Source organism: Streptomyces tubbatahanensis (genome assembly GCF_022699385.1).
GTDB classification, from domain to species: Bacteria; Actinomycetota; Actinomycetes; order Streptomycetales; family Streptomycetaceae; genus Streptomyces; species Streptomyces diacarni.
Genome location: NZ_CP093846.1, coordinates 6568790 through 6799475 on the forward strand (window position 1 = coordinate 6568790; position 230686 = coordinate 6799475).

Annotated in this window: 189 protein-coding genes, 2 pseudogenes and 1 riboswitch (2 of these 192 cut by a window edge); of the genes and pseudogenes, 94 read left to right on the forward strand and 97 right to left on the reverse strand. The window is 72.6% G+C overall.

Translation table 11 applies throughout. The features are described 5' to 3' along the window. From MMF93_RS28145 to MMF93_RS28180, 8 genes are all read right to left on the reverse strand, one after another. Window positions 1–1853, reverse strand: partial view of an FtsK/SpoIIIE domain-containing protein gene (locus MMF93_RS28145; protein WP_242755853.1) — the beginning only. Its footprint begins 2545 nt before the window's first position; only the first 1853 of its 4398 coding nucleotides appear in the window; it begins with the start codon at window positions 1851–1853; its stop codon lies off the left edge, out of view. 47 nt (window positions 1854–1900) lie between these two features. Further along, window positions 1901–2164: a hypothetical protein gene (locus MMF93_RS28150; protein WP_242755855.1), complete on the reverse strand. Its 264-nt coding sequence runs from the start codon at window positions 2162–2164 to the stop codon at window positions 1901–1903. A gap of 57 nt (window positions 2165–2221) precedes the next feature. After that, window positions 2222–3715 (reverse strand): hypothetical protein, encoded by a 1494-nt coding sequence (locus MMF93_RS28155; RefSeq protein ID WP_242755857.1) that lies wholly within the window; start codon window positions 3713–3715, stop codon window positions 2222–2224. Between the two features lie 652 nt (window positions 3716–4367). After that, window positions 4368–5846, reverse strand: a complete 1479-nt coding sequence (locus MMF93_RS28160) for a serine/threonine-protein kinase (protein ID WP_242755859.1) — start codon at window positions 5844–5846, stop codon at window positions 4368–4370. After that, a complete protein-coding gene (locus MMF93_RS28165; RefSeq protein WP_242755861.1) occupies window positions 5843–8431 on the reverse strand; it encodes a transglutaminase TgpA family protein in 2589 nt (862 codons plus the stop codon). Before MMF93_RS28165 ends, MMF93_RS28160 begins: the two co-directional genes overlap by 4 nt. Continuing rightward, window positions 8428–9603, reverse strand: coding sequence for a DUF58 domain-containing protein (locus tag MMF93_RS28170; RefSeq protein ID WP_242755863.1), 1176 nt, complete (start codon window positions 9601–9603; stop codon window positions 8428–8430). Before MMF93_RS28170 ends, MMF93_RS28165 begins: the two co-directional genes overlap by 4 nt. Further along, a complete protein-coding gene (locus tag MMF93_RS28175; protein ID WP_242755865.1) occupies window positions 9603–10613 on the reverse strand; it encodes an AAA family ATPase in 1011 nt (336 codons plus the stop codon). The genes MMF93_RS28170 and MMF93_RS28175 overlap by 1 nt, the downstream gene beginning before the upstream one ends. Then, on the reverse strand, window positions 10604–12742 hold the full coding sequence (locus MMF93_RS28180; RefSeq protein WP_242755867.1) for a fibronectin type III domain-containing protein: 2139 nt from the start codon (window positions 12740–12742) through the stop codon (window positions 10604–10606). Before MMF93_RS28180 ends, MMF93_RS28175 begins: the two co-directional genes overlap by 10 nt. Before the next feature lie 455 nt (window positions 12743–13197). On the opposite strand from MMF93_RS28180, the gene MMF93_RS28185 reads away from it, so the two are divergent. From MMF93_RS28185 to MMF93_RS28200, 4 genes are read left to right on the forward strand one after another with little or no spacing between them, the layout of a single operon-like run. Next, window positions 13198–13752 (forward strand): HAD domain-containing protein, encoded by a 555-nt coding sequence (locus MMF93_RS28185; protein ID WP_242755869.1) that lies wholly within the window; start codon window positions 13198–13200, stop codon window positions 13750–13752. Between the two features lie 24 nt (window positions 13753–13776). Beyond that, window positions 13777–14328 (forward strand): GNAT family N-acetyltransferase, encoded by a 552-nt coding sequence (locus tag MMF93_RS28190; protein ID WP_242755871.1) that lies wholly within the window; start codon window positions 13777–13779, stop codon window positions 14326–14328. Window positions 14329–14338: 10 nt separating this feature from the next. Next, complete coding sequence (locus tag MMF93_RS28195) at window positions 14339–15085, forward strand: ABC transporter ATP-binding protein (protein WP_242755873.1); 747 nt, start codon at window positions 14339–14341, stop codon at window positions 15083–15085. Window positions 15086–15144: 59 nt separating this feature from the next. After that, window positions 15145–16941, forward strand: a complete 1797-nt coding sequence (locus tag MMF93_RS28200; protein ID WP_242755875.1) for a hypothetical protein — start codon at window positions 15145–15147, stop codon at window positions 16939–16941. Window positions 16942–17026: 85 nt separating this feature from the next. On the opposite strand, the gene MMF93_RS28205 is transcribed toward MMF93_RS28200, so the two are convergent. The 12 genes from MMF93_RS28205 to MMF93_RS28260 all read right to left on the reverse strand — a co-directional run bounded on the left by MMF93_RS28205 (window position 17027) and on the right by MMF93_RS28260 (window position 31399). Beyond that, window positions 17027–17875: a metallophosphoesterase family protein gene (locus MMF93_RS28205; RefSeq protein WP_242755877.1), complete on the reverse strand. Its 849-nt coding sequence runs from the start codon at window positions 17873–17875 to the stop codon at window positions 17027–17029. 106 nt (window positions 17876–17981) lie between these two features. Further along, complete coding sequence (narI, locus tag MMF93_RS28210; RefSeq protein ID WP_242755879.1) at window positions 17982–18743, reverse strand: respiratory nitrate reductase subunit gamma; 762 nt, start codon at window positions 18741–18743, stop codon at window positions 17982–17984. After that, window positions 18740–19381 (reverse strand): nitrate reductase molybdenum cofactor assembly chaperone, encoded by a 642-nt coding sequence (gene narJ / locus MMF93_RS28215; RefSeq protein ID WP_242755881.1) that lies wholly within the window; start codon window positions 19379–19381, stop codon window positions 18740–18742. The genes narI and narJ overlap by 4 nt, the downstream gene beginning before the upstream one ends. After that, a complete protein-coding gene (gene narH / locus MMF93_RS28220) occupies window positions 19378–21027 on the reverse strand; it encodes a nitrate reductase subunit beta (RefSeq protein ID WP_242757815.1) in 1650 nt (549 codons plus the stop codon). The genes narJ and narH overlap by 4 nt, the downstream gene beginning before the upstream one ends. 96 nt (window positions 21028–21123) lie before the next feature. Continuing rightward, the gene (locus MMF93_RS28225) at window positions 21124–24960 is read right to left on the reverse strand and encodes a nitrate reductase subunit alpha (protein WP_242755883.1); all 3837 of its coding nucleotides are present in this window, start codon (window positions 24958–24960) and stop codon (window positions 21124–21126) included. A 197-nt stretch (window positions 24961–25157) separates the two neighbouring features. After that, complete coding sequence (locus MMF93_RS28230) at window positions 25158–26474, reverse strand: PP2C family protein-serine/threonine phosphatase (RefSeq protein ID WP_242755885.1); 1317 nt, start codon at window positions 26472–26474, stop codon at window positions 25158–25160. Window positions 26475–26896: 422 nt separating this feature from the next. After that, entirely contained in the window at window positions 26897–27418 is a 522-nt protein-coding gene (locus MMF93_RS28235) for an STAS domain-containing protein (RefSeq protein ID WP_242755887.1), read from the reverse strand. 220 nt (window positions 27419–27638) lie between these two features. Next, window positions 27639–28715: a YihY/virulence factor BrkB family protein gene (locus MMF93_RS28240; protein ID WP_242755889.1), complete on the reverse strand. Its 1077-nt coding sequence runs from the start codon at window positions 28713–28715 to the stop codon at window positions 27639–27641. Between the two features lie 151 nt (window positions 28716–28866). Further along, window positions 28867–29463: a hypothetical protein gene (locus tag MMF93_RS28245; protein WP_242755891.1), complete on the reverse strand. Its 597-nt coding sequence runs from the start codon at window positions 29461–29463 to the stop codon at window positions 28867–28869. After that, window positions 29447–30598: a DUF6286 domain-containing Asp23/Gls24 family envelope stress response protein gene (locus MMF93_RS28250; protein WP_242755893.1), complete on the reverse strand. Its 1152-nt coding sequence runs from the start codon at window positions 30596–30598 to the stop codon at window positions 29447–29449. The genes MMF93_RS28245 and MMF93_RS28250 overlap by 17 nt, the downstream gene beginning before the upstream one ends. Then, window positions 30595–30780, reverse strand: coding sequence for a complement resistance protein TraT (locus tag MMF93_RS28255; RefSeq protein WP_242755895.1), 186 nt, complete (start codon window positions 30778–30780; stop codon window positions 30595–30597). Before MMF93_RS28255 ends, MMF93_RS28250 begins: the two co-directional genes overlap by 4 nt. Window positions 30781–30904: 124 nt before the next feature. Next, window positions 30905–31399, reverse strand: a complete 495-nt coding sequence (locus MMF93_RS28260) for an Asp23/Gls24 family envelope stress response protein (RefSeq protein WP_242755897.1) — start codon at window positions 31397–31399, stop codon at window positions 30905–30907. 172 nt (window positions 31400–31571) lie between these two features. On the opposite strand from MMF93_RS28260, the gene MMF93_RS28265 reads away from it, so the two are divergent. The 5 genes from MMF93_RS28265 (at window position 31572) to MMF93_RS28285 (ending at window position 34595) form a co-directional block, all read left to right on the forward strand. Beyond that, window positions 31572–32156, forward strand: a complete 585-nt coding sequence (locus MMF93_RS28265; RefSeq protein ID WP_242755898.1) for an RNA polymerase sigma factor — start codon at window positions 31572–31574, stop codon at window positions 32154–32156. 134 nt (window positions 32157–32290) lie between these two features. Next, a complete protein-coding gene (locus MMF93_RS28270; protein WP_242755899.1) occupies window positions 32291–33001 on the forward strand; it encodes an Asp23/Gls24 family envelope stress response protein in 711 nt (236 codons plus the stop codon). Further along, window positions 32991–33326, forward strand: a complete 336-nt coding sequence (locus tag MMF93_RS28275; RefSeq protein WP_242755900.1) for an Asp23/Gls24 family envelope stress response protein — start codon at window positions 32991–32993, stop codon at window positions 33324–33326. Before MMF93_RS28270 ends, MMF93_RS28275 begins: the two co-directional genes overlap by 11 nt. Window positions 33327–33535: 209 nt before the next feature. Further along, window positions 33536–33964 (forward strand): ATP-binding protein, encoded by a 429-nt coding sequence (locus MMF93_RS28280; protein ID WP_242755901.1) that lies wholly within the window; start codon window positions 33536–33538, stop codon window positions 33962–33964. Window positions 33965–34079: 115 nt separating this feature from the next. Then, a complete protein-coding gene (locus MMF93_RS28285; RefSeq protein WP_242755902.1) occupies window positions 34080–34595 on the forward strand; it encodes a VOC family protein in 516 nt (171 codons plus the stop codon). A 560-nt stretch (window positions 34596–35155) separates the two neighbouring features. Here MMF93_RS28285 and nrfD read toward each other — a convergent pair. The 4 genes from nrfD to ku all read right to left on the reverse strand — a co-directional run bounded on the left by nrfD (window position 35156) and on the right by ku (window position 41901). Continuing rightward, window positions 35156–36163 (reverse strand): NrfD/PsrC family molybdoenzyme membrane anchor subunit, encoded by a 1008-nt coding sequence (gene nrfD / locus MMF93_RS28290; protein ID WP_242755903.1) that lies wholly within the window; start codon window positions 36161–36163, stop codon window positions 35156–35158. Then, the gene (locus MMF93_RS28295) at window positions 36160–37140 is read right to left on the reverse strand and encodes a 4Fe-4S dicluster domain-containing protein (protein WP_242755904.1); all 981 of its coding nucleotides are present in this window, start codon (window positions 37138–37140) and stop codon (window positions 36160–36162) included. Before MMF93_RS28295 ends, nrfD begins: the two co-directional genes overlap by 4 nt. A 269-nt stretch (window positions 37141–37409) precedes the next feature. After that, window positions 37410–40676, reverse strand: a complete 3267-nt coding sequence (gene fdh, locus MMF93_RS28300; protein ID WP_242755905.1) for a formate dehydrogenase — start codon at window positions 40674–40676, stop codon at window positions 37410–37412. A 49-nt stretch (window positions 40677–40725) separates the two neighbouring features. Next, the gene (gene ku, locus MMF93_RS28305) at window positions 40726–41901 is read right to left on the reverse strand and encodes a non-homologous end joining protein Ku (protein WP_242755907.1); all 1176 of its coding nucleotides are present in this window, start codon (window positions 41899–41901) and stop codon (window positions 40726–40728) included. A 338-nt stretch (window positions 41902–42239) separates the two neighbouring features. On the opposite strand from ku, the gene MMF93_RS28310 reads away from it, so the two are divergent. Beyond that, entirely contained in the window at window positions 42240–43319 is a 1080-nt protein-coding gene (locus tag MMF93_RS28310) for a polyprenyl synthetase family protein (RefSeq protein ID WP_242755909.1), read from the forward strand. 152 nt (window positions 43320–43471) lie between these two features. Continuing rightward, the gene (locus MMF93_RS28315) at window positions 43472–44941 is read left to right on the forward strand and encodes a CapA family protein (RefSeq protein WP_341483309.1); all 1470 of its coding nucleotides are present in this window, start codon (window positions 43472–43474) and stop codon (window positions 44939–44941) included. 64 nt (window positions 44942–45005) lie between these two features. On the opposite strand, the gene MMF93_RS28320 is transcribed toward MMF93_RS28315, so the two are convergent. From MMF93_RS28320 to MMF93_RS28365, 10 genes are all read right to left on the reverse strand, one after another. Further along, window positions 45006–46247, reverse strand: coding sequence for a S8 family peptidase (locus tag MMF93_RS28320; protein WP_242755911.1), 1242 nt, complete (start codon window positions 46245–46247; stop codon window positions 45006–45008). Further along, complete coding sequence (locus MMF93_RS28325) at window positions 46244–47335, reverse strand: hypothetical protein (RefSeq protein ID WP_242755913.1); 1092 nt, start codon at window positions 47333–47335, stop codon at window positions 46244–46246. Before MMF93_RS28325 ends, MMF93_RS28320 begins: the two co-directional genes overlap by 4 nt. 207 nt (window positions 47336–47542) lie before the next feature. Further along, window positions 47543–49063 (reverse strand): APC family permease, encoded by a 1521-nt coding sequence (locus MMF93_RS28330; RefSeq protein ID WP_242755915.1) that lies wholly within the window; start codon window positions 49061–49063, stop codon window positions 47543–47545. A gap of 295 nt (window positions 49064–49358) precedes the next feature. Beyond that, window positions 49359–50810, reverse strand: a complete 1452-nt coding sequence (locus tag MMF93_RS28335) for a GntP family permease (RefSeq protein WP_242755917.1) — start codon at window positions 50808–50810, stop codon at window positions 49359–49361. Between the two features lie 173 nt (window positions 50811–50983). After that, window positions 50984–51856 carry a glycoside hydrolase family 16 protein gene (locus MMF93_RS28340; RefSeq protein WP_242755919.1) on the reverse strand — a complete coding sequence of 291 codons (873 nt, stop codon included), beginning with the start codon at window positions 51854–51856 and terminating at the stop codon, window positions 50984–50986. Window positions 51857–52173: 317 nt separating this feature from the next. After that, window positions 52174–53169 carry a methylmalonyl Co-A mutase-associated GTPase MeaB gene (meaB, locus tag MMF93_RS28345; RefSeq protein ID WP_242755922.1) on the reverse strand — a complete coding sequence of 332 codons (996 nt, stop codon included), beginning with the start codon at window positions 53167–53169 and terminating at the stop codon, window positions 52174–52176. 4 nt (window positions 53170–53173) lie between these two features. Continuing rightward, window positions 53174–55552: a methylmalonyl-CoA mutase gene (gene scpA, locus MMF93_RS28350; RefSeq protein ID WP_242755924.1), complete on the reverse strand. Its 2379-nt coding sequence runs from the start codon at window positions 55550–55552 to the stop codon at window positions 53174–53176. Next, window positions 55549–57444: a methylmalonyl-CoA mutase family protein gene (locus MMF93_RS28355; protein WP_242755926.1), complete on the reverse strand. Its 1896-nt coding sequence runs from the start codon at window positions 57442–57444 to the stop codon at window positions 55549–55551. Before MMF93_RS28355 ends, scpA begins: the two co-directional genes overlap by 4 nt. A 215-nt stretch (window positions 57445–57659) precedes the next feature. Then, the gene (locus MMF93_RS28360; protein WP_242755927.1) at window positions 57660–58391 is read right to left on the reverse strand and encodes an endonuclease V; all 732 of its coding nucleotides are present in this window, start codon (window positions 58389–58391) and stop codon (window positions 57660–57662) included. A gap of 22 nt (window positions 58392–58413) precedes the next feature. Beyond that, complete coding sequence (locus tag MMF93_RS28365; protein ID WP_242755929.1) at window positions 58414–58929, reverse strand: hypothetical protein; 516 nt, start codon at window positions 58927–58929, stop codon at window positions 58414–58416. A gap of 224 nt (window positions 58930–59153) precedes the next feature. On the opposite strand from MMF93_RS28365, the gene MMF93_RS28370 reads away from it, so the two are divergent. Genes MMF93_RS28370 through MMF93_RS28380 form a run of 3 tightly spaced genes read left to right on the forward strand, consistent with a single transcriptional unit; the run spans window position 59154 to window position 63211 of the window. Continuing rightward, window positions 59154–59966 (forward strand): MerR family transcriptional regulator, encoded by an 813-nt coding sequence (locus MMF93_RS28370; protein ID WP_242755931.1) that lies wholly within the window; start codon window positions 59154–59156, stop codon window positions 59964–59966. Between the two features lie 13 nt (window positions 59967–59979). Next, a complete protein-coding gene (locus tag MMF93_RS28375) occupies window positions 59980–62190 on the forward strand; it encodes a nucleotidyl transferase AbiEii/AbiGii toxin family protein (RefSeq protein WP_242755933.1) in 2211 nt (736 codons plus the stop codon). A 55-nt stretch (window positions 62191–62245) separates the two neighbouring features. Beyond that, a complete protein-coding gene (locus MMF93_RS28380; RefSeq protein WP_242755935.1) occupies window positions 62246–63211 on the forward strand; it encodes a phosphotransferase in 966 nt (321 codons plus the stop codon). Here MMF93_RS28380 and MMF93_RS28385 read toward each other — a convergent pair. Then, window positions 63197–63682: a MarR family winged helix-turn-helix transcriptional regulator gene (locus tag MMF93_RS28385; protein WP_242755937.1), complete on the reverse strand. Its 486-nt coding sequence runs from the start codon at window positions 63680–63682 to the stop codon at window positions 63197–63199. The two genes, MMF93_RS28380 and MMF93_RS28385, sit on opposite strands and share 15 nt — an antisense overlap. A 76-nt stretch (window positions 63683–63758) precedes the next feature. Next, a complete protein-coding gene (locus MMF93_RS28390) occupies window positions 63759–64193 on the reverse strand; it encodes an ATP-binding protein (RefSeq protein WP_242755938.1) in 435 nt (144 codons plus the stop codon). 187 nt (window positions 64194–64380) lie between these two features. On the opposite strand from MMF93_RS28390, the gene MMF93_RS28395 reads away from it, so the two are divergent. The 5 genes from MMF93_RS28395 (at window position 64381) to MMF93_RS28415 (ending at window position 69015) form a co-directional block, all read left to right on the forward strand. Continuing rightward, entirely contained in the window at window positions 64381–65226 is an 846-nt protein-coding gene (locus MMF93_RS28395; RefSeq protein WP_242755939.1) for a helix-turn-helix domain-containing protein, read from the forward strand. Then, window positions 65223–65471 (forward strand): DUF397 domain-containing protein, encoded by a 249-nt coding sequence (locus MMF93_RS28400; RefSeq protein ID WP_242755940.1) that lies wholly within the window; start codon window positions 65223–65225, stop codon window positions 65469–65471. The genes MMF93_RS28395 and MMF93_RS28400 overlap by 4 nt, the downstream gene beginning before the upstream one ends. A 164-nt stretch (window positions 65472–65635) precedes the next feature. Beyond that, a complete protein-coding gene (gene paaI / locus MMF93_RS28405) occupies window positions 65636–66031 on the forward strand; it encodes a hydroxyphenylacetyl-CoA thioesterase PaaI (protein ID WP_242757817.1) in 396 nt (131 codons plus the stop codon). Further along, window positions 66028–67341, forward strand: coding sequence for a phenylacetate--CoA ligase PaaK (paaK, locus tag MMF93_RS28410; protein ID WP_242755941.1), 1314 nt, complete (start codon window positions 66028–66030; stop codon window positions 67339–67341). The genes paaI and paaK overlap by 4 nt, the downstream gene beginning before the upstream one ends. Before the next feature lie 81 nt (window positions 67342–67422). Beyond that, window positions 67423–69015, forward strand: coding sequence for a hypothetical protein (locus MMF93_RS28415; protein ID WP_242755942.1), 1593 nt, complete (start codon window positions 67423–67425; stop codon window positions 69013–69015). 124 nt (window positions 69016–69139) lie between these two features. On the opposite strand, the gene MMF93_RS28420 is transcribed toward MMF93_RS28415, so the two are convergent. Then, the gene (locus MMF93_RS28420) at window positions 69140–70330 is read right to left on the reverse strand and encodes a zinc-dependent alcohol dehydrogenase (protein ID WP_242755946.1); all 1191 of its coding nucleotides are present in this window, start codon (window positions 70328–70330) and stop codon (window positions 69140–69142) included. A 77-nt stretch (window positions 70331–70407) separates the two neighbouring features. Further along, window positions 70408–71328, reverse strand: coding sequence for an SDR family NAD(P)-dependent oxidoreductase (locus tag MMF93_RS28425; protein ID WP_242755948.1), 921 nt, complete (start codon window positions 71326–71328; stop codon window positions 70408–70410). Window positions 71329–71514: 186 nt separating this feature from the next. Between MMF93_RS28425 and MMF93_RS28430 the strand changes: the two genes are divergently transcribed. The 4 genes from MMF93_RS28430 (at window position 71515) to MMF93_RS28440 (ending at window position 73575) form a co-directional block, all read left to right on the forward strand. After that, window positions 71515–72486, forward strand: coding sequence for a TIGR03557 family F420-dependent LLM class oxidoreductase (locus MMF93_RS28430; protein WP_242755949.1), 972 nt, complete (start codon window positions 71515–71517; stop codon window positions 72484–72486). Window positions 72487–72589: 103 nt separating this feature from the next. Continuing rightward, window positions 72590–73006, forward strand: coding sequence for a YunG family protein (locus MMF93_RS28435; protein WP_242755950.1), 417 nt, complete (start codon window positions 72590–72592; stop codon window positions 73004–73006). Beyond that, complete coding sequence (locus tag MMF93_RS33435) at window positions 73000–73125, forward strand: hypothetical protein (RefSeq protein WP_274709511.1); 126 nt, start codon at window positions 73000–73002, stop codon at window positions 73123–73125. Before MMF93_RS28435 ends, MMF93_RS33435 begins: the two co-directional genes overlap by 7 nt. 42 nt (window positions 73126–73167) lie before the next feature. Further along, the gene (locus tag MMF93_RS28440) at window positions 73168–73575 is read left to right on the forward strand and encodes a RidA family protein (protein ID WP_242755951.1); all 408 of its coding nucleotides are present in this window, start codon (window positions 73168–73170) and stop codon (window positions 73573–73575) included. A gap of 34 nt (window positions 73576–73609) precedes the next feature. Here MMF93_RS28440 and MMF93_RS28445 read toward each other — a convergent pair whose 3' ends face one another. Then, complete coding sequence (locus MMF93_RS28445) at window positions 73610–74869, reverse strand: DUF1266 domain-containing protein (protein WP_242755952.1); 1260 nt, start codon at window positions 74867–74869, stop codon at window positions 73610–73612. Between the two features lie 213 nt (window positions 74870–75082). Further along, window positions 75083–75964: a helix-turn-helix transcriptional regulator gene (locus MMF93_RS28450; RefSeq protein WP_242755953.1), complete on the reverse strand. Its 882-nt coding sequence runs from the start codon at window positions 75962–75964 to the stop codon at window positions 75083–75085. A 113-nt stretch (window positions 75965–76077) separates the two neighbouring features. Here MMF93_RS28450 and MMF93_RS28455 point away from each other — a divergent pair, with 113 nt between their 5' ends. Then, a complete protein-coding gene (locus tag MMF93_RS28455; RefSeq protein ID WP_242755954.1) occupies window positions 76078–76785 on the forward strand; it encodes an SDR family NAD(P)-dependent oxidoreductase in 708 nt (235 codons plus the stop codon). Then, entirely contained in the window at window positions 76782–77399 is a 618-nt protein-coding gene (locus MMF93_RS28460; RefSeq protein ID WP_242755955.1) for a DsbA family protein, read from the forward strand. Before MMF93_RS28455 ends, MMF93_RS28460 begins: the two co-directional genes overlap by 4 nt. Before the next feature lie 13 nt (window positions 77400–77412). Here MMF93_RS28460 and MMF93_RS28465 read toward each other — a convergent pair whose 3' ends face one another. Then, the gene (locus MMF93_RS28465) at window positions 77413–78255 is read right to left on the reverse strand and encodes a phage holin family protein (RefSeq protein WP_242755956.1); all 843 of its coding nucleotides are present in this window, start codon (window positions 78253–78255) and stop codon (window positions 77413–77415) included. 178 nt (window positions 78256–78433) lie between these two features. On the opposite strand from MMF93_RS28465, the gene MMF93_RS28470 reads away from it, so the two are divergent. Next, the gene (locus tag MMF93_RS28470) at window positions 78434–78973 is read left to right on the forward strand and encodes a TerD family protein (protein ID WP_242755957.1); all 540 of its coding nucleotides are present in this window, start codon (window positions 78434–78436) and stop codon (window positions 78971–78973) included. 107 nt (window positions 78974–79080) lie between these two features. Here the strand turns inward: MMF93_RS28470 and MMF93_RS28475 are convergent, their stop codons facing one another. After that, on the reverse strand, window positions 79081–81054 hold the full coding sequence (locus MMF93_RS28475) for an OmpL47-type beta-barrel domain-containing protein (protein WP_242755958.1): 1974 nt from the start codon (window positions 81052–81054) through the stop codon (window positions 79081–79083). Then, window positions 81051–83543 (reverse strand): ThuA domain-containing protein, encoded by a 2493-nt coding sequence (locus tag MMF93_RS28480; RefSeq protein WP_242755959.1) that lies wholly within the window; start codon window positions 83541–83543, stop codon window positions 81051–81053. The genes MMF93_RS28475 and MMF93_RS28480 overlap by 4 nt, the downstream gene beginning before the upstream one ends. A 226-nt stretch (window positions 83544–83769) precedes the next feature. Between MMF93_RS28480 and MMF93_RS28485 the strand changes: the two genes are divergently transcribed. Further along, window positions 83770–84753, forward strand: coding sequence for a multicopper oxidase domain-containing protein (locus MMF93_RS28485; protein ID WP_242755960.1), 984 nt, complete (start codon window positions 83770–83772; stop codon window positions 84751–84753). A 62-nt stretch (window positions 84754–84815) separates the two neighbouring features. Here MMF93_RS28485 and MMF93_RS28490 read toward each other — a convergent pair whose 3' ends face one another. Beyond that, a complete protein-coding gene (locus MMF93_RS28490; protein WP_242755961.1) occupies window positions 84816–85745 on the reverse strand; it encodes a LysR family transcriptional regulator in 930 nt (309 codons plus the stop codon). A gap of 115 nt (window positions 85746–85860) precedes the next feature. Between MMF93_RS28490 and MMF93_RS28495 the strand changes: the two genes are divergently transcribed. Continuing rightward, window positions 85861–86388, forward strand: coding sequence for a DapH/DapD/GlmU-related protein (locus MMF93_RS28495; RefSeq protein WP_242757818.1), 528 nt, complete (start codon window positions 85861–85863; stop codon window positions 86386–86388). Window positions 86389–86450: 62 nt separating this feature from the next. Here MMF93_RS28495 and MMF93_RS28500 read toward each other — a convergent pair whose 3' ends face one another. Both MMF93_RS28500 and MMF93_RS28505 read right to left on the reverse strand, forming a co-directional pair. Next, on the reverse strand, window positions 86451–87803 hold the full coding sequence (locus tag MMF93_RS28500; protein WP_242755962.1) for an MFS transporter: 1353 nt from the start codon (window positions 87801–87803) through the stop codon (window positions 86451–86453). Beyond that, window positions 87800–88306 (reverse strand): MarR family winged helix-turn-helix transcriptional regulator, encoded by a 507-nt coding sequence (locus tag MMF93_RS28505; RefSeq protein ID WP_242755963.1) that lies wholly within the window; start codon window positions 88304–88306, stop codon window positions 87800–87802. The genes MMF93_RS28500 and MMF93_RS28505 overlap by 4 nt, the downstream gene beginning before the upstream one ends. A 235-nt stretch (window positions 88307–88541) precedes the next feature. Between MMF93_RS28505 and MMF93_RS28510 the strand changes: the two genes are divergently transcribed. Further along, the gene (locus tag MMF93_RS28510; RefSeq protein ID WP_114023219.1) at window positions 88542–88745 is read left to right on the forward strand and encodes a cold-shock protein; all 204 of its coding nucleotides are present in this window, start codon (window positions 88542–88544) and stop codon (window positions 88743–88745) included. Between the two features lie 63 nt (window positions 88746–88808). Here MMF93_RS28510 and MMF93_RS28515 read toward each other — a convergent pair whose 3' ends face one another. Then, the gene (locus tag MMF93_RS28515) at window positions 88809–90488 is read right to left on the reverse strand and encodes an L-lactate permease (protein WP_242757819.1); all 1680 of its coding nucleotides are present in this window, start codon (window positions 90486–90488) and stop codon (window positions 88809–88811) included. A 123-nt stretch (window positions 90489–90611) separates the two neighbouring features. On the opposite strand from MMF93_RS28515, the gene MMF93_RS28520 reads away from it, so the two are divergent. From MMF93_RS28520 to fabF, 6 genes are all read left to right on the forward strand, one after another. After that, the gene (locus MMF93_RS28520; protein WP_242755964.1) at window positions 90612–91076 is read left to right on the forward strand and encodes a YchJ family protein; all 465 of its coding nucleotides are present in this window, start codon (window positions 90612–90614) and stop codon (window positions 91074–91076) included. Window positions 91077–91731: 655 nt separating this feature from the next. Beyond that, the gene (aroA, locus tag MMF93_RS28525; protein WP_242755965.1) at window positions 91732–94803 is read left to right on the forward strand and encodes a 3-phosphoshikimate 1-carboxyvinyltransferase; all 3072 of its coding nucleotides are present in this window, start codon (window positions 91732–91734) and stop codon (window positions 94801–94803) included. Between the two features lie 35 nt (window positions 94804–94838). Further along, complete coding sequence (locus MMF93_RS28530; RefSeq protein WP_341483333.1) at window positions 94839–95993, forward strand: acyl-CoA dehydrogenase family protein; 1155 nt, start codon at window positions 94839–94841, stop codon at window positions 95991–95993. Then, window positions 95990–96817: a 1-cyclohexenylcarbonyl-CoA reductase gene (gene chcA / locus MMF93_RS28535; RefSeq protein ID WP_242755967.1), complete on the forward strand. Its 828-nt coding sequence runs from the start codon at window positions 95990–95992 to the stop codon at window positions 96815–96817. Before MMF93_RS28530 ends, chcA begins: the two co-directional genes overlap by 4 nt. Before the next feature lie 165 nt (window positions 96818–96982). Beyond that, window positions 96983–99022, forward strand: a complete 2040-nt coding sequence (locus MMF93_RS28540) for an oxidoreductase (RefSeq protein ID WP_242755968.1) — start codon at window positions 96983–96985, stop codon at window positions 99020–99022. An 86-nt stretch (window positions 99023–99108) separates the two neighbouring features. Further along, complete coding sequence (fabF, locus tag MMF93_RS28545) at window positions 99109–100380, forward strand: beta-ketoacyl-ACP synthase II (protein WP_341483311.1); 1272 nt, start codon at window positions 99109–99111, stop codon at window positions 100378–100380. A gap of 40 nt (window positions 100381–100420) precedes the next feature. Here fabF and MMF93_RS28550 read toward each other — a convergent pair whose 3' ends face one another. The 4 genes and pseudogenes from MMF93_RS28550 to MMF93_RS28565 form a co-directional block, all read right to left on the reverse strand. Next, window positions 100421–101623, reverse strand: coding sequence for a saccharopine dehydrogenase family protein (locus tag MMF93_RS28550; protein WP_242755969.1), 1203 nt, complete (start codon window positions 101621–101623; stop codon window positions 100421–100423). 51 nt (window positions 101624–101674) lie between these two features. Then, window positions 101675–102571: an Fpg/Nei family DNA glycosylase gene (locus MMF93_RS28555; RefSeq protein ID WP_242755970.1), complete on the reverse strand. Its 897-nt coding sequence runs from the start codon at window positions 102569–102571 to the stop codon at window positions 101675–101677. Between the two features lie 77 nt (window positions 102572–102648). Further along, window positions 102649–103074: an OsmC family peroxiredoxin gene (locus MMF93_RS28560; protein ID WP_242755971.1), complete on the reverse strand. Its 426-nt coding sequence runs from the start codon at window positions 103072–103074 to the stop codon at window positions 102649–102651. A 207-nt stretch (window positions 103075–103281) separates the two neighbouring features. Continuing rightward, window positions 103282–104331: pseudogene (locus MMF93_RS28565) on the reverse strand (LLM class flavin-dependent oxidoreductase). 268 nt (window positions 104332–104599) lie between these two features. On the opposite strand from MMF93_RS28565, the gene MMF93_RS28570 reads away from it, so the two are divergent. Together MMF93_RS28570 and MMF93_RS28575 are read left to right on the forward strand one after the other, a co-directional pair. Next, complete coding sequence (locus MMF93_RS28570; protein WP_242755972.1) at window positions 104600–105151, forward strand: glycoside hydrolase family 25 protein; 552 nt, start codon at window positions 104600–104602, stop codon at window positions 105149–105151. Between the two features lie 120 nt (window positions 105152–105271). Continuing rightward, a complete protein-coding gene (locus MMF93_RS28575; protein ID WP_242755973.1) occupies window positions 105272–105910 on the forward strand; it encodes a hypothetical protein in 639 nt (212 codons plus the stop codon). 43 nt (window positions 105911–105953) lie between these two features. Here MMF93_RS28575 and MMF93_RS28580 read toward each other — a convergent pair whose 3' ends face one another. From MMF93_RS28580 to MMF93_RS28615, 8 genes are all read right to left on the reverse strand, one after another. After that, the gene (locus MMF93_RS28580) at window positions 105954–107732 is read right to left on the reverse strand and encodes a CoA transferase (protein WP_242755974.1); all 1779 of its coding nucleotides are present in this window, start codon (window positions 107730–107732) and stop codon (window positions 105954–105956) included. A gap of 769 nt (window positions 107733–108501) precedes the next feature. Then, window positions 108502–109065: a DUF3291 domain-containing protein gene (locus MMF93_RS28585; protein WP_242755975.1), complete on the reverse strand. Its 564-nt coding sequence runs from the start codon at window positions 109063–109065 to the stop codon at window positions 108502–108504. 239 nt (window positions 109066–109304) lie between these two features. Next, window positions 109305–110900 carry an acyl-CoA synthetase gene (locus tag MMF93_RS28590; RefSeq protein ID WP_242755976.1) on the reverse strand — a complete coding sequence of 532 codons (1596 nt, stop codon included), beginning with the start codon at window positions 110898–110900 and terminating at the stop codon, window positions 109305–109307. A 205-nt stretch (window positions 110901–111105) separates the two neighbouring features. Then, on the reverse strand, window positions 111106–111975 hold the full coding sequence (locus MMF93_RS28595; protein WP_242755977.1) for an endo alpha-1,4 polygalactosaminidase: 870 nt from the start codon (window positions 111973–111975) through the stop codon (window positions 111106–111108). A gap of 4 nt (window positions 111976–111979) precedes the next feature. Then, window positions 111980–112795, reverse strand: a complete 816-nt coding sequence (locus tag MMF93_RS28600; RefSeq protein WP_242755978.1) for a DeoR/GlpR family DNA-binding transcription regulator — start codon at window positions 112793–112795, stop codon at window positions 111980–111982. Further along, entirely contained in the window at window positions 112792–113655 is an 864-nt protein-coding gene (locus tag MMF93_RS28605) for a class II fructose-bisphosphate aldolase (RefSeq protein ID WP_242755980.1), read from the reverse strand. The genes MMF93_RS28600 and MMF93_RS28605 overlap by 4 nt, the downstream gene beginning before the upstream one ends. A 106-nt stretch (window positions 113656–113761) precedes the next feature. Continuing rightward, entirely contained in the window at window positions 113762–114658 is an 897-nt protein-coding gene (locus tag MMF93_RS28610) for an SIS domain-containing protein (protein WP_242755982.1), read from the reverse strand. Window positions 114659–114945: 287 nt separating this feature from the next. Continuing rightward, window positions 114946–115461, reverse strand: coding sequence for a DUF1203 domain-containing protein (locus tag MMF93_RS28615; protein WP_242755984.1), 516 nt, complete (start codon window positions 115459–115461; stop codon window positions 114946–114948). A gap of 177 nt (window positions 115462–115638) precedes the next feature. Here MMF93_RS28615 and MMF93_RS28620 point away from each other — a divergent pair. From MMF93_RS28620 to MMF93_RS28635, 4 genes and pseudogenes are all read left to right on the forward strand, one after another. Continuing rightward, a pseudogene (locus tag MMF93_RS28620) lies at window positions 115639–116775 on the forward strand (CaiB/BaiF CoA transferase family protein); the annotation flags it as partial. Window positions 116776–117044: 269 nt separating this feature from the next. Continuing rightward, entirely contained in the window at window positions 117045–118187 is a 1143-nt protein-coding gene (locus MMF93_RS28625; protein WP_242755986.1) for an acyl-CoA dehydrogenase family protein, read from the forward strand. Between the two features lie 55 nt (window positions 118188–118242). Beyond that, window positions 118243–119457, forward strand: coding sequence for an acetyl-CoA C-acetyltransferase (locus tag MMF93_RS28630; protein ID WP_242755988.1), 1215 nt, complete (start codon window positions 118243–118245; stop codon window positions 119455–119457). A 59-nt stretch (window positions 119458–119516) separates the two neighbouring features. Next, complete coding sequence (locus tag MMF93_RS28635; RefSeq protein ID WP_242755990.1) at window positions 119517–121730, forward strand: 3-hydroxyacyl-CoA dehydrogenase NAD-binding domain-containing protein; 2214 nt, start codon at window positions 119517–119519, stop codon at window positions 121728–121730. A gap of 44 nt (window positions 121731–121774) precedes the next feature. Here MMF93_RS28635 and MMF93_RS28640 read toward each other — a convergent pair whose 3' ends face one another. Next, on the reverse strand, window positions 121775–122575 hold the full coding sequence (locus MMF93_RS28640) for a MerR family transcriptional regulator (protein WP_242755992.1): 801 nt from the start codon (window positions 122573–122575) through the stop codon (window positions 121775–121777). A gap of 123 nt (window positions 122576–122698) precedes the next feature. Between MMF93_RS28640 and MMF93_RS28645 the strand changes: the two genes are divergently transcribed. Both MMF93_RS28645 and MMF93_RS28650 read left to right on the forward strand, forming a co-directional pair. Beyond that, a complete protein-coding gene (locus MMF93_RS28645) occupies window positions 122699–124507 on the forward strand; it encodes an AMP-dependent synthetase/ligase (RefSeq protein WP_242755994.1) in 1809 nt (602 codons plus the stop codon). Between the two features lie 129 nt (window positions 124508–124636). Continuing rightward, window positions 124637–126118: an amino acid permease gene (locus MMF93_RS28650; RefSeq protein WP_423835541.1), complete on the forward strand. Its 1482-nt coding sequence runs from the start codon at window positions 124637–124639 to the stop codon at window positions 126116–126118. Window positions 126119–126203: 85 nt separating this feature from the next. Here MMF93_RS28650 and MMF93_RS28655 read toward each other — a convergent pair whose 3' ends face one another. Continuing rightward, the gene (locus MMF93_RS28655) at window positions 126204–127409 is read right to left on the reverse strand and encodes an erythromycin esterase family protein (RefSeq protein ID WP_242755995.1); all 1206 of its coding nucleotides are present in this window, start codon (window positions 127407–127409) and stop codon (window positions 126204–126206) included. Between the two features lie 58 nt (window positions 127410–127467). On the opposite strand from MMF93_RS28655, the gene MMF93_RS28660 reads away from it, so the two are divergent. Next, window positions 127468–128274, forward strand: coding sequence for a TioE family transcriptional regulator (locus MMF93_RS28660; protein ID WP_242755997.1), 807 nt, complete (start codon window positions 127468–127470; stop codon window positions 128272–128274). Here the strand turns inward: MMF93_RS28660 and MMF93_RS28665 are convergent. Genes MMF93_RS28665 through MMF93_RS28690 form a run of 6 tightly spaced genes read right to left on the reverse strand, consistent with a single transcriptional unit; the run spans window position 128231 to window position 134005 of the window. Next, complete coding sequence (locus MMF93_RS28665; protein ID WP_242755999.1) at window positions 128231–129496, reverse strand: cytochrome P450 family protein; 1266 nt, start codon at window positions 129494–129496, stop codon at window positions 128231–128233. The two genes, MMF93_RS28660 and MMF93_RS28665, sit on opposite strands and share 44 nt — an antisense overlap. Next, complete coding sequence (locus MMF93_RS28670; RefSeq protein ID WP_423835542.1) at window positions 129493–130785, reverse strand: cytochrome P450; 1293 nt, start codon at window positions 130783–130785, stop codon at window positions 129493–129495. The genes MMF93_RS28665 and MMF93_RS28670 overlap by 4 nt, the downstream gene beginning before the upstream one ends. Continuing rightward, window positions 130782–131417, reverse strand: a complete 636-nt coding sequence (locus MMF93_RS28675; RefSeq protein ID WP_242756001.1) for a GTP-binding protein — start codon at window positions 131415–131417, stop codon at window positions 130782–130784. Before MMF93_RS28675 ends, MMF93_RS28670 begins: the two co-directional genes overlap by 4 nt. Next, window positions 131398–131760: a DUF742 domain-containing protein gene (locus MMF93_RS28680; protein ID WP_114017887.1), complete on the reverse strand. Its 363-nt coding sequence runs from the start codon at window positions 131758–131760 to the stop codon at window positions 131398–131400. The genes MMF93_RS28675 and MMF93_RS28680 overlap by 20 nt, the downstream gene beginning before the upstream one ends. Further along, window positions 131757–132185: a roadblock/LC7 domain-containing protein gene (locus MMF93_RS28685; protein ID WP_242756003.1), complete on the reverse strand. Its 429-nt coding sequence runs from the start codon at window positions 132183–132185 to the stop codon at window positions 131757–131759. Before MMF93_RS28685 ends, MMF93_RS28680 begins: the two co-directional genes overlap by 4 nt. Continuing rightward, on the reverse strand, window positions 132182–134005 hold the full coding sequence (locus MMF93_RS28690; RefSeq protein ID WP_242756005.1) for an ATP-binding protein: 1824 nt from the start codon (window positions 134003–134005) through the stop codon (window positions 132182–132184). The genes MMF93_RS28685 and MMF93_RS28690 overlap by 4 nt, the downstream gene beginning before the upstream one ends. Window positions 134006–134210: 205 nt before the next feature. Between MMF93_RS28690 and MMF93_RS28695 the strand changes: the two genes are divergently transcribed. Then, entirely contained in the window at window positions 134211–135083 is an 873-nt protein-coding gene (locus MMF93_RS28695) for an oxygenase MpaB family protein (protein ID WP_242756006.1), read from the forward strand. A gap of 270 nt (window positions 135084–135353) precedes the next feature. Here the strand turns inward: MMF93_RS28695 and MMF93_RS28700 are convergent, their stop codons facing one another. Continuing rightward, entirely contained in the window at window positions 135354–136832 is a 1479-nt protein-coding gene (locus tag MMF93_RS28700) for a M1 family metallopeptidase (RefSeq protein WP_242756007.1), read from the reverse strand. 202 nt (window positions 136833–137034) lie between these two features. Here MMF93_RS28700 and MMF93_RS28705 point away from each other — a divergent pair, with 202 nt between their 5' ends. Next, window positions 137035–138372, forward strand: coding sequence for a M14 family metallopeptidase (locus MMF93_RS28705; protein WP_242756008.1), 1338 nt, complete (start codon window positions 137035–137037; stop codon window positions 138370–138372). Between the two features lie 88 nt (window positions 138373–138460). Here MMF93_RS28705 and MMF93_RS28710 read toward each other — a convergent pair whose 3' ends face one another. From MMF93_RS28710 to MMF93_RS28730, 5 genes are all read right to left on the reverse strand, one after another. Then, window positions 138461–139414: an FAD-dependent oxidoreductase gene (locus tag MMF93_RS28710; RefSeq protein WP_242756009.1), complete on the reverse strand. Its 954-nt coding sequence runs from the start codon at window positions 139412–139414 to the stop codon at window positions 138461–138463. Between the two features lie 104 nt (window positions 139415–139518). Continuing rightward, window positions 139519–141540, reverse strand: a complete 2022-nt coding sequence (locus MMF93_RS28715; protein ID WP_242756010.1) for an amylo-alpha-1,6-glucosidase — start codon at window positions 141538–141540, stop codon at window positions 139519–139521. Window positions 141541–141544: 4 nt separating this feature from the next. After that, a complete protein-coding gene (locus tag MMF93_RS28720; protein WP_242756011.1) occupies window positions 141545–142996 on the reverse strand; it encodes an MGH1-like glycoside hydrolase domain-containing protein in 1452 nt (483 codons plus the stop codon). Then, window positions 142993–143823: a sugar phosphate isomerase/epimerase family protein gene (locus MMF93_RS28725; RefSeq protein WP_242756013.1), complete on the reverse strand. Its 831-nt coding sequence runs from the start codon at window positions 143821–143823 to the stop codon at window positions 142993–142995. Before MMF93_RS28725 ends, MMF93_RS28720 begins: the two co-directional genes overlap by 4 nt. Before the next feature lie 32 nt (window positions 143824–143855). Then, a complete protein-coding gene (locus tag MMF93_RS28730) occupies window positions 143856–144902 on the reverse strand; it encodes a zinc-dependent alcohol dehydrogenase (RefSeq protein WP_242756015.1) in 1047 nt (348 codons plus the stop codon). 127 nt (window positions 144903–145029) lie between these two features. On the opposite strand from MMF93_RS28730, the gene MMF93_RS28735 reads away from it, so the two are divergent. From MMF93_RS28735 to MMF93_RS28755, 5 genes are read left to right on the forward strand one after another with little or no spacing between them, the layout of a single operon-like run. Next, entirely contained in the window at window positions 145030–146460 is a 1431-nt protein-coding gene (locus MMF93_RS28735) for an ABC transporter substrate-binding protein (protein ID WP_242756016.1), read from the forward strand. Continuing rightward, entirely contained in the window at window positions 146457–147506 is a 1050-nt protein-coding gene (locus MMF93_RS28740; RefSeq protein WP_242756018.1) for a carbohydrate ABC transporter permease, read from the forward strand. The genes MMF93_RS28735 and MMF93_RS28740 overlap by 4 nt, the downstream gene beginning before the upstream one ends. Beyond that, the gene (locus tag MMF93_RS28745) at window positions 147506–148420 is read left to right on the forward strand and encodes a carbohydrate ABC transporter permease (protein WP_242756020.1); all 915 of its coding nucleotides are present in this window, start codon (window positions 147506–147508) and stop codon (window positions 148418–148420) included. The genes MMF93_RS28740 and MMF93_RS28745 overlap by 1 nt, the downstream gene beginning before the upstream one ends. Before the next feature lie 46 nt (window positions 148421–148466). Continuing rightward, window positions 148467–149687: an ROK family transcriptional regulator gene (locus MMF93_RS28750; protein WP_242756022.1), complete on the forward strand. Its 1221-nt coding sequence runs from the start codon at window positions 148467–148469 to the stop codon at window positions 149685–149687. Between the two features lie 34 nt (window positions 149688–149721). After that, on the forward strand, window positions 149722–150609 hold the full coding sequence (locus tag MMF93_RS28755; RefSeq protein ID WP_274709513.1) for a Gfo/Idh/MocA family protein: 888 nt from the start codon (window positions 149722–149724) through the stop codon (window positions 150607–150609). A 7-nt stretch (window positions 150610–150616) separates the two neighbouring features. Here the strand turns inward: MMF93_RS28755 and MMF93_RS28760 are convergent, their stop codons facing one another. Further along, a complete protein-coding gene (locus MMF93_RS28760; protein ID WP_242756024.1) occupies window positions 150617–152233 on the reverse strand; it encodes an ABC-F family ATP-binding cassette domain-containing protein in 1617 nt (538 codons plus the stop codon). Between the two features lie 285 nt (window positions 152234–152518). Between MMF93_RS28760 and MMF93_RS28765 the strand changes: the two genes are divergently transcribed. Together MMF93_RS28765 and MMF93_RS28770 are read left to right on the forward strand one after the other, a co-directional pair. Next, window positions 152519–153202 (forward strand): nitroreductase family protein, encoded by a 684-nt coding sequence (locus tag MMF93_RS28765; RefSeq protein WP_242756025.1) that lies wholly within the window; start codon window positions 152519–152521, stop codon window positions 153200–153202. A 72-nt stretch (window positions 153203–153274) separates the two neighbouring features. Next, entirely contained in the window at window positions 153275–154339 is a 1065-nt protein-coding gene (locus MMF93_RS28770) for a DUF8094 domain-containing protein (RefSeq protein ID WP_242756026.1), read from the forward strand. Between the two features lie 64 nt (window positions 154340–154403). Here MMF93_RS28770 and MMF93_RS28775 read toward each other — a convergent pair whose 3' ends face one another. Together MMF93_RS28775 and MMF93_RS28780 are read right to left on the reverse strand one after the other, a co-directional pair. Further along, on the reverse strand, window positions 154404–156833 hold the full coding sequence (locus tag MMF93_RS28775; protein WP_242756027.1) for a Tex family protein: 2430 nt from the start codon (window positions 156831–156833) through the stop codon (window positions 154404–154406). 149 nt (window positions 156834–156982) lie between these two features. Beyond that, window positions 156983–157855, reverse strand: coding sequence for an SCO6745 family protein (locus MMF93_RS28780; RefSeq protein ID WP_242756028.1), 873 nt, complete (start codon window positions 157853–157855; stop codon window positions 156983–156985). 609 nt (window positions 157856–158464) lie between these two features. On the opposite strand from MMF93_RS28780, the gene MMF93_RS28785 reads away from it, so the two are divergent. Then, complete coding sequence (locus MMF93_RS28785) at window positions 158465–158971, forward strand: ATP-binding protein (protein WP_423835642.1); 507 nt, start codon at window positions 158465–158467, stop codon at window positions 158969–158971. A 136-nt stretch (window positions 158972–159107) separates the two neighbouring features. On the opposite strand, the gene idi is transcribed toward MMF93_RS28785, so the two are convergent. Continuing rightward, the gene (gene idi, locus MMF93_RS28790) at window positions 159108–159668 is read right to left on the reverse strand and encodes an isopentenyl-diphosphate Delta-isomerase (RefSeq protein WP_242756029.1); all 561 of its coding nucleotides are present in this window, start codon (window positions 159666–159668) and stop codon (window positions 159108–159110) included. A 224-nt stretch (window positions 159669–159892) separates the two neighbouring features. After that, complete coding sequence (galE, locus tag MMF93_RS28795) at window positions 159893–160894, reverse strand: UDP-glucose 4-epimerase GalE (RefSeq protein ID WP_242756031.1); 1002 nt, start codon at window positions 160892–160894, stop codon at window positions 159893–159895. Window positions 160895–161130: 236 nt separating this feature from the next. Between galE and MMF93_RS28800 the strand changes: the two genes are divergently transcribed. The 7 genes from MMF93_RS28800 (at window position 161131) to MMF93_RS28830 (ending at window position 168251) form a co-directional block, all read left to right on the forward strand. Then, the gene (locus MMF93_RS28800; RefSeq protein WP_242757825.1) at window positions 161131–162921 is read left to right on the forward strand and encodes a DUF5941 domain-containing protein; all 1791 of its coding nucleotides are present in this window, start codon (window positions 161131–161133) and stop codon (window positions 162919–162921) included. Next, window positions 162918–163655, forward strand: a complete 738-nt coding sequence (locus tag MMF93_RS28805; RefSeq protein WP_242756033.1) for a phosphocholine cytidylyltransferase family protein — start codon at window positions 162918–162920, stop codon at window positions 163653–163655. The genes MMF93_RS28800 and MMF93_RS28805 overlap by 4 nt, the downstream gene beginning before the upstream one ends. Further along, window positions 163643–164704, forward strand: coding sequence for an iron-containing alcohol dehydrogenase family protein (locus MMF93_RS28810; RefSeq protein ID WP_242756034.1), 1062 nt, complete (start codon window positions 163643–163645; stop codon window positions 164702–164704). The genes MMF93_RS28805 and MMF93_RS28810 overlap by 13 nt, the downstream gene beginning before the upstream one ends. Next, entirely contained in the window at window positions 164682–165461 is a 780-nt protein-coding gene (locus tag MMF93_RS28815; RefSeq protein ID WP_242756035.1) for a CDP-alcohol phosphatidyltransferase family protein, read from the forward strand. Before MMF93_RS28810 ends, MMF93_RS28815 begins: the two co-directional genes overlap by 23 nt. 77 nt (window positions 165462–165538) lie before the next feature. Beyond that, window positions 165539–166411, forward strand: coding sequence for a glycosyltransferase family 2 protein (locus tag MMF93_RS28820; RefSeq protein WP_242757826.1), 873 nt, complete (start codon window positions 165539–165541; stop codon window positions 166409–166411). A gap of 66 nt (window positions 166412–166477) precedes the next feature. Then, window positions 166478–167419: an ABC transporter permease gene (locus MMF93_RS28825; protein ID WP_242756036.1), complete on the forward strand. Its 942-nt coding sequence runs from the start codon at window positions 166478–166480 to the stop codon at window positions 167417–167419. Beyond that, window positions 167406–168251 carry an ABC transporter ATP-binding protein gene (locus MMF93_RS28830; RefSeq protein WP_242756037.1) on the forward strand — a complete coding sequence of 282 codons (846 nt, stop codon included), beginning with the start codon at window positions 167406–167408 and terminating at the stop codon, window positions 168249–168251. The genes MMF93_RS28825 and MMF93_RS28830 overlap by 14 nt, the downstream gene beginning before the upstream one ends. 84 nt (window positions 168252–168335) lie before the next feature. Here MMF93_RS28830 and MMF93_RS28835 read toward each other — a convergent pair whose 3' ends face one another. Further along, a complete protein-coding gene (locus tag MMF93_RS28835) occupies window positions 168336–170576 on the reverse strand; it encodes an MMPL family transporter (RefSeq protein ID WP_242756038.1) in 2241 nt (746 codons plus the stop codon). 122 nt (window positions 170577–170698) lie between these two features. On the opposite strand from MMF93_RS28835, the gene MMF93_RS28840 reads away from it, so the two are divergent. From MMF93_RS28840 to MMF93_RS28880, 9 genes are all read left to right on the forward strand, one after another. Beyond that, window positions 170699–171406 (forward strand): TetR/AcrR family transcriptional regulator, encoded by a 708-nt coding sequence (locus tag MMF93_RS28840; protein WP_242756039.1) that lies wholly within the window; start codon window positions 170699–170701, stop codon window positions 171404–171406. Between the two features lie 228 nt (window positions 171407–171634). Continuing rightward, window positions 171635–172582, forward strand: coding sequence for a squalene synthase HpnC (gene hpnC, locus MMF93_RS28845; RefSeq protein ID WP_242756041.1), 948 nt, complete (start codon window positions 171635–171637; stop codon window positions 172580–172582). An 83-nt stretch (window positions 172583–172665) separates the two neighbouring features. Continuing rightward, window positions 172666–173562, forward strand: a complete 897-nt coding sequence (hpnD, locus tag MMF93_RS28850) for a presqualene diphosphate synthase HpnD (protein WP_242757827.1) — start codon at window positions 172666–172668, stop codon at window positions 173560–173562. A 102-nt stretch (window positions 173563–173664) separates the two neighbouring features. Continuing rightward, window positions 173665–175122: a hydroxysqualene dehydroxylase HpnE gene (gene hpnE / locus MMF93_RS28855; protein ID WP_242756043.1), complete on the forward strand. Its 1458-nt coding sequence runs from the start codon at window positions 173665–173667 to the stop codon at window positions 175120–175122. A gap of 64 nt (window positions 175123–175186) precedes the next feature. Continuing rightward, window positions 175187–176299 carry a polyprenyl synthetase family protein gene (locus MMF93_RS28860; protein ID WP_242757828.1) on the forward strand — a complete coding sequence of 371 codons (1113 nt, stop codon included), beginning with the start codon at window positions 175187–175189 and terminating at the stop codon, window positions 176297–176299. Window positions 176300–176353: 54 nt separating this feature from the next. Beyond that, complete coding sequence (shc, locus tag MMF93_RS28865) at window positions 176354–178354, forward strand: squalene--hopene cyclase (RefSeq protein WP_242756045.1); 2001 nt, start codon at window positions 176354–176356, stop codon at window positions 178352–178354. Next, window positions 178354–179028 carry a phosphorylase family protein gene (locus tag MMF93_RS28870; RefSeq protein WP_242756047.1) on the forward strand — a complete coding sequence of 225 codons (675 nt, stop codon included), beginning with the start codon at window positions 178354–178356 and terminating at the stop codon, window positions 179026–179028. The genes shc and MMF93_RS28870 overlap by 1 nt, the downstream gene beginning before the upstream one ends. Window positions 179029–179035: 7 nt before the next feature. Continuing rightward, window positions 179036–180061 (forward strand): adenosyl-hopene transferase HpnH, encoded by a 1026-nt coding sequence (gene hpnH, locus MMF93_RS28875; protein ID WP_242756049.1) that lies wholly within the window; start codon window positions 179036–179038, stop codon window positions 180059–180061. Window positions 180062–180183: 122 nt separating this feature from the next. Then, entirely contained in the window at window positions 180184–181566 is a 1383-nt protein-coding gene (locus tag MMF93_RS28880) for an aspartate aminotransferase family protein (protein ID WP_242756051.1), read from the forward strand. Between the two features lie 57 nt (window positions 181567–181623). Here the strand turns inward: MMF93_RS28880 and metE are convergent, their stop codons facing one another. Further along, on the reverse strand, window positions 181624–183906 hold the full coding sequence (metE, locus tag MMF93_RS28885; RefSeq protein ID WP_242757829.1) for a 5-methyltetrahydropteroyltriglutamate--homocysteine S-methyltransferase: 2283 nt from the start codon (window positions 183904–183906) through the stop codon (window positions 181624–181626). A 274-nt stretch (window positions 183907–184180) separates the two neighbouring features. Next, window positions 184181–184376, reverse strand: a riboswitch (cobalamin riboswitch). A 64-nt stretch (window positions 184377–184440) separates the two neighbouring features. Beyond that, window positions 184441–185235, reverse strand: a complete 795-nt coding sequence (locus MMF93_RS28890) for a tyrosine-protein phosphatase (RefSeq protein WP_242756053.1) — start codon at window positions 185233–185235, stop codon at window positions 184441–184443. A gap of 216 nt (window positions 185236–185451) precedes the next feature. Here MMF93_RS28890 and MMF93_RS28895 point away from each other — a divergent pair, with 216 nt between their 5' ends. The 7 genes from MMF93_RS28895 (at window position 185452) to MMF93_RS28920 (ending at window position 194076) form a co-directional block, all read left to right on the forward strand. After that, a complete protein-coding gene (locus MMF93_RS28895; protein WP_242756055.1) occupies window positions 185452–186117 on the forward strand; it encodes an alpha-ketoglutarate-dependent dioxygenase AlkB family protein in 666 nt (221 codons plus the stop codon). A 389-nt stretch (window positions 186118–186506) separates the two neighbouring features. Next, window positions 186507–188807, forward strand: a complete 2301-nt coding sequence (locus tag MMF93_RS33550) for an ATP-binding protein (RefSeq protein WP_341483313.1) — start codon at window positions 186507–186509, stop codon at window positions 188805–188807. Then, a complete protein-coding gene (locus MMF93_RS28905) occupies window positions 188797–189249 on the forward strand; it encodes a roadblock/LC7 domain-containing protein (RefSeq protein WP_242756058.1) in 453 nt (150 codons plus the stop codon). Before MMF93_RS33550 ends, MMF93_RS28905 begins: the two co-directional genes overlap by 11 nt. 9 nt (window positions 189250–189258) lie before the next feature. Further along, window positions 189259–189831: a DUF742 domain-containing protein gene (locus MMF93_RS28910; RefSeq protein ID WP_423835543.1), complete on the forward strand. Its 573-nt coding sequence runs from the start codon at window positions 189259–189261 to the stop codon at window positions 189829–189831. 69 nt (window positions 189832–189900) lie between these two features. Then, entirely contained in the window at window positions 189901–192801 is a 2901-nt protein-coding gene (gene lacZ / locus MMF93_RS28915; protein ID WP_274709514.1) for a beta-galactosidase, LacZ type, read from the forward strand. Further along, window positions 192774–193088 carry a beta-galactosidase small subunit-related protein gene (locus tag MMF93_RS33440; protein ID WP_274709515.1) on the forward strand — a complete coding sequence of 105 codons (315 nt, stop codon included), beginning with the start codon at window positions 192774–192776 and terminating at the stop codon, window positions 193086–193088. Before lacZ ends, MMF93_RS33440 begins: the two co-directional genes overlap by 28 nt. A 52-nt stretch (window positions 193089–193140) precedes the next feature. Beyond that, window positions 193141–194076: an alpha/beta fold hydrolase gene (locus tag MMF93_RS28920; RefSeq protein ID WP_242757832.1), complete on the forward strand. Its 936-nt coding sequence runs from the start codon at window positions 193141–193143 to the stop codon at window positions 194074–194076. A 7-nt stretch (window positions 194077–194083) separates the two neighbouring features. Here MMF93_RS28920 and MMF93_RS28925 read toward each other — a convergent pair whose 3' ends face one another. Both MMF93_RS28925 and MMF93_RS28930 read right to left on the reverse strand, forming a co-directional pair. Then, window positions 194084–196261 (reverse strand): putative bifunctional diguanylate cyclase/phosphodiesterase, encoded by a 2178-nt coding sequence (locus MMF93_RS28925; RefSeq protein WP_242756059.1) that lies wholly within the window; start codon window positions 196259–196261, stop codon window positions 194084–194086. Further along, a complete protein-coding gene (locus MMF93_RS28930; protein WP_242756060.1) occupies window positions 196258–197079 on the reverse strand; it encodes an SAM-dependent methyltransferase in 822 nt (273 codons plus the stop codon). The genes MMF93_RS28925 and MMF93_RS28930 overlap by 4 nt, the downstream gene beginning before the upstream one ends. Before the next feature lie 223 nt (window positions 197080–197302). On the opposite strand from MMF93_RS28930, the gene MMF93_RS28935 reads away from it, so the two are divergent. The 5 genes from MMF93_RS28935 (at window position 197303) to MMF93_RS28955 (ending at window position 202530) form a co-directional block, all read left to right on the forward strand. Beyond that, on the forward strand, window positions 197303–198898 hold the full coding sequence (locus MMF93_RS28935; RefSeq protein WP_242756061.1) for an ABC transporter substrate-binding protein: 1596 nt from the start codon (window positions 197303–197305) through the stop codon (window positions 198896–198898). Between the two features lie 59 nt (window positions 198899–198957). After that, window positions 198958–199938 (forward strand): ABC transporter permease, encoded by a 981-nt coding sequence (locus tag MMF93_RS28940; protein ID WP_242757833.1) that lies wholly within the window; start codon window positions 198958–198960, stop codon window positions 199936–199938. Continuing rightward, on the forward strand, window positions 199935–200810 hold the full coding sequence (locus MMF93_RS28945; RefSeq protein WP_423835544.1) for an ABC transporter permease: 876 nt from the start codon (window positions 199935–199937) through the stop codon (window positions 200808–200810). The genes MMF93_RS28940 and MMF93_RS28945 overlap by 4 nt, the downstream gene beginning before the upstream one ends. Window positions 200811–200872: 62 nt before the next feature. Then, window positions 200873–201826: an ABC transporter ATP-binding protein gene (locus MMF93_RS28950; RefSeq protein WP_242757836.1), complete on the forward strand. Its 954-nt coding sequence runs from the start codon at window positions 200873–200875 to the stop codon at window positions 201824–201826. Continuing rightward, window positions 201823–202530, forward strand: coding sequence for an ABC transporter ATP-binding protein (locus MMF93_RS28955; protein WP_242756062.1), 708 nt, complete (start codon window positions 201823–201825; stop codon window positions 202528–202530). Before MMF93_RS28950 ends, MMF93_RS28955 begins: the two co-directional genes overlap by 4 nt. A 127-nt stretch (window positions 202531–202657) precedes the next feature. Here the strand turns inward: MMF93_RS28955 and MMF93_RS28960 are convergent, their stop codons facing one another. Both MMF93_RS28960 and MMF93_RS28965 read right to left on the reverse strand, forming a co-directional pair. Next, window positions 202658–203962, reverse strand: coding sequence for a transglycosylase family protein (locus MMF93_RS28960; RefSeq protein WP_242756063.1), 1305 nt, complete (start codon window positions 203960–203962; stop codon window positions 202658–202660). Between the two features lie 64 nt (window positions 203963–204026). Continuing rightward, complete coding sequence (locus MMF93_RS28965; RefSeq protein WP_242756064.1) at window positions 204027–204806, reverse strand: DUF6227 family protein; 780 nt, start codon at window positions 204804–204806, stop codon at window positions 204027–204029. Window positions 204807–205059: 253 nt separating this feature from the next. Here MMF93_RS28965 and MMF93_RS28970 point away from each other — a divergent pair, with 253 nt between their 5' ends. Continuing rightward, entirely contained in the window at window positions 205060–206610 is a 1551-nt protein-coding gene (locus MMF93_RS28970; protein WP_242756066.1) for an FAD-dependent oxidoreductase, read from the forward strand. A gap of 85 nt (window positions 206611–206695) precedes the next feature. On the opposite strand, the gene MMF93_RS28975 is transcribed toward MMF93_RS28970, so the two are convergent. From MMF93_RS28975 to MMF93_RS28995, 5 genes are all read right to left on the reverse strand, one after another. Beyond that, entirely contained in the window at window positions 206696–208513 is a 1818-nt protein-coding gene (locus MMF93_RS28975; protein WP_242756068.1) for an acyl-CoA dehydrogenase, read from the reverse strand. A 132-nt stretch (window positions 208514–208645) separates the two neighbouring features. After that, window positions 208646–209470, reverse strand: coding sequence for an SAM-dependent methyltransferase (locus tag MMF93_RS28980; protein WP_274709516.1), 825 nt, complete (start codon window positions 209468–209470; stop codon window positions 208646–208648). Between the two features lie 47 nt (window positions 209471–209517). Then, window positions 209518–210342, reverse strand: a complete 825-nt coding sequence (locus MMF93_RS28985; protein ID WP_242756070.1) for an SAM-dependent methyltransferase — start codon at window positions 210340–210342, stop codon at window positions 209518–209520. Window positions 210343–210418: 76 nt separating this feature from the next. After that, window positions 210419–210682 carry a DUF397 domain-containing protein gene (locus MMF93_RS28990; RefSeq protein ID WP_114017946.1) on the reverse strand — a complete coding sequence of 88 codons (264 nt, stop codon included), beginning with the start codon at window positions 210680–210682 and terminating at the stop codon, window positions 210419–210421. 4 nt (window positions 210683–210686) lie between these two features. Further along, entirely contained in the window at window positions 210687–211544 is an 858-nt protein-coding gene (locus MMF93_RS28995) for a helix-turn-helix domain-containing protein (RefSeq protein ID WP_242756071.1), read from the reverse strand. 327 nt (window positions 211545–211871) lie between these two features. On the opposite strand from MMF93_RS28995, the gene MMF93_RS29000 reads away from it, so the two are divergent. Further along, window positions 211872–212327 carry an ATP-binding protein gene (locus tag MMF93_RS29000; RefSeq protein WP_242756073.1) on the forward strand — a complete coding sequence of 152 codons (456 nt, stop codon included), beginning with the start codon at window positions 211872–211874 and terminating at the stop codon, window positions 212325–212327. A gap of 293 nt (window positions 212328–212620) precedes the next feature. Beyond that, window positions 212621–213448 carry an SAM-dependent methyltransferase gene (locus MMF93_RS29005; protein ID WP_242756075.1) on the forward strand — a complete coding sequence of 276 codons (828 nt, stop codon included), beginning with the start codon at window positions 212621–212623 and terminating at the stop codon, window positions 213446–213448. Between the two features lie 31 nt (window positions 213449–213479). Here the strand turns inward: MMF93_RS29005 and MMF93_RS29010 are convergent, their stop codons facing one another. From MMF93_RS29010 to MMF93_RS29025, 4 genes are all read right to left on the reverse strand, one after another. Continuing rightward, the gene (locus tag MMF93_RS29010; protein ID WP_242756077.1) at window positions 213480–214382 is read right to left on the reverse strand and encodes a helix-turn-helix domain-containing protein; all 903 of its coding nucleotides are present in this window, start codon (window positions 214380–214382) and stop codon (window positions 213480–213482) included. Between the two features lie 262 nt (window positions 214383–214644). After that, entirely contained in the window at window positions 214645–214881 is a 237-nt protein-coding gene (locus tag MMF93_RS29015; RefSeq protein ID WP_242756079.1) for a DUF397 domain-containing protein, read from the reverse strand. 374 nt (window positions 214882–215255) lie between these two features. Continuing rightward, complete coding sequence (locus tag MMF93_RS29020; protein WP_242756081.1) at window positions 215256–217466, reverse strand: HelD family protein; 2211 nt, start codon at window positions 217464–217466, stop codon at window positions 215256–215258. An 81-nt stretch (window positions 217467–217547) separates the two neighbouring features. Then, window positions 217548–218282: a TetR/AcrR family transcriptional regulator gene (locus tag MMF93_RS29025; protein WP_242756083.1), complete on the reverse strand. Its 735-nt coding sequence runs from the start codon at window positions 218280–218282 to the stop codon at window positions 217548–217550. A gap of 364 nt (window positions 218283–218646) precedes the next feature. Here MMF93_RS29025 and MMF93_RS29030 point away from each other — a divergent pair, with 364 nt between their 5' ends. The 5 genes from MMF93_RS29030 (at window position 218647) to MMF93_RS29050 (ending at window position 224139) form a co-directional block, all read left to right on the forward strand. Continuing rightward, complete coding sequence (locus MMF93_RS29030) at window positions 218647–219681, forward strand: NAD(P)-dependent alcohol dehydrogenase (RefSeq protein WP_242756085.1); 1035 nt, start codon at window positions 218647–218649, stop codon at window positions 219679–219681. Window positions 219682–219856: 175 nt separating this feature from the next. Beyond that, on the forward strand, window positions 219857–220765 hold the full coding sequence (locus MMF93_RS29035; RefSeq protein WP_242756087.1) for a universal stress protein: 909 nt from the start codon (window positions 219857–219859) through the stop codon (window positions 220763–220765). A gap of 301 nt (window positions 220766–221066) precedes the next feature. Then, a complete protein-coding gene (locus tag MMF93_RS29040) occupies window positions 221067–222581 on the forward strand; it encodes a purine-cytosine permease family protein (RefSeq protein WP_242756089.1) in 1515 nt (504 codons plus the stop codon). A gap of 337 nt (window positions 222582–222918) precedes the next feature. Further along, the gene (locus tag MMF93_RS29045; protein WP_242757838.1) at window positions 222919–223704 is read left to right on the forward strand and encodes an aldo/keto reductase; all 786 of its coding nucleotides are present in this window, start codon (window positions 222919–222921) and stop codon (window positions 223702–223704) included. Window positions 223705–223719: 15 nt separating this feature from the next. Next, complete coding sequence (locus MMF93_RS29050; protein WP_242756091.1) at window positions 223720–224139, forward strand: HIT family protein; 420 nt, start codon at window positions 223720–223722, stop codon at window positions 224137–224139. 109 nt (window positions 224140–224248) lie between these two features. Here MMF93_RS29050 and MMF93_RS29055 read toward each other — a convergent pair whose 3' ends face one another. Together MMF93_RS29055 and MMF93_RS29060 are read right to left on the reverse strand one after the other, a co-directional pair. Next, on the reverse strand, window positions 224249–225784 hold the full coding sequence (locus tag MMF93_RS29055; protein ID WP_242756093.1) for an ATP-dependent DNA ligase: 1536 nt from the start codon (window positions 225782–225784) through the stop codon (window positions 224249–224251). A gap of 80 nt (window positions 225785–225864) precedes the next feature. Then, complete coding sequence (locus MMF93_RS29060) at window positions 225865–226470, reverse strand: TetR family transcriptional regulator (RefSeq protein WP_242756094.1); 606 nt, start codon at window positions 226468–226470, stop codon at window positions 225865–225867. 208 nt (window positions 226471–226678) lie between these two features. Between MMF93_RS29060 and MMF93_RS29065 the strand changes: the two genes are divergently transcribed. Continuing rightward, window positions 226679–228187, forward strand: coding sequence for an alpha/beta hydrolase (locus tag MMF93_RS29065; RefSeq protein ID WP_242756095.1), 1509 nt, complete (start codon window positions 226679–226681; stop codon window positions 228185–228187). Window positions 228188–228351: 164 nt separating this feature from the next. On the opposite strand, the gene MMF93_RS29070 is transcribed toward MMF93_RS29065, so the two are convergent. Continuing rightward, a complete protein-coding gene (locus MMF93_RS29070; protein WP_242756096.1) occupies window positions 228352–228516 on the reverse strand; it encodes a hypothetical protein in 165 nt (54 codons plus the stop codon). Between the two features lie 141 nt (window positions 228517–228657). Between MMF93_RS29070 and MMF93_RS29075 the strand changes: the two genes are divergently transcribed. The 3 genes in view from MMF93_RS29075 to MMF93_RS29085 are tightly spaced (at most 47 nt apart) and all read left to right on the forward strand, a layout consistent with a single transcriptional unit that may run on beyond the window. Next, the gene (locus tag MMF93_RS29075; RefSeq protein ID WP_242756097.1) at window positions 228658–229497 is read left to right on the forward strand and encodes a helix-turn-helix domain-containing protein; all 840 of its coding nucleotides are present in this window, start codon (window positions 228658–228660) and stop codon (window positions 229495–229497) included. Beyond that, entirely contained in the window at window positions 229494–229700 is a 207-nt protein-coding gene (locus MMF93_RS29080; RefSeq protein WP_242756098.1) for a DUF397 domain-containing protein, read from the forward strand. The genes MMF93_RS29075 and MMF93_RS29080 overlap by 4 nt, the downstream gene beginning before the upstream one ends. A gap of 47 nt (window positions 229701–229747) precedes the next feature. Further along, window positions 229748–230686, forward strand: partial view of an ATP-dependent DNA ligase gene (locus MMF93_RS29085; protein ID WP_242756099.1) — the 5' portion only. The gene runs 138 nt beyond the window's last position; 939 of the gene's 1077 nt are visible here — the first part of the coding sequence; its start codon is at window positions 229748–229750; its stop codon lies off the right edge, out of view.

Sequence of the window (230686 nt, forward strand, 5' to 3'; positions counted from 1 at the left end):
GCGATGGCCTCGGCCGTCGGCGGCTCGAGTCCCAGCAGGTCCAGCAGCCGGCAGGCGTCCGGCAGCGCGCCCGCCTCCTTGTCGCTCACGTCGCGCACCGGTGCCAAGGCGCGGGCGACGGTCTCGCACCAGTCGGGCGGCACGCAGTCCGGGCGCACCGACTGCACAGGACGCTCCCCGAACTGCGAAACCTGCAACAGTCCGAAGTGGTCCTCCTCGATCAGGGCGCGGCACTCCTCGGGCAGCAACCGCCGGTCCGCGTCCAGGCACACCAGGTGGATCCCGCAGTACGGCCCCTCGGCCAGCAGCTGCTTGAGCCCCGGCAGGGACCGCAGCCGGCGGGAACCGTCGAGCACGACCAGGACACGCGGGCCGCGCCACCGGTGTTCGGTCCCCGACAACCCCTCGCCCATCGCCTCCTGGCGAGCTCCCAACACGCCCAGCAGCTCGCTGATCCGCTGGGCGACGCTCTCCACGTCCGTGCCCACCAGCGTCACCGCGCCGCGCCGCCGGCGGTCGTGCGCGTGCGGCAGCCAGCGCACCCACTCCCACGCCGCGCGGCCCGCGGGGTCCGTCAGCACGTAGACGCTCAGGTCCGCCGGGCTGTGCAGCACGGCGGCCTGGGCGACCAGCCAGCGTCCGAGGGCGCGGGGCAGCTCGCCGCGGCCCGCGACGCCGAGGATGCCGTGCGTGCGCAGCGCCACCGGGACGGGAACGTCGGTCAGCACGCGCGGCTCGGCACGCAGGTGTTCCTGCTGGTTGGGGTCGCTCACCTCCACCTCGGAGGGCAGCGCCCCCGTCCCGACGCGGAGCACCCCGAAGTCGTCGTCCTCCAGCCGCCGCTCCCACAGCCGCTGCCTGGGCCCCGTGGCGGTCAGATACAGCTCGGCCGGGTCCGGGCAGGCGAGCCGGCGCGCGGCGGTCTCCTGTGCCATCGCCTTGCGCGCCTGGTACTCGATCGAGACCTTCTGCTGCTCGTACTCGCGGCGCTTGCGGCGGTGCGAACTGCGGCCCTGCCTGCGGTCGTAGAAGTGGTTGGCCACCAGAGTGACCGGCGTCAGCACCGCCATGATCAGGTAGATGGCGCTGCCCAGCACCACCACCAGGGCGACGGCCGCCAGCATCGGTGCCAGCGCCACCGCCCACGGCATGGGCCGCGTCTCCGACTGCGTGGGCCTGGGCGGCAGCTGGAACTGCGTCGTGCGGGCCGACGGCTTGATCCGCGGCGGTCGGTTGTAGTCCAGCCCCGTGCCGTCCTGCGAGGGCTTGAGCGCGGTGTCGGGGAAGACCGGCTCGCTCAGTTCGAACAGCGAGTGGCCGGCGGCGACCGTGCCGCGACGGCGCCAGCCGGTGGGCCCCGCCACCTGGTTGCCGTCCATCGTCACACCGCTGCCGAACGCCGGGCTGACGGTCACCGTGCCGTCGAGTGCCACGTCGATCTCGAAGGCGGAGCTGGGCAGGGTGCTGTCGGCGAGGCGCACCCACGCCTCGGACCCGCTGCCGGCGACGGCGACGCCGGGGCCGAGCCGGTACACCCGCCCCGCGTCCGGGCCGCCCACGATCCGCACCTCGACCGTCCCCTGTCCCTGCGGCGGCGGGCACGCCCCGGGCGTGCCGAGGGAGACCGTCGCGCCGTCCCGCACGGGGGAGTCAGCCAGCGGCAGCGCGGGGTCGAGGAGACAGCCGCCCACGTGCAGCGCGGGGGGTGCGCCCCGGCCGCCCCCGTCCTCCGCGCCCACGTGTCGGGCGATCTCCCGCGCGACGGCCCCGACGGCGGCGTCGGGCTCCGCGTCCACCAGCAGGTCAGCGCGGTGCCCGCCCGCGGTGTCGACGGCGGTCAATCGCAGTTCCATAGGAGCCCCCCGCTCGCTGTGGGTGTCCGGTGCTCGGCCCTCGCGCGCTACTTCGCGCCGCCGTCCTTCGGTTTGTCCTGCTCGGCCTCGGTGATCAACCGTTGCTGCTCGGCCGGGTAGGAGTTGAAGAGGTAGTTCAGCGATCCCAAGCGGCCGTGGAAGTCACCGCCCCACTGGTCGGCGGTGGGGCCCACCCAGGTGTTCGTTCCCATCAAGTCGGTCACGCGCTTCATGGCGGCACGGACGGTGTCGACCGCGGTGTCGATCTTCCCCATGTCCTGCCGGCACAGATCGGCCTCGTGCTGTCCCATGGCTCCCCCTCGTCGGTCGTGTCAGCTGGTCGCGGCCCGGCTGAGGGCCACCGCGCGTCAGCCGGCGCTGTTGCCCCGGTCGAAAGCGGTCCTCATCCCGTCGTCGAAGCGGTCGAGCCGGCCGCCCTGCTGCCTGGCGACCTGCTGCCACCAGCTGTTGAAGTCCGTGAGATCTCCCGCCGTCTTGAGATTGATCTGCCCGTTCGCCCACTCGGGGTGCCCTTGCGGAGGTTCGATCTTCCCGCCGATGAGCAGGCCGCGCAGCAGCGGCAGCCGCATCGCCGACTGATCGTCGTAGAAGGTGATCTCAGCGCCTTCCTGGTATTTCTGAGCGTTGTCCGTCGAGAAGCTCTCCTTGATCGCCGGCAGGGCTCCCGCGATCGCCATCTGCACCCATTCGCCCTCGATCGGCAGTCCCGGTATGGCCGTGACGGCGCCTCCGAGGGAGTCCACCCACAGCACCGTCTTCTTGTTCGCCTCGTCCTTCAGCTTCTCCGCGTCCAGACCGACGTGGTGCGCTGCCGTGGTCACTCCGCCCTGGAGCTCCGCCAGATTCTCCAGGTAGGTCTGGGCTTCGGGGCTGTCCATGCCGCGTGCGGCCGTCAGGGAGATCTGCGCGTTGACGGCGTTGACCACGTTCCCCGCGTCGTCCTTGTTCTGCATGATCATGCTGAGGAAGTTCGAGGCCGTCTGGTGGCCGACGATCAGCCTGCCCGCGTTGTCCGTGCCGGTCGCGGCGGCCGCGGGCTGGTCCTTCCCCATGCCGTGCGACGCGGCGAAGTCGGGCACGTAGGCCGCGAACACCTGCGCGAGAGCGCGGGTGATACCGGCGGGGACCGGATACTGCGACGTGTCGTACGCGCTCTTGTTCTTCTCCTCGCCGTACTCGGCCGCGCCCGCGTTGATGATGTTGGCCGCGGCCTGGGCCGATTCCGTCGGATGCCCCGTGCGGTCCGTGGTCGCCGCCGTGATGACAGCCGCGGGCCACTGGGCGTCGTTGAACGACTGCGAGCCCGGCGTGTGCCACTTGTCGTCGACCAGCGCCTTGGCGTGCTTGGCACCGTCCGGACCGGTGAGCAACTGCCGTGAGGCGGCGGCGTTCTCGCTGACACGCTGCATGAGGACGAGCGACGGGTCGTTCGCGGCGATGCCCCGGATACGGGCGGCCGCGTCGTCGGCCCCGACCGAGATGTAGGAGACGTTCAGCCCCAGGTTCTCGTACCACGGGTGGTCGGACTCGACGTAGCCTCCCGGCACGTAACCGCCGATGGTCATGCTCGGCGGCGAGTAACCGGGCCGCATCTGCTGCTGGGACCGCCAGTCCAGCATCGCGCCACCGACAGCCGAGAGCACCTTGGCGTCCCACTTGTCGCCCTTCGGGCCGTACTTGAAGAGCATGCTGACGGACCACATGTCGCCGTCCTTGGGCTTCGTCAGCTTCTCCAGGTACTGGGGCGTCAGCTGGATCTTCCCCTGCCCGGCGAGGCTGGTGGCCGTCTGCACGGCCTGCCCGAAACGCCTGAGGATCTGCTCCGATTCCGCGGACAGCACCGTTTGCCCGTGCGTGCCGTCCTGGGAGTGCAGGAAGCGCGCCGCGCGGGCCGCCGCGTCCAGCCCGCCGGGCGTTCATGAAGGCCTGGAGGTAGGCGGGATCATTGGCGTGGTCGGCCAGCGACTGGGAGAGCATGCGCACAGCCGTGCGCGACTGCGGGGAGTCGGGGCTGTTGAGCGCCGCCAGCAGGGTCTGTGCGTCCAGTCCCCCCTGCTTCCCCGGATCGATCTTGCTGATGTCCCACGGGATGTTGACCCAGCTGTGGGGGAGAGGGCCGTTCTCGTCCAGGGGTTGTGGGAGCAGCGTGAAGGCCCAGTCGGCGCGCAGAGCCATCTTCCGTGCGTCGTCGCCGACCTGAGCGGTCTGCTGCGTCAGAACGGACTGGCCGACCGTCCCCTCCCACTTCGCGAACAGGTCGCGGATCGTCTTGCCCTGCTGCTCCAGCGTGTCCGCCAAACCCTTGAGCGCGTTGGCCAACTCGCGCAGCCGATACGGGTCGACACCCGTGAACTCACCCATGCCGCTCGCTCCTCCCCCGACAGCGGTTGCGAACCGTGCGCCGCCGCAGCTCACTTGGCCGACCGCGTCGGCGTCCCTCCCCGTCGCGCCCCGCATCACGAAGGACGCTCGGCGCTCCTGTGGCGTTCCCGCTCACTCGCGCGACTCCCCTCGGTCGCACACCGCCTCCGCAGAGGCCAGCCCCACACTGCCGTCGGCGGTCTGCACCAGCGACGTCACCACGTAGCAGGAGCCGGGCTCGACCGGTGGGGAGGAGAAGACGACGGAGGGCTCGTCCGCGTTCGTGTTCTTGACCTTCACCGTCTTCCCGTCGGCGGACTGGGCCGTGATGGCGAAGCCGTAGACGGGCTGCGGCTTCTTCGGTTTGCTCCAGACGACCTGCACCTGCTTGCCGACCCGGGTGACCTTGACCTCCTGCGCCTGGAAGTCCGGGACCTGTCCCTTGGGCAGCGGGTGAGCCGACTTCGCCGGCTTCTCGGCGGGGCGGTCCTTCGCGCTGCCCGCCTCGCCACCCGCGTCCCGTACCAGGAACAGCGCCAGCGCGGCGCCGGCCACCAGCAGCAGGGCGCCGCACGCGGCGACGACCCTGTTGCGCGTCCTGCGCCGTCTGGCCAGGGCCTCGGCCGAGTCCGGGTCGTCGTCGACGACCGGCGGCGGTTCGGTCAGCGCGTCGTCGGCCGGATCCCAGCCGGGGAGCGGCACCTCGGGGTCGGCCTCCGGCTGGAGGTCGGGGACCTGGGCGGCACGGTCCACAGGGAGCAGCGACCGCAGCACCCGGTGCACCTCCGTCAGCGGCGGCCGCCCCTCCGCGTGCGGGGCCGTCATCCGGTGCAACAGCGCGAACAGCGGCTCGGGCACGTCGCCCCGGTGCGGCCGGGGCAGCCCGCCCGCCAGCATGGCCTCGTAGGCGGCGGGCCCGCCCTCCCGTACGGCGCCCGCACGCGGCGGCTCGCCCGCCAGCAGCGCGTACAGCGTCGTCCCCAGCGCGTACACGTCCGCGGCCGGTCCTGGCGCCTCCCAGCCGAACAGCTCCCTGGGCGCGTAGGCCGGGTCCGCGTCAGCGCCCGCCGAGGGCACGGCACGCTGTACCACCCGGCCCAACCCGTGCCCGGTGAGCAGCGCCTCACCCGCCGCGCCGTACAGGACGCGGGACGGGCGCACCTCCAGGTGCAGCACCCCGCGCCGGTGCGAGGAGTGCAGCGCGAGCGCCAGCCGTACGCCGACGACCAGCACGTCCTCGACCGGGTAAGGGCCGCGAGCGGTCAGCCTGTCCTGTGCCGAACCTCCCGGGCAGTGTTCCGTCACCACGTACAACTGCCCCGCGTGCGTGCACCCGGCGTCCCGCACCGTGACCGCGCAGGGGTGCCCGGCCGCGGCGCCTGCCGCGAGGAGTTCGGAGTGCGCGGCCAGCCGGCGCGCCGGATCCTCCAGCACCGGCGGCAGCACCCGCACGGCCACCTCCCTGCCGCTTTCGGCCTCCCGGCACAGCACGACCGTGCTGCGTGGGCCCGTGTGCAGCACACGCTGGGCCTGATACCCCCCGGGCAGCGCGGGAAGCGGTCCGGCAGCGGGAGGCGCCTTGGGAGGGCCCCAGTTCGGAACGGTGTTCACTGGCGCACTCCTGACCTGCCGGCGCGGACGGACGCTCCGGAGCCGTCAGCGCGGACGGATGCTCCCGAACCGTCCGTGCGGACGGGCACTTTCGGGCGGCCCGTGCGTACGGGTGCCCCCGCGCGGCTGTGACGTCTCATCGTTGACCAGCGCAGCGCCCGTCTGACCCGCTCGCGTCGCGGCACCGTACGCGTGACGACCTCCTCGATCGCGTCGCAGTGCCGCCAGGCGGCGTCCGCGGCGGCCTCGTCGGGCACCCGGCCCCCGTAGTCGACCTCGTTGACCAGCCGCGCCAATGCGGGCAGCTGTTCACTGCCGCGCCCGCCGATCCACTCAAGGCCGAACGCCGCCACCTCGGTCGCGGTGTGCGCGGAAGTGGCGGGCAGACCGATCTCGGTGAGCCGGTCGACGATCTGCTGCCAGGCACCGAGCACCCGCTGCCCCGGATCGCGGGCGCCACGCCGCCGTCTGCGGGTCCGGTACGGTGCCCAGACCGCGTAGCCGCTCCAGGCGAGGACCAGCGCCGGCCCCGCTGACAGCACGTAGGCCCACACGGGCAGTCCGCCGCCTCCGGAAGGCGCCGCCCTCCCGTTCTTCCCACCGTCGTCGTCCGGCTGCTGGGGCGGCACGGACGGGCGCTGCTGCTCCGCGATGTCGCGGTCGGCCTTCTCGCGCTCCTCGGGCTGTCCGGCGGGCGGCACCGAAGCGCCCTCCTCGGAGGCCTGACCCGGGGTCGGGTAGAACGGCACCCAGCCGACCCCCGCGAAGCGCACTTCCGGCCAGGCCAGCGCGTCCTGCCCGGTCACCTGCCTGGCGCCCTTCCCACTCGCGCCGGGCCCCTCGCCACCCTCCGCGCGGAAGCCGACCGCGACCCGCGTCGGCAGCCCCAGCGTCCGCCCCATGACGGCGAAGGACGCCGCGAACTGCTCCGAGGTGCCGCGTTTGCCCGTGGTGAGGAAGAACTCCAGGTTCCGATAGGCGTGCCCCGGCACCGCCTTGGGGTCGAAGGCGTAGTGCTCGCGCAGCCAGCCGGCCAGTTTGTACGCCTGCTGGTACGGGTAACTGCTGCCCGCTGTGGCTGTCGCCGCCAGCCGGCGGAACGTCTCGACGGCCTTGATCGGCTCACCCGCCTGGTCGGTACGGGGCAGGGACTTGTACCGGGCGCCCTTCGGCACGGCCGCGTACTGCAACCGCTTCGGGTCGTACACCGGCGCCTGGGAGACAGCGGTGTAGGACAGGCCGCGGTTGCCGCGCGTGCCGGTGGTGCCGCCCTTACCGGCGGCCACCACGCCGCTGTCCGGATCCACGGCGAGCCGTCCGGCCTCGGCCTCGTCCGCATCGCGCTCGCCTGTGGCGCCGGTGAGCGTCACCGACGAGGGGCGGTCGGCGGCCGGCAGCCAGATGCCGGGCAGGTTCTGCACGGTGACCCGCTGCTCGACCCGCTCGCGGCGCCCGGGCTCGGCTCCCCGCTGCTCGGGCACCCTGCCGCCCGAGCGGGCCAGGTGGGCGCCGGATGTCCACTTCACTCCGTCGTAGCGGTCCAGCACGGCGAGCCGCCAGTTGCGGTCCGCCGTCGTCCGTGCTGTGAACAACCGCGACTCGGGGTGTTGCAGCCAGGCGGCCACCTGGTCCAGCGGGCTGGTGGACTGCGGATGGACGGTGGGCGCCCGCACTTCCTGGCGCAGGTCCCAGGGTTCGCGCCCGGCAAGCCCCGGGAGCCGCGGGCCGAGCAGCGCGGCGGCCAGCGCCAGCACCGCCACCACGGGCAGACCGGCGCTCAGCAGCCGTACGGTGCCGCGCCCGGCCGCCCGCGACCGCAGGACCACCGCCAGGGCCGCGCACGCCACCAGGCCCGCGGCGACCGGCGTGTTGGAGCCCGGGCCCGCCACGCCCAGCACCAGCGGGAAGCCGAAGGCCAGCACGGGCGGCAGCGCGGGCAGCAGCGGACCCCGGGTGCGCAGCGCCAGTTCCGTGGCGGCGAGCGACGCCAGCCACACCACCGCGTGCGGCAGCACGAGGAAGTCGGCGCCCGAGGGTGCGGGCAGGATCGTCGTGAGGACCGCGTGCGGCGAGTCCAGCAGCGCCGCCCACACTGTCGCCACCGTCCCGCTCGTCGGCAGCCCGACGGACGCGTCGCCGCGGAAGAGCGTCGCGCACACCACCACCAGCCACACCACGAGGTTCAGCACCAGCGAAGGCCACAGCGGCGCCACCCGTCCCTTGCGGCGCTGCCCCGCGTACAGGCCGGCCGCCACCGCCATGGGGACCGGCACGGCCACCGCCAGCACCGGCAGCAGCGGGCCCACGGCGAAGACCCGGTGGAAGCCGAGTCCCGCGCAGACCAGCATCCCGGCGACGGGCAGCAGCGACCATGCGCGGCGTGCCGGAGAGAGCCGGTGCCGCGCGCCGGCGCCCCCCTCACCTCCCCCTTCCTTCGCCGGCGACCGAGGCTGCGGCGGGACGCCGGGAGCAGCCGCGGTGGCCGGGTCGGGCGCGGCCGGGCGTGGCGGCGCCCAGGACGGGCCGTCGTGGGCCGCCGACCGCGCGCCGGGGGTGGCGAACCGCGGCGTCGAGGCGGGACTCATCGCACCGCCTCCCGACGCCAGGCGGCCAGCAGGGAGTCCAGCCCTGTCACCCGCAGCTGAGGGACGTCGCTGCCGAGGCTGCGCGGTTCCGCTTGGGCTCCGCCCGTCTCTGCGCCCGCACGCAGCACCACCGTCCGGTCGAAGCGGCGGCGCACCCGCTCCAGCGCCCCGAGCCCGGTCGTGTCACCCGTCCCGGTGATGACGACGAGGGAGCCGCGGCGACGAGCCCGCTCCAGGTCGTCGAACGCCCCGGCTGCCGAGGCGCGTGCGCTGAGACGCACCAGAGCGAGCCGGTCCAGCAGCGCGTCGGCGTCGCCGCCGCCCGCCCCGTCCGTACGCAGGACAGGGCCGGTCTCGCCGAGCACGTCCACGGGGAAGTTGGACCGCGCCGCGGCGAACGCCACGGACGCGGCGCAGTCCACCGCCAGTTCGAAGTCCTCCTCGGCTGTGTAGGCCACCGCGCGCGTGTCCAGCACCACGGTGGTGTGCGGCAGCGAGACGTCGACCAGCTGTTTGACCATCAGCGTCCCGGTGCGGGCGGAGGAGCGCCAGTGCACCCTGCGCAGATCGTCCCCCAGCACGTACTCGCGCAGGGCGTGAAAGGTCAACGACCCCTCGTCCGCGGTGTCCGACGTCGGCCCCTCCACGTGGTGTGCCGTCCCCGACGGCAGGACAGGCAGCAGACACACCCGGGGCCGCACCAACAGCGTGTCCGTGCCACCCTCGCGCGGACCGAACACCCGCACCCGGCGGGAGAGACCCAGCGGGTCCGTACGCTCCAGCCGCAGCGGCCCCAGCGCGATGCGACCGCGCCGCTCGGTCGGCAGCGGGTAGCGCACGGTGTGCTCCGCCCCGGCGGCGAGCGCCGGCACGTGCAACGTCAGCGGCGACGCGCCGCACCGGTCGGTCAGATCGAGCCCCCGCCGGCTGCGGCCCCCGGTGTTGGTCAGGGCGACGAAACCCTCCGCCCCGTCGCCCCGCGCCACCTTGCGCGGCGTGACCCGGCGGCGCGCCGACAGCCGCGGTGAGCGCCCCGTCCACACCAAGGCCACGCCCACAGCCAGCAGACAGGCCAGCCCGAGGACCGCCGCCTCCGGATAACCGAACCCGTACCCGGCCCCCAGGAGTGCCGCTCCGCCGACCAGTGCCCCCCACCCCGTCGGCGACAGCATCAGAGAGGGGCTCCCGCCTGCGGAACCGGAACCGTGGCCAGCGCCTCCGCGATGACGTCGGCCCCACCGCGGCCGCTCAGCTCGGCCTCGGGGGTCAGGATGAGCCGGTGGGCCAGCACGGGATCCGCCAGCGCCTTCACGTCCTCGGGCAGCGCGTACGTACGCCCCTGCGAGGCGGCCCGCACCCGCACGGCGCGCAGCAGCGCCACGGAGCCGCGCGGGCTCGCGCCGAGCCTCACCTCGGGCAGCTCACGGGTGGCCGCCACCACCCGCACAAGGTAGTCGTACAGCTGCGGCGCCACCTGGATCTGCCGGGCCACCTGGATGAACTCGGCGATGTGTGTGCCCGTCGCGATGGTCGGCAGGTGTTCGATGCCGGGCTGCCCGGACTGCGAGTCGGTGCCCGACAGGACGGCGACCTCGGAGGCGTGGTCCGGATAGCCGAGGGTGACCCGCATCAGGAACCGGTCCAACTGCGCTTCCGGCAGCGGATAGGTGCCGCCCATGTCCACCGAGTTCTGCGTCGCGATCACCATGAAGGGGCGCGGCACCGGATGGGTGCGGCCGTCCGCCGTGACCTGCCGCTCCTCCATGACCTCCAGCATCGCCGACTGCGTCTTGGGGGAGGCCCTGTTGACCTCGTCCCCGAGCACGATGTTGGCGAACACCGGGCCCGGCAGAAACTCGAACGCACCGGTGTTCTGACGGTAGATCGTCACTCCGGTGATGTCGGAGGGCAGCAGGTCGGGCGTGAACTGCACGCGGTGCCAACTGGCCTCCAGCGAGGCCGCCAGACAGCGCGCCAGCGTCGTCTTGCCGGTGCCGGGCACGTCCTCGATCAGCAGATGCCCCTCGGAGAACAGGCACACCAGTGCCAACTCGACGGTGTCGCGCTTGCCTTTGACGACGCGTTCGACGTTGTCCCCCAGGGCGTGGAAGCACTGGGCGAGCAGCGAGACGGACTCGCGCGACGCGGACGGGGCAGCGGGGTGCTGCGGTTCTAGTCGCACTGCCAGACCTCCGGAGAGAACGTGCCTGCCTGGTGTTTGCTGGTGGCCACCCACAGGTCGCTGACGTAGCCGGTCTTGCCCTCCCACTCGATGCGGTCCCACACGTCGCTCTTCCAGCCGTAGGTGTCGTGCACCTCGGCGGTCCCCCTGACCTGGCAGATGAACTTCAGCGTGGGGGTCTGTCCGGCCGGCACGAAGCCGAGCCGCGTGCCTTCCTTGGTGCTCGGCTTGGTGCGGATACCGACTTCCTCACCGTCGTCGGCGTTGTCGGTGATCTTGATGTTCTTCGGGTTGGACAGATCCACCGCCACGGCCGTGCTCCCTCCAGAGCCCGCCGCGTTGGCCGCGGCCACGGTCAGGTTGTAGGTGCGGTTGTTCGCCAGCCCGGTCAGCTGCGCCTTCGTCGCGGTCGTGGTCTGTGGCCCCTTGCCGCCGGTGACCGTGTACTTGGTGCCGCCGTCGGCGTTGGCGGGCGCCTGCCACGTCAGATTGATCCCCCTGCCGCCCTCCGGGAAGTCGTATGCGACCTTCTGCGGGGCGGCAGGCGCCACGCACGGCCGGGTGGGCACGGTGCGGCCCGACTCCGCCGTCTGCCCGCCCGCGAACGCGGCCTCCACCGAGAAGCTGTACTGCTGGGCGCAGGAGCCGCCTTTCACCTCGAAGGTGAACGGCCCGTTGGGGCCCACCTTCTCCGGCTTCACCTCGGCGCCCGCCGGCGCCCCCTTGAGCCGGTATCCGGTCGGCTTCACCCCGGGCGACGGGGCGAAGGAGATCCGGATGACGCCGGCGCCTGACTGTGCCTGCGGGGTACCGGGCGGCCGCGCCTCGGGCTTCTCCTCGCCCTTGTCGGGCTGCTCGGGTTTCCGCGGCCGCTCCGGCTCCTTGCGTCCGGGTTCCTTCGGCTCACCGCCGCGCTCCGGCTTCCGCGCGGGCGTGTCGGGGCCGGACGGTGTCTCGTCCCGGCCCGGGTTCGAGGGGCCCTCCGGCACGGCGTCAGGCGCGTCCCGGCCGGGTGCCGGGTCATGTTTGCCGTCATCACCCGAAGGAGCGTCCTCGCGCGGCTTACGGCCCGAGGGGACATCCGTGTCGTATTTGTGGACGCGGTTGACGTGCCCCGAGGAATTGATCACCACGGCGGTCTCGTTGTCCTCGTCGTTGACCCACAGCAGGCCGTCGCGCACGAACAGACTCAGCTTTCCGCGCTTGCCGGTCACCTTCACCGGCTCGGTGATCGCGGCCGCCTCGGTGTCGTACACCTTCAGCGTGCCGTTGGAGTGGTCCGGTACGTACACCTTCGAACCGAGCACCTGGGGAGTGCCGTACTCGTGGCTGCCCGCGCCCAGGGAGGCGTTCAACAGCGAGCCCGTACGGGTGTTGACCAGCGTCATGCGGCCCGACTCCCGGGCCAGCACCGGCACCACGTCACCGGCGGTCGAGGACGGGACCACCACCGTCCCCGCCGGTGCCTTGGTGATGCCGGACGGCAGCTTGAAACGCAGCCCGACCCCCGTGCGCTTCAGCACCGACACCGTGCCGCCGCTGGTGTCGGTGACGACCGGGCGGCCGTCGGCCAGGGTCATCACCAGAGTGGACGCCTTGCCCCTCTTGGCGCCCACCTTGATGGCGTCCCCCTCCTTGCCGCGCGGGAACGGCACGACCGTGCCCTTGCCCGGCACCGGAACCCACAGCGTGCCCTCGGGGTCGGCGACCGCCTTGCCCAGCGGACCCGCGCCCAGATCCATCGGAGCGCCCAGCGGCGTCGTGCGTACCGGATCGATGCGCTGCACCCGCGCCTTGACCGGGTCGACGAGGTACGCGTACGAGCCCCCCGACACCAGCTGAAGCCCCGCGCCGTAGCGCGAGGACTGCTCGGCGGTCAGCTGCGAGGCGTCGATCCGCACCAGCTTCCCCGTCTTCTCGTCCAGCACCAGCACCGTCTTGCCGTCCTGCGAGATGGAGACCGGGTGGTCACCCATGCCGGGCAGCTTCACCTTGCCGTCCACATCACCGGTCAACCCGTTGGCGTGCGCGGCCTCGCCCGTACGCGAACTGGTCAGCCAGGCACCGATGTCGGAGAGATCGGGCACCGCGCCCGCCTTGCCCGAACCGACCACGACGGACGTGCCCACGAGCGCGCCCACCGAACACAGCGCGATGTACCCTGTCGCCCGGCGGCGACTCGGGCGTACTGCCGCCCACGTGGACGCCAGCAGGGCCGCCAGGCGAGCCCTGAACGCCGCAGGACCCCGCGGACGGCGTTCCCCCTCGCCGCCGCCGTCGTCGACCAGCCGCCGCGGACGCAACCCCGGCGTCCGGCTTTCTTCGGAGCTCCCCCGAGTCTCCGGCATCCCCGTCCCCTCCCCGTCCCGTCCACGCACCACGTCACCCGCGATGCGCTGCCTTCGAAGGTTAACCAACCAACCCTCGAGCCGGTCACCGCCGAACGCGGGGCTGTGACAGGAGTATGACGTCCGGTACCGACACCGGACCCCGCCGTCACCGGACCGCTCGCGCTCCGGCCGCGGGAAGCGCACGCAGCGCCGCCTCCCGCGCCCGCGTCCCCGTTGCTGACAGGATGGCCCCGATGAGTCGCCCACTCCTCTACCTGGACGTCGACGGCCCGCTCAATCCCTGGGCCGCGAACCCCGAGCGGCGGCCCGCCGGGTACACGACGCACCGGATGAAACCGGACAACTGGATCGCCCTGCACGCCGGTGCGCCGCCGGACGCCGTACCAACGCTGCGGGTGTTGCTCAAGCCCGCACACGGCCCCCGGCTCCTCGAACTGAGCGGCCTGTACCACCTGGTGTGGGCCACCACATGGGGCGAGGACGCCAACGAGCACATCGCGCCCGTCCTCGGGCTTCCGCACCTGCCGGTCGTGGCGTGGCCCGCGCTCTTCGGCGCGGGCGAGGAGGGAACCTACTGGAAGACGAGCCACCTGATCGGCCACGCCGCCGGGCGGCCCTTCGCCTGGGTGGACGACGAGGTCGGCGAGGCGGACCGCGCTTTCGTGGCCAGACAGCACGACGCCCCGGCACTGCTGCGCCACGTCGACCCCCGGGTCGGCCTGAGGGAGGAGGACTTCACCGCACTCGACGCCTTCGCGCGTGCGCTGGGCCCCGACCACACCGGGTGAGACCCGCACTGCGATCATGCCGACATGGGCCCGAACGACAGTCCTCCTCCCGCGCGCCGGCGCGAGCCCGCCGTCATCGAGACGGAACGCTTGCTGCTGCGACCGCTCACCCGCGACGACGTGGACCGCATGGTCACCCTGCACGCCGACCCCGAAGTGACCCGGTTCGTACCGACGTTCACCCGCGCACAGGCGTACGCGCGGCTGGCCGAGATCGAGCGCCAATGGGCGGAGCACGGGCACGGGCTGTGCGCCGTCGAACTCAAGGAGACCGGGGAGTTCATCGGGCGCTGCGGCCTCAACCACTGGGACGTCTTCGACGAGGTCGAGGCAGGCTGGACCTTCCGGCGCTCCTCCTGGGGCCACGGCTTCGCCACCGAAGCCGCACGGGCCTGCGTCGAGTGGGGATTCCGGCGGCTGGACGCGCCCTACTTCACCGCGATGATCCACCCGGCCAACACGCCCTCGGCGAGGGTCGCGCAGCGGCTCGGATTCACCCCACTGCGCGAGGACCACTTCCTCGGCCACGACGTCCTCGTCCACGCCCTGTACCGCCCCGGCCACGAGAAGAGGTGACGCGGGCGCCATGGCGGACGGGGGAAAGGACGGGGCGGGGAGCGGCAGGGAGCGCGGCGCCGCACGTGGCGGAAAACAGCCGCTGTTGAGACTGTCAGGCGTCGGCCGCCGCTTCGGCGAGCGGCAGGCCCTCCACCCCCTCGACCTGGACGTGTCGGCGGGCACCTGCACGGCGCTGTTCGGACACAACGGATCGGGCAAGTCGACACTGCTGCGTCTGGCCTGCGGCAGGGACAAACCCACGGTGGGCACGGCACTGTTCGAGGGCAGACCCGTCGACGAGGACGACCCGCAGGTACGGGCGCGCGTGGCCGTCGCCGGTGACACCGTGGCGTTCTACCCGGACCTGACCGTCCGCGAGCACCTCGAACTCATCACCGTGGCCCACGACGTGGCCGACGCGGACGGCTGGATCGACCAGGTGCTGGCGGACCGCAGGCTGAGCGGACACGCTCACCAGCTCCCCTCCGCCCTCTCCTCGGGCCAGACCCAGGCGCTCCAGCTGGCCGCGGCCCTCGTCCGCCCGCGCGACCTCCTCGTCCTCGACGAGCCCGAACAGCGACTCGACCCGGCGGCCCGCGTCCGGCTCGCCCAACTCCTGCGCGGTGAGAAGGCCGACGGGGTCGCGCTGCTGCTCGCCACCCACCAGGCGGAACTCGTCCACGCGGTGGCCGATCACGTCGTCGTCCTGGAGGACGGCCGCGTCCGCGCGGAAGGGCCCCCGGACGTGCTGCACGAGTGGGACGGTGGGACGTGAGCGGGTCTGCTGACCGGTCCGCCGGCCGACCCGCCGAGAAGTCCCGCGGGGAGGGCGGGGTGGATGGCGAGACCGGGGAGGACGGCAACGACTCCGTACCCGCGCCGGTCGCGGCCCCGGACGACGCGGGTCCGTGCGACGGGGCCGACGCCGACGACGACCAGGCCGACGCCGACGCCGCCTGGAGCCCGGAGTACGACCGCACCCGCGAGACGCTCAGGTGGCTGCGCGACAAGCGGCGGGCCCACCGCGGCCAACGCAACCGCGACCTCGCCGTCACCGCGTACGGCCTCCTGCTGCTGGGTGTCGGCTACGGAAGCACTCTGGGCTATCGCTTCGCGCAACGCCTCGGGCACCTCGCCGCGGACGACCACACCTCCGAGGCGACAGGTCGCGCCCTGTCGGCCGTTCTGGTACTGCTGGCGTGCGGCCTGGCGGTGCTCGCAGCCCGGGACGCGCTGTGGCGCGGGCCCGTCCTGGTGCCCCGCCCCGACCTGTCCTGGCCGCTGGCGCAACCGGTGCGGCGGGACCGGCTGCTGCGGCCTGCCTTCCGCCTGACGACGGCCCTGATGACGGTCGGCGGGGTGCTGTGCGCGGTGGGCGGGGCGGTACTGCTGCGGCTGACGGGGACGACCGCGCTGGGCCCCGCACTGGCGCTGTGCATGCCCGCAGGCGTGTGCCTGCCGCTGTTGGCAGCCGCGCTGGCGCTGCAGGTCGAACGCCGCCTGAGCTGGGCGCGACGGGTCCGTACGCTGACGCCCTACGCGGTGCTGCTGCTGATCGCGCTCGCCGGGCAGGCGGCCTGGGCGGCGGCCTCGGGCGGGCCGGCGGGCGGGCAACGAGCCGTGTTGCGCGTACTGGAGACGGCCGAGCTGTGGTCCGGCCCCTGGGGCTGGGCGGTGCAGCCGATCCTGCACGCGTCGAGCGGGCACGTGCCGGGCTGGTCGATGGCCACCGCGCTGCTGGCGGTGGTCACCGCCGCCGCCGTGGTGCACGCCGACCGGACCGCCGGGACGATACCCACCCGGCGGTTGCGGGCCCGCGCCGCGACGGCGGCGACCGTGGCCTCCGTCCTGTGGTCCGTCGAACCGCGCGCCGCCAAGCTCGCGGTCGCCGAGGCGCTCGCCGACGGCGCTTCCGGCACCCGGCGGCGGCTGCCCGCGCCGCGCTCGCGCCGGCTCGTGGTCGCCTGGCGGGACGCCGTCGCGCTGCTGCGCGGACCCGGGCGCCTCGTCGGTGCCGCCCTGTGGATCGCCGCCGGCGCCGGCGCTGCGTCCGTCGCCGTCGCGTTGGAGGGGGCCGCACGCCTGGTCGTCCTGGCCGTGGCGCTGGCGCTCGGCTGGTTCGGGGTGGGCAGGCTGGCCGAGACCGCGCGCTTGGAGGCGGACGATCTGCGGCGCTCCTCGTGGTCCCCGTTCCGCTTCCGCGGTCTCATGTTCCAGCACGCGCTCGTGCCGGCGGCGCTCGGCGCGGTGCTCACCACACTCGCGGCTGTTCCGTTCGCCCTGTACGGCGGGGAGCGCGCCTTGCTGCTGATGCCGCTGTGCGCCCCGCCGTTCGCCGCCGCCGCGGTGCTGGCGGCGGTACGCGGTCCCGTGCGCACGGAGCTGATGTCACTGGGGCTGGTCACGCCCGCCGGGGACGCCAGCGCCTTCGTCTTCCTCTTCTGGTACGCGGCCCCCTTCCTGACGACCGTGACCGTGCTGACCGCCGGGCTGGGCACGAGCGGCGTCCTGGACCCCGGCGCGCCGGCCGAGGCCTTCCTGCGGCCGGTGATGACCGCGCTGACCCTCACGTCCGGACTGCTGTTCGCCACCGCGCGGCGAGTGAAGAAGCTGTTGCGCCCGGCAGTTTGAGAATGAGCGGCCCGCCGCTCGGACGTCCTGTGGAGGTGTGGCCGCACGCTGCCGAGGAGCCTTTGGGGGGCTGGCGGCCCGCCGCTCAGTCGCCCTCCGGTGTGGGCAGGATCTGGCGCAGCAGTCCGCGCGGGTGGCCTCTGCGGCGCCACTCCCGCGGGTAGCCGATGGAGACCTCCTCGAAGCGGACGCCGTCGTGGTGGGTGGTGCGGGGGATGTGGAGGTGACCGTAGACGGCCGCGGCCACCGGATACCTCGTGTGCCAGTCCGCCGTCAGCTCCGTACCGCACCACTGTGCGAACTCCGGATACCACATGACGTTCGTCGGCTCGCGCAGCAGCGGCCAGTGGCTCGCCAGGACGAGCCCGGTGTCCGTGCCCAGTGCGTCGAGCCGCTCACGGGTGGCGGCGACCCTCTCCCTGCACCAGTCGTCGACCGCCGGATACGGGTCCGGGTGCAACAGGAACTCGTCCGTGCACACCACGCCGGTCTCGTGCGCCCGGGCGAGGGACTCCTCTTTCGTCCGCGTCCCCGGAGCCGTGAAGGAGTAGTCGTACAGCAGGAACAGCGGTGCGATCACCACCTCGCCCTCCGGCCCCTGCCAGCGCGCGTACGGGTCCTCGGGAGTCAGCACGCCCAACGAACGGCACAGCTCCACCAGGCGCTCGTACCGCCCCACGCCGCGCAGTTGTACCGGATCGCCCTTCGGGGTCCACAGCTCGTGGTTGCCGGGCGTCCAGATGACGCGGGCGAACCGGCCCGCCAGCAGCCGCAGCGCCCATTCGATGTCCGCGAAGACCTCCGCGACGTCTCCGGCGACGATCAGCCAGTCCTCGTCCGTGTGCGGCCGCAGCGAGTCGGTGACGGGCTTGTTGTCCGCCATTCCCACGTGCAGGTCGCTGACCGCGAGCAGACGTCCACGGCCCGATGCCATCCGGTACTCCCTCGATTCCCCCGCCGCCCCTGTCGGCACCGACGATAACCGTCGGCACCGACACGGCGCACGGGCTCGAGCAACCCGTCCTCTGCTCCCCGGGCGGTCAGCGAGCCCGCCGCCGGGCGGATCGGTGCGGTGCCGCGGACCCTGGCCCGGTGGTGGTGGCCGCCCGGGCCGGGGGCAGGGAGCGGGCGCGTGAGCGGTAGACGACGTAGGGGCGTGCCAGGTAGCCCAGTGGCGCCGCGAAAGCGTGCACCAGTCTGCTGAACGGCCACAGCGCGAACAGCGCCATCGCCAGGAGGGCGTGCACCTGGTACACCGCGGGAGCCGCGCGCATGGCGGCCACGTCCGGGTCCAGCGCGAACAGGCTGCGGAACCACACGGACACGCCCAGCCGGTAGTCGTAGGAGCCCGAGAGCCCGCTGGACGTGGTGGCTGTCAGCCCGGCCAGCAGCACCACGAGCAGCAGGGCGTGCACGGCGACGTCGCTGCGGCTGGTCGCGGCGCGTACCGCCCTCACGCGCAGTCTGCGCCACAGCAGCACCGTCAGGCCCGCCAGCGCGGCGACCCCCGCCGCGCCGCCCGCCACCAGGGCGTTGAGGTGGTAGAGGCGCTCGCTCACACGGAGGTCCTCGGTGAACCACTCGGGTACCAGCAGTCCGACCACGTGCCCGCCGATCACCAGGAACAGGCCGTAGTGGAACAGCGGCCCGCCCACCCGCAGCAGCCGGCTCTCGTACAGCTGGCTGGAGCGGGTGGTGAACCCGAACCGGTCGTACCGGTAGCGCCAGGCGGTGCCGCCGAGGAAGACGGCGAGGACGAGGTAGGGCAGGACGCCCCACAGCGCGGTGTTCACGTGCGTCACCGGCGTGCACCTTCCGTGTGGGGGAGCGGGGCGGGGAGATCGACGAGGGGTCCCGGGCCGAGGCCCACCGTCTCGGCGGGTGGGCCCTCGTGCGCGAGGGCACGCACGGCCGCACGGTCGGCGGGCGCGGGCGGGGGCAGGGTCGCGCACACCGCGCGCAGCACGGCCGCGTACGGGCTGCGGTAGGCGGTCAGCGCCTTGGTCAGGAGCGTCAGTCCGGCCCGGTGCTCGGTGAGCACCCCGACACCGGGGTCGGGGCACCGTGCGGCGAACTCCAGGACGTCGGGCAGGTGGTCGGGCAGCTCGCCTTCGGGCACCGCCCAGCCGTGCCGGCGCAGCAGCGCTTTGAGCGCCGCCAGTGAGGCACCGCGCCTGCGGGTGTCGCCGTCGGAGTAGTAGGTCAGGTGCAGCGTGCGCCGCCGGCTGCGGTCGAACGTCGCCACGTAGCGGGAAGCCAGCCCAAGGACGGGCACGTCCCCGATCTCGTGGCAGAACCGCAGCACGTCGGTGGCCTGCGGGCAGGCGCCGGGCGGCAGCGCCGCCAGCGTGGTCTCGACGGTCCGCACCCTCTCCGGCCAGTCCTCGTCCGGGTAGCCCAGCAGCAGCGAGGCGGCCTGGTGCACCAGCGCGGTCGTCACGCGTGCTCGCCTCCCCGGCGGTGGGGGAAGAGCCCGGCTGGGCGCCCTCTGCCGTTCCAGTTGAGGAGGTTGACCCGCCCGGAGGTGGGCGAGTCCGCCGGAGCACCGGCGTCCGTACCCGCGTCCGGTCCGGTACCGGCCTGCGCGGGGACGGGGGAGAGCGCGTGGAAGGCGTCGGCGGGGCTCTCGTACATGCCGGGGCCGCCCTCGCCCTCCAAGCCGCATCCGCTCGCGCCGGGATCGGCCGGCACCTGCCCCGTGTAGCTGGTGGGGATGACGTACCGCTCGTCGTACTTGGCCAGCGCCAGCAGCCGGTACATCTCCTCCATCCGCCCGGCGTCCATGCCCACGGCTTCGGCCAGGCGGGGGTCGCGTTCCTCACCGAGGTTGATGCGGCGCATGTACGAGCGCATCGCCGCCAGCCGGCACAGCGACGCCTCGACGGGAGCCGTGTCGCCCGCCGTGAAGAGGCCGGCCAGGTACTCCAGCGGGATGCGCAGCGAGTCGATGGCGCCGAACAGCGCCGCGGGGTCCTCACCGTCGTGGCCGTCGCGGCTGAGCGCCTCCACGATGGGCGAGAGCGGGGGCACGTACCAGACCATCGGCATCGTGCGGTACTCCGGATGCAGCGGCAGCGCCACCTTGTACTCGCTGATGAGGGCGCGCACGGGGGAGCGGCGCGCCGCCGTCACCCAGTCGTGCGGGATGCCCGACTCTTCCGCCGCCTTGGCCACGTGCGGGTCCCATGGGTCGAGGAAGCACTCCAGTTGTGCCTCGTACAGCTCCTGCGGGTCCTCCACGGACGCGGCCTCGCCGACCCGGTCGGCGTCGTAGAGCATCACCCCCAGGTAGCGCAGCCGCCCCACGCACGTCTCCGAACAGACGGTCGGCTCCCCGGCCTCGATCCGCGGGTAGCACAGCGTGCACTTCTCGGCCTTGCCGGTGCGGTGGTTGAAGTACACCTTCTTGTACGGGCACCCCGACACGCACATCCGCCAGCCCCGGCAACGGTCCTGGTCGACCAGCACGATGCCGTCCTCGATGCGCTTGTAGAGCGCGCCGGAGGGGCAGACGGCCACGCACGAGGGGTTGAGGCAGTGCTCGCAGATGCGCGGCAGGTAGAACATGAACGCCTGCTCGTACTCCAGGCGTACCCGCTCGCCGGCCCGCTCCAGCTGCCTCAGCACCGGGTCGCCGGACAGTCCGCCGGGCCCACCGCCGAGATCGTCGTCCCAGTTGGGCCCCCAGGTGATGTCCGTCTCCGCGCCGTCGATGAGGGAGCGGGGGCGTGCGGTGGGCAGGTCGTCGCCCAGCGGGGCGCTGGTCAGCGTCTCGTAGTCGTAGGTCCAGGGTTCGTAGTAGTCGGCCAGGGTGGGCAGCTCCGGGTTGGCGAACAGCCGTGCGAGGCGACGGGCGCGGCCTCCGGAGCGGGGGACGAGGCGGCCGTGCTTGAGTTTCCAGCCGCCCTTCCACCTGTCCTGGTCCTCGTGACCGCGCGGGTAGCCCAGCCCCGGGCGCGTCTCCACGTTGTTGAACCACGCGTACTCGGTACCGGCCCTGTTGGTCCACGTCTGCTTGCAGGTGACCGAACAGGTGTGGCAGCCGATGCACTTGTCGAGGTTCATCACCATGGCCACCTGGGCCATCACCCGGCCCGGCGGAGCGTTCTTCTTCCCGCTCTTGCTCTGCTGGTGTGTCTGGTGCGTCTCGTGCTTGCGGCGTGTCTTCGCTGACATGACGATTCAGTACTCCACGGGCTCGGTGCGGCGGCGGATGACGGTGACCGCGTCGCGCTGGTTGCCGGTCGGTCCGTAGTAGTTGGGCGCGAACGAGAGCTGGGCGTAACCGCCGATCAGATGGGTCGGTTTGATCAGCAACCTGGTCAGCGCGTTGTGGACCCCGCCGCGGCGCCCTGTGGACTGCGACTTGGGCACGTTCACCAGGCGTTCCTGCACGTGGTACATGAACACCGTGCCGGTCGGCATCCGGTGCGAGACGACCGCCCGCGCGCTCACCACGCCGTTGCCGTTGACGGCCTCCACCCAGTCGTTGTCGGCCACCCCGAGCGTCTCCGCGTCCTCGACGCCCATCCAGATGACAGGACCACCGCGCGCCAGGGTCTGCATCAACAGGTTCTCCTGGTACTCGGAGTGGATCGACCACTTCGAGTGCGGCGTCAGATACCGGACGGTCACCGCGCGGGCCCCGCCCTGGCCCCCCGCGTCCGTCTGCTCGCCCAGCGCCGCCAGGTCGAGCGGCGGCCGGTAGACGGGCAGTTGCTCTCCCAGGTCGGCCACCCAGTCGTGGTCCAGGTAGAAGTGCTGGCGCCCCGTGAGGGTGTGCCAGGGCTTGCGGTGCTCGGTGTTGACCGTGAACGGGGAGTAGCGGCGGTCCGGGGCCTCCTTGCCCGACCACTCGAAGCTGGTGCCGACCTGCACGGGCCGCGCCTGGGTGTCGGAGAAGACCACCCGCCGCTCGGTCACCGACGCGGCCAGCTCGCCCAGCCCGCTCTGGTGGCCGCAGCGTTCGGCCAGCGCCACCAAGCCCTCGGCGGCCAGCCGCCCGTTGGTCGTCCCTGACAGCGCCAGGATCGCCTCGCACAGCTTGACGTCGGTGTCCAGGGAAGGCCGCCCCTCGCCCGCACCCGTCCGGGCGGTGCCGCACCGGTCCGCCAGCCAGCGGCTCTCCGCCTCGGGGCGCACGGTGACCCCCCGTACGGTCATGCCCCGGCTCTCCGCCAGCGGTCCGAGCGTGCCCAGCTTGTCGGCGATCGCGGTGTAGTCGCGCTCGACGACCGTGAAGTCGGGCAGGTTGCGCCCGGCGACCGGCGGCTCATCGCCGTCCCGCCAGTCGGGCACCGTGCCGCCCGGCTGGGCGACCTCGCCCGGGGTGTCGTGCTGGAGCGCGGTCGCGACCAGGTCGTAGGCGGTGTCCAGACGGCCTTCGGCCAGCTCGCCGACGCGGGCGGCCAGCCCGTGGAAGATCTCGAAGTCCGTGCGGGCCTGCCAGGGCGGACTGATGGCGGGTGAGAAGGCGTGCACGTACGGGTGCATGTCCGTGCTGGACAGGTCGTGTTTTTCATACCAGGTGGCGGCCGGCAGCACGAGGTCGGCGTGCAGCGTGGTCGACGTCATCCGGAAGTCCAGCGCCAGCAGCAGATCGAGCTTCCCGCGCGGCGCCTCCGCGCGCCATGCCACCTCGCGTGGCCGCTCGCCCGGCGGCGCTTCGCTCGCGCGGGCGTTGTCCGAGGCGCCCAGCAGATGGCGCAGGAAGTACTCGTTGCCCTTCGCCGACGAGCCGATCAGATTGGCCCGCCACACGGTCAGCACCCGCGGCCAGTTGGCGGGCGCGTCCGGGTCCTCGCAGGCGAAACCCAGCCGTCCCGCGGCCAGTTCGGCGGCCACCCAGGCCCCCGGTTCCGCGCCGCTCTCCCGCACCCGCCGCCCCAGCTGAAGCGGATTCGCCGTGAAGGTGGGGTACGAGGGCATCCATCCCAGCCGCGCGGACTGCGCCACCAGATCGACGGTGTGCCGCCCGGCGAACACGCCGCGGGACGAGGGAGCGGACAGCGCGTCCGCGCGGAAGCTCTCGTACCGCCACTGGTCGGTGTGCAGGAACCAGTACGGCGTGCCGGGCACCTGCCGGGACGGCCGCACCCAGTCGGCGGCCGACTGCAGCTGCTGCCACCCCGTGTACGGGCGCACCTTCTCCTGCCCCACGTAGTGCGCCCAGCCGCCCCCGTTGACGCCCTGGCACCCGGTGAGCGTCAGCAGCGCCAGGAAGGAGCGGTAGATCGTGTCCGAGTGGAACCAGTGGTTCGTCCCGGCCCCCATGACGATCATGCAGCGGCCCCGGGTCTTCTCCGCCGTGGTGGCGAACTCCCGTGCCGCGCGCACCACCGCCCCGGCGGGGACGGACGTCAGCCGCTCCTGCCAGGCGGGGGTGCACGGCTGCTCCGCGTCCTCGTAGTCCGTCGGCCACCGTCCCGGCAGGCCGGGACGGTGCACACCGTAGCGGGCCAGCAGCAGGTCGAAGACGGTGGTGACGGTGCGGCCCGCCACGGTCGTCACAGGCACCGAGCGCGGTACGGCGCCCTGCTGAGCCGGGCCGTCACCCGGCTCGCTCTCGAAGCGCGGCAACAGCGTCTCCACCGTCCGGCATCCGCCGGCGCGGTAGAGACTGAGCCGCGGCTCCACCCCGCCCAGGTCCAGGTTCCAGCGCCCCTCGCCCCGCGCGGACCACCTGTCGCCCAGCGTCCCGCCCGGGGCAAGCGGCTGGTCCGTCCGGGCGTCCAGCAGGACGGGCCGCCACCGGTCGGCGGGCTCGCCCGACGGCGTGTGATCGTCGCGCGGAAGGTGCCCGTCCGGCATGAGAGGCTCGTCCCCCGACGGGTGCGCGCCCGGCGTCTTCCGCTCGCCGCCATGTGCCGGCTGCTCGTCGGACGCCAGGTCGGCCGCGGTCACGAACTTGCCCGGCACATGGGTGCCGTCGGGCCGCTGCTCCATCTCCACCAGGAACGGCAGGTCGGTGAAGCGCTTGACGTAGTCGGTGAAGTACGGCACCTGGCGGCGCACGAAGAACTCCGTCAGCACCACGTGCCCCATCGCCATCGCCACCGCACCGTCGGTGCCCGGATACGGGTGCAGCCACTCGTCGGCGAACTTCGTCGCGTCCGCGTAGTCGGGTGAGACGACCACGACCTTCTGGCCCCGGTAGCGGGCCTCCGCCATCCAGTGCGCGTCCGGGGTCCTGGTCACCGGGACGTTGGAGCCCCACAGCATCAGATACGCCGCGTCCCACCAGTCACCCGACTCCGGAACATCCGTCTGGTCCCCGAAGACCTGCGGAGAGGCGATCGGCAGGTCCGCGTACCAGTCGTAGAACGAGACCATCGGCGCGCCGATCAGCGACATGAAACGCGCACCCACCGCGTGCGAGGCCATCGACATCGCCGGAATCGGCGAGAAGCCCGCGACCCGGTCGGGACCGTAGGCGCCGATCGTGTGGACGTGCGCGGCCGCCGCGATCTCCAGCGCCTCGTCCCAGCCGATCCGCACCAGCCCGCCCTTGCCCCGCGCCGACTGGTAGCGCCGCCGGCGTTCCGGGTCACCGGTGATCTCGGCCCAGGCGGCGACCGGGTCACCCAGCCGCTGTCTGGCCTCCCGGTACATCTCGACCAGCACCCCGCGGGCATGCGGGTAGCGCACCCGTGTGGGGGAGTAGGTGTACCAGGAGAACGAGGCTCCCCGCGGGCAGCCGCGCGGCTCGTACTCGGGCCGGTCGGGCCCGACCGAGGGGTAGTCGGTCTGCTGGGTCTCCCAGGTGATCAGCCCGTCCTTGACGTACACCTTCCACGAACATGACCCCGTGCAGTTGACCCCGTGAGTGGAGCGCACGACCTTGTCGTGCGCCCAGCGCTCCCGGTACGGACTGTCGTTGACCCGCTGCTCGGGGAGGTAGGCGGCGCGCAGGTCCGCGGTCGTCTCCGTGCGCCGCAGGGAGGACCCCGCTCTCAGCAGCCGGTCCGTCGCCGCCATCGCGGCCTGCTCCGCTTTCCGACGCGCTTTCGGGCGTCCCATCGAAACCAACCCTCCCGGGGGCGTCGCGCCGACCTCGCGCGGACAGCCACCCTTCCGCCATCCGGAACTCCCCCGCTCCGGGCGGAAGCCTCTCCCGCGTTCCTGTGGAAAACGCGCGGCTTTTGGGTTAGTTGGAGAAGGCTATACGGAGTTTTCCGTGTCCTTTGCAGTAATTGCGTCGTACATGCACCAGGGATTCACTCGCCGTTGTCCCCCGCCGCTTGCACGGCAGACACCGACAGGCGCTCCAGCGTGAGAATGGCGAGGTCGTCCTGCTGATGCGGGTGGGTGTAGGCCCGTACGTCCTCCCTGAGTGCCTGCGCCAGCCCCAGCGCGGAGCCCTCTGGTCTCCCCGCGGCCTCGCCCTTCCCGCCCCCTCTCTGCGCCTCCTCTTGGGTCTCCTTCTGGCTCTCCTTCTGGGTCTCCTCGGCCTCGAGGGGCGTCGAACCGGCAGCCTCCGACTCCTCCACCAGGGCGGCGAGCCGCTCGGCCAGCGGATAGAACAACCCGTCCCCGTCCCTGGCCTCCGACAGCCCGTCCGTGTACAGCAACAGCGTCGAGTCCGGCGGAAAACTGAAGCCATCCGCCACACGGCCCTCGCTGACCAGCGACGCCAGGCCCAACGGCACACCAATGTCACCCAGCTCGACCTGGACGGGAGCGCAGGAATCCCGCACCAGGAAGGGCGGCAGATGACCGCAGTTGACGGCGTGCGCCGTCCCCTGGTCCACCGGGTCCACGCACACCACCAGCGCCGTCACGAACCGCTCCGGCTCACCCGAGTGGCGGGCATAGGCGTTGTGCCGGACGACGGACATCTCCAACGCGTCCACCAGCCCGGCCAGTGTCGGCTCCCGGTGCGCCGCCTCACGGAAACCCCCCAGCACGGCGAACGCCACCCCCACCGCCGACAGCCCCTTCCCCTGCACGTCACCGATCAGCACCCGGGTGCCGTAGCGGGTGGCGGCCACGTCGTAGATGTCGCCACCGAAGAGCTTGTCCTCCTGCACCGGCTCGAAGATCCCGTCCACCCGCACCTGCGACGTCAGCTCAGGCAACGGATGCAGGATGTGCTGCTGGACGACGGCCGCCGTCGAGCGCAGCCGCAGCAGCTCGGTGTCCCGCGCGATACGCCAGCGACTGCCATAGACCGCGAGCCCCGCGAAGACCAGCGTCAACGCCAACGTGATGCCGTCGTCCAAGTGATAGCCCGGCGACCGTGCGAGGGAAGCGGCCACCGCGGCCAGCGCCCACAGGGACGCCACCTGCGTCTGCCGCACCGTGCCCAGGCTCGCCGCGATCGCCGGCAGAAAGATCAACAACCCGATCAGCCGAACCTCGGACCCCGCCGCCAGACTCAGGACGAGCACCAGCAGGGTCAAGGCCGCCAGCCACGCGGCGAACACGCGCGTCGAAAGGGACTTCGGCCGCTGCTGCTCAACACCGCTCTGCGTCTGCAGCGCGGTCGGCCGAAGCCGGTCCACCACCTTGTGCTGCTGCCCCAGCTGCTCCATGGCCCGTTCCTAGCGTGCGACGCTCCGGTTGCGAGGTCCGGCCCCCATCCTCACCCGGACCCGGCCCGGCGCTCGTTGCGACACCGCGACACCCGTGCGATGCCGCGGCCCCGTGTGGTGCCGCGGCCCGTGAGATGCCGCGGCCTCCGTGTGGTGCCGCGGTCCCGTGTGGTGCCGCGGCACCTGTGCGAGGACCGTGCGGGGTGAGGGGGCGGGGGATATGAGGTGCAACAGGGGAGGGGGCGTAACGGGTGTGCCCCGAGGAGCGTGACTCGGGTCGGTGCCGCTCGATCGGGGACAGCTCGATCGAGGACAGCTCGGTCGAGGGTGGCCGGACTCGTGGCTCCGCCGGGTGGCTCCGCCGGGGGCTCTGCCGAGGGCGGCTCCGCCGAGGGAACGGAACGGGGCCGAAGCCGCTGGGGTCAGGCCCGGGTGTCCGGGCCCCTGGAGTCCGGGCCCATCTGGTCCAGTGGAAGGTGCGGGTTCGCATCCTGCTGCCACGAAGTCTCCAGTGGCTCAGGGCTGTGCAGCGGAATGCCCGGGTCGACGCTGCCGACGGGCGGCCACTCCGGTCGCTGATCCGCGGGCAGCGTGCGCAGGGCTTCGCTGACGCTGGTGAAGACCGGCAGTACCTCGGTGCTGCCGGTGAGGGCGAGCACCGCGGCCAGCCGTCGCCCCACGCAGGCGAGCAGGAGACTGCCCTCTCTTCTGTGCAGCAGCCAGCGCAGGGCGAGTAGGCAGTTGAGCCCTCGCGAATCACAGAAGACCAGGGCGGTCACATCCAGCACCAGATGGCGATACCCCGAGGTGACCACGGCCCCGATGCGGTCCAGGTAGAACTCTTCCGATGCCCTGTCCAGTTCACCGCTGAACCGTAGTACCGCGCACTCGTCCTTGACGGTGAGCGGGGTGATGGTCAGACGGTCGTTCTCCCGCGACCTCACTCCGCCTCCGTCCCCCGGCAGAGTGCCGGTGCTCTGTGCGCGCCTGCCCGGTCACAGACCCGCGCTCTCCGAGTATCCCAAACCCGACCATTCGAACAGGCCTCCCCGGAGTGGAGCCCGACAAACCCGGCAGCCAAGCCAGCGCGCATCAGACACCCCCACACAGCCGCGCACACGCGAGACTGTCGGTGAGGGAGGGGACTATCCCCGCCCGTCGCTCTCAGTGCTCGCTCGGTACCACTTCTTGCGTACGTTTCCGTCGTTCCCGTCCACGGAGATCGTACGTCCCGCTGGCCGCATGTGACGGCGCGTCGGCCGAGTCACTCTCCTCGGCGTCGCTCTCCCGAGGGCCTCCACCTCCGCCGGACTTGCTTCCCCGCCGACCGTCGCCTCTGTCGGGCGGAGCCCCGCGCGCCGCCCGCACGCCCGTCTTGCCGTGTGGGCCGGTCAGTTCCGCCATGAACTGTGCACCGGCCAGCAGAGACAAGTTGGACAACCACAGCCAGATCAGGAAAACGACGATCCCCGCCAGTGAACCGTACAGCCTGCTGTACGCGCTCAACGACGCGTAGAGGGTGAACCCCGCCGAGGCCACCAGCCACAGCAACGCTGCCAAGACCCCGCCCGCGAGCCGGTAACGTCGCGCCAGGGGAGTCGCGGGGCCAGTGCGGAAGACCACCACGACCAGCAGCGTGACCAGGCACAACAGCACCGGCCACTTGAACAGCTCCCACACCACGGCCCCCGTGCCGCCCATTCCCAGCCAGCGGCCGATCGTCTGCGCCACGGGCCCCGAAAGAGTGAGCACCAGCGCGCTGGCCACCAGCAGTCCCAGCGCGGCGAACGCCGTCAGTACGATGCGGTGCGCCTTGCGCAACACCGGCCGCTGATCCTCCACCGCGTGCATTGCGTGCAGCGCTCGCCGGAACACCGCCAGGTAGCTCGACGCCGACCACATCGCGCTGACCCCGCCCACTATGACCACCGTCAGCGCCGCCGACCGCTCATCCGCCATGTTGCGCAACACCTGGTGCAGCGATTCGCCGGCCTGTGCCGGCGCCCATGCCGTGATGTGCTCGATCAACTCGTCGGTTGCGGTCGGGCTGACCAGCCCGATGAGCGAGACCGTCACCAGCAGTGCGGGGAGCAGCGCGAGGATCGCGTAGTAGGTGAGCGCGGCTGCCCAGTCCGACACGTCGTCGTTCCACATCGAGACGGGCGTGCGACGCAGTGCCGTCCGCCAGTCCCGGTGCGGCGGTGACGTGGATCCGCCGGTGGGTGCCTGGGGTCTTGCCATGCTTCCTCTCTCGCCTGCCGCTCGGGGCTGTGGTGGTGCGGGGGTAGGGGGTAGGGGGGCGGTGCGGGTCCGCCGCTGGAGGCGGGCTGCTGGAGGTCCGCTGCCGGAGGTCCGCCGCCGAAGGCCCGGCCGTGCGGGGTGGCTGAGCTCGTTAGGCGGCGCGCTGCGAGCGGTGTGAGCGTACGCTTATCCGGACCTCCGCTCTGACGGGGCGGGGCGCTGCCGTGGAACGAGCCTGAGCGAGCGGTTCGTCGAACAACTGTCTGAGTACCGTCTCGGGACGGGCACCGGGCTCCAGCCGGAGATGGATGTGCGCTCGCAGCTCCCGCGCCCTCGCGCGCACCCGTACATGGGCGCCCGCTACCGAAGGCAAGGCGCGCACCTCACGCGTCAGCGCATCCGCCAGCGCATGCGTGCGCACTGTGACCTCCGGGTGGGAAAGCGGAAGCACTCGCAATCCGCCTCGTCTGGTCTGGGCAAGGAGCCCCAACAAGAGCACCACGAGCAGCAATGCCGTGCCGGCGACGACCACAGGCGTCCACCATGCCCGCTCTCGCAGCTCGTTCAGCCCCGGCCGATCCAGCAGTACCGAGCCCGGTTCGGCAGTGGGCCACCAGGAGGGCAGGTGGTGGCCCACCCGGTCGGCAACCCAGGACGACGTACTCAGCAGCCACACGCCACCGGCAAGCAGCGCGACGCCGGTCAGGAGCAGCAGTGTCCTGTTGGCGGCCTTACGTGGACTGCTCATTCCTCGTTTCCTCCGTCCCTTCGTCTCCCTCGTCGTCGGCGCTCCGGTCCGGGCCGACGGCTTCCGTGGCGGAGTCGCCCGCCACGTCCTGCCTCGTCGTGGTCGTCCCACCGGGGCCTTCACCCGGCGCGGTCTCCTCGCCCGGAAGCCCTGTACCGGCGGAGACTGGGGCGGAGCCGCCGCCTGGTGCGGAGGATGGCCCGTCCGGGGTGGGGGTCTCCCCGGGCGGGCGCCAGTGTGGCTCGGGCCGGACGGTGACCCGTAGCCGTGGCGGGCGGGCCAGGCCACAGCCGCCCAGGGCCTCAGCGGCCGCGCCCCGCACCGCCTTCCGCGCAACGTCCCGCTCGCCGAAGCTCACCGCCGCGCGGACCCGGACCCGGCGGCGCCCGCACCGGACCGCGACGCGGGCGACACCTTCCACCGTGGAAACCGCGTCCCGCACGAGAATCGCCACGGAGGAGCGCTCCAGCGTGACCCGTGTCCCCTGCCCGGGAGGGGAGGCCGGCAGGAGCCGCCGCAGCCCGGGGGTGAGAGCCAGCCACGCCAGCCACAGCCCGGCCACGGCGGCCACCGCGCCACTAACGGCGACGGACGCGTCGCCCGGGCCGTGACCGGAGAGCCACTCGACAAGATCCTTGCGCCAAGGGGACGGGGAGCGGTCCGATGCGTGCACGGACACCACGTCGGCGAGCAGGACGGCGCACGCCAGCAGTCCCAGCAGAATGAGCAGTGCCATGGGCACTCTCCGCTGCGACCAAGGCCGCGCCGCCCGGTGCCGTGGAGCGCTGGACGGTGCCTCGGGCGTGTCGGCCGGCTGATGCGTCAGTCTGTCGGCCGCCGGGTGGCTCGCCAGGCTGCCCACCCGGACCCGGGCCTTGGTCACCGTCAGCCCCGTCAACCGCGCGGTCCGCTGCGTCAGATGCTGCTGCACCCGGGAGCCGGTCTCCTCCAGCGCCGTCGGGTAAGGCAGTGTGACGTCGACGGCGACGTGGGCGCGCTGCCCCTGAACGGAGGCTGACGTGTCCGTGACCTCGACCTGGCCCTCAGGCAGTGCTTCGGCGGCGGCCCGCTGGGCGATCCGTCGCACCGCGCGGTCGGCGACGGTGGTGGAGCCGCGTCGGCCGGGCTCGATCACCGGCGCCTCCGATCAGCGCCGCGCAGGAACTCCCGCCAGTCAAGGCCGTCGTCCACCATCCGGCCGGCCGCGAACCCGATCGCTCCCAGCGCGGCCACCAGCAGGAACGCCCCGAAGCCGCCGAACCACGCGGCGAACGCCAAAGCCATACCGACCACCAGGCCGATCAACGCTCCGTTCACCCTTGTCTCCCCTCACCTCGTCCGTCCATCGCCCCACACGTCCTGCCGACGGCCTCCAGGCCGAGCTACGCCGACCGTGAGACCGGGCCACGCGCCCGCCGTGACCGGCGGGGCACCCTTCGGGTCACTCGACGCGGGTGTCCGAGCCGGTGTCCTCCTCGTCGGGCAGGTGGATGTCGTTGACGGCGACGTTGACCTCGACGACCTCCAGGCCGGTGATGCGCTCCACCGCCGAGATCACGTTCTCCCGCACGTCGCGGGCGACGTCCATGATCGGGACGCCGTACTCCAGCACCAGGTCGAGATCGATGGCGGTCTGCCGCTCACCGACCTCCACCTTGACGCCGCGCCCCACGTTGGGGCGGCCGCCGGGCACCCGGTCGCGGACTGCGCCGATGGTGCGGGACAGACCACCGCCCATGTCCCACACGCCGGGGATCTCCCGCGCGGCCATCCCCGAGATCTTGACGACCACCACATCCGCGATCGACGTCTTGCCGCGGGTAGGCGCCGGCTCCGAGGAACCCGGGGCGCCACCGCTCACCGTCGTGGAGCCGGGCGTCTTGGCCTGGTTCAGCTTGCTCTCCGCCGGGTTGAGGGTCTTCTGCGGCGTGGTCATCGTTGCCTCCTCGATGAGTCGGGATCGTGCGTGTCTACTGCTTCCGACACACCCGGCGCCGATCCGTTACGCAGTTGGGGGAAGAAAATTTTTGAAAATCACCGCCGTGACCGCGTAACGCGATCGGGAGCCGGCGTGTCCAACCCGCAGAGGCGAGTGAAAGGAGCCGCCGTTGCCGGGGGATGAGAAGACGAGGCCGCCAGTGGACGCGGAGGGCGTGTTGCGCGACGCGCTGCTGGCCGTGCGGGCGGGGCAGGGTGATGAGGAGGCCTTCGAGGCCCTCGTGCGCCGCTACGCGCCCGCGTTGTTGCGGCTCGCGACGCGGCTGCTCGGCAATCGAGCGGAGGCTGAGGATGCGGTGCAGGAATCATTGGTGAGCGCGTGGCGGAAGCTGCCGGAGTTCCGGCAACAGGCCAGCTTCCAGACGTGGATATACCGCATCGTGAGCAACCGCTGTCTCAACGTGCTGCGCAGTCGTAGGCCCCTCACCGGCCTGGACAGCATTCCGGAGCCCGCCGCGCCCGACCACCTGGTCTCCCCGGAGCGGTCGGCGGAGTCGCAGGCGGCCGCCAAGGCGCTGTTCGAGGCCCTGGCGCGGCTCTCACCCGAGCAACGCGTGTGCTGGGTGCTCAGGGAGATGGACGGGCTGTCCCACGAGGAGATCGCGGAGACGGTCGGTATCCGTCCCGAGGCGGTTCGGGGACGGGTTTTCCGCGCGCGGCGCTGTCTGACGGAGGCGATGGGCGCATGGCGATAAACGACGAGACCTATCCGGCGCACGGAGCAGACGGACTCCGGGACGGGCTCCTCCCGCAGGAGCAGACGCAAACCGCTCCGGCAGGAGCGATCAGTCCGGCACAAGTTCCCACCAGGGGCGAAGAGGATGCCGCTATGGAGGAGATCGAGGACGAGGGGGTCGATGAGCGCTTGCCGTGCGGCCGGCTGCTCTCGGAGGTGTGGGAAGCGGAGGACCGGGGGGCGGGTGATCCGCATCTGCGCGAGTGCCCGCACTGCTCCGCGGCGCGTGCGGAGCTCGGTCTGCTCGGTGACACGGTGCGGGACGTGCTGGCCTCGGAGCCGGATGACGGAGACGGGCGGGGCTGGGACACCACGGCGTTGACCGCGCGGGTCATGGACGTGGTGCGGCTGGAGCTGCGCCCCGGCCGCCCTCTCCCGCTGGGGGAGACGACCGAAGATCTGTGGATCATGGAGGCGGCCGCCGCGAAGACGGTGCGGGCCGCGGCCGAGTCACTGGAGGGGGTGCACGCGGGCTCCTGCCGCATCGGCCCGCCGCCCGAGCAGTTCGTCCCGGCCCGGCCGCCGGAGGAGCGGCGCCGCCCGGCCCACGTGGAGCTGGAGGTGGCCGTCTCCGATCTCGCTCCGCTGCGGGAGGTGGCCGACGGGGTGCGTGAGCGGGTGCGCATGGCGGTGGACCACGAACTGGGGATGGATGTCGCCGCCATCGACATCCGGATCACCGACATCTACGCCGACGAGGACGACGATGAGGAGATAGGCGTGCCGGGCCGGGCGGAACACGGGAGGACTGGGGCGGGGCGGGCCCCGGTCGGTGGCTGGGAGGTGACCCTCGATGACCGGTGACGAGCGGGAAGAGCGCGTCGCAGCCGCGGCGGCAGCCGCTCTCCAGGTGCCGGGCGTCGCGTTTCTGAAGCCTGGCCTGGCAGGCAGGCTGCGGGCCTCCGCCTCGGCTCTCGCCAGGGCGGAGAAGGGCCCGGACCGTCGCCGGGCCGACCCGACGGCGGGCGTCCGGGTGCGCCAGGGCACGCCGTGGACGGCGGAGGTGCACATCGTGCTGCAGCGCGGTCACCGGGCGTTGGACGTCACTCGCGCGGTGCGGTCCGCGGTGGCGGATTCCTTCGGCGAAACCCCGGTGCGTGTCACCGTCACGGTCTCCGGAATGGTCTGACCTCTCTCAGGCTCGCGCGGACCGATGCATGAAGACGGAGGCGCCGGGTAACTGACCCTGCATCCGTTCGAGCGTTCAAGCGGGGCACCGCTCGGCGGGCGGCGCAGTAGCACGCTTTGCGTACTACTGCGCCGGGGAGAGGAAAGACCCCCACATTCGCGGGGACCGGCCGTTTCCACGGTGAGCGACCGCGAAGACGGGAGACAGACATGGATCAGGCAACAGCGCTTCAGGACGAGGAGGAGCGAACTCTTCCGGCGGCCATGGCACAGACCGCTTATGTGAGCAGTAGTTTCGAGGCCCGTCAGCTCACTCGGGAATTCCTCACCACTCTCGTGCCACAGCCCTCGCAGGAGACCACGGAGACGTTCCTGCTGGTGGTGTCCGAGTTGGTGACCAACGCACTGCGGTACGGGAACGGCGTCACGGACTTCCAACTGGGAGCCACGCGCGACACCCTCACAGTCGACGTGGGGGATTCCAATTCCGCGCTTCCGCGGGAGCGGGCGCCAGGGAGCCTTGAGGGCGGGGAAAACGGAGGATTCGGCTGGCCCATCATCCGCCACCTGGCCCACGACATCACCATTCGGCTGCGTCGCAACAATGGGAAGATCATTCACGCGGGTATTCCGATGTGAGGAGGCCGAGAGCTCGCGGAAATCGCCTGCGGGCGGCGGCAACGGCAACGGCGACGTCCGCGCGAAGCCCGATGCGGCTCGGTGAAACGGCTACGCGGGTGAGGGTGGTACGGAAATGCATGTCGTACGGGGAATCGACCATGTCGGAGTGACCGTTCCCGATATCGAGGCCGCGACAGAATTCTTCGTTCGGGCGCTCGGGGCCGAGAAGCTGTATGACACGCTGCCGCGGGAGGAAGGGCCCAAGGGGGGTGAGGAGACCGTGCGGCGCCTGGGGGTACCACCGGGCACCGAGCAGGTGGCCATGCGGATGCTGCGTCTGCCGCACGGTCCAGGTCTGGAGCTGTTCGCATTCCGCGGTCCCCGCCGACGGGAAGCGGTGGTTCCGAGTGATCTGGGCTGGCAGCACCTGGCGTGCTACGTCGAGGATCTGTCCGCTGCCTGTGAGGCCGTACGTGAGGCGGGCGGGACCGTGCTGGACGAGCCTCATCCCCTGCCGGGCCCCGAGGCCGGTCCCCGCAACCGATTCCTCTACTGCCGCACCCCCTGGGGAAGCACCCTGGAGCTGCTGACCTATCCCGATCCCATGCCCTACGAGGACACCACCGAGTTGCGTCGCTGGCATCCGTAGAGCTCTCATGCGGCACGCAGAGCTGGGCTCGTGGGGGCGCACGCGTTCTCGCGGCGTGGTCGTCGGTCGCCGCTCCCCGGCGGTTGGGGCCGGCCGGAGCCTGCCGGCCCTCGGCACGAAGCAAGGACGGAAGAGCGCGCTTGAGGTCGACCCCCGGCATGCTCCCTTGTGTGCCGGGGCTCGGGTGGGCGGCTCCTGGTTGTGAGCGCGGCTCGGGCGGATCGCTTTTCTGGTCGTGAGCCCGGTTCGCGCAGGCGGCTCTGGCCATGGGCCGGCCCGGCCCGAGCAGGGCTTTGCCGGGCGCCAGGGGGAGTCAGGCGCTCGGCGCGCGGGCAGGGCTTCGCCGGGCGCTCGGGGGAGTACGGCACGCGCGCCCTGGTCGTCAGCCCGTACGAGGCGGGTGGCTCTCCGGTGGTTCAGATGCGCCGACGGTCGGCCAGTCGGCCAGGCAACTGACCAGCTCGTAGCCGATCAGCCGGCCGACCGGCCGACCGGCCGGACAGACGGGTGTCGGCCGGGTCGGGCGGCGGGCTCAGCGGCCCGGCCGGTTGTGAGCGGGGTCAGGTCGGTTCGGTGGGTGGTGCGTGGTCGTGGTCGGTCGCCTGGGCGGCCTCGCGGGCCCGGAGCCGTTCCCGTTGCGGTACCACGGTGTATTTCGGATCGGCCAGTGCCGCGCGGCCCGCGTGGAAGACCCCCAGGCGGGTGCAGACCGATCCGGCCAGCAGGGCCGCCCCGCTCAGCGCTGCCAGGCCGCGGTTGCGGCCGCCTGTCGCGGCGCCGGCCAGTGCGCCGGCCGCGGTGAGCGCCTTGGCGGAGCGCATCAGCCGTCCCGCGAGCCCCTCGCGGTACGTCTCGGCGACCATGCCCAGCCTGGACTCCATCCGGTGGGTCGCGGCGGCCTCCAGCCCGGCGCCGAAGAGGGCGGCGTGCCGCGCGGGCCGGTTCTCCCGCAGGGGCGCGGTCAGCAGCGCCGTGCCGGCCGCGGCGGCGGTGGCCGAGCCGGCGAAGACGAAGGGCAGTTCGCGGTAGCCGTCGTGCCAGGCGGGCGTCGCCGTGTCGGACGCCAGTACGGCCGTGTAGGTGGCGACGGCGGGCCCGAGCAACGCGGCACCCGCGGTGGCGGTGTGCCCGGCGCGTGGCAGGAGGCCCGTCATGTCGGAGACGGCGGCGCCGCCGGCCAGCGGTCCGTAGGCGGCGAGCAGCCAGGAGCCGACGCTCATCGGGGAGGTCGGTTTGAGGACGCGCAGCATGTTGGCGAACCTGGCGGGTTTGCCGAGGTCGTGGATGAGCGCTGCGGCGGAGCCCGCGATGGCCACCGTGGAGGTGATCTTCATGGAGCGCGCCATCACGGGCCGCTGCGTCGCCGTGGCTCCGGCGGCCAGCAGCGAGCCGGCTCCGGCGAGTCCGCCGAGGAAGAAGTAGCCGCCGATGTTGAGGGGCTTCCACTCGGGGGTGTTGAGGATGGGCTTGCCGTAGTAGGAGGTGAACTCCGCGTCGGGAACGACCGTTTGCTCGCCTCGGCGCTTGCGGCGCCGCTTGCCGCCGTTGAGCGGGGCCGTCGTCGTCATAGCCGCCTCCTTGCGAACGGGCCGCGCGTGGTCTTCGGTTTGCCGCTTGTCGCGAAGGCGGCGGCGAGTCCGCCCAGCAGGGTGAGTGCGGCCGCGCCTGCCTGCTTCCACATGGCGGGCAGGTCGCGGGTGGTCACCACCGGATCGGGTGGTAGACCGTAGACCTCGGGTTCGTCGAGCAGCAGGAAGAACGCGCCGTCGCCGCCCACGCCGTCGTCCGGGTCGTGGCCGTAGAGCCGGGCGTCGGGGACGCCCGCGCGGTGCAGTTCCTCGACCCTGGCCGCTGCTCGCTCGCGCAGTTCGTCCAGTGGGCCGTACTGGATCGACTCGGTGGGGCACGCCTTGGCGCAGGCGGGCGTCTGGCCTTCGCCGAGCCGGTCGTAGCACAGGGTGCACTTGAAGGCGCGGCCGTCGTCGGGGCGCTGTTCGATGACGCCGTAGGGGCAGGCGGGTACGCAGTAGCCGCAGCCGTTGCAGATGTCCTCCTGCACCACCACGGTGCCGAACTCGGTGCGGAAGAGGGAGCCGGTCGGGCAGACGTCGAGGCAGGCGGCGTGTGTGCAGTGCTTGCACACGTCGGAGGACATCAACCAGCGCAGTTCGGAGGAGCCGGAGCCCTGGGCGGCCAGGGCGAAGACGTCGGCGTTGGCGTCGGCGTCGTCCTCCGCCCCTTCGCCTTGGGGATTTCGAAAGCCGTCCCCTTGGTGCTGGTGCGCACCCTGGTGCTGGTGCTCGTCGTCGTGTCGGCGCCGGCCCTGGTGCTCCTTGGGCACGACCGGCTTGCTCTGTTCGATGAAGGCGACGTGCCGCCAGGTGGAGGCGCCGAGCCCCTGGGTGTTGTCGTAGCTCATCCCGGTCAGCTCCATGCCGTCTTCCGGGATGGCGTTCCACTCCTTGCAGGCCACCTCGCACGCCTTGCAGCCGATGCACACGGAGGTGTCGGTGAAGAAGCCGACACGCTCGACGGTGGCCGTCACCTCACGCGTCCCCGTACCGCCTGCGGCGGCCGCCCCTGTGCTACCGGTTGCGGCCACCCCCGCGCCCCCACTGCTCGCGCCGCTCCCGCTGCCGTCGTGGCCTGCGTGGCCGTCGTGGCCTCCGTGGCCTGCGTGGCCTCCGCGGCGGCCATGGCCGCCATGACCGCTGCCCCCGGCGGCGCCCGCGCCGCCCCCAGCGGCCCCCGACCCGCCGTGGCCGTCGCGACCGCCGTGGCCGTCGCGTCCGCCGTGACCGCCGTCGCCGTCCGTCATCCCCGTACCTCCGTCCCGGTGTGCTCGGTGATGCCTGCTCGTTCGCGGTAGTCCGCGAGGAGGGTCAGCAGTTCGGGGCCGCGTGGGCGGCGGCCCGGCTTGATGTCGGCGGTGAGGGCCTTGACTTCCTGGATGTGGACGTTCGGGTCCAGCGCGATGGAGGTGAGTTCGTTGGCGGCGTCGCCGCGTGCGTAGCCGTTGCGTCCCCAGTGGTAGGGCAGTCCGATCTGGTGCACGGTGTGGCCGCCCACCCGCAGGGGGCGCATCCGCTCGGTGACCAGGACGCGCGCCTCCACGGCGCCGCGGGCGGTCACGATGGTGGCCCACCCCGTGTGTTCGAGGCCGCGCTCTGCGGCGAGTTCGGGGGAGACCTCGCAGAAGAACTCGGGCTGGAGTTCGGACAGGTACGGCGACCATCGGCTCATCCCGCCGGCGGTGAAGTGCTCGGTCAGCCGGTAGGTCGTCACCACGTAGGGGAAGACGCCGGTGCCCGCCTCGTGGCCGCTGGGGTGGTAGGCGTTGGCCGGGTGGGGGTGGGTCTCGCGGACCGGGCTGCGCTGCTGGTCGGGGTGGAGCGGGTTGTGGACGGGGGAGTCCTGCGGCTCGTAGTGGGTGGGCAGGGGGCCGTCCATCAGACCGGCCGGCGCGTAGAGCCAGCCCTTTCCGTCGCCCTGCATGATGAACGGGTCGACGCCCGAGAGCGCGTCGGGCCCGGTGGCGTCCGGGGCGGGCCGGTGGGAGGGCGGGCGGTCGGCGACGAAGTCCGGCACGTCGTAGCCGCTCCAGGTGGATCGCTCCGCGTCCCACCACACCAGGGCCTTGCTGGGGCTCCAGGGGGCGCCCTCGGGGTCGGCGGAGGCGCGGTTGTAGAGGATGCGCCGGTTGGACGGCCAGGACCAGGCCCACTCGGCGGCGATCCAGTCCTGCTGGGTGTGCGGCTTCTTGCGGGCGGCCTGGTTGACGCCGTCCTTGTAGACGCCGCAGTAGATCCAGCAGCCGCAGGAGGTCGAGCCGTCGTCGCGCAGTTCCTGGTAGCGGGACAGCGGACTGCCGTCGGCGTGGCGGCCGTTGATCTCGGCGAGCACCGCGTCGGCGACGGGCTCCTCCAGCGGCCCGTCGACCGGGTAGTCCCAGGTCAGGTCGAGTACCGGCCGGTCGATCGGGTCGGTGGAGCCGCGTAGCTTCGCGCGGATGCGGCGGCCCAGGTGGTACATGAACCACAGGTCGCTGCGGGCTTCGCCGTCCGGCTCCTTGGCCGGGTAGTGCCATTGGAGCATCCGGTTGGTGTTGGTGAAGGAGCCGGCCTTCTCGGTGTGCGAGGCGGCGGGGAAGAAGAAGACCTCGGTGGCGTTCTCCTCGGTCTTCAGCTCGCCGGTCTCCGTCTCGGGACCGTCCTTCCACCAGGTGGCCGACTCGATGAGGGAGAAGTCGCGCACCACCAGCCATTCGAGGTTGGCCATGCCCATGCGCTGCATCTTCGCGTTCGCGGAGCCGACCGCCGGGTTCTCGCCCATCAGGAAGTAGCCCTTGCACCGTCCCGCGAGCTGTTCGAGGACGGTGTCGTAGGTGCTGTGCGAGCCGGTGAGCCTGGGCAGGTGGTCGAAGCAGTAGTCGTTCTCGGCGGTCGCGGCCTCGCCCCAGTAGGCCTTGAGCAGGCTGACGACGTAGTTGCGCATGTCGCCCCAGTAGCCCTTGTCGGTGCGCATGGCCTCGACGAAGGTGTCCAGGTCCTCCGCCCTGTGCGCGTGGGGCATCGGGATGTAGCCGGGCAGCAGGTTGAAGAGGGTGGGGATGTCGCTGGAGCCCTGGATGCTGGCGTGGCCGCGCAGTGCCTGGATGCCGCCGCCGGGCCGGCCGATGTTGCCGAGCAGGAGTTGCAGTACGCAGGCGGCCCGGATGTACTGGGCGCCGACGGTGTGCTGCGTCCAGCCGACGGCGTAGGCGAAGGCGGAGGTGCGGTCGGGGCCTGAGTTGTCCACCAGGGCGCGGCACACGCCCAGGAACGTCTCGGGCGGGATGCCGCAGGTCTCTTCGACCATCTCGGGCGTGTAGCGCGCGTAGTGGCGCTTGAGGATCTGGTAGACGCAGCGCGGGTGTTGCAGCGTACGGTCGTGTGTCCGGTTCCCGGAGACGGGGGCGCCGCCGGAGCCGTGCGATTCGGAGCCGCCCGCGGTGGCCACCGAGCGGCCCTGGCTGGTGCGCTCCTCGTAGAGCGCGTCGCGCTCCCCCGAGGCCGCCTGCACGACGTCGCCCTCGTACTGCCAGCTGGCGGTGTCGTAGTGCCCGGTCTCCTGGTTGAGTCCGGAGAAGACGCCGTCCAGGTCCTCGGTGTCGCGGAACTCCTCGCCGACGAGTGTGGAGGCGTTGGTGTAGTCGAGCACGTACGGGCGGAAGTCCGCCTCGTGGGACAGCACGTAGTTGATGATGCCGCCGAGGAAGGCGATGTCGGTGCCCGCCCGGATCGGCACGTGCAGATCGGCCAGCGCACTCGTCCGGGTGAAGCGCGGGTCGACGTGGATGATCGTGGCGCCGCGCGCCTTGGCCTCCATCACCCACTGGAAGCCGACCGGGTGCGCCTCGGCGAAGTTGGAGCCCTCGATGACGATGCAGTCGGCGTGCTGGAGGTCCTGGAGGAAGGTGGTGGCGCCGCCCCGCCCGAACGAGGTGCCGAGCCCGGCGACGGTGGAGCTGTGGCAGACCCGCGCCTGGTTCTCGATCTGCACCACGCCGAGAGACGTGAGCAGCTTCTTGATGAGGTAGTTCTCCTCGTTGTCCAGCGCCGCGCCGCCCAGCGCCGCAAGCCCCATGGTGCGGTTGACGCGGACGCCGTCGCGTTCGTCCTCCCAGCCCTGGCGGCGCGTGCGGATGACCCGGTCGGCCACCATGTCCATGGCCGTCTCCAGGTCGAGCCGCTCCCAGTCGGTGCCGTGGGGGCGCCGGTAGAGCACTTCGTGGCGGCGGGCGTCGCCCGTGGTCAGCTGGAGTGTGGCCGCGCCCTTGGGGCAGAGCCTGCCCCTGCTGACGGGGGAGTCGGGATCACCCTCGATCTGGACGACCTGTTCGTCCTTGACGTACACGTCCTGGCCGCAGCCGACGGCGCAGTAGGGACAGATCGATTTGACGACACGGTCGGCGGAGTGGGTGCGCGGCCGCAGGGAACGGGTGTACGAGGAGGAGGCGGCCGTGCCTCTGCCCGTCGGATCGCCGCTGCCCATGGCCTGCCGGTACACGGGCCAGTCCTTGATCCAGGTACGTACGCCCATCCCACGTCCTCCCAGCGGGTCGGCCTGATACAGGGCTCGGATGTACGGCTCAGGCGGCCTTGCCGGAGCTGCCGCGGCCGGCATGCGCTTCGAGTGCTTCGAGCAGTTGTTCGCGCGTCATCTTCGAGCGGCCCTTCACGCCCTGGTCGCCTGCGCGCCGGTACAGCTCGTCCTTGCTCAGATCACGGAGCGGGGGAGTGCTCTTCGAGGCGCCTGCCCGGCCCTTCGAGGATCCCGTCCCCCGGCCCTGTGAAGTGCCTGTCCCACCCTGCGAGGCGCCAGGCCGACTCCGGCCCTTAAAAGCGCCCGTCCGGCCCTTCGAGACCGAGGCGCCAGCCCCGCTCTGGGACCTGCTCTCCCGCCTCTTCGCCGGACGCGTGCGGTCCCCGGCGGCGGGTTTCCTGCGGCCGCTTCCGGTCTTCCGGCCTCCGCCGCCCCCCTTCCCGGAGCGGGCCCGTTCGATGCTGCGGTTGAGGGCCTCGCTGAGGTCCACCACGTTGGTGGCCTCCGGAGGACCCTCCTCGGGGGTGAGTTCCTCGCCCTCGGCCTTGGCCTCGACCAGCGCACGCACCCGGTCCTCGTAGCTGTCGCTGTAGTCCTCGGGGTGGAAGGTGGTGCTCATGCTGTCGATGAGCTGCCGCGCGGTCTTCAGCTCCTTGCTGTCCGAGCGCTGACGTCCTGGCAGCCCGGACAGCTCCTCCTCGGGGTCGCGGACCTCGTCCGCCCAGTGCAGGGTGTGCAGCGCCAGGACGTTCTCGCCGGCGCGGAGAGCGACCAGGTACTCCTTGCTGTGCATCACGAAGGTGGCGATGCCCGTCTTCTCGGAGGACTCCAGAGCGGCACGGAGCAGTTCGTACGGCTTGCGGTACTTCTCGTCGCCGGGCGCGAGGTAGTAGGAGCGCACGTAGTAGACCGGATCGACCTCGTCCGCTTCCACGAAGCCGCTCACGTCGATGACCTGGGACTTGCCGGGGGCGATCTCCTCCAGCTCCTCCCGCTCGACGGTGACGTACTCGCCGTCGGCGATCTCGTAGCCCTTGACGATGTCGTCGAAGCCGACGCTCTTTCCGGTGCGTTCGTTCACCCGCTTGTTGCGCACCCGGTCGTTGGTGCCGCGCTGCAACTGGTGGAAGTGGGTGGTGTGGTCCTCGGTGGCGGCGTACATCCGTACCGGGACCGTGACCAGCCCGAAGGTGATCACTCCGCTCCAGACCGGGCGTGCCATCGCTTCTCCTGCTCCTGAGTGGCCCCGGGCCAAAGGGATCTGGGGCCCGGGGCGAGCGCGCTCCCACTGTCGCCCGCGGTGCGCTCCGCCGCATCCCGGGCCGTGCGTTCGTGTGCCCGGGTTTCACGCCCCCGGCGCCTCACACCCCTCATTTCCTACGCGCCGATCCGTCGGGCCGCGCCCCTGCGCCCCGCGTGCTTCGTACGGAATCGGTGCCGCGGGAGTCGAGGGTCCCTCGGTGGGGAAAGCCGATTACTGAGAGCACACCATTCCCGCACGCTTCGCATCCGCCCGGCGACCCGGGTGTCCGGCATGGAGAGATCAGGAGGCGCTCCGGTATGACGACTGAGGAACTCTCCGACACGCACGGTCTGCCCGCCGCCCCGTCCCTGCTGTCCACCGCACACGAGCGGATCGAGCCGCTGCTGCGGGAGGCGGTCGGCGCGCTGCAGCCGGAACTGCGCCGCGTCTGCGGCTACCACTTCGGCTGGAGTCAGCCGGACGGCAGCCCCACCTACGGCGTCGCCCCCGAGCCCCCGCTGCGCGCGGCCCTGACGCTGTGCGCGGCGGGCGCGAGCGAGACCGGAAGGGACGGCTCCGCCACGCACTCCACGGACGCCGCGCTGCCCGGGGCCGCGGCGGTGGAACTGGTGCACAACTGGGCGGCCCTGCACGACGACGTGATGGACGGTGAGGCGCTGCGGCACGGGCGCTCCGCCGTGTGGGCCGTCTACGGAACCGGCTGGGCCGTGCTGGCAGGGGACGCGCTCCTGGGTGCTGCCACCCGCCGTGTGCTGCCCACAGGCGCCGACCCCGAGGCGGAGGCCGCCGTGCTGCGGCTGCTGACCCGCACCACCTCGCGGCTGGTCAGCGGCCGGTCGGCCGAACTCGCGCTGCGGCGCCGCGCGCCCGAGGGCATCAGCGTGGAGGAGTACGCCGTGGTGGCCGGAGCGCGCCGCAGTTCGCTGCTGGAGTGCGCGCTGGCCGGTGGCGCGCTGCTGGCGGGGGCGGACGAACGCGTGGTCGAGGCGCTGACGCGCGCGGGACACCACCTGGGTGTCGCGGCGCAGGTGGCCCGCGACATCGAGGACCTGTGGTCGGGGACGGCGCTGAGCGGACGGCCCGTCATGAGCGGGCTGCGCGAGGGCGGCCCGAGCCTTCCGCTGATCGCGGCGCTGCGCGCGGGCAACCCCGCGGCGCGGACGCTCGCCCAGTCGCTGGGCGGCGGCCCCGCCTGCCCACCGCCCCCGGACGAGCTGGCCGCTCTCATCGACCACGCGGGCGGGCGGGCCGCCGCCGACGAGATATCGGCCTGGCAGCTGACGGAAGCGCTCACCCAGCTGGACAAGGCCGCGCTGCCACCCGCCACCCACACCGCTCTCAGGGCGCTGTTCCGTCACACGGTCGCCCGGGGCTGAGGGGCGGCCTCCGGAGCGTCGTTACGGAGCCCGGGTGCTCCCTGTGGGCCGGTCGGGGGACAGGCGCTGTGTCGCTGCCGGGGAGCGAGGGCGAGTCGTCGTCCAGTGCGTTTATCGCACTTGTATGACTGGTTCGCCCCGCAGGAGCACTCATGCGCACAGACGTTCCCACCGGCCGCGGTCGCGGCCTCGGTCGTCCCCTCGGCCGCCGTCGCGCACCGCGCGACGCCCGCCTCACCCCGTCGTCCCACCACGCCCCGTCGACCCACCACGTCCGGCCGCCCCGCCCCTTTCCTCCGCTCCGCCTTTTCCCTCCGCTCCGCCTCTTCCTCCGCTCGGACCTCATCGCCCGCGCCCACCTCGCCCCGCGTGTCCACCTCGCCCCGCGCGTCCGCCCCACTCGCGGTCGTAACAGCGGACGCGGACTCCTCGCGGCTGCCGCCGTCACCGCGCTGCTCGGCGGCGTCGCCGGATGTGGAACGGCCGAGGACGGCGCGCGCGCCGGGTCGGCGGGGGACGGGGGGCGCGCGGAGCGCGGCGACGGACAGCAGGCCCGGCACGAGCGGGGGCAGGGCGACGCGCACGGCTTCTCCCTGGTGGCCACCGGCGACCTGCTCGTGCACGACTCGATCATCCGGCAGGCGCGCGCTGATGCGGGCGGCTCGGGCTACGACTTCGGCCGCATGATCGACGCGGCGAAACCGATGGTGAGGAAAGCCGACCTGGCGATCTGCCACATGGAGACCGTCTACGGGCCCGACGGCGGTCCGTTCTCCGGGTACCCGCTCTTCAAGACCCCGCCGCAGCTGGCGCGCTCCGTCAAGAACGTGGGCTACGACTCGTGTTCGACCGGCTCCAACCATACGCTGGACGACAGCAGTGACGGCGTGCACCGCACCCTGAAGGCCATGGACTCAGCCGGGCTCCAGCACGTGGGCTCCGCCCGCTCGGCCCGCGAACGCGGGCGGCCCGCCGAGCTGCGGGCCGGTGGCGCCAAGGTCGCCCAGCTCGCGTACACCTACGGCACCAACGGCATCTCCGTGCCCCAGAGTAAGCCCTGGCTCGTCAACCTGATCGAGCCCGCACGCATCATCCGGGACGCCCGCGCCGCGCGGCGGGCGGGCGCCGACGTGGTCGTCGTCAGCATGCACTGGGGTACCGAGTGGCAGCAGGAGCCCGACCAGCTCCAGCGGTCCATGGCCGAGACACTGACCGCCTCCCGCTCCCACGGCCGCCGGGACATCGACCTGATCCTCGGCACCCACGCACACGTGCCGCAGGCGTACGAGAAGGTCAACGGCACCTGGGTCGTCTACGGCATGGGCGACCAGATCGCGGGCAAGATGAACGATCCCCGCGGGTCCATGGGCACCGCGGCGCGCTTCCACTTCGTCCCGCCCGGCCGCACCTCAGACCGGGGGCACAAGGGCGCCTGGACGGTCGACAAGGCCTCCTTCACCCCCTTCCTGATGCGGTCCTCGCCCCGGTACACGCTCGTCAACCTCGCGTCCGGCAGCAGCAGGTCGGCCGGTGACCCCGCGCAGGACAAGGCCTACGACACCATCCGCGAGGCCGTCTTCAGCCGGGGCGCCAAGAAGGACGGCCTGCGCATGGTGTCGTAACGGGCCGGGCCACTCCGGGCCTACGCCGGGCCCACTCCGGGCCTACGCCGGGCCCACCCCGGGCCTACGCCGGGCCGGAGTGTCCCGGGCCTGCCGGACCCCCCGTCGGCGTGGGCAGATGCGGGACCGCGACGGGCCCTGCGGACCCCGCGACGGTCGCGGCGCGGCGGCGTCCGGCGCGGCCGAGGAGGACCGCCCCCACGACCATCAGCAGACCGACGCCGCCCCCGACGAGGCCGATCGTCAACTCGGTGGTGTCCAGCGGCGGGTGCTGGGTCGGTTCCACACCGTTCGGCGGGGTGAGGAACGTCTTGCCCTGGTACCCGGCGGGAGCGGCGCCGTCGGCCGGCGGGTCCGATACGGCCCGTACGGCCGCCGCCGCGTTGACCACTCCATGGCCGACCAGCGGGTTGTACCCGCCCGGCGGGTGCGCCGCCGTGCTGGTGAGGATGGCGCGCACCTGGGACGGCTTGAGCTCGGCGTCCTTGCCCAGCATCAGGGCCACAACCCCCGAGGTGAGCGCCGCCGCGGGCGAGGTGCCGTTGACGGGCGCGTAACCGCCGGTGTTCTTGGCGCTGACGATGCCGACGCCGGGAGCGGCGATCGTGTTGTACGTCCTGACGGTCGAGAACTCGGCGCGGCTGCCGCCCTTCTCGACGGCGGCCACGGCGATCACGCTGGGGTAGCCCGCCGGGTAGGACGAGTCGTTGAACATGTCGCCCTCGTTGCCGGCCGAGGCGATCACGGGCACGCCCTTGTGGGCCGCGTGTGCGAGTGCCTTGGTCTCCTGCTCGTCGAAGCTGGAGCCGAAGGTCTCGCCGCCCAGCGACATCGAGATCACGTCGGCGCCGTGGTCGACCGCGTAGGTGATGCCCTGGGCCACCGGACTCGGCCCGCTCGTCAGGTCCCCGTCGTTGTCCTTCTTGTCGTCGATGACCCGCACCGACAGGATGCTCGATTCGGGGGCGACCTTCAGCACGTCGGAAGCCATCGCCGTACCGTGCTCGCCCCACTGCGGATCACCGGAGTGGAGGCCGTCCTTGACGTAGTCGGGGCCCGTGGTCACCTTCCCGGCGACGGCAGGATGGTCCTTGACGACGCCGCTGTCGAGCACCGCGACCCGCACGCCCTTGCCCCGGGTCGTCTTCTGCGCCGAGGACAGGCCCAGCGCCTCCGACTCCCAACTCGCGGGCGTCTTCGCCTGAGCCGGGGTCGCCGAGCCGACGCACAGCAGCGCGCTGATGCCCGCTGCGGCGAAGGACGTGCCGACGCGCAGGCCGGCCCTTCGGACCTTCGTGTGTGTCATGAGGGCTTCGTCTCCTCGAGCAGCAGGTTCTCCAGGTGCTGGTCCAGGTCCGAGGCGAGCGTCTTGGCCGCCTCCCGCCACGGCAGCCGGTCCGACTTGGCGTCGAACTTGTGCCTGCCCCACTCGCCCGGCAGGTGCCCCGCCTTCCGCCCGTCGACCGAACCGGCCGAGGCGGCGATGGCGTAGGGCATGTAGAGCGTGTCGGTGGTTTGCATGCCGTCCGTGCCGTTGCGCCGGCTGTCCTTCCAGTCCTCGGCGAGCGTGTCGGGCACGGCGAACGCCTTGACGCCCTGGCTGGGCACGTCCTTGTCCCGCTGCTCGCTGAAGAAGCCCTCCATCCCCTTCTCCGGGTCGTCGACCTTGGGCAGGACGAGGACGGCGACGGTCGCCACGAGGTTGCCCGTCGGATCGACGTAGGTGGCGCGCAACGCGGCCTCGCAGCCCCGCTTGTCGGCCTCCGCCGCCAGGTCGCCCGTCAACGCGTCCCCGCAGCCGGTCTCCTGGGCGATGCCGAGGCGGTGCCACTCGGCCAGCTTCGGGTCGGCGGGATCGGACTGCGCGTCGGCCTTCGGGCCGAGGGTCTTGGGGAAGATCTTGTCGACCGGTTCGTTACGCCACAGGGCGGGGCCGTACGCGGTGCGGTTGGAGACGTTCTGGCTCGCGTTGGAGTAGGTGTGGGCGGTCAGCCCGCCGCCCGCGAGGAGGGCGAGACCGCCGACGACGCCGAGGAAGACGGTCAGGCAGGTGCGTCCGGTGCTCTTCTTCGGCCCCGGCCCCGGCGGTATGCCCGCACCCGGCGCCCCGGGGCCCGGCCCCCCGTACCCGGGAAAGCCCTGCCCGGGGGCGCCCTGCCCGGGAAAGCCCTGGCCGGGGGCGCCCTGCCCGGGAAAGCCCTGGCCGGGGGCGCCCTGCCCGGGAAAGCCCGGCCCCGCCGCGCCCGCTCCCGGCCCGCCGGGCCCCGGTACGCCGGCTCCCGGGGCTCCCGGTGGGGGACCTGGCGGCATCGGCGGGGGCGCGCCGGGCGGTGGCGGGACGGGCGGTCGGTGCCCGTACGACCCGGGGTTGCCGGGCGGGCTCGGGTAGGACATGGCTCCCCTCCTCGGTGTGCGGCGCAAGCGCGTGCGCGGGCAGCGGGAGGACGCGAACCCATGGAGAACGACCGTTCCCCCGCCGGTGCGTAGGAGACCCTACCGGTCACCGACGGGGGTGAGGCGATCGATCCCCGTCTCGCTTCTGTCACAGGAGAGCAGGTCAGAACAGTTCCGGACATAGCAGGCCCGGAAGGGGGGCAAGGGTCAGACGTTCTGGAGGGTCTCGTCGCGGCCGGTTTCGCCCGGAGGGCTGTGAGGGCTCCGGGGGCCAAGGGAATCTGCGGCGTCCCGGGCGTCCCGGGAGCCCTGGCGGCCGCCTCCGGTGCCGTCACCGCCGTCACCGGAGCCCGCACCGGCGTGCTCCTCCTCGGGGACGGAGATGACCCAGTGCGTGGCCTGGCGCGGCCGCAGATAGCAGGCCCAGTAGAGGGCGGCGGCGACGACGATGCCTCCGGTGATGGCGAGGCTCTCGGCGCTCTGCTGGAACAGGACCCAGATCAGCGCGGCCATCAGGAGCGCCGGGAGGACGGGCCACAGCGGCATCCGCCAGGCGGCCCGGTGCTTGAAGGCCTCCCGCCGGGCGGCCAGCGCGCCGAGGGCGACGAAGACGTACATGCCGGCCACCGCGACGCCGGTGACCTCGTTGAGCACGTCGAGGTTGACGAAGCACAGGACGGCTCCGGGGACGCCGACGACGAGGGTGGCCACCCACGGCGAGGCGAAGCGGGAGCCCAGCCGGGAGAGCGCGCGGTTGACCGGACCCGGCCAGGCGGCGTCGCGGGCGGAGGCGAAGACGACGCGCGAGTTCTGGATCACCATGACGATCGCCGCGTTGACGATGGCCAGCGCGATGCAGAGGCTGATGAACGTGCCGACGGCGGAGTTGCTCCACCGCTGCACCATGCCCGCGATGTCGCCGCCCGCGAGGGCGTGCAGGTCGGGGGCGCCGAGGGTGATGGCGACGACGGGGACGATGACGATGGCGAAGCCGATGCTCAGCGTCCACAGCACGGTACGGGAGACGGTGCGGCGCGGGTTCTCCATCTCCTCCGCCAGGTACACGGCGGTGGTGAAGCCCTGGAGGATGAACAGCGCGGTGGCCAGCCCTGTGACGATCAGTCCGGCCGTGACCGGGCTGGTGTGGCCCTGGCCCGCGTCCATGACGGGGTGGAGGAGGACGGAGGCGGGGCGCTGGGTGTGGGTGAAGCCGAGGAAGGCGACGATGGCGGCGCCCACGACCTCCAGGGCCAGGAAAATGCCGGTGATCCAGGCGTTGGCCCGCAGGTCGAGCAGTCCCATGGCGGTGGACAGCAGCATCACGGCGGCGGCCGCGACGCGCGGGTCGAGCTGCACGAGAGGGGCGAGGTAGTCCGCGGTGCCCAGGGCGATGATGGGCGGCACGATCATGACGACGATCAGCGAGAGAACGAAGACCAGCCAGCCCGCGAGCCTGCCCATCAGGGTGCCGACCATGGCGTACTCACCGCCGGACGACGGGATGAGAGTGCCGAGTTCGGAGTAGGTGAAGGCGACGCCGACGCACAGCAGCGCGGCGATGGCGAGGGTGAGGGCCGTGCCCGTGCCGAGGGTGCCGAAGGAGTCCGGCACGATCACGAAGAGCGACGAGGCCGGAGTCAGGCAGGACAGGGTGAGCAGGGTGCCGCCCACGACGCCTATGGAGCGCGTGAGCCGGGGCCGGCTGGTGTCTTCGGGGGTGTCGGTCATGCGGTTCCGTTCGTACTGCGTACGGGGTACGGCGCGTACTGGGCGCGGGAGCGGTATCGCCTCCGGTGTGGCACCGCGGGCGCGGTGCGGGGTGTGCGGTGCCGGACACGTGGTCCGGTCAGCGCATACAAGCGGTTGCGCAGAAGTGGAGTCAAGACCTCTATTCAACGGAATCCGTCACGTGAGGAGGTGATGACCACTGTTCCGGAAGGTCCGAGCCCTCTTTGGAGAGGATTCCGACAGCCGAGGAAACCGTAGCGGCGATGTGCGGGTTTCCCCGACCGTCACCGGCTTCTCACATCACGAGACTCGCCGTCTGTATCAGTCCCAGCGCGATCACGGAGGCGCCCGAGACGGTCAGCGTGACCGTCTTGAGCGTGCCCCGCGTCGTCTGTCCGAGCAGAGTCTGCAACAGCCAGAAGGTGTTGCTCGTGGCGTGGATGGCGAACAGCGAGCCCGCACCGGCCGCAAGGGCGATCAGTACCGGCTGCACGTCCAGGCTGGGCGCCACGGGGGCGAGGATGCCCGCTGCCGTGATGGCGGAGGTGGTGACCGAACCGATCGCCATGTGCAGGACGGCGGCGATCAGCCACACCAGCGCGAGCGGCGCCCAAGTGCCGGCCGAGAACGAGTCCTTGATCAGGTCACCGAGCCCCACGGCTTCCACCACGGCGGCCAGCGAGCCGCCGACCCCGGTCAGCACCAGGATCTGGCCGCTGGTGCGGAAGCCCTGCCCGAACGCGTCTCCGATCGCCCCGGCGGGCAGGCAGCGCCGTGCGACGAGACAGGCCAGGATCAGCCCCGTCAACAGCCCGACGACCGGGTCGCCGAGGAAGCCGACGACGGGGGAGTCCCAGCCGGCGACCTGGGCGAAGGCGCCGGTCGCGATCAGGACGAGGGCCAGCAGCAGCGGTGTGAGCGAGAGCCCCAACGGCGGTGCGGCGCCGTCACCGTGCACTACGGCGCCGTCCTGGGCGACAGCCCCGTCATCGGCCGCACCGCGGTGGGCGACCGCACCGCCCTCGACGACCGCACCGTCGTGGGCGACCGCGCCGCTATCGACGACCGCACCGCCCCTGACGACGGCGTCGCCCTCGACGACCGCGCTCTCGTCCCGGTCCGGGTTCCAGAAGCCGCGCTTGACCAGTGCGCTGAACAGCAGCAGGGTCAGCAGGATCGTCACGGCCGCCAGGGGGAAGCCGTAGAGGAGCATGATGCCCAGCGGGATGTCCAGCAGTCCGGCGAGGGCGAGCGCGCCGATGCCGGGCACCGACAGTGCGATGCCGACCTCGACGCCCAGCGCCATGGCGGCCGCCATCCGGGCGAGTCCGCCGGGACCGATGCGGGTGCCCAGCGACCGGGCGAGCGGGGCGGTCATCACGAGCAGTACATCGGCGAAGATGGACTGCAGCACGGTGCCCATCGTGATGGCGAAGGAGTAGGGCAGCCGCTTGGGGCCCAGCGTCCGCAGCAGCAGGGTGACCAGTTTCTCGATGGCGCCGAGCGCGGAGAGCAGGGTGCCCAGCAGCACGCCGAGGACGATGAGGAGCCCCACCTCGGCCATGAGGTCGCCGAAGCCCTTGTTGACCGTCTTCAGAGTGCGTTCGGCGCCCAGGCCGCTGGCGAGCCCGAGGTAGACGGCCCCGAGTACGAGCGCCAGCGCGGGGTTGACCTTCGCTTTGAGGATGAGCACGACCACCGCCGCGATGGCGATGGCCGTGTGCACCAAAGGTGCCGGGTTGTCCATCGTTCGTCTCCCGTCCGACCTGCGGAAACCCGATGTTCCGCAGCCGGATCATGGTCAACGCGGCACGCGCTGAGGGGAATGGGGGTCTCACGATGTGACCCGCACCCCGGCCGGACGGGAGGTCGGCCGGGGTGCGGGCATGGGTGTGGGCATGGGCGCGCTCGTCGTGCGGGTCAGTCGCCGGCGGTGACGCGCACGTAGTCGACGGTCATCTGCTGCGGGAAGTTCGTCGAGCCGTCCGGGTCGCCGGGCCAGTAGCCTCCCACGGCGAGGTTGAGGATCAGGAAGAACGGCTTGTCGAACACCCACGGGTTGCCGCCGACGTCGGCGGGCGTACGCGTCTGGTAGACGTTGCCGTCCACTGACCAGCTGATGGCGCCGGGGGACCAGTCGATGGCGAAGACGTGGAAGTCGTCGGCGAAGGCCGCGCCGTCCGGAGTCGAGTACGCGGCGCCGATGCCGCCCGAGCCGGAGTAGCCGGGGCCGTGCACGGTGCCGTGCACCGTGTTCGGCTCGAAGCCGACGTTCTCCATCACGTCGATCTCGCCGCAGGCGGGCCATCCGGCGCTGCCGATGTCGTCACCGAGCATCCAGAAGGCCGGCCACATGCCCTGGCCGCGCGGCACTTTGACGCGCGCTTCCACGTGTCCGTGGGTCTGGGTGAACTTGCCCGCGGTGTTCAGCCGTGCCGAGGTGTACTCGCACGTGCCGTACCAGCACTGGTAGTTGCCGGGGTTCTCTTTGCGTGCGGTGATGACGAGGTTGCCGTTGCCGTCGAGCGCGGCGTTGTCGGCGCCGGGGGTGTAGTACTGCCGTTCGTGGTTGTCGACGTTGTCTCCGGTCTCGGTCTGCCACTTGCCGCTGTCGGCGGGGGAGCCGGCGGCGCCGTCGAAGTCGTCGGAGAAGACGACCGCTTGGGCACCGCTGCCGGGGCGCCCGGTGTCCGCGGCGCCGGCCGATGCGGTGGCGGGCAGCAGCGCGGCGGTCGTGCAGCACAGCAGGGTCGCTCCGCACATCGCTGTGCGGAGCCGCCAGGGAAGTCTCATGTCAGCCCGTCCTTTCGTGGGGGATGGACGTAGGCGTGCCCATGACAAAGGGTAAGAAAGAACAAGACATCAACGAAGGTGCGCGTAACGCCTCGGCTGAGCCCCGGGCTTTCTTGATGACTTGTTGTAAGCCTGCTCGAACGGCCCGTCAAGGCTTTGGTCCAGACCGATGCGTGTTCAAGAGGTGGCGACAGATGTGAGAGGCGCGCTGGCCGTGCACCCGTAAGGCCCACCCGTGCCCCCGTAAGGCCCACCGGTGCACCCGTAAGGCCCACCCGTGCGGCCCTCTTCCAGGACCGCGAGCAGCACAGCGGGGCTCAGTTCGCGGGCCCCCAGCCGAAGGTCTCCACGATCCGCTGGGCGGCGCGTGTGGCCGTCAGGGAGCCCTCGCGGACGCGCTCTTCCAGCAGCGGGGCGAGGCGCCGTACCTCGGGGTGCTGTTCGAGGCGTCCCAACAGGTCGTCGCGGACCATGGACCACACCCATTCGACCTGCTGGTCGCGGCGTTTCGCGGCCAGCTCCCCGGTGGACTCCTGGAGGGCGCGGTGCCGCTCGACGCGCTCCCACACCTCGTCGAGTCCCGTACCCTCCCGCCCGCTGCACGTGAGCACGGGCGGGGTCCACGAGGCCTCGGAGGACCGCATCAGCCGCAGCGCGCCCGCCAGCTCGCGGGCGGCGGAGCGGGCGTCGCGCTCGTGCGGTCCGTCTGCCTTGTTGACGGCCAGTACGTCGGCGAGCTCCAGCACGCCCTTCTTGATGCCCTGGAGCTGGTCGCCTGTGCGGGCGAGGGTGAGCAGCAGGAACGAGTCCACCATCTGGGCCACGGTCGCCTCGGACTGGCCGACGCCGACGGTCTCGACGAGGACGACGTCGTAGCCCGCCGCCTCCATCACGATCATCGTCTCGCGGGTGGCCTTGGCGACGCCGCCGAGCGTGCCCGCGGTGGGGGAGGGGCGGACGAACGCGTCCGGGTTGACCGCGAGCCGCTCCATTCTCGTCTTGTCGCCCAGGATGGAGCCGCCGGTCCGGGTGGAGGAGGGGTCGACGGCCAGGACCGCCACCCGGTGGCCGCGCTCGGTCAGCAGGGTGCCCAGCGCGTCGATGAACGTCGACTTGCCGACACCGGGTACTCCGCTGACGCCGACGCGGCGGGCGCCGCCCGCGTGCGGCAGCAGCGTCGTCAGCAACTGCTGCGCCAGCTCCCGGTGGTCGGCCCTGCGGGACTCCACCAGCGTGATGGCCCGCGCGATGTACGCGCGGGATCCTGCCAGTACGCCCTTGGCGTAGTCGTCGGGGTCGATGGTCCGGGGCACGTGCTCAGCCCTCACCCTCCGTGGAGCCGCCGGAGGCCTCGGAGCCCGCGCCCGGCTGGGAGTCCGCGCCCGGCTGGGAGCCCGCACCCGGCTGGGAACCCGCGGGCTCGGCCAACTCGTCGTGGCCGAGCGAGGCGGCCAGCTTCCGCAGCAGGCCGTACGCGGCCTCGGGGATGACCGTGCCAGGGGGGAAGACCGCCGTCGCGCCGGCCTCGTGCAGCGGTTCGACGTCGGCGGGCGGGATCACTCCGCCGACGACGATCATGATGTCGTCGCGTCCGGCCGCCGCCAGCTCCTCCCGCAGCGCCGGTACGAGGGTGAGGTGTCCGGCCGCCAGCGAGGAGACGCCCACGATGTGCGCGTCCGCCTCGACGGCCTGCCGTGCCACTTCGGCCGGGGTCTGGAAGAGGGGGCCGACGTCGACGTCGAAGCCCAGGTCGGCGAACGCGGTGGCGATCACCTTCTGGCCCCTGTCGTGCCCGTCCTGGCCCATCTTGGCCACCAGCAGCCGCGGCCTGCGGCCTTCCGCCTCCTCGAAGGCGTCCACCAACTCCCGGGTGCGGGCCAGGGACGACGACACTCCTGCCTCCTCGCGGTACACACCGGAGATCGTACGAATCTGTCCCGAGTGGCGCCCGTAGACCTTCTCCAGCGCCTCGGAGATCTCCCCGACGGTGGCCATGGCGCGTGCCGCGTCCACGGCCAGGGCCAGCAGGTTGTTCTCCAGGCCTGGCCCGGACGCCGCCCCGGCGGCCCGCGTGAGGGCCTCCAGCGCGGCGCGGCAGGCGTCCTCGTCGCGTTCTTCCCGCAGCCGCCGCAGCTTGGCCACCTGCTGGGCGCGGACCGAGGAGTTGTCGACCTTGAGGACGTCGATCTGCTCGTCGCTCGCCGCCCGGTACTTGTTGACGCCGATGACCGGCTGCCGCCCCGAGTCGATCCGGGCCTGGGTGCGGGCCGCGGCCTCCTCCACGCGCAGCTTGGGAATGCCCGCGTCGATGGCCTTGGCCATGCCGCCCGCGGCCTCGACCTCCTCGATGTGCTGCCAGGCGCGCGCCGCCAGGTCGTGGGTGAGCCGCTCCACGTAGGCGCTGCCGCCCCACGGGTCGATCACCCGGCAGGTGCCCGACTCCTGCTGGAGCAGCAGTTGGGTGTTGCGGGCGATGCGCGCGGAGAAGTCGGTGGGCAGCGCGAGGGCCTCGTCCAGCGCGTTGGTGTGCAGCGACTGGGTGTGGCCCTGGGTGGCGGCCATCGCCTCGACACACGTACGGGTGACGTTGTTGAAGACGTCCTGCGCCGTCAGCGACCAGCCCGAGGTCTGCGAGTGGGTGCGCAGCGACAGCGACTTGGGGTTCTTCGGCTCGAACCTGTTCACGAGCTTCGCCCACAGCAGCCGCGCCGCGCGCAACTTGGCGACCTCCATGAAGAAGTTCATCCCGATCGCCCAGAAGAACGAGAGGCGGGGGGCGAACGCGTCGACGTCCATGCCCGCCTCCAGCCCGGCGCGCAGGTACTCCACACCGTCGGCCAGCGTGTACGCCAGCTCCAGGTCGGCCGTCGCGCCGGCCTCCTGGATGTGGTAGCCGGAGATGGAGATGGAGTTGTAGCGCGGCATCTTCTGCGAGGTGTAGGCGAAGATGTCGGAGATGATCCGCATGGAGGGCTGCGGCGGATAGATGTAGGTGTTGCGGACCATGAACTCCTTGAGGATGTCGTTCTGTATGGTCCCCGCCAGCTTCTCGGGCGCTACGCCCTGCTCCTCCGCGGCGACGATGTAGAGCGCCAGCACCGGCAGGACGGCGCCGTTCATCGTCATCGAGACGGTCATCCGGTCCAGCGGGATGCCGTCGAAGAGCTGCCGCATGTCGTAGAGCGAGTCGATCGCCACGCCCGCCATGCCGACGTCGCCCGTCACGCGCGGGTGGTCGCTGTCGTAGCCGCGGTGGGTGGGCAGGTCGAAGGCGACCGAGAGGCCCTTTTGACCTGCTGCCAGGTTGCGGCGGTAGAAGGCGTTGGACTCCTCGGCCGTGGAGAAGCCCGCGTACTGGCGGATCGTCCACGGCTGGTTGACGTACATCGTCGGGTACGGGCCGCGCAGGTAGGGGGCGATGCCCGGGTACGTCCCCAGGAAGTCGAGGCCGTGCAGGTCCTCTTCGGTGTAGAGGGGCTTGACGGCGATGCCCTCGGGGGTGTGCCACGCCAGGTCCTCGACGGAGTGCCCGGTGCGCTCCTTGACGGCCTCCCGCCACCGCTCGCCGGCCTGCTCGCGTTCCCCGTCGGACCCGGGCTCGGCGCCGGACTCTGCGGCGGGCTCGGCTTCGAGGCCGACGGTCGTGAAGTCGGGGATCGCGGAGGAGTCTTCCGCGCCTGTCGTCTGCCGGCTCATGCGTCGACCCCCATGCGGTCGAGGAGGGAGGTGAGGGCGGCGACGGCGTCACCGCCCGCGTGGACGAACTCGTCGACACCGGCGGTCCGGTACGCCTCGCGCCGCTCCGCGTCGGGCTTTCCCGCCAGGAGCACCCGCGCGGCCCCCGCCTGCTTGAGCGCGGTGGCGACCTGCGCGGCCTCCTCGGCGTAGAGCGTGTCGCTGGAGCACAGGCACGCCACCGTGGCGCCGCTGGCGGTGAACGCGGCGGCCGCGGTGGTGGCGTCCACCGTCACCGGATCGTGTACCGGCTGGATGCCGCCCGCCTGGGCGAGGTTGGCGACGAAGGAGACGCGCGCCGTGTGCGCGGCGGCGGGGCCGAGCGCGGCCAGGAAGAGCTTCGGGCGCGCACCGGTGGTCTCCAGGTGGCGGTCGGAGCGGACGCGCAGCGCCTCGTACGCGTCGTCCCTGCGTACGCGCGGCAGTCCGCCGCCGGGGGGTTGCGGTGCGGGCTCGCGGGCGACGGGCCGCTCGTCCAGCAGTGGGAACTCGCTGACGCCGGTGACCGGTTCGCGGCGCCGGGCCAGTGCGGTGGTGCGCAGCTCCCAGCTCTCGCGCAGCCGCTGTTCGACCAGTCCGTCGCGCAGCGCGGCGGCCATGCCCCCGGCGCCCTCGATCTCCTGGAAGTGCGCCCACGCGGTGTGCGCCAGCTCGTCGGTGAGCGTCTCCACGTACCAGGAGCCGCCCGCCGGGTCGATCACCCCGGCCAGGTGGGACTCCTCCAGCAGGATGGCGGAGGTGTTGCGGGCGATGCGCCGCGCGAAGGCGTCGGGCAGCCCCAGCGCGTCATCGAACGGCAGTACGGTGACCGCGTCGGCGCCGCCGACTCCGGCGGCCAGCGTGGCAACCGTCGTGCGCAGCATGTTCACCCACGGGTCGCGGCGGGTCATCATCACCGGCGAGGTGACCGCGTGCTGCCGCTGCGCCCCCGCGGGCGCCGGTGCGCCGCAGGCCTGCGCCACGCGCGCCCACAGCCTGCGCGCGGCCCGCAGCGTGGCGATGGTGGTGAACTGGTCGGCGGTGGCCGCGTACCGGAACTCCAGCTGTGCGCACGCCTGCGCCACCCCAAGTCCCGCCCGTGTCATGTCGCGCAGGTAGGCCACCCCGGTGGCCAGCGCGCACGCCAGCTCCCGCGCGGGGGAGCCGCCGGCCTCGTGGTAGGGGAGCGTGTCCACCACGTAGGTGCGCAGCCCGGGCGCGTCCCCGGAGCAGCCCGCCGCCAGCTCGGCCGCTTCCTGGCGCAGCTCGGACACCGTGTCGTGGGCGCCGGTACGGGCGGCGTGCCCCAGCGGGTCCGCGCCCAGCACGCTGCCGGGCGCGGGCTCGGCACCGCCGGTCAGCTGCCCGCGCAGCCGCAGCAGTTCGGCGGCCGCGGGCCCGAACGCGGCACCCGGTTCCAGCACGACGGGTGCCAGGTCGAGGTAGACGCCCTCCAGGGCCCGCGCCAGCCCGGCGACGGGCAGCCCGGTGGCGCCCACAGTCAGCCACAGTGAGGTGACCCCGCTCGCAAGGTCGTCGAGCACGGCATCGCGGGTGCCCTCGATGTCGGCGCGGGTGTGCCGCTGCCGTACGTCCCACCCCCGGGCCGTGTTCCCCTCGGCGCGGGCGCCGCGGGTGAAGGGTGCGAACCCCGGCAGCCCGGCGGGTCCTCCCGCGTCGCTGCGGGTGTAGAGGGGGCGCACCCTGATGTCGTCGGCGAGCGTCGTGGTGAGGGCGGACTCGGGCGCGGCGTCGTCGAAGGCCGTCGCTCCCGTCTTGCGCAGAACCCCGGCGACGAGCTGCTGCCACTGCTCGTGCGTCGCGTCCGGGAAGTCCTGAGCGAGGGAGAGCCCTTCTTCAGGCGGGACCGTCATGGCCGCAGATTAGGTGAGCCAACTCGCGAGTAGCAGGGGGCACGGGTGTGACCTTGCACTCTCCCGTCCAACGGAGCACGCCCCTGGTCACCCCTGGGCGCGTCCCCGTTCGCACTACTGGCCCCTTTGCAGCCGGTATCCGGCGCGCTGCGCGAGCGCGTGTGGGGCCGCTTCCGCAGTCGCTCCCCGCCTGCGGCCCCTGCGGCCCTCGCCGGTCACCCCTGGCCGGAGGCCGCCAGGTGGCGGCCCGCGAGATGGTCGGCTCTGCGGGTGGTCTCCGGCTGGCGGTAGGTGGGGGCCAGCCGGAGGGTGAGCGCGGTGGCGTGCTCCAGGCCGATGCCGCTGCCGACGGAGACGAAGACGGGCTTGACGCCGTCCTGGGTGCGCAGCGCACGGCCCACCTCCTCGCCTTCGATGGTGAGCGGGGAGAAGGAGCCGCGCTCGCGGCCGGGTTGCGCGAAGTCGAAGAGGAAAGGCGTCTTGGCGACCCCGAAGCAGGGGAGGCCGGTCAGCACGCCCAGGTGGACGGCGAGCCCGGCGCGGCGCGGGTGCGCGATGCCGTAGCCGTCGCAGACGATGACGTCGGGGCGGTGGGCCAGGCCGTCCAGCGCCGCGGTCACCGACGGCAGTTCACGGAAGGCCAACAGGCCCGGAACGTAGGGGAAGTCCGTGCGGCCCACGTGCACGGACTCCTCCACGACGTCGAGGGTGGCCGCGTCCAGGGTGACGGCGGCGGCGACCAGGCCGCCGCCGTCCGCGTAGGCCACGTCCACGCCCGCGACGGTGCGCACCTGGTCGGGCGCAGGACCCTCAGCCGTCAGGTCGGCGGCGTCGCGCAGCCGCTCCTGGAGGGCCACCGCTTCCGCCTCGGTGGTGGGCCAGGCCTGCGGCCCGCTGGGCTCTCGGCGGTCTCGGCGGTCTCGGCGTTCCCCCGCTCGTATCCCCATGGGGCTGCTCCGTCTCTCCGTCTCACTCGGCGCACACGACGTCGTGCAGCTCGATCGGGTGGGAGTCTAGGGCGACGTAGGCGGTGGAGGTGCTGGTGGTGCCGTCGGCCCAGTAGGCGGTGACCGTGGCCCAGCCGAAGCCGGCCGACTGTGCGACGGTCACCGGGCCGACCTCGATGTTCCGCGGTGCGTTCTGCGCGCACAGGATGACGTCGTGGTCGGGGTTCTGCCGCTGTTTCGCCTTGAGGAGGTCCGAGACCCACTTCTCGCGCTGCTGGTCGGTCGGCCCGTGCTCCCCGTAGAACCAGCCCAGGAAACGGCGGATCTCGGGGCCCGTGTGGCGGTCCTGTGCCTGGGGTGACGAGGCGGGCGGCGCGTAGATCTGGGGCGTGGGCTCGGAGGGCGCGTGGAGCTGGGGCGTGGGCTGGGACGGGTCGGCCTGTGCGGCGGGCGCGGCGAGCGCGAGCGCGGCGGCCGTGGCGGCGCAGGCCGCGAGGACGGTCGTGCGGACGCGGCGGCGGGTGGCGGTACGGGGCATCGAACACCTCTTTGCCCGGGCATGACCCGGATCGGGAATGTCGGCCGTATCGTCCGCCTTTTCGGCGCGCGGAGGAACGACAGTGCCGCGATGCGCCCCATGAATCCCTCGTCCGGGTGTCGCCGTGCTCCCGGAACACCGCACCGCCGTATCCCGTAGCGTTCGCCCTCCCACAAGCCCGAGGGAGGGCGGAAGGGGGAGAGACCGGAAGGGGGGAACGGGACATGGAAGCCGACGGCATGCGGCGCGGCACCCTGCGGTCCGTGGACCTGGCGCGGGCGGTCGGGATCTCGACGCAGCAGGTGCGCAACTACGAGGAGGCCGGCGTCCTCCCACCGGCGACCCGCACCCCTTCCGGCTACCGCGCCTTCACCGAGCGCCACCGCGTCGCGCTGCTCACCTTCCGGGCTCTGGCCGGCGGCTACGGCGTCGTCCGGGCCCGGCACGTCATGGTCGCCGTCCACGCGGGCGAGGTGCCCGAGGCGCTCGCTCTCGTCGACGCAGGACACGCCGAACTGCACGAGCAGCGGCTCTCCCTCCGGGCGGCGGGCGAGGCTCTCGCCGAGGTCGTGCGGCAGAACCTCGGCGGGCAGGTGCCGCCGCCGCGTGCCGTGTCCTCGGCACGAGCCGTCTCCTCGTCGCACGCCTCGCTGCGCGTCGGCGAACTCGCGCACCAGTTGGGCGTCCGTCCCTCCACACTGCGCGTGTGGGAGTCCGCCGGGCTGCTGAGGCCGCACCGCGATGCGGCCACCGGCTACCGGCTGTTCGGACCGGCGGAGGCGCGAGAGGCCCGCCTCGTCGCCCTGCTGAGGCAGAGCCGCTACCCGCTGCCGCAGATCCGCCCCGTGCTCGACGGTCTGCGCGAGGCCGGCAGCACCGAGCAGCTGCGGGCCGCGCTCGACCGCCGCGCGAGGGACCTCACGGCTCGTACGACGGCGATGCTGGAGGGCGCGGGGTTGCTGCACGCCTATCTGCGGGACCATGGGGCGCGCACGGAGCCCTCGGGGACCGGGCCGCACGAAGAGCGCGAAACCTGAGACGATCGCACGCGTGTCCGACACCCCCTCCGCCGCACGCTTGCCCGCTTTCGCGGGTGAGTTCGAGATCCATCTGACCGTCGACGCCGCCTGCCCCGGTGTGGCGTCCGGGGCGCTGGCCGCCTACGCGGCGCAGCGGGCGTGGAAGTACGCCCGCATCGTCCTCGACCGGGGGCGCACCCCGGATCAGCCCATGGTCACGCTCACCGCGGAGGGCGGGCTTGACGCGGTGTGCGAGACGGCGCGCGCGGCGGCGCGGGAGCTGGCCGACGCGGGCGCTCCCGTGGTCCGGGTGAAGATCGAGGCGGCACCGTGGGCATCCGGGGTGCCGCGCACGGACGACGAGGGTGCCGCACTCGGTCCGGCGTACTACTTCGAGCACCACGTCAAGCTGCTGCTGCCGCAAGCCCACTCCGGCACCGGCGACTCGGGCGCCGGCGACTCCGATACCGGCGACTCGGGCGCCGACAGTGCGAGCGCCCGGCTGGCCCGGCTGGTCGTACGGCACGACGCACACCTCTCCCGCAACGCGCGCAGGACCCGTGCGGACGGGCGACGGGAGCACTTCGTCACCCAGCGCTGCCGCGAGGTCGGCGACGAGACGGCGGGACGCCGGCTGAACGACCTGCTCGCGAGCCTCTCCTCCCTCCGGCACCCGATCCTCGCCACCGAACGGGAGTTCGTCGTGCACGACAGCGCGGAGGCCCTGGACGAGGGCTGGATAGCCGAAGGGGGAGCGGCGGTCACCAGACCGCGCGCGTACGCGGCGGCGGGCTGGCGGAAGTTCGGCCCCGGGCCGTGGGCGGCCGAGGAGACGGTGCCGCAGCGGGAACTGGACGAGGAGACGCGGGCCGCGCTCGAACTCCCGCACACACTACGGCCGGTCCGCGGCGGGGAGCACGTGGTGCAGCGCCCGGTGTTCGACCCCTCGGCGGCGCACCACGCCAAGGCGATGCGACTGGGGGACCCGGAGTTCGCCGACGCGGAGCGGGGGGAGCGCTGGTATGCGGCACGGCGGAGGGCGCTGGATCTGGCGCTGGCCGCCGTCGCCTCCTCCGGGTGGGCGGAACACCTGGTGCTGCGCGGCAGTGTGCTGCTGCGCGCCTGGTACGGAGAGGCGGCCCGCGACCCCGGTGACCTCGACTTCGTCGTGGAGCCACCGGACTGGCAGGTGACCGACGAGCGCACCGAGCGCATGCTCGGCCAACTCGCCCACGCCGCCGAGGCGATCTCCTACGCCGCGGAGGAGACCTCCTACCCCGCGGAGGCGACCTCCCCTGCGGCGGCCCCCCATGCGGCGGCCGCACTTGCGACGTGCGGTGCCGTCAGGCTGGACGCGGAGAGCGCCGCCCGGGACGAGATCTGGACCTACGACCGGGTGCCGGGCCGCCGTCTCGTCATCCCGTGGACAGCCGAGGGGCTGCCCGGCGGCACCGTCCAGCTCGACTTCGTCTTCAACGAGCCCCTTCCCGCGCCCGCCGTCCGCACGCGGGTTCCGCGTCCGGCGGGCGCGGCGGGGGAGCCGCTGACCGTCCGCGCGGCGTCCCGCGGACTGTCGCTCGCCTGGAAGCTGCTCTGGCTGGTCAGCGACGCCTACCCGGAGGGCAAGGATCTCTACGACGCGGTACTGCTGGCCGAGGACCCGGCCGTCGCGCTGCCCTTCGAGACGTTCCGTGCGGTCTTCCGGGACGTCGAGTACGGACTGTACGACCGCAATCCCGTCCTCCTGGGCGACCTCGCGTACGCGGCGCAGAGCGCGGAGTGGTTCGAGTTCGCCAAGGAGCACCCGCACCTCGCGGGGCCGCCCGACTTCGCGCACGACGCGCCCGCCGCCGACTGGGTGGACCGGCTCACCACCGCGCTGGCCCCCACATTCGCCGCCGACGACGGCAGCGGTGCGCCCGCCTCCCGCTACCAGCTGTCCGCCCGCTGGCTCGCCCCGCTCGTCGCGCGGTGCCGTACCGCCTTCGCGGACGGCGGCATTCCGGCGGTGCTGGAGTGGCTGTTCGCCACCCATGTGCCGCCGCGCTCCGCGCTCGTGGTCGTGCGGGAAGTCCTCGGGAGCACCCGGCACACCGTGGACGGGGTGCTGCCGCTGCTGGCCGCTTTCAGGCCGCCGCCCGACCCGGACCGTCCGTGGCGCCGTGGCGGCTGGGACGAGCAGCGGCTCCGGGAGGCGGCGGACGCGCTGCGGGAGGGAACGGAGCCACCGAGCGCGAGCTGAACCGTACGGGGCGCAGCCGCGTGGCCCCTCATCCGAACGTGGCACCATCGTCGGCATGGCAGGCTTCCTGACCCCCGACCAGCTCGCCGCCCGCACGTCCCGCGCGCGCGACGCGGCCGTCGCGGCGGGGCGCGCTCTCGGACTCACGGTGACCGACGCGCGGGTGCTGCACGACGTGTTCTCCGTCGTCGTGCACCTCGCCCCCTCGCCCGTGGTCGTCCGGGTGCCCACCGTGCTGCCCTCCTACGCCGACCCGGACACCCAGGCGGCACGGCAGCGCCGGGAACTCGACGTGGTCGGGTGGCTCGCTCAGCAGGGCACCCCGGTGATCCCGCCGAGCCCGCTCGTTCCGGCCGAACCCGTGCGGCGCGACGAGTTCTCGATGACGTTCTGGCAGTACGTCGAACAGGACAGCGGTACCGAGCCCGACTACGTGCGCAATTCCGGCCTCGTCGCCGGTCTGCACGCCGCGCTGCGCGCGTACCCGGGCCGAGTGCCGTTCCTGTCGGCGGCCGAACCGGAGTTCGTCACCGATGCACTCGCCGTTCTCCAAGAGCGCCCCGATCTTCTGCCTGCCGCCGACCTGGACCGGGCGCGCCGGGAGTGGGAGATCCTGGAACCCGTCGTCCGTACCCGCGCGGGGTTCGAGGCGGCGTTCCCCGGCGTCGGCTTCCAGCCGATCCACGGAGACGCCCCGGCGGTCAACATCGTCTCCACAGAGGGCGGAGAGCTGTACTCCGACTTCGAACTGGTCACCTACGGACCTGTCGAGTGGGACCTGGCCGCCCTCGGCCCCGAGGGGGAGGCCGCCTACAACGCCGCCGCGCGGCGCGCCGGACTGCGGGCGCTGGACGAGCGCGCGGTGCGCCTCGTCAACGCCGTGGGCGCCTCCCGCGCGGTGGCCTGCCTCGCGCTGGCGCCGCAGCTGCCGCTGCTCGTGGAGGCGCTGGAGCCCGCCCTCGACACCTGGCGGGCCGCGCCGTTCGCCGGTGGCCTGAGCGGCCTGTCAGCCGACGGCTGACGACGCTGAGCCGCCGGCTGCGGGCGGTGGTTCTCCTCCGGCCGTGGGCGGCGGCCCCCAGGGCGCCTCCAGCGCCGCCCGCAGCGCGGCGACGGCCTGCGTGCCGATCCGCTCCGCGAGGCGGGCCTCCAGCTCGTCCAGGATCCGCTCCGCCTGCCCGTGGACCCGCTCGCCCTCCCCGGTACGCCGGATGAGCCGCTGCCGCGCGGACGCCGGGTCCGGGGCCCGCTCCAGCAGACCGGCGGCGACCAGTCCGTGCACGGCCTGGTGTGCCGTCTGCCGGGTGACACCCATCCGCCGGGCCAGCGCGGCGACGGTCGTGCCCTCCTCGTCCAGCGCCGCGAACAACTGCGTCTGGGTCGGCGACACCGGCTCGGCACCCGCCTCAGCCAACGCCGCCAGCAGCGCCTCGTCGAACCAGCGCCTCGCCTCGCCGAGCAGCTGGGGCAGATTGCGGCGGCTGTCGTGCATGGGTTCCTCGCGGTGCGGTCCGGCGGGGGCGGGTCGCCCCCGCCGGTCAGGTTACCGAGAGTGCCGAGGTGGTGTGTCACCTCCAGAAGAACATCCGCCCGGCCCCCGGCGGGCACCCGCAGTGCGCCCACACCGTCTTGCCGGGAGCGGCGGGCGTACGGGGCCGTACGCCCCAGTCCTTGGCCAGTGCGGAGACCAGCACCAGCCCGCGCCCCGACTCCTCCTCGGGGCTCGGCGGCACCGGCGTGGGCGTCGGCAGCGCCTCGCCCCTCGTGTCGGTCACCTCGATGAGGAGCGTGCCCGGCTGGGGCAGGTCGAGGGCGAGTTCGAAGTCCCTTCCGGGTACGCGGCCGTGCACCACCGCGTTCGCGGCCAGCTCCGCGAGGACGGCTGCCGCCTCCTCGGACGCTCTGCTGCCGTACGGCACGCCCCAGCTGTCCCACTCGTGCAGAGCGAGGAATCGCGCCAGACGGGCGCCGCGCGGGGTGGCGGAGAACCGCTGTACGAACATACGCTCGGTAGCGGGTGTGGATACGGGAGTTGGTGAGCGACGCTGCTGCATGGGCGCCACGGTCGCGGCTCCGCCGCCCCCTGAACCAGGTCGGCAACCCCTACGCTGCGCGAGCGTAGGGGTACGGAGTGTGGACAGCACGCTCCGAGAGCCGTAACCCTGGGTCAGTTCAGGGAGGTGGCGTGAAATGACCGATGAGGAACCGGGCCCGGACGGCTGCGGCAAGGAACCCGAACGCTCCGACAGTCTGCGGACGTTCGGAGCCGTTGTGAAGGCTTTCCGCGAACGGGCGGGCCTCACCCAGGAGGCCTGGGCGGAACTGTCCGGGTACTCGCTGAGTACGTGCGCGGGCGTCGAGCAGGGGCGCCGGTTTCCGCCGCCGGGGTTCATCGAGCGGGCGGAGGACGTTTTCGACGCCTTCGGTGCGTTGAGGAAGGCGTCGAAGTTCCTCTCGCGGGGGCACGGGTTGGCGGCGTGGTTCCGCCAGTGGGCCAAGATGGAGTTGACGGCCCTCAGTTTGTACACCTACGAGTGCCGGGTGGTACCCGGCTTGTTGCAGACGGAGGCGTACGCGCGGGCGGTTATCGACGGTGTGCCACCGTCGCTCCGCGTCGAGCGGGTCGAGGAGCTGGTGGCAGCTCGTTCGGAGCGGCAGGAACTCCTGCACCGAGACGATCCGATTACGTTTAGCTTCATCGTCGAACAAGCCATCTTGGAACGCCGAACAGGGGGGCCGGATGTTACTCGGCAGCTCCTGGACCACATCATCGCGTGCGCGCGGCTCAGGAACGTCGAACTACAGATCATGCCGTTGGTCCAGCCGGATCATGCCGGCCTCGATGGGCCGATGCAGTTGATGGAAACGCAGGAGCGGCAGTGGTTCGGCTACATCGAGGGGCAGAAGGTCGGTCAGTTGATCTCGGACCCGGAAGCGGTCAGCGACCTCCAGGCGCGGTATGCAAAGCTGCGCTCGCAGGCTCTTACTCCTGCGGACTCTCTGAGCCTACTGAAGCGAATGCGAGGAGCGTTATGAGTGCCAACGCCGAGTTGAACTGGTTCAAGAGCAGCTACAGCGGCTCGGAGGGCGACAGTTGCGTCGAGATCGCGCTGGACTGGACAAAGAGCAGCTACAGCAGCTCCCAGAACGACGCCTGCGTGGAGGTCGCCACCACGCCCGCCACCATCCATGTGCGCGACTCCAAGGACACGGCCATTCCGGCCCTCGCGGTCTCTCCGTCCGCCTGGGCGGCGTTCGTCGGGCACGCGTTCCGGGACTGACGCGACGGGCACGCGAACCGCACCCACCAGGGGCCCACACCGCACGGTGTGGGCCCCTGCGCATGTCTTGACACGCGGCGGGCGCCACTGCGTTACTGACCGCACCGAATGATCGGTCGGCGCGAAACGGGAGGTCAGGCGTGGGGAACGGACCCGTGGAGGCGATGTGGAAGGCCGACAGGGCCTCCGCCGCGCTCGGTATCGAACTGGTCGACAAGGGGGCCGGTTCCGCCACCTGCCGCATGACGGTGACGGGTGCGATGGTCAACGGGCACGGCACCGCGCACGGCGGCTACGTCTTCCTGCTGGCGGACACGGCGTTCGCCTGCGCCTGCAACAGCCACGGCCCGGTCACCGTCGCGGCGGGGGCCGACATCACGTTCGTGTCGCCCGCATGGGAGGGCGACGAGTTGCGGGCTGTCGCACAGGAGCGCACGCGGTACGGCCGCAGCGGCCTCTACGACGTGACGGTGCTGCGCGGAGAGGGCGAGATCGTCGCGGAGTTCCGGGGGCGCAGCCGTACGGCGACACCGTCCCGCACGGCGGGGGAGGCGGCGTGACGGACGACCTTCTCGACGCGGGGGAGCGGCTGTCGAAGGGCGAGCTCCAAGCTCTCCAGTTGCGACGGCTCCAGGCCACCCTCCGGCACGCGTACGACGACATCGAGCTGTACCGCCGGAAGTTCGACGCGGCGGGCGTCCGCCCCGAGGACTGCCGTTCGCTGGCCGATCTGGCGAAGTTCCCGTTCACGACGAAGGCGGACCTGCGCGACACGTACCCGTTCGGGATGTTCGGCGTGCCGATGGAGAGCGTGCGCCGGCTGCACGCGTCCAGTGGGTCGACGGGGCGCCCGACGGTCGTCGGCTACACGCAGCGGGACCTGGACACGTGGGCGGATCTGGTCGCCCGGTGCATCCGTGCGGCGGGTGGCCGCCCCGGCGACAAGGTGCACGTCTCCTACGGGTACGGGCTGTTCACCGGCGGGCTGGGGGCGCACTACGGTGCCGAGCGCGCCGGGTGCACGGTCATCCCGGCGTCCGGCGGGATGACGGGGCGGCAGGTGCAGCTGATCCAGGACTTCCGTCCGGACATCATCATGGTCACGCCGACGTACATGCTCACCCTGCTGGACGAGTTCGAGCGCCAGGGCGTCGATCCGCGTACGACGTCGCTGCGGGTGGGCATCTTCGGTGCGGAGCCGTGGACGGAGGCGATGCGGCGGGAGATCGAGGAGCGGTTCGCGCTGCACGCGGTGGACATCTACGGGCTCTCGGAGGTGATGGGGCCGGGTGTCGCGCAGGAGTGCGTGGAGACGAAGGACGGGCTGCACCTGTGGGAGGACCACATCTATCCGGAGCTCGTCGACCCGCTGGGGGAGACGCCCTGCGGTGATCCGGGCGAGCGCGGCGAGCTGGTGCTGACGACGCTCACCAAGGAGGCGCTGCCCGTCATCAGGTACCGCACGAGGGACCTGACGCGGCTGCTGCCCGGGACGGCGCGGCCCGCCTTCCGCCGGATGGAGAAGGTCACCGGGCGCAGCGACGACATGATCATCCTGCGCGGGGTGAACGTCTTCCCCAGCCAGATCGAGGAGATCGTGCTGGGGCTGCCCGCGCTGGCACCGCACTTCCAGCTCCTGCTGACCAGACAGGAGAGGATGGACCACCTCAGCGTGCTGGTCGAGGCACGGGCTGACGCGACGGGTGCCGAACGCGAGGCGGCCCGCGCCGCCCTGGTGCGGGGCGTGAAGGACGGAATCGGAGTGAGCGTCGAGGTCCGGGTGGTGGACCCGGAGACGGTCGAGCGTTCCGTCGGCAAGTTCCGCCGTGTCCGCGACCTGCGTCCCCAGGGGGCGGGCGTCCCGGTGTAGTGCCCGCCGGTCGGGCCTCACCGCCGACCCGTTCGCCCTCCCGGAAGCGCGGTCGGCGAGAAGTGCCGGTTTACTGCCGGTATGAGCGTCCTTCCCGGCCATGACCGTCCCAAGCGGCGGTTTGCCCTGCCCACCCGTGCCCGCAGACACCGGGTGGGGGCACGGTCCTTCCATCAGGTGGAGGACACCCTCATCCGGAACTCGACCACCGGCGGCGTGCCGGGGGACAACGAGGCGGGCGTCATCGGCTGGGGCACCTCCTGGCGCATGCAGGGCTACCTGCTGATGGCCGAGCGGACGGGCAACCCCGCCTACGCCACCCGCCTCGCGGAGCTCATCGACCACGTGCTGGCCGCCCGGGACGAGGTGCGCGGGATCGCCGACCACGGTGGGGTCTCCGCTCCCGTGTGGAGCACGGCGACCAAGTTCACGGCCGCCACCGCGGACGTGCCCGACGAGGCGGGCGAGATCGCGCTGGAGGTGACCGTCTGCCCTCCGCGCGCGCTGGACGCGCGCGTGACGGTGCGGCCCGAGGGCGGCGAGGGACGCTTCGCCCTCACGGTGGCCGGGCAGGGACGGCCGGAGTTCACGGTCGAGGGCCTGAGCCTCGACCCGGCCGACGAGCGCCGCGCCGACCGCGTGCTCTACGCGGCGTACGAGCAGCGCAGCGCGGTCACCGGGCGGCTCGTCGCCGCGGGCGAGCGGTCCGCAGGACGGCTGCGGACGGGGCTGCGGCCCGACGCCGCCCCGCCGCGACAGGTGCAACCCGGCACCTACCCCGTCCGTCCCGCACGGGTCGCCCTCGCGGCGCAGACGGGCATGATCACCTACCCGATCGCCGGGCTCGTCAGGCTGGCCCGCCAGGACCCGTCCCACAAGGCCGTACCGGCGTCCGTACGGGCGCGTCTCGACGGCTATCTCGACGCCGTCCTGCGGGCCGTCCAGGCACACGACCACCAGTGGCAGTCCGCGTCCGGACGGCGCGGCTGCTACCGGTGGCTGCCCGAGGAACCGGTCTCCTTCGCGGGCGCGGAACTGCCGACCAACGAGTTCCTGGCGATGGGCCGCACCTTCGTGCACCTCGCCGCGCTCACGGGCGAGAAGGAGCACGCGGAGCGGGCCGCCGCCATGGCCCACTCCCTGCGCGCCGACCTGGTGCGCCAGGACGGGCGGGGGGACGGGGCCGCGACGTGGCCCTACTGGCCGGCCTTCGGGCGGGTGCACTGCGGCTGGAGCGCCACCGGCAGCCCGGACACGGACGGTTCGGCCTACCGTCCCGCCTACGCGCCCGTCACCGCGCCGGAGGACGTCACCCACGCGCTCATCGACCTCGACTTCCTGCACCTCTACCACAGCCAGCCGACAGGGTTGCTGCCGCCGGTCTTCGACGACGGCGACCTGCGGTCCGTGGCGGCGACCTTCACCCGCCACGTCGTGGAGCGGACGCCCGGGACGGACGGCCGTCCGGGGCGCCCCCGTATGCGGCACGACGTCAGCGGCGGCGGCCGGCCCGGCACCGACCGCGAACAGGCCCACGTCGCCGCGTGGCTGCCGCTGCGGGGCTGGTCGGACGAGGTGGCCGACCTCGTCCACGCCATCCACCCGCCGACCCCACCGCCGCCGGCGATGGGGGTCGACACCTACTGTGCGGCGTTGTTGGCCCGCTGGGCCTGATGCGGGCCTTCCGGGTAGGGGGTGCCACTGGTCGCTGTGTGCGGCCTGCGGGTCGGCTGTGGCTGGTGGGGGCACCTCCCGGCCGGAGGCTGGGGGAGCAGTTCCCCGCGCCCCTTCGGGGCGCTCAGGCAGCGGAGGGTTTCAGCAGCGTCTTGACCATTCCGTCTTCCTTGCGCTGGAAGGTTCCGTAGGCCTCCGGGGCCTTCTCCAGCGGCAGGGTGTGGGTGGCGAAGGTGTCCACACCGAGCGGGTCCTCGTCGGTCAGGAGCGGCAGGATGTCGTCCACCCAGTGGTGCACGTTCGCCTGGCCCATGCGCAGCTGGATCTGCTTGTCGAACAGCTTCAGCATCGGCAGCGGGTCGGCCGCGCCCCCGTAGACGCCCGAGAGGGAGACCGTGCCGCCACGGCGCACCACGTCGAAGGCCGCGTTGAGCGCCGACAGCCGGTCGACCCCCGCGCGCTGCATCATCTTCTGGCCCAGCGCCTCCGGTAGCAGTCCGACCGCCTGGTGCGCCGCCTTGGCGACCGGCGCCCCGTGCGCCTCCATGCCGACCGCGTCGATCGCGGCGTCCGTGCCCCGGCCGTCCGTCAGCTCCCGCACGGCGGCGCCGATGTCGTCGTGTTCCCGCAGGTCGAGCGTGTGCACTCCGCGCAGTCGCGCCCGCTGGAGACGCTCGGGCACCAGGTCGACGCCGATGACCTGTCCCGCGCCCTGGTGCAGCGCGATCCGGCACGCCATGTCACCGATCGGGCCGAGGCCCAGCACGGTGACGCTGCCGCCCTTGGGGATGTCCGCGTAGGCCACGGCCTGCCAGGCGGTGGGCAGCACGTCGGACAGGTACACGTAGCGCTCGTCCGGCGGCCCGTCGGGCACCTTGATGGGCAGGTGATTGCCGAACGGCACCCGCAGGAACTCCGCCTGCCCGCCCGGCACCTGGCCGTAGAGCTTGCTGTAGCCGAACAGGGAAGCGCCGGTGCCGTACTCGTGCACCTGTGTGGTCTCGCACTGGGACTGGAGCCCCTGCTCGCACATCCAGCAGGTGCCGCAGTTGACGTTGAACGGCATGACGACCCGGTCGCCGGGGGACAGCGCCGCGACCTCGGGGCCGACCTCCTCGACCACGCCCATGGTCTCGTGCCCGAGCACGTCACCCTGGTCCAGGAACGGGCCCAGGACCTCGTACAGATGCAGGTCGGAACCGCAGATCCCACTCGTGGTGACCCGGACGAGGATGTCGTCCGGCTGGGTGATCTCCGGATCGGGGACGGTCTCCACGCTGACGTTGCGCTTGCCTTGGTAGGTGAGGGCCCTCATCACGTCTCCTCGGGTCGCGGGCGGTACCGCCCCTGCGGTACCGCCCGACGGGCGGCTTTCAGGTCCGCGGGCGGCTTTCAGGTCTGGTTGAGGCGGCGCGCCGCCCGGTCGTTGAGTGCGCTGACGGTCGACTGCCAGCGGGAGCGGCCCTGGCGCCCGGAGGGCTGCGGCCCCGGCATCAGCCGGGCCACCAGCTCGTTGGTGCGGGTCACCAGCGTCGGAGCCATGCCGTACGCCTTCGCGCCGAGCTGTGCCGCCGGGGTGAGCACCACCCGGGTCCGCCGCTGTTCGACGGCGTGCACGATGCGCTCGGCGGCGCGCAGCGCGTCCATGGACAGCCCCGGCAGACCCGCGAGCGTCGCGAACCAGGCGTACTCCTTGCCCTTGTCACCGGTGAGTTCCACCTGGTTGTGGGAGCCCGTCCGCATCAGACCCGGGTGGACGCCGGTGACGCTGACGCCGTCCTCGGCCACTTCGGCGCGCAGCCCCTCCGCGAGCGCGGCGACCGCCGACTTCGCACACGAGTACGGCAGCAGATGCGGCACGGGCAGCAGCCCGCCCACCGAGCCGATCAGCCCAAGACGGCCGCCCGCCGGACTCTCGCGCAGGTGCGGCAGTGTCTCCATGGAGGTGTGCAGCGCGCCGAAGAACATGGTGTCCATGGCGCTGCGGAACGCCTTGGTCCCCGCCTCCTCAGCGGGCCCCACCTGGATGTTCCCCGCGTTCGCCAGGACGACGTCGAGGCCTCGCTGGTCGGCGGCGGTCCGCTCCACCAGCTCGCGGACGGCCTCCCGGTCGGTGACATCGCACACCCGTCCGGTCACCGTGTTGTCGCGGGTTCTGCGGCGCAGGAGCCCCACCGCGTGATCGAGCTCCTCCTGGTCACGGGCCGCGACCGTCACATCGCAGCGCCGCTCCACGCACTGCCGGGCCAGCAGCAGCCCCAGCCCCCTGGAGCCGCCTGTCACCAGCACCGACAGATCCGAGAGTGCGTCCATCACCTGCCTCCTCAACGACGGGCGGCCGGCGGCTCTGTCGAGCCGTCGCTATCCGGCGGTTCCCCTCATCGGCCGAGTCACACCCGCATCCGCCTGCATCCGCCCGCACCCACCCGCAGGACAGCGCGCATGCGCGTCGGACCCAGGAGGTACTCGTGGGACGAGAGCGACGAAGGAGCAGCACACATGCAGATCGGTTACAAGCTCGCGACCGAGCAGTACGGGCCCCAGGAGCTGATCCGACAGGCCATCGCCGCCGAGGCCGCCGGATTCGACTTCGTCGAGATGAGCGACCACTACCACCCGTGGCTGAACGAGCAGGGCCACTCCGCCTTCACCTGGAGCGTGCTCGGCGCCATCGCGGCCAAGACCGAGCGCATCGGCCTGGTCACCGGCGTGACCTGCCCCAGCATGCGCTACCACCCGGCGATCGTCGCCCAGGCCGCCGCCACCATGGCGCTCGTCTCCGAGGGCCGCTTCGTCCTCGGCGTCGGCTCCGGCGAGCGCCTCAACGAACACGTCACAGGACGCGGCTGGCCCGCGGTCTCCGAACGGCACACCATGTTCCGCGAGGCCCTGGAGATCATCCGGCTGCTGTGGCAGGGCGGCTACCGCTCCTACGAGGGCACCTACCTGCGCCTCGAGGACGCCCGCGTCTTCGATCTGCCGCCCGAGCAGCCCATGATCGCCGTCGCCGCGAGCGGCGCCGCCTCCTCCAGGATCGCCGCCGAACTCGGTGACGCGCTCTTCGCCACCGAGGAGAAACCCGAGATCGTCCGCCACTACCGCGAGGCCGGCGGCACGGGGCCCGGCTACGCCGAGGTGCCGATGGCGTTCGCCGGGAGCGAGAGCGAGGGCGCCCAGTCGGCGCTCACCTACTTCCGCTGGGCGCTCAGCGGCTGGAAGGTGATGAGCGAGCTGCCCAACCCGGTCAACTTCGAGGCCGCCACCGCGCAGGTCCGCGAGGAGGACATCCGCGAGCGCTTCGCCTGCGGCAACGACCCCGCGCGCTACCTGGAGGTCGCCAAGCCCTTCGCGGACGCCGGATTCGACCGCCTGGTCCTGATGAACGCGGGCCCCGACCCGCGAGCCTTCTTCGACTTCTGCGACGCGGACCTGATCCGCCGCCTCCGGGAGCTGACCCCGGCGAAGAGCTGACGCCCACGAAGAGCTGCCGCCCGCCCGGCCCCGCCACCGAAGTGCCCCTCCGCGGCCACGAGGGCAGACCTGCGCTGTCGGTGGCGGCTGCGATGCTGCCGGGATGACGACCTGGAATCTGCTCGATCTGGACGAGGCCCTGCGGGCAAGCTGGGCTGCCGACACGGCCTCCCCCGACGACCAGGAGAACTGGCAGCCGGAGAACCCTGCATGGGGCCACTGCGACATCACCGCACTGGTCGTCCACGACATCTTCGGCGGTGCTCTCGTGGTCGGTGAGGTCTATCTTGCCGACGGGGGCCGGCGGGGCTACCACTGGTGGAACCGGCTGCCCAGCGGCGCGGAGCTCGACCTGACACGTGAGCAGTTCAGGGACGGGCAGACGGTGACCGCGGCCCGCGTCGTCGAGCGACCGCCGGGCCCGCTGCGCCGGTGGGACGAGTACCTTCTGCTGCGCAAGCGTGTCATCGGACGCCTTGGTGCGCTGCCGGAGCCGACGGTCCCGTTTCGGTCATGCTGAAGACCTCGGCCACGGCCGCCGTCGACCGGCTCCCGCACCACGCGTGCGTCGTCCTCAGCGAAGGACCTCGCTCCGGCGGCTCCGGAAATGCGTTGCGGCCATGCGCGGGCATGGTCTGAGCTGTGCGCGCACCCCTGTCGAGCCCCTGTACGAGGAGCACCATGCCGCGTGCCGTCAGCCTCATCCGCTCCAGCGCCCTGTCCGACGTGGCCGAGTACGCCTACGCGGCGACGGCACCCGCCGAGGCCCGCCTCGTCTTCCTCGCCGGTGCCTGCCCGCTGGACGCCGACGGGGCCGTCACCCCGCTCGGTGACCACGCGGGCCAGGCCGCCACGGCGGTGGACAACCTGCGCACCGCCCTGCGGGAGGCCGGTGCGGGGCTGGAGGACCTGATCAGCACCCGGGTCCTGGTCGCCTCCAGCCGCCAGGAGGACCTGGGAGCGGCCTGGGAGGTCTACCGGGACGCCATGGGGGAGCACGACGTCCCCAGCACGCTGATGGGCGTCACGGTCCTCGGTTACACCGGACAACTGGTCGAGATCGAGGCGGTGGCGGCCGTCCTCGACTGACGGGGGGGCGCTCGCCCGACCGGCGGCGGTTGCCTCAACTGGCCGGCAGCTGGAACGGCACCACGTTCCACGGGCTGCGCGGCGCCCGCGTCAGCGCGTGGTGGGCCTGGAGCACGGAGGTGTACCAGTCGCCGAAGTGCTCGTCGTCGAAGTGCAGGCAGCGGCCCATCACGTATGCGGCGGAGAACTCGGCCCAGGACGTGTAGGTGCCGCGCACACCCGCGCTCACCCGCTGGAGAGCGTCGTACATCTCGGCGCGGGTCGCAAAGCGGGCGCCGCGGCCCCAGCGGGCCATCTTCGAGCCGCGCCCCAGGTCCCACGCGGCGACGGTGCGGACGCTCTCGTCCGGCCCGAGCAGTCCGTCGGCGCGGAAGCGCGCCTCGTAGCGGAGGATCTTGCCGACCATCTCGCGCATGTCGGCGATGAACGTCTCGAACTCCGCCTCCTCGGGCGCCTCGACGACGCGCCGCAACGTGCTCTCCACGCAGTCCCGCCACAGCCCCGCGTCCACCGGACCGCGGTCCCCGTGCTCCTTGCGCAGGGCCAGCCGCGCGCCCAGCACGAAGTCCCAGTACCAGGGGCTGACCTCGCACTCCAGCAACCGCTGCTGGATCTCCAGCCAGTCCTCCCGGTCACCGACACCCCAGAATTCCTCCAGGCGTTCGACCTCGCTGCTGTAGCCGGCGCCGTGCCAGTCCAGGGTGTTCCACGGATCGCCGTTGTAGTAGCACAGGTGCGCGCCGCAGGCCAGGCCGTGCAGCAGCGGTCCGGACCCGGGCGCACCCGTGAAGCGCGTGACCACACGGTTGAGGAGGCCCTCCGGATCGAACAGCTCCTCGTGTAGGTCCGACCACACCTCCCGCTCCTCGTCGTCCACCTGGAACATCACCTGGCACGGTGTCGCCGCGTTGACCACCAGCACGTCCACCTCGGGCGGCACGATGTCCGCCAGGGTGCCCAGGGTGATGAACTCGTAGACCACGTAGGGGTGCGGAGGAGGAAGCACCCCGTCGGTGTAGACCTGCGTCATCGTGCGCACCACGCCGTCGGATCCGGTGACCTCGCTGGTCCACAGCCGCCGCTCGCCGGGCGCGCGGGTGGTCTGCTCGATCGGCATCGGGTGGTACACACCGTGGTGCGCGAGGGCACGCAGATAGGTGTAGCTCTCGTCGACCTCGGTCAGCTTGTAGAGCCGCCGCTCCAGGTCGGCCGGTGCCTGCCAGTGACCGCCGCCCTCGTTCTCGACGACGGGAAAGATGTCCTCGTGCTCGTCCTGCTCGCCTACCGCGTACACCCTCGCCCCGTTCCGGCCCCGCGCCCTCGCCCCGGTCCGGCCCGGCTCCGCGCCGCGCCGTGCCGAGGCCCCGTGCATGATCCAGTCGGTCACGCTACCGCCCGTGCCGGGCCCGGCGGGGGCCGGGTGGGAACGGCCCGGGGACCGCCACGCGACCGTGGCGGCGCGTCCGAGTGACGGCGTCAACCACTCGGTGACGGCGCCGGTCTCCGCTCACGACCACACCCGTTGGGTGCCCAGCACCTCCAACAGCGCGAGCCGCTCCGCGGCCTGCGAGCCCCGCGCCGCCGTGTAGAGCACCACCCGCAGCCCCTCGGCCGAGGAGAGGACGTCGCAGTCGAGCACGAGGGGGCCGACCTCCGGATGCTCCACCGTCTTGGTCGCCCTCGTGTGCGCCCCCACCGCGTGCGCGTCCCACAGCCGCGCGAAAGGGCGGCTCACCCCGAGCAGTTCGGCGATCAGGCTCCGCAGCCCCGCGTCGGCCGGATAGCGGGCGGTCGCCGCCCGCAGATCGGACACCGCCGCCGCCTCGAAACGGACCCGCTGCTCCTCGCTGTGCCGCACCCGGCCCGGCGGCTGCGTGAAGTGCCGCCACACCACGTTGCGCTCCCGCCCCCGCAGCCGAGACGGATCACCCAGGAGAGCCGCGAACAGCGGGTTCCACTCCAGCAGCGTCCACGCCGCGTCGAACACCCCCACAGGGGTGGCCGGCAGCTGCTCCACCAGCCGCGACACCCCCGGTGACACCTGCGAGGGCATGCGTCCCGCGTCCGGCACGGCGCGGCCCGCCAGCAGGAACAGATGCCGCCGCTCCTGATCCGAGAGCCGCAGCGCACGCCCCAGCGCGGTGAGGACCTGCTCGGACGGGGACGTCGCCCGGCCCTGCTCCAGCCGTACGACGTAGTCCACCGACACGCCCGCCAGCGACGCCACTTCCTCCCGCCGCAGCCCGGCCGCCCTGCGGGACCCTCCCGCGGGCAGCCCGGCGTCGGCCGGATCCGCGCGATCCCGCCACCGACGCAGCGCCCGGCCCAGGTCGCTGCCGCCCGTCCGCCCCGCCGCGCCACCGCGCCGGGCTCCCGTCGATCGGTCCATCCCTCCAGTGTCCGGTGGCGAAGGCGGTGGGCAAGAGCCCGTCCTGGTACCGCTGTTCCCAGGAAAACGCGACTACTCCCCGGAACCGCGTCCCCGGCGGCAGTGTGCCGTCCATGACCACCACACTGATCACCGGTGCCACACGTGGCCTCGGCCTGGAGACCGCACGCGCGCTGTCGGCCCTGGGGCACACCGTCTACCTCGGCTCCCGCGACGCGGAACGCGGCGAGCGGGCCGCCAGGCAGACCGGCGGGCACATCCTCCCCCTCGACGTCACCGACGAGGCCTCGCTCCACGCGGCCGCCGCGCTGCTGCACGAGCGGGAAGACCACCTCGACGTCCTCGTCAACAACGCGGGCATCCCGGGCCCGTTCACCGAAGCGACCGAACTGACCGGCGACGACCTGCGCACCGTCTACGACACCAACGTCTTCGGCGTCGTCCGCACCACCCGCGCCTTCCTGCCGCTGCTGCGCGCGGCCCCGAACCCCGTCGTCGTCAACGTCAGCAGCGGCCTCGGCTGCCTCACCGCCGTCGGCGATCCCGCAGCACGCGCGAAGGCTGTGCCCGACTGGATGCCGGGCCTCGCCTATGCCTCGTCCAAGGCCGCGCTGAACATGGTCACCGCGCAGTACGCGCACGCGCTCCCCGGCTTCCGGATCAACGCCGTCGACCCCGGCTACACGGCGACCGACTTCAACGGGCGCACCGGCCACCGCACGGTCGAGCAGGGCGCGCGGATCATCGTGCGCATGGCCTGTGCCGGCCCCGAGGGACCCACCGGCAGCTACCTCGCCGACCACGGGCGCCTCCCGTGGTGAGCGGCCGCGCCCCCCACCGGATCGCACTCGTCCACGACTTCGTGTGCGCCCGCTCCTACCTCGCCTTCACCCGGCTGCGGCGGGCCCACGCCCTGCACCGCGCGGAGGGCGGCACCGCCCGGCTCGTCCTGCGCCCCTACCAGATCCGGCCCGACGCTCCGGCCGAGGGCGAGCCGCTGTTCGACGTGCACCGACGCGAACGCGGTGAGGCCGTCGCCCGCGCCATCCGCGCCGACCGCACCCTCGGCGCCGCCGACGGCCTCGACCTGCGCTTCGACCGCGCCGTCTTCACCAACACCCGCGCCGCCCACCACCTCACCGCCCAGGCCGCCGCCCAGCACCGGGCCCCCGAGATGGCCGCACGTCTCTTCCGTGCCTACTTCACCGACGGACTCAACATCGCCGACCCGCACGTCCTGGCCGGCTTGGCAGCCGAGGCGGGCGTACGCCCTGAACCCGACCTCGGCGGGCACCTCACCGCCGAACTCGCCCGCACCCGGCACCTCGGCAGCCCCACCGGCCCCGTCCTCCTGGCGGACGGCCACCCCGTGCTGTCCGAGGAGCCGACCGAGGAGGAACTGCGCGACTGCCTGCGCAGCGGGGCGCCGCGGTGAGAGCCGAGCCCGGCTACGTCCTCCCGGGGTCGGGCCCGGATCCGGACTGCGGACGGGAACGGGGACGTGCGCGGCGCTTCGCGGATCCGGGCGGTGTCGGTGCGCCGGTCCCGTGCGGGGCGCCTGCCGCGTCCTGCGGGGCCGTGGCCGGCGGGGTCGTGGGCGGAAGCGGGACCGAGGCGGGCGCACCGCCGGGCCGCGCGGGTGGTGTGGGCGGACCCTGCGGCGGCGGAGGCACCCGGGGGCCTGCCTCCGCCGGACCGGACGCGCCCGCGGGCGGCTCCGTGCCGGAGGGTTCCGGGGCGGGCGGCTCCGTGGCGGGGCGTTCCTTGGCGGAAGGCTTCGGGGTGGAGGGCTTGGGCTTCGCGCCGGAGGGCTCGGCGAGGCGGGGCTCGGCGGCGAGGGGTCCAGCGACGGGGGACTCCGGCGCTCCCGGAACATCGGGCACCGCCCGGTCGGGCACCGCACCATGGGGCACCGTGGAGTCGGGTGACGGCACGTGCGCCGCACCCGGGCGGGCACGCGTTCCGCCGCGTGCCGCGTTGCGCAACGCCAGCGCGCCCGCCGCCAGCAGCGCCGTGACGACCAGGGCGGCCGCCCAGCCGGGCATCACCGTCGCCAGCAGCAGGCCGATGGCCACCGCCAGCGCCGCACCCGCGTAGAGCGCGAGGACACCGGCGCCCGTGGTGAGTTTCAGGGCACGGGCGCCCAGCCTGGCGCGGAACTCGGCGCGCAGCTCGTTCTCCACGGACTCCAGCTGCTCGCGCATCAGGCGCGCCATCGGCTCGGACAGGTCGCCCGTCGAGCCGGGGCCCGGGGACGCGCCGCTTCTCGGATTGGTCGCCTTGGCACTCATGAGGCGCCGGGTACCCCGCCGCGAAGGGCTATGCCGCACGCCTGCCGCGCGCCCCATTCGGGCGCAAACTCTCCTGAGCCGACCGGCGTTGACGTGGCAAGATGGAGACGCCACACGGATCGGCGTACGGCGATCGGCGTACGGCCGCGCGAGGAAGCGGGACGAGGAGGGGTGCACGGTGAGCAGTCTCAACAAGGGCCTCGAAAAGGTGGAGGTCACCCTCAAATGGGATCCCAGTCCCCTGGGGGAGCCGGATCACGACCTGGACATCGTGGCCGGCACCTACACCGCCGAGGCGCCCTTCGGTGAGCCCGACTACCTCGTCCACTTCGACAGCCGCTCGCCGGACGGCACCATCACGCTGAACCGCGACAGCAAGACCGGACAGGGCTTCGGTTCGGACGAGGTGATGACCCTCGAACTCGACCGGCTCGCCGAGACGTACGTCCGTGTCGTGGTCGGCGTCGCCATCCAGCAGGGCGAGGGCCGCAAGACGTTCGGTCAGATCGAGAACACCGCGGTGCAGATCCGCGAGGGGTACGAGGAGCTGTCGGAGAGCGACCTGGCGGGCGTCGAGGGCTCGACCGCCGCCACCGTCGCGGAGTTCGTCCGGGGCGAGTCGGGGGAGTGGCACCTCAAGGTCATTCTGCGCGGCTACGACGGCACGCCTGAGGAGTTCACCGCCCGCATGGGACTCCCGGAGCAGGGCCGGGCCTGACGGCCGCCGGGAGCGCCGCCGGGCAGCCTCGGCCGGCAGGGGAAGGAACGGAGCACGAAGGGCGGTAGCGGTCGGATGACCGCTACCGCCCTGCCGCGCCGCCTGTGCTACAGCTCCTTGATGCGGACGTTGCGGTAGGAGATCACGTCAGTGGTGCTGTGGACCTGGAGGCCCACGTACCCCGAGGCGTAGCGGCGCCCGTCGGTGCCCGGGTCGTCGTCGCGCGGCGGGTTGAAGACCTGACCGCGGTCGTTCTGGAACTCGTTGATCAGCGTGCCGTTGCGGTAGAGCTGGTAGTGCTGGCCGATCACCCGGATCTCGTAGTCGTTCCAGGTGCCCTTCGGTGTCACACCGGCGCCGGCGAGGCCGACGCGGTCGAAGCCGTAGACCGATCCCGTCTTGTACATGTCCCCGTCGGGACGGTCGAGGATCTGCATCTCGTGCCCGTACTTGATGGCCACCCACTCGGGCCGGGACTCCTCCGGGTGGTCGTGGACGTCGGGGAAGCGGACGAAGACGCCGCCGTTGGCGCGGCCGTCACCGGGCGCGTCGTCGCGGAACTGGAGCTTCAGCGAGAAGTCACCGTACCGGCGCTTGGGATACCAGAGCATGCCCATGCCCTCGACGGTGTCGTCGCTGGTCATGGAGCCGTCCTCGTTCAGCCCGAACCTGCCGCCGCCGACCTGCTCCCAGGCGGCGAACGACTCCTCGCTGCCGTCGAACAGGTCGCGGTAGCCGGTGTTCTGACCCGGCGTGCCGATACCGGAACGCTTGGCGGCCTGGTTGATCAGCTTCCGTTCGCGGGGCACGAGGACACCCTCGTCGAGCAGGTCCTCGGTGACGCCGCGCACGTGCTTGAGGAAGAGGGCCTGGGAGGTCCACTCCTTCTCGTCCTCGATCAGCTCGTTGACGGTGCAGCGGCGCTGCGTCATCCGGTTGGGCACCCCGGTGTCGAGGGTGCCGACGAAGACCGTCTCCCGCTCGTCGTACTCGGGGCAGTTCGGTGCCGGCACGCCACCGCCCGCCACGACGCGGAAGGAGAGCGTGCGCGGCTCGGAGGTGTTGCCCGCCTTGTCGGTGGCCCGGTAGGCGACCGAGTGGTGCCCGGCCCGGTCGACGACCAGCGGATCGCCGTAGGCCAGGTAGGGGGCGCCGTCGAGCGCGTACTCGATCTTCTCGACGCCGGACTTGTCGTCCGTCGCCGACAGTTCCACCGTCGCCTTGCCGAGGTAGTCGCCGTCCGAGTTCTTCTTGCCCTCGGCCGTGCCCTCGGTCGTCGGTGGAGTGGTGTCCACGTTCGGAGGCTCGACGACGGTGAAGCTCGCCGACTTCTCCTCCGCCGCGTTGCCCGCCTTGTCCTTGGCGCGGTAGCGGAGTGTGTGCTCGCCCACGTCCGTGACGGTCACCGGCTCGGTGTAGGCCTGGAACTCGCCCTCGTCGAGCGCGTACTCGATGGTGTCGACACCGGAGTCCGCGTCCGAGGCGGTCACCGTGACCGTCGCGGTGCCCAGGTAGTTGCCGTCGGCGTCCTTGTCGCCCTCGACGGTGGCCGAGGTCTCCGGCGGCGTGGTGTCCTCACCCGGCTCCCCGCCGGTCACCACCAGGGTGCCCGTCATCTGCTGATGCCCCGGGATCGTGCAGTGGTACTTGTAGGTGCCCGGGGTGAGGGTGACCTGAGCCGTGTGCTTGCCGCCCTCGGCGTCCGCGGGCGAGGCCAGGATGTTCAGGCTGACGTCCTGGTTGTAGTCCGGGTCGGAGGTGACGAACGTGAGCGTGTGCGACATACCGGTGGTGTTGCCGGTGGCCGCGCTGTTCTCGAACACGATCGTCGCCTCGCCCGCCACGGCCGTCGCCGGAGCCGAGGCGTACTTGGTCATGTCGTCGTCGGCCGTCCAGGTCAGCACCTGGTCCGCCGCCTTCGGGGCGTCGTCGGCGCGGGCCGCCGCGGGCGCCGCCTGGCCCTGCCCCCACGCCGTCGCGGAGGTCAGCCCGAGCACCATCAGCAGCGCCGCCAGCACGGCGGTCAGCAGCCTGGCACGCTCCCGTCTTTCCCGTCGTCTTCCCAGGGGCCTCGCGCTCATCGGCCCGCTCCCTTCCGCAGCGCAGGTTCGGCCATGTCCTCGGGCGCCGGCGTCGGCTCGCCGCCCTTGTAGGTGATCCGCCACAGCGCCGACTTGTCGTCGGAGGTGAAGAAGCCGCGCCCGTAGTCGAGGACGTAGAGGGCGCCGTCCGGGCCGAACTTCCAGCCCATGAGGTTGCGGATGCCGCCCTCGCCGACGGGCACGATCTGATCCAGGCTCTCGGCGTGGGCCGGCAGCGCACCGGTCTCGCCGCCCTCGGGCATCAGCAGCGCGTGCCGCGGCTGGTCACCGTCGTACAGGTCGCCCACGAACCACTTGCCGTCCCAGTAGGAGGGCCACTTGACCTTCGAGTCGCTGTCGGCGTCGTAGCGGTAGAGCGGGCCGTTCATCGCGGCCTGCCCGCCGCCCTTGAGCCAGTCCAGCTTCAGTTCCTGCTCGTCGAGCTTGTAGCTGGGCACGCCGTTCTCGTCGCGCGGGAAGTCCGGCGCACCGCCCTGGGGCGAGTACCAGATGTTGTTCGGCTTGGCGGGCGGGATGTTGACCAAGCCGTCGTTGTTGGGCGACTCGTTCTTGAGGTGGTCGCAGTCGTACCAGTCCAGCGGCTTGCTCGGATCGGGCAGGTTGCGGTCGCGGTAGGGCTGCTTGTTGCCCATGCAGAACGGCCAGCCCTGGTTGCCCGCCTCGGTGATCTTGGCGAACGTGTCGTACTTGGCCGGGCCCCACGTCTCGCTCGGCTCGGTCGCGTCCGGGCCGACCCACCCGGCGTACAGCGTGTCGGTCTCCTTGTCGACGGAGATCCGCGACGGGTTGCGCACGCCCATCACATAGATCTCGCCGCGCGTCTTGCCGCCGCCCTCGTCCGGCTCCTCGCCGGTGAACAGGTTGCCCTCCGGCAGGCTGTAGGTGCCGTCGTCCTCGGGGTGGATGCGCAGGATCTTGCCGTTGAGGTTGTTGGTGTTGCCGGCGGTGCGGCGCGCGTCCGAGAAGGAGACACCCTTGAAGTCCGGCTCCGGGTTGTTGCCCGAGTACCCGTCGCTGAACTGCGAGGAGTTGTTGTCACCCGTGGCGATGTAGAGGTTGTCCTTGGAGTCCCACGCCATGCCGCCGCCCGCGTGGCAGCAGCTGTGGATCTGCACGGGCCACTTGAGCAGGACCTTCTCCGAGCCCAGGTCCAGTTTGTTGGTCTCCTGGTCCAGGGTGAAGCGGGAGACGCGGCGCTCGGCCATGTGCGTGTCCCGGTTGATCTCGCTATGCGGCGTGTAGTGCAGGTAGACCCAGCCGTTCCGCGCGAAGTCCGGGTCCAGCTCGATGCCGAGCAGCCCCTCCTCGTTCTTGACCAGCTCCTCGCCGCCGCCCTTGTTGCCGAAGATCGTCAGCTCGCCCGCGAGGGTGACCTTCTCCGTCTCCGGGTCCCAGACGTGGACCGTGCCCTTCCCCTTGCCGACGTCCGGATCGTCCCAGTCGGTGACCACGGGCTGCGAGGCGTCCTCGCCGCCGCGGCCGATGTAGAAGACCCGTCCGTCGGGCGCGGTGACCAGGCCGTGGGGCTCCCCGATCTGGTCGTGCTCGCCCGGCTGGTTCGGCTGGGTCAGCCGGGTGGCCTCGTAGTTGTCGGAGATCGCCGCCTGGCAGTCGGCGCGGGCCAGCCGCGTCGTCCACATCAGGGCGCCGCGCAGGTGGCTGCGGAAGTCGGTCTCCTGGTAGCTGGAGGCCGTGCCGCCCATGGCGGTGTAGAAGGACCTGCCGCCGTCGTAGTCACGGCACCAGGAGACGGGGTGGTCCCAGCCGCCGCCGTCCTCGCCCGGGTCGTAGCTGTTGGCACGGACGCGGGCGACCGTGTGGACCTTGCCCGAGGGGTTCTCCTTCCAGTTGAGCCACTTGTCCAGCCGCTTCCACTCGACGGGCAGCTCCTTGGTCGCCGGATTCCTACGGTCGCCGATCTCGACCACGGCCCGCTGCGCCGTGGCTGGACTGTGCTCGGCGGGCCGGGCACCGATCAGCCCGGTGAACCAGTCCGAGTACGGCTCGGCGCGGGCCGCGTCGTGGATGCCGAGGAACCCGCCGCCCGCCTCCATGAAGCTCTCCAGGCCGGCCTCCTGCTCGGGATCGAGCACGTCGCCGTCGCCGGTGAGGAAGACGACGGCGTTGAAGCGGCCCAGGCGCTTGGCGTTGGTGAAGACCGCCGGGTTGTCGGTCGCCGAGATCGTGAAGTGCTCCTGGGCCGGCCCCTGCCCGCCGATCTTCTCGATCGCCTCGATCGCGGCGTTGACGGTGGGCGACTCCTCGCCCGTGGCGCCGTGGAAGACCAGCACGCGGACGTCCTCGCCGCCCGGCGGGCTCGGCAGGGCCAGCTTCTGCGCGGGCGTGTCCGGCGGCGGCCCGGCGAGTGCCGGGCCGCTCAGCAGCCCGGCGGCGAGTGTTCCGGCCAGCAGCGCGGCGATCCTTCTGCGCCGGGGTCTGGCCCGCTTTGTATGCGGTTGGTGCCGCATAAGTGATCCACCCCTCTTCTGTCACAGAAACGTGGCAGAAGCTAGACCTCTTTTGGTGGTTCGCCAAGAGCTATGACCACAACTCGACGAACTTTGTCCAGGGTGTGGATAAACTACCGGCGCGGCGCTACGGTCCCAGACTGATCCGTCAACTCGACTCACTCGCACTCACGTTGGCTCCACGCCGGCGCACCAATGGCCTCACGCCCCGGGGAGAACGAGAACGATGACCGGAAACGCGCACACCCACACCCGTCGTACCTTCAGCAGACGCCTCCTGGCGGGCGGCGCCGTCGCGGCCGTCGGCAGCAGCGCGCTGACGGCCGGGGCGAGCCCCGCACAGGCGGCCCCCGCCGCCTCCGGACAACTGCGCCGCGCGGGCAAGGGAGGCGAGACCCGCCGGATCAAGATGTTCGCGGAGAAGCTGCCCGACGGGCAGATGGGCTACGGCCTGGAGAAGGGCAAGGCGACCATTCCGGGACCGCTGATCGAGCTGGTCGAGGGCGACACCCTGCACATCGAGTTCGAGAACACCATGGACGTCGCCGCCAGCCTCCACCCGCACGGCGTCGACTACGACATCGACAACGACGGCACCAAGATGAACGACAGCCACGTCGAGCCGGGCGGCAAACGCACCTACACCTGGCGCACCCACGCCCCTGGGCGCCGCAAGGACGGCACGTGGCGCCCCGGCACCGCGGGCTACTGGCATTACCACGACCACGTCGTCGGCACCGAGCACGGCACAGGCGGCATCAGGGCCGGCCTCTACGGGCCCGTCATCGTGCGCCGCGAGGGCGACATCCTGCCCGACCCCGACCGGCAGTTCACCATCGTCTTCAACGACATGACCACCAACAACCTCACCAAGGGGCCCGACTTCAAGGCCACGGTCGGCGACCGCGTCGAGATCATCATGATCACGCACGGTGAGTACTACCACACGTTCCACATCCACGGACACCGCTGGGCCGACAACCGCACCGGGCTGCTGGAGGGCCCCGAGGACACCTGCCGGGTCATCGACAACAAGATCACCGGGCCGGCCGACTCCTTCGGGCTCCAGCTCATCGCCGGCGAGGGCGTGGGCGCCGGCGCGTGGATGTACCACTGCCACGTCCAGAGCCACTCCGACATGGGCATGGCGGGCCTGCTGCTGATCGCCAAACCGGACGGCACGGTGCCGGGGCATGGGGAGCACCACTAGCGCCACCAAGGTGTGGCCGCTCGCGGCGCCACCAAGGCGTGGCCGCTCACGCGGTCTTCCGGTCAGTGGTGCGCCCAGGCCGGCGCCCACACGTCGCACGGCGTGCGCGGGCGTGAGGCGCGCAGGTGGTCGCGTAGCGCGGTCAGCACGGGGTGCCGGTCCTGGCTGCGGAACAGCAGCACGTGCGGGTAGACCGGGGTCGGGTCGTGCAACGGGATGCGCCGCAGGTCGTGGGTCCGGGGCCACAGGTAGCGGTCCCCGCTGCCGACGAGCGTGGCCAGCGAGGCCGAATCCGCCAGCGCGTCCATCAGGGCCTCGTCACCGAAGTGGGGGCCGAGCGCGTCGATGCTCAGCCCGAACGCATCCGCCAACTCCTGGTAGAACGCCGCCCACTCCGTGTCCGACCTGATCCCGGGGATCCAGATGCGGTGGCCTACCAGGTCCGCGGGGCTGACGAAGGGCGCGTCAGCCAGCGGGTGGCCGGGACCGAGCAGGAGCTCCAAGGGCGCGTCCAGGAGCCGCTCGGCGCTGATCCCGGCCGGGACCTGGTCTGCCGGCAGGGCGCGGAAGGAGGCGTCGACGGTCCCTTCGCGTACCGCTTGGGCGGCCTGGGCGGCGTTCTCCATGCTCAGCGTGACCGCGTCCAGGTCCGTTCCGGGACGGGAGCGGTAGAACCGGTAGACGGCCTGGGCAGGGGCGATGCGCCGGTTGAGGACATCGACACGCAGGGGCCGGCTGCCGGGGCGCACAGCCTGCTCGGCCAGCTCGATGGCTCTGAGGACCTTCTTGGCGTGCGGCAGGAAGACCTGCCCGTCCAGGCTCAGCCGAGAGCCTCGGGAGGTGCGCACCAGGAGCCTGACCCCGGTACGCCTCTCCAGGGCCGCGATCCGTTTGGAGACCGCCTGCTGACTGATCCCCAACTCGTCGGCCGCGGCCTGGAACTGGCCGGTCTCGGCGACGGTCACGAACGTCCGCAGTGCCTCCACATCCACGGCTCCCACCCTACGTGCACAACCGGCGGTTGTGTCTGGCGTGGGTGCGGGTTGTTTGAGCGAGTGTCCCGTGCGGTGGTGGGATCAGCGCATGTCCACCCGCACAGAGCAGACCATGTATGTCCAGACGCCTGATTTCGCGCATCATGCGGAGCGGATCGCGGAGGTGACCGATGCGACGTCCCGACTGAACGTGCTTCCGTTCAGCGACAGCGAAGGCCGTGCGGCACTACTTTCCGTTGTGTTCGGCGGCCCGCTGCCGGAGTCGGTGACGCTCTACCCGCCGTTCTTCACCGAGCATGGGCTGAACACGACGTTCGGGGAGAACGTCTTCGTCAACCAGGGGTGCACCTTCATGGACAGGGGAGGCATCCGTATCGGCGACGGAGTCATGATCGCTCCGAAGGTCAGCCTCATCACCGGAGGCCATCCACTGCCCCTGGCCGAGCGCCGCGAGTACCTCTCCTTCGCCCCGATCGCCATCGAAGACGACGTCTGGATCGGGACGGCTGCCGTGATCACACAGGGGGTGACCATCGGCGCCGGCGCGGTGGTCGCGGCCGGCGCGGTGGTCACTCATGACGTTCTTGCCGGCACTGTGGTGGCGGGAGTGCCCGCCCGGGTGCTCAAGACGATCGACTGAGCCCGGCCGGGCCCCGGCGGTCCCGGTGCCGGCCTTCCAGCGCCCCGCCTTCCAGCGCCCGCCTATCCCGTGGCTGCCGCCGTGTCGGCAGTCCCGGAGGCGTCCGGTGCGGAGGTATCCGGTTCGCAGGCGTCCGGTGCGGAGGCATCCGGTGCGGAGGCGTCCGGTTCGCAGGCGGGTGGTGCGGGAGACGGCGTGCGGTAAGCACGCAGGGCCGTGTTGGCCGTGGCTACGACGGCGATCGCCACGCCGGCGGACAGGCCTCCGGCCACGAGGGAGAAGGGGGCGGAGGTGGCAGAGGCCAGCAGGCCGCCTCGGAAGTTGCCGAGTTCGGGGCCCGCAACGCCGATGACGTGTTCCACGGAGGAAACCCGTCCGCGGTACGCGTCCGGGGTCTCCAGCTGGATCAGGGCACTGCGAGTGACCACCGACACGGTGTCGGCGGCGCCCGCCACGGCCAGGCAGCCGAGCGCCGCCCACAGCGGTCCGGCCAGGCCGAAGCCGGCGAGCGCGAGGCTCCAGACGCCGGCCGCGGTCAGCTGGACCAGGCCGCCGCGGCGCCAGCGCGTCACCGTGCCGGAGAGCAGGCCGGCCGCGATCCCTCCGACGGCGACGGCGGAGAGGAAGAGCCCGAGGGTCTGCGGGTTCCCACCGAAGCGGACCTCGTTGACCAGCGGAAAGAGTGCGATCGGCATGGCGAGGAGCGTCGCCGAGAGGTCGGTGGCCATCGAGCCCCAGAGGGTCTGGCGGCGTAGGACGATCCGCCAGCCGCCGCGCTCCGGCCGACGGCGGCGGCCTGCGACGGCGCCCTCGGGGGGCATGGCCGGGAGGCGGAGCACCGCGAGCGCCGAGACCGCGACGGCCGCGGCCTGCGCCGCGTAGGCAGCGGGGACGCCCCAGCGGGCGATGATCAACCCGGCCGTGGCGGGCCCGGCCAGCATCGCCGCCTGGAAGGAGACGTTGGTCAGAGCGAGCCCGGCCGCGACCTGGTCGGCCGGCAGCAGCCGTACGGGGAGGGTGCGCCGGGCAGGCGCGCCGAGCGCGCTACAGGCCGATCCCGCGGCGACCAGTACGAGCAGCCCGAGCACGTTCCTGTTGTGCGCCAGCGCCTGGACGCACAGCCCCGCGGCGGCCAGGAGCTGGCCGACGGTGGTGGCCCGCAGTACCGCCCGCCGGTCGACGGTGTCGGCCAACGCGCCGCCGAGCAGCCCGAACAGCAGCATCGGCAGGCCTGTGGCCAGTCCGATGGCGCCGGTGCCCACCGGACTGCCGGTCACGTCCCAGACCTGGGCGAGCACTGCCACCGTGGCGACCTGACCGCCGAGTTGGGAGGCCGAGGATCCGGTCCACAGGGCGCGGAACGGCCGACTGTCACGGAGCGGGCGGACGTCGAGTAACCGGACGGGGATCCTCATCGTGGCGGCTCGACGAGGTGTCCGAGGACGCGCTGCCGCATCGACCGGTGCGCCAACGCCCGCCGCAACTCCTCGGCCACGGTGGTCAGCGGGTGCGGGAGTTCGGCGTCCAGTTCGGCGACCGCCGCGTGGGTCGCGCGCCACTCGGCTTCCATGAACGGCACCAGCGACCGGCCGCGTTCCGTCAGGTCGATCCGCCGGGTACGGGCATCGGGCCCCGCCTCGGAGGTGACGAGATCCTCCCTGCGCATGGCGGCGACGGTCTGGCTGATCGCCGAGTGCGAGCGGCCCAGGGACTCCGCGAGCTCGCGGATGGTCAGCGGCCCGGTGTGGGCGAGCCGGACCAGCGGAGAGGCGAACCGGGGTCGCACGCCCTCGATGCCGCGCGCGAGGTAGACCTGCTCGATCTCGGCGTCCATGGCGGCCAGCAGTTCGTGCAGCGCCTGCCAGGGATCGGGCACCGTCGTGGGGTCCGGGGAGCCCGGGAAGTGCGGGGATGGCACAGGGCTAATATAACAGCGCTGTTGTAATGCGGTTCGGTCACCCTTCGGCACCCGCTCGCCTCCGGACCGTGTTAGCCTGAAGGTGTTGCGGTTTTGGTACCCATGAACGTGTGCGCGCCTGAGCTCAGTAGCTCGGGCGCGTTCTGTTTTTCCGGAGTCACTCTGGAGGGGGTCATTGCGGCGACGCGGAGCCGCGCGAGGTGTGCGGCTCCCAGCCACCCTGAAGGAGAAGAAGATGGCAACCGGCACCGTGAAGTGGTTCAACTCGGAAAAGGGCTTCGGGTTCATCGAGCAGGACGGCGGCGGCGCCGACGTCTTCGCCCACTACTCGAACATCGCGGCCACGGGCTTCCGTGAGCTCCACGAGGGCCAGAAGGTCGAGTTCGACGTCACGCAGGGCCAGAAGGGCCCGCAGGCGGAGAACATCACCGCTGTCTGAGGCGCGACGCGTCGTATCACCGCTGGGGCCCGCACCGTTCAGGTGCGGGCCCCAGCGCCGTTCTCACGGCAGCATCCACGCCAGCACGTGCGACTGGAGCAGCACCAGCAGGCAGATGGCGAGGAGCAGCAGCAGGCTCCAGGCGACGGCCCTGCGGAAGAGCACCGCCTCCTTGCCGAGCAGGCCGACGGCCGTCGCCGCGATGGTCAGGTTCTGCGGGCTGATCATCTTGCCGACCACGCCGCCCGAGGTGTTGGCGGCCACCAGCAGCGTCGGGTCCAGGCCCGCCTTGCCCGCGGCCGTCTGCTGGAGGGTGGCGAACAGGGCGTTGGCCGAGGTGTCCGAGCCGGTCACGGCCGTGCCCAGCCAGCCGAGAAGCGGAGAGAAGAAGGCGAAGGCGGCCCCCGCTCCGGCGATCCAGGTCCCGATGGTGATGGTCTGGCCCGACAGGTTCATCACATACGCGAGCGCCAGCACCGAGCCGACCGTCAGCAGCGCCCAGCGCAGCGTCAGCACCGTCTGTCCGAACTCCCGCACGGCCTCCAGCGCCCGCACGCGGTAGACGGCGGCCACCACGATCCCGCACAGCACCAGCAGCGAGCCGGGGGAGGAGAGCCAGGGGAAGACGTAGACGGTGGTCGACGAGCGCTCGCCCGCGGCCGTGAGCACCTCGCCGTCGAGCCCCGGCCAGTGGACGGCCACGTCGCTGTCGGCCAGGAACTCCTTGACCGGGTCCAGCAGTTTCGCGACGGAGAAGACGGCGATGACGACGAGGTAGGGGACGAAGGACATCCAGACGCGGGCACCGGTCATCGTGCCCCCGCCCTCCGGCTGCGCCGACGCGGAGACCTCGGGCGCCGGGCCGCCGCCCGCTTCCTGGCGCTCGCGTTCGGCCGCCTCCCGCAGGTTCCGGCGCACGCGCTCCCCGTCGCCCGGCTGCCACACGCGCAGGAAGACGACGACGGCGGCCAGCGCCACCAGGGAGGCGATGATGTCGGTGAGCTCGACCGAGATGTAGTTGGAGCTGACGAACTGCGCCACCGCGAAGGCCCCGCCGCACACCAGCGCCGCGGGCCAGGTCTGCCGCATGCCCCGCACGCCGTCCACGAGCGCCACCAGCAGCAACGGGACGAACAGCGCCAGCAGCGGGGTCTGCCGTCCGACGTAGGCGCCGATGTCCTCGTAGCTGATCTTCGTAAGGCTGCCGGCGGTGATGATCGGCGTCGCGATGGCGCCGAACGCGACCGGCGCGGTGTTGGCCACCAGTACGGTGACGGCGGCCCGCACCGGGGAGAAGCCCAGCGCCATCAGCATCACGCCGGTGATCGCCACCGGTGCCCCGAACCCGGCCAGCGCCTCCAGCAGCGCGCCGAAGCAGAAGGCGATGATCAGGGCCTGGATGCGGGGGTCGTCGCTGACGAGGTTGAAGGCCCGGCGCAGGTCGTCGAACCGTCCGCTGGAGACGGTCAGCTGGTGCACCCACAGGGCGGCCAGCACGATCCACATGATCGGGAAGAGGCCGAAGGCGGCGCCTTCCGTGCCCGCGAGCAGGGTCAGGTCCACCGGCATGCCGTAGGCGCCCACCGCCACCACGACGGAGACACCCAGCGCCGCGAGGCCCGCCCAGTGCGCCTTGAGTCGCAGACCGCCCAGCAGGACGAAGAGGGTGAGCAGTGGCAGGGCGCCCACCAGCGCGGACAGCGCGAGGGAGTCGGCCACGGGGGACAGGTCGGGACGGTACATGGTCACCCTTCGCCCTCGGACAGCGCTCATGGCGGGGCAGGATCGCACCCCGGTTCGAACTGATCGTTTTGCAAGGTTGGTTCCGGATCGGCGCGCTGTCCAGGGGTCCGGCATGATGAGCTCATGTCCCGTCGCAAGGGCGCCCCCAGGGGCCGCCGCACCGCCGCCACCTCCCGCCCCGTCACCGGAGGGGCCGCGCCGCTGGCTCCCGGGGCCCCCTGCCCCTGCGGGCTCGCCCCCTACGCGGAGTGCTGCGGGCCCTTCCATCGCGGCGCGTCGGCTCCCGCCTCCGCCCAGGAGCTGATGCGCTCCCGGTACGCGGCCTTCGCGGTGGGTGACGCCGCCTACCTGCGGCGCACCTGGCATCCCGCGACCCGCCCCGCGCGGCTGGACCCGGCGGGGCCGTCACGGTGGACGGGGCTGGAGATCCTCGCCACCACGGGCGGCAGCGCGTTCCACAGCGAGGGCACGGTGACCTTCCGTGCCCACTGGGCGGACGGCGACGGCACGTTCGGGGTGCAGGAGGAGCGCAGTCGGTTCGTGCGGGTGGACGGGGCGTGGGTCTACCTGGACGGCGCCGTGGCCTGACGCGATGTCAGGCCACGGCACCGGGGGTGCTTACTTAGGTGCCGTATACACCTGATATACCGGTGGTATGACCGAGCACGCATCAGCCGAGCTCGTCATCCGGGACGCCCGCCACGGGGCTCCTGCCACGACCACGCGCCGCGACAGCAGCCACAGCGGGTCCCCTCGGATGAGGGCTCTCACTCCTCACGTAGACCTCTCGGACCACACGGGCCCCTTGAGGCACGTAGACCTCTCCGGGCCTGACGGCCGGACCTAGCCCCTCTCCGGCGCGGCGGCCCGAGCGCGCCGCCGCCCCCCACGGCCCCTCGGGCCCTCTCGCCCGCCGCCCCGGCCGAGCGCGACCGGGTCCGCGGCGGCGGCACGTGCACCGGCACCTCCACCCACACGTGCGCCGGTGTGTCCGCACGCCTCTCCCCGTCGCCCGCGGGCTGTGCGGCGTGCCCGATGCCGCCGTGGCGCCCGGCGTTACTCCGTGAGGTTGTCGGTCCACGGGTCCGACGGCACGGCTCCGCACGTACCCCGAGGCCGGTCGTCAGGATCGTCGCGGCGGAAAGCCGCCCCAAATGTCGGAGAAGCCCGAAACGTACCGATCTTCATCCCGCCCTAGGCACGCCCGCCGTGCCGTGACAGACGGGTATGGGAAGCGCACCATATGCACCTTCTTGTGAAAGGGACACGCCAGCCGCTGGCCGGCGAGGTCCTGGTCCCCAACTCCAAATACCACGCGCACCGCGCCCTGATCCTCGCCTCCCTCGCGGAGGGCACCAGCGTCATCCGCGGTCTCTCGGACGCCCGGCACGTCCAGTACACCGTGCAGCTCCTGCGCGGGCTCGGCATCCGCGTCGACGTCGACGGCGACTCCTTCGTCGTCCACGGCGGGCCCTACCGGCCACGCCGCGCCTCGGTCTCCGCCGGCAGCTCCGGCAGCACGCTCTACTTCATGATCGGGCTCGCTTCCCTCGCCGAACGGCCGGTCGCCGTCACCGGGCAGAAGTACTTCAAGCGCCGCCCCGTCTCCCCCCTGCTGGACGCGCTGCGCACCCTGGGCGTCGAGCTGGAGTCGGCCGACGGATGCCCTCCCGTACACGTGCGGAACAAGCGGCCCACGGGCGGTCACGTACGCGTCGCGGGCACGCTCTCCCAGTGGATCTCCGGCCTCCTCCTGCTCGCCCCCTTCGCCACAGGGCCCAGCGTCGTCGAGGTCGAGGGCGAGCTGAACGAGCAGCCGTATCTGGAGCTGACGGTGGCCATGATGCGGCAGTTCGGCCTCGCGGTGACCGTGTCCGAAAACTGGCGGCGCTTCGAGATCGAGGGCGGTCAGCACGCCACCCCCTGCGACCTCACCCTTCCGCCGGACATCGGCTCCGCGGCCTTCGGCATCGCCGCCGCCGCGCTCCACCCGTCCGATGTACTGCTGCGCGGCATGCACACGCTGCACGGCGGCCCCGCCGACCACCCGGAGGCCCACTTCCTCGACCTCGCCAGGGCCATGGGCGTCCCCATGGAGCTGGACGAGGCAGGGCGCGGCGTACGCGTCCGGCACGAGGGCATCGATCTCAAGGGCGTCGAGGTCGACTGCCGCGAGGTCCCCGACATGCTGCCGGTCCTGGCCACCCTCGGCACCTTCGCGCAGGGCGAGTCCGTCTTCCACCACGTGGCCCACACCCGGCTCAAGGAGTCCGACAGGGCCGCCGCCATGCTCCAGCTCAACGCCATGGGCGGCGAACTCGAACTCCAGGGCGAGACCCTGCGGGTGAGCGGCGGCACCCGGCGCCTGGTGGGCACCGGACTCTCCTCCTTCAACGATCACCGGGTGCTGATGTCCCTCGCGGTCGCCGCCTCGCGTGCCTCCGGGCGTACCACCCTCACCTACCCCCACGCCTACCGGATCTCCTACCCGACCTTCCTGGAGTCGATGAACACGCTCGGCATCCCCATGACCGTCGAAGGCGGCACCAGGCCGTCCGCCGAGAGCGGCAGAGGGCCCGGTGCCGACCGTCGCCCGCGCGACCCCCGCACCCCACGGGCTCCCCGCCCCCCGGTGGACGTCTCGCGCCCCGACGAGGCGGCCAGGCACACCCTCCCCGCACTCGTCTGCGACCGCGCCGCCCGCGACCCGGACGGCACCGCCCTCGTGGACGTACGCGACAGCGGCGCCACCACCCTCACCTGGCGGCAGCTGCACGAGCGCAGCGAGCACATCGCCGCGCTGCTGCTGCGGCTGGGCGTCCAGCCGGGGGAGGCCGTCGCCTTCCAGCTGCCCAACCGCTGGGAGTTCACCGCCATCGCGCTCGCCTGCCTGCGCGTCCGCGCGCTGTGCTGCCCCATCATGCCGATCTTCCGCGAGCGGGAGGCCGCCTTCACCCTGCGCCGCTCCTCGGCCCGGGTCCTGCTGCTGCCCGACCACTTCCGCGGCCGGCGGCACGCCGCCGAGATCGCCGGGCTCGTGGCCGAGGGCAGCACCGATATCGGCAGGCTCGCCCACGTCGTCGTCCTGCCCTCGGGGGAAGGCCCCGCCGACGTGCCCGCCGCGGCCCGGGAAAGCGGGAGCGTCCGCTGGCACGAGTGGAGCGCGGCGCTCGAGGCCACCCCCGTCGACCCCGAGGCGCTCGCCGCCCGCGTGCCCACCCCCAACGACCTCACCCAGCTCCTGTTCACCTCCGGCACCACCGGCGAGCCCAAGGGCGTCCTCCAGCGTTCCGCCTCCCTCAGCCGCGCCGTCTCCATGGAGATCAGGCACCTCGGACTGACCGGAGCGGACACCATCTGGATCCCCTCGCCGCTCGCCCACCAGACGGGCTTCCTCTACGGCATGTGGCTGGCGCTCGTCCTCGGCGTCCCGCAGATCGTGCAGGCAGAGTGGAACGCGCCCCTGGCGCTGCGGTCACTGCGCGAGCACCGCGCCACCTTCGTCCAGGCCGCCACCCCCTTCCTGATGGACCTCGTCCGCGCCGTCGAGGACGGCGAACGCGCCCCCCAGGACCTGCGGATCTTCGTCGCCACCGGCGCCACCGTCCCCCGCGGCCTGGCCGAACGCGCCAGCCGGGTGCTGGGCACCACCGTGCTGGGCGCCTTCGGCTCCACCGAGACCTGCCTGGCCGCCCTCGCGGCCCCCGGCGACGAGCCGGCGCAGCGCTGGGGCACCGACGGGCGGGCCCTCACCGGCGTCCGCCTCAGGGTCACCGACGAGAGCGGGGCCGAACTGCCCTGCGGCACCGAGGGCCACTACGAGATCCTCACCCCCACCCTCTTCGACGGCTACCTGGAGCGCCCCGACCTGACCGCCGAAGCGCTCACCGCCGACGGCTGGTACCGCACCGGCGACCTCGCCACCCTCGACGCCTCGGGGTTCCTGCGGATCACCGGCCGGGTCAAGGACGTCATCAACAGGGGCGGCGAGAAGATCCCCGTCGCCGAGGTCGAACAACTGCTGCACGACCACCCCGCGGTGGCCGACGTGGCCGTCGTCGCGATGCCCGACGAACGCCTCGGGGAGCGCGCCTGCGCCTTCGTCGTTCCCGAACCCGGCGGCGCCCCCCTCGGGTTCGAGCAGATGCAGAAGTACCTCGACTCCCACCAGGTCGCCAAGCAGTACTGGCCCGAGCGGCTGGAGACCGTCGCGGACGCGTTGCCCCGCAACGACGTCGGAAAGATCCAGAAGTTCGTGCTCAGGGAGCGGGCCCGCGGCCTGCGCCCCCAGCGCGGAGAAGGAGCGGACAAGTGAGTGAGCAGCACGGCACACAGCCGGCACAGCAGGGCGTGGGGCCCGCGCAGTACGAGCGGCTGCGCCAGAAGGTCACCGCGTGGGTGACGGGGCCCGGCGAGGAGTGGGCCGGGCGCATCGAGGCCACAGGCCAGGTGCCCGAACAGCTCTGGGCCGAACTGCGCGAGGAGGGCTTCCTGCGCATGGCCGCGCCCCGCTCCTACGGCGGCCACGGGCTCTCCTTCACCCAGTGGATGGGCCTGATGGAGATCTTCTCCCGCTCGCACGGCTCCATCCGGATGATCGTCCACGTCGTCAACGGCATCTGGCGCGCCATGGACCCCTTCGCCACCGACGAGCAGCGCAAGAAGTTCGTCCTGCCCGCCATCGAGGGCGACATCAAGATCGCGTTCACCCTCACCGAGCCGGGCAACGGCACCGGAGCCGACATCACCACCTCCGTCGTCCGCGACGGCGAGACCTACCGCCTCACCGGCGACAAGCACCTGATCACCTTCGGAGTGCGCTGCGACTACTACCTCCTCGCCGCGCGCGTGGAGGGCTCCACGGGACACGAGGGCACCGTCTCGCTGCTGGTGCCCCGCGACGCCGAGGGCGTCCACGTCGAGGACACCTCCCAGACCATGGGCGTGACCGGCACCGACCACGCCACCCTCCGCTTCGAGCGCACCCCCGTGCCGGTCGCCAACCGGCTCGGCAAGGAGGGCGAGGGGCTGGACGTCGCACTCGGCGGCTTCCTGACGCCCTCGCGGATCTCCGTCGGCATGAGCTGTGTCGGCCTGGCACAGCGCGCCCAGGAACTCGCGCTCGACTACGCCGAGGCCCGCCACACCTTCGGCAAGAAGCTCAGCAGGCGGCAGGCCGTCCAGTTCATGCTCGCCGAGAACGCCGCCGACATCGAGGCCGCCAAGCAGCTGGTGATGCACGCCGCGCGCACCTTCGAGGAGGGCGGCGAGGACGCCTCCATGCTCTCCTCCATGGCCAAGATGACCGCCGTCTCCATGCTGACCCGCGTCACCGACAACGCGCTCCAGGTGCACGGCGGCCTCGGCTACTGGAAGACCAGCCCCATCGAACGCGTCTACCGCGACGCGCGCGCCCAGCGCTTCGAAGAGGGCACCAACGAGATCCAGAAGACCGTCGTCTTCCGCGAACTGCTGCGCGCACACACCCAGGGAGGGAACCTGTGACCGACACCGAGACCCCGAAGGTCGCACTCATCACCGGAGCCTCGCGAGGCATCGGCCGCGAGCTGGCGCTGACGCTGGCCCGGCGCGAGGGCGCCACCATCGCCGTCAACTACAAGAAGAACGCCGACCTCGCCGAGAAGACCGTCGCCGACATCGCCTCCCTCGGCGGCAGCGGCTTCGCCGTCCAGGCCGACGTGGAGACCCCCGAGGGCGTCACCGCGCTCTTCGACGAGGTCGCCAGGCGCTGCGGGCGGCTCGACTGGTTCGTCTCCAACGCGGCGGCCAGCGTGTTCAAGAACATCGTCGACCTCAAGCCCCACCACCTCGACCGCTCCTACGCCATGAACCTGCGGCCCTTCGTGCTCGGCGCGCAGGAGGCCGTCAAGCTGATGGACGACGGCGGCCGCATCGTGACGCTGTCCTCCTACGGTTCGAGCCGCGCCTACCCCACCTACGCGGCCCTCGGCGGGATGAAGGCCGCCCTCGAGGCGTGGGTGCGCTACATGGCGCTGGAGTTCGCGCCCTACGGCATCAACGTCAACGCGGTCAACGGCGGGCTGATCGACTCCGACTCGCTGGAGTTCTTCTACGACGTCCCCGGCATGCCCGAGATGAGCACCGTCCTCGACCGCATCCCCAAGGGCCGCCCCGGCACCGCGGGTGAGGTGGCCGACGTGCTGGCCTTCCTGCTGGCGCCCGAGTCGGAGTACATCACGGGGCAGACGCTCGTCGTCGACGGCGGACTCAGCGCCGTCGCGCCGCCGTTCTTCGCCGACGCGGGAGGCGAACTGCGCCTCCCGCCCCGCCCCCAGCGCCCCGCATGACCGACCGCGCGCCGCGACGGCCCGCATGACCGACCGCGCCCTGCGGCGGCCCGCATGACCGACCGCGCCCTGCGGCGGCCCGTATGACGGCCCGCCGGGCGCCCGCCCACCCCCTCCGGCGGGCGCCCGGCGCGGCCCAGCACGCACCACACCGAGGAGTCCCGCGTGTTCACCCACGTCACTCGGCCCGGCGCCATCGGCTCGCTCCGGGTCGCGAACCGCCTGGTCATGGGGGCGATGCACCTCAACATGGAGAACCTGGACGACGGGGGCGCCGCACTGGCCGCCTTCTACGCGGCACGGGCCCGCGGCGGAGCCGGACTCATCATCACCGGCGGCTCGGCCGTCAGCACCGTCGCCGCCGGCGGCCCCGGCTACAGCCACGTCAACGACCCCGCGCACCATCCCGCGCTGCGCCGCACCGCCGACGCCGTGCACGAGGAGGGCGGAAAGATCGCCCTCCAGCTCTTCCACGCGGGACGCTACGCCCTCACAGGCGCGAGCGGCCCGGCACCCGTCGCGCCGTCCGCCGTGTACAGCCGCTTCTCACGGACCACGCCCCGCGCGCTGACCGAGGCCGAAATCGGCGAAACGGTTCGCGACTTCGCCCGTGGGGCGGCCACCGCGCGCGATCTCGGCTACGACGCCGTCGAGGTGATGGCCTCCGAGGGCTATCTGATCAACCAGTTCCTCTCGCCCGTCACCAACCTGCGCGACGACGGATGGGGCGGCGACGCCGCACGCCGCCGCCGCTTCCCGCTCGAGGTGCTGCGCGCCGTACGCGAGGCGGCCGGAGACGGCTTCCCCGTGCTCTTCCGCATCTCCGGGGCCGACCTGGTCCCCGGCAGCAGCACCCAGGAGGAGACCGAAGCGCTCGCCGTCGCCCTGGCCCAAGGCGGCGCCGCAGCGCTCGACATCGGCGTCGGCTGGCACGAGTCGCGCGTCCCCACCGTGCAGTCCGCCGTGCCGCCCGGCACCTGGGCCCCCTACGCCGAGGCCGTGAAGAAGGCGCTGTGCGCGGCCGGGTACGCGGACGTGCCCGTCATCGCCTCCAACCGGGTGGCCGGGCTCGACCAGGCCGAGAGCCTGCTGCGCGGCGGCGGCATCGACCACGTCTCCATGGCCAGACCCCTCCTGGCCGACCCCGACCTGCCGGCCAAGTGGACCGCAGGACGCAGCGCGCTCGTCAACGTCTGCCTCGCCTGCAACGAAGCCTGCATCGACCGCTCGTTCGGCACCGAACGCGTCTCCTGCCTGGTCAATCCGCGCGCCGGACACGAACGGGAATTCCCCGAGCAGCCCGGGGCCCACCCGCCCCGCTCCTTCGCCGTCATCGGCGGTGGCCCCGCGGGGCTGGAGGCCGCACGCGCGCTCGCCGCGCTCGGCCACCGCGTCGACCTCTTCGAGGAGGACGAGGAGCTCGGCGGGCAGTTCCGCCTCGCCCGGCAGGTCCCCGGCAAGGAGGACTTCGCCGCCACCGTCCGCTACTTCACGGCCGAACTCGCCCGGCTGGGCGTGCGCGTACACCTCGGACGGCGCCTCGGTTTGGGCGATGCCGGACTCCTGAGCCGCTTCGCCGGGGCCGTCCTGGCCACCGGCGTCCAGCCCAGGCTCCCCGACATCCCCGGCTGGCCCCTCCTGCACACCGTCACCTACCCCGAGGCCTTCGCCCGCCCCGAATCCCTGGGTGAACGCGTCGTCCTCCTGGGCGGCGGCGGTATCGCGATGGACCTCGCGCACCTGCTCACCGGAGAGCGGACGCCCGCGACCCCGCAGGCGTTCCTCGCCGCGTACGGCCTCGGTGAGGGCCCCGCCACCCAGACCCCGACGGCGCGGCACCGGCTGACGCTGGTCAGGCGCGGCCCCCGGATCGGCGCGGGGACCGGGCCCAGCACCCGCTGGGTCGTCCTGTCCGCGCTGCGGGCCCACGGCGTCGAGATGGTGACCGGCGTCGGATACCGCGAGATCACCAGGGAAGGCGTGGTGGTCCAGGGCGCCGACGGAGCCGAGCGGCTGCTCCCCGCCGACTCGGTGGTGTTCGCCACCGGGCAGGAGCCCGAGCGCGCGACCGTGCCCGCGCTGCGGGCCGCCGGCGTCCCCTTCGAGGCCGTCGGCGGCGCACGCGACGCGGCCCGGGTCAACGCGGTGCGCGCCACCGCCGAAGGCTTGGCAGCCGCCCACCGGCTGGGTACCGCAATCGTGTGAGAGCCCCGCCCGTCCCCTCCCTCCCGTCCCCGGGGGCTTCGCCCCCGTACCCCGTCCTGACCCGCAACCGCAACGAAAGCAGCAGCGTGACCGTGTCCCACCACCCCACAGAACCCGCCGTGGTCGTCACCGGCATCGGCGCCCTCACCCCCGTCGGCAACGACAGGGAGACCAGCTGGGAGGCGCTGCTGGCCGGACGATCCGGCGTGGCCGAGATCTCCCGCTTCGACGCGCGTGACCTCCCCACCCGCATCGCCGCCGAGGTCAAGAACTTCCGCCCCGAAGAGCACTTCGACCGCAAGCGCCTCCGCCGCTCCGAGCGCTTCTCGCAGTACGCCGTCGTCGCGGCGCGGGAAGCCGCGCGGGACGCCTCACTGGCCGTGGACGGCGATCCGGACGCCCGCGTCGGCGTCCAGATCAACAACGCGGTGGCCGGCTTCCCCGGTATCGAGGCGGCGACCGACCAGCGGCACGAGGACCCGCGCAAGGTCAGCCCGTACTTCGTCTCCTCCGTGATCCCGAACATGCCGGCCTGCGAGGTCGCCATCGACCTGGGCGCCCACGGCCCCGTCAACGCCTCGGCCCTCGCGTGCGCCAGCGGCGTCCACGCGCTGCTGGAGGCGCGCCGCACCATCCTGGCGGGTGAGGCCGACGTCGTGGTGGCCGGCGGCACCGACTCGGCCCTCACCCCCGTCATGTTCACCGGGCTGAGCACCATGGGCGCGCTCTCGACCCGCAACGACGCGCCCGAGCGGGCGAGCCGGCCGTTCGACGCGGAGCGCGACGGGTTCGTCTTCGGCGAGGGCGCCGTCGTCTTCGTCGTCGAGTCCGCCGCGCACGCGGCGGCCCGGGGCGCGCGGCCCTACATGGAGATCAGCGGTGGCGCCCTCACCTCGGACGCCTTCCACGTCAGCGCACCGCACCCCTCGGGCGAGCACGCGGCCACCGCGATGCGGCGGGCGCTGGCCACGGCGCACACCGCCCCCGGCGAGGTGGACTACATCTGCGCGCACGGCACCGCGACGCGGATCAACGACCGGCTGGAGACCCGAGCCGTGCGGTCCGTCTTCGGCGAGGCGGCGGACGGGCTGCTGATCAGCTCGCCCAAGTCCATGGTCGGACACATGATCGGGGCCGCCGGAGCGCTCTCCGCGATGGTCGCGGCGCTGGCCATGCGGGACGGTGCGGTGCCGCCGACCATCAATCTGGACACCCCCGACCCCGAGTGCGACCTCGACCACGTCCCGCACACCGCGCGCAAGACCGACGTGCGCACCGCCGTGGTCAACGCCTTCGGGTTCGGCGGCCAGAACGTCGTGGCCGTGCTCCGGGCGCCGCGGGGCGCGCGGCATCCCTAGAGGAAGACGCGCGCCCCTCCGGGGCGGGCCGCCCGGCGCCTCACTCCGGCGAGTCCTCCAGCACCCTGAATTCGAGGCCCGCGCGGACCAGCCGGGCGGTGAGCGCCTCGCCCATGGCGACCGACGTCGTCACCTGGCCCGCCGTGGGCGGCAGCTCGTCGTGGGCCAGGCACAGGGCCGCCTCGGCGAGCATCGTGGCCGTCTCGTCGTAGCCGGGATCGCCGCCCGCGACCTCGGTGACGACGCGGCGGCCGCCGCCCCGCCCCACGAACCGCGCCGAGAACCAGCTGCGGGCCCTGCGCGCCTCGTCGGGGCCCTGTCCCGGAGCCAGCCGTGCGGACAAAAAGCGCCGCAGCGCGGGCAGCTGGGCGGCGGCGAAGAGCCCGCCCGCGCCCGCGAGGCCGCCCGCGACCACTGGCAGCCGCTTGACGGCGGCGTGGTGGCGGTAGGTGAAGACGGGCCCGTACCTCTCCAGCGCGGCGGCCGAACGGCCGACGATCTGCGGGTCGAGAGTGGGCAGCGGCACCGCCCACACGCCCAGCTCCTCGTCGTGCCGCACGGTGCCCGTCGGCGTGCGGATGACGCGGTGCGCCGGGCGCGGGTCGGCGGCGCGGCGGGCCTTGGCGGCGCGGGCCATCCGGTCGACGCGCGCGAAGGCGAGCAGGGTGCTCGCCAACGTGCCGCCGGAGAACATGGCGTTGGAGCGTACGAACCCGTCCACACTGAGCGGTACGTTCTCGGGCAGTTGTTCGACCGTGAAGCGCACTCCCAGGTCGTGGGGGACGGAGTCGAAGCCGCAGGCGTGCACGAGCCGCGCCCCGGTCTCCTCGGCGCGGGAGTGGTGCCGCAGGTACATCAGGTCCACGAACTCCGGCTCGCCCGACAGGTCCAGGTAGTGGGTGCCGGCCTCGGCGCAGGCGGCGACCAGCCGGGTGCCGTAGCGGATGTAGGGGCCCACGGTGCTGGCGACCACGCGGGCGCGGGCGGCGAGGTCCGCCATGGAACCCGCGTCGGCTGCGTCGGCGGTGACCAGAGGGGCGTCGGCCGCGGCGGGATGGTCCACGGCAAGCCGCGCGCGCAGGGCCGCGAGCTTGTCGCGGCTGCGTCCCGCCAGCGCCCAGCGGCACCCCTCGGGCGCGTGCGCGGCCAGGTGGCGTGCCGTCAGCTCTCCCACGAACCCGGTGGCCCCGAACAGGACGATGTCGAACTCCCGTGCCCGGCGCTCAGCTGTCCCAGTCTCCACGGCGATCTCCTCCGGACGAGCGGCTCTTACCGATCAGTAGGGCGTCGCCCCTCATTTCAGCAGACGGGACATCCGCCGGTCGGCGAGGGGCCTGCCCCCGGTCTGACAAGTGGGGCAGTACTCCAGCGCCGAATCCCGGAAGGAGACCGAGCGGATGGTGTCCCCGCACACCGGACAGGCCTCGCCCGCGCGGCCGTGCACCCGCAGCCCGAGCCGCTTGCCCGCCTTCAGCCCGGCGGCCGACACCCCGCGCGCCCGCTCGACGGCATCGGTGAGCGTGTCCCGCAGCGCCGCGTACAGCGTGTCGACCTCCTCCTCGGACAGGTCGGCGGCCAGCTTGAACGGCGACATCCGCGCCGCGTGCAGAATCTCGTCCGAGTAGGCGTTGCCGATCCCGGAGACGACCGACTGGTCCCGCAGCAGACCCTTGATCTGCTGGCGCCGGCCCCCGAGCAGCGCCGCCAGCGCCTCGCGGTCGAACTCCGGTGCCAGGGGATCGGGCCCGAGCCCGGCGATGCCGGGCACCTGCCGCGGATCGCGCACCACGTGGACGGCCAGCCGCTTCTGCGTGCCCGCCTCGGTCAGATCGAAGCCCTCACCCGAGGCGGCGCCGCCTGAGGCGTCGGCCAGTTCGAGCCGCAGCGCGAGCGGACCCTTGCCGGGGCGCGGCGGCGCGGCGGGCAGCGCCTCCTGCCACCGCAGCCACCCCGCCCTGGCCAGGTGGACGACCAGGTGCGCAGCGCCCGCTGACCCGCCGTCCGCCGCCATGTCGAGAAACTTCCCCGCACGCCGCACACCCGTGAAGGTGCTCCCTTCGAGCGCCTGCACGGGCGGGTCGTACGTCTTGAGCACGTTCACGGCGACCGGCAGCACGCGCCACACGGACCGTCCGGTCAGCCGCTCGTCCAGGAAGCCGGACAGCGCCTCGACCTCGGGAAGCTCCGGCACGGTGTCTCCTTCCGCGAGAAGCGAAGAACGCCGGGGCGGCCTCGCCGCGAGGCCGCCCCGGCCCTGTGGGCCCGCCCTCAGACCAGGGTGGCCTCATGCGTGATCGTGGTGCCCTTGAGCGCCTGGCTGACCGGGCAGTTCTGCGCGGCGTCCGCGGCGGCCGAGTCGAAGGCGGCCTGGTCGATGCCGGGAACCTCGCCCTCGACGGTCAGATGGATGCCCGTGATGCCGGTACCCGGCTGGAAGTCCACGGCGGCCTTGGTGGTCAGCCTGGACGGCGGGGTTCCCGCGCCGGTCAGCCCGTTGGAGAGCGCCATCGAGAAGCAGCTGGAGTGCGCGGCCGCGATCAGCTCCTCGGGGCTGGTCCTGCCACCGGGCTCCTCGGCGCGCGCGGCCCAGGAGACGGGGTATTCGCCGATGCCCGAGGAGTCGAAGGTGACGGCCCCCGCCCCCTCCTGCAGGGTGCCGTTCCAGACGGTGTGGGCGGTGCGTGTGGTGGCCATGGTGATCACTCTTTCCCTCGCATCGGTGTCAACAGGCACGGGGTGCGCCCGAGCCGGATTCCGCGCCCGGCGCGGGACACCCCGTGCCAGTCTCGCAGTACCCGATCCTGCGCCTTCACCACGTCGGCGACAGCTCCCGACGCGCCGAGGGGGAGGGCGGTCACCCTCCCCCTCGGCTTCACCGCGGCCCTGGCCGCCTCCCCGGACTCAGGCGAAGGCGGGCATGATCTCGTCGTGGATCGCCCTCAGCTGGGTCGCGGCGTCCGCCACCCCCGCCAGATCGCGCCCGGTGAAGGCCCGCACCAGGGCACGGTCGGTGACGGCGCAGATCACGTGGTTGACACCGGCCGGTGCGATCTCCTCCCGGATCCTGGCCGCGCACTCCCGGGGCGTACCGGACACCGAGAGCCGCTCGGTCAGCGAGTCGGTGGTCAACTCGATGCCGCGGGCCAGATCGCCCGCGCCGATGGCGTCGATCACCGGCTTCAGCTCGGCCGGGTCGACGCCGTTGCGCACCAGTTGCTCGTCGGGCATCGAGGACGCGTAGATGCCCACCATGCTGCGGGCCGCGTCCTTGGCCGCGGCCGAGTCGGGACCCGTCGCGAAGACCACCCACGCGCCGATGTCCAGCGCACGCCAGTCCTTGCCCGCCCGCTCGGCCCCCGCCCTGATGTGCCGGACGGCGTACTCGTACGCGTCACGGGTGTAGCTGAGCGCGTGGTGGCAGCCGTCCGACAGCTCACCGGCCGCCTCGAAGGACCGGGGCCCGCGCATGGCACCGAGCTTGAGCGGCACCCGCTGCTGCACAGGCCGGGCGAAGGTGAACAGCCCCTCGTAGGAGTAGAACTCGCCCTGCCGGGTGATCGCGCCCTCGTCGAGCAGCGTGCGCACGACGGCGAGCGCCTCCTTGGTGCGGGACAGCGGCCTGGTGCGCTGCCAGTCGATGCCGGACTGGGCCAGGAGCCCGAAGTTGCCACTGGAGAGCACCGCTTCGGCGCGCCCGTCGGACAGCTCGTCCAGCGTGGCGACGGCCTGCGCGATCAACGAGGGCTCCCGAAGCGTCACGGGGGAGACGCTGGGCTACAGACGGATGCGCGTGGTCGATCCCGCCGCCGCGGCGAACAGCAGCCACATGTCCTTGTGCCAGGTCTCGTCGGCCGCGTAACACGCGTGGAACCCCAGCTCGTCGGCGAGGCGAATCGCCTCGAGCGACTCGGTGAGGGGGTAGTCGGGAAGCATCGCGTAACTGAACTTCATGAGCCACCTTTCCTGCCGCCGGCACCGGGCGGGGCCTCAGCCCGGGCCGGAAGGCGCGAGGAGTGGTGTGCGGACCGGGCAGATTGTGCCAAGGGGGCGCGCGCCCCGCGAGAGTTGTGTGCGACGACGCGCCGGACGACTGGGCACCCCGTACAACAACTTCCGTACGTCCCGCGGCTTCCGTGGCGGTACGGTGTGACGCCCAGCGGGTATCGAAGAGTAACCAGCCTCATTCGGAGAGTGAGAAGGAAGTGGGTGGCCCACAGTCATGATCAAGGGAATCGACGTCTCCTCCTACCAGCCGGAGGACTACAGCACGAGGGGCATGGAGTTCGTCTTCATCAAGATCACCGAGGGGAAGTCCTACACCAACCCCAAGTGGGTCGCGCAGCGCAAGACGGGCCGCGACGCGGGACTGGTGACCGGCTTCTACCACTTCGTCAGGCCGGGCAGCATGAAGGAACAGGCCGACTACTTCCTCTCGAAGATCAACCTCGTCGCGGGCGACATGCTGGCACTCGACTGGGAGGACGCCGGGGTCGGCAACGACGAGAAGGACGAGTGGATCAAGTACGTCCAGGACAAGGCCCCCAAGCACAAGGTCATGCTCTACTGCAACGTGGACTTCTGGCTGAACCGCGACAAGACCTCGTTCGCGGGGGACGGTCTGTGGATCGCGCACTACAACGGCAAGCCCGGCGAGCCGGGGGTCAAACACCGCTGGCGCTTCCACCAGTACACCAGCGACCCCATCGACACGAACCTGGGCGAGTTCGACAGCCGGGACGCGCTGCGCAGTTGGGCGGGCGGCAAGAAGTAGCCGCGCGGCGCCTCCGCACCGCACGCGAGGGCCCGCGAGCGACCCCGCGCCGCCGCGGCGAGCGTCGCCGACGGTGGCCGAGGGTCCCACCCGGCACCGGCTGCCGATACGCTCCCGTTCATGCCGGAAGCCAACTCGCCCTCGTCCCCGTCCCCCCACGCCCGCACGGAGGCCCCCGCCGACGAACGGATACGCACGAACGAGCGGACCCCCGCGGCGGAACCCACACCCCCGCGGGGCCGCGCCTCCATGGAGGGCGCCCCCACCGAAGGGAGCACCTCCGTGGACGGGCGCACCCGGGCCGAGGCGAGCGGCGCCCCGGAGACCGGCTCCGGGCGTGCGGCGGGTGTTGAGCGTGCGGCCGGCCAGGGGCGTGAGGCGAGCGCTGAGCGTGCGGCCGGCCAGGGGCGTGAGGCGAGCGCTGAGCGTGCGGCGCCGGAGGACTGCTCGGCCGAGGAGGACCAGGGGCCGGCAGCGGAGGGCGACGGCCCGGCAGCGGAGGAGCGCCCGTCGCTGACGCCGCGACAGGCACGGCGCATACGCATCGTTCTGTCCACCGTCGTCATGCTGGCGGTCGCCGTCGCCCTCGCCGTCCGCCTGCGCGCCGCCCCCTCCGTGCTGACCGTCGGCTTCTACGGGCTGGCGCTGATCCTCTCCGGGACCGCCATCGCCCTCAGCCGCAGGGGCCGCACCCGGGTGGCCACCGCCGTGCTGGCGGTCGGCTTCGTACTCGTGGTGTTCGGCGAATGGCTGGTGTGACCCGCACGGCCGGGCGCGGCCGTCGGCGCCACGACCCCGGCGCTCAGATCCACTCGGTGGAGTCGCCGCCCACCAGACCCGGCACGCGCGCCCAGTCGCGGGGGCTGCACGCGGCGTCCGGCGTACCGCCCGCCTCCCTGGGACCGCCCGCGCGCGCCGGCGTTCCGAAACCGACCGCCGGCAACGCGTACCGCAGCCGGCCCAGCGGGCTGTCGGCCTCCGTCAGCCACGGCGCGTGGTCGAGCGGCGGCTCGGCCGCCGCCTGAGCCCCACGCGCCGTCCGCACCCCTCCGGGCGCGGCCCCGCCGACGCTCTGGCGGGCGGCGTTCGCGAGAGGGGCTCCGGGCAGGTCGTGCAGCAGCCAGTGGGCGGTACGCGCCAGCGAGAGCCGTACCAGCCGTGACCCCGCCGTCCCGGTGCGCTGCTCGGTGAGCGCCCTCAGCAGCCCCGCCGCCAGCAGATAGCCGGAGCCGTGGTCGAGCGCCTGCGCGGGCAGCGCCCCAGGGACCAGATCAGGCGAAGAGGTGTTCCCGCCCGCGCCCTCCGCGGCCTCCACAGCGGCGATGCCCGTCGCCGCCTGCACCAGGCTGTCGAAGCCCCGCCGACGCTGCCAGGGCCCCGCCGGGCCCCAGGCGCTGAGCTGGCCCACCACGAGGCCGGGGCGGCGGTCCATCAGCGACTCGGGCGCCAGCCCGAACCGGTCCAGCGCGCCGGGCCGGTAGCCGGTGACCACCACGTGCGCCGACGCCAGCAGCTCCTCGAACGTCGCCTGCCCCGCGCGGCTGGACAGATCCAGCAGCGTCGAGCGCTTGCCCAGACCCGTGTCCGCGTGCGTGCCGGGGAACTCGGGCCGCTCCGGCGCGTCGACGCGCAGCACGTCGGCGCCCAGCAGCGCCAACGTGCGGGTCGCGACCGGGCCCGCGAGCACCCGGGTCAGGTCCAGGACGCGCAGCCCCCGCAGCCCGCCAGGGCCCGGCGGGCCCTCCAGGGCCGGCGTCGGCGCCGCGTCCAGACCGCCCACCGCCACCAGCGGGGCGGCCGCGACCGCCTGCCGCTGCGGATGCGCCACCCACTCCTCGGGCGTGCGGACGACCACCGCCAGACCGCCCTCCCGGAACACCACCTCCTCGACCTCCCGCGCCCGGCGGCTCGCCAGCTCCGTGGCCACCCGGCCCGCTGCCGCCTCGTCCTCGGCCGGGCCGTGGTCGTCCATGCCCAGCGCGGACAGCAGGCGGGCGCGGTGGTGCGGGTAGTTGGCGTGGGTGCGCACCCAGCCGTCAGCCGTACGCCAGAAGCGCGACAGCGGGGCGAAGGCGGCCGGGCCGTCCCCGTCGACACGCACCAGCCGGTCGCTGTGGAAGGCCGTCGCCACCGCGCCGTCGTCGACCCGTACCGGCGGCAGAAGCGCGCTCCGCGCCCGTACGCAGGAGAACTCGGCCGCGGCGAGCGAGCAGACCGCGACCGCCGCGGAGGCCAGTTCCCGCACGGGCAGCGCGGACGGGAGCACCCCGGGGCGGCGCTCGTATGAGACCCGCCCCAAAAGAGCGGGGTCACCGCCCAGCGCGGCCCACGCCTGAGCCGCCCCGGACGGGGTGCCGTCCCGCCGCCCCTCCACGGCGTCCTGCTCGGACGCAGGGTCCGAGTCGCCGGAGGCCGCGCCGGACGCCCTGCCGGAGGCGCCTGCGGCGAACGCGGCGGACGGCGGTCCGCCCGGTTCGAACTCGGTGTCGAACTGTCCGGCGCCCGCGGAACCGCGCGCGGACAGGTCCCCCGGCGACGCGGGCTTCCCGGCCGCAGCAGAAAACTGATCCATGGCACGCATTTTCACACCCGAAGGCACGGAAGGCCGGGACGGCGGGGCGGTGAGGCCGGGCCGGCGGGGCGGTGAGGCCGGGACGGCGGGGCGATGAGGGGACCAGGCCGCGGCCGCATGCCGCCGCCCGGCCGGGGTGCCGGGCCCGGAACGAGGCCTGCGGCGCAGCACACGGCGGCCGGCTCGGGGCCGCTCTGTCGGGCGGGTGCCCGAGAGGGACGGCGCGCGAGAGGGCCGCGGTCCGCGCTGGCGGCTACTCCGTGCGGGTGCCGTGCCCGGGCGTACGCCTCGCGGCTCCCTCGGGGGCGGTGCCCGCCGGGGCGGGCCCGGCCGGGATGACTCCGGCCGGGGCGGGCGGGCCATGAGGTGGAGCCGCTGCGCGGCCGGGGGCCGCCCGGGGCCAGGGCGCGCCCTGACCCCGGGCCCCGGGTCGGGGCAGCCCCGGGCGTGGGCCCGATTCGCCGGGATGCCGCCTGTTCGCTGTGGGGCCGGCCCGGCGTGGCGCGGCTCGTCCTCCACGGTGCCGCCCGCGGCGGGGGCCGCTACCGGGCCGCGCCCGACGCGACGGCCGGCTGCGCGACGGTGGCGTTCTTCTCGGATCAGCCGCCGGCTCACGGAGCGGAGCGACCAGCGCGGCGTTGTGTCCGCGCGGCGGCGCTCCGGGGCCGGAGAAGGCAGCCCTCTCCTCCTACGACAAGCAGCCCTTTTCTCCTACGACGGAGGGCAACGGTCTTCGCTGGAGGCACCGACGCGCCGGATGGGCGCGCACTGCCGCGCGTCATCGGGCCGCAGCACGGTCGCTCCGGGGCCCGCTGCCTTTGACGCTGGTCGGAGTCCCCTCCGGGGTGAACGCATGGCGGAAGGTGAAGGCGTGCGGCGCGGGGCCGTGGTCGTGGAGGTGTTCCAGCCGGGCGACGCCGTCCCGCCAGGTGGGGGTCGCGCCCTCGGAGACCCACCAGAAGACGTAGCCGGGGTGTTCCGCCCTCTCGAACCAGTCGTAGCGCCGGTTCAGCGCCGCACGGTGCACGCCGGTGTAGATGGCGTCGAAGGCGGGGCGCAGGCCGGTCCAGAGCGAGAGGGTCGTGGCCAGGGCGATGGTTTCCGCCGTACGGCCCTTGCCGTACCAGCTGGGTACGGCGAACTCCCCCCACGCGCCCCAGTCCGCCTCGAAGAACACGCCCCGGTCGCCGTCCGCCGCCTCGGCGCGCGCAAGGTAGCCGGGGTGCCGGCTCATCGTCCGGTAGACGGTCTCACCGATGTCGTAGAACTCGCGCGTAGCAGGTCCGGGATCAGCGAGAGGTGACGTCAGGACGCCGAACGTGTACAGCGCAAGATGGGACATGCGTCTCTCCCTGGTTGGCGTTGCGGGGCGTGCGGGGGTACGGGCGTGCCTGAGGTGGAGCCGGTTCGGTGGCTTCCGGCAGGGGTGAGGAGTCGTGGGGCGTGACCGGCTCACTCCGCTGCGTGCGCCTCAGCGTGAAGCAACACCCGTGCGACCGTGGGCGATCGCCGAGGACCAGGTGAAGGTAGCTGCCTGTGCGGGCCCTGTCGAAGTTGCGTTTTCCCCGCCCGGATGGCCTCTTACCGGCAGCCTGAACGCGCCCGCCGCAGGGCTCCCTTGGCCAGCTTTCCCGTGGGGGTACGCGGCAGACGGTCGGTGAACTCCAGCGAGCGGGGCACCTTGTACCCGGCGAGGTGCTCCCGCAGGTACGCCAGCAACTCGCCCTCAAGCCCCGGCTCGTGCGAACCTTCCGGGCCCTCCCAGCCCTCAGGGCGCGCCGGAGCCGTCGGCTCGGCTTCGACGACGGCGTGCACCGACTCGCCCATCTCCGCGTCCGGCACGCCGATCACGGCCACGTCGGCGACCTTCGGATGCAGAGCGAGACAGTCCTCGATCTCCTGCGGATAGATGTTCACGCCACCCGAGATGATGGTGAACGCCGCGCGGTCCGTGAGGAAGAGATACCCGTCCTCGTCGACATGGCCGATGTCCCCCGTCGTCGTCCACGCCGGATGCAGCGGATGCCGGGCCTCGGCGGTGCGGTCCGGATCGTTGTGGTAGGTGAACGGCAGTTCCTCGCGGGCGAAGTAGACGGTCCCCGTCGTCCCCGCCGCCACCTCCGTGCCGTCGTCCGCGCAGACCCTCACCTCGCCCAGCGGCCCCGACCTGCCGACCGAGCCCGGCTTGCGCAGCCACTCCTGGGGGGTGATGACGGTCAGTCCGTTGCCCTCCGTCGCGGCGTAGTACTCGTACAGGACCGGGCCCCACCACTCCATCATGCGGCGCTTCACCTCGGCGGGGCACGGAGCGGCGGCGTGGATCGCCACCCGCAGTGAGGACACGTCGTAGCGCGCCCGTTCCGCCTCGGGCAGCTTCAGCATGCGGACGAACATCGTCGGCACCCACTGGCTGTGCGTGACGCGGTAGCGTTCGATCGCCTCCAGGGCCCCGGCGGCGTCGAACGCGTCCATCAGCACCACCGTCCCGCCCGCCGCGGTGACGACCGCACAGAAGCGCAGCGGCGCCGCGTGGTAGAGCGGAGCGGGGGAGAGGTAGACGGTGCCGGTGTCGAAGCCGTACAGCTCGGAGAAGAGCACGGCCAGCGGATGGGGCGAGTCGGTGAGGTCGTCACCTGACAGTGGTGGCCGAATCCCCTTGGGGCGGCCCGTGGTCCCCGATGAGTAGAGCATGTCCGCACCCCGCGGCTGGCGTGCGGGCGGCTGAGGCGACGCCGCCGCCAGCACCCGCTCGTAGTCGTCGTAGACGGCCGCCTCGCCCGGCAGATCCTCCCGAGGTCCGTACGCCAGCCGCTCCCGCACCTGCTGCGTGCGCGGGGCGAGCTCGGCCGCCAGTTCGGGCAGGGCCGCCGAGACGATCATCATCCGCGCGCCGCAGTCCCGCACGATGTAGGCGGCCTCGTCGGCCGTCAGATGACTGTTGACGGCGGTGACGTAGAGACCGGAGCGCAGCGCCGCCCAGTAGACCTCCAGGCACCGCGGGTCGTTGTCGGACACCAGCGCGAGATGATCGCCGGCTACCAGGCCTGCCGCGCGCACATGGTTCGCGAGCCGGAGGGAGCGTTCCTCCAACTCCCGGTAGGTGACCACCCGTCCCGTGCGGGCGACGATGACGGCGGGCTTGTCGGGTCGAGCGGACGCGTGGACTCCCGGGTACATGGGCGGTGTCCCTCCGACGGTCCTGACAGGGCATCAGCCCAGTGTCGCGCCGTGCCGCTCCCGGGTCACTACCGCCGGCACCCCGCCGACACCCCGACTCGGCCCCCGCACCCCCTACCGGACCGACCGCCCCCTGCCGGACCGACCGCCCCTCCCCGCCACGGGGGGCGAGCGGCCCGTCCCCACCTCAGGGCGAGCAGCCCCCTCAGCAGCGCTCGGACACGTGGCCCTTGTGGCCCTCGGGCAGCACATCCAGATCGCGGCGGACGATCGATATCTGCTCGCCCCACTGACGGCACGCCGCCGCCAGCCCCTTGGCGCCGTACTCGACATCCAGCACCCGGTCGTCGTACGCCGCCGCGTACTGCTCGCACTCGTCGTACTGCCCGCACTCCTCCGTCACCGCGAAGTCGAAGCCCATGCGGGCGCGCCGGGGCAGCAGCTCCGCCGCGTTCTTCTGGCCCGCAGCCAGCCCGGCCCGGTGCGCGCGCCGGGTCAGCAGCGCGGCGAACGCGGCGTTGTCGGCGTGGTCGAGCCGGCCGCCGGAGCGCTCGTAGGAGTCCAGGTTGTCCAGCTCGACCGCTTGGAAGTCCTTGTCCGCACAGCCGTCGATCCACCGGCCGACGAGGCGCGCCAGTTCCTCGCGCCGCTCGGCCGTGGTCAGGTCGAACAGCGCCTCGTCCCAGTCGTGGTCCAGCACCGGCTCGCCGTCCTCGTCGCGCAGGAGAAGGCGGGGGTGGTGCCGCTGCCACCAGCCGAGCGCGTCGGGCTGCGCCTGGAAGGCGTTGACGTAACAGATGTTGTACTTCCCCGACTGCGCGCTGTCGCCCCGGTCCCGGGAGACGACGCGCACGCCGGAAGGTGAGGGGTAGCCGCCGCCGATCTGGTAGTCGAACCCGGCACGGACCGGTGGCCGGTGCATCCCCTTGGCCGCCTCCCGCGTGCCCTCGTCGGGGGGAGCCGCGCCCCGCGCGCCGGAGCAGCCGGCGAGGGCCGCGGCCGTGAGGACGGCGGCGAGCGCGACCGCCACCGCCCGCCGGCTCCGCCGAGCGGTGAGAGCGAGTGTGGTGCGCATGCGGCTACCTGCCCCCGTCCTCGTCGGGGTCGGGCTCGGCCAGCACCGTCGGCAGGCCCTGCTCCTCGAACTTCCGACGCATCGGCTCGGGAAGGCCGCTGTCGGTGAGGAACGTGTCGAAGAGCTCCGGCCCGCCGATCCGGGCGAAGCACCGGACACCGGCCTTGGAGGAGTCCGTCACCACGACGGCCCGCTCGGCATGCCGGGCCATCAGGCCGTTGATCCGGCCCTCCGCCTCGTCGTGCACGGTGGCGCCCGTCCTGGGATCCATGCCGTTGGCCCCGATGAAGGCGATGTCCACGGTGATCTCACCGAGCATCAACTCGCTGTAGGGGCCGGTCAGCTCGAACGTGCGGGAGTGTGCCACCCCACCCGTCAGCACCGTTTTGACCTGGGGCCTGACCGCCAGCTCGTAGGCGATGTTCAGCGCGTTCGTCACGATCGTCAGATGCGGCTGCGGGTTCGGTTCGGCCAGGTCGGCGCGCGTCACCAGGGCGCGGGCGATCTCCGTCGTCGTCGTCCCCCCGCTGAGGCCCACCACGCTGCCGCGCTCCACCATCGCGGCCGCCGCCCTGGCCAGCGACTGCTTCGCCCCCACGTGGTGCCCGCGCTTGTAGCGGATGGGCAGGTCGTAGGTCACCGCGCTGAGGACCGCACCGCCCCGGGTGCGGGTGAGGAGCTGCTGCTCGGCGAGCGCGTCCATGTCGCGCCGCGTCGTCGCCGCGGAGACCTCCAGAGCCGTGGCGGCCTCCTCGACCTCCATGCTGCCGCGCTCACCGAGCAACTCCAAAAGCGCGTTCATCCGCTCATGGCGCTTCACCTGACGTCTTCTCCTTCTCCCACCCCTCCGCCCCCCAGTACATGGAGCAGACGCGCCGCCTCGCTCCGGACCGCGTCCCGCGCCGGGGCAACGTACTTGCGCGAGTCGATGAGCGCGGGGTCGGCCTCCAGTACCTTACGCACCCCCCGGGTGAAGACCGACACGAGATGCGTCGAAATGTTGATCTTGGTCATCCCGGCGGCGAGGGCCGCGCGCAGTTCCTCGTCCGGAACCCCCGAGGAGCCGTGCAGCACCAGCGGGACCGGCAGCTTCTCCCGCAGCCTCCCGATCAGCTCCAGGTCCAGCTTCGCCGTGCGCTCCCGCATCGCGTGCGAAGAGCCGACCGCGACGGCCAGGGCGTCCACCCCCGTGGCCGCCACGAACGCCAGCGCCTCCTCGGGGTCGGTCCGCACGCCCGGCGCGTGCACCCCGTCCTTGCCGCCCACCTCGCCCAGCTCCGCCTCCACGAACACGTCACGGTCGTGGCACCAGGCCGTCAGCCGTGCCGTCGTCTCGACGTTGCGCGCGTACGGCAGCGTGGAGGCGTCGATCATCACGGAGCCCACCCCCGCCGCGACGCCCTGGTGGACCAGCTCCGCGTCGGTGATGTGGTCCAGATGCACCGAGACGTTCGTCCGCGCGGCCTCCGCCAGCGCGAGCGAGGCCCGGGTGATCGGCAGCAGGCTGCCGTGGTACCGGACGCAGTTCTCGCTGATCTGGAGGATCAGCGGTATACCGGTGGCGTCGGCGGCGGCGACCAGCGCCTCCGCCGTCTCCAGGTGGATGACGTTGAAGGCGGCGGCACCGGTGCCCGCCGCGCGGGCGTCGGCGAGGATCGAGCCGGTGGAAACGAGGGGCATCGGGGACTCCTTGGGCGGGTGGGACGGGCTGGGCGGGGAGAGGCTCGGAGCGCGGTGAGCCCGGAGCGGGCGAGTCCCGGAGCGGGCGGGGTGCCCTCCGGCCGGCTCAGCCGTCCAGCATCACCGAACGCGTCAGGCTCCGCGGGTTGTCCGGGTCGAGCCCCCGGGCGCGCGCCCGCTCCAGCGCGACGCGGTGCACCAGGACCAGATCGGCCAGCGGGTCACGGCCGCCGTGGTGCACGAACCGGGCGCCCGTCGCCTCGACGTCGCCTTGAAGCCCTTCGGGCGCCTGGCCGAAGAGCCAGGTGACCCGCCCGGGCGCGGCGATGGCTATCGGCCCGTGCCGGTACTCCATGGCGGGGTAGGACTCCGTCCAGCTCTGGGACGCCTCCCGCATCTTGAGCGCCGCCTCGTTGGCCAGCCCGAACGTCCAGCCCGTGCCGAGGAAGCTGAACTGCTCGGCATCCAGCCACTCCTGCTCCAGCGGGGCGGTCAGCGCCGCCTCCGCGTCGCCGACCGCGCTGCTCAGGTCCTCGCCCAGGTGGGCGCGGAGCAGAGCGAGGGCCGAGGTGGCGAACCGCGTCTGCACCACGGACTTCTCGTCGGCGAACGGGAGCGCGACCGTCTCGTCCGAGAGGGAGGTGGCGGGGGTGTCCTCATCTCCCAGCACCGTCACGGTGGGGGTGCCGCCGCGCAGCTCCTCCAGCAAACGCAGCACTTCGGTCGTGGTACCGGAACGGGTGATGGCGACCACCGCGTCATAACCGCGCGCCTTGCCGAGGAAGGCCTCCGAAGCGGCGAAGGCGTCCGTCACGCCCTGCCCGGAGCCTTCCCGCAGGGCTGCGTATGCCTGGGCCATGAACCAGGATGTACCGCAGCCGACGACGGCCACGCGTGCGCCCGCCGCGGGCAGCGGGTTGTCCCCGGAGCCGATCCTCGCCGCGGCCCGCCACGTCTCCGGCTGGCTGCGCAGCTCCTGCTCCATGTACGACGTCTCGCCCATGTGCGAGCACCCCTCCTGGGAGCGGGCCCTTGCAGGCCCGTTGCGTGAAGATGCATGAAACAACTGACTTTCACGCAACTTTACGCATCAGACGCTGCGCTGTCCATCCCACGCCCGAGTGAACGCCGTACGCGCTTGCCTCCCGCGCGTGCCGCCGGGCCGGTCGCCGCGGTGACGGCCGCCGCGCTGGTTGCCACCGGACTGGTAGCCGCCGCGCCGGTACCCGCCGGGATGGAGGGCCGCTGTGCTGCGGCCGGGTTGGGCGAGGAGGTGACGCCCACCCCGGCTCACCGCGTCGCCGACCGCCGTGTCTCGGCGTGGAAGCAGCCGTATTCGACGGCGCGTACATGGACCGCCGCCACGAGCGGATCGGCGTACAGCCGGGTCAGGGATTCCTCGATCGTGGGGGCGTCCTTTCGCCCCTCTTCCACCAGGAGTCCGCCCGTGATGCGGCCTTCGGCGGAGTAGGCGCGCAGTGCCCGGCGGGCGCCCCGCATGGCGGCGGGGTAGGCGCCGTCCCGGCTGTCCGTCCAGCCGCCGCAGTCCGCCGGGTGGATGAAGACCGGGCCCACCTCGTCGTAGGGGCCGGGGTCCGCGCCGGTCTCGCGGGCCCAGCGGCGCAGTGGCGCGTAGGAGACGAGGGCGAGCGTCTCGTGCGGTTCGCTCCGCCGCAGGCAGCAGCGGAGGGGGGTGCCGCCTTCGGCGTCGGTCACGGTGCGGGGCGGGGCGCCGGCGTCGTCACGCGTCCGCAGCTCCGCGAGGGTGCCGGGCGCGAGGGCCAGGATCGTGTAGTGCGTCGTCATGGGGCGAGCCTCCCGCTGCGGGGTGCCTTCCCGCTGGCGCCATCCGGACGTGGCCTTCGCCGCGAGCCAGGTCCCCGGGGTGCGCGGCTCAGCTGCCGGGCAAGGGCTTGTGGATCGGGAACGGTGTCCATAGCATCCTCGGTGTTACATCATTTGTGTCACAGTGCTGGGGGCTCGATGGCGGCAGCGCGAGAAGCGGCGGAGCGCAAACCCGTCCGCGGCCCGCTGAGCGGGGTGCGCGTGGTGGAACTGGCCGGGATCGGACCAGGGCCTTTCGCGGCGATGACGCTCGCCGACCTGGGGGCCGACGTCGTCCGTGTCGAGCGTCCGGGCGGCGGTTCGTTGGCCATCCCGGCGGAGTACGACGTGACGAACCGCAACAAGAGGTCCGTCCTGCTCGACCTCAAGGACGAGGAGGGCCGCGAGGCCGCCCTCGCGCTGACCGACCGGGCGGACGTGCTGATCGAGGGGTTCCGCCCCGGGGTGGCCGAGCGGCTCGGCGTCGGTCCGGACGACTGCCTCGCCCGCAACCCGCGCCTGGTGTACGCCAGGATGACCGGCTGGGGGCAGGAAGGGCCGCTCGCCGAGCGCGCCGGGCACGACATCGGCTACATCGCCGTCACCGGCGCCCTCGGTATGACGGGGCCCGCCGAGGGCCCGCCCGTCGCCCCGGCCAATCTGCTGGGCGACTACGCGGGCGGCTCCCTCTACCTCGTCATCGGCATCCTGTCCGCCCTGCACCACGCACGCGGGCCGCGGGGCGAGGGACAGGTCGTGGACGCGGCCATCGTGGACGGCACCAGTCACCTGACCGCGATGATCCAGGGGATGCTCGCGGCGGGCGGCTGGCAGGACCGCCGGGCGGCCAACCTGCTGGACGGCGGCTGCCCCTTCTACGGCACCTACGCGACGTCCGACGGGGGCTTCATGGCCGTGGGCGCGCTGGAGCCGCGGTTCTACGCGCGGTTCGCCGAACTCCTGGGCATCGCCGACGAGGCGCCGCCCCGCGAGGACGTGGCGGCCTGGGGGGAGTTGCGCGCGCTGATCGCCGCGCGGTTCGCCTCCCGTACGCGCGCGGAGTGGACCGAGGTCTTCCAGGGCTCGGACGCCTGTGTGGCCCCCGTGCTCTCCCTCACCGAGGCGCCCGCCCATCCGCATCTGGCGGCTCGCGGCACCTATCTGGAGCACGACGGCCTCACCCAGCCGGCCCCGGCCCCCCGATTCTCCGCGACGCCCACGGGCGTGTACGCGGGCCCGGCCAGGCCCGGCGCGCACACCGCCGAGGTCGCCCGCGACTGGAACGTCCCCTCCCTGGCTCTCTCGGCCGCCTCCGACGCATCCGCCTCCTCCGCCGGAGACGCCCGGCCGGCCTCCGGCACGCCCGAGGTCCCGGGCGAGACGCCCGAGGTCCCGGGCGAGACGCCCGAGGTCCCGGGCGAGACGCCCGAGGTCCCGGGCGAGGCGGCGGGGGCCATGCGTGACACATCAGAGGCCCCGTCCGGCACGCCCGACGGGCCGGCCCCCTCGTGGGAGGCACCCGCGTCGGAGCCCGCCGACACGTTCGAAGGAGAGCACCCCACGACATGAAGCGCCAGATCTTCACCGAGGACCACGAGGCGTTCCGGCGGACCGTCCGCACCTTCCTGGCCAAGGAGGTCGAACCGCACTACGCCCGGTGGGAGCAGGACGGCGTCGTCTCGCGCGAGGTGTGGCGGGCGGCCGGACGGCAGGGGCTGCTGGGTCCTGCCGTGCCCGAGGAGTACGGCGGTGGGGGAGAGGCCGATTTCCGCTACGCGGCGGTGCTGGCCGAGGAGTTCACCCGCGCGGGCGCGCCGGGCCTGGCCATCGGGCTGCACAACGACATCGTCGGCCCCTACCTCACCTCGCTGGCCACCGACGAGCAGAAGCGGCGCTGGCTGCCCGGCTTCTGTTCGGGCGAGATCATCACCGCCCTCGCCATGACGGAGCCCGGCGCGGGCTCCGATCTGCAGGGCATCCGCACCGCGGCCGAGGACAAGGGCGACCACTGGCTGCTGAACGGCTCCAAGACGTTCATCTCCAACGGCATCCTGGCCGACCTCGTGGTCGTCGCGGCCAGGACGACGCCCGAGGGCGGCGCGCACGGGCTGAGCCTGCTGGTGGTCGAGCGCGGCATGGACGGCTTCGAACGGGGCCGCAACCTCGACAAGATCGGCCAGAAGGCGCAGGACACGGCCGAGCTGTTCTTCACCGACGTGCGTGTCCCCAAGGAGAACCTGCTCGGGGAGGTCAACGGCGCCTTCGTCCACCTGATGACCAACCTCGCCCAGGAGCGCATGGCGATCGCCGTCGCGGGGATCGCCGCGGCCGAACACCTGCTGGAGATCACCACCGCGTACGTCAAGGAGCGCACCGCGTTCGGCCGTCCGCTCGGCAGGCTCCAGCACGTGCGCTTCGAGATCGCCGAGCTGGCCACCGAGTGCGCCGTCACCCGTGCGTTCCTCGACCGCTGCATCGCCGACCACGCCAAGGGCGAGCTGGACGCGGTGCACGCCTCCATGGCCAAGTGGTGGGCGACCGAGTTGCAGAAGCGGGCGGCGGACCGCTGTCTGCAACTGCACGGCGGGTACGGATACATGAACGAGTACCCGGTCGCCAAGGCGTTCACGGACGGCCGCATCCAGACCATCTACGGCGGGACCACCGAGATCATGAAGGAGATCATCGGCAGGTCGCTGCTCAGCTGACGACGGCCACCGGCTCCCACCGCCTGATCCCGTATCCCCACGAAAGGCACCCCTCGTGAGCTCAGAAGCGTACGTGTACGAGGCCATCCGCACCCCGCGCGGGCGCGGCAAGGCCAACGGCGCCCTGCACGGCACCAAGCCCGTCGACCTGGTCGTCGGCCTCATCGACGAGCTGCGCCGCCGCATGCCGGACCTGGACCCGCAGGCCATCGACGACATCGTGCTCGGCGTCGTCGGCCCCGTCGGCGACCAGGGCTCGGACATCGCCAAGATCGCCGCGCTGGCCGCCGGGCTGCCGGACACGGTCGCGGGCGTCCAGGAGAACCGCTTCTGCGCCTCGGGTCTGGAGGCGGTCAACATGGCCGCGGCCAAGGTCCGCTCGGGCTGGGAGGACCTGGTGCTGGCCGGCGGCGTGGAGTCCATGTCGCGGGTGCCGATGGCCAGCGACGGCGGGGCCTGGTTCAACGATCCGCTGACCAACTGGGACACCGGGTTCGTCCCCCAGGGCATCGGCGCCGACCTGATCGCCACCGTCGAGGGCTTCAGCCGCAGGGACGTGGACGAGTACGCGGCCCGCTCGCAGGAGTTGGCCGCCCACGCCTGGAAGGACGGCCGCTTCGAGCGCTCCGTCGTACCCGTGCGCGACCGCAACGGGCTGACCGTCCTGGACCAGGACGAGCACATCCGCCCCGGCACGACGGCCGACACGCTCGCGTCTCTCAAGCCGTCGTTCGCGGCGATCGGCGACATGGGCGGCTTCGACGCCGTCGCGCTGCAGAAGTACCACTGGGTCGAGAAGATCGACCACGTGCACCACGCGGGCAACTCCTCGGGCATCGTGGACGGTTCCGCGCTGGTCGCGATCGGCAACGAGGAGGTCGGCAAGCGGTACGGGCTCCGTCCGCGCGCCCGGATCGTCTCGGTGGCCGTCTCGGGAGCCGACCCGACGATCATGCTGACGGGTCCCGCGCCGGCCTGCCGCAAGGCCCTGGCCAAGGCCGGGCTGACGGCGGACGACATCGCCGTCGCGGAGATGAACGAGGCGTTCGCCGCCGTCGTCCTGCGGTTCCAGCGGGATCTGGGCATCCCGCTGGAGAAGATCAACGTCAACGGCGGCGCCATCGCGATGGGCCACCCGCTGGGCGCCACAGGGGCGATGCTGCTCGGCACGTGCGTGGACGAGTTGGAGCGGACCGACCAGCGGTACGGGCTGGTCACGCTGTGCGTGGGGGGTGGCATGGGAGTCGCCACCGTGGTCGAGCGGCTGTAGTCACGCCGCGTCCCGCGCACCCACACCAAGCCCCGCATCCCGGAACCGGAGACCAAGCCATGCCACGATCCGCTGAAAGCACCGAAACCACCGCCTCGTCGACCATCCGCTGGGACCAGGACGGTGACGGCATCGTCACGCTGACCTTCGACGACCCCGACCAGTCGGCCAACACCATGAACGCGGCCTTCCAGGCGTCGCTGACCGCGACCGCCGACCGGCTGGAGGCCGCACGCGAGAGCGTGCGCGGCGTCATCATGACCTCCGCGAAGAAGACGTTCTTCGCGGGCGGCGACCTGCGCCTGCTCATCCAGGCCCGGCCAGGCGACGCCCAGCAGGTCTTCGACAACGGTATGCGCATCAAGCGCGATCTGCGCCGGATCGAGACCCTCGGCGTGCCCGTCGTGGCCGCCGTCAACGGGGCCGCGCTCGGCGGCGGCCTGGAGATCGCGCTCGCCTGCCACCACCGGGTGGCGCTCGACGCGAAAGGCTCGAAGATCGGCTGCCCCGAGGCCACGCTCGGCCTGCTGCCCGCGGGCGGCGGCGTCACCCGTACGGTGCGGCTGCTCGGCGTCACGGACGCGCTGCTGAACGTGCTGCTCCAGGGGCAGCAGTACCACCCGGCGCGTGCCAAGGAGGTCGGGCTCGTCCACGAGGTCGTGCAGACGCGCGAGGAGATGCTGGCCGCGGCGCGCGCCTTCATCGAGGCCAACCCCGAGGCACGCCAGCCCTGGGACGAGAAGGGCTACCGGATCCCCGGCGGGACGCCCGCGCACCCGAAGTTCGCCGAGAACCTGCCCGCCTTCCCCGCCAACCTGAAGAAGCAGACCGGTGGCGCCCCCTACCCGGCGCAGCGCAACATCATGGCGGCGGCGGTCGAGGGCTCCCAGGTGGACTTCGAGACGGCGCAGGTGATCGAGGCGCGCTACTTCGTGGAGCTGGCCTGCGGGCAGATCTCCACCAACATGATCCAGGCGTTCTTCTTCGACCTCCAGGCCGTCAACGCGGGCCGCAGCAGGCCGGACGGCGTCCCGGAGCGGAAGGTGGCGAAGGTCGCCGTACTCGGTGCCGGGATGATGGGCGCCGGGATCGCCTACTCCTGCGCCAAGGCGGGCATCGAGGTGGTCCTCAAAGACGTCTCGCGGGAGGCGGCCGACAAGGGCAAGGCGTACTCGGCGGGGCTGCTGGACAAGGCGCTCAAGCGGGGGAAGACGACCGAGGCCAAGCGGGACGCCCTGCTGGCCCGCATCACGCCCACCGCCGATCCGCAGGACGTGGCCGGCTGCGACGCGGTGATCGAGGCGGTGTTCGAGGACCCGGCGCTCAAGCACAAGGTCTTCCAGGAGATCCAGGGCATCGTCGCCCCCGACGCGCTGCTGTGCTCCAACACCTCCACCCTGCCCATCACCGACCTGGCCGAAGGCGTGGAGCGGCAGCGGGACTTCATCGGGCTGCACTTCTTCTCGCCCGTCGACAAGATGCCGCTCGTCGAGATCATCAAGGGCCGCGAGACCGGCGACGAGGCGCTGGCCCGCGCCTTCGACCTCGTGCAGCAGATCCGCAAGACCCCGATCGTCGTGGGCGACTCGCGCGGGTTCTTCACCTCCCGTGTCATCGGGCACTTCATCAACGAGGGCGTCGCGCTGCTCGCCGAGGGCGTGGACCCGGCCACCGTCGAGCAGGCCGCCGCGCAGGCCGGCTACCCGGCCAAGGTGCTCTCCCTGATGGACGAGCTCACCCTGACGCTGCCGCGCAGGATCCGCGACGAGACGCGCCAGGCCCTGCGCGCCGAGGGCAAGGACCTGCCCGCGCACCCGGCGGACGCCGTACTGGACCGCATGGTCGACGAGTTCGGCCGCACCGGGCGCAGCGGCGGGGCCGGGTTCTACGACTACGACGAGAACGGCAAGCGCGTCGGGCTCTGGCCGGGCCTGCGTGTCCACTTCACCAGGCAGGGCGCACAGGAGGGCGGCACCGACATCCCGTTCGCGGACATGCAGGAGCGGATGCTCTTCGCCGAGGCGCTGGACACCGTGCGGCTGTTCGAGGAGGGCGTGCTCACCACGGTCGCCGACGCCAACATCGGCTCCATCATGGGCATCGGCTTCCCCGCCTGGACGGGCGGCGTCATCCAGTACATCAACGGCTACGAGGGCGGTCCGGCCGGGTTCGTCGCCCGCGCCCGCGAGCTGGGCGCGCGCTACGGGGAGCGGTTTGCGGTGCCCGCGCTGCTGGAGGAGAAGGCGGCGAAGGGTGAGACCTTCGCCGACTGACGGCCCGTGTCACCGCGCGCGGGGGCAGGCGGCCGGCCCCCGCGTCACCGCGGCGCGGGGCCCGAGGCCGCGGGCTCGGGCTCCGCGTCCGGCTGCGGGGCGCTCTCCTGCGGGAAGGCCTCCCGCAGCTCCTCCTTCATGGAGCGCTGGAAGGTGGTCACCAGGGCCTGCACCACCATCGGCTGCATGTGCGCGGACAGCGACTTCATCCGCTCCAGCCGCTCAGGGTCCGACTCCTGCTCCCGGTAGGGGTCCCAGACCTCCCTCTTGAACAGGCGGCTCAGCTCACGCGCCGCCGAGCGGGTGTGCTCCAGCATCACCTCGCGGGCGGCCAGGATCGCCTCCTGGGAGATCGGCACGTCCAGCAGCCGCACCCCGAGTTGGAGCATCGCGGGATCGACCCGGAAGACGTCGGGTTCTTCCGTGCGGGCGAGCACGCTCATCGCCTCCAGCCGGTTCAGGTCGTCGTCCGTCAGCTCCCGTCCGACGCGCGCCCGAAGCTGGCCGCGTGTCGTCTCGTCCACCGTGTCGGGTGTCCAGGAAGCGACCACGGCCCGGTGGATGGCCAGGTCGTGGGCGCTGATGTCGTCGGGGAGCCGCTGGAGGTAGCGCTCGATGGCGGCCAGCGTCATGCCCTGGTTCTGCAGCTCCTCTATGAGCGCCAGCCGGGAGAGGTGTTCGGGCCCGTACCTGCCGACGCGGCGGGGGCCGATCGTGGGCGGTGGCAGCAGGCCCCGGGTGCTGTAGAAACGGATGGTGCGAACGGTCACCCCCGCGCGGGCCGCGAGCTGGTCGACGGTGAGCTGGTCGGTGAGCGCGTCCGTCGTCCCGTCCTGTCGCTCCATGTGCCGCGCCTTCCTCACCGCCGCGTCAGCGGCCCGCCGTCCGTACCGATCACGTTCAACAGTATTGCTGTCGCACCACTCGTGTGAAACCTTCGCAGGCGTCTTTCGGCTTCCGGAGGTGCCATGACCACGCTCCTGCGACTCCCCGGCGACACCCCCTCCGCACTGACCCTCTGCGATCTGCTGCTGCGCGACGTGGAGGACCACGGCGACCTTCCGGCCCTGTCCTGGTACGCCGACGACGGCACGCGCACCACCCTGACCTGGGCCCAGGCCCGCCACCGGATCGCCGAGGTGGCTGCCGGGCTCACCGCGCTGGGCGTCACCCCCGGTGACCACGTCCTGCTCATGATGGGCAACCGCCCCGAGCACTGGCTCACCGACCTCGCCCTCGTCCACCTGGGCGCCGTCCCCGTCTCGGTGTACCAGACCGCCGCCCCCGAGCAGATCGCCCACATCGTGCGCCACTCACGGGCGCGGCTCGCCGTCATCGGCGGAGCCGCGGAACGCGAGCGCTGGGAACGGCTGCCCGCCTCCCTCGGCCCCCAGCGGCTCGTCGTGGCGGACGGGGACGCCGTGGGCCCGCACACCGCCTGGAACACGCTGCCGCGCTCGTACGAGCCGTCGCTTTTCGAGCAGACCTGGCGCCGGGTGCGCTCCCAGGACCCGGTGACCGTCGTCTACACCTCCGGCACCACAGGAGCCCCCAAGGGCGTGGTGATCAGCCACCGCAACGTCGTCCTCAACGCCCTCGCGCTCGACCAGGTCGCCGAGCTGCCCGACCACGCCGACCACCTGTGCTACCTGCCCTTCGCCCACATCGCCGAACGGATGCTGGGCATCTACCTGCCCGTCTTCCGCGCCTCCCACGTCCACCTGTGCGCGGACCCGGCGCGACTCGCCCCGCTGGCCCGCGGGCTGCACCCCGCCGAGTTCTTCGGCGTACCCAGGATCTGGGAGAAGCTCGCCGCCTCGCTGCGCGCCGGCGTGGAGGCGCTCGCGCCGGAGCGGCGCGCCGCCGTCGCGGCCGCCGGCGAGGTGGCGCGCGCCCACGTGCGCTGCCGGGAGCGCGGGCAGGCGCCCGAGCCCGAGCTGGCGGCGGCCTACGCGCAGGCCAGGGGCGAGGTGATCGAGCCGCTGCTGGCGCAGGCGGGCTTCGAGTCGCTGGTGTGGACGGCCAGCGCATCGGCGCCCATGCCGCCGGACGTGCTCGACTTCTGGGCGGGCTTCGGCATCGCGATCATGGACGCGTGGGGGCTGACGGAGACGACCGGGGCGCTCACCCTCAACGGACCCGGCGCCTTCCGGATCGGCTCCGTCGGCCGGCCCCTTGAGGGCACCGAGATCCGTACGGCCGAGGACGGCGAGATCGAGGTGCGCGGCACCACCGTCTTCGAGGGCTACCTGCGCCCCGACGGCTCCGTCGAGCCCGCCACCGACGCGGACGGCTGGTTCGCCACCGGCGACATCGGCCGCGTCGACGACGACGGCTTCCTGTGGCTGACCGACCGCAAGAAGGACATGATCGTCACCTCCTCGGGCAAGAACGTCTCGCCCGCGCTGGTGGAGAACGCGCTCAAGGAGCACCCCCTCATCGGGCAGGCACTGGTGCACGGGGACGGCCGCTCCTACCTGGTGGCGCTGCTGGTACTGGACGCCGAGGCGGCCGGTGCCTGGGCGGCCCGCCAGGGCATCGACGCCGCCGGCGGCGCCCTGTGCGGCCACCCGGCCGTACGGGCCGAGGCCGAGCGCGCCGTCGCCGCCGCCAACGCGCGGCTCAACCGCACGGAACAGGTCAAGCGCTTCCGCCTCCTGGAGCGCGAGTGGAGCCCCGCGACGGGCGAGCTGACGCCCTCGCTCAAACTCCGCCGCCGCGTGATCACCGACGCCTACCGCCGCGAGATCGACGCACTTTACAAAGATCGTGTGTGAGATGTTCCCCGGTGTGACCTGCATCACCGCATAGTTGCCCTGTGCAGGGAAAGGTGACGCCTTGGTCCGCAGCCGTGCTCGCGGCGGCCGGCCCGGCAACGCCCGAACCTCAAGTGAGTTGGAACGATCGTGAGCAACGACGTCGTCCAGGACGCCATCCCGCCGCAACCCGGCGGGGGTGACCGGGCCGGAGCGCAGACCCCCCACGGGCCGGCGCAGGACGCCGGGGACACCGGCTACAGCAAAGACCTCAAGGCGCGCCACATCAACATGATCGCCATCGGCGGGGCGATCGGCACCGGTCTGTTCCTGGGCGCGGGCGGCCGCCTCGCCTCGGCGGGGCCCGCGCTGGCGATCGCCTACGCCGTCTGCGGCCTCTTCGCCTTCTTCGTCGTCAAGGCGCTCGGCGAGATGGTGCTGCACCGCCCCTCCTCGGGCTCCTTCGTCTCCTACTCGCGCGAGTTCCTGGGCGAGAAGGGCGCCTACGTCGCCGGCTGGATGTACTTCCTCAACTGGTCGACCACCGGCATCGCCGACATCACCGCCATCGCCCTCTACACGCACTACTGGAGCTTCTTCACCGACATCCCGCAGTGGGTGCTCGCGCTGATCGCGCTCGCCGTGGTGCTGGCCATCAACATGATCTCCGTGAAGATCTTCGGCGAGCTGGAGTTCTGGTTCGCGGTGATCAAGGTGGCGGCCCTGGTGGTCTTCATGGGCATCGGCATCGTCCTGCTCGCCACCCAGCACGAGGTCGGCGGCACCACCCCGGGGCTCAGCCAGATCACCGACCACGGCGGCATCTTCCCCAGCGGTCTGATGCCCGTCGTCATCGTCATGCAGGGCGTCGTCTTCGCCTACTCCTGCGTCGAACTGGTCGGCGTGACCGCGGGCGAGACCGCCGAGCCGCACAAGGTCGTCCCCAAGGCCGTGAACGCGATCATGTGGCGTGTCGGCTTCTTCTACGTCGGCTCCGTGCTGCTGCTCGCGCTGCTGCTGCCCTGGGACCAGTTCGCCGACGGGGAGAGCCCGTTCGTGACCGTGCTGTCCAAGCTCGGGGTGCCCGGCGCGGGCGACGTGATGAACCTCGTCGTCCTCACCGCCGCCATGTCCAGCCTCAACTCCGGGCTCTACTCCACCGGGCGCATCCTGCGCTCCATGGCCATGTCGGGGTCGGCGCCCAAGTTCACCGCCCGGATGAACCGCAGCCAGGTGCCCTACGGCGGCATCCTGCTGACCTCGGCCGTGTGCGTCGTCGGTGTCGGGCTCAACTACGTGGTGCCCGGCAAGGCGTTCGAGATCGTGCTGAACATCGCCGCGCTCGGCATCATCAGCACCTGGTGCACCATCATGCTGTGCCACTGGGTGTTCGTACGGCGCGCCAAGGCCGGGCTGATCGAGCGCCCGTCCTTCCGGCTGCCCTTCTCGCCCGTCACCGAGTGGGTGACGATCGCCTTCCTGGTCGGCGTCGTCGTGCTGATGTGGAAGGACCCCGACGTGGGCCGACGCACCGTGATGCTCGTACCCGTGATCGCCGCCGCGCTGGTCGCGGGGTGGTTCGGCGTACGCGGACGGGTGCGGGCCGCCGCGGCCGAACGCGAGGTGAAGTAGCACGGGGCACCTCCCGGACCGGCTGCCCACAGCCTGTCCGGGAGGTCACCCCCGGGCCCCGCGCCCCGGGGCCCGGACGGGAGTCTCAGGCCCGTTCGACGTCCTTGACGAACACCAGCCCGTCGAGGTCGGCCAGGTGGGCCGGGTCGAGCGGGGAGTAGCCGAACCAGGGGGAGACGCGGGCGGCGGGCCGCGGCCCCGCGGCCAGGGAAGTGGCCCACTTTGGCGCGTCGATCAGGCAGCGATCCTCCGGCAGCGCGTACAGGAGGCCTTCCACGGTGTCCGGGGGCGGGACGTCCACGCCCTGGTGCCGGAGCGTGCCGAGCGCCGTGGCCACGAAGGCGTAAGCGCCGCCCAGCCGCGCGCTGACGAGCGCGCCGGCGCCCCACCACTCCAGCGCCGGGCCGCCCATGCTCATCGCGCTCTTGGCCCGCTGGAGATGGCCGTTGTGCGCGGAGACCAGCGTCGGGCCCCGCCGGGCGAGAGCCAGGAGGTTGTCGGCCATGATCTGGTCCCGCAGGCCCAACAGCCGGGTCATGCGGCCGTTGGAGGTGTCGGCCATCCAGGAGTGGTAGCGCAGCAGGCCGACGGCGGTGCGTCCGTACAGGCGTGCCCGCTCCCAGTCCTTGCGCGAGGTCGCCGTGTCCGGACGCGGTAGCCGCGCGTCGAGCAGCGCCACCAGGTCGTCGGCGAGCAGACGCAGCCGCTGGGCCTCGGCCGAGCGCCCCACGGACCTGTCCGGGTTCCGCATCGCGGCGGGTTCGGTCCACAACTCGTCGGCGCCGAGCAGGTCATGGAGCGTCCGCGCGGTGCAGGGGAGGAGTTCCGGCTCAACCCGCGCCGAGAGGTGGTCGTGCAGTGCGGTCAGGGCCTGCCGGGGGCTCGCGGCGCCGGATATCTCCAGTGGCCCGTCGACACCGGCGAAGCGCACCTGCTCGGCGGCCGGGCGGTCCTCGTTGTGGGCGCGCATCCAGCGCACGAGCGCGCGGTTGCCGGCGAACGCGCCCCAGCCGTGGCTGAATCCGTGCTCCATGACCGCGTCGAGGTCGCCCGTGCCCGAGGTGACGTAGGCGTCCACGGCCAGGCCCGCCAGGCAGTCGCTCTCGACGGCGATCGTCCGGTAGCCCTCCTCTTCGACGAGTTGCCGGAAGAGGGCGTTGCGCAGGTCGAGCAGCGTGTCCTCACCGTGAGCCGGCTCGCCCAGGGCGAGCAGCCGCGGCCGGCCCTCCAACAGCCGCAGGAGAGCGCGTGCTTCGGCGGGATGCGTGGTGTGCTGGGTGCCGGTGTCCATTCCCTCAACGGTATCGTTGAACTCTCGGTGGAAACTTTTGCGCGATAGTCTCGGAGTTGTGAGGCGAAACCTTCAAAGCGGTGAGCGGCTGAGGCCCGTTGATCTGGCGCGTGGGCACGGTCTGTCCACGCAGGCGGTCCGCAACTACGAGGAGGCCGGCATCCTGCCGGCCGCGGACCGCACGCCCCACGGCTACCGCACCTACACGCCGCTGCACGCGCGGGCGCTGCGCGCGTTCTCGGCCCTGCTGCCGGGCCACGGCCACCGGACGGCGGCGTCGATCATGCGGGCCGTCAACGCGGGCGCGGTCGACGAGGCGTTCCGCCTCATCGACGAGAGCCACGCCCAGCTTCTCGACGACCGGCGGACACTCCAGGCCGTGCGCGCGGCCCTCCACGAGCTGCGGCCGGGCGCGGCGTCCGACACGGGTGCGGGGTCAAGCACCGGTGCCAGGTCAGGTCCTGCGGCGGCAGCCGAGAACGGCGGCACGTTCATCGGGCCGCTCGCGGGCAGGCTCGGTATCAGGACCGCGACGCTGCGCAAGTGGGAGCAGGCCGGGCTGGTGAGCCCGCGCCGCGACCCGCGAACCGGGTACCGCGTCTTCGACGCGGCCGCCGTGCGGGACGCGCTGCTGACCCGCCAACTCCGGCGCGGCGGCTATCTGCTGGCGGAGATCGCCCCGCTGATCGCCCAGGTCAGGGCGGCCGGTGGGGTGGAGCCGCTGGAGGGGGCGCTGGGTGACTGGCACGCTCGGCTGGCGGCGCGCGGACGGGCGATGCTCACCGGCGCCGCCGCGTTGGACGCCTATCTCGGCGAGCCCCTCAGCTCAGCCGTACCGGCAGCTCGTACAGCTCGTTCTGGGTGACCGCCGGCTTGTTGCGCAGCTGGCCGGGGTCGACCGCGAGGGAGAGCCCGGGGAAGCGCTCGAAGAGGGCGGGGAGGGCGACCAGGGCCTCCAGACGGGAGAGCGGCGCCCCGGGGCACACGTGCGGACCGTGCCCGAAGGACAGGTGCCGCGTCGGGGTACGAGTGACGTCGAAACGCTCCGCGTCGGGCCCGTGCTGCCGCTCGTCCCTCCCGATGGCGCCGTAGGCGATGATCACCGCGTCGCCCTGTCCGAGTACGGTGCCGCCGACCTCCATGTCCTCGGTGGCGAACCGGATCAGCACGTGCGTGGTGGGCGCGTCCCACCGCAGCGTCTCCTCGATGGCCGCCTCCCAGCTCACCTCGCCGGACAGGACACGAGCGAGCTGGTCAGGGTGGGTCAGCAGGGCGCGTACGGTGCTCACGATCAGGCTGATGGTGGTCTCGTGCCCCGCGGTGATCAGCACCTGGACGGTGGCGATGATCTCCTCGTCGCTGAGCGAGTCGCCCTCGTCGGCGGCGGCCAGCAGCGCGCTCGTCAGATCGTCGCCCGGGGACCGGCGCTTCTCGGCCACGATCGCGCCGAAGAGCGCGCCGAGTTCGGCGATGATGGCCTGCACGTCCTCGCCCGGCGTGACGCTGCTGAAGAAGCCGTCGAAGAGGGTGCGCAGCCGGGGGATCCGGTCGGTGTCGACGCCCACCAGGTCCCCGATGACGGCCATCGGCAGTGGGTAGGCGAACGCGGACTTGAGATCGACGCGGCCGTCCGCGTCGGCCGAGGCCCGCAGGTCGTCCAGGAGCCCGCGGGTGATCTCCTCGATGCGCGGCCGCATCGCGGCCACCCGGCGGGGGGTGAGGGCCTGCGCGGTCAGCGTGCGCAGCCTGCGGTGCTCGGGGCCGTCGAAGGTGAGCATGCTGGGGCCCGGGTCGGCCAGGCCGATCAGCGGCCAGGTGTCGGGGATCTCCCCGCGTTTCCAGGCCGCCCAGTGGCCGATGTCCTTCACCAGCCTGCTGTCGGTCAGCAGCCGCCGCGCCTCCGCGTGGTGGGTGACCGCCCACACCCGTACCCCGCCGGGCAGTTCGACGGGGGCCAGAGGACCCGCGGCGCGCAGCGCGGCGCCCTCGCCCGCCAGGTCGCCGACGAGCGGGTCGAGCGCGATGACGCCATCCTGGGCGCCGGGCGAGTGCGGCCCGGTGAAGGGGCACGCGGCGGACTCGGTCATCGCAGGCCTCCCTGGGCGCTCGTGGGGGTCGGGGTGAAGCGGACGGGGAGCGACGCCAGGCCCCGCAGGAAGGGCGAGGGCCGCCACACGAGGGCCTGGCGGCTGACGGCCAGGTCGACGTCCGGCAGGCGGTCGAGCAGGACCTCGATGCCGGTACGGGCGATGCCCTCGGCGATGTCCTGCGCGGGGTAGGGGCAGCGGTGGTCCCCGTGCCCGAAGGAGAGGAAGGCGTTGTTGCCGCCGGTCAGTACCGTGCGGTCGGGCCGCACCTGCGGATCGCCGTTGGCGGCGGCGAAGCTGAGCATCAGCAGGTCGCCCGCCGCCACGTGCCGCCCGGCGAGCTGGGTGTCACGGGTGGCCCAGCGGCCCGCGATGTTCTGGGTGGGCGTGTCCTCCCACAGCACCTCGTTCATCGCCTCGGCTACGCTGTGCCGGCCGCCGGTCAGCGAGGCGGCGAAGCGCTCGTCGGTGAGCATCAGCCGCAGCGAGTTGCCGATCCAGTCGGCCGTCGGCTGGTGGCCCGCGATGATGTTGACCATCATGTCCTCGACGATCTCCTCGAAGGAGAACCCCTCGGCGAAGTCGTGGTGCAGCATCCGCGAGGCGACCCCGGCGGCGGGGGCGTGGCGCCGGGAGGCCAGCAGCGTCTCCATCGCCCCCTTCACCCGGTCGCGTCCGGCCAGCGCGCCCTCGCCGCCGTCCACGAGGTCGTTGATGCTGGGCACCAGCGCGGCGCCCTCCTCGTCGGTGAAGCCGTAGAGCCGGGCGAGCACCAGCGCGGGCAGCACCTTGGCGTACTCGGCGATCAGGTCGGCGGAGCCGCGTCCGCACAGCTCGTCGATCAGCCGGTCGGCGAACCGCTCGGAGTGGTCGCGCAACTCGAACGGGTCCACGGCGGTGAGCGCGTCGCTGACCAGGGCGGAGCGGCGCTGGTGCCGTTCCCCCACGGTGTAGAGGATCGACGGCTGCTTGCCGACCATCGGCAGCAGCGGCCAGTCCGCCGGGATGTTCGGCCACTGGTTCCACAGGCCCGAGTCGCGGCTGAACAGCGCAGGATCGGAGGTGATCTGGTGCAGTTCCCGGTAGCCGAGGACCAGCCAGCAGGGGACGTCGCCCGGCAGTGTCACCGGGGCGAGCGGCCCGTGCTGCTCGTACATGTCGCGGTAGAGCCTGGCGCGGTCGTCGTTCTGGAAGCGCGGCCCCAGCAGGGGGACGGACTCCGAGCTGGGGTGCGCGGGGCAGCCGGGCGGCGGTGCGGAGACGGTGCTGTGGTGCTGAGCGGGTGTCACGGGGTGTTCTCCCGGCGCGCGGTGGAGAGGGCGTACAGGTGGTGGACGAGGGCGAGCAGCACGTCCTTGCTGGAGGCGCGGGAGCGTGCGTCGCACTCGACCAGCGGGACGTCGTCGGGCAGATCGAGCGCCTCGCGCACCTGGTCGGGGGTGTGCCGGGGGCCGCCGAAGTCGTTGCTGGCGACGATGAACGGGGTGCCGTGCGCCTCGAGGCGGTCGATGGCGTACCACGACTCCTCCAGGCGGCGCGTGTCCACCAGCACGACGGCGCCCAGCGTGCCGGAGAAGAGCCGGTCCCACAGGAACCAGAACCGCTCCTGGCCTGGCGCGCCGAACAGGTAGAGCACCGTCTCGTCGTCGAGGCTGATGCGGCCGAAGTCGAAGGCGATGGTGGTGGTCGTCTTGTCCTGGACACCGGAGAGGTCGTCGACCCCCTCACCGGCCCGGGTCATCGTCTCCTCGGTGTTCAGCGGGCGGATGTCGCTGACCGCCCTGACCATGGTCGTCTTGCCGACCCCGAACCCGCCGACGATCACGATCTTCAGCCCCTGCGCCGCCGTGCTCAGCAGCGGGGGGCGTTCCTGCGCGTCAGCGGTCGCCACCGGGGTCGCTTCAGATGTTGCGGAGTCCAACGAGCACCTGCTTCAGGATGTCGGGATCGGGCAGTGCGTCAGCGGTCTGGGCACGCCGCGGATGACGGGCGGTGATCTTCCCCTGCGCGAGCAGGTCGCCCAGCAGGATGCGGACGACGCTCACCGGCAGTCCCAGATCGGAGGCCAGCTCCACGACCGCCGTGGGGAAGCGGCAGATGCGGAGAATCGCGGCGTGCTCCGACTGCATGCCGCGCACGGGGGCGCTCTCGCTGACCACGAGCGTCACCAGATCGAAGGTGTCGGCTCCGGCCACCGAACGGCTGCGCCCGCCGGTCACGGTGTACAGCCGGTCCGGGTCCTCGTCCCGGCCCGGCCGCGTCATGCCTGCCCGCCCCCGCGCCCGTCACTCGCCGTCTGCTGGCGCGGCGGGGCGCTGAGGTATTCGCTGAGCTGCTCGATCAGCTCGTTCATGTTGTGGCCGATCAGGCCGACGTCCGACTCCTCGTCGGCGACGACGGCCAGGTGGGCGCCGTCACCCGCCTCCACGACGAACAGGATGCCGCCGTAGAACTCCGCCATGGCCTGCCGGACGCCGCCGTCACCGTTGCCGAACTCCACGGAAGCGCCGTGCGACAGGCTCTGGATACCGGCCGAGATGGCCGCGAGCTGGTCGGCCTGGTCCACGGAGAGCTCCGGGGTGCGGCACAACTTCAGGCCGTCCCGGGACAGCACGAGTGCGTGCCGGGCGCCGGGGGTGCGCTCCAGCAGACTCTCCAGCAGCCAGTCGAGCTTGCTGTCAGTGATCATTCGGTGTCGTCCTCCGAGAAGGGAGAGGAGCGGGCGGGGGAGGGGGCGTCAGGTGCCGTGGGGTGTCGGCCCGTCGCGCCGGGTTCGGGGGTCTTGTCGCGGGACTCGGTGGTCTCCTCGTCCGATGGGGCGGCGCCCTGCACGGCCCGGCGGAAGTCGCCGAAACGCGCGCCCGAGGGCCGCTTGGTACGGGCGGCTGCCGGGTCGCGGTCGCGCTCCCGTGCGCCGGACTCCTCGGTCGCGTCGGGCGAGGAGCCCGTGGCGGAGGAACGGGAGGCCGAAGCGCGGGCGACCGCCGCCAGTGTCTGGCCCCGGCGCCGCTTGGGCAGGCCGCTGGTCCCGAACTCCTGGGGCGGAGGCGCCGCGGTCGCGTACTCGCCGGTGCGTGAGCTCTCGTGCTCGCCGGTACGCAGGCTCTCGTGCTCGCCAGTACGCGCGCTCTCGTGCTCGCCCGTGCGTGAGCTCTCGTTCCCTCCGTGGCCCAGGGCGGGTCCGCGGGTCGCGGGTGCGGGCTCCGGCTGCCGGGTGTGGGTGTCGCCCGCGGGGGCGGCGCTCAGCAGCCCGCGGTTCCTGGCGGGCACGGCCGCGGCCGGTGCGGGCTCGGCCGCGGGCGCGCCGTGGCCGCTCTCCGCACGGCGCGGCTCGGTCACCAACTCGCGCGGAATACGGACGAGGACGCCCGTACCGCCGTGCGCGGAGGGGCGGAAGGAGACGGACAGGCCGTGCTTGCGGGCCAGCCGCCCGACGACGGCCAGCCCGAGCCGGGTACCCGAGAGCGTGGACAGGTCGTTGTGCTCGGCGGAGACGGCCTGCTGGGCGCGGCGGAGTGCCACCTCGCCCATCACCAGGCCGCCGTCCTCGATGGTGATGACCACCCCTGCGGCCACCTCCTCGACGTACACGTGCACTTCGGAGGTGGGCGGGGAGAAGTTCGCCGCGTTGTCCATCAGCTCGGCCAGCGCGTGCATGACACCCTCGGCCGCGTGGCCCGCGATGGCCACCTCGCTCGCCGAGTGCAGCCGCACCCGCTGGTAGCCGCTGATGCGCCCCATCGCGCCGCGCAGAATCGACTCCATGACGATGGGCTTGGCCCACCGGCGTCCCGAGCGGGCGCCCGTCAACACCGCGATGGAGTCCGCGATGCGGCCCGTCTGCGCCGTGCGGTGGTCCAGGTGCAACAGGTCGGCCAGCACGTCCTCGTCGGCGTGCCGGTGCTCCATCTCCCGCAGGTCGGCGGCCATGCCCGTGGCCAGCGCCTGCACGCGCCCGGCCGCGTTGGCGCACGCCGACATCGCGGCGGCCCGCATGTTCTCGCCCTTGTGTACCTCGCGCGCCAGGGTGACCAGCACCCGGCGCTGCGTCTCGCCGGCCGCGGCGGGCGCCTCGGCCAGCGCGGTCTCGGCCGAGCCGCCGCGGCGCAGCCGGTCGACGACGGCGGGCACCACCGCGTCGGCGAAGTAGGCGTCGGCCCGCTCCCGTTCGGCCGCGCGCGCGTTGCCGGCCGCCAGGGCAGCACGCAGCCGACGCCCTGTCAGCACGGCGCGCGCGGCGACGGTGACGGCCACGCACAGCACGACCCCGGCCGCGCCGCCGCCCCAGGCGACGGCGGTACGTGCCGACGCGTCGGCCGCGTACACGGCCGTCAGGCAGGCGACCGCGGCGAGCGCGGCGGAGACCAGCAGCGCCAGTGCGGTTCCCGTGCCGGTTCCGGCACCCGGGGCCGCGGCCGCGGTCCCGGGCCCCGCGACCGTCGTGCCGGTGCCTGCGGCCGGTCGGCCCGCACCCGCGGCCGGTGGCGGTGATATCTCGGGGGAGGTCATCAATCAGGTCCTAGGGGACGGAACCGGGCAGAGGCGAGAGCTGATGCCGCAGCCCTCCGAGCAACGTCGCACCAATATAAGTCAGTTAGTGATCACGAAATGACGGAGGGGCGTTCCGGTTCGGAAGATGGCGGAATGCCGCCCCTCCGGGCCCCGGCCGACGGCCCCGGACGGTACCGCGCGTCCCACCGCTGGGGAAGGCATCATGAGGAGGGTGAAGGCACGCGAGAGGCATCCAGCACGCACCGACCCGGCGCCGCCACCGTCCGACGGCATTCTGTGGGACGTGGCCGGGGACCTCCGCATCCTGTTCACGCTGCCCGGCGCGCTGACCATGCAGGTCGCCCACCCCGCCGTCGGCGCCGGAGTGGACCAGCACTCCGTCTTCCGCACCGACCCGTGGGGCCGAGGTGAGCGCTCGGTGCGCAGCGTGCTGCTGTGGGTGTACGGAGGCGAGGAGGCCGCCGCCGAAGGCCGCAGACTGCGGGAGCTGCACAAGACGATGCAGGGCGTCGACGCGCACGGCCACCGCTACCACGCGCTGACGCCCGCCTACTACGCGTGGGTGCACGCCACCGGCTTCCCCTCCTTCCAGCACGGACAGCGCTACCTCGCCCGCCGCCCCTTCACCGAGGCGGAGGAGCGGCAGCTGTACGCCGAGTGGCTCCAGGTCGGCCGCGTGCTGGGCCTCCACGAGCGGGACATGCCGCAGACGCTGGAGGAGTTCTGGCCCTACTGGCGGCGCATGCTGGCCGAGGAGGTCGAGCCCACGGACGTCGTCCGTGAACTCGTCGCCCTCGACATGGAGATCCCGCCGCCGCCCTACGGGCCCCGGCCCGTGCGCGGCGCGCTGCGCGCGGCCTGGCCGCTGCTGGCGCCCGGACTCGCCCGGCTGCGGCGATTCTTGATCATCGGCCTGATGCCCCCGGACGCGCGGCGTGCGCTGCGGCTGCCCTGGAGCCCCCGCCAGGAGCGCCGCATGCGGCGGCTGGGACGCGTCGTCGCCTCCGTCGTGCCCCGGCTGCCGGAACGCCTGCGCTACCTGCCGTACGCGTACCGGGCGCGGGCGGCCCGCTGAGCCCCCCTCCGGGGCGGTACCGGGCCCGGGCGGCCCCCTGAGATCCCTCCGAGGCCGTGCCGGGCACCGGCGGTCCGCTGACCGCGCCCCTGAGACCGTGCCGGGCAGTGGCGGGTCTGCTGACCTCGCCTCCGAGGTCGTGCCGGGCCGCGGCGGTCCGCTGACCGCGCCCCTGGTGGAGCACGGGCATGGGGCGGCCGTCGAACTCGCCCCCGAGCGGACCCGGCCAGCGCACCGGGCCGGCCCCCGCGGGGGCCGGCCCCGGCGCCGTCAGTGGTGCGGGTGGTCCGCCGTGTGGATCTTCTTCCACGACTCGGGCTGCTCCGGAGCGGCCTTCGCCTTGAGCCCCGCCGCGGAGGCGGGCGGCTTGGCGGGCTGGAACAGCCAGGTGTCGAACAGCTCGGCCAGCGGCTCGCCCGACACCTTCTCCGCGTAGGCGACGAAGTCGCCCACATCCGCGTTGCCGCCCTCGTGCTGCTGGGGCCAGCCCTTGAGGAGGGCGAAGAAGTCCTTGTCCCCGATCTTCTCGCGCAGCGCCTGGAGAGCCATCGCCCCGCGGTCGTAGACCGCCGAGTGGAACTGGTTGTCCGGGCCGGGGTCGCCCGGCTTCACCTTCCAGAAGTCGTCGTCGGCCGGGCGGGAGGCGTAGGCGTAGTCGGCCAGTTCGCGCGCCGTGCCCTCGCCCTGGTCCTCGGACCACAGCCACTGCGCGTAGGCCGCGAAGCCCTCGTTGATCCAGATGTCCTTCCAGCCCTTGAGCGAGACGCTGTCCCCGTACCACTGGTGAGCCATCTCGTGGACGACGACGGAGGTGTTGGAGCCGTCGGCGAAGTCGTCGGGGCTGTAGAACGGGCGGGTCTGGGTCTCCAGCGCGTAGGTGGTGTCCGTGTTCGGGACGTAGCCGCCCATCGCGTCGAAGGGGTAGGTGCCGAAGTAGCCCTGGAGCCACTCGGTGATCTCGGCGGTCCGCTCGACGCTCGCCCGTGCCGCGCCCGCGTGCTCGCCCAGATCCTTGCTGTAGGCGTTGATGACGGGCAGTCCCGAGTCGGTCTTCGCGGTGGTGATGTCGAACCTGCCGACCGCCAGCGTGGCCAGGTAGGTGGCCTGCGGGGCGCGGGAGCGCCAGTTCCAGCGCGTCCAGCCGGCCTCGGAGCGCTTCGACTGAAGAGTGCCGTTGCTGAGCGCCTGGGTGCCGTCGGGAACGGCGATGCTCACGTCGTAGCTCGCCTTGTCCGAGGGGTGGTCGTTGCTGGGGAACCACCACCAGGCGGCTTCCGGCTCGTTGGCGGCCACGCCGCCGTCCTCGGTGCGCAGCCACGAGGTGAAGCCGCTCACCTCGACCTTCGAGGGGGTGCCGGAGTAGCGGACCACGACGGTGGCCTTCTCACCCTTGGCCAGCGGCTCGGCCGGGGTGATGCGCAGTTCGTGCGCGCCGGTGGCGGCGAAGCGCGCCTTCTCGCCGTTCACCCGCACCTCGCTGACGTCCAGCGCGAAGTCCAGGTTGAAGCGCGACAGGTCCTGCTCGGCGGTGGCCAGCAGGGTCGCCGTGCCGTTCAGCTCGTCCGTCTTCGGCTGGTACCGGAGCCGGAGGTCGTAGTGGGAGACGTCGTAGCCGCCGTTCCCGTAGTCCGGGTAGTAGGGGTCGCCCACGCCCGGGGCTCCCGGGGACGGTTCGGCCGCCGAGGCCGGGACCGCCAGCAGCAGCGAGGCCGCCACCATGGCACCCGGGACGATCAGTCTGTGACGCACGAGTCCTCCAGCTCTTCCGTCAACCTTGCGGCGCCACCATCGGGTTCACATCCCGCCCCGTGGCGCGTGGGGTGTCGCTTCGTCCGAAGGGTATGTACTCACGTGGCACACCGCATGTCCACAGCAACTACCGTCATGTGAGCGTCATCCGGCCGACACACGCCCCCTTCTGCACACGCGTGGACGCGGCTACCGTCCCGGCATGGTGTTTCGCGCGCGGCTCGGCCGCTCCCGGTGGAAGACCGCCGCCCTGACCTCGGCGGCGCTCCTCGTCCCCCTCCTCGCCACCACCGCGCAGGCCGCTCCGCGAGACGGCGTTGCCGCGCTCCGTACCGGCTTCGAACGCACCCACGGCCAGCGCTGGACGACGCAGGACGAGGAAGAGAAGTTCCTGCGCGCCGTCGACGCGGCGGGCCGCCGCGTCACCCTCGACACCATCGGCCGCACCGGGCAGGGAAGGCCGCTGCGGCTGGCCCGTGTCGGCGCCCCGTCGCCGGAAGGCCCCGCGAAGGTCAGGCGCGGCAACTCCCTGCTGCTGATCTGCTCCCAGCACGGGAACGAACCCGCGGGCCGCGAGGCGTGCCTGAGCACCATCCGCGACCTCGCCTTCGCCAAGGACCGCGCCACCCGGCGTTTCCTGTCCCATACGACGGTGCTGGTCGTGCCCACCGCCAACCCGGACGGCCGCGCCGCCGACACCCGCGGCAACGCCGACGGCGTGGACATCAACCGCGACCACCTCGCGCTGGAGACCGCCGAGGCCCGCGCGATGGCCGCCGTACTGCGCGACTACCGGCCCGACACCGTCTACGACCTGCACGAGTACGGCGCCCACGAGCCGTACTACGTGAAGGATCTGCTCTCCTTGTGGCCCCGCAACCTGAACACCGCGAAGGGCGTGCACAAGGAGTCCGTGACGCTCTCGGAGAAGTACGCGCGCCCGTCCGCCGAGGACAGCGGCCACACCACCGGCATCTACGGCATCTGGACGGACCCGGAGACGGGTGAGCCCGTCAAGCAGGTCGCGGGCGACGGGCAGGAACGCATCCTGCGCAACACCGTCGGTGTCAAGGGCGCGGTCGGGCTGCTCGCCGAGACCCGCGTCGAACCGCTCACCGACGCCGGCAAGGGCGACGAGGCGCGCAACAACCGGCGCCGTGTCGGCTCACATCTGGCCGCGCTGGAGGGCGCGTTCGACTTCACCGGCGAGCGCCGCGCCCGCATCGAGAAGGCGACCGGGGCCGCGCGCAGGGCGGGCTTCGCCGACCGCGGCCCGGTGTACCTCGGCGGTGCCGACAACGAGCAGCCCACCGAAGAGCAGGTGCTGGATGATCCGCCCTGCGGCTACCGGCTGACCGGCGAGCAGTTCGAGGACGTCGCATCGGTGCTCGGCCTGCACGGGGTGCGCGCCGAGCCCCGCAGCGGCGGCGGCGTCCTGGTGCCGCTGCGCCAGTCGCAGCGCGCCCTGGTCCCGCTGCTGCTGGACGCGCGCGCCGAGTTCGCGCTGACGGCGGGGGCGCCGGTGCGCGACTGCCGCTGAGCCCGGAAGGAAGAGGGGCGGGCCCGGCTCACTCGCAGGCGACCGGCTCCCCTTACCGGTGGCGGCGCTCACTCGCCGGTGGCCCGGCTCACTCGCCGGTGGCCGGGCCCACCAGCCGTGCCGCGTCCACGGCACACCCCCACGAGACGGTGACGCCCGCCCCGCCGTGCCCGTAGTTGTGCACACACAGCGACTCCCCGCCCCGCCCGTCGCTCAGCCGCTCGCTCTCCAGCCGGACGCGGGGCCTGGAGGGGCGCAGACCGACCCGGTGCGCGCGCACCGTCGCGCCGGCCACCTCGGGCCGTACCGCGGCGCAGCGCCGCACGATCGCCTCGGCGGTCGCCGTGTCGGGTTCGCGCTCCTCGGCGTCCTCGTGCGCCGTGCCGCCGAGGATCAGTCCGTAGGGCTGGGGCAGCAGGTAGGTGGTCTCGCTCGCCCCGCTGCCGGCGTCCACGTACCACTCCGTGACGCCCGGGTTCTCCACGACGAGGATCTGCCCCCGCACGGCACGCATCGCGGGGTCGGGCACCAGTTCGCGGGCGCCGAGTCCGCTGCAGTTCACGACCACGGGGGCCTCGGCCGCCGCCTCCTGGAGCGAACGTGCCGCGCGCCGCTCGACCCGCCCGCCCGCGGCCTCGAACCTGCCCGTCAGATACGGGAGATAGGTCTCCATATCGACAAGCGGGGCGCGCGGTGGGGTGCCGGTGAGCGCCGTCCAGGCGGCGGGCGGCGCGCTGCCCGCCATCCGGCCGCGCAGCAGCCGCACCCCGGTGCTGTGCGGCTGCTCGGCGAGCCACGAGAAGTGCCGGAAGGAGCGGACCGACCAGTCCAGTGCCTGGGCCTCGGGCTCGATCCGGTAGGGCCACACCAGGCCGCCGGCGACCGCCGAGGTCGTCTCCCGCGGGTCCTCGGGGCTCCACAGCCGCACGTCCATCCCGCGCTCGGCCAGCACCACGGCCGTCGTCAGCCCGATGACCCCGCCGCCTATGACGACGGCGTCCGCCGTGCCGCGACCGCCGTCGCCCGCTGTCACATCGACCATGTCCGGACACTACGGCACGCCGCCGCCCGCCGGCACGCCGCCGCCCGCCGGCACGCCGGCCGCACGGCCGGCCCAGGCGGCGCCGCGCAGGCAGGTGTGCCGGCTCAGCGCCGCGCCGGACCGCCCTCCAGCGCGGTCAGCAGCGCCAGGGGGGTGGCGGCCGCCCAGGCCTGCGGGGAGCAGGCGTGCGGGTAGGGCACCGGGGCCCGGTGGTCGGCGCGGGGGTAGCCGGCGAGCACCTCGGGCAGCCGGTAGCCGTGCCGGGCGGCGGCGTCCAGCAGGCCCCCGGCGAGCCGGTCGACCTCCTCGTGCAGTCCGTAGCGGGCCAGGCCCAGCGCGATCAGGGCGTTGTCCTGGGGCCAGATGCTGCCGCGGTGGTAGGAGAGCGGGTGGTACGGGGCCTGTCCCGCGGCGAGCGTACGGATGCCCCAGCCGGAGAAGAAGTCCGGCTCCATCAGCCTGCGCCCCACGGCCTGTCCCCGCTCCTGTCCGAGGATGCCGGACCACAGCAGGTGTCCCGCGTCCGAGGCGAGGGCGTCCAGGCGGCGTCCTGTCTCGTCCAGGGCGAGCGGCACGAAGTGGCGGTCGGGCAGCCAGAAGTCGGAGGTGAACCGCTCGCGCAGCGCGGCCGCGGCACTCTCCAGCTCCGCCGTGTACGCCGTGTCGCCCCAGGCGTCGCGGGCCAGCGTGGCCGTTGCGCACAGCGCGTCGTACGCGTATCCCTGCGCTTCGGCGACCAGTACCGCCCCGCTGGGCAGCGTGCCGTCGGCAGCGCAGACGGCGCCGGGGGAGTCCTTCCAGTTCTGGTTGGCCAGCCCGCCCTCGTGCGGCCGGTAGGCGAGGTAGCCGAACGCGTCGAGGCCGCCCCACCGGAACATCCACCGCACGGCGGCGCGTGCCTGCGGCTCCAGGCGGCGGGCCAGCTTTGTACCGGCGGGGCCCTGCTGCCTGGCGTAGGCGCCGAGCAGGACGAGGAAGAGCGGCGTGGAGTCGACCGACCCGTAGTAGCGGCCGTACGGCACCTGTCCGAAGGCGGCCAGTTCGCCGTGGCGCACCTCGTGGACGATCTTGCCGGGTTCGGCGCTCCGCTCCCGGTCTTCCTCCCGCGCCTGGGTGGCCGCCAGCGCGAGCAGCGTGGCCTCGGCCGTCTCGGGGCGGTAGGGGAGGGCGAAGAGCGAGGTGAGCAGGGAGTCGCGGCCGAAGAGGGTGAGGAACCAGGGCACGCCGGCTCCGGCGACGCTCACGGGTGCGCCGTCGGGCCCCGGCACGGTCACCCGCAGCCCGGCCAGGTCGGCCAGCCCCTGCTCGCAGGCGCGTGCGAGCTCCGCTCTGCCGGCGCGGGCGGCGGGCAGCGGCCGCGCGGTCACGAACGTCTGCCGCTCGGCCGCCAGTCGGGAGCGCACGCGCGCCGGGTCGTCGTCGCCGGGCGCGCGCGGGGGCGACGGGGGAGCGGCGCCGTGGGGCAGCGCCGTCACGCGCAGCCGCAGCTCGGCCGTGCCATGCGGCGGCAGCTCCAGCTCCCAGCCCAGCCGCCGTACCGTGGCTGAGCCCTCATCGGCCGCGTCCGCCCAGTCCCCGCTGTCCGGGCCCTCCACCGTGAGCGGGGCGGGATCGGCCGTCACGAGCGTCCGTGCGTGCCAGTCGGCGCCCCGCCGGTAGTCGAACTCGACGCCGCCGGGGCGAAGGGCGCTGCCGCGCACGGCTCCCGGCTTGGTGAAGGTGCGGTGCTGGGCGCGCAGCTCCATCTGGTCGGCGAAGTCGGCGTCCGCCGTCAGCGTGAGGCGTACGGTCGCCGCCGCACCCTGGTTGCTGACGACGCGCAGCAGCTCCGTCAGCGCGCCGTCGGCGACGGCCTGTTCGCGGAAGACGGTGCAGGCCGGGGGCGCCTCGCGGGTGCCGCGCGGGGTCAGCACGGCGCAGCCGTCACCGTCACCCGCGCCCTGGGGAACCAGCACGACGGGTGGCGCACCGTCCAGGGCCAGCTCCCAGCGGCTCAGGTGGCGGGCGTCGCGGCGAAACAGCCCGTGCGGCATCGCGGCCTTCGGGGCTTCGGCGAGGTCGCCGGAGGGCGCCAGTACCGCGAACGTGCCGTCGTGCACGAGCACCCTGTGCTCGGTCGCCGTCATCGGGTCAGGAGTCCTTTCTCGGAGCGGGCAGGGGCACGGACGCCGGGGCCTGGCGGGCCCGCCGTGCGAGCAGGTCGAGAGCGAGCGCGGCCGTCCAGCCGAAGTCGCGGGTGCCGCGGCCCGCACCGGTGTAGGGGTCCACGTACTCGGCGAAGCGGCTGTTCTCCGCCGCCCGCAGGATCTCTTCCGCCAGCGCGTCGGCCCGCTGTCCGGCACCGTGGAGGCGAAGCCCGCGCTCCAGCAGCCAGTTGACGTTGAACCAGGCGGGGCCGCGCCAGTACCGGTGCGGGTCGAAGGCCGCGCCCCGCAGGTCGTAACTGGGCAGCAGCCGTACCGTCGTGCCCAGGCCGAAGTGCGGGCCCTGCGCGGTCTCCAGCAGGGCCTCGACGACCGCCGGCGGCAGGCCGGGGGCGAGCAGGGGGAGCAGCCCGGCGGCGCTCCTGCCCGGCACCAGCTGCCCGGCGGGGCGCCCCGCGCCGTCCGCGCGCAGGTCGCGGCTGAGGAACTGTCCCGCCTCCGGCGACCACAGCCGCTCCACGAGCGCGTCCGTCAGCGCGGCGGCCCGCTCCCGGTGGACGTCCGGCTCACCGCCGAGCGCCTGGGCGATCCGGGCGAGGGCGTGCTCGGAGGCGACGAACAGCGCGTTGAAGCCCGGGTCCTCGACGGCGAACGGGTGCGGGGCTGCGGCGTCGCGGTAGCCGTGGTCGCGGTACTCGGCGGCCAGCCGCACGTACCGCCCGTAGTCCAGGTCGGTGGGACGGTCGGCGGCGGCCCCGTGCACCAGGTCCGCCCGGCGGAAGGAGCCCGCCGCCGCGGGCTCGATCCGCGCCAGCGGACCGTCCCAGCACGGGCTGTTGTCCATGCCCGGCTCCCACGGGTGCACCACGGCGGCCAGGCCGCCGCCGCCCAGGTCGCGCCGGTCGGCCAGGTACCCGTGCCAGGCCACCAGGCGCGGGTAGACGCGGGCCAGGAAGCCGCGCCGGGCCGAGGAGGCGGGGTCGGCCCTGTGCACCAGCCACGCCGCCAGTGCGTGCACCGGCGGCTGCACGATCCCGGAGGTCTCCAGGGCCGCGGGCGCACCGGCCGCCGCACCCGCGGCCCCGGAGCGCCAGAAGTCCGGGCTGGGGAAGTAGGCGCCCAGCGGCACCGCACGGTTGAAGACGATGTGCGGCACCCGCCCGTCCCCCCACTGCGCGCCCAGCAGCGTCTCCAGCTCGCGCTGTGCCCGCAGCGGCGACAGGTGGCGCAGCCCGATCGCGATGAACGCCGAGTCCCAGCTCCACTGGTGCGGATACAGCCCGTGGGAGGGCACCGTCGAGTGGCCCGTCCAGTTGCCGATCAGTACGCGGCACGCGCTGCGCCGCAGCGCCAGGTCCGCCTGCCCGGGCGGCCGTGCGGGAGCGGACGGTGGCGCCGGCTCCGTGTCCGGGTCCACCGCCACGGCCGAAGACGTCATCGGCCGGCCCCGCTCGGTGCGGCGCCGCTCATCCGGGCCAGGAACGGCGGTACGGAGCGCACGGCCTCCGCCGGGTCCAGGTGCGGCGTCAGCCGGCACTCGAGCGCCAGATGCCCCTGGTAGCCCGCGCTCTCCAGCGCGCCGAGCCACGCCGGCCAGTCCAGGTGGCCCGCGCCAGGCTGGAACCTGTTGGAGTCGCTGACCTGGGCGTGCCCGATGTAGGGGGCCGCCGCCACGATCGCGGCGGCCGGGTCGGCCTCCTCGATGTTCATGTGGTAGCTGTCGATGCCGATCCGCACCGAGTCGAGCCCGACGGCGCGGATCAGCTCGACCGCCTGCTCCAGCCTGTTGACCATGTGGTCCTCGTACCGGTTCAGCGGCTCCAGAAAGAGCGTGACGCCCTCCGCGCGGGCGTGCTCGCCCAGTTCCGTCAGCCCGGACAGCAGGATCTCGCGCTCCTCCTCCTCGCCGCGCGGCGGGGTGAACGGCGGCAGCCTGCGGGAGAACATGCCGTAGGAGGCCGGCGTCTGCGCCCCGGCGCCGCCGAGTTCGGCGATGACGGACAGCTGCGACGTCATCTGGGCGAGGGCGTCGCGGCGCCGGTCGGCGTCGAAGGCGGCGAAGAAGTGCGGCATGTCGACGCAGACGGTCGGCATCGCTACGCCGTCCGCCTTGGCCTCGCGCAGCTCCGGCAGGCGCTCGCGGAAGTGGAAGTCGCCCTTTCCGCGGAGTTCGACGCCGTCGTAGCCGGCCGCTTGGGCGAACTCCCACTTCTCCTGGAGGGTGGCGCCGGGGAGGAGCTGCTCCTGGCAGGCGGTGCGGAACATCTGTGGCCTTTCGTGGTGGGTACAGGGCGGGTTCAGAACGCGAGCACCATCTGCAACGCCTCGCCGGGCCGTTCGTCCAGCAGCTCGTACGCCTGTGCCGCGTCCGCGACGGGCAGTACGTGGCTGACCAGCGAGGCCACGTCCACGCGGCCTTCCCCGACCAGGCGCAGGAAGGTGCGCTGCAACCGCTCGACACTCCACCGGCCGTCGAGCGCCTGCGGGACGCCCCCGATCTGCGAGCACACCAGGTGGGCCCGGTTGTGGTGGAACTCGTCGCCGAGCCGCAGCCCGGCGCCGTCGCCCTGGTAGAACCCGGCGGCGACGACCCGCCCGCCGACCGCCACCGACCGCAGCGCCTCGTGCAGCGCGGGATAGGCCCCGCTGATCTCGATGGCGGCGTCCGCGCCCCTGCCTTCCGTGGCTTCGCGGAGGCGCTCCGCGACGCTGTCGGTCCGCGCGTTCAGCGTCGTGGTGGCGCCGTGCGTGCGCGCGTGCTCCAGCCGCGAGTCCAGTGCGTCGACGGCGCTCACCCGTGCGCCGTTGAGCTGGGCGAGGCGGGTGGTCAGCAGGCCGATGACGCCCTGGCCGAACACGGCGACGTCCTCGCCGAGGTGGATGTCCGCGCCGAGAACGGCGTTGTAGGCGATGGCGCCGACGCGGGCGAACGCGCCGGCCAGCGGGTCGAGTCCGTCCGGCAGCCGGTGGCCGGCCATGCGTGCGGCGGGGACGATGCCTTCGCTGCGGTGGCCCCAGATGCCCCAGGCCAGGTCGCCCACCTGGGGGAGGCCGGGTGCGTCGGCCAGTTCGGGGGAGACCTCGGTGACCTCGCCGACCTCGGAGTAGCCCCAGCCCACGACCGGGTAGGAGATGCCGGCCGCGTCGTCGGTGAAGAGGCGGGACTCCGGGTCCCAGGTCCGCGTCAGGTACGGGTTGGTCCCTCTGTAAGCGGTAAGTTCCGTTCCTGCCGATATGCCCGAATAGCGGGTGCGGACCCGCACGTGGCCGGGGGGCAGCGGCTCGCTCTCGTGCTCGGCCACCTCGACCGTGCGCGGGCCGGTGAACTGGACAACTCGCTCCACAAGGGACTCCGAACGCCGTGATTCCAGCAGTTTCGTCGAAGATACATCAGAGTTACGTCTTGTAAACAGACAGAACTGGTGCTGAGATGCGGAACTGACAAGCGAAAGTCCGAACCGAGGGTGAGGCATGGGGAAGTGGACGCGGCGGTCGAGAGTGGCAGCGGCCGGACTCGCCGGAGTGCTCGGCGCAAGCCTCTTGGCCGGCTGCTCAGACGGCGCCGAGGCGGGTCCGGACAAACCGGATAAAAAGATAACGGTGTGGACGCTGGAGAACCTGCCCGCACGGATGGCCGCGACCAAGAAGATCGTCTCCGGCTACGAGAAGCGCAGCGGCGTCCAGGTGAAACTCGTCGGTGTCGACGAGGCCCAACTGCCGCAGCTGATCATGTCGGCGGCCGCCGCGGGAGACCTCCCCGACGTGATCGGCGCACTGCCGCTGGGCCAGGTCTGGCAGATGTACGCCAACGACCTGCTCAACACCGACATGCCCGCCCGGATCGTCGAGGACCTCGGTGCCCACACCTTCGACGCCAACGCGCTGAAGCTGACCGCCGACGGGAAGAAACGGCTGACCGTCCCCTCCGACGCCTGGCTGCAACTCCTCGTCTACCGCAAGGACCTCTTCCAGGACGCGCAACTGCCCGCGCCCACCACCTACGGCCGGCTGAAGAAGGCGGCCGAGACGCTGGACAAGGGCGAGAGGGACGGCATCTCGCTGGCCACCGACCCCGGCGACGTCTTCACCCAGCAGAGCTTCGAGAACATGGCGCTGGCCAACGACTGCCGTCTGATCGACACGCAGGGCGGCGGGGGAGACAAGGACGCTGCCCTGGACTCGCCGTCGTGCCGCCGCGCTTTCAGCACCTACCGGACACTCGCCCGCGACCACGGCCCGGCCGGCACCCAGACGCTCGACTCGACCCGCGCCACCTACTTCGCCGGCCGCTCCCCGATGCTGATGTGGTCCTCCTTCCTGCTGGACGAGCTGGCCGGGGAGCGTGCCGACGCCCGGCCGAGCTGCCGCCAGTGCGAGAAGGACCCCGCGTTCCTGGCGGAGAACAGCGGAATCACCACCGCGATCAAGGGCCCGGACGCGCGGCGCCCCGGACAGTTCGGCGAGATCACGTCCTGGACGGTGACCAGAACCGCCGAGACCGAGGCCTCCCGCGGCTTCATCGAGTACATGATGGGCGCCGGATACGAGGACTGGTTCGGCATGGCGCCCGAGGGCAAGATCCCCGTCCGCGAGGGCACCGCCGAGGAACCCGACAAGTACACCCGCGCCTGGAAGAGCAGCCGCCTGGGCGTCGAGGCCACCCACCGCAAGCCGCTGAACGAGATCTACTCCGACGCGCTGCTGGACGAACTGGCGGACGGCGTGGGCCACATGCGGCGCTGGGGCATCGCGGAAGGCGAGGGCGCCCTGGTCGGCGCCACCAACGGCGAACTGCCCGTCGCCAAGGCCGTCGGCGAGATGACCAGCGGCGCCACACCGGGTGACGAGGCCGCACGCGAGGCCAACGAGGAAGTCGGCGCACTGCGGAGGTCCCTGCGATGAGTACCACGTCCCCCACCCCGCCCGGCGCCGCCGCCGGCGCGCGCCCGCCCGAGCAGCCCCCGGCGGGCGACGGGCGCACGGGCCCCGCCGGACCGCCGAAGCGCCGCCGCCTGCCGACCGGCGCGGCGCGGGAGAACCGCGCCGGGCTGGCCTTCGTGACGCCCACCTTCCTCGTCGTCCTCGTGGTCGTCGTCCTGCCGATCCTGTGGACGGTCCTGCTGGCCTTCCAGCACGCCCGGCTGGTCGACATCCAGGGCATGAGCCTGTTCGGCAACTGGACGCTGGACAACTTCACCGGCGTCTTCACCTCGCCCGGCTTCTGGACCAGCCTGTGGACGACCCTGCTGTACACGGTCGGGGCCACCGCCGGATCCGTCGTCCTCGGGCTGGTCGCCGCGCTCGCGCTGCGCAGGCCCTTCCGCGGCCGCGGCCTGCTGCGCGGCTCGATGCTGCTGCCGTACGTCGCGCCCGTGGTGGCCGTCGCGTTCGTGTGGGAGATCGCGCTCAGCCCGCAGTTCGGCATCGTCAACGAGTGGGGCGGCACGCTGCTGGGCTGGGACGACCCGATCGCCTTCCTGTCCACCCGCTCCTTCGACGTCTCCCTCCTCGGGCTGCACTTCGACATCCCGCTCGCCTTGCTGACCGTCGTCGCGTTCGAGACCTGGCGCTACTTCCCGTTCGCTTTCCTCTTCCTGCTCGCCCGCCTCCAGGCGGTGCCCGACGGCCTGGAGGAGGCCGCGAAGGTGGACGGCGCCACCCACACGCAGCGCTTCCGCTACGTCCTGTTGCCGCAGCTGATGCCGGTCATCGCGCTGCTGTGTGTCCTGCGCTTCATCATGACGTTCAACAAGTTCGACGACATCTACCTGCTCACCGGCGGCGGCTCCGGCACCGACGTGGTGGCCGTGCGCGTGTACGACTTCCTCACCGCACGCTTCGACGTGGGCGCCGCCGCGGCCCAGGCCCTCGTCCTGGCGGCCTTCTTGGTGGTGCTGCTGGGCGTGTACTTCAAGTTCTTCGCCAAAAAGGTCCAGGAGGAGGCGTGATGAGCGCAGCGAGTACGTCCCCACGCGGCCGCCCGGCGGCGCGCCGGATCAGCCGCGCACGGTTCGAGGAGCGCCTCTTCGGCGTGCTCCGCTGGGTGGTGATCGCCTTCCTCGCCGTGATCACCCTGGCGCCCTTCTTCTACATGCTGCTGCTGTCGGTGAAACCCATCGACGCCCTGCTGCTGGACCCTGGTCAGCTGTGGGTGAGCGCCGAGGACTTCACGCTGTCCACCTACCGTGAGGTGCTCAAACCCACGTCCGAGGGCGGCCAGGGGTTCGTGCACATGCTGGCCAACTCCGCGCTCGTCTCGCTCGGCGCGGTCGTCCTCACGCTGCTCGCCGCGATCCCCGGCGCGTACGCCGTCAGCCGGCTGAAGTTCTTCGGCGGCCGGCAGGTCAGCGCCCTCTTCCTCGCCGTCTACCTCTTCCCTGCGACGCTGCTGGCCGTGCCGCTGTTCGTGATGTTCGCCAAGATGGGTCTGCAGGGCAGCCTGGTGGGGCTCGCGATCGTCTACATCGCGCAGACCGTGCCGGTCTCGATCTACATGATGAAGAACTACTTCGTCACCATCCCGTACTCCATCGAGGAGGCGGCGGCCCTCGACGGGTGCAGCCGGCTCCAGACGGTCCGCAAGGTGATCCTCCCGCTGGCCGCACCGTCGCTGATGGCCACCGGGCTGTACGTGTTCATGATCGCGTGGAACGAGTTCCTCTTCGCGCTGCTCTTCCTGGCCGCCCAGCCCGACAAATGGACCGTCTCGCTCGGTCTCCAGCAGCTCGCGGGCGGTATCGAGGTCTCCAAGACCGTGCTGATGGCAGGATCGGTGGTGCTGACCATCCCCGTCGTCCTGCTCTTCTTCGCCGCGGAACGGCTCCTCACCGAGGGTCTGACCAGCGGCGCGGACAAGAGCTGAGGCGAGCCGCCGAGCACGAACGAGTAGACCGTGAGCTGAGGAGAGCATGACCGGTACCACCGGGAACCAGGCGAGCGCCGGCCACCTGCTGCGTCTCATCAGGGAGGGCAAAGCCACCACCCGCGGCGCCCTGCAACAGGCCACCGGGCTCTCGCGCTCCACCGTCGGGCACCGCCTGGACCAGCTCTTCGCGGCGGGCTGGCTGCGTGAGGGCGAGGCCGCGCCGGTGGCCGGTTCCGCGGGCGGACGGCCCTCGGCGCGGCTGGAGTTCGACGCGGGACACGCCGTGGTGCTCGCCGCCGACCTCGGAACCCGGCACGCCGCCGCGGCCGTCCTCGACCTGGCGGGCACCGTGCTGGCCGAGCGCTCGGGCGAACTGGTGATAGGGGACGGGCCCGAGCAGGTGCTCGACCGGCTGGCGCAGTGGTTCGCCGCGCTGCTGGCGGAGCACGGAGTGGGACCCGACCGGGTCTGCGGCATCGGCCTGTCGGTGCCGGGCCCCGTGGACTTCGCCTCGGGGCTGGTCATCCAGCCACCGATCATGCCCGGCTGGGACGGCTACCCCATCCCGGAGCGCATGCGGGAGGCGTACGCGGCCCACGTGCGCCCCGCGGCACCCGTGCCCGTCCTGGTCGACAACGACGCCAACCTCATGGCCTACGCCGAGCAGCGCGCCGGACACCGCGACTGCGCCGCCTTCGTACTGATCAAGGTCGCCACCGGTATCGGTGCGGGCGTCGTCGTCGACGGGCAGCCCTACCGCGGCATCGACGGCGGCGCGGGCGACATCGGACACATCCGGCTGCACGACTGCCAGGACGCGCTGTGCATGTGCGGCAACCACGGCTGCCTCGCCGCCGTCGCCAGCGGCCGGGCCCTGGCCAGGCAGCTCACCGAGGCGGGCGTGCCCACCACCTCGGGCTCCGGCGTACGTGACCACCTCGCCGCCGGGCGCCCCGAAGCCGTCCGGCTGGCCCGCGAGGCGGGCCGCAGGGTGGGCGAGGTGCTGGTCACCGTCGTCACCCTGCTCAACCCCGGCGTACTGATGATCGCCGGCGACCTGGCGAGCACCCCGTTCGTCACCGGCGTGCGGGAGCTGCTCTACCAGCGCGCCATGCCGCGCACCACCGCCCACCTGCGCGTCGTCACCTCCGCACTCGGCGAGCGCGCGGGGCTGATCGGGGCCGCCGCCATGGTCGTCGAGGACCTCTACGCCCCCGACCGCGCCGACGCCCGGCTGGCCGCCTCGGCCAGTGCCACCGGGTGACCCCTTCCCGACCCGTACGCAGGAGAACAGCACCGTGAAACCAGCCTGGCCCCACCCGCCGATACGCGTCGGCCTCGTCGGCGCCGGACCCTGGGCCCGCACCATGCACGCCCGGATGCTCGCAGCCGGGCCCGAGACGGAGCTGGCCGCCGTGTGGGCCCGCAGAAGCGAGGCCGCCGCCGACCTCGCCGCCGCCCACCGCACCGAGGCCGCCGCCTCCTTCGAGGAACTCCTCGACCTGTGCGAGGCCGTGGCCTTCGCCGTGCCGCCCGCCGTCCAGGCCGCGCTCGCCCCGCGGGCCGCCCGGGCGGGACGGGCCCTGCTGCTGGAGAAGCCGCTCGGCCCCGACCTGGCGGCCGCCCGCGCCGTCGCCGACGCGGTGGCCGAGCGCGGCGTCGTCTCCCAACTCGTCCTCACCAAGCGGTACCACCCTGCCACCCGCCGCTTCCTGGAACGGGCCCGCGCGACGCGTGTCACCGGCGCCCGCTCCTGCTATCTGCACGGCGCCTTCCTCGGCGGCGACCAGGCCACCGCCTGGCGCCTGGAGCACGGCGCCCTCCTCGACCTCGGCCCGCACCTGCTGGACCTGCTCGACCTCGCCGTCGGCCCGGTCACCACCGTGCGCTCCACCGGAGACCCGCGCCGCTGGACGGAGCTGACCTGCGAACACGAGAACGGCGCCGTCAGCCAGGCCTCCCTGTCCGGTGCCGTGGCACTGCCCAGGGCCCGTACCCGCATCGAGCTGTACGGGCCCGAGGAAGCGGACCAACTGGTCTACGACACCGCCGAACTCGACCACGAGGAGTGCTGGCCTGTGCTGCGCCGGGAGTTCGCGACCGCGGTGCGCAGCGGCCGCGCCGGCGACCTCGACGCCCGACGCGGCCTGCGGCTCCAGCAACTGCTGGCTCAGGCCGCGGCGTGACCCGCCGCTACACCTCCTCGCCCGCCACCTCCCGCAGCTCGCCCTCCGCCAGCTGAAGCCACCGGGTGATCCCCAGTCCCCGCAGGAACGGCAGATCGTGGCTGGCGACCACCAGCGCACCCTCGTACGCGGCCAGGGCCTCGCGCAGCTGCCGGACACTGGCCATGTCCAGATTGTTGGTCGGCTCGTCCAGCATCAGCAGCTGCGGGCCCGGCTCGGCCAGCATCACCGCCGCCAGCGTGGCACGGAAGCGCTCGCCGCCCGAGAGAGTGCCCACCGGGCGCTCCGCGTGGGCCCCGCGGAAGAGGAAATGGGCGAGCCGGGACCTGACGTGCTGGTTGGTGGCCTCCGGGGCCAGGGCCGCCACGTTCTCCACCACGGACAGCCCGTCGTCGAGCACGTCCAGCCGCTGGGGCAGATAGCGTAGCGGGACGTGGGTGGCCACCTCGCCCGAGACGGCGGGAAGCAGCCCGGCGACCGTCCGCAGCAGCGTCGTCTTGCCCGCGCCGTTCGGGCCGACCAGCGCGATCCGGTCGGGGCCGTGCACCTCCAGCGCCGCGCGGGCGCCGTTGCGCAGCTCTACGTCCCCCAGCGTGAGCACCCGACGGCCACGCGGCACCGCCGTGAACGGCAACTCCACGTGGATCTCCGCGTCCTGGCGCACCCGCTCGCCTGCCGCTTCCAGCCGCTCTTTGGCATCCTCCAGACGCTGCTCGTGCAGGACGCGGCTCTTGCCGGCGGTCTCCTGCGCCTTCCGCTTGCGCGCGCCCAGCAGGATCTTCGGCTCGCTCCGGCCGGCGGCCACCTTCCTGCCCTGGCGTGCGCGCCGCGCCAGCTTCGTCTGCGCCTCGGACAACTCGCGCTTCTGCCGCCGCACATCCGTCTCGGCCGCGCGCACCATCCGCTCGGCCGCCTCCTGTTCGGCCTCGACCGCCACCTCGTACGCCTCCAGATTGCCGCCGTACCACGTGACCCCGCCCTCGTGCAGCTCGGCGATCCGGTCGACCAGCGCGAGGAGTTCGCGATCGTGGCTGACCACGACGAGCACGCCGGGGAAGGCGGCGACCGCCGCGTACAGCCTGCGCCGGGCCACCAGGTCGAGATTGTTGGTGGGCTCGTCCAGCAGCAGCACGTCTGGCCGGGCCAGCAGCAACGCCGCCAGCCGCAGCAGCACCGACTCACCGCCCGAGACCTCACCGAGGGAGCGGTCGAGACCGACATGCTCAAGGCCCAGCTCGTCCAGCGTGGCCCGTGCGCGCTCCTCCACGTCCCAGTCGTCGCCGACGGCGGTGAAGTGTTCCTCGGCGACGTCGCCCGCCTCGATGGCGTGCAGCGCCGCGCGGGCGCGGGCGATCCCCAGCGCCTCGTCGACGCGCAGCGACGTGTCCAGGGTCAGGTCCTGCGGCAGATAGCCGACCTCCCCGGCGGCCTTGACGCTGCCGGAGTCGGGGAGCAACCGGCCTGCGATCAGTTTCAGCACGGTGGACTTTCCGGTGCCGTTGAGCCCGATCAACCCCGTGCGCCCGGGGCCGAAGGACAGGTCGAGATCGGTGAGGGCAGGGATGCCGTCCGGCCAGGAAAAGGTCAGCCGGGTGCAGGTCACAGCAGGGGAAGGGGTATTCACGGGGGCCTCCTGGTCGCCTCGCGAAGGGCGGTGGACAACGCGGGAGACACCGGACCCCGAAGACGGGATACGCGGGGCGGGAACCAGCAGGAGAGTGGCTCCGACACGGGGTCGGCTCACTTCCGAGGTCACACACGTGGCACACAGACGGGGCACACGGCGTCTCAGACCTCAGACGAGCAAGACCTCTCCGATCAACGACAACAGAGCCGTCCAAAACCATACGGGGCGGCCGCCCGCCACGCAAGACTTTTCGGGCAGGCGGCGGTGTGCTGTGCTGCCGCTATGGTCCATACCACGCAGTCCGATCAGGGGCCGACCCCCCATCCGACCGTGCCGCTGCGGCCGATGCGGGTCACCGCCCAGCAGGCCGAGGAGCGGGCCGAGACGTTCCATGCCCTCATGGAACGGCGCCGCACCGTCCGCGACTTCGACCCCGGGCCCCTGCCCGACGGGGTGCTGGAGTGGGCCGTGCGCACCGCATCCACCGCCCCCAGCGGCGCCCACGTCCAGCCGTGGCGCTTCGTCGTGCTCACCGACCCCGCGCGCAAGCGGCGGCTGCGCGAGGCGGCGGAGGCCGAGGAGCGCGAGTTCTACGGGCGCCGGGCCTCCGACGAGTGGCTGGAGGCCCTCGCCCCGCTCGGCACCGACGCGCACAAGCCGTTCCTGGAGACGGCGCCCGCCGTCATCGTCGTCTTCGAGGTGCACAAGGGCCCGCGCACGCCGCGCCCCTACTACACGAAGGAGTCCGTCGGCATCGCCGTCGGCTTCCTCCTCGCCACGCTCCACCAGGCGGGCCTGGCCACCCTCACCCACACCCCCAGCCCCATGCGTTTCCTCAACGAGGTCTGCGAGCGGCCCGCCGAGGAGCGCGGCGCCTACGTCATCCCCGTCGGCTACCCGGCCCCCGGCGCGCGCGTGCCCGACCTGCGGCGCAAGCCGCTGGACGAAGTGATGATCGTGTTGTGACCATCCTGCCGTCCTGCCCGTGCCCGGCACCGTGCATACTCCTGCTCACCACAGTGACGAAGGGGAACACACATGCACAGCTGGGCACGGGGGACAGCGGGCCTCGCCTGCGCGGGCAGCCTCGTCCTCGCGGCGGCCGGGTGCGGCGGCTCGGACGGCGGGCAGGACGCGGCAGGCGGTGGCGCCAAGGCCGCGGACGCCAAGGACCGGCCCGCGACAGGGGTCGTCACCCGCGCGCAGGCCGGCAAGATCTTCGACCGCTACGAGCGCATCAACAACCGGGCCAACAAGCACTCGGACGCGAAAGTGATCTCCCAGGCCGAGGCCGGTCCCGTCTACGAGGAGAGCAAGGCCACCTTCCGGCTCCAGAAGAACTGGAAGAAGAAGCGGATCGAGGAGTACAAGGAGCCCTTCAACTACATCGACCGGAAGTTCTACATACCGCGCAAGGGCACCGCCGACTGGTTCGTGATGGTGGCCCACTCCAAGAGCCCCGGCCAGAAGAAGAACAAGTATCCCGGCATCTTCGTCATGCAGAAGAAGAGCCAGGGCTGGCGGCTCGTCGCCGCCAGCTACAGCGACACCACCAAGATCCCGCGCATCGCCAAGGACGAGGACGGCTTCGCGCAGCCCGTGACCGACCCGGACAAGAAGCGCGGCGCCCTCGCCCCGTCCGGCCTCTCCGACGCCCTGTTCGACCTCTACAGCGAGGAAGGATCGACCGAGTCCACCGGGTTCGCCCCCTCCAAGGCCACCCGCTGGATCCGCAAGGTACCCAAGACGCAGAACAAGCTGCTCACCCCCTACGCCGAGGCCGTCTTCAGCCGCGGCGAGTCCGGCGACGAGCAACTGCACGCGCTGCGCACCAGCGACGGCGGCGCGCTCGCCCTCTTCAGCACCCAGGTGCGCGAGCACGACCGGGGCACACAGGCGACCGCCACCATCCACCCCTCCGGCGAGATGAAGGTCTACGTCGGTGAGACGGGACGGCCCTCCTTCTTCGTCGACTGGCTGCACCAGTCCAGCGCCCACCTGCCGCCCCACGGCAAGGCCCGGCTGCTGTCCTCCGAATACATCATGACGGGCGCGGCGCCCGGCACCGACTCCGACGGCCGCATGCCGGGCGTCACCAGCTGAGACGCCGCCTCGGTGGTGTCCGCGGCCCGCCAGGGCACGGACACCACCGAAGCGGCGCGGAACCTCAGGCCAGGCCGGCCCGGCGCAGAGCCTCCGCCATCTCGCTGTTCGCCGGCGCGGACGCGGAGGACCCGCGACGCTTGCCGCCGCCACCGCCCTTGCCACCTGCGCCGCCGGTGCCCTTGCCGCCTGCGCCCTTGTCGCCTGCGCCCTTGCCGCCCTCGCGGGGCGAACCCTGGCGCTGGCGCGGGGCGCCGCCCCGCTGCTGCTGCCGGTCCCGGGAGCCGCCACGGCGGCCCTCGCCGCCCTGCGCGCCCGGCTCGTCGTCGAGACGCAGCGTCAGCGAGATCCGCTTGCGGGCCTCGTCCACGTCCAGCACGCGGACCTTGACGATGTCACCCGGCTTGACGACGTCGCGCGGGTCTTTCACGAACGTCTTGGACATGGCCGAGACGTGGACGAGTCCGTCCTGGTGGACGCCGACGTCGACGAAGGCGCCGAACGCCGCGACGTTCGTCACCACGCCCTCCAGCACCATGCCGGAGGCCAGGTCGCCCAGCTTCTCGACGCCCTCCTTGAAGCTCGCCGTACGGAAGGCGGGGCGCGGGTCGCGGCCCGGCTTCTCCAGCTCGCCCAGGATGTCGGTGACCGTCGGCAGACCGAACGAACCGTCCACGAACCGCTGCGGGTCCAGCGCCCGCAGCACCTTCGTGTTGCCGATCAGCGACGGCACGTCGGTACCCGAGGTGGCGACGATCCCGCGCACCACCGGATACGCCTCCGGGTGCACCGCCGAGGCGTCCAGCGGGTCCTCGCCGCCGCGGATGCGCAGGAAGCCCGCGCACTGCTCGAACGCCTTGGGCCCGAGCCGCGAGACGTCCTTGAGGGCCGTACGGCTGGTGAACGGACCGTTGGCGTCCCGGTGGGCGACGATGTTCTCCGCGAGGCCCGAGCCGATGCCCGAGACCCGGGAGAGCAGCGGCGCCGAGGCGGTGTTGACGTCCACACCGACGCCGTTCACACAGTCCTCCACCACCGCGTCCAGCGAGCGCGACAGCTTCACCTCGGACAGGTCGTGCTGGTACTGGCCCACCCCGATGGACTTCGGGTCGATCTTCACCAGCTCGGCCAGCGGGTCCTGGAGGCGGCGCGCGATGGAGACGGCGCCGCGCAGGGACACGTCCAGGTCGGGCAGCTCCTGGGAGGCGTAGGCGGACGCGGAGTAGACCGAGGCACCCGCCTCGGAGACCATCACCTTCGTCAGCTTCAGCTCGGGCTTGGCGGCGAGGAGTTCACCGGCGAGCTTGTCCGTCTCCCGCGAGGCCGTGCCGTTGCCGATGGCGACCAGCTCGACCTCGTACGTCTCGGCGAGCGCCGCGAGCCTGGCCAGGGACGCGTCCCACTGCTTGTGCGGCGCGTGCGGATAGACCGTGTCGGTGGCGGCGACCTTGCCCGTCGCGTCGATCACGGCCACCTTCACGCCCGTGCGCAGCCCCGGGTCGAGGCCGAGGGTGGCACGGGTGCCGGCGGGCGCGGCCAGCAGCAGGTCACGCAGGTTGGTGGCGAAGACCCGCACCGCCTCGTCCTCGGCGACCGTCCGCAGCCGGGTGCGCACGTCGATGCCCAGGTGCACCAGCACGCGCGTACGCCACGCCCAGCGCACCGTCTCGGCCAGCCACGCGTCGGCCGGGCGCCCCTCGTCGCGCACGCCGAAACGCTGCGCGATGGAGCGCTCGTAGGACGTGGGGCCCTCGCTCTCCTCACCCGCGGGCTCCGGGGCGAGGGTGAGGTCGAGGACCTCCTCCTTCTCGCCGCGCAGCATGGCCAGGATCCGGTGCGAGGGCAGCTCGGTGAAGGCTTCGGAGAAGTCGAAGTAGTCGGCGAACTTCGCGCCCTGCGCCTCCTTGCCCTCGCGCACCGTGGCGGCCAGCCGGCCCCGCTCCCACATGCGCTCGCGCAACTCGCCGATCAGGTCGGCGTCCTCGCCGAAGCGTTCGGTGAGGATGGCACGGGCGCCCTCCAGCGCGGCGGCCGCGTCCGCGACGCCCTTGTCGGCGTCGACGAAGGCGGCGGCGGCCGCGGCCGGTTCCACCGTCGGGTCCGCCAGCAGCCCCTCGGCCAGCGGCTCGAGACCGGCCTCGCGGGCGATCTGCGCCTTGGTGCGCCGCTTGGGCTTGAACGGCAGGTAGATGTCCTCGAGCCGCGCCTTGGACTCGGCGGCACGGATGCGCGCCTCCAGCTCCTCGGTGAGCTTGTCCTGCGAGCGCACGGACTCCAGGATCGCCTCGCGCCGCTCCTCCAGCTCCCGCAGATAGCGCAGCCGCTCCTCCAGTGAGCGCAGCTGCGCGTCGTCGAGCATCTCGGTCGCTTCCTTGCGGTAGCGCGCGATGAAGGGCACGGTCGACCCGCCGTCGAGCAGCTCGACAGCGGCACGGACCTGCCGCTCGCGTACGCCGAGCTCCTCGGCGATCCTGCCTTCGATGGTCGTCGTCACGATGGTTGGTTCCGCCTTCTCGGTGCTGTGGTCCCCCGGTAGGCATGCATTGTGGCAGGCCGGTCCGACACCCGGGCGCAGGCGGGCGCCGTCGGAGCCGTCCCGTGCGGGCGCGAGACGGCCCGCACGCGGCCCCGGGCGAGCTGTGCTCAGTCCTTGCCGAACGCGTCGGCGGGGAACGCGCCTGCTTCGGCCGCGGTGCGCGCGAAGCCCGACGCCAGCTCGGTCAGCCGGGCCACGTCCGCGGCGCCCAGCAGCTCGTAGGGGCGGCGGTCGAGCCGGTCGGTCTCCTCCTCCAGGTGCTTGCGCAGCGCGGTGCCCGCTTCGGTCAGCTCCCCGTCGCCGCCCAGCAGCCCGCGCTCGGTCAGCCTGCGCTGCGCGGCCGCCCAGTCCTGCATGTTGTAACCGCGGGTGCTCATGGCCCACTTCGGGCTCATACCGCGCCCGCTGGCGGTGTGGCTGACCACGGCCTCCAACGCGTCGAGCTCGGCGTGCTGGAGCGCGGCGATGTGGCCGTCCCCGCGGTGTTCGCGCAGCAGCGTCGCGGCGTGCCACAGCGCCAGGTGCGGGGCCGTCTCGAGCGGTGGGGTGGGCAGGTCGGCGTTGGCGGAGTGGAGCGGGCGCCCCGAGCGGGTGCAGCCCTCGGTGGCGCGCAGGGCCAGCCGGGCGGCCTCGGCCATGTGGGGGGAGGCGACGGTCTCCTCGCCCAGCAGGTGCCGCAGCGTCGCGTCGACGGCCCGCAGCCGTGCCGCCAGCACGGTCTCGGGGGAGGCCGCGTCCCACACCTCGGGGACGAAGCGGGCGACGAGGGAGTGGCTGTAGTTGTAGAACGTGGCCGTCACCGTGCCGGCGCCCACGGCACCCAGCGGCGCGGAGCGCGTGGCCAGGTTGATGGCGTGCGGGTCGTCGATGCCGTAGGGCGCCAGTTCCCTGCCCAGCGCGGGTGAGAAGTACAGCGCGGAGTGCAGGACGTTGAGGGCGTTGTGACAGTGGCGTCCGGCGCGTTCGGGAAGTGACGTCATGCCCGTACGCTACCGGGCGGTACGGTCGACCAGAAGGGCAGGGGAACCGGCTGCTCCGCTCCGCCGGGGCCCTCGTGCCACCGCCACCACCCGAAGCGTGCCTCTGCGCGCTTTAGGAAGCCGCCACCCCTCGGCCCACCCCCTCGGCGGCCTCGTTGCCGCCCGCCGCCTCAGGCCGCCAGTGCGCGACGCGGTCGGGCCCAGTCGTCGCGCGCCTGGAGCGGGGTGGGCTCCATGGCGCGTGAGCGTATCCGGAGCCCCTCAGGTTTCTGTCAGAGAGGCGACCGGTGCGTAAGTCTTCTGTCAAATGCCATCGATAAGTGCCCAGTTGCGGTCAGCGGCACAGACCGGCTCCGTGCGGTATCACCATTCAGTGCAAGTGCATCTGCAAGTACAGACCAGATGTGTGGCCCACGAGTCCGACCGAGAGAGCGGGGTACTCCGATGGAGAGCCGCGGTGCACAGCGTTCCGCCGTCATCGACGAGGCCCCCGCGGCCGCCGGGAGAACACAGTCCCCGGCCGCGGGGAGCGCCGGACAGGCGGGAGCCGCTGGCACGGTGAACCGGGCCGCGGCGGCCACGCCGCCGCGGGAGCGCGGCGAGCGGTCCGTGCACCGCACGGTCGGCTGCGCGCACGACGGCGGGCCCGAGTACGCGCGCACCCGCACGCCGGCGCCCGCCCAGGAGGGCGCCTGCCAGGAGGGCAGCTGGCGGTTCGCCGCGCCCGCCACCGACGCCTCGGTGCCCCGGCTCCGCCACGCCGTGCGCGACCTGCTGGCGCGACAGCCCACACACGTGCCGGACGAGACGCTCCAGGGCGTACTGCTGATCCTCTCGGAGCTGGTCACCAACGCGGTGCGGCACGCCGCGCTGCTCTCGCCGACGATCGGGGTCGAGGTCGCGCTGGGCGGCGGCCGGCTGCGGGTGGCCGTCGAGGACGGCCACCCCTACCGGCCCAAGGCGCTGGCCGCCGAGCCGACCGGGGACCACACGGGCGGCCGCGGGCTGCTGCTGGTCAAGGCGCTCACCGCGGAGGCGGGCGGCGTCTGCGACGTGGAGCAGACCGGTGCGGGCGGCAAGGTCATCTGGGCGGCACTGCCCCTGGCTGCCGCCTAGGGCTTCCTGCGGTTCTTGCGTCGGCCGGCCGACCGGGGGATGCCGCTTTCCGTGGTCTGCGGTCCGCGGGTGGGTTGTGGTCGGTCGCGCAGTTCCCCGCACCCCTGCGGGGCGCGTCCACGTCTTTGCCGTCAGGTCACCAGTCGCCGGCGCCGGCTGTCACCTCGCGGGCCGTGGCGCGTGCGGCGTCCAGCACGGTCATGAACCAGGTCGAGAAGGGGTCCGTCGCGTGCCGCTTCTCCAGCTCGCCCGCCGTCACGAACGCGACCTCGGCGATCTCCTCGGGATCCGGCCGCAGTTCCTCGCGCAGCAGCCCCACGAACAGGTGGTTGTACTCCTGCTCCACCAGGCCCGAGGCCGGGTCGGGGTGGTTGTAGCGGACGGTGCCCGCCTCCCGCAGCAGCGCGGGCGCGACGCCCAGTTCCTCGCCGACGCGCCGGGTGGCGGCGGCGAACGGCGCCTCGCCCGGGTACGGATGCCCGCAGCAGGTGTTCGACCACACGCCAGGTGAGTGGTACTTGCCCAGCGCGCGGCGCTGGAGCAGCAGCCTTCCCTCGTCGTCGAAGAGGAAGACGGAGAAGGCGCGGTGCAGGCGGCCGGGCGCCACATGGGCGGAGAGCTTCTCCGCGGTACCGATCGTCGTCCCGTCCTCGTCGACCAGTTCGAGCATGATCGGGGCCGCTGAGCTGTTCGCCATGGTCATCCTTCTCGTGGGCCGGTGGGCAGCGCGACCCAGTGTGCCGTAGGTTGCGCCGCAACTGTGCATTCTGCGCGAATCTGTCGCTTTCGCGCACGAGCGTGCCGCTGTCCGATCGCGCGAGCCCCTTTTGTGTCCGCCGCGTCGCCGTGCGTGCCGTTCAGGCCCACACACGGTTTCAGCGACCCGGAGCGGCCGGCGCACTCCGGACCGCACGCGGCAGCTCAGCCGGCCGCGGTGCGCGCCTCGGGGTGCCGCAGCAACCAGCCCTCCCACGCCGTGGCGACCATCTCGCGCACCCCGAACCGCGGCCGCCAGCCCAGCTCCTCGCGGATGCGCCGCGCCGAGGCGACCACCCGCGCCGGGTCGCCCGGGCGCCGCGGCCCCACCTCGGGCGCGGGCTCGTGCCGCCCTGTGACCTCGGCCACCAGCTCGGCCATCTCCCGCACGGAGACGCCCTCGCCCGTGCCCACGTCGAGCGTCAGGTCGCGGCCGTCCGCCGCACCGCCGCCCGCGGCCATCGCGCGCGCGGCGGCGGCGTGCGCGTCGGCCAGGTCCTGGACGTGGATGTAGTCGCGGACACACGTGCCGTCCTCGGTCGGGTAGTCGTCGCCGAAGATCCTGGGCGCCTCGCCGCGCGTGAGGGCGTCGAAGAACATCGGCACGATGTTGGAGACCCCCGTGTCGGCCAGCTCGGGGGCGGCGGCGCCCGCGACGTTGAAGTAGCGCAGGCAGGCGGTGTCGATCCCGTGGGCGCGGCCCGCGGCGCGCACCAGCCACTCCCCGGCCAGCTTCGTCTCGCCGTAGGGGTTCATCGGCACCGTCGGGGTCCGCTCGGTGACCAGGTCCACGTCGGGCATCCCGTAGACGGCGGCGGACGAGGAGAAGACGAACCGGCGTACGCCCGCGTCCACCACGGCCCGCAGCAGGCACGCCAGGCCGTGCACGTTCTCCTCGTAGTAGCGCAGCGGCTGCTCGACCGACTCGCCCACCTGTTTCCTGGCCGCGAGATGGATCACACCCGTCACCCGGTGCTCGGCGAGCGTGCGGGACAGCAGCGCCGTGTCCGTCACCGGGCCGCGCACCAGCGGCACCTCGGCGGGCAGCCGCTCGGGCAGGCCCGCCGAGAGGTCGTCCAGCGCCACGGCCCCCTCGCCCGAGGCGGTCATGGCCCGCGCGACGTGCGCGCCGATGTACCCGGCGCCACCTGTGATCAACCACGTCATGTCCCGCACCCTATCGGCCCCGGTTGTGAGCCGAGCCGGTGATCGACCATGCTGGTGCGCGCAGGTGCGCCACCGGCAACAGCGGGCCGATGAACGCTCGGTGAAGGCTCGTTCCGGCGATCGGATACTCTCTGCCGACGTGCTGCCGGCCCCGGAGGGCGACGGCGCATGCTGCCCGCTGCCTTCGTTGTCCCCTTCTCGCGCGGGCATGCCAGCTTCCAAGGAGTGAGTTCGTTCTGTCGACCGCCATCCTCACCGGTCCGCCGGTCGCCGGGTCGTCGCTGGAGGCCGACCTGCGCTCCCTCGGCTTCGACGTGCGCGTGGCCGACGACACCGACGACGCGACCGCTGTGGGCGCCCACCTGGCAGCGACGGCGCCCGGTGAACGGCTCGCCCTGATCGACCCCCGCTTCGTGGGGCACACCCACGCGCTGCGGCTCGCGCTGAAGGATCCCCGCTTCGCTGCGGGCGCGCTTCCCGGGGTGCTCGGCCTCACACCCGGGGCCCGCGCCGCGCTGGAGCCCCGGCTGGCGGGCGACCCCGACGAGGCGGCCCGCGCGCTGGAGGCCGCCGGGGTCGAGGTGCACCGCCCGGAGCTGGGCGTGCTGGTCGCGGACGTGCCCGAGAGCGAGACACAGCGCCGGGAACGCGAGCAGGCCGTCGCCGCCGTGGACGGCGAGCAGGTGCGGCTGCGCTCCGCGGTCAAGTCCCGCGACGGCTTCTTCACCACCTTCTGCATCAGCCCCTACTCCCGCTACCTCGCCCGCTGGTGCGCCCGCCGGGGGCTGACCCCCAACCAGGTCACCACCGCCTCGCTCGTCACCGCGCTGATCGCCGCCGCCTGCGCGGCCACGGGGGAGCGGTGGGGCTTCGTGGCGGCCGGCGTGCTGCTGATCGCCTCCTTCGTCCTGGACGCCACCGACGGGCAGCTCGCCCGCTACGACCTCCAGTACTCCACGCTCGGCGCCTGGCTGGACGCCACCTTCGACCGCGCCAAGGAGTACTCCTACTACGCGGGCCTGGCACTGGGCGCCTCCCGCGGCGGCGGCAGCGATGACGGCGTGTGGGCACTGGCGCTCGGCGCCATGCTGCTGATGACCGCGCGGCACACCGTCGACTTCTCCTTCAACGAGGCCAGCCACGACGACTCCGCCAACAGCAGCCCCACCGCCGTGCTCTCCCAGCGGCTGGACTCCGCGGGGTGGACGGTGTGGGTGCGCCGGATGATAGTGCTGCCCATCGGCGAGCGATGGGCGCTCATCGCCGTCCTGACGGCCGCCACCACGCCGCGCGTCACGTTCGTCGTGCTGCTGATCGCGGGCGCGTTCGCCGCCTGCTACACCACCGCGGGGCGGCTGCTGCGCTCCGTGCGCCGCAGGGCGCGCACCGACCGCGCCGCCGAGGGGGTGCGCGCGCTCACCGACAGCGGCCCGCTCGCCGAGCTCGCCGCCCGTGTGCTGCGCCCGGTCGCTTTGCCGAGCCTGGGTGTGCCCGCGCTCGCCCTGCTGGGCGGCGCCGTGATCCTGGCCACCGCGTGGGCCGCGCCGCTGGGCAGCTACTGGCCGGTCGTGGCGGCCGCCGCGTACGCGCTGTGCTCGGGTGTGGCGCTCGCGCGGCCGCTCAAGGCCCCCCTCGACTGGCTGCTGCCCCCGATCTTCCGCATCGCGGAATACGGCACGATCCTGGTGCTGGCCGCCCGCTCCCAGGCCGACGGCGCGCTTCCCGCGGCCTTCGGGCTGGTCGCGGCTCTCGCCTACCATCACTACGACACGGTGTACCGCATCCGCGGTAACACCGGAGCGCCTCCGCACTGGCTGGTGCGGGCGGTCGCGGGGCACGAGGGACGGACCCTGGTGGTCGCCGTCGTCGCCGCCCTGTGGCTGGGCGGTGGGCACCCCGAGGGCTTCATCTTCGCGCTGACCGCGCTCGCCGTGGTCATCGCGGTCCTGGTGCTCGCCGAGAGCATCCGTTTCTGGGTGTCCTCGCAAGCACCCGCAGTACACGACGAAACAGGAGAACCCGCATGATCGGCCTCGTGCTGGCCGCCGGCGCCGGACGGCGTCTGCGCCCCTACACCGACACCCTGCCCAAGGCCCTGGTGCCCGTCGATGGCGAGACCACCGTCCTCGACATCGCCCTGGCCAACTTCGCCGAGGTCGGTCTCACCGACGTCGCGGTCGTCGTGGGCTACCGCAAGGAGGCCGTCTACGAGCGGCAGGCCGAGCTGGAGGCCAAGCACGGCGTCAAGCTCACCCTGATCGACAACGACAAGGCCGAGGAGTGGAACAACGCCTACTCCCTCTACTGCGCCCGTGAGGTCTTCAAGGAGGGCGTGCTGCTGGCCAACGGCGACACCGTGCACCCCGTCTCCGTCGAGAAGACGCTGCTGGACGCGCGCGGCAACGGCCAGAAGATCATCCTGGCGCTCGACACCGTCAAGGACCTGGCCGACGAGGAGATGAAGGTCGTCGTCGACCCCGAGAAGGGCGTCCAGAAGATCACCAAGCTGATGGACCCGGCCGAGGCCACCGGCGAGTACATCGGCCTGACCCTCATCGAGGCCGAGGCGGGCGCCGAGCTGGCCGACGCGCTCAAGGCCACCTTCGAGAAGGACCCGCAGCTCTACTACGAGGACGGCTACCAGGAGCTGGTGAACCGCGGCTTCACGGTCGACATCGCCCCGATCGGCGACGTCAAGTGGGTCGAGATCGACAATCACGACGACCTCGCCAAGGGCCGGGAGATCGCATGCCAGTACTGACCCGCCTCATTCCGTCGCCGGTCGTCGTGGACATCTCCCGCGGCGCCCTGGACGACCTGGCGGGCCTGTTGGCCGATCAGCGGATCTCCACCAACGGCAAGCTCGCCTTCGCGATCAGCGGCGGCTCGGGCGCCGCGCTGCGCGACCGGTTCGCGCCGCTGCTGCCCAACGCCTCCTGGTACGAGGTCGGCGGCGGCACCCTGGACGACGCGATCAAGCTCGCCGACGCCATGAAGTCGGGCCGCTACGACGCGGTGGTCGGGCTCGGCGGCGGCAAGATCATCGACTGCGCGAAGTACGCGGCGGCCCGCATCGGGCTGCCGCTGGTCGCCGTCGCCACGAACCTGTCGCACGACGGTCTGTGCTCGCCGGTCGCCACCCTCGACAACGACGCGGGCCGCGGCTCCTACGGGGTGCCCAACCCGATCGCCGTCGTCATCGACCTCGACGTCATCCGTGAGGCGCCCGAGCGCTACATCCGCTCCGGCATCGGCGACGTGATCTCCAACATCTCCGCGGTCAAGGACTGGGAGCTGGGGCACGAGCAGCGCGGCGAGGCCATCGACGGGCTCGCCGCCGCCATGGCGCGCCAGGCGGGAGAAGCGATCCTGCACCACCCGGGCGACGTGTCCGACGACGGTTTCCTCCAGGTGCTGGCCGAGGGCCTGGTGCTCACCGGCATCTCGATGTCGGTCGCGGGCGACAGCCGTCCCGCGTCGGGCGCCTGCCACGAGATCAACCACGCCTTCGACCTGCTCTACCCCAAGCGGGCCGCGCCCCACGGCGAGCAGTGCGGACTCGGCGCCGCCTTCGCCACCTACCTGCGCGGGGACAAGGACACGGCCAAGCTGATGGTCGAGGTGCTGCGCCGGCACCGGCTGCCGGTGCTGCCCGCGGACATCGGCTTCGACCGCGACGAGTTCGTCGAGGCCGTCGCGTACGCACCGCAGACCCGCCCCGGGCGCTACACGATCCTCGAACACCTCGACCTGTCCACCGACCAGATCAGGGACGCGTACGCGGACTATGCACAAACCATCGGTAGCTGAGCTGCGGCCGGTCGTCCACCCCGAGGGCGTGAAGGACCGGCGCAGCGGTGAGCACTGGGCCGGCCGGCTCTACATGCGCGAGATCTCGCTGCGGATGGACCGGCACCTGGTGAACACCCGGGTCACGCCCAACCAGCTGACGTACGTGATGACGCTCGCCGGCGTCCTGGCGCTGCCCGCGCTGCTGGTGCCCGGGATCGCCGGGGCCGTGCTCGGCGCGCTGATGGTCCAGGCGTACCTGCTGCTCGACTGCGTCGACGGCGAGGTGGCCCGCTGGAAGAAGCAGTTCTCGCTGGGCGGGGTCTACCTGGACCGGGTCGGCGCCTACCTGTGCGACGCCGCCGTGCTGGTCGGCTTCGGCCTGCGCGCCGCCGACCTGTGGGGGAGCGGGCGCATCGACTGGCTGTGGGCCTTCCTGGGCACCCTGGCCGCGCTCGGCGCCATCCTGATCAAGGCGGAGTCCGACCTGGTCGGCGTCGCCCGGCACCAGGGCGGGCTGCCGCCGGTCAAGGAGTCGGCGTCCGAGCCGCGCTCCTCCGGGATGGCGCTGGCCCGCAGGGCGGCGGCGGCGCTGAAGTTCCACCGGCTGGTCCTCGGTATCGAGGCGTCGCTGCTGATCGTGGTGCTGGCGGTCGTGGACCAGATCCGCGGGGACCTGTTCTTCTCCCGGCTGGGCGTCGCCGTCCTGGCGGGCATCGCGGTTCTCCAGACGCTGCTGCACCTGGTGTCCATCCTCGCCTCCAGCAGGCTGAAGTGACAGGGGGCGACGTGAGCCAGGACAGCCGGGACAGCCAGGACAGCCGGGACGGCCAGGACGGCGAGGACACAGCGACGATGCGACTGGGCGCCGTGGTGCTGACCATGGGCAACCGCCCCGAGGAGCTGCGCGCGCTGCTCGACTCGGTGGCCGGGCAGAAGGGCGAGAGGATCGAGGTCGTGGTCGTCGGCAACGGCGCGCCGCTGCCCGACCTGCCCGAAGGCGTCCGCACGGTCGAGCTGGAGGAGAACCTCGGGATCCCCGGGGGCCGCAACGTCGGCATCGAGGCGTTCGGGCCCGCGGGCCGCGAGGTGGACGCGCTGCTCTTCCTGGACGACGACGGGCTGCTTCCCTCGCCCGATACGGCCGAACTGGTGCGCGAGGCCTTCGCGGCCGATCCGGGTCTCGGCATCATCAGCTTCCGCATCGCCGACCCGGACACCGGCGTGACCCAGCGCCGCCACGTGCCCCGGCTGCGGGCCTCCGACCCGATGCGCTCCTCGAAGGTGACCACCTTCCTCGGCGGCGCCAACGCCGCACGCACCAGCGTCCTGGCCCAAGTCGGCGGCCTCCCCGACGAGTTCTTCTACGCCCACGAGGAGACCGACCTGGCCTGGCGCGCGCTGGACGCGGGCTGGGGCATCGAGTACCGCGCCGACATGGTGCTGCACCACCCCACCACGGCGCCCAGCAGGCACGCGGTCTACCACCGCATGGTGGCCCGCAACCGGGTCTGGCTCGCCCGCCGCAACCTCCCGGCCCTCCTCGTCCCCGTCTACCTGGGCGTCTGGCTGCTGCTGACGCTGGCTCGCCGCCCCTCCATGCCGGCGTTGAAGGCGTGGCTGGGCGGATTCAAGGAGGGCTGGACGACACCCGCGGGCCCCCGCCGCCCCATGCGGTGGCGTACGGTATGGCGTCTGACGCGGCTCGGACGCCCGCCCGTGATCTGACAAGCTCTCCCTTTGAGAGCATCGGCTCCCAAACACCTGCGCAGTGTGAGGACGAAAGTTTCCATCGTGAGCGAGACAACCCACGACAGTGCCGTCGGTGTGACGCCCCCGCCGTCACCGGACGACGGTCTGACCCCGGCCGAACTCGCGGCCAAGTACGGCCTGTCGGTGAGCGGGGCGCGCCCTACGCTGCCCGAGTACGTGCGGCAGCTGTGGGCGCGGCGGCACTTCATCCTCGCCTTCTCCCGGGCGAAGCTGACGGCGCAGTACAGCCAGGCCAAGCTGGGCCAGCTGTGGCAGGTCGCCACCCCGCTGCTCAACGCGGCGGTCTACTTCCTCATCTTCGGCATCATCATGGGCGGCCGCGAGGGGATCCCCGGCGGGCAGAACCGCTACATCCCGTTCCTGGTCACCGGGGTGTTCGTCTTCACCTTCACCCAGACCTCGGTGCTCAACGGGGTGCGGGCGATCTCCTCGAACCTGGGGCTGGTGCGGGCGCTGCACTTCCCGCGGGCGTCGCTGCCCATCTCGATCTCGCTCCAGCAGCTCCAGCAGCTGCTGTTCTCGATGATCGTCCTGGTCGTCATCCTGCTCGGCTTCCGCGAGCTGCCCGGCTTCTCGTGGCTCCTGATCGTCCCGGTCCTGGCCTGCCAGTTCGTCTTCAACACCGGGCTCGCGCTGATCATGGCGCGGCTGGGCAGCAAGACCCCCGACCTGGCGCAGCTGATGCCGTTCATCACCCGCACCTGGCTGTACGCCTCCGGCGTGATGTTCTCCCTGCCGTACATGCTCACCAAGCACAACGCGCCCGACTGGCTGGTCGACGTGATGCAGGGCAACCCCGCCACGGTCTACATGGACCTGATGCGGTACGCGCTCATCGACGAGTACGGGGTTTCGGACATGTCGCCGCTGGCCTGGCCGCTCGCCGTCTTCTGGGCGGTCGCGTTCGGCATCGGCGGATTTGTTTTCTTCTGGAAGGCGGAGGAGCGTTATGGCCGTGGCTGAGCACACCGAGCGCAGCGGAGCGAGGGCCCAGTCCGGTACGAAGACCGAGGACCAGGCCGAGCGGACCCCGGCCCCGTGGGTGCCGACCGTCGTCGCCGAGGACCTGCACATCGTCTACCGCGTCTACGGCGGCGCCAAGGGCAAGGGCAGCGCGACCGCGGCGCTCAACCGGATCATCCGCCGCAAGCCGGGCGGCGGCATGCGCGAGGTGCACGCGGTGCGGGGCGTCAGCTTCACCGCCTACCGCGGCCAGGCCATCGGCCTGATCGGCTCCAACGGCTCCGGCAAGTCGACGCTGCTGAAGGCGGTCGCCGGGCTGCTGCCGGCCGAGCGGGGCCGCGTCTACACCGACGGGCAGCCCTCGCTGCTGGGCGTGAACGCGGCGATGATGAACGACCTGACGGGCGAGCGGAACGTCATCCTCGGCGGCCTGGCCATGGGCATGTCCCGCGAGGAGGTCGCCCGCCGCTACCAGGGCATCGTCGACTTCTCCGGCATCAACGAGAAGGGCGACTTCATCACCCTGCCGATGCGCACCTACTCCTCGGGCATGGCGGCCCGGCTGCGCTTCTCCATCGCCGCGGCCAAGAACCACGACGTCCTCATGATCGACGAGGCCCTGGCCACCGGCGACAAGAAGTTCCAGAAGCGCTCCGAGGCCCGCATCCGTGAGCTGCGCAAGGAGGCCGGCACGGTCTTCCTCGTCAGCCACAACAACAAGTCCATCCGCGACACCTGCGAGCGGGTGCTGTGGCTGGAGAAGGGCGAGCTGCTCCTGGACGGACCCACCGACGAGGTCCTCAAGGAGTACGAGAAGTTCACCAGCAAGTAGCCCGCCCCCACGCGGTGCCGTGAACGCCGAGTGGCCCGCGCCCCGTCCGGGGGCGCGGGCCACTCGCCGTTCGGCGGAGCCGGTTCACACGCCCGAGTGCACCGGCTCCTGGTCGTTGTCCGCGTGTGCGGAACGGTCTTCGAACGCGTCCTCGGTCGCCTTGCCGGGGTCCGACTCGCTCAGCCCGACCCTGGCGTGCAGCCGCCGCAGCGGCCCGGGCGCGTACCAGGCGGTGCGGCCCAGCAGCCGCATGGCGGCCGGCACGAGTACGCCGCGCACCGCGACGGCGTCGATCAGGATGGCGAGCCCGCTGCCGAGCCCGAACATCTGCAGGAACGAGATCTGGCTGGTGGCGAAGGCGAAGAAGCTGACCGCCAGCAGTCCCGCCGCCATGGTGACGATGCGTCCGGTGCGGGAGAGACCGCCGGCCACGGCCTCACGGTCGTCGGTGCCCGCGTCGTGCAGTTCCTTGATGCGGCTGGTCACGAAGACCTCGTAGTCCATGGACAGCCCGAAGACGATGCAGAACATCAAAACCGTCATCGAGGTGTCCATGGGCATCGCGGTGAAGCCCAGCGCCGAGGACAGGTGCCCGTCCTGGAAGATCCAGACCATGGCGCCGATGGCCGCCGTCAGGCTGACGGCGTTCAGCACCAGGGCCCGCAGCGGCTGGACGAGGCTGCCGGTGAAGAGGAACAGCAGTACGAACGTCGAGCCGAGGACCCACAGCACGGCCGCGGGCAGCTTGTCGGCGATGGCCGTCTTGGAGTCGATGAGCGCCGCGTCCTGGCCGCCGACGAGCACGTGGGCACCGTCGGGCCCCGGCATGGCGCGGATGTCGCGGACGAGGTCGGCGGCCGCGCCGGAGGCGGGGGTCGTCTTCGTGGTGACGGTGAGCCGGTGGACGCCGTCACGCTCGAAGGCGCCGGCCGAGGCGTCCGGCTTCCGTACGGCGTGCCCCGCGGCCCAGGTGCCGGTGGCGGACCGGACGCGGACGACGCCCTCCAGCTTCGAGACGTCGGCGGCGTACCGGGCGACGGCCCGCTGGGGGGCACTCTCCTCGGTGACCAGGGCGATGCTCGCGGCGTCGTTGCCCGCGAAGTCCTGCTGGAGCACCGTGGAGACCTGGCGGCTCTCGGCGGACTCGGGCAGCACCCGCTCGTCGGGGGAGCCGAACGTGGCGCCCAGCAGCGGGCTCGCGGCCAGCAGCAGCACGGCCAGCACCGGCAGGCCCGTCAGCGCAGGCCGCCGCATGACGGTGGCCGCCATCCTCCGCCACAGCGGGGCCTCGGTGCGGCGCACCGCGTCGGCCCAGGGCAGCCGCCCCTTGTTGACCCGCTCTCCGAGCACCGCCAGCAGGGCGGGCACGATCAGCAGCGCGGCCAGTGCGGCGATGGCCACCACCCCGATGCCCGCGTACGCGAAGGAGCGCAGGAAGAACGGGGGGAACAGCAGCAGTGCGGCCAGTGCGGCGACCACGGTGGCGGCCGAGAAGAGGATGGTGCGCCCCGCCGTGCGCACGGTCGTGCGCAGCGCCCGCGCCGTCCCGTCGCCCGCGCCGAGCCGTTCGCGGAAGCGGCTGACCAGCAGCAGTCCGTAGTCGATGCCAAGACCCAGACCGAGTGCCGTGGTGAGGTTGACGGCGAAGACGGAGACGTCCGTGATGCTGCCGAGGACGTACAGCTCGGCGAAGGTGCCCAGGATGGCCACCACCCCGATGGCCAGGGGCAGCAGGGCCGCGACGACGCTGCCGAAGGCGACGATCAGCAGTACGAGCGTCACGGGGACGGCGATGGCCTCGGCCAGCGCGAGGTCCCCGGAGACCTGCGCGGTGATGTCGCCGTTCAGCGCGGCAGGGCCACCCGCCTGGACACTGACCGGGCCCCTGACGCCGGTCCACTCGTCGGTCACCTCGGTGATCCGCTCGGTGTCGGCGTCGTCCATGTGGGCCAGCACGAGGGCGCGGTCGCCGTCGCGCGAGGTGAGCGCCGAGCCTCCCGGAGCCCAGTAGGAGGTCACCTGGGAGACGCCCGGCTCGGCGCGCAGGCCGCGCGTCAGCTTCTCCCCGGCCCGTTCGACGGCGGGGGCCTCCAGGTCACCGTCCTCGGCGGAGACGAGCAGGACGAGGTTGTTCTGGCCGCCGAACTTCTCCTCGATCAGTGCGGCGGCCCGTGAGGAGGGCGAGGCGGGATCGTCGAATCCGCCGCCCTTCAGCTTGCCGAAGGCGCCGGAGCCGACGGCGGCGAGCGCCACCACCGCCAGCAGGGCGAGCAGGAGCACGGTGCGCGCCCTGCGGTAGGTGAAGTCGGCTGTGCGGTCGAGCACGTGGTTCCCCCCGGTGGATGTGGCAGTGCGAAGGCGGGGCGGCGCCCCCGTAGATGTTTACGCCGTCAACATGATGATGACGGCGAATGTTACGACCGTCAACATCGGGCAGGATGGAGGCCATGGAGGCGAACAGTGCAGCGAGGGGGCGGGCGGCCGCCGGTGAAACCAGGGCGAGCGGTGGCAAAGAGGGCCGCTACCACCACGGCGACCTGCGCAACGCGTTGATCCGAGCCGCCATCGAACTGGCTGCCGAAGGCGGTCCGGACGCCGTGGTGCTGCGCGCCGCTGCCCGCAAGGTCGGCGTCTCCGCCACGGCCGCCTACCGCCACTTCGAGGGCCAGAGCGACCTGCTGGGCGCGGTCAAGGAGTACGGCCAGCAGCGCCTCGTCGCCTGCATGGAGGCGGTGGGCCGCGCGAGCGAGGACGCGGGGCCCCGGACGGTCAGGGACCGCATGATGGAGCTCGGGCGCGGCTACGTGCGCTTCGCCCGCCAGGAGCCGGGCCTCTACCGCACGGCCTTCTGCCGCAAGGCCCTCGGCGCCGTCGGCATCACCGAGGAGGGGGGGCTGGCCGACGTGGAGGGGGAGCAGCCCGGCTGGGAGACCCGCTCCTTCGAACTGCTCACCGAGACGCTGGACGACGCCGTCACCGCCGGTCTGATCACCCCCGAGCGCCGCCCGGGGGCCGAGCTGAGCGCCTGGGCCATGGTGCACGGGGTGGCCATGCTCTTCCTCGACGGCCCGCTCGACACGCTGACGGACGAGGAGTCCGCCTACGTCGTCGACCGTGTCCTGGGCGACATCCTCGCCGGTCTGATGTCCCCCTGACGGGTGATCACGAATGTCGGACCCGGGATGGTGACCCACCGCACGGGGGATTGATGTACGGCGTAAGCTGTTTCGGTGCTGATGCGCGGTAAGTCGGGCGAGTCGGTCCTGGGCGAGCTGCGCCACGGGCTGCTTCCGCAGGCCAGCGCGTGCGGCGTGTCCGAAATAGGATGTTCTGGCGCGGCGGTGTAGAAACGGAGATGTGACGGCAATGGCCATGGGCAGTACGTGGTGACCGCGGAGGAGGACGCGCACGCGAGCGCGGTGCTCTCCAAGGCCAGGGCGGAGAACTTCCCGGTGGCGCCGCGCTTCCTCCCCCGCGCGTGGCGGGACGACCTGATGGCCGTCTACGGATTCGCCCGCCTGGTCGACGACATCGGCGACAGCGACCTGGCCTTCGGGGCCGAGCACGCCGTCGCCCTCGGTCTGGCACCCGAACAGGCGGGCGACCCGCTCGCCATGCTCGACGCGTTCGAATCCGACCTGCACCGCGTCTTCGAGGACACCGCAGGAGGCGCAGGGCCCGCCGGCCGCAGGGGTTCCGCCGCCGCGGCGCGCGAGCCCGGCCATCCGCTGCTGCGTGCCCTGGTTCCCACGGTGCGCCGCAGGGGCCTGACCCCCGAGCCGTTCCTCGCCCTGGTCGAGGCCAACCGGCAGGACCAGAAGGTACGGCGCTACGCCACCTGGGGCGAACTGCTGGCCTACTGCGAACTGTCGGCCAACCCGGTCGGGCACCTCGTCCTGGCCATCACCGGCACCTCGACGCCCGAGCGGGTGCGCCGCTCCGACGCGGTCTGCACCGGGCTGCAGATCGTCGAACACCTCCAGGACGTGGCCGAGGACCTGGCCCGCGACCGGATCTACCTGCCGGCCGAGGACATGGACCGCTTCCGCGTCAGCGAGGCGGACCTGGCGGCCCCCACCGCGAACGCCTCGGTCCGCGCCCTGGTCGCCTTCGAGGCCGACCGGGCGCTGGGCCTGCTGGACGAGGGCACGCCGCTGGTGCGCAGCGTCCACGGCAGGCTCAGGCTGCTGCTCGCCGGATTCACCGGCGGCGGCAGGGCGGCGGCCGGGGCGCTGCGGGCCGCACGGTACGACGTACTGGCAGGGGCTCCCAAGGCGGGCGCCGCGAGCGTGCTGCGCGAGTCCTGGGCGAGTCTGCGAGGAGAGGGGTGACCGGGACGGTGGGAAAGACAGCGAAGGCCGCCAGAGCGGGCCGGGCCACGGCGGCCGGGTCCGCGCAGCAGCTTCCGGGTCCCGTGAGCGCCGCCTACCGCTACTGCGAGGCCGTCACGGGAGCGCAGGCCCGCAACTTCGCCTACGGCATCAGGCTGCTGCCCGGGCCCAAGCGGCAGGCCATGTCCGCGCTGTACGCCTTCTCCCGGCGCGTGGACGACATCGGCGACGGCGACCTGCCCGCCGAGGCCAAGCGCGAGCGCCTGGAGCGCACCCGGGACCTGCTCGCCCTGGTCAAGGACCGCCGGATCCATGACGACGACACCGACCCGGTCGCCGTCGCGCTCAGCCACGCCGCCGACCGCTTCCCCCTCCCGCTCGACGCGCTGGACGAGCTGATCGACGGCGTCCTGATGGACGTCACCGGCGCCACGTACGAGACGTGGGACGAGCTGAAGGTCTACTGCCGCTGCGTGGCGGGGGCCGTCGGACGGCTCTCGCTGGGCGTCTTCGGCACGGTGTCCGGCGCGCGGGACGCCGCCCGCGCCCCCGAATACGCCGACACCCTGGGGCTGGCTCTTCAACTCACCAATATTCTCCGGGACGTTCGGGAAGACGCGGAGGGCGGGCGTACGTACCTTCCCTCGGAGGACCTCGAGAAATTTGGCTGTGCCGCGGGATTCAAGAGCACTACGGTGCCGGACGGCGCCGACTTCACCGGACTGGTGCACTTCGAGGTGCGACGCGCACGGGCACTGTTCACCGAGGGATACCGGCTGCTGCCCATGCTCGACCGGCGCTCCGGTGCCTGCGTCGCCGCCATGGCGGGGATCTACCACCGCCTGCTGGACCGCATCGCGGCCGACCCCGCTGCCGTCCTGCGCGGCCGCGTCTCCCTGCCGGGACGGGAGAAGGCCTACGTGGCGGTGCGCGGACTCTCAGGGCTCGACGCCCGGCAGGCCGCCCGGCGGAGCGCCTGATGGCCGCCACCACGCGGCGCGGCGCAACCCGCCGCCCGGATGGAGCGTCCCAGCGGGCGCGGACGGCGGCACCCGGCAGCCCGCCCGAGGGGAGGAGCGTCCATGACAGCGGACGACGCACCGTCCGGTGACCGTCCCGCCGGCTCCCGGCGTGCCGTGGTGCTCGGCGGCGGCATCGCCGGCACGACGGCCGCGCTGAGACTGGCCGAAGCGGGCCTGGAGACCACCCTGGTGGAGACCAGGCCCCGGCTGGGCGGACTCGTCTTCTCCTTCCGCCGCGACTCCGCCGCGGGGCCGCTGAACGTCGACAACGGCCAGCACGTCTACCTGCGCTGCTGCACCGCCTACACCTGGTTCCTGGAGCGCGTCGGCGCCGCCGGGCTCGCACCGCTCCAGGACCGGCTCGACGTCCCCGTGCTGGACGTCGGCGGCAGGCGGCCCCGGCTGGGCCGCCTGCGGCGCACCGGGCTGCCCGTACCGCTGCACCTGGCGGCGAGCCTGAGCACCTACCCGCACCTGTCCGCGGTCGAACGCGCCTCCGTCGCCCGCGCCGCGCTCGCGCTGGGGAACCTCGACCCGGCCGACCCCGCGCTCGACGCCATCGACTTCGCCACCTGGCTGCACCGGCACGGCCAGTCGCCGCGCGCCATCGAGGCGCTGTGGGACCTGGTGGGCACCGCCACCCTCAACGCCCGCGCCCCGCACGCCTCCATGGGGCTGGCCGCCAAGGTCTTCCGCACCGGGCTGCTCAGCGACCCCGGCGCCGCCGACATCGGCTGGGCTCACGTGCCGCTCGGCGACATCCACGACGTTCTCGCCCGCGCCGCCCTCGACAAGGCGGGAGCCCGCACCCTGCTGCGCACCCGGGCACGCGCCGTCACCCGGACGAAGGACGGGGGCTGGCGGGTGACGGTCGACCAGGGAGCCGAAGGGACCACGGAGCTGACCGCTGAGACGGTGGTGTTCGCCGTACCGCAGCGGGAGGCACACAGGATGCTGCCCCCCGGCGCCCTCGCCGACCCGGGCAGGCTGCTGGACATCGGCACGGCGCCCATCCTCAACGTGCACGTCGTCTACGACCGCAAGGTGCTGCGCCGCCCCTTCTTCACCGCGCTCGGCACCCCTGTGCAGTGGGTCTTCGACCGCACCAGCGCCTCCGGGCTCACCGGCGGCGGGCAGTACCTGGCGCTGTCCCAGTCCGTCGCGCACGAGGAGATCGACCTGCCGGTCGCCACCCTGCGCGAGCGGTACCTGCCCGAGCTGGAGCGGCTGCTGCCCGCCGCGCGGGGCGCCGGAGTACGCGACTTCTTCGTCACCAGGGAGCGCACCGCCACGTTCGCACCGACGCCCGGGGTCGGGCGCCTGCGCCCCGGCGCGCGCACCGCGTCCCCGGGCCTCTACCTCGCCGGCGCATGGACCGCGACCGGCTGGCCCGCGACCATGGAAGGCGCCGTCCGCAGTGGGGCGCAAGCCGCGCGTGAGGCTCTCGTCGCGCTGGGCCGCCCGTACGGGAGGGAACCGGTCCCCGGCATCGAAGGAAGAGCGCATGAGCACCACTGACGCAGCAAGCACCGCCAGCCAGGACCGGCCGGCCGACCCGACAGCACCGCACCAAGGAGACCCTGTGATCCCGGCGAAGCCGCATCTCGCAAACGCCGAGAACGACGACGGCGAGGGCACCACGAGCGAGGAGACCGGTAGCAGGGCAGTAAGCGCGCTGCTGGAGCGCGGGCGTACGCTCAGCACGCCCGTGCTGCGGGCGGCCATCGAACGGCTGGCCCCGCCGATGGACACCGTCGCCGCCTACCACTTCGGCTGGATCGACGCCGCGGGCCGCCCCTCCGAGTCGGCCGGCGGCAAGGCGGTACGGCCCGCGCTCGCGCTGCTGTCCGCCGAAGCCGCCTCGGCGGCGCCCGAGGTGGGCATCCCGGGTGCCGTCGCCGTGGAGCTGGTGCACAACTTCTCCCTGCTGCACGACGACCTGATGGACGGTGACGAACAGCGCCGCCACCGCGACACGGTCTGGAAGGTGCACGGCCCTGCCCAGGCCATCCTCGTCGGCGACGCGCTGTTCGCGCTGGCCGGCGAGATACTGCTCGAACTGGGCACGGTGGAGGCGGGGCGGGCCACCCGCAGGCTGACCACGGCCTCCCGCAAGCTCATCGACGGGCAGGCGCAGGACATCTCCTACGAACACCGCGACCTCGTCACGGTGGAGGAGTGCCTGGACATGGAGGGCAACAAGACCGGCGCGCTGCTGGCCTGCGCCGCCTCCGTCGGCGCCGTGCTGGGCGGCGCCGACGAGCGCACGGCGGACGCGCTGGAGGCGTACGGCCACCACCTCGGGCTCGCCTTCCAGGCCGTCGACGACCTGCTCGGCATCTGGGGCGACCCCCAGGCCACCGGCAAGCAGGCGTGGAGCGACCTGCGGCAGCGCAAGAAGTCGCTGCCGGTGGCCGCCGCCCTCGGCTCCCGGGGCCCGGCCGCCGCCCGGCTCGCCACGCTGCTGTCGGCCGACGCGGCCAAGAGCCAGGCCGAGTTCGAGGACTTCCACGAGACGGAGTTCGCCGAGCGGGCCGCCCTCATCGAGGAGGCCGGAGGCCGCGAGTGGACCTCCCAGGAGGCCCAGCGCCAGCACACCACGGCCATCCAGGCGCTCGACTCCATCGAGATGCCGGGACGGGTGCGCGAGCAGTTCGTCGCGCTGGCCGACTTCGTCGTCGTACGGCAGAGGTGAGTGCCCCGGCACCACACGGCTCCGAGCGATCGGACACTTCGGAAGGAGAAAGGGATGACCGCAACGACGGACGGACCCGCCGGCCCAGGCGTCTCCGGAACGAAGAACACCACGCGCGTCGCACCCCCCGCAGCGCCCGCGGCGCAGGAGAGCGTGACCGCGCTGGCGGAGCGGACCGCGGCCCGCGCCGTCGACCACCTGCTCGCCCGCCAGGACGAGGCCGGCTGGTGGAAGGGGGACCTGGACACCAACGTGACCATGGACGCCGAAGACCTGTTGCTGCGCGAGTTTCTCGGCATCCGCGACGAGACGACGTACGCGGCCGCCGCCCGGTGGATCCGCTCCCAGCAGCGCGAGGACGGCACCTGGGCCACCTTCCACGGCGGCCCGGGCGACCTGTCCGCCACCATCGAGGCCTACGTCGCCCTCAGGCTGGCCGGTGACCAGGCCGGGGCCCCCCACATGACGCGCGCGGCGGCCTGGGTACGCGAGAAGGGGGGAGTGGCCCGCAGCAGGGTCTTCACCCGCATCTGGCTCGCCCTCTTCGGCTGGTGGAGGTGGGAGGACCTCCCGGAGATGCCGCCGGAGATCATCTACTTCCCCAAGTGGTTCCCGCTCAACATCTACGACTTCGGCTGCTGGGCCCGCCAGACCATCGTGCCGCTCACCGTCGTGTGCGCCTTCCGCCCCGTCCACCCGGCGCCCTTCGCCCTGGACGAGCTCCACCGCGACCCGGCGCACCCCCGCCCCGACGCGACGATGGCACCCGCCACCACCTGGGACGGCGCCTTCCAGCGCATCGACCGCGCCCTGCACGCCTACCGCAAGGTGGCCTCGCGCAGGCTGCGCCGCGCCGCCCTCAGGGAGGCCTCACGCTGGATCATCGAGCGGCAGGAGAACGACGGCTGCTGGGGCGGTATCCAGCCGCCCGCCGTCTACTCGGTCATCGCGCTGCGCCTGCTCGGGTACGACCTCGACCACCCCGTGCTGAAGGCGGGCCTCGCCTCCCTCGACAGGTTCGCCGTCTGGCACGACGCGGACACCCGGATGGTCGAGGCCTGCCAGTCCCCGGTCTGGGACACCTGCCTGGCCTCCATCGCGCTCGCCGACGCGGGGCTGCCGCGCGACCACCCCGCGCTGGTCAAGGCCGCCGACTGGATGCTGGGCGAGCAGGTCGTGCGGCCAGGGGACTGGTCGGTGCGACGGCCAGGACTGACACCGGGCGGCTGGGCGTTCGAGTTCCACAACGACAGCTACCCGGACACCGACGACACCGCCGAGGTCGCCCTGGCCCTGCGCCGCATCCAGCACCCCGACCCCGAGCGGGTCGAGCGGGCCCTCGCGCGTGCGGTGCGCTGGAATCTGGGCATGCAGTCCCGCGACGGCGCCTGGGGCGCCTTCGACGTCGACAACACCAGCAAGTTCCCCAACCGGCTGCCCTTCTGCGACTTCGGCGAGGTCATCGACCCGCCGTCCGCCGACGTGACAGCCCACGTGGTGGAGATGCTGGCCGCCGAGGGCAAACAGCACGACCCGCGCACCCGCAAGGCCCTCGCCTGGCTGCTGTCCGAACAGGAGGCCGACGGCTCCTGGTTCGGACGCTGGGGCGTCAACTACCTCTACGGCACCGGATCCGTGCTCCCCGCCCTCGTCGCCGCCGGGCTGCCCCCCTCGCACCCGGCGATCCGGCGCGCGGTGCGCTGGCTGGAGAAGGTACAGAACGAGGACGGCGGCTGGGGCGAGGACCTGCGCTCCTACATCGACTCCGAGTGGGCCGCCAACGGCACCTCCACCGCCTCCCAGACGGGGTGGGCCCTGATGGCGCTGCTGGCGGCGGGCGAGAAGGACAGCAAGGCCGTCGAGCGCGGCATCGGCTGGCTGGCCGAGACCCAGCGCGAGGACGGCTACTGGGACGAGCCGTACTTCACCGGCACCGGCTTCCCGTGGGACTTCTCGATCAACTACCACCTCTACCGTATGGTCTTCCCCCTCACCGCGCTGGGCCGCTACCTGCACGGCGACGGGCTGGAACGCCTCGCGCGGCGGGTCGCGTGATGGCGAGCCCGGAAGCCCCTCAGCCGCTGCTGGTCGCGTGCGCGCTCGGCATCGAGCACCTCGCGCTCCGCCGCGGCCTGGGGCGCCCGGGCGACGGCCGTCCCGGCGGCGGGCCGCACGCCGCCGGCGTCACGCTGCTGCGCAGCGGAATGGGCGCGCAGGCCGCGCGCCGCGCCGTGACCAGAGCGCTCGCCGACGAACAGGTGCCCGGCGCCACGCCCGTGCTGGCCACCGGCTTCTGCGCGGGCCTGGTCCCCGGCATGCGCCCCGGCGACCTGGTCCTCGCCGAGGAGACCCGCGACCAGCTGGGGCGCACCCGCTGCGCCGGAACCGAACTGCTGGCCACCGCGCTGGCCCGGCACGCCACCGGGCGCACCGTCCACGTGGGCACCCTCGCGGGCACCGACCGCGTGGTGCGGGGCCAGGCGCGGGCCGCGCTGCACACCGCCGGAGCGATCGCCGCCGACATGGAGTCGGCCGCCACCCTGGACGCCGCCGCCGCGGGCACGGCCCGGCGTCCGGTTGCGGCTGTACGGGTGGTCGTGGACGCTCCCGGACATGAACTGATCCGCATCGGGACACTGCGGGGTGGAATATCGGCATTCCGCGTCCTTCGCGGTGTCCTGCCCGCATTCCTCGAATGGCACCGATCCCTGCTGCTCCCCTGGAGGTGAGCCAGAAATGGCCATGCCGCTCCGCCAGACAGTCCGTATCGGGACGTACCTGTTCCAGCAGAAGCTGCGCAAGCGTGAGAAGTTCCCCCTCATCGTGGAGCTCGAACCGCTCTTCGCGTGCAATCTCAAGTGCGAGGGCTGCGGAAAGATCCAGCACCCCGCCGGGGTGCTCAAACAGCGCATGCCGGTGGCACAGGCGGTGGGGGCCGTGCTGGAGTCCGGGGCCCCGATGGTCTCCATCGCGGGCGGCGAGCCGCTGATGCACCCGCAGATCGGGGAGATCGTGCGGCAGTTGGTGGCCAAGCGTAAATACGTCTTCCTTTGCACCAATGCCATGCTGCTGCGCAAGAAGATGGACCAGTTCACCCCGTCGCCGTATTTCGCGTTCGCCGTGCACATCGACGGGCTGCGTGAGCGGCACGACGAATCCGTCGCCAAGGAGGGCGTCTTCGACGAGGCGGTCGAGGCGATGAAGGAGGCCAAGCGGCGCGGCTTCCGCGTCACCACGAACTCCACCTTCTTCAACACGGACACGCCGCAGACCATCATCGACGTCCTGAACTTCCTCAACGACGAGATCGAGGTGGACGAGATGATGATCTCGCCCGCCTACGCCTACGAGAAGGCGCCCGACCAGGAGCACTTCCTGGGCGTCGAGCAGACCAGGGAGCTGTTCAAGAAGGCGTTCGCCGGGGGGAACCGGGCCCGCTGGCGGCTCAACCACAGCCCGCTCTTCCTCGATTTCCTGGAGGGCAAGGCCGACTTCGACTGCACCGCGTGGGCCATCCCCAACTACTCGCTCTTCGGCTGGCAGCGCCCCTGCTACCTGATGAGCGACGGCTATGTGCCCACCTACCGCGAACTGGTCGAGGAGACCGACTGGGACAAGTACGGCCGCGGCAAGGACCCGCGCTGCGCCAACTGCATGGCGCACTGCGGCTACGAACCGACCGCCGTGCTGGCCACCATGGGCTCGCTCAAGGAGTCGCTGCGCGCGGCCCGCGAGACGGCCGCACCGAGTGGCTCGCGCTAGCGCCTGCCGCCGCACGCCACCACGGATCCACCGGAGTACTGTCTCGTTCGAGCAGGGGGGCCCACCATGTCCTTGCTGGAGTCCATCGACGGCGCCGCGCGCACGGGTGAGGGGAGCGTGGGGTGAGCGACTTCGACCTGGCGAAGCTGCTGGCCCGGCGCGGAGCCGAGCGCTACGACCTGCACGCGCGCCACCTCAACCACCAGTTGCCGCGCATGCTGCACACCCTCGGTTTCGACAAGGTCTACGAGCGGGCCGAGGGCGCCTACTTCTACGACGCCGAGGGCAACGACTACCTCGACATGCTCGCCGGGTTCGGCGTCATGGGGCTGGGCCGCCACCACCCCGTCGTACGGCAGGCGCTGCACGACGTGCTCGACGCGCAGCTCGCCGACCTCACCAGGTTCGACTGCCAGCCGCTGCCCGGGCTGCTGGCCGAGAAGCTGCTGTCGTACGCCCCAGGACTCGACCGGGTCTTCTTCGGCAACAGCGGCACCGAGGCCGTCGAGACCGCGCTCAAGTTCGCCCGGTACGCCACCGGCAGGCCCAGGGTGCTGTACTGCGCGCACGCCTTCCACGGCCTGACGACCGGCTCGCTGTCGGTCAACGGCGAGGACGGCTTCCGCGACGGCTTCGCACCGCTGCTGCCGGACACCCCGGTCCCGCTGGGCGACCTGGAGGCGCTGGAGCACCAGCTACGCAAGAAGGACGTGGCGGCGCTGGTGGTCGAGCCCGTCCAGGGCAAGGGCGTGCACGCGGCACCGCCCGGATACCTGCGCGCCGCCCGCGAGCTGCTCCACAAGCACGGGGCGCTGCTCATCGCGGACGAGGTGCAGACCGGGCTGGGCCGCACCGGCGACTTCTTCGCCTACCAGCACGAGGCCGGTGTCGACCCGGACCTGGTGTGCGTGGCCAAGTCGCTGTCCGGCGGCTACGTGCCCGTCGGGGCGACACTCGGCAAGGAGTGGATCTTCAAGAAGGTCTACTCGTCCATGGACCGGGTGCTGGTCCACTCCGCCAGCTTCGGGTCCAACGCCCAGGCCATGGCCGCCGGGCTCGCCACCCTGGCCGTCATGGACGACGAGCGGCTCACCGAGAACGCCCGCCGCACCGGCGAGGAGCTGCGCACCCGGCTCGCCGCGCTCGTCGACCGGTACGAACTGCTGCACGAGGTGCGCGGCCGCGGACTGATGATCGGCATCGAGTTCGGCAAGCCGAGGTCGATGGGGCTGCGCAGCCGCTGGACGATGCTGCAGACCGCGCGCAAGGGCCTGTTCGCCCAGATGGTCGTGGCCCCGCTGCTGCACAGGCACCGGATCCTCACCCAGGTCTCCGGCGACCACCTGGAGGTCATCAAGCTGATCCCGCCGCTGGTGGTGGGCGAGGCCGAGGTGGACCGTTTCGTGAGCGCCTTCACGCAGGTCATGGACGACGCGCACAGCGGCGGCGGCTTCATGTGGGACTTCGGGCGCACCCTGATCAAACAGGCGCTGGCGACCCGCTGACCCGCGGGCCGTGCCGCCACCCGCGCGGGTGGCGGCACAGCCCGGGGGCCGGGCCGCTCACGCCCTTCCGGGCAGCTCTCCGCGTACCGTCCGCGCCGCCGCGGTGAGGTTGGCCAGCGAGGCGCGCACCTCGGACCAGCCCCGCGTCTTGAGCCCGCAGTCGGGGTTGACCCACAGCCGGTCCGCGGGCAGCGCCGTCAGCCCCTTGCGCAACAGCGCCGCGGCCTCGTCCGCGCCGGGGACGCGCGGCGCGTGGATGTCGTACACGCCGGGGCCCGCCTCGCGCGGGTAGCGGTGCGCGGCCAGCTCGTCGGCGACCTGCATCCGCGAGCGCGCGGCCTCCAGGCTGATCACGTCGGCGTCGAGGTCGTCGATGGCCTGGAGGATGTCGCCGAACTCGGCGTAGCACATGTGGGTGTGGATCTGCGTGTCCGCGCGCACCCCGCTGGTGGTGAGGCGGAACGCCTCGGTGGCCCACGCCAGGTAGCCGGGCCGGTCGGCGGCGCGCAACGGCAGCGTCTCGCGCAGCGCGGGCTCGTCGACCTGGATGACGGCCGTGCCCGCGGCCTCCAGCTCGCACACCTCGTCGCGCAGCGCGAGCGCCACCTGGCGGGCCGTCTCGGCGGCGGGCTGGTCGTCGCGGACGAACGACCAGGCGAGCATCGTCACAGGACCCGTCAGCATCCCCTTGACCGGGCGGGTGGTGAGGGACTGCGCGTACTGGGTCCAGCGCACCGTCATCGGCTGCGGCCTGGAGACGTCCCCCGCGCAGATGGGGGGCCGCACGTAGCGGGTGCCGTAGGACTGGACCCAGCCGTGCCGGGTGGCCAGGTAGCCGGTCAGCCGCTCGGCGAAGTACTGCACCATGTCGCCCCGTTCCGGCTCGCCGTGCACCAGCACGTCCAGGCCGGCCTCCTCCTGGAAGGAGACGACCTCGCGGATCTCGGCAGCGATGCGCCGCTCGTACGCGGCCTCGTCGATGCGCCCGGCGCGCAGATCGGCGCGGGCCGCGCGCAGCTCGCCGGTCTGCGGGAAGCTGCCGATGGTGGTCGTGGGCAGCGGCGGCAGGCCGAGGCGGGTGCGCTGCGCGGCCGTGCGCCGGGCGTACGGCGCCGAGCGGCGCGCGTCGGACTCGGTGACCGCTGCCGTGCGGGCGCGTACCGCCGCGTCGTGGGTGAGCGGCGAGGCGGCGCGTGAGGCCAGGTCGGCCCGGTTGGCTGCCAGTTCGCCGCCGATGGCGCCCGTGCCCCGGGACAGTCCGCGTGCCAGGGTGGCGGCCTCGGCAATCTTCTGCGCCGCGAACGCCAGCCAGCGGGAGACCTGCGGGTCGATGTCGCGCTCCGCCCTGGCGTCCAGCGGGACGTGCAGCAGCGAGCAGGACGGTGCCACGTCCACGCGGCCGGCCAGCCCGAGCAGCGTCCCCAGGGTGGTCATGGACCGCGCGGAGTCGTTGATCCACACGTTGCGCCCGTCGATGACGCCCGCCACCAGCCGCTTGCCGGGCAGCCCGCCGGCCGCGGCGAGCGTGTCGAGGTTGGCGGCGGCGGGTCCCGTGAAGTCGAGCGCCAGCCCCTCCACGGGGGTCTTGGCCAGTACGGGCAGCGCTTCTTCGAGCCGGTCGAAGTAGGAGGCGACCAGCAGCCGGGGCCGGTCGGCGAGGCCGCCCAGCTCCCGGTAGGCGCGGGCCGCGGCCGCCAGCTGTCCGTGGGTGCGGTCGGACACCAGCGCCGGCTCGTCCAGCTGCACCCACCGTGCCCCGGCGGCGCGCAGGTCCGCCAGCACCTCCGCGTAGACGGGCAGCAGCCGCTCCAGCAGGGTCAGGGGCTCGAAGTCCTCGGGTGCGCCGGGCGCCGGCTTGGCGAGCAGCAGGTAGGTGACGGGCCCCACCAGGACAGGGCGGGCCTCCACCCCCAGGGCGAGGGCCTCCTTCAGCTCGCGGGTCTGCTTGCCCGAGTCGGCGCGGAAGGCCGTCTCGGGGCCGAGCTCGGGCACCAGGTAGTGGTAGTTGGTGTCGAACCACTTGGTCATCTCCAGCGGCGCGGCCTCCTGCGTACCGCGGGCCATGGCGAAGTAGCCGTCCAACGGGTCGGCCTCGACCGCGGCGCGGTGCCTCTCGGGCACGGCGCCGACCATGACCGTGGTGTCCAGTACGTGGTCGTAGTACGAGAAGTCGCCCGTGGGCAGCTCGTCGAGGCCGGCCTCCGCCATCGCCCGCCAGTTGGCGCGGCGCAGCCCGGCCGCGGTGGCGTGGAGGGCCTCGGCGCTGACCCGGCCCTTCCAGTAGCCCTCGACGGCCTTCTTCAGCTCACGGCCCGGGCCCTGGCGCGGGTAGCCGTGCACGGTGGCGCGGGCCGAGGGGGCCCGGGGTGGGGTGCCGGTGGTGTCCGTGGCGTCCTGGGGTTCCGGCGCAGCGTGCGCACCTGTCGCTGTCACGCAACTCTCCTTCGCGAGGTGACCGAAGCGCTCCCGGGACCGGGACGACGACGCGAAGGGGCGCGGCGCTGACGGGGCCGCCTGGGCGCCCGCCTGGGCGGACGGTCGGCGCCGCCCGCACTGCTCCGCTCTCCGACCCGCCCTCGAGGTCTCGGGAGAACCGCACGCGTGGGCGTGCGGGCAGCGGGCAGGTCTTCGGACTCGCGGGCACGCCCGCCGGACTCCCGGCGGGCACCTACCGGCCGTCGCTTCCCGGACCGTTCCATCCAGTGCGTATGACGGCTCTCGTTCCCACTCACCGCTGCGGGGCAGTCCCGGATTCCCACCGGATTCCCTCTTGCGACGCCTCCCGCCTGGCGGACGGGGCGAACCAGCTGCGACGGCCAGCCTAGCGGCTTCGCGTGCAGGTGTCTGCGGGGCCCTGTGGCCCGACGCTCCGGCTCAGGACTCCAGCATCCTGGACCTGAGACGGGTGCGGGTCACCTCGGTGAGACCCAGCCCCTTGGTCAGGTAGGTCTCCACGTCGCCCCAGGTCTCGTCGATGGTGGTGAAGGCCGCGTGCAGGTACGCGGCGCGGGCGTCGAACAGGGGCGCCAGCAGTTCCAGCACCTCGGTCGACATCCCGGCCTTCGACTTGGCGCTGCGGTGCACCTTGTACCGCCGGTGCGGGTCGTTGGACAGGAGGTAGTCGGCCTCGATCGCGCCGCGGTCGACGCCGAGCGCCAGCAGCGTGATCGCCACCGACAGCCCCGCGCGGTCCTTGCCCGCCGCGCAGTGCATCAGCGCGGGCACGCTGTCCTCGGCGAGCGCGTGCAGGATCCGGCTGTGCTCGGCCGTCCGGGAGGTGATCATGGTGCGGTACGAGGTCGTCATCCGCTCGACGCCCAGCCCGTCGCCGAGGATGGTCTGGAGCTGGTCGAGCTCGCCGTCGCGCACCATCTTCCAGAACTCCGCGCCGTCGGCGGGGTCCGAGAGCGGGATGTTGACGTTGCGCACGCCCGGCAGCATCACGTCGGGGCCGTCGAGCTTCCGGTCGGCGGCGTTGCGGAAGTCGAAGACCGTGTGCAGTGCCAGACCGCCGAGAAAAGCGGCGTCCTCGGGTGTCGCGTGGGCCAGGTGTCCGCTGCGGAAGAGGACCCCGCGCCGTACCCGCCGCCCGTCCACCGTGGGCAGCCCTCCGACGTCCCGGAAGTTCCGTACTCCGGCCAGCACCTTCTCGGCGGACTCCTGCGTCACGAGTGCGCTCCCTAGCGTGTAAGACGACCGTCCGTTCGACCATACGACATGGATGCCTGAGGCGATCAGTTCCGGCGGGCGTGACCCCCGCGACGGGCTCGGCGCGGGCCGCGCCCGCGCCGTGCGCCCCCTGCGGTCCGCCTCGTGAGCGCTCCGTACGCCCGCGTCGTGAGCGCCCCTACGCCCGTACCGCGCGTGCCCCCGTACGCTCGCACCGTGAGTGAGGAGCTGTTTCCGCGTCCACCGGCTCAGGTGGCGCCGGGCGCCGCGCACCTGCCGGGATGGCTGGACGCCGGGGCGCAGGGAGAGCTGCTGGCGGCCTGCCGGCGCTGGGCACTGCCGCCCGCCGGGCTGCGGACGGTGCGGATGCCCGGCGGCGGCGAGATGTCGGTGCGCCAGCTGAGCCTGGGGAGGCACTGGTACCCCTACGGCTACGCGGAGACCGTCGTGGACGGCGGCGGTGAGCGGGTGAAGGCCTTCCCCGCGTGGCTGGGGGAGTGGGCGCACCGCGCGGTGGGCGACGCGGCGGCGGTGGTGGGGGAGGGCGTGTTCGGGGACGGGGCCCGCGCCGCCGCGTACGACATCGCGCTCGTCAACTTCTACGGCGCGGACGCGAGGATGGGCATGCACCGGGACAGCGACGAGCGCTCCGACGCGCCCGTCGTCTCCTTCAGCCTCGGCGACGCCTGCGTCTTCCGCTTCGGGAACACCGAGGGACGGGGCCGGCCGTGGCGGGACGTGCGGCTGCACAGCGGCGACGCCTTCGTCTTCGGCGGGCCCGCGCGCCTGGCCTACCACGGGGTGCCCCGCACCGAACCCGGCTCGGCGCCGCCCGCGTTGGGGCTGCGCGGGCGGGTCAACGTCACCGTGCGGGCCTACTGAGCCGGTGGGGGGCGGATGGTGAGTCACCGCGCGGCCCTGTCAAGCGGAAGCCGGGCGGGTTCACTCTTTGGGAGCTGGCGAACCCTGGCGAATACCCCGTTCGGGTCAGTCGGGGGCGTGGCTGCGGGCTAGCGTGACCATGGCGTCGTCACCTCCCTCACACCGTCTTGACACCTCAACTTCCCGAGGACCCCATGGTCGAACCTCCGAGCAACGCGGTGCAGGCCTCCGCAGGAATAGGAACCTCCACTTCCGCTTCACTGGTCGCCTCCGCGGCCGCGTCCGCCTCAGCGTCAGCCTCAGTCTCAGCCTCCGGAAACAGCGGCAGGCACGGCGTCGCACGCCGCCGGCACGGCAAGCCCCGCACCCGAGAGAACGCACGCGAGAACGTGGGAGACGCCGCCGTCCGCCGACGGCTCGTACGGCTCGCCGTCCTGCCCGCAGGACTCGTCGCCCTCACCGGCGCCGCCGTCGTCGTCTGCCTCCTGCGCGCCCGCGGCGGCACGCCCCTCGGCGCCTCGGTCTGGGGAGTGCTGGCCGCCGGGGCGTTCCTCTGCTGCGTCGTGCCGGGCACCGCCGCGTACCTCGCCGCGGCCGAAGCACGGGGAACCGCCGAGCGCTGCGCCGCGCTGCGCCGTGCCACCGCACGCGGCCAGGCCGAACTCAGATCCATGCTCTGGGCGTTGCGGCACGGTGAGCGACCCGTGCCGCGCACCCGCGCCCCGCAGGGCGAACCGGTCGGCGACGGGCTCGACCTGCTCGTGCACCAGGCGGCTCTCGCCCAGTGCGGCGCCGAGGCCGCCGTCGCGGAGGCCGTCTCCCTCATGGGCAGGGCGCGCGGGGAGGGCGAGGAGAAGATGGAGGTGTTCGTCAACCTCGCCCGCAGGCTCCAGTCCCTGGTCCACCGCGAGATCCGGTTCATCGACGACCTGGAACACGAGGTGGAGGACCCCGACCTGCTCAAGGGCGTCTTCCACGTCGACCACCTCGCCACCCGTATCCGGCGCCACTCCGAGAACCTGGCCGTCCTCGGCGGCGCTGTCGCCCACCGCCAGTGGACCCGTCCGGTCTCCCTCTCCGAGGTGCTGCGCTCCTCCGTCGCGGAGGTGGAGCACTACACCAGGGTGCAGTTGGTCCCGCCGATCGAGGGCGCCGTGCGCGGGCACGCCGTCGCGGACGTCATCCACCTGCTGGCCGAACTGATCGAGAACGCCACCGTGTTCTCCGCGCCGGAGACCCGCGTCCTGGTCCGCACGGAACCGGTGACCGCCGGGCTCGCCGTGGAGGTCGAGGACCGGGGGCTCGGCATGAACCCCGAGGAGCAGAACCAACTCAACGCCGTCCTCGCCGACCCGGAAGGCATCGACGTGCCGGCACTGGTGCGCGACGGCCGCATCGGGCTGTACGTCGTGGCGGCCCTCGCCCACCGCCATGGGGTCGTCGTCCAGCTCCAGAACAACATCTACGGCGGGGTGCAGGCCGTGGCCGTCCTGCCCCGGAGCCTGCTGGGCGAGCCGGCAGGACACGGCAGGGCGGCGCTGCCCGACGGCGGGCGGGACGGCGGCGGCGCGGGCGGCGCCGGACCGGCTGCCCCGCCGGCCGGCGCACCCGCGACCACCCGCTCCGGCGCGGCGCCCGCGGGAGCGGCACCGCACGCGGAGGCCGGCCCCGACGGGTGCACCCGTGCGGGCACGGACTCGGGGCCCGGTGCGGCGCGCCCGGGTGCCGCACGCCCGGGTGCCGCGCCGTCTGCGGCCACCGGCCCCGGCGGGTTTCCCGGTGCGGATGCGCGTGCGGGAGCGGGCGCGGGGCCCGGGGCGGGAAGCAGCCAGGGGTCTGGTGCGGGAACGGGCGTGGGGCCCGACGCCGGAGCCGGCTCAATGACTGGCGGGGGAGCGAGTTCGGGGCCCGGTGCGGGGGTGGGCTCACAGCCCGGTGCGGGAGTGGGCTCGGAACGGGGCACTGGAGCAGGCTCGGGGCCCGGCGCGGGAGCGGTCCCGGGGCTCGGCGCGGGAGCGAGTTCGGTGCCCGGTGCGAAAGCCGACCCTGGCCCGGGGTCGGGCGCGGGCTCGGGTACCGGCGCGGAAGCCGGCTCCGCGTCGGGGAGCGCCGCCCACCGCGCGGCGCTCCCCGCTGAGCAGGGCCGCACGGTGGGGGCGGAGCGGGGCGCGGGAGACGCCGACGCGGGAGCGGTCTCTCCGGCGGATCCCCGGCCGCGCGCACGGGCGCGAGGCGGACAGCGCGGCCCCGCCACCCCGGCCCCCCTGGGCGCGCCGGAGCAGACGGAGTCCACGGGCGGCCCGGAAGGGGACGCACGCGACCGCGAGAGGCGTGCGCTCGGCCCGCCGGGACCCGCCGCGCGGGCGCGGAGGGCCGAGGACCCCGGCCGGGTACCGGGCACCTCCTCCGGGCGAGGGCAGGGGGCAGCCTCGCCGCAGGGGCGGGGCGCTGTGGAGGGCGAACCGTTGGCCGACCGCCCTCCGTTGCCCAGGCGGCGCCGGCAGACGCATCTGGCGCCGGAGCTGCGCGAACCTCTGCCGCCGACCGGGAGCGCTCGCGACGAGGGCGGGCACGATCCGGGGCTGATGGCGGCCTTCCGCCGGGGCAGCACTCTCGCGCACGGCATCGACCATCCGGCCGGCGGACACCCGCCGCCCCACCCAGGAGAAGAGCGCGACCATGGCGAGTGAGACCCAGGCACCGCAGGCCCCCCGAGGCTCCAGTCCCACCCCCGGGGCCCAGAACACCGACCTGTCCTGGCTGTTGGCCGGGCTGGTGGAGCGGGTGCCGCACGCGAGCAGCGCGCTGCTGCTGTCGGCCGACGGGCTGGTGAAGGCGGCGCACGGTCTGGAGCCCGACACCGCCGATCACATGGCGGCGCTCTCCTCGGGGCTGTACTCGCTCTCGCGCAGCCTGGGGGTGCGCATGGCGGGCGGCGACGGGGTGCGGCAGGTGGTGGTCGAGCTCGACCGGTCGTTGCTCTGCGTGACGCGGGCGGGGCAGGGGGCCTGCCTGGCGGTGCTGGCCCGGCGGGAGGCGGACGCTGCGGTGCTGGGGTACGAGATGGCGATGCTCGTCAAGCGGGTGCGCTCCCCGCTGTCGACCCCCGCGCGCCAGCCAGGGCCCGCGTGAGCGGACCTCGTGCGCACTCCGCCCCCGCCCCCGCCGCCGCACCCTCCCGCGCGGCCGCCCCACCCGTTGCCGGCACGCCCGCCGGACGGCGAGGCGCCGCCACCGGACGGCGAGGTGCCGCCGCAGGGCGGTGAGGCACCGCCGCAGGACGGTGAGGTGCCGCCGCAGGATGACGGGCGGACACCGTCGTCGTGCGGGGGCGCTCCGCCGCAGTTCGACGAGGCGGCGGGGCGGCTGGGGCGGCCGTACACGGCGAGCGGCGGACGTACCAGGCCGACCACCGCGTATCAGCTGACCACGCTCGTGCGGGCGACGGGGGCCAGGCCGTTGCGCTACTTCGGCCCTGAGCACCGGCGGCTGCTCCAGCTGTGCGCGGGCGGCCCCCTCTCGGTGGCCGAACTCGCCGCGCAGTTGCGGTTGCCCGTGGTGGTGACCAAGGTCGTGCTCTGCGATCTCCTCGACAGCGGTGCCGTCGCCGTGCGTGCTCCGGCTCGGGTGGGTGCCGGTCAGGAGCCGGTGGAAGGAGAGGTGTTGGAGGCGCTGTTGGAGGGGCTTCGCCGACGCCTCTCCACCCGGTCATGACAGGCATATGGTGAGAGAAGTTGTGCGGAACCGTTGTTATTGCTTGGTTGCTGTGGTGTCTTGTGGGTTATGGAAGCGAAGCCCTGGGCACGACGGAGTTTTCTGGCGGCAAGTGGCGGCGTTCTCGCGGGTTATGCCGCCTTCTCGGAACAGAAGGCGGCGTTCGCGGCCGGACGGAGACCGGCGGCGGGCCGCACCGGACGGGAGTGGGACGCCGACCCCACCACCTTCGAGATCAACAGGGAACCGGCGCGCGCGGTCCTGGTCCCCCACCGTGACACCAAGTCAGCGCTGCGCGGCGGGCGGGGACACTCGCCGTACCACAGGTCGTTGAACGGTGACTGGCGCTTTCGCTGGTCCGAGAACCCCGACAAGCGGCCCGAGGGGTTCCACCGCACCGACTACGACGACGGCGACTGGGACACCCTGCCCGTCCCCGCCAACTGGGAGCTGCACGGCTACCGCGAACCCATCTACCTCAACGTCCGCTACCCGTGGATCGGTTACGAGGAACCCGAGCCGCCCGCCGTCCCCAAGGAGTTCAACCCGGTCGGCTCCTACCGGCGCACCTTCACCGTGCCGCGCGACTGGGACGGCAGGCGCACCCTCCTCTCCTTCCAAGGGGTGAAGTCCGCCTTCTTCGTGTGGGTGAACGGCCGGCAGGTGGGCTACAGCGAGGACAGCTACACCCCGGCCGAGTTCGACATCAGCGAGCATCTGAGGCGCGGCGAGAACACCCTGGCCGTCGAGGTCTACCGCTGGTCGGACGGCAGTTGGCTGGAGGACCAGGACATGATCGACCTGTCCGGGATCTTCCGTGACGTCTACCTGTACTCGGTACCGCGCGTGCACCTGCACGACGTGGAGGTCCGCACCGCACTCGACGACGCGCTCACCAGCGCGGAGCTGACCGTGCACACCCGCGTGCGGGACACCACCGGCGGCACGGTCGGCACGTACACGGTCACGGGCGTCCTGTACGACGCGGACGGGCGCAGGGTGGAGACCGGGCGGCTCAGCGGCACCGTACGGCCGCCCGCAGGCGGTATCGGCGACGCCGACCTGACGGGAACGGTGCGCCGCCCGGCGCTGTGGTCCGCCGAGAGTCCCGCCCTCTACACCCTCGTGCTGACGGTCGAGGGGCCCGGCGGCGGGAAGAGCGAGGTCCAGCGGGTGCGGTTCGGGTTCCGCAAGCTGACCTTCGGGCCCGGCAAGCTGGAGATCAACGGCAAGCCGCTCGTCTTCGCGGGCACCAACCGGCACGAGTCCGACCCCGACCACGGGCAGGCCGTGCCGGAGAAGACGATGCTGCGCGACATCGCACTGATGAAGCGGCACAACATCAACGCCGTCCGCACCTCGCACTACCCCAACGCCACCCGCTGGCTGGAACTGTGCGACGAACACGGCCTGTACGTCGTCGACGAGGCCAACCTGGAGACCCACGGCGTCCGCGACACCGTCCCCGGGTCCCTTCCGGAGTGGACCGAGGCGTGTGTGGACCGGGCACGCAGCATGGTCGAGCGCGACAAGAACCACGCTTGCGTGGTGATGTGGTCGCTCGGCAACGAGGCGGGCGGCGGCGACAACTTCGCGAAGATGGCCGACTGGATCCACGAGCGCGACGCGAGCCGCCCCGTGCACTACGAGGGCATGAGCTCCGTGGCGGACGTCGAGAGCCGGATGTACGCGCCGCCCTCCGAGGTCGAGAAGTACGGCGAGTCGGGCAACCCCAAGCCGTTCCTGCTGTGCGAGTACGCGCACTCGATGGGCAACAGCACCGGCAACCTCAAGGAGTACTGGGACCTCTTCGAGAAGTACCCCAACCTGCACGGCGGCTTCATCTGGGACTGGGTCGACCAGGCGATCCGCAAGCCCGTGCCAGGCGACGCGTCCCGCACCTACCTCTCCTACGGCGGTGACTGGGTGAAGGACTATCCCACCGACGGCAACTTCTGCTGCAACGGGGTCATCCGCTCCGACCGCGAGGCGGAGCCGGAACTGGCCGAGGTCAAACACGTCTACCAGCGCATCGCGTTTTTGGGGAAGAAGGCCGCCGAGGGCGAGGTCGAGGTCGTCAACAAGCAGCTGTTCCTCGGGCTCGACGCCTACGAGCTGCGCTGGGAGGTCACCCGGGACGGCGAGCGGCAGCAGCACGGCACGGCGAAGCCGCCCGCCGCGGGGCCCGGCGAGACGGGCACCGTGCGCCTCCCGCTCACCCGCCCGGGCAAGCCCGCGCCGGGCGCCGAGTACTGGCTCAACCTCTCTCTCGTACTGCGCCACGGCACCTCCTGGGCCAAGGCCGGGCACGAGGTGGCCACCGGACAGCTCCAGCTCAAGGACTGGCAGACCCCGGCGCCGAAGGAGCCCGGCGACGAGGAGCTGCCGCCCGTCGAGTACGAGGAGAGCGGCAAGCAGGTCACCGTCACGGGGCGGGACTTCACCCTCACCCTGGACAGGGCCGGCGGCACCCTGACCGACTTCCGGCACAAGGGCGCAGTCGTGCTCTCGGCGGGTCCCGTGCCCAACTTCTGGCGCGGCCCCACCGACAACGACATCGGCCGCGGCTTCCACAAGACCGCGGCCACCTGGAAGGAGGCGGGCGCCAAGCGGACCACCGACGAGGTGAAGGTGGTCAGGAAGAACCGCTCCGTCGTCACGATCGAGGTCCGCAGCACCCTGCCGACCTCGCCGGCGACCTCGGCGTTCACCACCGTCTTCACCGTGCGCGGGGACGGCGAGGTCCGCGTCGCCCACACGCTGGAGCCCGGCGCGGGCCTGCCCGACCTGCCGATGGTCGGCGCGCTGCTCACCCTGCCGAAGGACCGTTCCGCCTTCACCTGGTACGGGCGCGGGCCGCAGGAGAACTACTGGGACCGCCGCACGGGCGCCGCGCCGTGGGCCGCTACCGCTCGAGTGTCGAGGAGCAGTTCACCCCGTACGTGCGGCCGCAGCAGTGCGGCAACGTGACCGACGTGCGGTGGGGCGAGCTGAGCGGCAAGGACGGCACCGGGCTGCGGGTGAGCACCGAGCCGGGCGACCACCTGGAGCTGAGCGCGCTGCGGTACACCCCCGCCGACCTGGACGGGCCGAAGCACCCGCACGAGCTGACGCCGCGGAAGGAGACGGTGCTCGGCGTCAACCACCGCCAGATGGGGCTGGGCGGCAACGACTCCTGGGGCGCGGCGCCACTGGAGCAGTACCTCCTTCACGCGGACCGCACCTACCGCTACGGTTACCGCCTGCGCGCGGTGTGACGGCCGGCGCTCAGGTGGCGAGCGAGCACAGGTGAGCGGGAAGGGGCTGGACGTGACGGACCGGCGGGACGACTTCACGACCGTGGCGGACGGGACGCGGGTGGCGACCTACACCTGGCTTCCCGAGGGAGACGTACGCGCCCTCGTGCAGCTCGCGCACGGCGCCGCCGAACACGCCCAGCGCTACGACCGCTTCGCCCGCTTCCTGACCCGGAACGGGTACGCCGTCGTCGCCTCCGACAACCGGGGGCACGGGGCGACGGCGCAGTTCACCGGCGGCTTGGGCGCCGTCGGTGAGGAAGGCTGGCGCGCCACGGTCGCCGACCTCAAGGAGGTTGGCGACCGGGCGCGTGCCCACCTGCCCTCCGACGCGCCCCGCTTCCTCCTCGGGCACAGCCTGGGCTCCCAGCTCGCCCGCGACTACGCCCAGGAGTACGGCGAGGAGCTGTCGGGGCTCGTGCTCTCCGGAACCTTCCGGTGCCTGCCGGGGACCGAGACCGAGAGCGCGATCCGGCGGCTGGAGCGGGAGAGCGCCGAGCGGGGCAGGAACGCGCCCTCGGACTTCACCGCCGAGCTGTTCGCCTCGTTCAACGACGCGTTCACCCACCGCACCGGATACGAGTGGCTCTCCCGCGACGAGGCGGAGGTGGACGCCTACGCCGAGGACGAGCGCTGCGGCTTCTCCTTCAGCGCGGGCCTGTCCCTGGACTGGGTGCGCGCCAACCGCAAGATCAACGATCCGGAGCAGTTCGCCCGCATCCCCCGCGCCCTCCCCGTCCACGTGGCCGTGGGCGAGCTCGACCCCTGCCACCAGCGCATGACGCTCGTGTACGAACTGCTGGAGGACTTCCGCTACCTGGGCTCGCACGACCTGAGCTGGCGCGCGTACGAGGGCGCCCGGCACGAGATCCTCAACGAGACCAACAAGGACGAGGTCCAGGCGGACCTGCTGGAGTGGTTCGAGAGCCACCTGGACGTCGGTCCCTGACCCGGCGCTACCCCGCCCGCGCCCAGTCCTTGGCGAACTCGCCGGGCGGGGCCGGACGCGCGTAGTACCAGCCCTGCGCCGTGTCGCAGCCCAGTTGCCGCAGCTGGTCGGCCTGGCTCTCGGTCTCCACGCCCTCCACCGTCACGGCCAGGCCGAGCGCGTGCGCGAGCGAGACGATGCCCTCGACGAAGGTCAGATCCACCGGGTCGGCCGGGTGGCGCTGGAGCCCCTGGGTGAAGGAACGGTCCAGCTTGAGCGTCGTCGCCGGGAGCCTGCGCAGATTGGCCAGGTTGGAGTAGCCGGTACCGAAATCGTCCAGCGCGATGTCCACCCCGAGGTCGGCCAGCTGCCACAACGGCTTGAGCTCGTCCTCGTCGGCGCTGATCAGCGCCGACTCCGTGACCTCCAGGCACAGCGACGAGGGCGCCACCCCCGCGGCCTCCAGCACCGCGATGGTGTCCGGCACCAGATCGGGATGGTGCAGCTGCCTGGGGGAGAGGTTGACGTTGACGCGCAGCGGCTGCCCGCCGGCCCACGTGCAGGCCTGGGAGACGGCCTGTTCCAGCACCCAGCGGCCCAAAGGGACGATGAGCCCGGTGTGTTCGGCCAGCGGGATGAAGCGGTCGGGGCCCAGGCGGCCGTGTACGGGGTGCTTCCAGCGGACCAGCGCCTCGGCGCCGTCCACCTGCCCGTCGCTCATCCGGATCAGCGGCTGGTACTCCAGGAAGAACTCGTCGCGCTCCAGCGCCCCCGGCAGGTGGTTGGTGAGGCTGTGCCGGTCGATGGCGCGGGCCTCGGAGTCCGGATCGGCCAGCGCGTAGCGGTTTCCCCCGGCGTCCTTGGCCCGGTACATCGTGATGTCGGCGCTGCGCAGCACCTCCGCGGGCTCCAGCCGGCCCGCGGCGCCCTCCACGATGCCGATGCTGGCGCGTACGGACAGCTCACGTCCGTCGACGCTGATCGGGGTGGCCAGCGCCGCCAGCAGGGAGCGCGCCAGGCAGGTGACCTCCTCGGTGTCCTGCGGGTCGGACATCAGCACCACGAACTCGTCCCCGCCGATCCGGGCCACCAGGTGGGCCGGCGCGGTGGTGCAGGACTGCAGGCGCTCGGCGACCGCGACCAGGAGCTGATCGCCCACCGCGTGTCCGAGGCTGTCGTTGACGGCCTTGAAGCCGTCGATGTCCAGGTAGCAGAGCCCGAACCTGCGCACGCCGCCGCCGGGGCTGAGGATCCGCTCCAGGCGCTCGGCGAACAGCGTGCGGTTGGGCAGCCCCGTCAGCTCGTCGTGGGTGGCCTCGTAGCGCAGGCGCAGGTGCAGCAGGCGCCGCTCGGTGACGTCCTCCATGAGGGCGAGTTGGTAGCGCGGTTCGCCCTCGGCGTCCCGCAGCAGCGAGACGGTCAGGTTGGTCCACAGCATGGTGCCGTCGGGACGCTGGTAGGGCTTCTCCACCCGGAAGTGGTCACGCCTCCCGCGGGCCAGCTCGCGGTGGAGCCGCCACACCTCGGGGGCGTCGTCGGGGTGCACCCAGTCGTTGAGGTTGCGGCGGCGCATCTCCTCCTCGGAGCGCCCGAACATCCGGGCCAGCGCGCCGTTGGCGTCCCGCAGCCGGCCGCTCATGTCCGCGATGCCGATGCCGATGGTGGCGTCCTTGAAGACGGCGCGGAAGCGGGTCTCGGAGGCGTGCAGGGCCTCTTCGACGGCGGTCTGGGCGGCCAGCGCGGCCCGCGAGAGCGCCTCCTGCTCGCCCAGGGTGCGCTCGCGGACGGCGAAGGTGAACCCGGCGGCGAGCGCGTGCTGGAGCCGGGCGCAGCGGGAGCGGGTCTCGTCGACGCCGAGCGCGCCCGGGACGCCGGCGGCGGGCGCGAGTCCGGCCGCGTACAGCACGAGGTAGGACTCGACCACGCCGAGGGCGTGCGGCAGCGCGTCGGGGCTGGTGCAGTGCGCGTCGTCCACCAGCGCCCGGCCGACCTCGCGGCCTGCCGAGGGGGTGAACGGGTGGGCGTGCAGGGCCTCGCCGAGACGGACGGCGAGCGGATGGAGGAAGTCCTCCAACTCGGCACGGGTGAGGGAGGTCTGGGTCGCCGGGTAGATCGTCCGGCTCCAGATCCGGGCGAATCTGCGCAGCCCGTCTTCCCCGTCGCTGCGGTCCTCGCGGTCCTCCCCGCGCTCGTTCTGCGAAGTCACGCGGCGCCTACCGCCTTACGGCCGATTCCGGCGAAGCCGCCGCAGGCACCGCTCTCCTCGTACTCAGGCGGTCCGTCGGGCCGCCACTGCGGCACCGGGACCAGACCGGGCTCGACCACCTCGAAGCCCTCGAAGAACAGCTGGATCTCGTCCTTCGTGCGGATCACCAGCGGGGCGTTCGCGGTGCTGTAGACCTCCTTGAGACCGACCCCGCCGTCGCGTCTCGGCCCCGCCTCGGGGGAGCCGTGGGAGAGCACGAGCAGACTGCCGGGCGCGAGGTGCCGGGCCAGTTCGGTGAGGTACGTGCCCGGCTCGTCCCGGTCCTCGACGAAGTGCAGCAGCGCGACGAGCATCAACGCCACAGGACGGCGCAGGTCGAGCAGGTCCTCCACCTCGGGGGACTCCATGATGTCCTGCGGGGAGCGGAAGTCCGCCGAGACGATGCCCACCCGCCGCTCGCCCTGGAGCACGGCGCGGCTGTGCGCGACCGCCACCGGGTCGTTGTCGACGTAGACGACCCGGGCCTCCCTCTCCAGCGCGTGCGCCACCTCGTGCACGTTGCCGAAGGTGGGGATGCCGGAGCCGATGTCGAGGAACTGGGTGACGCCCTCCTGGAGCGCGAAGCGGATGGCGCGGCGCATGAAGGCGCGGTTGTTCTGCATGATCTTCGGCAGCCCCGGCCACGCCTGGATCGCCCTGCGTGCCGCCTCCCTGTCGACCTCGAAGTTGTGCGAGCCGCCGAGGTAGTAGTCGTACATCCGCGACACGCTCGGCACCGTGAGGTCGATGCCGTGGGGGGCCCAGGCGGGACGTTCCATCGAGGGGTCTCCAGCTCGCTGCGTTCACCGGGGAGTTCCGGTCGGGCCCATGAGGCTAACGACCGGGGAGCGGCGCACGGAAGGAAACAGCGTTACTGGGGCTGGATCTTGCCCGGGTGTTGACAGCACGGGCGGGAGGTATCGGGGCATAGCGCATTCCGGCATGATTTAATTGCGAGCTGTTTGCAAGAGCCTCCGATTTCCAACAAGGAGTGTGCCACAGATGACTGCCCGGACGGTACGGACGGCCACCGCGAGGGCGACCGCCGCCGTCGTACTCGCCTCAGCAGCGGCATGCTCAGCCCCTGATGACGGTGGCGGTCCCGGCGGTGGCACGGACGCACTCACGGTCGGCGTCGCCCAGGAGCCCGAGACGCTCAGCCCGCTCCTCGGCTACGGCAAAGAGGGCAACTCGAAGATATTCGACGGCCTGCTGACCCACGACGCGCAGATGAACCTCAAGCCCGCTCTCGCCACCCGCCTGCCGAAGGTGAGCAAGGACGGCCGCACCTACACCTACGACCTGCGCGAGGGCGTCACCTTCAGCGACGGGAAACCCTTCACCGCCAAGGACGTCGTCTACACCTACGAGACGATCCTCGACAAGAAGACCAACAACGCCTCCAAGAGCGAACTCGACGCCGTCGACAGCGTCCACGCCGAGGGCGAGCACACCGTCGTCTTCCGGCTCAAGTACCCCTACGCCGCCTTCGCCGAGCGCACCGTGCTGCCCATCGCCTCGCAGGCCGTCGCCTCCAAGTCGGACGTCAACACCGGCTCCTACAACACCGAGCCCGTCGGCACGGGCCCCTACGTCCTCACCAGCTGGCGCAAGGGCGAGAAGCTCAGCTTCAAGGCCAACCCGCACTACTGGGGCGGAAAGCCGAAGATCAAGCGCTTCACCGTCGCCGTCATCGAGGACGACGACGTGCGCGCCACCCGGCTGCGCTCCGGCGACCTGGACGGCGCCATCCTGCCGCCCAACCTCGCCAAGACCTACGAGAAGGACGAGGACAAGCGCACCTTCAGCGCCAAGACCGCCGACTACCGCGCCGTCACCCTGCCCAGCGACAACCCCGTCACCGGCGACAAGGCGATCCGCCGGGCCCTCGACCTGGCCGTGGACCGCGAGGCCATGGTGAAGTCGATCCTCAACGGCGCCGGCAAGCCCGCCTACGGGCCCCTGCCCACCGACAGCCCCTGGTTCGCGAAGGGCACCGAGCGGCCGCACGACCTGAAGGCGGCCGAGAAGATCCTCACCGACGCGGGCTGGAAGCCCGGCAAGGACGGCGTCCGCCGCAAGGACGGCGAGCGCGCCGCCTTCACCCTCTGGTACTTCTCCGGCGACAAGCTGCGCCAGGACCACGCACTGGCCTACGCCTCCGACGCCAAGAAGGCCGGCATCGACGTCCACGTCCAGGCGGGCAGCCGCGAGGTCATCCGGCCCAAGGTGCAGCACGACGCGATGCTGCTGGGCAACGGCTTCCCCGCCGACCCGGACTTCGACCTCTACCCGACGCTGCACTCCTCGCAGGCCGGCAACGGCTGGAACAACCTGGCCTACTACCACGACGAGACCGTCGACGAGCAGCTGGACGCCGCCCGCCGCAGCCGCGACCCCGAGACGCGCAAGGCCGCCTACACCAAGGTCCAGCGGGCCCTGGCCAAGAACCCCGGCTACACCTTCCTGACCACCATCGACCACGTCTACGTCATCGACGACAAGTGGCGCGGGCTGACCACCCAGGTCGAACCGCACGACCACGGCATCGGCGCGGGACCCTGGTGGAACGTCCAGGACTGGCAGCCCAAGAAGTGACGGAAACGGACATACCCGCGGCCGCGCGGCCCCCGCTCCAGCGCCCCACCCGGCGCGCCCTGTGGGGCCCGGCCGCCCGGCTGGTGGGACGGCGGCTGCTGGCCGCCGTCCCCGTACTGGCCGCGGTGACCTTCGGCGTCTTCGCCGTCGCCGCCGCCTCCCCCTTCGACCCCGTCCAGCAGTACGCGGGCTCCGCCGGACTCAACGCCTCCCAGGAGACACTGGAGCAGCTGCGCGCCAACCTGAACGTCGACGGACCCTTCCCACAGCGCTGGTGGGACTGGCTCACCAGCGCCGTGACCGGCGACTTCGGCGACTCCACCGCCCTGCGCCAGCCCGTCGCACAGGTCATCACCGAACGGCTCGGCTGGTCGGTCCTGCTGTGCGCCGTCGGCTTCGCCTTCGCGGTGCTCGTCGGCACCGTGCTCGGTCTGGCCGCGGCCCGCCGCAGGGGTGGTCTCCTCGACCGGACGGTCACCTCGCTGTCCTACACGCTGGAGGCGGCACCGCCGTTCTGGCTCGGGCTGCTCGGCATCTGGCTGTTCGCCCTCCAGCTCGACGTGCTGCCCGCGGGCGGACTCACCGACAGCGGCAGCGACGTCGTCACCGCCTCGGCGCTGCTGCGCCACCTCGCACTGCCCGCGCTGGTGCTGGGCATCTCCCAGGTGCCGTGGTTCCTGCTGTACGTCCGCCAGGGCGTCGGCGACGCGCTGGCGGAGGACGCCGTACGCGGCGCACGCGCCCGCGGCCTGTCCGAGCGGACCGTGCTGCTGGGACACGCGCTGCGCTCCGGGCTGCTGCCCGTGCTCACCCTGATCGGCTCCCGCATCCCCGAACTCATCACCGGCGCCCTGCTGGTGGAGACCGTCTTCAGCTGGCCCGGCATCGCCTCGGCGACCGTCGAGGCCGCCACCGCGACCGACTTCCCGCTGCTGGCAGCGCTCACCACGCTGGCCACGGTCGCGGTACTGGCCGGGAACCTGCTCTCGGACCTCGGCTACGGACTCGCCGACCCCCGCGTGGCCCTGGAGGAGATGTGAGCATCCCCGCGGCGCTCAGGCGCAGGACCCCGCGCGGCACGCCCGCGACGGGCCGCAGCCTGCGGCTGCCCCTCTCGTCGTGTGTGGTGGCGGCCGTCGTGCTGGCCGTCGTCCTCGTGCCGCTGCTCGTCCCGCTGGACGAGCAGGCCGTCGACATGACCAACAAGCTCCACGCGCCCTCCCTCGCCCACCCCTTCGGCACCGACGACGTGGGCCGCGACGTGCTGCTGCGCTGCGTCTACGGACTGCGCGTCTCGCTCCTCGTCGGCGTCGTCGCCGCGCTGACCGCCACCGTCATCGGCACCGCGGTCGGTGCCGCCGCCGGCGCGGCCGGCGGCCGCACCGACCGGATGGTGATGCGCGTCGTGGACGTCTTCTCCTCCGTGCCGCACCTGCTGCTGGGCATCTTCATCGTCGCCATGTTCCGGCCCGGGGTGTGGCCCGTCGTCATCTCGGTGGGGCTCACCCACTGGCTGTCGACCGCGCGGATCGTGCGCGCCGAGGTGCTGTCCCTGCGCTCCCGCGACTTCGTCGACGCCGCCGTCTCGGGCGGCGCCTCCCGCTGGCGGGTCGGTGTGCGGCACCTGCTGCCCGGCGTGCTGCCGCAGGCCGGACTCGCCGCCGTGCTGATGGTGCCGCACGCCATCTGGCACGAGTCGGCGCTCTCCTTCCTCGGGCTCGGCCTGCCCACCCACCGGGCCAGCCTCGGCAACATGATCCAGGACGCGCGCGGCACCCTGCTGGCCGGCGACTGGTGGCCCACCCTCTTCCCCGGCCTGTTCCTCATCGTCCCGACCCTCGCCATCGCCTCCCTCGCCGGGGTGTGGCGGGAGCGGATCAACCCGCGGCGCCGATCGGAGCTGATGCTGTGAGCCAGGGCACCGACGCACCCGAGCCCCTGCTGTCCGTCCGCGACCTGTCCGTACGCTTCCGGATGCGGGGCGGGCGCGAGATCGCCGCCGTCACCGACGTCAGCCTCGACGTGGCCCACGGGGAGTGCCTGGCGCTGGTGGGGGAGAGCGGCTGCGGCAAGTCGGTGCTCGCCTCCGCGCTGCTGGGACTCCTCCCCGGCAACGCGCGGGTCGGCGGCTCCGCGCTGCTGTCAGGGCCAGGGCCCGGCGAGGTGACCGACCTCCTGGCCGCCGACGAGGCCACCATGGCCCGCACCGTGCGCGGCCGGCGCGTCGGTCTCGTCCCGCAGAGCCCGGCAGCCCACCTGACGCCCGTGCGCACGGTCCGCTCCCATCTGGCCGAGACCGTACGGGAGCTGACCGGGGCGAAGGGCCAGGCGCTGGCCACCGCCACCGCGGCAGCCGCACGGCGCGCCGCCTTCCCCGCCGACCACCTCGACCGCTACCCCCACCAGCTCTCCGGCGGACTCGCCCAGCGGGCCGCCACCGCGCTCGCGCTGGTGGGCGAAGCGCCGCTGCTGCTCGCGGACGAGCCCACCACCGGGCTCGACCGCGACCTGGTGGAGCGCACCGTGGACGAGTTGCGCGGCCACGCCGACGCGGGACGCGGACTGCTGCTCATCACCCACGACCTGACGGCGGCCGAACGCGTCGCCGACCGGGTGGCCGTCATGTACGCGGGCCGCGTCGTGGAACTGGCCGCAGCTCGCGGCTTCTTCGGCGCTCCCGGACCCCGCCACCCCTACGCCCGCGGCCTGCTGGACGCGCTGCCAGAACGTGCGTTCCGCCCCATCCCCGGCATGCCGCCAGAACTGGGCGACCTCCCCGCCGGCTGCGCCTTCGCACCGCGCTGCGCCCGCGCGGACGCCACGTGCGCGACCGTGCCGGCCCTGAACGGCACGGTGGCCTGCCACCACCCGGTGCCGGCGCCCGAGCCCGCCGGACACGGGCTGCGTCCCGAAGGGAGCCGGATATGACGCCGAATCCGCCCGCGCTGGAGCTGCGCGCGGTCACCGCCGGGTACGACCGGAGCGCCCCCGTGGTCCGCGAGGCGTCCCTGGCGGTGGCCGAGGGCGAGGCCGTCGGGCTGCTGGGGCCCAGCGGCTGCGGCAAGTCGACCCTGGCGAAGGTCGCGGCGCTGCTGCACCGCCCCTACGGGGGCACCGTCCACCTCGGTGGCGTCCAGGCGCGTGGCTGGCGGCACCGGGCGCCCCGCGCCCTGCGGACCGCCGTCGGCGTCGTCTTCCAGCAGCCCCGACTGGCCGCCGACCCCCGGCTCACCCTCGCCGCGCTGATCGCCGAGCCGCTGCGCGCCACCGGGCGGAAGGCCGAGGCGCTTGCGCGCACCGGGGAGCTGGCCGGCTCCGTCGGCCTGGGCACCGATTTGCTGGACCGCCGTCCGCACGAGGTCAGCGACGGCCAGCTGCAGCGCGCCTGCCTCGCCAGGGCGCTGGCCCTGCGCCCCCGGGTACTCGTCTGCGACGAGATGACCGCGATGCTCGACGCCTCCACCACGGCGGCGCTGGTGGCGGTCGTGGAGGGATACCGGGAGCTGACGGGTGCCGCCCTGCTCGCGGTCGGCCACGACCGCATTCTGCTCGAACGCTGGTGCGACCGCACGGTGGACATGCCGGGCCTCGCACTCCCGGCCCGGGACCCGGCCCCCGGGCCGAACCGTTAGGGCCGGTGGACGGTGGACCGCGCCCCGAGCGGGCGCGGGGAACTGCCCCCGCACGCCACAGCGCACCCGCAGACCGCCCACCACGAGCAGTGGCACCCCGTTGCCGGGACAGCACCCACAGGCAGCGCTACAGCCGCACCCCGTGCTGTCGCAGATACGCCAGCGGATCGATGTCGCTGCCGTAGCCGGGCCCCGTGCGGATCTCGAAGTGCAGGTGCGGCCCCGTGGCGTTGCCCGTCGCGCCCGAGCGGCCGATGCGCGCTCCCGCACCGACCGACTGCCCGGACCGTACGGAGATCGCCGACAGGTGCCCGTACTGGCTGTACCTGCCGTCGCTGTGGCGCAGCACCACCTGGTAGCCGTAGGCGTCCTGCCAGCCTGCCGAGACCACCGTGCCGCCCCGCACCGCCCTGACGGAGGTCCCGGTGGAGACGGGGAAGTCCACGCCTGTGTGGTGTCCTGACGACCAACTGCCGCCCGCCGCGCGGTAGGCCGTGCTCGGGCCGACACCGGCCACGGGAGCGGTAGCCGAACCCCCCGAGGCACGGGGCGTCTTCTTCTCCGGGGCCTTCTTCTGCGGTGCGCTCTTCTCCGGGGCCTTCTTCGGCGGAGCTTTCTCCTCGGGTGCCTGCTTCTGCTGCGCCTTCCGCCCGGAGGCGGAAGGGCGCTCGGCGCGGTGGGGACCGCTCTCCTTCCGCCCCGTCTTCTGCGGTGGCCCCGTCGTCTCCAGGCGCTGTCCCGGCAGGATCAGGTCGGGGTCGGCTCCGACGGTGGAGCGGTTCCAGTCGTAGAGGCGGTGCCAGCCGCCCTCCACGCTACGCGCTTCGGCGATGCTGGAGAGCGTGTCGCCGCTGACGACCTCGTAGGTCGTCTGCTTCCTCAACCGCTCGGCCCTGGCCCGGTCCGCCTTCTCCTTCGACGCCCGGGCCTTCTCCGACTTCTCCTCCTGATCGGTCTTCTCGTCTTCCGATGCCCGCGCCCGCACGCTCTTCGCCTCCTGGGAGCGGGTCCGTTCGGCCTTCGGGCGCGCACCGGCGCGATGCGGTTCCGCGTCGCCCCGGGTGAGACCGGCGCGCGGACCGCAGTGCGGCCACGCCCCGGGGCCCTGCCCGTCCAGCACCTTCTCGGCGACCGCGACCTGCTCGCTCGGGGAGGCCAGATCGGCCCGCGGTGCGTACGCGCGGCCGCCGTACGCCTCCCAGGTGCTCCGGGTGAACTGGAGCCCGCCGTAGTGGCCGTTGCCGGTGTTGATGTCCCACGTGCCGCTGCTCTCGCAGGCCGCGACCTTCTCCCACACGTCCTGCGGCGCGGCGTGCGCGAGCTGGGCGGCGGCGAGGGGTAAGGCGATACCCGCGCTGCCCGCGGTCACCGTCCTGGAGACGCGCGCGGCGGAGCGGGGCTGGGGTCGGCGGTGGCGCCCACGTGCGGACATGGCCGGTTCCTCCGGTGCTCGGCGGTCCGCGCGCCCGCGCGGCCGGTGGTGGGGTGTCGCGGTGCTACAGGTCCGGGCCCCGCCCGCGCCCGAGGCGGTGCGCGGCCTGGTCGGCGACGGACTCCTCCAGGTACACCTCGCACCTCAGGCGCCCGCTGCCCGTCATGTTGTGCTCCAGCTCGTAGAGGCTGACCTCGTACCCGTCGGCCAGCAGGAAGGCGTGTTCGTAGACCGCGCACCACACCTGGCCCTCGCCGGGGCCGCCGGGGTGCGCGTGCGGTTTGGGGACGTGGGTGATGTGGTGTCCGAGCGCGGTGGCCAGCAGCCGCAGCGTCTCCTCACCGGGACGGTCCGGGTTCTCCGCCCTGCGCAGCAGCCTGCGGGCGTGCTCGGCCGAGCCGCCCCGTACGTACTCAGGGGCGGGGAAGACCTCGGCCCCCGGCCGTCCGGGTGGGGGGTCGAAGGGGGCACGCGTGAGGCCGAACGAGGCGTCCGGTGTGGGGGCCTCGCCCATCTGGCGGTGGACCCGGCGCTCGGAGCGCGCGAGGGCCTCCGCGTCGTCGTACACCTCGTGCAGTTCGCCGGCGCCTTCGGGGCCGTCGTAACACAGCTCCCACAGCAGCACACTGGCCCCGTCGGCCAGCAGGAAGACATGGCGGAAACTGCTGCACCGCAGCGCGGGCGGCGGGGAGTTGCGGTGCCGCCAGCCGTAGAGCTCGACCTGGAACATCACCGCGTCGCGCAGCCGGTGGAGGACCGCGTCGGGGACGTCGAAGGGGTTCTGGGCGCGGGCCAGCAGCTGGTGAAGGTGGTGAGCAGGCGTCAGGTGAGCTTCCTCGCTCATCGCGGACCCTCCCGGCGTGCAGCAGACTACCGACCGTCCCCGCGCGCACACACCGTAGCGCTCCGAGTGCGGTGAGCGGGAGGAGTTGGCGGAATTCCGCTCGCCCCGGCCCGGTGAGGAGGCGTTCCTCCGGCCGGTTCGGGCCGGTGCGCCGACCCGGAGGCGGGGCGCATCCGGGGGTGAGAGGCGTCCGAGGGGGAACGACACTGGTGGACGTCACGGGGGACGGGCCCCGGCTGAAGGGAGCGCGGCGGTGACCACACTGCCCGTCGGATACGAGTCCTACTGGATGCTTTCAGCGGCGGCGACGCCCCTCGAGCCGCTGCCGCCCGACAGCAGGGTCGAGGTGGACGTCGCCGTGGTGGGCGGCGGCATAGCGGGGCTGTCGACGGCGTGGGAGCTGGCCCGCGCGGGACGGAGCGTCGCCGTACTGGAGTCCGACCGGCTGGCCGCCGGCGTCACCGGGCACACCACGGCCAAGCTCTCCGCGCTCCAGGGGCTGTCCTACAGCTGGCTGCGCGCCAACCGCTCGGCCGCGGACGCGCGGCTCTACGCGCTCTCGCAGCAGGGGGCCGTGGAGCACGCGGCCGCCGTCGCCCAGCGGCTGGGCGTCGACTGCGAGTTCGAACGGGTCCCCGCGCACACCTACGTCGAGTCGGCCGAACACGTGGCGGACATACACGAGGAGGCCCGCGCGGCGGCCGAGGCCGGACTGGCCGCCTCGTACGTGACCGCCACCGGGCTGCCCTTCCGGGTGGGCGCGGCCGTACGCGTCGAGAACCAGGCGCAGTTCCACCCGCGCAAGTACCTGCTGGCGCTGGCCGAGGACATCAGGCGCAGCGGCGGACTGCTGTACGAGCGCACCCGCGTCGTCGCCCTGGACGAGGGGGAACCGTGCGTGGTGACGGCGGAGAACGGGGGCGAGGTCGCCGCCCGCGACGTCGTGGTGGCCACCCACTACCCCGTCTTCGACCGGGCGCTGATGTTCTCCCGGCTGCAACCGCGCCGCGAACTGGTCATCTCCGCGCTGCTGCCGCAGGAGGACGATCCGCGCGGCACCTACCTCTCCCCCGAGCGCGGGACCCGCTCGGTGCGCACGGCGCCCTACCCGTTCGGGGACGGCAGGCGGCTGCTGATCGTCACCGGGGAGACCTTCAGCCCCGGCACACCGGGCATCGGTTCGGTCGCCGCCCGCTACGAGCGGCTCGCCGCCTGGACGTACGAGCGGTTCCCCCGGGCACGGCTGGCACACCGCTGGGCCACCCAGGACAACGAGACCACCGACCGCGTGCCCTACATCGGCCGCTTCCACGCCGCCACCCAGCACACCTACGTCGCCACCGGGTTCGGCGGCTGGGGTATGAGCTCGGGCGTGCTCGCGGGACAGCTGCTGGCCGCGCACATCAACGGCGGCGAGCTGCCCGCGTGGGCGGGACTCTACGACCCCGTCAGGCTCCGCCCGAGCGAGGGACCCGCGCTGCTGCGGCTCCAGTCGACGGTGGCCCGCCGCTTCGTCGGCGACCGGCTGCGTCCCGGCTACGTGGACTCGGTGGAGGAGATCACCCCGGGTACGGGCGCCATCGTGCGCGTGCGGGGGAGGCGCTGCGCGGTACACCGCACCCCCGAGGGCGAGCTGCGCGCCCTCTCGCCGCGCTGCACCCACCTGGGCTGCCTGGTGCGGTTCAACGACGCGGAGGTCGCCTGGGAGTGCCCCTGCCACGGCTCCCGGTTCGGCACGGACGGCTCGGTGATCCAGGGCCCGGCGACCCGGCCGCTGGAGCCGCGCGACCTGGGCGAGGAGTGAGGCGCCGGCGCTCCGCCCCGGCGGCCGGTCCTGAGCCGGTGCCCCGCGCCTCGCCGGGCCGCGCGGGTGAGCGGCCCCGCGCCCGCTACAGCCACTCGGGGTCGGTCTCCAGCACGACCGTCTCCCGCGCCGCCAGCAGGTCGAACTGCGGCCTTGTGCGCGGCAGTTCGGCACGGAAGAAGTACCGCGCCGCCTGCCGCTTGCCCCGCAGGAACGCGTCGTCGGGCCCGGCCTCCAGCGTGGCCAGGAACTGCTCCAGCCAGATCCACGCCACCACCACGTGCCCGACGGCCTCCAGGTAGAGGGACGCGTTCGCCAGCGCCACCTGGGGGTCACCCGGCTCCCACACGCGGGCCGTGGTGGCCACGGCCCGCTCCCAGTAGCCCTCCAGCGTCGCCGCGAGACCGGCCGCCTCGTCCCCGGCTGCCTCGGCGCGCTCCAGCGTCCCGCCGATGACGGCGCCCAGCGCCCGCAGCCCCTCGCCGCCGCCCCGCACCACCTTGCGGCCCAGCAGATCGAGCCCCTGAATGCCGTGGGTGCCCTCGTGGATGGGGTTGAGGCGGTTGTCGCGGTAGTGCTGTTCGACGTCGTACTCACGCGTGTAGCCGTAGCCGCCGTGCACCTGGATGGCGAGGTTGTTGGCCTCCAGGCACCACTGCGAGGGCCAGCTCTTGGCGATCGGGGTCAGCACGTCCAGCAGCAGCGCGGCCCGCGCCCGCTCCTCGGGGGAGGCGGCCGAGCGCTCCTCGTCGACGAGCTTCGCGCAGTAGAGCAGCAGGCCGAGGGCGCCCTCCACGTACGACTTCTGCGCCAGCAGCATCCGCCGCACGTCGGTGTGTTCGACGATCGGCACCTGCCCGGCGTCCGCGTCCTTGCCCGCCGCGGTCAGCGGCCGCCCCTGCGGGCGCTCGCGGGCGTAGGCCAGCGACTTGAGGTAGCCGGTGTAGCCGAGCGCCATCGCGCCCGCGCCGACGCCGATGCGCGCGCCGTTCATCATGTGGAACATGTAGGCGAGCCCGCGGTGCTCCTCGCCGACCAGGTGGCCGACGGCGCCCGCCTCGCCGCCGGGCCGGTGGCGGGCTCCCTCGCCGAAGTTGAGCAGCGTGTTGGTCGTGCCCCGGTAGCCCATCTTGTGGTTGAGGCCCGCGGGCACCACGTCGTTGCGCTCGCCGCGGGTGCCGTCGGCCTCGACCAGGTACTTGGGGACGAGGAACAGGGAGAGCCCCTTGACCCCTGCGGGGGCGCCGGGCGTGCGGGCGAGCACGAGGTGGACGATGTTCTCGGACAGTTCGTGGTCGCCGCCCGAGATCCACATCTTGGTGCCGAACAGCCGGTAGGTGCCGTCCGCGCGCCGCTCGGCCCGGGTCGCCACATCGGCGAGCGAGGAGCCTGCCTGCGGCTCGGACAGGCACATGGTGCCGAACCAGCGGCCCTCCAGCATCGGCCGCACGTACGTGTCGACCTGTTCGGGCGAGCCGTGGGCACACAGCAGCCGGGCGTTGCCGAGCGTGAGGAAGGGGTAGGCGGACGTGCCGACGTTGGCGGCCTGGAAGTAGGCGAAACAGGCGGTGCTGACGACGTGCGGCAGACCCATGCCGCCGTGCTCCTCGTCCATCGCGGCCGCCAGCAGCCCCGTTCCGGCGAACACCGCCAGCGCGTCGGCGACGTCCTCGTGCGTGTGCACCCGCTCGCCGTCGAACCAGGGCTCTTCCCTGTCGTTGCGCTTGTTGTGCGGGGCGAAGTGGTCAGCGGCGACGCGTGCGCTCAGCGCCAGCGCGTCGTCGAAGGTCTCCCGCGAGTGTTCCCGGTAGCGGGCGCGCTCGGTCAGCGCGGTGATCCTCAGCCAGTCGTGGAGCTGGAAGGCGAGGTCGCGGTGCGAGAGCAGGGTGGCGGGTGTGGCCATGACGGTTTTCCGATCCCCGGGAGCGGCGGGCGCGAGCGAGCGCGGCGACGAGGGTGTCTAAGCGCTTGCTTATGCTCGCTTCCACGTCAGGTCCTGTCAACGCCCGCCGGAATCACGGCTGCCCCCGCGGCGTCACGGCTTGCGGGCCACCCCCGCGTGCAGGGTCAGCGCCTCCCGCGGCAGGCGCTGAGCCGGATCGCCCTCGGGCCGCCACAGGTGCGCCATCGTGACGCCGGGACCGAGGAGGTCGAGGCCGTCGAAGAACCGGGCCACCTGCTCCCGGCTGCGCGGCACGAACGCCGTACCGCCCCGCTGATAGATCCCGATGACGTCGTCGGCCCGGTCCGAGGTTCCGTCGTCCGGCAGGTCGGCGATGCCGTGGCTCACACACAGGAAGCTGCCGGGAGCCAGCGGTTCGAGCAGCGCGGCCACGATGCCGTGCGGATCTCGGTCGTCGGGGACGAAGTGGAGGAGCGCGTTGACCGACAGGGCCACGGGCCGGCTCAGATCCAGGGTGTCGCGAAGCTCCGCGGCGCCGAGAACGCTCCCGGGGTCGGTGACGTCCGCGTGGAGGTAGGCGGTACGCCCCTCGGGAGTGCTGCGCAGAAGCGCGTGGGCGTACTGGAGGACGATCGGGTCGTTGTCGGTGTAGACGACCCGCGCCCCGGGGAGCACCGACTGGGCGATCTGGTGCAGGTTGGGTTCGGTGGGGATGCCGCTGCCGATGTCGAGGAACTGGCCGACACCGTGGTCGGCCGCCAGCGTGCGGGTCACCCGCGCCATGAAGTCGCGGTTGGCGCGGGCCGCCGCCACGATCTCGGGGAGCACGGAGACCACCGCCTCGGCGGCCCGTACGTCCGCCTCGTAGTGGGTCTTGCCCCCGAGGTAGTAGTCGTACATCCGCGCCGCGTGCGGTCTGGTCGTGTCGATCGGTGGCGCGCTGCTGTGCTCGGGCACGTGCTCCCCCTCCGTCGTCCGTGCGTCCCCCCGGCCGTGCCGCTCGCTCAGGGCTTGCGGGCCACCGCCGCCAGCATGCTGGGCTGCCCCTCCTTGAGCTCGGTGACCTGCTCGGGGTCCGGGCGCCAGTCGTGCGCCATCACGATGCCGGGCTCGACCAGCTCCAGCCCCTCGAAGAACCGGGCGACCTCCGCGCGGTCCCGCAGCCTGAGAGTCGTCCCGCCCTTGGCGTAGATCTCCTCGACCTCGCGGCCCAGCTCGGCGAGCGCCGGGTCGTCGATGTCGGCGGTGGCGTGCGAGAGGCACAGGTAGCTGCCGGAGGGCAGCCGCTCCAGCAGCCCCTTGAGAATCTCGTAGGGGCCCCACTCGTCGGGGACGAAGTGGAAGAGCGCGTTGACCGAGAGGGCGACAGGGCGGGTCAGGTCGAGGGTGGAGCGCAGCTCGTCGGAGTCGACGATGCTCGCCGGGCGGGCGGCGTCCGCCTGGAGGTAGGCGGTGCGGCCCTCGGGGGTGCTGTGCAGCAGCGCCTGCGCGTACTGGAGCACGATTGGGTCGCTGTCGGTGTAGACGACCCGCGCGTCGGGGGCCACCGACTGGGCGATCTGGTGGAGGTTGGGTTCGGTGGGGATGCCGCTGCCGATGTCCAGGAACTGCCGTACCCCCGCCTCGGAGGTCAGCCAGCGGGTGGCGCGGATCATGAAGTCGCGGTTGGCGCGCGCCATGCCCCCGGCGAACGGCACGGTCGCGATCACCGCTTCGGCCGCCTGCACGTCCGCCTCGTAGTGGGTCTTGCCCCCGAGGTAGTAGTCGTACATCCGCGCCGAGTGCGGCTTGGTGGTGTCTATGCCGGGGAGGTTTCCCTCTGCCGTCATGCGGCCTCTCCGTTCTCCGGTCCTGTACTGCTGGCGGGCGGCTCGCCGTTCGGTGGCGCCGCCCGGGGTCGTCGCGTCAGTCGGAGGCCAGCAGGAAGTCGGCCACGCCCTGCTTGGCGCCCTGGAGGAAGGTTTCGAACTCGTGGGTGGTGTAGATCAGCGCCGGACCCTCGGGGTCGGTGGACTGGCGCAGGGCGACCCGGCCGTCGCCGAGCTTCATCGCCTCCACGCAGCTGCCCCCGTTGGTGCCGCTCCACGGCTTCTGCCAGCCCTCGGTGCCGAGGTTCTTGGCCGGCATGCCGTTGTATATGTGGGGGCGGGTGTGGCCTGTGTGACCCATGGTTCTAAAACTCCTTGCGGATCTCACCGAGGACGGTCTCGGTGTGTGGTACTGGCGCGGCCTGCGCGCCCATGCGGTCCAGCACCTCCAGGTAGGCGGCGGTGTCCGGACGCTGGTCCAGGTACGTGGCCCCCGTCAGGCTCTCCGTGTAGACGATGTCCGGGAGCTCCGGAATGTCGAAACGGAACAGCTGGAAGGGCCCGAACATGCCGGGGTGCGCACCTGAGGTGAACGGGATGATCTGGAGCGTGATGTTCTGCGCTCTGGTCATCTCGGCGAGGTGGTCGATCTGGCCCCGCATGACCTCGGGAGAGCCCACGTGGCGCCGCAGCACCTGCTCGTCGAGCACGGCCCACAGCACCGGGGCCTGCGGACCCTCCAGGAGCCGCTGGCGCCCCATGCGCAGCTGGACCCGCCGGTCCAGCTCGTCCTCGTCGGCGGAGGGAAAACCGGTGCGCAGCAGCGCACGCGCGTAGTCCTCCGTCTGGAGCAGTCCGGGTACGCAGTGCGGCTCGTACGCCCTGATCAGGCTGGCCTCGCCCTCCAGGCTCACGTAGAGGCTGAACCAGGCGGGGAGCACGTCGCGGAAGCTGTGCCACCAGCCGGGCTGGTTCGCCTCCTCCACCAGGGTGAGGAAGGACGCGGCCTCCTCGTCGGAGAGGCCGTACATGCTCAGCAGCTTCTCCACGTACGGGGGCTTGAGCCCGACCTCCGCCTTTTCCATGCGGCGCACCGTGGTCGTGTTCACGCTCAGTGCATGCGCGGCCTCGGCGAAGGAGCAGCCCGCGCGCTCCCGCAGGTCACGCAGGCGCAGGCCGAGCACTATCTGCCCCACAGTCGGCGCGGAACGGGCCTCGGCCACTACTGCCTCCTCGACTTGCCTCCCCGGGCGGACCCTGATGCCTGAGCAGTCTGCCATGGCTCTCGTGCAGCAGCCATACTGCCCATTCGATTCTGCGAATTGCAGAACTCCTCTTGCCATCTGTGAAAGAGGCTGCGCATAGTGAAGAGCGTGACCCAGCTCATGCAGCTGCGGCACCGGAGCCGCACACCATCGTCCGCATCGCCGGAGGGCCTGCCAGCAACAGCCCCCCGGCTCACTCACGCGTGCGCCAGCGCCTCTGAGGCCCGTGCGGAACACCTGCCGGCAGCCGTCCCCACACCCCACAGGTAGACGGAAGGCGATCCCGTGGCCTCCTCGTATCCCCCTGCACAGCTCTCCTCACCCGCACCGGCCGCCGTGGCCGACGAAGCGCGGCAGGAGGGATTCGAGCTCCCGGCACACACCTCGTCCGTGGCCCGCGCCCGCGCCCATCTCCGCGGCCACCTGCACCGCTGGGGCTTCCCCGAGGACCTCGGGCACACGGCGCAGCTGGTCATCTCCGAGTTCGTCACCAACGCCGTCCTGCACACCGACACGGGGCGCATAGGGTGCAGCATCCATCTGGACGGCAGCAGGCTGCGGATAGAGGTCACGGACGAGGGCACCCAGACCCGGGCCCCGCAGCCGCGCAGCGCGGGGCCCGACGAGGTCAACGGCCGCGGCCTCCAGCTCGTGGGCGCCCTGGCCCAGCGATGGGGGGTCTCGGCCCGGGACGCCCGGTGCGGCCGCGTCGTCTGGGCGGAGCTGGGCACGACCGGCTGAGCGGTACGGCGATGGCTGAGCGGTACGGCGGCGGCTGAGCCGCGCCGCGCCTGGGGGTACGCGGCCGGCTCGGGCGCATGGGCGGCTGAGGCGCACGGTCGGCTGAGGTGCACGCGGTGGGCGCGTCGCAACCGCCCCACAACCTCCCGGTATGTGCCGCGCATCTTCTCAATTTCCGCACGTGACAGGCCGATTGACGTGGTCCAGACCGCTTCCGGCGTGTCATGCTTCCCGCCAGGGCAGGCGCACGCGCTGGCAGAGTGCGCGATGCACGGGGAACACGTGGGGCACCGATGCGGGAAGAGCTGGCCGGGGCGGACGGTTTCGGAGTGGACGCGGTCGACGTCACCGTTCCGAGCGTGTCCCGGATGTACGACCACTATCTGGGCGGCAAGGACAACTACGCCGTCGACCGCGAGGCGGTGGCGGCACTGGACCGGAAGGTGCCGGGCACCCGCGCGCTCGCGCTCGACAACCGCAGCTTCCTGCGGCGCGTCGTGCATGTCCTGAGCCAGGAGTACGGGGTGCGCCAGTTCATCGACCACGGCTCGGGCCTGCCCACCCAGGACAACGTCCACCAGGTGGCCCAGCGGGTGAACGGCGGCGCCCGCGTCGTCTACGTCGACAACGACCCCATCGTCCTCGCCCACGGCCGTGCCCTGCTGGAGGAGAACGCCCGTACCGCGGTGATACGCGCGGACATGCGGGACACCGACGCGATATTCGACAGCCCCGAGGTGGGCCGCCTCATCGACCGTGGCGAGCCCGTCGCGCTGCTCTTCGTCTCGGTGATGCACTGTCTGCCCGACTCCTCCGACCCGGCGGCCCTCGTGGAACGGGTCATGGCGCGGGTGCCGTCCGGCAGTTTCATCGTGCTCAACCAGCTGGTCAGCCTCGACGCGGAAACCAGGGAGTTCGTCACCGACTTCATGGGCCGCAGCACCCAGGGGCAGTGGGGCCGGGTCCGCGAACCCCACGAGGTGGCGGGCTACTTCGCCGGGCTCGACGTCATCGACCCGGGACTGGTCGAGATCACGGGCTGGCGCCCGGACTCGGACCTGCGCTGCCGCCACGCCGACGACGTCTGGTTCGAGTACGGAGGAGTGGCCCGCAAACGCTGATCCGCCACCGGGCCGACCCGCCGCTGAGCGCTCAGTACTCGCTGAGCAGCTTCTCCAGGAACGTCAGCGTCCTGGCCGGGGGCTCGGCCATGGCGCACAGGCGGTCCATCACCACCAGGTAGCCCTCCACCTCGTCGCGCTTCTCCAGGTAGAGGGAGCTGGTGAGTTGCTCCAGATAGACGATGTCGGGCAGGTCGGGTTCCAGGAAGCGGAGGATGGTGACGGGGCCGCCGGCCGCGGCGAGGCCGCCCAGGCTGAACGGGGCGATCTGCAGCGTGACGTTGGGCCGCTGTGCCACCTCGATCAGGTGCTCGATCTGGGCCCGCATCACCTGGCGGGAGCCCAGCGGGCGGCGCAGCGCCGCCTCGTCCATCACGGCCCACAGCCGGGGGGCGTGCGGCTGGTCGAGTATGGCCTGGCGCTCCATGCGCAGCTCGATGCGGCGCTCGCTGCGTCGCGCGTCGTCCCTGGGGTGGCCGAGACGGATGACCTCGTGCGCGTACTGACGGGTCTGCAACAGGCCGGGGACGAACTGCACCTCGTACATGCGGATGAGGGAGGCGGCCTCCTCCAGCCCGATGAGCCGGTCGAACCACGGCGACATCACGTCGCTGTACTTCTGCCACCAGCCGGGCGACCCGGCCTGGCGGGCGAGCGCGAGATACTCCTGGCGGTCCTGCGGGTCCCACACCTCGTACAGCGTCAGCAGGTCGGCGACGTCGCGTTCCTTGCAGCCGACCCGGCCGAGCTCCAGGCGGCTGATCTTGGCGTGCGAGCCGCGGATCGCCTCGCCCGCGTCCTCGCGAGAGATGCCCCGCTCCTCGCGCAGCCGCCGCAACTGGGTGCCCAGGACGATGCGCAGGATCGTCGGACCGCCTCTGGGGTGGTCGAGGATGCGTCCGGGCGACGCCTCGCGCCGCGGCTGTACTGCCATCGCGCCCGCCTTGCTTCCCTGAGTGACTGTCCGGACGCTCAGTGTCCCATTCCGCTCACCGGGCGTACAGCCATACCGGTGACGTGACCGGATTCAGCGGCTCGTGTGGCGGTGCGGTCCAACTGCGGGGCGAGTGCGGCGGCGTGGCCCTCGGCACCGGGCGGTGCGCCGGTGCACACGTGAGCCGCCGCCGCACGTCCGTGTCGTGCGGCGGCGGCGCCGTGGGGTCGTGCTTGTCAGCTGGTGGAGCGACGGGTCAGCGCTAGCTCTCCAGCAGGTCGTCGAAGTCGCCGTCCTTGGCGCCCTGGACGAACGCCGCGATCTCGGCGGGGGTGTAGACGAGGGCGGGGCCCGAAGGAAAGCGGGAGTTGCGCACCGCGACACCCCGGTCGGGAAGGGTGGCCACCTCCACGCAGTTGCCGTTCGGGTTGCTGCGGCGGCTCTTGCGCCACACCGCGCCTTCGATCCGGGTGGCCTCGATGCCGTTCTCGATCTGCATGTACGTCTCTCCCTACGTCACTTGCGTTTCCCCCGTGGGCGGTTGCGACGTCGAGAAGCGTCTCACAGCCGAGCGTGATTGCAGATGTACTTGCATCTGTACTTGCAGAAGTAAGTGCGGACCCGCCACAATGCCCGTCGTACTCCACCCCTGTGCCTCTGGGGTCTCAACTCCGCCGCTCGACAACGGAGTTCACGATCATCCGTCCGCCTACAGGAGCTCCAGTGACCACACCAGGCGCCCGACCCCCCGCCGCAGCGGACCCGGTGGAAGACGGTTCCGACGTGGACAACCCCCTCACGCGGCTGCTTCTGCTGCTGGAGATCGCCGATCGGCCCGACTGGCTCCGCGAGCTCGCGGCCACGGGACCGGCCTCAGGCGCGCACGGCTGCCGGTAGCTCCCGCGCGCCGACGATCTCCAACCGCGAGACCGCGCGGGTGAGCGCGACGTAGAGCAGGTGGAGCCCGCGGGCCCCGCTCCGCGCGATCTCGGCCGGCTCCACGAGTACGACGTGGTCGTACTCCAGCCCCTTGGACAGCTCGGCGCCCACGACGGTGACCCGGGCCGCCGACGCCTCCCCGCCCGACGCGCGCGGAGCCGACGCCTCCTCGCCGGGCTCCGCTGACGGGACGCCCGCGGCGGACAGCGCGTCCCGCAGCGCGGCCACCCGCGCCCCGTCGGCGATCACCCCGACCGAGCCCTCACGCTCCAGCGCACCCCGCACCCGCTCGGCCACGACCGACGGCACCTCGTCGGGCGCGGCCACCGGCACCCTCGTCAACTCCCCGCCCGGGCGCAGCGACCGCGCGGCAGGCACCCGCACCCCGAGTGAGCCGAGCAGCCCGTTGGCGGCCTCGACCAGCGCAGCGGGCACCCGGAACCCCGTGGTCAGCGGCGTGTACGCCGCGTCGGGCGCGCCCAGGTGCGTCAGCTGCGACTCCCAGTCGCGGGCCGCCCAGGCGGTGGTGCCCTGGGCCAGGTCGCCCAGCACGGTCAGCGAGCCGAAGCGGCTGCGGCGCGCCAGGACGCGGCACTCCATGGGGGAGAGGTCCTGCGCCTCGTCCACCACCACGTGCCCGAAGCTCTCCTCGGGGTGCTCGATCAGCCCCGCCACCTCGTCGAGCAGCAGCAGATCGGCCCGCGACCAGCGCGCCGTGCGGGGCGTGCGCGGGCGGCGGCCCGCCCACAGCAGGGCCCGCTGCTCGTCTGCCTCCAGCAGCCCCTCGCCCGCCGCCGCCAGCGTCCGGGGGTCGCCGAGCAGGCCGGCGACGACCTCCTCGGGCCGCGCCCTGGGCCACACCGCGTCCAGGAAGGCGGCCACCTCCCTCTTTCTGCCCATACGGCGCAGCCACTCGCCGCCCGGCGGTCCCGCGCGGCGCTCGGCGCGGTCGCGCAGCAGCGCCACGGTGCGCGCCCGCACCCGTTCCCTGCCGACCTCGTAGGGCGGTTGTTGGGCCAGCGTCTCCTCGACGATCGCGCGCAACTCCTCCCCGTCGAGCCGCCACCGGTAGGAGCCGTCCGGCACCGCGAGCGGCCCGTCCGGCAGCCGCACCCGTGCGTACAGGGCGCGGTACAGCACGCTCGCCATGCGCGCGTCGTGCTTCATCTGCACGGCGTCCCCGGTGTCCTCGGCCGTCACCTCGCGCGCGGGCAGCAGATCCGCCACCGTGCACTGGCGCACGCCCCCCTCGCCGAGAGAGGGCAGGACAGCGGAGATGTAGTGCAGGAACGCCGCGTTGGGTCCGACGACGAGGAGCCCGCCGCGCTCGATCCGGCGCGGGTGGGTGTAGAGGAGGTAGGCGGCGCGGTGGAGTCCGACGGCGGTCTTGCCCGTGCCGGGCGCGCCCTGGACGCACAGGGACGTTCCGGGGCCCGAGCGGACCAGGTCGTCCTGCTCGGGCTGGAGGGTGGCGACGATGTCGCGCATCGGCCCGACGCGGGGGCGCTCGATCTCCTCGGCGACGATGCCGCTGCTCAGCGCCGAGGCGGCGCCGTCCCCGGCGGCTCCCGCGTCGGCCAGCGGCTCGTCCTCCAGGCCCGTCAGGTCCGCGGCCGTGCCCGTGCCGCCCGGCGCCCAGCCGAACCGGCGGCGCGAGCCGACGCCCTGCGGGACGCGGGCCGTCGCCTGGTAGAAGGCGCGCGAGACGGGCGCCCGCCAGTCCAGCACCAGCGGCGGGGCCGAGGGGTGTGCGCTGACCCGGCGGCGGCCGATGTAGTACCGCTGGCCGCGGTGTTCCCCGGCCTCGTCGCCCGCCGGGCCCTCGCTGCGGAAATCGAGCCGGCCGAAGAACGGCGGCCCGTCGGGCTCCTCCCGTACCTCCTTGGCGCGGCTGCGCAGGTACCGGCCCAGCGCCTCGGCGCTCGCCCCGTCTCCCGCGACGCCTTCCTCGGCGGCGTCGCCCGAGTGCCGGCCGGTCACCACGCCCGCGCCCTCCCGCACCCGCTGACGGGTGGCGGCGTCCGCACGGCCGAGCGCGGCCCGGCAGGTGTCGGTGTAGGCGCGCTCAGCGGCCAGTTCCGTGGCCAACTCGGCGGCCGGCTCGGCGCCGGGAGCGGCGTCGCGGGTGGGGTCTTCCCCCGGCATGGAACGCTCCTCTTCGTGGTGGGGGGCCGCGTCGCCCGGTGTCGGGGCGCGGCGGTGGTGGTCAGACGCCAGCGGTGGTGGTCAGGCGTACGGGGCCAGGCCGGTGCGCAGGAGGGCGAAGGCGTGGACGGCGTCCGCGCGCGCCGTCACCAGGCAGCGCTCCGCGCTCGCGCCGCGCGAGACGCGGCGCCAGTTCTCCAGCGCGAGGACGCGCTGGGTGGTGATGATCTGCCCGGCGGCCAGCCGTGCCGTCAGCGCGGCGCGCCCGGTGCCCGAGCCGTGCGCCGAGCCGTGTGCCGGCTCGTCGCTTGGGCCGTCGCCTGAGCTGTCTGCCGAGCCGTTGCTCGGGCCGTCGTCCGAGCCGTCGGCCGCGCCGGCCAGCTCGGCGGCCAGAGCCGCCTCGGAACGCGCGGTGTAGGAGTGCAGGCGGGCCACCAGGCTGGGGGTGCCGTACAGCAGCCGGTGGAAGGCGAGCACTTCCGGGTCGTCGCACAGTCCGGTGACCGGGTCCCGGGCGTCGAGCCCGGCGAGGAAGTGCGCCTCCAGCGCGCCGAGCGGTGCGGCGCCCGGTGCGCGGGCGGCGACCACCCGCGCCGCCTCGTCCTCGTGGTCGGCGAAGCGGTGGAGGGCCATGTCCTCCTTGGCGGGGAAGTAGCGGAAAAGGGTCGGTTTGGACACCTCGGCGGCGTCCGCGATCTCGGACACGGAGACGGCGTCGAACCCCTTGGCCAGGAAGAGGGACACGGCCGCGTCGGAGATCGCCTGATAGGTGCGCTGCCGCTTGCGCTCGCGCAGCCCGGAGGGGGATTCGCTCATGGGGACGACCGTAGCAGGGAAATGTAACTGAGTTAAATTACTTACCAGGTATCTGTCTGAGTCGTGCCCACGTTCCCTTTGCGGCCGCCGTGACGTGCTGCTGTAGTGGACCTGAGCCCGCTCGCGGTGCGGCGCGGACCAGGCGGGGGCGGCCGGCAGTCAGGACAGGTCGCGACCTGCACTGCCACTCCGCGGCGGCCGGCCACGGCACCCGTGCCGGCCGGCCGCCGCGGAGCACGCCGACGGTGCTCAGGACCCGCCGCACCGACCGGCAGCCAGGAGCCGGCAGCCAGACACCAGAAGCCACGAGCCATCAGTCAGGAGTCACCGGCCAGGAGTCACCGGCCTCGAGCCAGGAGCCCGCATGAAGGCCCTCCAGTACCAGCGCATCTCACAACCGCCCGTCCTCACCACGGTGGAGGACCCCGAACCCGGTCCAGGGCAGGTCCTGCTGGAGGTCACCGCGGCCGGCGCCTGCCACTCGGACTTCGTCGTGATGGGGATGACCGCGCAACAGCTCCGCTTCCCCCTCCCGCTCACCCTCGGCCACGAGGGCGTCGGCACGGTCGCGGCCCTGGGGGACGGCGCGAGCGGCGTCCAGGTGGGGGAGTCCGTCGCGGTGTACGGGCCCTGGGGCTGCGGTGTCTGCCACAACTGCGCCCAGGGCAAGGAGAACTACTGCCTGCGCGCCGACCGGGACGCCATCTTCCCGCCGGGGCTGGGTGCGCCGGGCGCCATGGCCGAGTACCTGCTGGTCGACGACGCGCGCCATCTGGTGCCGTTGGGCGGCCTCGATCCGGTCACCGCGGCTCCGCTGACCGACGCCGGGCTGACGCCGTACCACGCGGTCAAGCTGTCGGTGCCCAAGCTGGTCGCCGGGACCACCGCCGTCGTCATCGGCACCGGCGGCCTCGGCCACATCGGCATCCAGCTGCTGCGGGCCATGACTCCGGCCCGCGTCGTCGCGCTGGACGTCGCGGAGGAGAAGCTGGAGCTCGCCAGGAACGTCGGCGCCCACGAGGTGCTGCTCTCGGACACCAAGGCCGCCGACCGGATCCGCGAGCTGACCGACGGTCAGGGTGCCACCGCCGTACTCGACTTCGTCGGCGTCCCGCCCACCACGGCGCTGGCGGGCCAGAGCGTGGGCATCGAAGGCGACGTCACCCTCGTGGGCATCGGCGGCGGCTCGCTGCCCGTCGGATTCGGCATCCTGCCGTACGAGACGACGGTGCGCTCCCCGTACTGGGGCAGCAGGTCCGAGCTGGAGGAGGTGCTGGCCCTGGCCCGCCGAGGCGTGCTCGACATCCACGTCGAGCGGTTCCCCCTGGACGAGGCGCCCCGGGCCTACGAGCTCCTGCACGAGGGCAAGGTCAACGGCCGTGCGGTGATGGTGCCCTGAGACGCGCGGGCCCGCCCTACCCGAGCACCTCGCAGGCGGGGAGCGTCCGGCGGCCCGCTGTTTCCGCCGTGTTCGCTGTGCCGCGCCTTCTCCCGCAAACGCGCCGTGTGACCGACACTGGCGGGGTACCCGGCCCTGACGCGAGGACGTCTCAGGACGCGAGGAGAAGAAGGACATGTCGCAGACCAACGAGCGCTCCGCCGAGGCGCCCGCCCCCTCGACCGGCCGTGTCGTGGTCGGTGTCGACGGTTCCCCGCACTCTCTCCGCGCGCTGGACCGGGCCGCCGACGAGGCCGTGCGCCGGGGCGCCGAGCTGGAGGTGCTGTGCGGCGCCGCGCCACCCCGGCGCAGCGTCGTGCCCGAGACGGACTCCGACACCGAGCGGATCCGCCGGGCGGGACAGGAGGTGGCCGACGCCGCCGCCGAGCGGGCCCGCAAGCGTGTGCCCGGGCTGACCGTCACCCCTGCGGGGGTGCGCGAGCCCGCGGTCGACGCGCTGGTGCGGGCGAGCCGTACGGCCGACCTCACCGTGGTGGGCACCAGGGGGCGCGGGGGCTTCCGCGGCCTGCTGCTCGGTTCGGTGGGCCTGCGGCTCGCGGCGCACGCCGCCGGGCCGCTGATGGTGGTGCGCGGTGAGGTGCCCGAGCCCGGCACGGCGCGGGTCGGTGACACGGTGGTCGGGCTGAAGTGGGCCGGTGCCACCGAGCCGGTCGAGTTCGCCTTCCAGTCGGCGCGGCGGGACGGGTCGACGCTGTGGGTCGTGCACTCCTGGAACTATCCGACGCTGCCCGGGGTGTCACTCAAGCTGTCGCCGAAGGAGCCGTCGGAGGAGACGAAGCGCGCGGAGAAGTTCCTGGCGGAGGCGGTGCAGCCGTTCCGGCAGCGCTACGGGGACGTGGAGGTGCACACCGCGCAGCACCAGGGCGCGGCGGCCGAGAACCTGATCAGGATGAGCGACGGCGCGGAGCGGATCGTGCTGGGCGTACGGCGGGAGCACCGTCGCCTCGGCCTCCAGGTGGGCCCCGTGGTCAACGCGGTCCTCCAGCACGCGGCGTGTTCTGTGGTGCTGGTGCCGGTGCCCTGAGGAGCCGCCCCCTCGGCTGGGCCCTCCGGCTGGGTCTCCTCGGCGGGCCCTTCGACAGGCGGCTCCCTCAGCCGGGCTGCGGGCCGCCTCCCGGTGCGGCCGGCGTTCCGCTTCCGGCGCCCGGCCGGCTCTCCGGGTCACCCCCACCGTTTTGTAGGATCCCCCGAAGCGGCGGGGGCCGATCGTGTGGTTCTGTACGATAGAGGGCGCAATGCAACGCGCGTAGAGTCCCCTCACGTCCTGGTCAGGACCCTGCAATGACGCACGTCGCACCAGAGAACCACGCACGGAGCCCCATCCCATGGCAGTTCGTCCCGGCGTAGCCGGCGCCGACGGCGCCGCTACGGCGCCCCCTTCGGCCTCCTCGGCCGACTCTTCCGCTTCCGCCCCGGCGACCGCCGCGGCCGTCGACGAAACCGTCGAGACCCGAGGCATCGAGCCCGTACCCGACCACGAGCGGCGCGGCCGGGTCCGCGAACTGTTCCCCACCTGGGTTGCCGCCAACATCAGCGTCCTGCTCCTCACCATGGGCGCCGGACTCGTCGTCTTCAACGGCCTCAACTTCTTCCAGGTGCTCCTCGCGGCCGCCATCGCGGGGTCCGTCTCCTTCGGCCTGGTCGGCCTGCTGTCCGTCTCCGGCAAGTGGGGCGGCGCGCCCGGCGCGATGCTCTCGCGGGCGACCTTCGGCGTACGGGGCAACTACTTCCCCGGCATGATCCTGTGGGTCGCGCGCTTCGGCTGGGAGACGATCAACGCGGTCACGGGCGCGTACGCCGTGCTCACCGTGTTGCGGCTGCTGTTCGGCGTCGAGAGCAGCACCCCGCTCATCGTCGTCACGCTGCTCGTGTTCGTCGGTGTGACGTTCCTCGTCAGCGGCATGGGCCGCAAGGTGCTCAACATCTGCAACACCTGGTCGACCTATCTGTTCGGGATCTTCACCGTCCTCGTGCTGGCCTACCTGGTGACCACCATCGAGTGGAGCGAGGTCTTCTCGCGCCCCGCGGGCGGCACGGCCATGTTCATCGCGGGCATCGGCACCATCGCGGCGGGCGGCATCAGCTGGATCCCCACGGGCCCGGACTTCGCGCGCTATCTGCCGCACAGCGCACAGGGCCGCAAGATCTTCGGCACCACCCTCTCGGGGGCGCTGCTCGTGCTGGTGCCGATGGTGCTGATGGGCGGCGTGATGTCGTTCAAGGACCCCGCGCTGGCCAAGACGAACGACCCCGTCTCCTTCCTCGGCGAGGCCCTGCCCGGCTGGCTGGCCGTGCCGTACCTGCTCATCGCCCTGATCGGCATGGTGCTCATCAACAGCCTGTCCATGTACTCCGCCGGGTTCACCGCGCAGACCATGGGCGTCAAGCTGCCCCGCGCCTCGGCCGTCTCCATCAACGCGGTGATCAGCCTCGTCGGCGGGCTGCTGCTGATGCTCGTCGCCAAGAGCTTCTACGGCTCGTTCATCTCCTTCCTCTCGCTGCTGGCCGTCTCCTTCTCCGCCTGGGTCGGCGTCTACGCGGTGGACATGCTGCGCCGCCGGCACAAGACCGTCCGCTACGACGCGGCCGGGCTGCTCGACACCTCGCGCACCAGCCGCTACTGGTACGTCGGAGGCTTCTGCTGGCAGGCCATGACGGCCTGGGGCGTCGCCCTGCTGCTCGGGCTCGCCTTCACCAAGTGCGAGTGGTTCGCCGGACCGCTGGTCGACACCTGGATCGGCGAGAACGGCCTGGGCTGGGCCGCCACGGTGCTGCTGGCCGCCGTACTGTTCGCGGTGCTGCCCGCGCCCCGCGAGAAGGAGCCGCAGGCCGCCGCCTGAGCCGGCCGCGCCCCCTTGCGGAGGGCCCGGCCTCTCCGGCCTCCGGCCTTTCGCCCCCACCGCAGCCCTGGCCCCCGGCCCTCCGCCGGGGGCCAGGGCGTTTGCGCGCAGCACTCGGTGCAGCCGGCAGGGGGTGACCGCCCCGGCCGGTGCGGGGACTCACCCAGGCGTGTCCGGCGGAGGGGTGCGGCGCGGAAGGGCCCGGCGTGTGCGTGAATGGATCATGGCGGGCCGGGCAACCCGGCCCGTCCACGCCGCCGGAACCCAGAGCGAGAGCCGAGGTCGCACCGTGAACACCGCACACGTCCCCACCGTCCAGCTGAACAGCGGGACCGAGATGCCGCAGCTCGGGTTCGGCGTCTACCAGGTGCCGGACGACGAGGCCGCGGAGACGGTCGCCGCGGCCCTGGCGGCGGGATACCGCAGTGTCGACACCGCCGCCCTCTACGGCAACGAGGGCGGAACGGGCAAGGCGCTGCGCGAGTCCGGCATCCCGCGCGAGGAACTGTTCGTCACGACCAAGCTGTGGAACACCGACCACGGCCACGACGTCGCGCTGCGCGCTTTCGACGACTCCCTGGAGAGGCTCGGTCTCGACCACGTCGACCTGTACCTGATCCACTGGCCGGTGCCCTCAAGGGACCTGTACGTGCAGACGTGGCGTGCGCTGTCCGAGATCCACGAGAGCGGGCGGGCCAAGGCCATCGGCGTCTCCAACTTCGAGCCCGAGCACCTCACACGGCTGTTCGAGGAGACCGGTGTGGTGCCCGCCGTCAACCAGATCGAGCTGCACCCCCGCCTCCAGCAGCCTGAGCTGCGCGCCTTCGACGCCGAACACGGTGTGATCACCGAGGCCTGGTCGCCGCTGGGCCGCGGCAACGGCGTCCTGGACGATCCCGCCGTGCGCAGGGCCGCGGCCAAGCACGGCAAGACCCCCGCCCAGGTGGTGCTGCGCTGGCACATTCAGCTGGGCAACGTCGTCATCCCGAAGTCCGTGACGCCCTCCCGCATCAGGGAGAACATCGACCTCTTCGACTTCGAACTCGACGGCGAGGACCTGCGGGAGATCCAGCGCCTGGAGACCGGCACCCGCGTCGGCCCCGACCCCCGCACCCTGAGCTGACCGGGCGGCACCGCCATGGCCACCGCAGCGGAGTGCGTGTTCTGTCAGATCATCGCCGGTGAGCTGCCCGCCCACCGCGTCCACGAGGACGGTGCCGCCGTCGCCTTCCTCGACCAGCGGCCCCTCTTCCCCGGCCACACCCTGGTCGTCCCGCGTGCCCACGTGGAGACGCTGACCGACCTGGCCGAGGAGTCGGTCGGCCCGTACTTCACCGCCGTACGGCGCGTCGCCGCCGCCGTCGAGCGGGGCATGGAGGCCGACGGGTCCTTCGTGGCGCAGAACAACCGGGTCAGCCAGTCGGTGCCCCACCTGCACACGCACGTGGTGCCGCGCCGCCGCAAGGACGGCCTGCGCGGCTTCTTCTGGCCGCGCCACCACTACGCCGACGAGACGGAGGCCCGCCGGGTCGCGGCCCGCGTCCGAGCGGAAGTGTGAACCGCCTCGGCGGCGGCGCTCGCGGGCTCGGCGCGGCGGGCGGGCTCGGCGGTGCACCGTGCGGGCTCGGCGGCGCCCGCACGCCCGCTCGGCGGGGCGGCCCGCCCGCTCAGCGGAGCATCGCGGTGACCGCCTCCACGGTGTCGGCCTCCTCGGGGCGCTTGTCCTCCCGGTAGCGCACCACGCGGGCGAACCGCAGCGTGACGCCCTCCGGGTAGCGGGTGGAGCGCTGCACCCCGTCGAAGGCGATCTCCACCACCTGCTCGGGCCTGACCCGCACGCCCCAGGCGGTGTCCTCGACCGACAGCTTGCCGAGGCGTTCGGTCTGCCAGGCCAGCAGCGCGTCGGTCAGGCCCTTGAACGTCTTGCCGAGCATGGCGAACGTGCCGTCCTCGCGCCGCGCCCCCAGATGGAGGTTGGACAGCTTGCCCGCGCGGCGCCCGTGCCCCCACTCGGCGCCCAGCACCACCAGGTCGAGCGTGTGCACCGGTTTGACCTTCAGCCAGGAGGCTCCGCGCCGCCCGGCGGAGTAGCCGGCGTCCAGCGCCTTGACGACCACGCCCTCGTGCCCGCGCGCCAGCACCTCCTCGGCGAACGCCCGCACGCCCGCGCGCGCCTGCTCGTCCTGCGGGTCGGGTACCGGCACCCGGCGCACCCGCCGCTCCTCGGGCAGCACCCGGGCGAGCGCGGCGTGCCGCTGGACCGACGGCCGCTCCAGCAGGTCCTCGCCGTCCAGGAACAGCACGTCGAAGAAGACCGGGTGCAGCGGCAGTTCGCTGCTGGCTCCCGCCACGTCGAGCCGGGAGGCCACCCGCCCGGAGACCTCCTGGAAGGGGCGCGGCCAGCCGTCCTGGGCCAGGGCGATCACCTCGCCGTCGAGCACCGCCTGGCTCGCGTCGGCCTGCCGGGCGACCTCGGCGGCCTCGGGCAGCCTGTCGGTGATCTCCTCCAGGGTGCGGGTGTAGACACGCACCTGGTCGCCGTCCTTGTGCACCTGCACCCGGATGCCGTCCAGCTTCTCCTCGACCGCGCAGGGCCCCACCTTGTCGAGGGCCTCGTCCACGCTCCGCGCGGTGTGCGCCAGCATGGGCAGCACCGGCCTGCCCACCTCGATCCCGAACCGCGACAGGGCGCCGGGCCCCTCGGCCAGCAGCGCCTGCGCGACCGTGCCGAGCGAGCCGCCGAGCATCACCGCACGCCGCACCTCGCCCGGCTCGGCGCCGATCGCGGCGGCCAGTCCCTCGACGGCGAACGCGTCCAGTGCGCCCTGCCGCAGCTCGCCGCCGATCAGCCGTACCAGGAAGTGCTGTTCGTCGGCGGTGGCCCGCGCCAGCAGCGCGTCCAGCCGCTGTTTGCGCGCGGCCTGCGCCCCCTTTCCGCTCACCTTGGCCAGGGCGGCGAACGCGGCGTCCGTCTCGGCGATGGTCAGCGTGGGCCGCGCGGCAGGCGGCGGCATCTCGCGCAGGGTGCTCCAGCCGACGCCGGTACGGCGCTGGGGGAGGCGCCCGGCGAGGTAGGTGACCACGACGGGCACCTCGTCGGGGCCGGTGCGCCCGAACAGCTCGGCGAGCAGCGACACCTTCTCGTTGCGGCCGGACGCCTCGGTGATCCGGGCGGACGTGCGTGCGATGTCTGCCAGCAGCATGGCCCCATCGTCGCCGATGCGCGCTCCGCCCGCCCCTCGCCGGGCGCCCACCGGCGCGGGGGTGTCTCGGAGGGGCGTTCTCAGGCGCGCGTGCGGAGAACCGCGTCCACCGCCACGTGGAGGGTCTCCCGCTCTCGCTCCGTGAGCGCGTCCTGTGCCGGCATCGCCCGCTCGAACGCGAGCCCGTTGACGACGGTGGACAGGAAGCGGGCGCTGCGGGGGATGTCGTTCCCCGCCAGTGCTCCCTCCTCGGCCAGCGACGTCAGCCAGCTCTCGACGCGGTGGTGGGTGTCCCGCTCGATCGCCAGATAGGACGCGCGCACCTGCTCGGTCTGCTCAGCGGTGACGAACGTCCTGACGGCGGTGGCCAGGGCCTCGCGTGCCTGCGGTCCTGTTCCCGCCGCGGCCAGGACCCCGCTCAGACACTCGACGAGGCGGTCCCGGGCAGGCCGGGAGGCGTCGTCGATGCGGCCCGTGCGCGCGACCCAGTCGAAGATGCGGTGCGTCACCTCGTCCCGCAGGTCCCGCTGGGTGGGGAAGTGGTGGCGCAGCGACCCGCTGCTCACCCCGGCCCGCGCGGCGACCGCACGCACGCTCAGGCGTGCCGCCAGGCCGTCCTCGGCGAGGATGGCCGCGGCCGCGGCCAGGATCCGTTCACGTGTACTGGGCAACTTCTCGTCGTTCATCGTGCGGCCGTCCTTTCACCAGCACATCGTACTAGCACGCCGTGCTAGCGTGTCGTCGCGTCCACCAACACAGCGTGTTGGCGGACGTCGGCCACGACGCAACGACGAGGAGCCGCCACGTGCCGCGGCAGCGGCGACGCCGTCACGGTCATGACGCCACCCACCCACCCACCCACCTGTACGGCCGGCGCCGGAAGAAGGACACCGGATGAAGACGCACCGCAACGCCCTGGCGCTCACCCTCGCCGTCAGTGCCGTCACAGCAACCCTGATACCGGGAGGAGCGTCGGCGGCGACACCCGACGCGGCGCCCGGAACACCTGCCGGCACCCTGCGATGGGGTCACTGCCCCACGCCGCGTGCCTCACCGCAGGCCGGGGCCGCGGCCCGGCTGGAGTGCGCGACGCTCAAGGTCCCGCTCGACTACCGCCACCCCCACGGCCGGCAGATCGACATCGCCGTCTCACGGTTGGCGAGCGGAAACCCCGCGAAACGACGCGGCGTGCTGCTGACCAACCCGGGCGGGCCGGGCGCCCCGGGGCTCACGTACCCGGCCGTGCTCGCGGCCTCCGGACTGCCGCAGAGCGTGCTGGACTCCTACGACGTCATCGGCTTCGACGCCCGCGGCGCGGGCCGCAGCACACCGGTGACGTGCGACCTGACCCCCTCGCAGCAGCAGCGCGGCAACTTCCCGGTGTACGCCCGCTCCGCGGCCGACGTCGACCAGGAAGCCGCACACGCGCGCGCCATCGCCCGGCAGTGCGCCACCTCACGCAGCGCCTGGATGCTCCCGCACACCACGACCGCCAACAACGCCCGCGACATGGATCGGATCCGGGCGGCCCTGGGCGAACGTGAGATCTCCTACCTCGGCGCCTCCTACGGCACACACCTCGGCGCCGTCTACGCCACGCTGTTCCCCCAGCGCGGCGACCGGATCGTGCTCGACAGCAACCTCGGCCCCGGCGGCTACGACCGCACGGCGTTCCGGCGGCTCGCGCGCGGCATGCACGACCGCTTCCCGGACTTCGCCGCCTACGCGGCCGAGCACCCGCGCTACGGGCTGGGCCGCACCCCCGGCCAGGTCACGGCCACCTACCACCGGCTCGCCGCACGCCTGACGGCTCACCCGGTCGGCATCGTCGACGGTACGAGCTTCCGCGGACTGACCTTCGACCGCCTCTACAGCGACGCCTCCATGCCCGCGCTGGCCAAGGCGTGGCAGGACCTCGACCGGGGCGAGCCGATCCGGATCGACCCGCCGGAAGAGGGATTCGAGAACCTGCTGGCCGGCCGCCACCACGTGCTCTGCGCGGACTCACCCTGGCCGCGAAAGCTGGACGCCTACCGGACCGGGGCCGCGGTCGACCGGGTGCGGTACCCGATGCTGGGCGGTTCCACGGGGAGCGTCACCCCGTGCGCGTTCTGGCCGCGCAAGGGCATCGAGAAGCCGGTGCGGATCGGTGACCGCGGCCCGTCGAACATGCTCATGGTCCAAAACGAACGCGACCCGGGCACCCCGCTGGCAGGCGCTCTGAGCCTGCGACGCGCGCTCGGCGCACGAGCCAGGATGGTGAGCGCCGACCAAGGCGGCCACGGTGTCTACCCGTTCGGCCGCAACACCTGCGTGAAGGACGCCGCCACCGCCTTCCTGGCCACGGGCGAGCGCCCGGCCCGGGACCGATCCTGTCCCTCAGTGACGGCCGAGACCTCCTGACGAGCTCACGGGGAGCAACTGGTCGCCGTACCTGTAGACGACGACCCCCCAAGGATCGTCCAGCCTGAGCCGGTAGATCACGGGCGACGGAAGAGTCACCTGAACGATCTCGCCGTCCTTCCCCGACTTCCTGTCACGAGCTCGCTGACCGACGCTCCACATGGTCACACCGCCCTCAGGCGGCGTGTGTCGTCGCCGTGCTTGGCGCGCAGGTGCGCTCCGTACAACGCCTCAAGATCTGCCTTGCCCCGCTCGTCGCCGTAGGCCCGGTTGATCTGCGTCCGGAACCACTGGCAGTCCTCGCAGCCACGTGCCCGCGCTTGCTCCATCGATCCCACCCGATCTTGTCGATTACTCCTTGTGGTCAGATCAACACGGGCCGGGCTACGATGGCGCCGCTTGAATACCATCCGGCAAGTGGCGGGTCAACGGCCCTGCGCCGCAGGGGAGATGAAAGGGGCTGGTCGGGAGTGGGGCGCAAGCGGAAGAGCGTGCCGGACTTGAACGGCGGCGTGCCTCGCTCGTTCGGCGAGGACGTGAAGCGCGTCCGCCTCGCCAGAGGGCTCACCCAGAAGCACCTCGGGACCGCCACCGGATACTCCGAGGGCTACGTCAGCAAGGTCGAGAAGGGGACGATCATCCCCTCGATGAAGTTCGCGGAGGGCTGCGACCGGGCGTTCGGCACCGGGGGCCTGTTCGCCGAGTCGCTGCGACGGCTCATGAACGTCGACCATCCCGACTGGTTCGCCCCCTTCGTCGATCTGGAACGCCAGGCCTCAGGCATCTGCGACTACAGCACCAACCTCGTCTTCGGCGGGGCGCAGACGCGGGAGTACGCGCGGGCCGTGCTCAGATCCGGGCAGCCGCTCGACACTCCGGAGCAGACCGCTGCGAAGGTCGATCTGCGGATCGAGCGCGTCAAGCTGCACGAGCAGGATCAACCGCCGCTTCTCTGGCTGGTCTTGGACGAGGCGTGCCTGCGGCGGCAGGTCGGAGGTCCGGAGGTGATGCGCGCTCAACTCCGGTACCTGACCGTCGTGGCGGAGCGTCCAGCCGTCACGATGCAAGTGTTGCCGTTCGCGTCCGGCGCGCCCCCGGCGGAGTCGCCGTTCACGCTGTTGCGGTTTCCCATGGCCACAGGTCAGCCGCCGGTGCTGTACTCGGAGGGACAGGGGCTCGGGCGCGTGATTGACTCTCCGGAGCGGGTAGATGACGCCCGTAACTTGTTTGACCGGTTACGCGCGGACGCGCTATCACCGGCTCAGTCACTCAGCTTGCTTCACAGTGCGATGGGAGACCACACCCGATGAGCAGCACCTCCACCAGCCGCCCCACCGATTGGGTCAAGAGCACGTACAGCGGCGGACAGGGCGGCAACTGCGTCGAGTGGGCCCCTGGCCTCGTGGGCGATGCGGGGGCCGTTCCCGTCCGTGACTCCAAGGACACCGCCCGCAGGCCGCTCGCGTTCTCGCCGGCCGCGTGGACGGCCTTCGTGGGCGGGCTCAAGGTCTGAGCCCGGCCGGCGCGCGCCGATCGCTTCCGGCCGGGACAATCGGAGCCATGCGGCTCCCTGTCCTGCCACCGGTCAAACCGATGCTCGCCAAGCCCGTCGCCTCGATCCCCGAGGCGACGGAGGGCATGCAGTACGAGGCCAAGTGGGACGGGTTCCGCTGCCTGGTCTTCCGGGACGGTGACGAGGTCGAGCTGATCAGCCGTACCGGCAAGTCGCTGGTGCGCTACTTTCCCGAACTGGTCGAGGGGGTGCGGGAGCGGGCGCCGCGCCGCTGCGTGCTGGACGGCGAGATCGTGCTGCCGCTCGGCGCCCGGCTGGACTTCGAGGCGCTCCAGCAGCGCATCCATCCGGCCGCCTCCCGGGTGCGGCTGCTGGCGGAGCAGACGCCCGTCTCCTTCGTCGCCTTCGACCTGCTGGCCCTCGACGACACCGACGCGATGCCCAGGCCGCAGAGCGAGCGGCGCGCGATGCTGGAGAAGGCGCTCAAGGGGGTACGGCCGCCGCTGTACCTGGCGCCGGTGACCCACGACAGCGCGGTGGCACGTGACTGGTTCGCGCACTACGAGGGTGCCGGGCTCGACGGGGTGGTGGCCAAGCGGCCCGAGCTGCCGTACAGGCCGGGGGAGCGGGTGATGCTCAAGGTCAAGCACGAGCGCACCGCGGACTGCGTGCCGGCCGGGCTGCGCCTCCACAAGAGCGGCCCCGACGCGCTGGGCTCGCTGCTGCTGGGCCTCTACGACGCCTCGGGCGCTCTTCAGTACGTGGGCGCCTCCTCGTCGTTCACCGCTTCGCGCAGGCGTGAGCTGATGCGGGAGCTGGCGCCGCTGCGGATGGACCGTCCGGGTGAGCACCCGTGGGCCCGCTGGGAGGACGCGTCGGCGCACGAGGAGGGCCGGATGCCGGGCGCGCCCAGCCGGTGGAGCGGCACCAAGGACTTGTCCTGGGTGCCGCTGCGGCCCGAGCGGGTGTGCGAGGTCGGCTACGAC

What these genes read in the sequence shown, in the direction of transcription:
- MMF93_RS28695 (WP_242756006.1), top strand. Translation starts at nt 134,211, where the DNA reads ATGAGGAGGGTGAAGGCACGCGAGAGGCATCCAGCACGCACCGACCCG.
- MMF93_RS28905 (WP_242756058.1), top strand. Translation starts at nt 188,797, where the DNA reads ATGGCGAGTGAGACCCAGGCACCGCAGGCCCCCCGAGGCTCCAGTCCC.
- MMF93_RS28435 (WP_242755950.1), top strand. Translation starts at nt 72,590, where the DNA reads ATGACGACCTGGAATCTGCTCGATCTGGACGAGGCCCTGCGGGCAAGC.
- MMF93_RS28195 (WP_242755873.1), top strand. Translation starts at nt 14,339, where the DNA reads ATGGCGGACGGGGGAAAGGACGGGGCGGGGAGCGGCAGGGAGCGCGGC.
- MMF93_RS28765 (WP_242756025.1), top strand. Translation starts at nt 152,519, where the DNA reads ATGGTCCATACCACGCAGTCCGATCAGGGGCCGACCCCCCATCCGACC.
- MMF93_RS28640 (WP_242755992.1), bottom strand. Translation starts at nt 122,575, where the DNA reads ATGGAGCGACAGGACGGGACGACGGACGCGCTCACCGACCAGCTCACC.
- MMF93_RS28720 (WP_242756011.1), bottom strand. Translation starts at nt 142,996, where the DNA reads ATGACGTCTTCGGCCGTGGCGGTGGACCCGGACACGGAGCCGGCGCCA.
- lacZ (WP_274709514.1), top strand. Translation starts at nt 189,901, where the DNA reads ATGGAAGCGAAGCCCTGGGCACGACGGAGTTTTCTGGCGGCAAGTGGC.
- ku (WP_242755907.1), bottom strand. Translation starts at nt 41,901, where the DNA reads ATGGCACGCCCGGTCTGGAGCGGAGTGATCACCTTCGGGCTGGTCACG.
- MMF93_RS28395 (WP_242755939.1), top strand. Translation starts at nt 64,381, where the DNA reads ATGACCGATGAGGAACCGGGCCCGGACGGCTGCGGCAAGGAACCCGAA.
- MMF93_RS28425 (WP_242755948.1), bottom strand. Translation starts at nt 71,328, where the DNA reads ATGGACGCACTCTCGGATCTGTCGGTGCTGGTGACAGGCGGCTCCAGG.
- MMF93_RS33435 (WP_274709511.1), top strand. Translation starts at nt 73,000, where the DNA reads ATGCTGAAGACCTCGGCCACGGCCGCCGTCGACCGGCTCCCGCACCAC.
- MMF93_RS28450 (WP_242755953.1), bottom strand. Translation starts at nt 75,964, where the DNA reads ATGGACCGATCGACGGGAGCCCGGCGCGGTGGCGCGGCGGGGCGGACG.
- MMF93_RS28260 (WP_242755897.1), bottom strand. Translation starts at nt 31,399, where the DNA reads ATGACCACGCCGCAGAAGACCCTCAACCCGGCGGAGAGCAAGCTGAAC.
- MMF93_RS28165 (WP_242755861.1), bottom strand. Translation starts at nt 8,431, where the DNA reads ATGAGTCCCGCCTCGACGCCGCGGTTCGCCACCCCCGGCGCGCGGTCG.
- MMF93_RS28815 (WP_242756035.1), top strand. Translation starts at nt 164,682, where the DNA reads ATGCACAAACCATCGGTAGCTGAGCTGCGGCCGGTCGTCCACCCCGAG.
- MMF93_RS28965 (WP_242756064.1), bottom strand. Translation starts at nt 204,806, where the DNA reads ATGAGCGAGGAAGCTCACCTGACGCCTGCTCACCACCTTCACCAGCTG.
- MMF93_RS28955 (WP_242756062.1), top strand. Translation starts at nt 201,823, where the DNA reads ATGACGCCGAATCCGCCCGCGCTGGAGCTGCGCGCGGTCACCGCCGGG.
- MMF93_RS28320 (WP_242755911.1), bottom strand. Translation starts at nt 46,247, where the DNA reads ATGACACACACGAAGGTCCGAAGGGCCGGCCTGCGCGTCGGCACGTCC.
- MMF93_RS28415 (WP_242755942.1), top strand. Translation starts at nt 67,423, where the DNA reads ATGAGCGTCCTTCCCGGCCATGACCGTCCCAAGCGGCGGTTTGCCCTG.
- MMF93_RS28275 (WP_242755900.1), top strand. Translation starts at nt 32,991, where the DNA reads ATGACCGGTGACGAGCGGGAAGAGCGCGTCGCAGCCGCGGCGGCAGCC.
- MMF93_RS28455 (WP_242755954.1), top strand. Translation starts at nt 76,078, where the DNA reads ATGACCACCACACTGATCACCGGTGCCACACGTGGCCTCGGCCTGGAG.
- MMF93_RS29060 (WP_242756094.1), bottom strand. Translation starts at nt 226,470, where the DNA reads ATGAACGACGAGAAGTTGCCCAGTACACGTGAACGGATCCTGGCCGCG.
- scpA (WP_242755924.1), bottom strand. Translation starts at nt 55,552, where the DNA reads ATGAGCCGGCAGACGACAGGCGCGGAAGACTCCTCCGCGATCCCCGAC.
- MMF93_RS28590 (WP_242755976.1), bottom strand. Translation starts at nt 110,900, where the DNA reads ATGTACCCGGGAGTCCACGCGTCCGCTCGACCCGACAAGCCCGCCGTC.
- fdh (WP_242755905.1), bottom strand. Translation starts at nt 40,676, where the DNA reads ATGGGCGTACGTACCTGGATCAAGGACTGGCCCGTGTACCGGCAGGCC.
- MMF93_RS28230 (WP_242755885.1), bottom strand. Translation starts at nt 26,474, where the DNA reads ATGGAGCAGCTGGGGCAGCAGCACAAGGTGGTGGACCGGCTTCGGCCG.
- shc (WP_242756045.1), top strand. Translation starts at nt 176,354, where the DNA reads ATGACCGCAACGACGGACGGACCCGCCGGCCCAGGCGTCTCCGGAACG.
- MMF93_RS28985 (WP_242756070.1), bottom strand. Translation starts at nt 210,342, where the DNA reads ATGACGGCAGAGGGAAACCTCCCCGGCATAGACACCACCAAGCCGCAC.
- MMF93_RS28770 (WP_242756026.1), top strand. Translation starts at nt 153,275, where the DNA reads ATGCACAGCTGGGCACGGGGGACAGCGGGCCTCGCCTGCGCGGGCAGC.
- MMF93_RS28225 (WP_242755883.1), bottom strand. Translation starts at nt 24,960, where the DNA reads ATGGGACGCCCGAAAGCGCGTCGGAAAGCGGAGCAGGCCGCGATGGCG.
- MMF93_RS28735 (WP_242756016.1), top strand. Translation starts at nt 145,030, where the DNA reads ATGGGGAAGTGGACGCGGCGGTCGAGAGTGGCAGCGGCCGGACTCGCC.
- MMF93_RS28805 (WP_242756033.1), top strand. Translation starts at nt 162,918, where the DNA reads ATGATCGGCCTCGTGCTGGCCGCCGGCGCCGGACGGCGTCTGCGCCCC.
- MMF93_RS28950 (WP_242757836.1), top strand. Translation starts at nt 200,873, where the DNA reads ATGCGGGGCGGGCGCGAGATCGCCGCCGTCACCGACGTCAGCCTCGAC.
- MMF93_RS29005 (WP_242756075.1), top strand. Translation starts at nt 212,621, where the DNA reads ATGCGGGAAGAGCTGGCCGGGGCGGACGGTTTCGGAGTGGACGCGGTC.
- MMF93_RS28475 (WP_242755958.1), bottom strand. Translation starts at nt 81,054, where the DNA reads ATGAGCGCGAGGCCCCTGGGAAGACGACGGGAAAGACGGGAGCGTGCC.
- MMF93_RS28595 (WP_242755977.1), bottom strand. Translation starts at nt 111,975, where the DNA reads ATGCGCACCACACTCGCTCTCACCGCTCGGCGGAGCCGGCGGGCGGTG.
- MMF93_RS28570 (WP_242755972.1), top strand. Translation starts at nt 104,600, where the DNA reads ATGATCAAGGGAATCGACGTCTCCTCCTACCAGCCGGAGGACTACAGC.
- MMF93_RS28750 (WP_242756022.1), top strand. Translation starts at nt 148,467, where the DNA reads ATGACCGGTACCACCGGGAACCAGGCGAGCGCCGGCCACCTGCTGCGT.
- MMF93_RS28605 (WP_242755980.1), bottom strand. Translation starts at nt 113,655, where the DNA reads ATGCCCCTCGTTTCCACCGGCTCGATCCTCGCCGACGCCCGCGCGGCG.
- MMF93_RS28330 (WP_242755915.1), bottom strand. Translation starts at nt 49,063, where the DNA reads ATGACCGACACCCCCGAAGACACCAGCCGGCCCCGGCTCACGCGCTCC.
- MMF93_RS28340 (WP_242755919.1), bottom strand. Translation starts at nt 51,856, where the DNA reads ATGAGACTTCCCTGGCGGCTCCGCACAGCGATGTGCGGAGCGACCCTG.
- MMF93_RS28680 (WP_114017887.1), bottom strand. Translation starts at nt 131,760, where the DNA reads ATGACGCGGCCGGGCCGGGACGAGGACCCGGACCGGCTGTACACCGTG.
- MMF93_RS28610 (WP_242755982.1), bottom strand. Translation starts at nt 114,658, where the DNA reads ATGGGCGAGACGTCGTACATGGAGCAGGAGCTGCGCAGCCAGCCGGAG.
- MMF93_RS28780 (WP_242756028.1), bottom strand. Translation starts at nt 157,855, where the DNA reads ATGACGTCACTTCCCGAACGCGCCGGACGCCACTGTCACAACGCCCTC.
- MMF93_RS28935 (WP_242756061.1), top strand. Translation starts at nt 197,303, where the DNA reads ATGACTGCCCGGACGGTACGGACGGCCACCGCGAGGGCGACCGCCGCC.
- MMF93_RS28510 (WP_114023219.1), top strand. Translation starts at nt 88,542, where the DNA reads ATGGCAACCGGCACCGTGAAGTGGTTCAACTCGGAAAAGGGCTTCGGG.
- MMF93_RS28655 (WP_242755995.1), bottom strand. Translation starts at nt 127,409, where the DNA reads ATGGACACCGGCACCCAGCACACCACGCATCCCGCCGAAGCACGCGCT.
- hpnH (WP_242756049.1), top strand. Translation starts at nt 179,036, where the DNA reads ATGGCCATGCCGCTCCGCCAGACAGTCCGTATCGGGACGTACCTGTTC.
- MMF93_RS28990 (WP_114017946.1), bottom strand. Translation starts at nt 210,682, where the DNA reads ATGGGTCACACAGGCCACACCCGCCCCCACATATACAACGGCATGCCG.
- MMF93_RS29015 (WP_242756079.1), bottom strand. Translation starts at nt 214,881, where the DNA reads ATGCAGATCGAGAACGGCATCGAGGCCACCCGGATCGAAGGCGCGGTG.
- MMF93_RS28820 (WP_242757826.1), top strand. Translation starts at nt 165,539, where the DNA reads ATGCGACTGGGCGCCGTGGTGCTGACCATGGGCAACCGCCCCGAGGAG.
- MMF93_RS28335 (WP_242755917.1), bottom strand. Translation starts at nt 50,810, where the DNA reads ATGGACAACCCGGCACCTTTGGTGCACACGGCCATCGCCATCGCGGCG.
- MMF93_RS29050 (WP_242756091.1), top strand. Translation starts at nt 223,720, where the DNA reads ATGGCCACCGCAGCGGAGTGCGTGTTCTGTCAGATCATCGCCGGTGAG.
- MMF93_RS28725 (WP_242756013.1), bottom strand. Translation starts at nt 143,823, where the DNA reads ATGTTCCGCACCGCCTGCCAGGAGCAGCTCCTCCCCGGCGCCACCCTC.
- MMF93_RS29070 (WP_242756096.1), bottom strand. Translation starts at nt 228,516, where the DNA reads ATGGAGCAAGCGCGGGCACGTGGCTGCGAGGACTGCCAGTGGTTCCGG.
- MMF93_RS28170 (WP_242755863.1), bottom strand. Translation starts at nt 9,603, where the DNA reads ATGCTGTCGCCGACGGGGTGGGGGGCACTGGTCGGCGGAGCGGCACTC.
- MMF93_RS29055 (WP_242756093.1), bottom strand. Translation starts at nt 225,784, where the DNA reads ATGCTGCTGGCAGACATCGCACGCACGTCCGCCCGGATCACCGAGGCG.
- paaI (WP_242757817.1), top strand. Translation starts at nt 65,636, where the DNA reads ATGTGGAAGGCCGACAGGGCCTCCGCCGCGCTCGGTATCGAACTGGTC.
- MMF93_RS28745 (WP_242756020.1), top strand. Translation starts at nt 147,506, where the DNA reads ATGAGCGCAGCGAGTACGTCCCCACGCGGCCGCCCGGCGGCGCGCCGG.
- MMF93_RS29065 (WP_242756095.1), top strand. Translation starts at nt 226,679, where the DNA reads ATGAAGACGCACCGCAACGCCCTGGCGCTCACCCTCGCCGTCAGTGCC.
- MMF93_RS28710 (WP_242756009.1), bottom strand. Translation starts at nt 139,414, where the DNA reads ATGGTCGATGTGACAGCGGGCGACGGCGGTCGCGGCACGGCGGACGCC.
- MMF93_RS28150 (WP_242755855.1), bottom strand. Translation starts at nt 2,164, where the DNA reads ATGGGACAGCACGAGGCCGATCTGTGCCGGCAGGACATGGGGAAGATC.
- MMF93_RS28310 (WP_242755909.1), top strand. Translation starts at nt 42,240, where the DNA reads ATGACGACTGAGGAACTCTCCGACACGCACGGTCTGCCCGCCGCCCCG.
- MMF93_RS28580 (WP_242755974.1), bottom strand. Translation starts at nt 107,732, where the DNA reads ATGCGTGCCATGGATCAGTTTTCTGCTGCGGCCGGGAAGCCCGCGTCG.
- MMF93_RS28870 (WP_242756047.1), top strand. Translation starts at nt 178,354, where the DNA reads ATGGCGAGCCCGGAAGCCCCTCAGCCGCTGCTGGTCGCGTGCGCGCTC.
- MMF93_RS28385 (WP_242755937.1), bottom strand. Translation starts at nt 63,682, where the DNA reads ATGCACGACAGCCGCCGCAATCTGCCCCAGCTGCTCGGCGAGGCGAGG.
- idi (WP_242756029.1), bottom strand. Translation starts at nt 159,668, where the DNA reads ATGGCGAACAGCTCAGCGGCCCCGATCATGCTCGAACTGGTCGACGAG.
- MMF93_RS28575 (WP_242755973.1), top strand. Translation starts at nt 105,272, where the DNA reads ATGCCGGAAGCCAACTCGCCCTCGTCCCCGTCCCCCCACGCCCGCACG.
- MMF93_RS28705 (WP_242756008.1), top strand. Translation starts at nt 137,035, where the DNA reads ATGGTGTTTCGCGCGCGGCTCGGCCGCTCCCGGTGGAAGACCGCCGCC.
- MMF93_RS28665 (WP_242755999.1), bottom strand. Translation starts at nt 129,496, where the DNA reads ATGACCGAGTCCGCCGCGTGCCCCTTCACCGGGCCGCACTCGCCCGGC.
- MMF93_RS28830 (WP_242756037.1), top strand. Translation starts at nt 167,406, where the DNA reads ATGGCCGTGGCTGAGCACACCGAGCGCAGCGGAGCGAGGGCCCAGTCC.
- MMF93_RS29025 (WP_242756083.1), bottom strand. Translation starts at nt 218,282, where the DNA reads ATGAGCGAATCCCCCTCCGGGCTGCGCGAGCGCAAGCGGCAGCGCACC.
- narH (WP_242757815.1), bottom strand. Translation starts at nt 21,027, where the DNA reads ATGGCCCAGGTGGCCATGGTGATGAACCTCGACAAGTGCATCGGCTGC.
- MMF93_RS29040 (WP_242756089.1), top strand. Translation starts at nt 221,067, where the DNA reads ATGGCAGTTCGTCCCGGCGTAGCCGGCGCCGACGGCGCCGCTACGGCG.
- MMF93_RS28960 (WP_242756063.1), bottom strand. Translation starts at nt 203,962, where the DNA reads ATGTCCGCACGTGGGCGCCACCGCCGACCCCAGCCCCGCTCCGCCGCG.
- MMF93_RS28270 (WP_242755899.1), top strand. Translation starts at nt 32,291, where the DNA reads ATGGAGGAGATCGAGGACGAGGGGGTCGATGAGCGCTTGCCGTGCGGC.
- nrfD (WP_242755903.1), bottom strand. Translation starts at nt 36,163, where the DNA reads ATGACGACGACGGCCCCGCTCAACGGCGGCAAGCGGCGCCGCAAGCGC.
- MMF93_RS28515 (WP_242757819.1), bottom strand. Translation starts at nt 90,488, where the DNA reads ATGTACCGTCCCGACCTGTCCCCCGTGGCCGACTCCCTCGCGCTGTCC.
- MMF93_RS28635 (WP_242755990.1), top strand. Translation starts at nt 119,517, where the DNA reads ATGCCACGATCCGCTGAAAGCACCGAAACCACCGCCTCGTCGACCATC.
- MMF93_RS28315 (WP_341483309.1), top strand. Translation starts at nt 43,472, where the DNA reads ATGCGCACAGACGTTCCCACCGGCCGCGGTCGCGGCCTCGGTCGTCCC.
- MMF93_RS28500 (WP_242755962.1), bottom strand. Translation starts at nt 87,803, where the DNA reads ATGAGGATCCCCGTCCGGTTACTCGACGTCCGCCCGCTCCGTGACAGT.
- MMF93_RS28615 (WP_242755984.1), bottom strand. Translation starts at nt 115,461, where the DNA reads ATGACGACGCACTACACGATCCTGGCCCTCGCGCCCGGCACCCTCGCG.
- MMF93_RS28930 (WP_242756060.1), bottom strand. Translation starts at nt 197,079, where the DNA reads ATGGAACGTCCCGCCTGGGCCCCCCACGGCATCGACCTCACGGTGCCG.
- MMF93_RS28185 (WP_242755869.1), top strand. Translation starts at nt 13,198, where the DNA reads ATGAGTCGCCCACTCCTCTACCTGGACGTCGACGGCCCGCTCAATCCC.
- MMF93_RS28240 (WP_242755889.1), bottom strand. Translation starts at nt 28,715, where the DNA reads ATGGCAAGACCCCAGGCACCCACCGGCGGATCCACGTCACCGCCGCAC.
- MMF93_RS28465 (WP_242755956.1), bottom strand. Translation starts at nt 78,255, where the DNA reads ATGAGTGCCAAGGCGACCAATCCGAGAAGCGGCGCGTCCCCGGGCCCC.
- MMF93_RS28480 (WP_242755959.1), bottom strand. Translation starts at nt 83,543, where the DNA reads ATGCGGCACCAACCGCATACAAAGCGGGCCAGACCCCGGCGCAGAAGG.
- MMF93_RS28840 (WP_242756039.1), top strand. Translation starts at nt 170,699, where the DNA reads ATGGAGGCGAACAGTGCAGCGAGGGGGCGGGCGGCCGCCGGTGAAACC.
- MMF93_RS28365 (WP_242755929.1), bottom strand. Translation starts at nt 58,929, where the DNA reads ATGCCCCGTACCGCCACCCGCCGCCGCGTCCGCACGACCGTCCTCGCG.
- MMF93_RS28685 (WP_242756003.1), bottom strand. Translation starts at nt 132,185, where the DNA reads ATGATCACTGACAGCAAGCTCGACTGGCTGCTGGAGAGTCTGCTGGAG.
- MMF93_RS28520 (WP_242755964.1), top strand. Translation starts at nt 90,612, where the DNA reads ATGTCCCGTCGCAAGGGCGCCCCCAGGGGCCGCCGCACCGCCGCCACC.
- MMF93_RS28560 (WP_242755971.1), bottom strand. Translation starts at nt 103,074, where the DNA reads ATGGCCACCACACGCACCGCCCACACCGTCTGGAACGGCACCCTGCAG.
- aroA (WP_242755965.1), top strand. Translation starts at nt 91,732, where the DNA reads ATGCACCTTCTTGTGAAAGGGACACGCCAGCCGCTGGCCGGCGAGGTC.
- MMF93_RS28740 (WP_242756018.1), top strand. Translation starts at nt 146,457, where the DNA reads ATGAGTACCACGTCCCCCACCCCGCCCGGCGCCGCCGCCGGCGCGCGC.
- MMF93_RS28370 (WP_242755931.1), top strand. Translation starts at nt 59,154, where the DNA reads ATGGAAGCCGACGGCATGCGGCGCGGCACCCTGCGGTCCGTGGACCTG.
- MMF93_RS28625 (WP_242755986.1), top strand. Translation starts at nt 117,045, where the DNA reads ATGAAGCGCCAGATCTTCACCGAGGACCACGAGGCGTTCCGGCGGACC.
- MMF93_RS28645 (WP_242755994.1), top strand. Translation starts at nt 122,699, where the DNA reads ATGACCACGCTCCTGCGACTCCCCGGCGACACCCCCTCCGCACTGACC.
- MMF93_RS28285 (WP_242755902.1), top strand. Translation starts at nt 34,080, where the DNA reads ATGCATGTCGTACGGGGAATCGACCATGTCGGAGTGACCGTTCCCGAT.
- MMF93_RS29035 (WP_242756087.1), top strand. Translation starts at nt 219,857, where the DNA reads ATGTCGCAGACCAACGAGCGCTCCGCCGAGGCGCCCGCCCCCTCGACC.
- MMF93_RS28205 (WP_242755877.1), bottom strand. Translation starts at nt 17,875, where the DNA reads ATGGCATCGGGCCGTGGACGTCTGCTCGCGGTCAGCGACCTGCACGTG.
- MMF93_RS28360 (WP_242755927.1), bottom strand. Translation starts at nt 58,391, where the DNA reads ATGGGGATACGAGCGGGGGAACGCCGAGACCGCCGAGACCGCCGAGAG.
- MMF93_RS28245 (WP_242755891.1), bottom strand. Translation starts at nt 29,463, where the DNA reads ATGAGCAGTCCACGTAAGGCCGCCAACAGGACACTGCTGCTCCTGACC.
- MMF93_RS28355 (WP_242755926.1), bottom strand. Translation starts at nt 57,444, where the DNA reads ATGACGGTCCCGCCTGAAGAAGGGCTCTCCCTCGCTCAGGACTTCCCG.
- MMF93_RS29045 (WP_242757838.1), top strand. Translation starts at nt 222,919, where the DNA reads ATGCCGCAGCTCGGGTTCGGCGTCTACCAGGTGCCGGACGACGAGGCC.
- MMF93_RS28485 (WP_242755960.1), top strand. Translation starts at nt 83,770, where the DNA reads ATGACCGGAAACGCGCACACCCACACCCGTCGTACCTTCAGCAGACGC.
- MMF93_RS28325 (WP_242755913.1), bottom strand. Translation starts at nt 47,335, where the DNA reads ATGTCCTACCCGAGCCCGCCCGGCAACCCCGGGTCGTACGGGCACCGA.
- MMF93_RS28810 (WP_242756034.1), top strand. Translation starts at nt 163,643, where the DNA reads ATGCCAGTACTGACCCGCCTCATTCCGTCGCCGGTCGTCGTGGACATC.
- MMF93_RS28495 (WP_242757818.1), top strand. Translation starts at nt 85,861, where the DNA reads ATGTATGTCCAGACGCCTGATTTCGCGCATCATGCGGAGCGGATCGCG.
- hpnE (WP_242756043.1), top strand. Translation starts at nt 173,665, where the DNA reads ATGACAGCGGACGACGCACCGTCCGGTGACCGTCCCGCCGGCTCCCGG.
- MMF93_RS28190 (WP_242755871.1), top strand. Translation starts at nt 13,777, where the DNA reads ATGGGCCCGAACGACAGTCCTCCTCCCGCGCGCCGGCGCGAGCCCGCC.
- MMF93_RS28390 (WP_242755938.1), bottom strand. Translation starts at nt 64,193, where the DNA reads ATGTTCGTACAGCGGTTCTCCGCCACCCCGCGCGGCGCCCGTCTGGCG.
- MMF93_RS28280 (WP_242755901.1), top strand. Translation starts at nt 33,536, where the DNA reads ATGGATCAGGCAACAGCGCTTCAGGACGAGGAGGAGCGAACTCTTCCG.
- MMF93_RS28420 (WP_242755946.1), bottom strand. Translation starts at nt 70,330, where the DNA reads ATGAGGGCCCTCACCTACCAAGGCAAGCGCAACGTCAGCGTGGAGACC.
- MMF93_RS28690 (WP_242756005.1), bottom strand. Translation starts at nt 134,005, where the DNA reads ATGACCTCCCCCGAGATATCACCGCCACCGGCCGCGGGTGCGGGCCGA.
- MMF93_RS28380 (WP_242755935.1), top strand. Translation starts at nt 62,246, where the DNA reads ATGGCAGGCTTCCTGACCCCCGACCAGCTCGCCGCCCGCACGTCCCGC.
- MMF93_RS28585 (WP_242755975.1), bottom strand. Translation starts at nt 109,065, where the DNA reads ATGTCCCATCTTGCGCTGTACACGTTCGGCGTCCTGACGTCACCTCTC.
- galE (WP_242756031.1), bottom strand. Translation starts at nt 160,894, where the DNA reads ATGACGTGGTTGATCACAGGTGGCGCCGGGTACATCGGCGCGCACGTC.
- MMF93_RS28715 (WP_242756010.1), bottom strand. Translation starts at nt 141,540, where the DNA reads ATGACGGCGACCGAGCACAGGGTGCTCGTGCACGACGGCACGTTCGCG.
- MMF93_RS28975 (WP_242756068.1), bottom strand. Translation starts at nt 208,513, where the DNA reads ATGGCCACACCCGCCACCCTGCTCTCGCACCGCGACCTCGCCTTCCAG.
- MMF93_RS29080 (WP_242756098.1), top strand. Translation starts at nt 229,494, where the DNA reads ATGAGCAGCACCTCCACCAGCCGCCCCACCGATTGGGTCAAGAGCACG.
- MMF93_RS29030 (WP_242756085.1), top strand. Translation starts at nt 218,647, where the DNA reads ATGAAGGCCCTCCAGTACCAGCGCATCTCACAACCGCCCGTCCTCACC.
- MMF93_RS28440 (WP_242755951.1), top strand. Translation starts at nt 73,168, where the DNA reads ATGCCGCGTGCCGTCAGCCTCATCCGCTCCAGCGCCCTGTCCGACGTG.
- MMF93_RS29010 (WP_242756077.1), bottom strand. Translation starts at nt 214,382, where the DNA reads ATGGCAGTACAGCCGCGGCGCGAGGCGTCGCCCGGACGCATCCTCGAC.
- MMF93_RS28400 (WP_242755940.1), top strand. Translation starts at nt 65,223, where the DNA reads ATGAGTGCCAACGCCGAGTTGAACTGGTTCAAGAGCAGCTACAGCGGC.
- MMF93_RS29020 (WP_242756081.1), bottom strand. Translation starts at nt 217,466, where the DNA reads ATGCCGGGGGAAGACCCCACCCGCGACGCCGCTCCCGGCGCCGAGCCG.
- MMF93_RS28430 (WP_242755949.1), top strand. Translation starts at nt 71,515, where the DNA reads ATGCAGATCGGTTACAAGCTCGCGACCGAGCAGTACGGGCCCCAGGAG.